The organism is Brochothrix campestris (assembly GCF_046058945.1).
In the GTDB taxonomy this organism is placed as follows: Bacteria; Bacillota; Bacilli; order Lactobacillales; family Listeriaceae; genus Brochothrix; species Brochothrix campestris.
Genome location: NZ_CP175511.1, coordinates 1208824 through 1439509, shown reverse-complemented (window position 1 = coordinate 1439509; position 230686 = coordinate 1208824). Strand labels below are relative to the sequence as shown.

Genomic DNA, 230686 nt, shown 5'->3' with positions numbered 1-230686 from the left:
CTGCCATTGAGGCACAATCGATTGATGTGTATCTCGGAGAAGAATATAATCCTGCTGCCGGTTTTATTAGTGCAACGAATGCAGACGGCGAAACACTCTCATATACGAGTGATATGAGTTGGACAGAAAATGGCAAGCCGATTGATACGACCGTCGCTGGGAGCTATCAAGTCACCTATGGTATTCGTGATCATAACGGTAAGATGGTCGAATGTCATACCGAAGTGACGGTGAAAGATCCCGTTGCCGATATCAACGTGACGATTCCGACCGCGATGTTGTTTGCTAATACTGAAAATGAAGGACTTGCAAAAACAATCGCGTCAAATCCTTACCACATTATCAATAACTCACCAAAAATAGCTATTAATGTGGCAGTGAGTGCCTTTGATGCGGTCGAAACGAATGGATTGACCCTGTTAGGGGCAGACGAACCAGACCCGCAGGTTGAGAGCAATAGCCTCAGACTTGCTTTGAAAGCGGATGGGACAGAAGTTATTTCATCACTGACAGAGGCGACCACCAATGTTTCGATTGCCACCCTTAACCCGACTGACCAGCTGACATTAACCTTTGGTGGTAACTACTTCGGTTCTGCGAAACAAGGTGTAAAAACCGAAATAAAGGATAAAATGATATTGAAATTTAATGTGATGAGAGATTAAAAGTGAAATCAGCTTACCAAAGAATGTATCAAGCAAAAGCCTTCCTCAGCTAGAGGGGGGCTTTTGCTCGTTTAAGAAGAACAACAAGAAGGGGGGGAATCAATGCCCTATGTCGAAAGAGCTTGTCACAGTATCAGAATGACTCAAAGAAGAAAAAAACAATACAGTCCGGTAATGAAACAGAACATCAACAAGGTGTTTGATCGAACGGGGATGAAATGGAACCTTGTAAATGCCAACGACAACGCTAAAGTGATGGAAGTGATTCAGCGTCAAGACGGACGCGCAACGAGCTATTTGCAACATGCAAATTACGACAATCAACGCATTATGACATGCTTTTCGATGAAAATCGCCCATGATGTCGCGATTGTTTATGCGGATGAACCGTATATTATGGCAGTGATGAGCAAAAATTAGGTCGGTTACGAAAAAAGAGCAGTCGTATCACGCGACGTTTATAAAATATTGAAATAAGCTTGTTTGCGATATAAATCACACGTGAGTTATGGTATATTAGCAGTAATGTACCAAGGAGGATTTTAGATGGATAATAAGATGTTTCCGTATACTGCGTTACTCGCTTCAGCATTAATTTATATTTCAATGATTGTTTCATTCTTAAATGAGAAAAGAGGATTGGGGTTTCCGGTTTGGATACAAATCTTTTTGCTCGTGGCTTTCATTGCGGCCATCATGGATAGCTATGAACGTAAAAACAAACCGTTTATGGTGTTGTTTGCCTTGTCGTTTAGCCTCATTGTGATGAGCATCTTTATGCATTAAAGCGAATAAAAGCAACATATTAGAAAAAAAGGCAGTGACGCCAACGCGTCGCTGCCTTTTTAGTCTGATTTTTTTGTCCAGAGTAGTAATAAATACACACATAAAAAGAATAACAGTGCAATAAAGTTTACGAGTAAGCCAGGAACAGCAAAGCCGAAACTAAAAAAATGATTGTACAGTAAAAAAGCGCCGGTAAGAATACTACCGATCAATGTGATTTTAACCATGACTCAACCTGCTTTCTAAAAGAGATAACTATCATTAATATAACATATTCAGAGAGAATAAATAAATATCAGTTATGATAACGTTTTGAAAGGGAGTGAAGGTCTCAAAAAAAGTATCTGAAATGTCATATTTTGAAAAACATTGAAATAGTTGAGATAATCGTAAAAAATAGTATGGAAATATTGTGAAAAGTGCAGTGAAAGTTATCCTGTAAGAAAAGAAAATTGTGAAAGAGAAATAGCGTCATATAAAGATTTTCAGCAAAAGAACAACAAAAAAAAGAAACTTAGTCCGTCGATTATCTTTCATAAATGCAAGGCAACTCGATGTGATACACCTATTTGCACGATAATAAGTGCAATTAAATAGTATTGTATTAATGCAAGTGGTGTCCTATATTGGAAGTAGAGTGATATCACTAAAACAATAGAGGTGCAAAAATGCAACTTTCAAAACGAGAAATCAATATAATGTTAACTTTGATTGATACGGCCGCGCCCGTGACAACTGCATCATTAGCAGAACAGTTCAATCGAAGTGTGCGCAGCATTAAATATGATTTAGATAATCTTCGGACATGGTTAAAAATGAAAGAGCTTACAATTCGAACGAGACGTAATAAAGGAATCTGGATTGAATGGTCGGAATCCACCAAATTAGCTATAAAAAATGAACTGCTTCATGTTGAACGCAACGATCTATATCCTGATCAAACAAATCGAATTTATCGCTTGATTTTATGGTTATCGTTAGCAGATACACCGCTAACATCAAATGAGATGGCAGAAGCCTTAAAAGTATCACGCAATACCATTATTGCCGATTTAGATAAAATGGATTTTTTACTTTTAAAATATGCAGTAACACTCGACCGAAAAAATCATTATGGGTTTAAGTTAGTCGGTGACGAAGCAAATGTTCGCCATTTGATGGAGGCTGTTATTCAAAAAAGCTTAACTGATTATGATGTTTATTATTTAATGCAAATTGTTGTTAATCAAGAAGATAGTAACCCGACAAATACGTATGGCATGCCTCCCAAGATGGCAGCGGTTTTCAATGAAACCCTCCAGGCCATCGCTAAACTTATGGATAAGGAAATGCTTGATAAATTCAATTATAGTGAGCTACTAGCCATTATCTTACGAGTTTGTATTGCAACCATCCGGTTGAAAAACAACCGTACGATTAACAGTTACCGTATTCTTTCACAACAAACAATGCATGAAATAAAAGCTGAACTGCCATTTCTGTTAATGAAAAAAGTTTTTTACCACTATCAGTTTCCCTTTTTGGAAGATGAATACATTTATATTTTCAGCGATGTTTTAACTTCCAAAAAAGATGAAAATATTGCAGAACTGACCACGGCATTAATTGATGAGGTTAGCGAAAAAGAACAGTTACCCTTTAATAAGGATAAGCAGCTATTTAACAATTTATTCGCCCATTTGTCGTTACGACTCCATAAAAAACATGTTTTCGTCAACGAATACAATCCATTTGTTGATGATATAAAATCAAAATACGCCAAACTTTTCAGACATATTAAGGTGGTTTCAGAACGGCAAATAGATGACGCGACAATCTTTGTGAATGATTCTTTCATTTCCTATATTGCACTTCATTTTTTAGTAGCTTACGAAAAAATAAAGCCGCGTAACGATACTGTTACCGTCGTCTATATTTGTTCGACGGGATTAGGTGTAACAAATTTAATACAACAAAAAGTGATGGAAGAAGTCCCAAATATTGAACTGATTAGTTTTGCCTCAGTCTTAAAAGCGCAAAAAGTGATTAGAGATACACAGCCAGATTTAGTTATAAGTATCTTTCCATTAGATAAAATTGAAAGTACTTTTGTCAAAGTACATCCCTTGCCAACACCGAGGGATATTGAAAATATAAAACTGAAGGTAACTGAAATATTATCAGGTCGATTAAATCAGAAAAAACCACCAAAACTGGTGGTCAGAAAACAAATTGCTAATAAAAACGGGGTAGAAGATATTAGCCGAGACTTATTATTAGCAGCTTTCATTGTTCAGAATGAACTGAAGAACTATTTTACAGCACGGATACAAGTTGGTTATGAAGAATCGTTTCTATTACATGTGATGATGATGGTGCATCGCATTCAGTTTGAGTCACAATATGAAAATGCTGGCTTTGAGGAAGTAGCTATCTTAATGAAACATAAAACAGATGTAATGAAAATCGAACAGATTATGGCAGCTAATAAGTTAGTCATCAATCGGGCTGAAATAATTGCCTTATTACAGTATGTAACACTGAAGGAGGAAATTAATGATAATTCCCAAAGAAGCACAGATGGTAATTAATCAGAGTGACTACCGTCTACAAACGCAAAAAATTGTGGAATATACCCTCAATGAACTTGAAAAGGCAGAACTTAAGATGTCAGAACTTCAAATTGTTATTTTAGTGAATCATCTGGAAGCAATGATTACTCGAGCTGAAAATGGTGAAGCAGTGATGCCAGTTGATGCTAATTTATTCACTGAGGTATCGCAACGTTCACTTAATTTAGCAGAGCAAGTGGTCGAAACGATTGGTCAATTAGCCAAGGACGAGCTCTATTTATTATCGATTCATTTTGAAACGGCAGCACAAAACTAAAAATTAGAGGAGGAAATTAAAATGATTACAGTAGTTATTGCAGATCGATTAGGAAAAGGACAAAATGTTGCAAAGGGTGTTGAGGCCGCGGGTGGTCGTGCAGTAGTAGTTCCAGGTATGGGAGCAGATATGCGTCTTGGTGATGTCATGCAAACAGAAAAAGCAGATATCGGCTTTTCCTTTTGCGGTAGTGGTGGTGCCGGTGCGATTACAGCAGCAACAAAATACGGCTATAAAGAGAGACATGGCATGCGTTCAGTTGAAGAAGGGATTACAGCGATTAATGACGGCAATACTGTTTTAGGCTTTGGTTTTATGGATTCAGAAGAATTAGGCCAACGTATTGTTGAAGCTTATTCAAAATTAAAAGGTAACTAAGAGAGGAAAAAAGAGATGGCTAATGTGAAACAAAAAACAACCGAAGTAATTACGGTAACAGGATCAGGGACACAAAAAAAACAAGCATTTGCGAGTGCACTGAATAGCATTCACAATAAAATGCTGCAGTCATCAAATGATGTGATTGTTCGTATCGAACCGATAGATATTGAGATGTTAGAAGCAACAGCAACACATGAAACAGAACGCTTTCTCTTTTTCTTCTTTAAACGTGATAAAGTAACCTATCAAGTTAAGCTTAATGTAACAATAGAGCTAACAAAAATCGTCGTTGAAAATATTGCATTTAAAGAGCGTCAAAAGAATGTGTATCAAAATTTTAGCTTGCGTAAACGCAAACAAAAGCAAGAAATAACATGAGGATATGTGATGAAAATAGAAAGATAGGTGGACACATAAATGGAGATTATAATTGTACTAATGAAGTCTTTATTGATTGGTGGGTTGCTCGGATTTGCAGCAGCTGCCGGGGCAGCAAGAATGTTTCATGCACCAGCTAGTCAAGGATTAGGTGCCTTCAGAACGCTAGGTGAGATGAATGCCTGTGAAGGTGATGCAGCATCCCATTTCTCTTTTGGACTTGGCTTTTTCTTTAACGCATGGGCATCAAGTGTTGGTGCGGGTGCGTTTACGCAAGATGTTACACACCGTGTAATTCCAAACTGGGCAACAGCGGTATTACTAGTTAAAAATAAAAGTGTGGCCGAAACAATGCACAATCCTAAAAAAATGGGGATGGTCGGTGGCTTAATCGGGATGGTACTTGTTGCGTTTTTAAACACAACTGCATCAGCGATACCATCTTCGTTACAAGTCGCAGCAGTCGCAGTATTAGTACCAGCAGCTACCATCCTAATCAATACTGTCATGCCAGTGCTTTTTTGGCTTGCTGCCATCGATGCAGGTCGTCGCTCAGGTTTCTGGGGTACTATTTTAGGTGGCTTATCACAACTCGTGATGGGAAATGCTGTTCCGGGTGTGGTACTCGGTATTTTAGTGGGCAAAGGAGTTGATGATATTGGCTGGACACGTATTACGAAATCAATTATGGTTGCAGTCGTGTTGCTCTTTGTCTTTAGTGGTTTTTTCCGAGGATTCGATATGCAAATGATTGAGAGTTTCAAATTAACAATTCCTAATTGGTTAAATGGAATGCACGATGTTTTCAACATTGGTAAATAATGGAAAGAGGTGGATAGAATGACAGAAGAAGGATTGAAAAAGAATTTTTGGTATGCGGACTGGTCATTTCCAATCTTTGTAGGAATTATGGCAGCTGCTGTTTTTGCAGGAACCCATATGTATTATATCTACGGTGTCGGTGCTTTTAACGAAGTGTCTATTGTCGCCATGCTAAAGGCTGGGATGGATGGCGGTTCTTATGGTGCTGCTGCTGCCTTTGGTGCTAGTTTTTTATTCGCACGTATTCTTGAAGGATCACTTGTCGGTATTTTAGACTTAGGCGGTTCCATTTTAACTGGTGTTGGTATCGGCATTCCGGCTATTTTTCTCAGCATGGGTATTGAAAAACCAATCACTAACTTCGGATTGGCATTGCTGACTGGAGCAATTTGTGGCTTACTCATCGGCGGTATCATCATTTTAATTCGTAAGGTAACAATTAATGGTGCAAGTTCAACCTTTGGTGCTGATGTGATGATGGGGGCAGGAAACGCAGCCGGACGCTTCCTTGGACCGTTGTTAATCTTATCAGCATGTGCAGCTTCAATTCCAATTGGAATTGGTGCGACAATCGGTGCTTTAATCTTTTACATCTGGAAAAAGCCGATTGCTGGTGGTGCTATTTTAGGTGCAATGGCCTTTGGTGCATTATTTCCCATTCCATTATAATCCTAAAGGAGGATGACTCATGTATGATTTATTAATTAAGAATGCCCGTTTAATAACGGACGAAATAAGTGACATTGTAATTGATAATAAACAAATTATCGAGATTGAAAAAAATAGCACAGTTGAAGCACAGCAAACGCTTGTGCTAGACGGTGACACCTATGTTTCAGCCGGTTGGATTGACGATCATGTGCACTGTTACGAAAAGATGACGCTCTACTATGATTACCCTGATCAAATCGGGGTACCAAAAGGGGTCACCACGGTGATTGATGCCGGCACGACTGGGGCCGAAAACATTGGTGCTTTTTACGAGTTGGCAGCCGCGGCCAACACGAATGTTTACGCCCTGCTTAATATTTCAAAATGGGGCATTGTGGAACAAGATGAATTGGCTGACTTAGCTAAAATTCAAACCGATTTGATTACAAAAGCGTTAGCGGATTACCCTCAATTCATTGTCGGTATTAAGGCACGAATGAGCAAAACCGTTATCGGTAACAATGGCATTATCCCGCTTGAGATGGCCAAGGCGATTCAAGCACAACATCAGCAGTTGCCCTTAATGGTTCACGTTGGCTCAGCACCACCGTCGTTGGCTGACGTTCTGGCGGATATGAGCGCCGGTGATGTAATGACGCATTGCTACAATGGTAAGCCCAATGGTATTTTAACAGCCGAAGGTACAGTCAAGGACTTTGTACGTGCGGCTTATGCAAAAGGTGTTATTTTTGATGTCGGTCATGGCACAGATAGTTTTAACTTCAAGGTAGCGGAGGCAGCCAAGGCTGCTGGCATTATTTGTCAAACCATCAGTACCGATATTTATCACCGTAACCGTGAAGTTGGCCCGGTTTACGATATGGCAACGACACTCGAAAAGATGCTCGTGCTGGGCTATTCGTTGGCCGAAATCATTCCGATGGTTACCGCCAATCCGGCTGCGGTCTTTAAGCTACACAACAAAGGACAACTCGCAGTTGGATACGATGCCGATTTAACAATCTTCAAATTGGTGGATGGACACAAGGTGTTAACCGACTCGAACGGTAACACTCGTACAACTACTACTTTAATACAGCCAACACAAACAATTGTCGGAGGGAGCGTGTATCAGTGTGACAGCAACGAATAGTTATGACACTTATGGCTTAAAAGAGGTCATTAATGCCTCGGGAAAAATGACGATTTTAGGTGTATCCAAAGTTGCCGATGAAGTGTTAGCAGCGCAACAATTTGGCGGCACTCACTTTTTTGAAATGAGCGACTTAGTCGTTAAAACAGGGCGTTACATTGCGTCATTGCTCAATGTTCCGGCGGCATTGGTCGTAGCGAGCGCTTCTGCAGGAATTGCCCAAAGTGTGGCCGGCGTTATCGGGCAAGGCAGTCAATTGCATGCCTACCATCCAAATACGACAACGGTAAGCCAACGCGAGATCATACTACCAAAGGGGCATAATGTCGATTACGGCACTCCGGTTGAGGTGATGGTAGAACTGGGTGGAGGTCGTGTTGTTGAGGCAGGCTATGCGAATATGTGCTCAGCCGAGCATTTAGCAATGATGATTACACCAGCAACAGCCGCGATTTTATACATTAAAAGTCACCATACCGTCCAAAAAAGCATGCTGAGCGTAGCAGAAGCAGCTGCGGTTGCACAGGCACATCAACTGCCGTTAATCGTAGACGCCGCTGCCGAAGAAGATTTGCAGACGTATTATGAGCAAGGCGCCAACCTCGTCATTTATAGTGGGGGCAAAGCGATTGAAGGGCCAACGTCAGGTTTAGTTATCGGAGACGCCGACTTAATCGCTTGGGTAAGGCTCCAAAACAAAGGGATTGGTCGGGCGATGAAGGTCGGAAAAGAAAATATTTTAGGTTTGACGCGGGCAATTGAAGTGTATCAAACAAACGGCAGCGAAACCGGAACGTCGATGCAAGCACGCTTGGCGCCGTTTATTGTGAACTTAAATGCAATCAACCACGTCAGTGCAAAAAGTGTGCAAGACGGTGCTGGCCGTGATATTTATCGTGCCGAAGTCACCATCAGTGAACCAGCCTCAGCCATCGCTGTCATTGCCGGCTTGAAGGCAGGCAAGACCGCGATATACACCCGTGAATACCGCGCCAATATCGGCATTATTGAGTTTGATATTCGAGCGGTCACAGCCGTGGAGATGGAACAAATTGTGGCACGGTTAACAGAACTATTACACTAATTGAGAAGAGGTCGAATGATGAATAAAACACCGAATTATATCGAAGATCGTATTTGTTTAAATGTCTTGGCAGGCTCTGTTGCCAATGCCAAAGATTGCTATCAAGCCGCTGAAGGCCATGTTGTTTTAGGCGTGCTCTCAAAAAACTACGATAGTGATGCAGCTGCCATTGCTGATATGCAACGCTATGCGGCAGCGACCAATAACGCGTTATCGGTTGGTTTAGGGGCAGGTGATCCGAATCAAAGTGCGATGGTGAGTCGGATTTCAGCCGAATTACAACCGCAGCATGTGAACCAAGTGTTCACTGGCATTGGCGCAAGTCGTGCCTTACTCGGTCAAACCGATACCGTTGTCAATGGACTGGTGTCGCCAACAGGCAAGGTTGGTTTTGTAAACATTGCCACAGGACCATTAAGTAGCCAAACAGCGCCGACAGAAGTGCCATTAGCGACTGCGATTGCACTCTTAAAAGATATGGGTGGTTCATCGATTAAATACTTCCCGATGAAAGGACTCGCGCATAAGGAGGAGTACATTGCCGTGGCAAAAGCCTGTGCCGAACATGATTTTTACCTCGAACCAACTGGAGGCATTGATTTAGAAAACTTTGAAGAAATTGTGCAAATTGCGGTTGATGCCGGCGTTAAAAAAATCATTCCACATGTGTACTCATCAATTATTGATGCCAATGGCGACACGCGCCCCGATGATGTGGCAAGTTTACTTGCGACCGTGAAACGTGTGTTAGCGACAAAGGGGTGAGCAGATGAACATCGGAGCCTATGGTGAAGTGATGATGCGTCTAACACCACCAGAATATAAATTAATCAGCCAAACTGATACCGTTGATTTATCTTACACTGGAACAGGGGTCAACTTATTAAGTGGGCTGGCCCAATTTGGTCATGATACAACCTTGTTGAGCGCTTTGCCCGACAATCAGGTTGGTCAGGCCGCAGCTGGTGCCTTGCGTCGCCTCCAAATTGATACGCGCGCGCTTACGTTTGCCCATCAGCATCTCGGTCTCTATTTTTTAGAACGTGGCTACCATCCTCGCCCTTCGCAGGTCACCTATTTAAATCGCTTAGATTCGGCCTTTTGTCGCACCACCGTGAGCAAAACGGCCATTAAGAGATGGTTGCAACCACTTGATGCCGTGCATATTTGTGGCATTGCATTGTTTTTGACCGAGGCGACCCGCGAGACAGCTTTAGCAGTCGCCGAGCAAGCAGCCACTGCGAACATTCCTGTTTTTTTTGATTTTAATTATCGTCCGAGTTTAAATGAAACGACTGATCGGTCAGTCATTAAAGCAACCTATCAACGGATGCTGCCACATTGCTCGGTTGTGTTTGGCAGTGAACGCGACCTTACGGCTAGTTTAGGAATGGTAGGTAATGATGTCATCGGTCAATGTCTCCGGCAGTTTGAACTTGATGCCTTTTGCGGCACCCTTAAAACAGCCGAAACGATGCAAGGTTTTATCAGAACAATGGAGACAACAGTTGTTTCTAAGCAATCAGCCATTCCAACCTTTGATCGCATCGGTACAGGCGATGCCTTTTGTGCCGGAGTGATTGATGGTATGCTGGCACAACAGTCATTGCAACAAACAGTTGAGTTTGCAACGGCAGCAGCAGTGTTAGCCCATACTACCTTCGGTGATAGCTCAGTGCTAAACAGAGCCTTTGTCAACCAATTTATGAGCGGAAACGCTCCAGCGGTTATGCGTTAATTACAGCTCAAAATGAAACTTAAAAAACAGCTCAGCTTGTAACGCAATGATGCGATACGAGTGAGCTGTTTTTTATTGTGTAAATAAGTCATTTTCAGTGGGGTAGAGCGTAATTTCACCCGCAGAGGCACTGCCGATTGGTGGCTGCGAAGGTGCTAAACGTAGTTGCAATGGTAAACCATCACCATATACACTTGCCTGGCGCAGTGTTTCCATCACGGTGAGAACGAGGTCTTTATCTCCGTTACGGCCTAACGCATTCGCAAGCTGTTCCGAATAGGTAGGTGATGGCGGCCAAACATTAATTTCTGATTCGGTAAATGAATAGGCTAACGACATCTTGCCGAGAATAGTAAGGAGTTCAGTCGTCGCTTGCGATTGGGCTTTTATATCGGGCATAGCAGTAATAAGTTTTAATGATTCATCGGCCTCTGATGTGTCAGCCGTTTTGTTAAGATCAATCGGTTTAAAAGTTATTTTAGCGGTCGTCGTTGTGCGGCTGTCTGACTCGTTAGAGGTGCAACCAACCATAACGAACAACAGCATTAAACAACTGACCAATAGAACAGTCTGTTTATACATGAGTTCCTCCTACAAATACGAATACATTCCTTTCTTATTATAGCCTATGTGACAGCAATTGTAACGGCTAGTCATACGAACTTAATAGAGAGATGTAAACGACTCGCTCTATCAAAGAATTCTAAGGTAATTAACACCCAGTTGCAATGTGAAAAGTAACAGTCCGACACTCTTTTTTTGATATAATACAAGGAGAGATAAGGGGGATGTCTATGACGATTTATTGGATGTATCTTCTGATTGGTTTCGCCATTGCGATGCCAGTTGGAGCAATAAGTGTAGAAATGATAAAACAAGGTCTTAAACACGGTTTTATGCACGGATGGGCTGTCGGTATTGGTGGCATGACGGTTGATGTGTTGCTCATTGTAGCGCTCTATTTCGGCTTAGCAAACGTGTTAGCTCTGCCATATATCCAATTACCATTATGGCTAATTGGTGCCGTCTTTTTAGGACTCGTTGCCTATGATTCGATTAGACAGGCGGATAACGATATCACCCTCGCCGGTGAAAAACCAGTAAAATCCTTCAAAAAAACATATGCAACGGGCCTACTGGTAGCGATATCACCTGGTAGCCTCGTCTTTTGGGTATCTGTCTTTGGAACAGCCTTAAGTAACTCCTATGCAACGGGAAAAGGCTCCTTTCTAATTGTGGCCCTCGGTATTTTAAGCGGTATCGTCCTGCATGATATTGGCCTGCTAACAATTGTGTCGTACACGCGAAAAGTGATGAACCGCCGAGCAATTAAAATCAGTTCAATCATTGCTGGGCTAATTTTACTTGTTTTTGCAGCCTACTTCTTGTATCAGTTCATTGTGGGAGTAAAAGCGTATCTGTAGGAATGGAGGCTTTATTGATCCGTTTAATTCTGTCATAGCTAGCAACTTGCTTTACAGCGATTAGTTAGATGGCGAACAAGGAAGTGAAAGCAGAGCGTCACAGGCAACTAAAGTTGAGATGCGAAAGTGAAATTGCCCGATTAGAACTGTCGAAGGTCGGTTGCCCTATTTTTACAGAAAAAAATCAATTTGACTTTGTCTAAAAGCTGAAGCGTATGACTACACTTCTTTTTTAGACGTTTATTTTGAAATGAATTGGATTAATTGATAAATGAAAAATAAGCGACTGTATCATTGGAGTTAGTATTGTAGTCCGTCTTCTGAAATGCTTCATCTTAATTCTAACTAATCACAAGAGAGGAATTAGTACACTTTAAAAAACTATCATTGAAAAAGTGTACTCTTTGAGGGGAAATACAAAAAAGTGCTTACTCCAGATCTGTTGATTTTAAAAATTCAGAAGAAGTCGTTAACTATTCTTGGTACATAAAAAAAGGTTTGGTAAATCCATATATATCTTTTTACGATGAAATGACCCTATATTACATTAGTGATTCGGTGATAGATATCGTGAGTGCTTCAACTGACTTTATAGCCGAAATGCAGACAAACTATCAAGCAAAGAGGAATTCGTATTATGACTAACAAAGATAATGATGGATTAGCTACTTAAAGTAAGCATTGCAATCAGATAACCTAATTAATCGCTCTATCTGTAGCATTTTCACAGGTTCAGATATAGAAAAAAGAAGTGTTTACTATACAAAGTTTGTTAATTCAGTCTAACAGTAGATAATTGAGTAAAATGTACGATTAAGCTGAATAAAAAAACATCTTTTGCTTTTAGAAATAACGGCTTATGCGCATCAACTATAGGGATTGAAGTGATCTCCAAAAGTTAGATTTTTAGGGTTCACTACAGATAGCCAAGCGCTTTTTTTGATGTTTGATATGGAACAAAAAGGTCAGAACAGCAACGAAAAAGCTATTTGGTAGTTAAGCGTGCAACAATAACTAACGCCTTCCCATATGTATTGCTTTTTTCACTGGTAATGTTAAAATTAATGACGGATGTCGATAGACTTGAAAATGATTATTAGGAGACAAAAAATGAAAAAAGTTACAATTTGTATTACCGGAAGTATTGCAGCACATAAAATTCCACTCATCATTGAGGAATTGGCGAGGTACCCACTGACGATTCATGTTGCAATGACCAAAAAAAGCGCGGCTTTCGTGAGTCCACTCACATTAGAAATCATTTCTAAAAATAAAATTGTGACCGAAGGGATGACAGCACAAGTATATGATACTGTCGATCATGTCTTTTTAGCACAAGAAACCGATTTAATTGTTATTATGCCAGCAACCGCAGATATAATCGGTAAGGTAGCAAATGGTATCGCTGACGATATTGTGAGCAGTATTTGTATGGCTATACCTGCTGATAAGCCTAAGTTAATCTGTCCAGCAATGAATACCGAAATGTATAATCAATCGATTTTACAAGAAAATTTAGCGAAGTTAGCGCATCGCAACTACAAAGAAATCCCACCGCGAGTCGACATACTGACTTCTGGTAAACGCGGAATTGGTGCCTTAGCCGAAGCACACGTTATTATCAATCAAATAGTAAGCGAATTGAATGTTTCTCAAGCTGACATGATGTTAGCAACTGTATAAAAGGACTCATCCAGAGGCAGAACCACGCAGGCATGGTTCTGAGATGAAACGGCAGTGACACAAAAACGTTAGTTGAACAGGTTATCCTTTGTAATGAATAATTAGGTCAATGAGCTAAATGAACCAAGTATTCCCCACTGTTGTAGCGGAGAGTGCTTGGTTTTTTTTGCTGTAATTCGAAAATAAGCCGTATTTTAGCGTAAAAAAATGCCAAAATGCTATTTTGATTAAGTGTGCCTTCATCATTTCACTAGTTTAGCGGTGTATGCTATGTTAACAACAAAGGGACCTTCAATGTAACGCCAATCTAGTGAAAGGTGTTGAGCAAATTGTCTTTTTGCCGTTACCGTCTTTTAAAAGCGTGCGTACCACTTCATCTGCTGAGACAGCGTTGAAAATGTTGCTAATTAGCCACCATTGTATGTGACACAAAAGGTTGCACTTTAATGCCTGAGTAGCAGTGAAATTGAAATCGGTCATTTTATATGAAGTTTTAGCTGTGATGATATCTTAAATGAAAGGGGACCTTTCTATCGAATTATTTAAAATTACGGCGGAGAAACTACGACCGCTGCCACCGTTTAATCCGCTGGTAAATTATGAAACTACGAGTATCGTTGCACTACTAAATGCATATTATTTTACAGATGAAAAAATCGAACGGATATTAGTGCATCAGCAGATTGAGCTTAAGCCAAATTCACTCGTGAGATGCCTCCCAAATGTAGAAGTAGAAGCACAGTGTGTGTATTGTGAGAGCAACCTTAATGCTAAATTACCAAGCCGTGCGAGTAAGGCTAGTTGGCAGCCCGATTTGGTTTGTAGTCAATGTCAGCACATCATTTATCAGGCGAAAGAAAAAACATGTGCTTGTGAAAATTGTCAGCTTGCAGACGAAAAAAAACGTTCGCTTTTAAAAGCCTATTTAGAAGAAAATAAACCACATGGAGAGTGTTGAATTACAAACGGTTTCGATGAGAGACCGTTTGCTAATTGCTGTGCTCTTGCAAGAAGCAAATGTTGGTCTAGGTGCGGTTATTCCAGCCTATAGCACGTATGAAAAGACAGCAACAGAAACGAATACCGAGCGATTATCTGACTTGTTTAATAAGCAGCTGATAACGGTTGCCTCTTGTTCTCAATTAGAAGCTTTTACGAAAGATGAAGATAAAGACAGTTATTCATTCCTGCTTGCGGAGGTTCATTATGAAATTAACATTACAGCTAAAAAGATGAAAGAATGGGAAGTACATAAATATTTATGTCGCCCTAAAATTACATGTGTTTAAGAAGCTGCGGAGGTCATTTTATTATGGACGGAGATTGTTAGTGCTCAATTACTTGAACTCTTGAAGGCAGAATGTATAAAATATAATTTGGCAAAAGAGTTAACAAAAGAGGAAACAAAGATTATTCATGCGATTCAACGTTGGTTAGAGGGGTTAACACCTTCACAAGTATATGCCCTTATTTGGTTGGGGGTACGGAAGGCGAATGATGCAAAAGTATCTGGGAGTTGGGGGAATTACGGTTTTCATGAAATAAACTATCTTATAAAAGAAATCGATAGTGCTATCAAAAGGACGACAATGAGCAATGGGGAAATTAAAAGTTATTACTATCCAAAAAATGTAATACTTAAATTGAGTACAACAGTCTTTTTTGAAGACATGCTTCAGCTAACAGATTGGTATCATACGGAAGTGGCCACCAAAGCGGATTTAGTCCAGCAACTTACAAAAGAGCAAAATAGGATGCCATTTTATGATCAATTACAACTGAACAACAGTGAAAACATTGAAAAAACATTGGATTGGGCATTAAAAGCAGACAATACTTTTGAAATAATTTCAAAGGGAATTGTTATTCATGATGGAATGTTAGCATGGCTTTTTACGACCGAAGAAGAACTATATCGTCTAAGTAAAAAAATACAAAGTGAAGAACATATTTTAATGGATTATGAAAACGACAAATGGATTGAACAAATGATGTCGTACATCCCTTATTATATTGAGAACACTTATACAACGGCCTTTATATTGAAATTAATAAGAGCCCTTCTTCGTAGTGATTTAGCTTATTCGAATAATGAGTAATAATCGAATAAAGATAAGCGTCTTTCATCTGTTTAAACGGTTAATTGACAGGCGCTAAAGTCGACACAATCATCGCTGTGTAAGGTATACTTAAAGGGCAACGTAATAAATTCACTTATAGAAAGTAGGGCTCATAATGAAAATAGGTGTTATCGGATTAGGTGGAATTGCCCAAAAAGCGTATATGCCAGTGACAATGGCAATGCAAGACGAGATTGAATGGCATTTATGCACACGCGATCCGCAAAAATTAGCACAGTTAGGTCAAAAATACGGTGTTAAGCACCTGTATACCGACCATAATGCTCTGCTTACAAGCGGGATTGAAGCGATTTTTATTCATACGGCGACGCACACGCATGCACGTTTTGTTACTGCGGCTTTGAACGCAGGTATTCATGTGTTTGTGGATAAACCAATCAGTGAAAATGCGACCGAAGTAGCGGAGTTAGTCGCTTTAGCGCAACAAAAAGGCCTGCTTTTAATGGCCGGCTTCAATCGTCGCTTTGCACCAATGGTACAGCAATTAAAGGCACTGCCGCAAAAAAGAATGATTAATGTTCAAAAAACCCGCGCCAATAAACCGGGTGCGCCAGTACGTTTCACAATTTATGATATTTTCATCCATTCGTTAGACACCGCCCTTTATTTAATCGATGATGTGGTGACTGACTTTCGTTCAAACATTGTTCTCAAAGACGGTGGTTTTCAACGAGCCGTTGTGACGTTTGAAACAGCAACAACAAGTTGCAGTGTCTCCGTCAATTTTGAAGCGGGTGTTAACTCCGAAATCATGGAAGTCCAAACACCAACAGGCACAACACGCTTAGATGACCTCGTGCAGTATCAAACGTTTGCCGGGAACACGCGCACAACGCAGAAATTCACAGATTGGGAGACAACCCTCCATAAACGAGGGTTTGATCCGATGATTCGTGCCTTTATCGGCGCCGTTAAAACAAAAGAGGCGTGCATCAGTGCTGCAAGCATCGTGCAATCACATGAATTGTGTGAACGGATGTTGAATGCGGCTGGGATTGAGTAAAGAGTCTTAGCTAAGAGCAAGCAAGTTGTCACAATCTAGAACAGCGTTTATTTGTAAACTTGGAGCAACTATCTATCGTTGCTCTTTTTTTGCATTAAATAAGTTTATAAAAGTAGCAATCTAAAAAAACAATAATCGTCAACAGCTATCAGTTGTGTATCGTGCAATCTCACCTCTATACTAAAGCTATCAAACGAAAGAGGGGGAAGGCTAATGGAACAGCTGAAGCGCTCTGATAAAATCGTCGCACAAATGGGAAAGATAGCGGGCAATCGTTACATCACAGCAATTCGTAACGGGATGAGTGTAGTGATTCCCGTAACGATTATTGGGTCGTTTTTTATCATTGTACTCAATTTACCAATCGCTGGTTGGGAGTCAGTGATTGCACCATATGCAACGAGTTTACGGCTACCGATGCATGTGACGATTGATCTAATGTCAATTTACGTCTGTATCGGCATCACGATTAGTTTATGTGATGAATATGGTATCGATCGGGCATCGACAAGTGTGTTAGCCGTGTTGTCATTTTTAATGGCGGCGGTGACACCCGCAACAATTAGCACCGAGCAATCGGCAGCAGTCGGTCTCACTATTACTGGAACGGTCTTACCACTTACAAACCTCGGCGCCAATGGTCTTTTTACGGCAATGGTGCTGTCGATTGCAACGGTTGAACTGGTTCGCTTTTGCATCGCAAAAAAGTGGGTGATTAAGATGCCAGCGGGTGTACCACCAGCCGTGATTCACTCGTTTGTGGCATTGATTCCAGGAACGTTGCTCATTATTAGTACTTGGGTGCTAAAGGTCGTGTTGCACTTCGATTTGAACAGCACGCTGCAGTGGCTGTTTAGTCCAATCAGGTACTTTGCAGGGGATTCCTTTTTAGCGGTGATTATGCCGATTTTACTGATTACAATCGTCTGGCTCTTTGGTATTCATGGTATGATTTTAGCCAAACCGCTTCTAACGCCGTTTTGGTTTGCTCATTTAAATGACAACATGAATGCGGCTGCAGCTAATGAACCAATTCCACATTTTTTAACGGAACAATTTTTTCAATGGTTTGTCTGGATTGGTGGCGCGGGTGCTACACTTGCGTTAGCGCTGTTAATGGCGGTTGTGGGGATGTCGGCCTTCTGTAAAAAAATTGGACGGTTTACGCTCGTTCCGAGTCTGTTTAATATTAATGAACCGCTTATTTTTGGTGTGCCACTAGTGATGAATCCATTTTTGGCCATTCCATTCATTTTGGCACCACTAGTGATGGGAACCACAACTTACTTGGCGATGGTCGTCTTTAACATCGTGGATTATCCCATTGCCATTGTGCCGTGGACGTTACCAGCACCATTGGGAGCGATGTTGGCAACCGGTATGGATTGGCGGGCAGCAGTGTTGGCGCTAGGTAATCTTGCCTTGGCTGTGCTTATTTACTATCCCTTTTTCAAACGATTCGATCAAAAGTTATTATCAAAAGAAATAAAAACTAGAGATTAAACGAAAGAGCTATTGTCACCGAATCGTCATACATCCGCCATTTCACGCTCTAAACGAAAGCGATGATAAGCTATCTATCCTTACATCCTGTATAATTTTTAGTAAGATAGTTGGGGGTGGATGTGTGAAACGAATCGTAAGTATTTGTCTTGGTGGTTTGAGTGTAATCGCAATTCTCGCCACAGCAGCGATGACTTATATTTCAGGCTATTATATTGACGAATATGATAATTACACCAAAAGTTTGGATTATGCTGTTATTTATTTTGCAGTTGAATTTATACTGGTCTTGCTGATTTTTTTAATGTTAGCACTTGTATTAACGAAGCCATATAAAAAACAGCGTTTTTTATTGATTTCCCAATCTGGATTGGTTTTATTAACCTTTCTACTAACAGTATCGCTGTATTTTAATTTTCTAATTGCGCGTCATCAAATCGATGACCATGGTGGCAATACTGAAATTTATCTTAATGATTTCAAATAATACAGCGGGGCTCCTTCGAACAGTCGGATTGAGCCACACTGTTTTTTTGTGGCTGAAAAGGGGAGACAGTCATGGTAAACTAGTGTTAACACTAACTGCAAAGGGATGATAACGATGAGAGATAGACGTACCATCAAAAAAGAAAAGCAACGCCTCTTTATCATTTTAGGTGATCTCTATGACGAACACGAACCGCTTGATTTTAAGCATCCGCCGGGTTCAACGGCTGACTGTGAAACATGCCAACGTATCGCTAAGTGTAGTGACGTCATCAATAAACTAGAAAAGGAACTTGATCAACAGGAACCTAAAAAAATTAAGCAAGCAAGCCTCGGTTATCATGAACCAAAGGTGAAAAGGACGCCACTTAAAGTGAAACAATACCGTGTCTATCATGTTCTGAGTGCTGCGGGTGATGCTTTCTATTATCGTGTCCTAACGAAACGCGCGCTACTGTCTGATTTTGCACCATCGGAGCGAGCAACTCTAGTGGTGACTGAAATTACTGAAGCAGAGTGGGATACAATTCACTTTGAATCAGGTAAGCATGGGTTTGTCGGATTAAAGACGCTAATTAGCATTAATCGCACGGGTCGAATTGGAGAAATGGCTTTTTCAAAAGTTCAGAGTATTAAAGCCTGTAAGCGTAAAGAAGCAGATGACTTCATCTTTTATGATGGTGAAAATCATGATGCTTTAATGGCGTTCTGTTTGCCTTCAACTACTTTAAAGACGAGAAAGGGCAATAAACTACAAATTAGCACAACCCGGGGTTCTTTCTCAATTGCTCCGGGGATGTATTTAACGAAAAATAGTCTTAATCGCTTGGATAGTTACGATAAAGACGAGTTCGAACAAATTTATGATATCGCTGAGAAAAAAGTGTGGGTATCAGCAGCTGAATAAGACTGCTTTGATATATTCACCGTTTTAGCTTAGCCGAAAAAGGTAGGAGGTCGTTAGTCAACGACACTCCTACCTTTTTTGTGTTAGCATAATGTTTCATTTAAATACGTTCGTGGTGTCATCCCGGTATGTTGTTTAAACACGCGGGTAAAATGGCTTTGATCATGAAATTTTAGGCGTTGCGCAATCTCTAATAAACTGTCTTGATGGGCTGCAATGAGCAATTGGGCTTCTTCAATCCGCAGTTTATGAAGGTGTGTTAGCACAGACACACCGAGTTCGCGCTTAAAGCAGGTCGCTAAGTAGTTTGGTGATAATTGCAGGTCAGCAGCTAACTGATTGACGGTAACTTCTTCGTACAGATGTGCTTTTAAATAATGAACGGTTTTAATAATATGGGGTGATAAATGATTGTTAACACAGCGTCGCACTTCATCGGTAAATAAGAGCAGGGCGATTTTAATTAACTGGTCTGCTTCGGCAATCGTTTGGCAGTTTTCCAGTTGTTGAATGTAGCCATCACTCAGTTCGTAGGCGCGTTCTGAAAAAAGGCCACCTTTAATGGCTGCCCGCGTCGCAAGTGAAACAGCGGCGATCCCGATGTTCTTATAATGTCGGAGGAGGCTACTCGTCGCGAGCAGACCAACAGACTCATCCAAAAACAGCGGGCCTTGATTAAGCAAGAGCTTGAGGTAATCGGTTTTTCCCTGCTCAATCAAGGCTAAATAATGTTGCTCCATCCCAAACGAGCGTTTGTTTGGTCGGGTCGCGGTTGCTTCAAGCTGTTGCCTGTCTTTGGTGTCGTCTGTGGGTGGCAACCAACAATCGGTAATTAAAATAGTTTCACTTTTAAGGGGCTTGCCAAAGATAATCGTGTAAATCAGCTGGATGAGGGCAAACTGTTTAGTGACATCTAAGCAAGGCAACTGCGCATAATAAGATGGCAATTGACTGCGACGATTGATTGGTTGGGCATTGCTGAGCAACTGTAACGTTTCAGGTGTGAGTTGCGCGGTTAAAAAAGGACCGACGATTAAACGGGCATCTAAATGCGGCACTAAATCGATGAAAATAAACCGTTCTAACAGTGGCGAAATATACAATTCTGGCTTGTTACCATTGCTGAGTGACGGTTGAATCCGATCGATAAAGGCAGGACGTTGCAGTTTGTTTTGTTCCTTTCCTTTTTCAAAACATTGCCACTTCCCACTATGATATAGGAGTGTGAAAGGGAAGTCGGTCAATGTCTGAAGCAGTTCGATAACATGGGCACGTTTACGCGTAACAAAAACCTCCAATCAGCTCTTAATGTTAATTAGCATTGTTCTATACTAAAAAACGTAGAAATATACTATAAATGTAACATAATTAATCTTATTATTAAAGAGTGAAAGCGCAAACATTAAAGGAGGAGAAACGATAATGACTATCAAACAAATAGTGTCACAATTAACGTTAGCAGAAAAAGCGAGTCTTTGTTCAGGGCAAGATTTTTGGCATCTTAAAGGAATCGAACGACTCAATCTACCATCGATTATGGTGACGGATGGGCCACATGGGCTCCGTAAACAGCGGCCAGATGCAAATGATCACCTCGGCGTGTTCGACAGTGTACCTGCGATTTGTTTTCCATCAGCGGCAGGAATGGCTGCATCGTGGAATAAGGCGTTGTTATTTGAAGTGGGTGAGGCACTCGGTGAAGCCTGTGTGTCGGAACAAATTTCAGTCTTACTCGGACCAGGCGTAAATATTAAACGCTCACCGTTATGTGGGCGGAACTTCGAGTACTTTTCAGAAGACCCGCTCTTAGCAGCCCAACTGGCGACACAACAAGTAAAGGGTATTCAAACACATCCAGTGGGAACATCGCTTAAACATTTTGCTGTCAATAACCAAGAGGAACGACGGATGACAATCGATGCTAGAGTTGATGAACGCAGTCTGCGTGAAATTTATTTAGCGGCGTTTGAAGCAGTTGTCAAAGAGGCACAACCAGCGACGGTGATGAGTTCATATAACCGTGTAAATGGTGAATATGCGTCAGAAAGTGAGCGTTTACTCACAACCATCTTACGTGATGAATGGGGCTTTGAAGGAGCTGTTGTGTCGGATTGGGGGGCGGTTAATCATCGTGTCGCTGCTTTGAAAGCAGGGTTAGAACTCGATATGCCGGCTAACAATGGTTATTCAGACAGTCTAATCGTGGCGGCAGTTGAAGATGGGAGCTTGGATGAAGCAGTGGTCGATCAAGCGGCTGAACGGGTGCTGCGTCTCATTGAGATGACGAAGCCACAAGCGAATCCAGCCCCTTACGATTTAGCAGCGCATCATCAATTAGCCCGTCGCGTGGCGAGTGAAAGTATGGTCTTACTTAAAAATGAAGCGGACTTGCTGCCATTGAGCAAAGAACGTGATGTGGTCATCATTGGTGAATTAGCACAGACACCACGTTACCAAGGGAGCGGTAGTTCAAAAATCAATCCAACAATGGTCGAAACAATTCGAACGGAAATGCAAAGCGCCGCACCTTTGGCAACTGTCAGTTATGCCCAAGGCTATGAACTTGCAACAGATGATAGCGATGAGGGATTGATAGCAGAAGCTGTTGCAATGGCAACAACCGCGGATCAACTCGTTGTTGTTCTTGGATTGCCAGACCGCTATGAATCAGAAGGCTATGACCGTCAACATTTGCGCTTACCAGCTAACCAACTGCAGTTGATTGAACGTTTAAGTGCCGTTAATGAGCGTATCGTTGTTGTATTAAGTAATGGGGCACCGATTGAAATGCCTTGGATTGACAAGGTTGATGCTGTTCTGGAGGCGTATTTAGGTGGGCAAGCAGCTGGTGGGGCAGTGAGTGATTTACTGTACGGTGATGTGAATCCGAGTGGGAAACTAGCCGAAACCTTCCCCTTGCGTTTAGCAGATACACCTGCACACCTTAACTTCCCAGGTGCAAATGATGTGGTTGATTACAATGAAGGACTTTTTGTGGGCTATCGTTATTATGAAGCGAAAGCAATGGAGACGCTCTTTCCGTTTGGTCATGGCCTTAGTTACACGCAGTTTGATTATCAACAAATGAGCGTTAATCGCACGGCATTAACCGATGAAGAGACAGTCGAGGTAGCAGTGACAATCGCCAATAGTGGGGCGCGAGCAGGGCAAGAAATTGTGCAGTTGTACGTGCAAGACTTACAGAGCACGGTCATTCGTCCGTTAAAAGAATTAAAGGCCTTTACGAAGGTAAGGTTAGCACCAGGCGAAACAAAAACGGTCACGCTAACCTTAGACAAGCGTGCGTTTAGTTATTACGATGTAAGCATCAATGATTGGCATGTGGAGACGGGGGAATTCGCGTTGCTAGTCGGTCGTTCATCCGCAGTGATTGAACTCCGTGAAACGGTACATGTGACATCGACGCAGCCGTTGCCGGTAGCGATGACTCGTAATTCGACGGTCGGAGATATTATGTGTCATCCAGCAACACGTGAAACCGCGCAGCACTTTTTTAAACAACTGGAGATGCCATTTAACATTGCAGAAATGGATTTTGAAGCAGAAGCGCTCGATTTAGGTGCAGCGATGTTAAAAAATATGCCATTAAGAGGGATTGTTAGTTTCAGTCAAGGTCAGTTTTCAGAAGAGCAACTCGCAGCATTCTTGAATGCATTAAACGCGAATTGATAATGGGCTAATTGAACGAAGGAGGATAAACGATGACAATAGCAAAGCGCAATACGATTTCATTAACTGAAAGAGTCTCATACGGTTCGGGTGACTTTGCGTCCGGTATTGTATGGCACGTATCAACGATGTTTTTGATGTTTTATTACACGATGGTAATCGGACTTAATCCAGCCACTATCGGGACGATTATTTTTGCTTCGAAGGTGTTTGATGGCGTTACCGATATTGGGATGGGTTTTATTGTCGACAAAACCCATAGTAAACACGGCAAGGCTCGCCCATGGGTTTTATGGGGCTCTGTTCCGTTTCTCATCAGTGGTATTTTATTGTATACTGTCCCTGATGTTAGTACGTTTTGGCAGCTGGTGTATGTGGCGATTTCGTATAACTTATTGTCGTTTGCCTACACAATGGTCAACATTCCGTACGGCACTTTAACATCGCTCATTACCCAAGATCAATACGAGCGTTCGGTCTTAAATGTCACACGGATGCTCTTTAGCACCGCGGCAGCGATGATTGCCGGGATGGGAACATTAGCGATTGTTAAAATGCTCGGTGGTGGGCAAAAAGGTTGGATTTTCATGTCAATCATCTTCTCAATCGTCGGCTTTATCTGTTTATTACTCTGCTTTAAAAACACGAAGGAACGGGTAAAACCAGCGATTAAGGCATTAGAGAATCGTCCGTTACCGCTTAAAACATCGTTGAAGTTTCTGTTTAATAATAAGTATTGGGTGATTGTGTTAGCGTTTTTCTTAGTTCAAAACATTGCAAGTGGTGTCGGCACAGCAATTAGTACATTTTTCGTTGCACAGGTTGCCAGCGCGAGTGCTTCGTTAACGACAGAATCATTGATGGGTATTTTAACGATTACAACGGTTATCCCAACAGTATTATGTATGGTGTTGGCGTTGCCAGTGATTAAGCGTTATGGTAAGCGAAATGTGGCGATGGTCGGAACGGTGATCGCTCTCATTGGTTCGTTTATCATCTTAATTGAACCATACAGCTTGCCACTCTTAATTGCGACAAATGTGATTAAGGGGATTGGTGGGGCAGCAGTGGTTGCCATTCTGTTTGCCTTATTAGCCGATACGATTGAATATGGCGAATGGCGCAACGGTGTTCGAACTGAAGGTTTGATTTATTCAGCTGGGAGCTTTGGTGCCAAAGTCGGTACTGGTTTCGGGACAGCTGTTGTTGGTTGGATGTTAGCGGCAGCAGGCTTTGTATCAGGTGCGGCGGTACAGCCTGAATCAGCGCAATCAATGATTGTTTTCATCTTCTTATGGCTGCCGATTTTATTTAATCTCTTGATGATTATCATTTTATACTTCTACAAATTAGATAAAGAATTCCCCCGTATTTTAGCCGATTTAGCAGCGATACGTGAGGGACAGACTGATAAATAAGGAACTAAACAAAAAACAGCAGACATGCCCAAATGGAGGGCGTGTCTGCTGTTTGCTTGTGAGGGAACAGCAACAGTCAATTCGGCAAACTGCTTTTTTCAGTTCTCCAGGTTGATTTCACTTTTATTTTTCCAGTACAATCAGCTAACAGCTAGTAAATTTCAAGCTCGCTACTCGCGATGGGAGATAATCGCAAGTACGACCTTTCCAATTTATACGCTGTTGAACGAGCTGATTTCACTTTTATTTTTCCAGTTCAATCAACCATAACTTAGGAAATTTCACTCCCTCACTTACCGATGGAAAATAATCGGTAAATTCGGCAGTTCCAATTTCTACAGTTCTACCAGGTTGATTTCACTTTTATTTTTCCAGTTCAATCAGCTAACAGCTAGTAAATTTCAAGCTCGCTACTCGCGATGGAAAATAATCGCAAGTACGACCTTTCCAATTTATACGCTGTTGAACGAGCTGATTTCACTTTTATTCTAATTTTGTAATTGTCGATACACACCATCTTGGGCCAGTAATTGTTCGTGTGTGCCTTGTTCGGCGATGCCGCTTTCATCAATAACGATGATGCGGTCAGCATCGCGAATCGTTGCTAATCGATGGGCGATAATTAAGGTGGTGCGGCCTTCAGTCAGTTTGTTCAATGAGTCCTGAATGATTCGTTCCGTCGCAGTATCCAAGGCGGAAGTCGCTTCATCTAAAATGAGTAGTGGTGGGTTTTTTAGAAACATTCGCGCAATCGCTAAGCGTTGTTTTTGTCCACCTGACAATTTAACACCACGTTCACCAATGACGGTGTTGAGGCCATCACTCATATTGAGGATAACATCTTCGAGGTTGGCCAGTTTTGCCACCTGCCAAATTTCATCATCGGTTGCATCGAGTTTACCGTAGGCAATGTTTTCACGCACTGTGCCAGAAAAGAGGTAGACGTCTTGCTGCACAATCCCTATGTTTTGACGGAGCGAGGCGAGTGTCATCTCGCGAATATCGATGCCATCAATCGTAATTGCACCGGCCGTTACGTCATAAAACCGTGGCAATAAGCTACACAAGGTCGTTTTGCCAGCACCAGAAGGTCCAACAAAGGCGATTGTTTCACCCGGTTGTACGGTTAAGTTAATGTTTGTCAGAATCGCTTTTGAGTCCTCATAATGAAAGCCAACATTGTGATATGTAATTTGACCTTGCAACTGAGATACGGTTTTAGCATGAGGAGCATCGCTGACTGACGGCTCAAGTGCCATCGTTTCGCTGAAGCGTTTAAAACCAGCAATGCCTTTGGGATAACTTTCGATGACTGCGTTGATTTTTTCAATCGGTCGTACGAGGACGTTTGCTAATAAAATAAAAGCAACAAATTGCCCGTTTGTCATCTGGTTGTTAATTGTAAAATACGAACCCATCAACAGGGTGAACAAGGTCATTAAGCGAATCAGTAAATAGTTGATCGATGAACTTTTGGCCATCGTACCATAAAAGAGTGATTTGGCATGCTTGTAACCGTTGTTAATTAGCTTGAAACGTTTCCGTTCATAGTTTTCGTTCGCAAATGCTTTCACAACACGAATCCCACCAATGGCATTTTCGATACCGGCATTAAAGTCAGCCAGTGATTTGAAAATTTTGGCGTTGACACGGGTCATTCGTTTGTTGAAAAAGACAATTAGAAAGGCGATTAACGGTACAAGTACAACGGTCGAAATTGCTAATCCAACATGGATGCGCATCATGATTAAAAAGGTACCGATAACAGTCATAATCGCGATGAAAATATCTTCGGGGCCATGATGGGCCACTTCGCCAATTTCAAATAAATCATTCGTCATCCGCGACATCAGTTTACCGGTACGCTCATTGTCATAATAGTCAAACGATTGCTTTTGCAAATGATTGTAGAGGTCATTACGCATATCTGATTCAATGTTTAAGCCGAGCAGATGTCCCCAGTAGGTGACGATGTATTGCATAAAACTGTTGATGATGTAAAAGGCAAACAGCGCGGCGACGGCTGTCACAATTAACGTCCAGTTTTTTGACGGCAGTAACGTATCGATGACTCGGTTGACCGCCATAGGAAAGGCAAGTTCGAGTAAGGCGGCAAAGACCGCACACGAGAAATCAAGGATGAAGAGCTTTTTGTACGGTTTATAATAGCTAAAGAAATGCTTAAGCATGTGGCTGATTGCCCCCTCTATTGAGTAGTGTTTAGTTGAATGTCTCTCTTGTATTTTAGCGATAAAAGCCTTAATAGTAAAGATGACAAGCTGATTTTACGGTTTTAATGGTCTTTTTAAGCTCCAATAAGGTAAAATAAAGAGGAAGCAAATAAGAAAGGCGTGATAATAATGGCAGCACAAAAATACTACGCAGTAAAAAAAGGGAAGCGGATTGGCATCGTGCGGACGTGGGCAGATTGCCAGGCGCTAACGAAGGGCTTTTCGGGCGCTATTTATAAAAGTTTTACGACGGAGCAAGAAGCGCGAGCTTTCATCGAAGGGGTGAGCAGTCATCAACCGGCCCATATTGTGGCCCATAACCCAGACGAACTCGTTGCTTATGTGGACGGTAGTTACAATAAATTCACCGAAGAATTCGCGTATGGCATGGTCATCCTCGAAAATGATACGGTGATTCATGAAGAAGGTAAAAAATTCAAAAATGAATTTTCAAGCATGCGTAATGTTGCGGGTGAAGTGTATGGGGCAACGCGTGCAATTGAATATGCAGCAGCGCTTGGCAAAGATGTCGGCATTTATTACGATTATACCGGAATTGAACATTGGGCCAAAGGCGAGTGGAAAACAAATAACGCCCTCACCAAGGGCTACCGTGAATACGTGGCAGCGGTGAATACAATTAAAATTACCTTCCATAAAGTCGCAGCCCACACGGGTGTTGAATACAATGAACGGGTTGATCGTTTGGCGAAACAGGCGTTGGGGATTAAGTAAGATAGTGATGGGATTGCAGTCTGTGACTGGACTGTAATCCTGAGACTGAAGCTAAACGTTGTGCTAGGTCATTACGACTTGCTCGCTCGGGATTACGTACCATCAGTACGCGCACCGTCATTCACTTGTCTTGCCTACTAGTACGAAAGTTATTTAAAGCCGTTCTAAACTGCAGTGATTAGAGAAACGAAAGTGAAATCAACCGCATAGAAGCAAACAGCTTGGAAGAAAAATGAAGTTTGTGTAGACCGAGTGTTACAATGGCTTAACTTAGCATCCTATTATTTGTTTGTACGCTATGTACATGTTATAGTAGCGTTGAAAATGAGCGGGATTAGGCTACGAAGACTAATATCTTTGAACGTCTTTGTGATCTTAACTATTTCTAACGTGCTTAAAGTTGAAAAAGCTTATTCTTGATTCCATCCAAGAAAGGCAGTAAAGCATATCCTCAAACGGGCTGATTTCAAGGTGAAGTGAGATGAAGCGCTATGTCATGATGTTACGAAACAGATCTTTTGCGAGTCTGTTTATTGCGATGAATTTAAATACCATCAGTCAAACGTTTGCGAACGTCAGCATCGTTTGGCTGCTTTATCATGCCACAAATGAGCCGCTGTTGGTGGCACTATCAGGGGGAGTTATGATGATTCCAGCACTTATTTCTGGCACGTTACTTGGCGGTCTCATCTATCCAGTAAAATAAGCTGTCTCATTTTGCTCCAATATCTTCGAAGTTGAACGAGCTTGTTTTAACTTTTATTTTTATCCAGTAAAACAAGCTAACTTCTGTTATATTTCACAAAATTCGAATCGACGGTAAATAGTCGATGTCTCATTTTGCTCCAATATCTTCGAAGTTGAACGAGCTTGTTTTAACTTTTATTAACTATCTTGTTTTGTTGCTGCAATCACAAGTTCACGGATATTGACTGATTGGGGCATTTCGTACATGAATTTAACAGAGGTTGCTACGTGTACGGGATTAAGGGAAGTGCCACCCATTGTTTCTTTCCATTGATTATAGCCGTCTTTAATGTTTTCATCGGTTGTGTGTCCGAGTAGTTCGGTTTCAGCCGCACCCGGGGCCACTAACATGATGCGCACATTATAGCTACTGACTTCTTCACGGACAGTTTCTGTTAAGGCGTGAACACCATATTTTGTCGCACAGTAAGCCGCGTGGTTGCCAAACGTTTTTTTACCTGCAATCGATGAAACATTAATAATCGTTCCTTCGTTCCGCGTCATCATGTCACTAAGGACGATTTTAGTTCCATTCAAAACGGCCTTAACATTCACATCTAACATCGTTTGCCATTCAGTTATATCTTGTTGCCAGATGTTTCCGAGGAGCATCACACCAGCATTATTAATTAAACAATCGACTTTGCCGTATTTCTTTTCGGCTTCAGCTACCGCTGCTGCAAAGGCATTGAAATCAGTCACGTCTACCGCTTTAACTAAGGTATTTGGTAAATTCAAATCGATCATCGGTTCGATACGTCGTGCTAATAACAATATGGGATGTCCGGCAGCGCTGAATTGCAAGGCCATTTCTTTGCCGAAGCCACTGCTTGCGCCGGTAATAACGATTAAAGGTTTCATCTGTTTGTTCCTACTTTCTAATCTGTGATACTCATAGTATACTAAAGTCACATAAAATAACTAGTACGCACATGAAGGTGCGTCACTTACCTAGAGGTAAGTAAGGGAGCTTAAGTGATGTTTTTAAATGAATTTGATGCGACGATGCAACACATTCAAGGCAAATGGAAGATTATGATTTTATATGAGTTACATGAGCAGGGCGTTGTTCGTTTTAATCAATTGCAACGTTATATCGATGCGATATCATCAAAAACATTAACGAATCAATTAAAGGAGTTGGAGGAAATGGGTGTGATTACACGGGTTGTGTTTCCGGTTGTCCCTCCCCATGTTGAATATTCCTTAACTGCCAAAGGGGAAAGTTTAATCCCAGTGCTCGACCTTATTTGCGAATGGGGTTTGGCTCAGGTTGAACCGCAATTGCTCGACCGCACGCTCTGTCAGGAGTGACGTCGACTCAGTCTGCAAATGTGGCTGCAGCTACGCGTTGTGCTATAATAAAATATGTAAATAGCTTAAGAAAGTGGTGGATAAAAAATGATGCAACCGTTTGATTTTTATAATCCGACCCATATTGTATTTGGGCCAGAACGTTTAGATGAGTTAAATACACTCGTGCCGACTGATGCCCGTGTGTTAGTTTTATTTGGTGGCGAATCAGCTCGTCGCTTTGGCACGATTGATAAAGTGAAGACCGGTTTAGGTGCACGTACTGTGTTTGAATTTGCTGGTGTTGAAGCAAATCCAACGTTCGAGACGTTGATGAAAGCTGTGGCACTAGTGAAGGCCAACGGGATTGACTTCTTATTGGCAGTTGGTGGTGGTTCAGTAATTGATGGCACGAAATTTGTGGCCGCAGCAGCTGAATTCGCCGGTGATCCGATTGATTTATTTGGTGGTGGCATTGGTCAACAATTACCCACGCAATCGGCCTTACCATACGGAACCGTGTTGACGTTACCTGCCACAGCTTCGGAAATGAACAACGGCAGTGTCATTACCTTTGTTGCGAAAAAGGCGAAGTTGAGCTTTAAGAGCCCGCACACCTTCCCGCAATTCTCCTTTTTAGACCCGACATTAACGTATACTTTACCAAAACGTCAATTGGCGAACGGGATTGTTGATGCATTCGTGCATGTTTTTGAGCAGTACATGACCTACGATACAGGTGCTTTGGTTACGGATCGTTTTGCTGAAGGATTGTTACAAACCTTGATTGAAATTGGTCCGAATATTGTCAACAACGAGACACCGGATTACAATGAACGTGCCAACTTTATGTGGGCCGCAACGAATGCCTTAAATGGTGTGTTACGTGTTGGTGTGCCACAAGATTGGGCCACACATATGATTGGTCACGAAATTACGAACCTGTACCACATTGATCATGCGCGGACGTTAGCTGCGATTTTACCAGCAATGTTACGTGTGCGACGTTCACAAAAAGAGGCGAAGCTATTACAATACGCTGAGCGTGTGTTAGGGATTACTACTGGTACAACTGAAGAACGAATTGAAGCGGCGATTATCCAAACAGCGGTCTTCTTTGAGTCAATTGGTGTACCAACCTCACTAGCTGCCTATGAACTCGGTGAAGCGGATGTGGAAGCCATCGTTGCTAACCTCGAAGCACATCAATTGGTGCGCTTATCTGAACATGGTGATGTGACTCCGGCAGTGAGCCGCGACATTTTACTAGCAAGCTTATAATACTAAAAGCACGACCGCCTGTTTCCATCACAATGGAAGAAGCGGTCGTGCTTTTTTGTCGTTCACTATTTAAACTAACGTTTCCTTAGCCAATAACAAAGCCCCAGTAATACCGGCATCATCGCCCAATTCGCAGTAAACGAGGTACTGATCGAGTGGTGGGGTATTGACGTAACCGTTCATTAATTCATTAAAATAGTGACGCATTTTTGGATACAGCTGGCTTTGCTTCATGACACCGCCACCGAAAATAATTTTTTCGGGTGAGAGCGTTAACGTATAGTTAACGGCAGCCTGCGCGAGGTAGAAGGCTTCGATATCCCATGCCTCATGTTCAGGCGGTAAGGTGGTGGCTGCTTGCTGAAAGCGAGCAGCAATTGCGGGGCCGGCAGCTAAACCTTCAAGGCAGTCGCCATGGTAAGGGCAAACACCAGCGAAAGCATCGTCTGGATGATGTTTCACTAAGATGTGGCCCATTTCAGGATGGCTAAAACCATGCAATAGTTGGTCGTTCATCACAACCCCACCGCCAATACCAGTGCCAACCGTTAAGTAAACACAGCTGTGTTTGCCACGGGCGGCACCACGTTTTAATTCGCCAAAAGCCGCGGCGTTAACGTCGGTCGTAAAGGCGATTGGTATTTGAAAATGGCGTTTGAGTGTGCCGAGTAAATCGAATTGTTGCCACGCGATTTTTGGTGTTGCTAAAATCGAGCCATAGGTCGGTGAAACTTCGTTGACGTCAATCGGTCCAAAGGACCCAATCGCCAAAGCATCAAGTTGATGCGGTTCAAAAAAAGCAAAGACGGCCGCTAATGTTTCAGTTGGTGTGGTCGTCGGTAATGAGATGCGCTCAAGCAGTTGTAGGTTTTTATCAGCAACGGCACAAATAAATTTTGTGCCGCCCGCTTCAATTGCGCCTAGTAACATAAATATTCCCCCTTTTATGAGTCTTTGTTCCAAATGATGCTGCAGATTTCAGCCGGATCCAGTGTAGCTTTAAGTGGTATGTTACTCACTTGTTCAACCAAGTTACAACGCTGAGGGCTGTATTGTGGTAAGTCAATTTTAAAGTCACTTTCAGTGCTACTATTTAAATTAAAACCACGTGTAATAATCGCCGTATCACGCTCTTTACATTTAAGTGCCGTCAATAAAAACTGAGGGCTATCAATTGTTAAAAACGAATCAATCGGTAACCATTTTCCGGTTGAAGCCGTGGTGTTGATTATGCTAAACGGAATTTGAGCAGCATGAGCGTTTTGATAAGTTTCAGCTGCATCTGTAGCACCATGAAAAGTAATACCATAAGACACACTTTGAGCACCTATACATTGCGCTTCAGGTGTTGGGAAGTACCCCCAATCACCGAGTTCACCGACTGCACGTAATAATGTCAGTGCAATTGTATTATCAGTTGGCATAACTTCGTATTCATTGAGACCGTAATTAGTCACTGTGATACCGACTGCATCATCTTGCACATTAATAAAACTTTGTTGATGTTGGGGATTAGTAGGGTTTTCCCAATTAGCCGTTACCTGATTCGGTCGTTTAACTACCTCGTAGATACTGTCGGTATAATGGTCAGCAACATTAAGTCCGGTTGGGAACAGCACTCTTAAGCGGTGGTTGGTCATTGTATTTGTGAAGTTGGTGGTGAATTGTAAGTGAGGACTGCCTTTTAATAGTGTGATATCTGTTGTTAATGTTAGCGGTGTAGTAACTTTACTTCGTTCTGCTAGACGTTCTCGAATATCCGTGACACGTTCCATTTCAAGTTGTAACTGTTCATCAGCTGACACGGGAATCCTCATCGTTTGTGTTAAGCGGATTGTTGCCATTTCAGTCGTGTTAGCTAGAATCTCAGCCTCACAGTCATTTTCATGTGCAAATAAAATCGGATCATTATTTGCTTGTTTAAAGATATACTCATTACCGATATCACCGACATTCTCAAATGCGAGCAACTCCGGATAGATCTGCTGCGTCCGTTTATCGGTGACAGTTAAACGGCCGTCGGCAGCGATTTTCACATGTAAAGTCTCGTTTTCAAGCTGACGAGCATCGCACGCAATCAGTGGGAGCACGTCCGGTTGTGTGGCTGTTTGTGGAGTAAGGGCATAACTGTGCCATGATAATGCGGGTAATTGTGGTGCAACAAAGCGAACGGTGACATAAATCGCCATAAATGGTTGACGAAAACGATCTTTAGGAAGGTCATAATTAAAACGAACGGTTTTGTTAATGACCTCGGTAGGGATAATGTCACCAGAAGCGCTACGAACAACAAAGTCAGGCAATGATTCCGCCATCAGCTGATCATGTAAGTCGGACGGTTTACCCGTGCTAAAAGGGAGGCGTTTCCATTCTATTTCTTGGGTGACAATCTCTGTTTTGGTGCTACCTGCTGTATTCACGACAATAAATGGTCGTTCATCAGTCGAAAAGATAGACGTATCAATCGTCGTCGCTAATGTCTCAAGTGCTTCGCTTGCTAAAAATTTACCGACTTCGAGCGCCTTTTCATAGCGTGTCATCATTTCACGGTGGACTTCATCAACGCTACAGCCACATATACTATCATGTGGATGATTCTGCATCAGTAATTTCCAAGCATAGCGCAATTCATCATGCGGATATTGTCCTGAAATCGAAGCTGCCATTGTAGCCAACGGCTCAGTAATGTTTTCAAGTTGTCGTTGGACTTCTGTGTTTTTTTGCTTCAAATAAACCCGGGTACTGGCTGTGTTCGCCAGTGTATACCAACCATCGGTTTCTTGACTCGTCAATTCGCCACTGACTGTGCTCAAGTCAGTCGGTAGATTAGTCTTAACGGCGGCTAAGTAATCGGTGAAATTACTATGGATAAACTCATAATCGGGAAATAAGCGGTTAGCAACTTTAATAGCAGCAGTAATGTCTTGTTGCACAGGTTGATGATCAACACCATTCATCATTAGGAGGTGAGGTGTGGCGGCGTATTGTTCCACCTCTGCTAATTTTTTTTGCCAGAAGGCTTTAGCTGCTGTTTCGTCGACTGGAATTTCATTACCATTACTATACCAATTGGCAAAAAGGAGACTAAAAATCGTCGTTTTATCTGCGCCTTCCCACCACATTTCAGAAAAACTAGAACTGTATTTATCATCAGAAATAACGGCGTTATCAAAGCCAGTGGGTTTAACGCCACGCCCAAAAGCAGCAGCGGTAATACCAGCTTCTGCCAACATTTGAGGTGCTTGTCCCATGTTTCCAAATGTATCGGGGAAGTAGCCGAGGTCGACATGTGCGCCCCAACGTTGACATTCATCCAATCCGATGAGCATGTTACGCGTATTGGACTCGCTGCTAATTAAAAAATCATCTTGTAAAATGTAAAACGGACCGATTTTTAATTTGCCAGCCGTAATGGCAGCTTGCAGTTCATCTTTACGATGAGGACGTATTTCGAGGTAATCATCGAGAATAATCGTTTGACCATCCAGATGAAAACTATCAAAATCGGGGTCACGTTTAAATAAATCAAGCAGGTCATCGATGAGTGCTACAAGACGGAGATGATGTTGCTCGTAAGGCAAATACCATTCACGATCCCAATGACTATGAGAAATAATATATACTTTTTTTGTTGGCATGTCGGGCTCCTTTTGCTTAAGTACTTTAAGCAGTTATTTTTATGTCGTAGTAATCCATCAATAATTCACAAAACATCATATTAGCCCACGAGAACCATTCACGCGTATAGTTATCCGCATTATTTACATCAAAACCTTCGTGCATTAAATCAGTGCCGCCATCATTGGCTGCCAGCATATCTAGAATACGTTTTTTCTCTGCTTTACTTGTTGTTGTCATGCCCTCAATCGCCAGTGCAATTGGCCAAATATAGTTAGGTGGTGTATGAGAACTACCGATACCTTTTGCGTTTTTCCCTTCATAAAAGTAAGGGTTTTCAGAACTAAGTAACGTCTGACGTGTTGCAAGATAAATGGGATCATCCATCGCACAATAGCCTAAGTAAGGTGCGGCGATTAAACTCGGAACGTTAGAATCATCTTGAATACTATAGTTACCTAATCCATCAACTTCGAAGGCAAAGATGGTTTCACTGGCTTCGTTTTTAACCAAGGCATGCTTCTGAATGCCTTGTTCAATGGCTTGTTTCAAAGCGGTAGCTCGATTTACAATGGCAGCATCCGGTAAAATCTTTGTATAAATATCAATTAAATAACGTAAAACAACGATCGCAAACATGTTGCTGGGAACAAGGTAGCCATATTGACAAACATCATCACTCGGTCGGAAACCAGACCAGGTCATGCCTGTGTAACCAACGGGAGAGCCAGCACCGCCATTTGGTAACGTATCTTCGACGCGGGTCGTGTCGCGTTCGAATCGATAAGACGAGTGCTCGTGATTTTGTTCCGTTTCCCAAACTGTTAAAATAGCCTGAATGCCAGCAGTGAAGGCAGGGGTGAAATGAGCGCTATCACCAGTGTTTTTGTAGAGTAAATAGGCAAGTTGCACAGGATAACAAAGGGAATCAATTTCGTATTTTCGCTCCCAAATCCAAGGGCTCATTTTTGTTTTATCTGATTGATGCCCAGCACCATTAGCTGAAGCATTGAAGGCATTGGCATAGGGATCTAAATTGATGTATTGAAACTGTTTGGCCACTAATCCAGCAATCATTTCTTTTAAAGCTGTATCAGATTGAGCGAGTGGTAAATAAGGTCGCACTTGAGCCGTAGAGTCGCGTAGCCACATTGCTGGAATATCTCCTGTGACTAAAAATGTACTGTTGTCATCAAATCGCTGAACAGTGGTTTGTAACGTGTTGGCATAACATTTATTGAAGATAGTTGCCCAATGGTGGTTTTCGGTCATTGCTTTATCACTAATTTTTTTCATGAACGCTTGTACGGTTGCAGAAATTGCTTTATCAGTCATACGATTACACACTCCTTTTGGTTTGGTATATCATTGTTTACAAAACCGATTATATGGTATATCATTTTAAAAGTAAAGCGCTTTCTTTTTTGGGTACGAGTAAAAGCGCTATTGAAAGGATGAGATCATTGAAAGAACCATTATATCAACATATCATCATGGATTTGAAACAAGCAATTATAGCGGGAACTTATCCGCCGGGCAGTAAATTGCCAACTGAATTGAATTTATCAGAAACCTATGGCGTATCACGTATTACTTCAAAGCGGGCATTAGTCGAGTTAGAAAATGAAGGCATCGTTATCCGTGTGCGTGGCAAAGGGAGTTTTGTACGTGAAAAAGCTGTCGTTAGTCAATCTAAAACGATAAAAAAAGATGTGCTATTTATTCTACCGTTCCCTGATAATACAACGGTTGGTAACTATGCTCAAGGTATGTTTGAGGTGATTCAAGCCACTCATTATCGGTTACAGATGCAGCCGCATCAGTATTTATCCAACTTAGATGTTAAGGATATTGTGGAACGCTATGCCGGTGTGATTTTTTATCCCCGTAATAATCATGATGATATTGAATTGCTATATCGCCTCCATTTATTTGGTGTGCCAACTGTTTTAATCGATAAGAAAATCGATCAGTTGCCGTTTTCGAGTGTGATGGCGAACAATGAACAGGGCGCTTATGAAGCAACCCGTCATCTAATAGCGCAGAAACATCAAAAAATCGCCTTCATTAATATCGATGCAATCGGAAAAAAATCATCTGTACGTGATCGCTATTTTGGTTACTTAAAAGCCTTACATGGTTACGAGTTGGAACCTTATCATTTTGAACAATTAGACCCAAACGATAGTCAGTTTTTGATGACGTTGTGTACCGAATTGCAACGTTTAAATATTACAGCAATCATCGCTGAGAATGACGTGTTGGCAATTCAGTTAATCAATGCGTTAAAGAAACAAAACGTGAGCATTCCTAAGGATATTGCGGTGATTGGTTTTGATAATATTCAGGCGGCGCAACTGATTGAACCCCATTTAACAACGGTTGCTCAAAATTTTGAAGAAATGGGGTCAGCGGCGATGCGTCTGTTACTTGCAGAACTAGATGAGACATCAATAGAGCACGATCAGGTAGTTGTGCCAATTCAATTGATTGAACGTGCAAGTACTCGTAACTTAAAGGAGGAAGATGATGTTACAAACGACTGATTTATTACAAATTGATACACGACAAGGAACCGATAACCAAGCGACATATTCCAACGGTAATTGTTTACCCTATACAGGTGTACCTTTTGGTATGAACCATTTTGTCGTCCAAACAGCGGATACACGAGGTAGCTGGTTTTTCAATCCAAATGACCGCACCTTTCAAGGAATTCGGTTGTCACACCAACCAAGTCCATGGATGGGTGATTTTTCACAACTACTATTGTCACCTGTTGCAGGTAGTCACTGCCAGCCGGAGTTAGGCATGGCACAAAGTAGTTACCGTACCGATGAAGCTGTGTTTGCACCACATTATATTAAACTCAAACAAGAACGCTATCGGATTGTCACTGAGTTAACACCAACGACGTATGGTGCTGTGATGCGCAATCAGTATCATACCGCACACCCGAAATTGGTCCTACGAACACCAGGTGAAGGTATCATTAAAATCGATGTAGCAACGCATTCAGTGTCTGGCTATGTCATCAATGCAGCTGGCTGTGAAGATAAGCAGATGAAAATGTTTTTTGCGATGCACTTTTCCGAAGCGTTTGCTATTGAACACTGTGGTTACTTTGATGGAGCTGAATTTATTAGTAGTCAACAAGTACAGCGGTCTGATGCAGTTTTTGTAATTGCGTTTCAGGATACGACAATGATTACGACCCATCTTGCCACCAGTTTTTTATCGCCTGAGCAAGCGCAATTAAATCTATCACGTATCCTCTCGGATGATTTTGATGAAACTAAAATGAAGTCAGCGACAAAATGGCTGAACTATTTAAATAAAATTGAAATTGAAAGCAAAGATAAGCAGCAGGTAGCGACCTTTTATGGCTGTATGTACCGGACCTGTTTATTTCCACAAAAAATGTATGAGCTGAATGCGAATGAAGAGCCAGAACATTACAATACATTAACAAAATCTGTCGAAACGGGCTATTTGTATACAAATAACGGCTTTTGGGACACGTATAAAACGGTGTATCCACTCTTTTCACTGATTGCTCAAACCGAATATGCCGAAATGTTAAGCGCGTATTTACAATCCTATCGTGAAGCGGGTTATTTACCAAAATGGCTATCTCCCGATGAACGCGGGATGATGCCGGGGACGTTAATAGATGCAGTTGTGGCCGATGCCGCTGTTAAGCAGATTGGTTTGGAGTTAATGCCTGCCTTTTTAGAAGCGATGATTCATGGGGCAACTACACGTAGTGACAAACAAAATTATGGAAGACGGGGGACACTTGATTACCTAAAGTTAGGGTATGTGCCAGCGCATTATGGTGAGAGCATCAATCATACGCTCGATTATGCGTATAGTGATTTTTGTATTGCCCAAGTTGCTAATATACTAGGAGATGATAAGCTGGCACAAACTTATCAAAGACAAGCAAATAATTTTTTAAACGTGTTTGATAAAGAAACGGGCTTTATGCGGGCAAAAACGCTTGACGGACAATTTAAACAGGACTTTAGTGCAGAACGTTGGGGAACTGATTATGCTGAGGGCAGTGCATGGCAAAGTAGTTTTGCCACCTATCATAACTTTAAAGGTCTCATTAAAGCACACGGTGGTGCCGAGGCTTTTAATGCGAAACTAACTGAGCTTTGTAACCAACACCCACATTATGAAGTCGGTGGTTATGCGTTTGAAATCCATGAAATGAGTGAAATGGCTGCGGTGGATTTTGGCCAAGTGGCCTTGTCGAACCAGCCTAGTTTTCACCTGCCATATTTGTTTAACTACGTCGGTAAGCCCGCCTCAACACAAGTACTTGTGAAACAATTAATGACACGCCTGTTTCATACAGGATGGGACGGTTATCCAGGTGATGAGGATAATGGCAGTATGTCAGGTTGGTATCTTTTTTCAAGTCTGGGCTTTTATCCGGTTTGTCCTGGCTCAGGAGAGTATGTGATTGGTATACCCTTATTTGATCGAGCAACGATACATTTAGCAAATGGCAAAACATTGATGATTACAACCGAAGGAAATCAACCGCATGCTAATTTCGTCAGCGCTATTCACCTGAATCAGCTGTGCCATGACCGTCTGTTTTTTACGCATGACGAGTTAATGGCAGGGGCAAACATCCAGTTTACACTTGGAGTCGTACCAACAGAGCGGCAGTATAATGAACAACAAACACCGTTTTCAATGCGGGTACCACATTAGTAACAGCTAAATTAAACTGAAAAAGGCTGTGTACTGAAACACCTATAGTTTGTCATGATATACCTATAGTTTGTTACTTACGTTCAAACCATCTATTGTTTATGATTGAATTGTACATAATTGGTCTAACAAGGAGGTGGGAAAATGAAAAGAAAACTGAAGCTCTGTTTAAAACAGCGAGCGCTCATTTTTATGGCATTACCAGCCTTTATTTGGATGATTTTCTTCTTTTATATTCCAGTCTTAGGTAATGTGGTTGCATTTAAAGATTTTCGTTATTCACCAGAGGGCTTTCTCGCCAGTTTGAAAAATAGTCCGTGGGTTGGTTTTGATAACTTTAAGTTTTTATTTTCATCATCAGATGCTTATCTGATTACCCGAAATACGTTATTGTATAACTTAGCGTTTATCATCATCGGGTTAGTGTGTGCGATTTTATTCGCTGTAATCTTAAGTGAAATACGATCGCGCAAAATGATTAAAATTTATCAAACATCAATGTTATTACCGTATTTTTTATCGTGGGTTATTATCGGCTACTTTGTTTATGCCTTTTTAAGTCCAGATAAAGGGCTACTCAATTCAATCATCACGATGTTTGGTGGTTCAGAAGTGAACTGGTATAATGAACCAAAATTTTGGCCTGTTATTTTAATCGTCTTAGGTGTCTGGAAATCGGTGGGGTATTCCAGTATCATTTACTTCGCTTCAATCATGGGGATTAATCCAACATTCTACGAGGCAGCAATGGTCGATGGTGCAACGAAATGGCAACAAATTCGTCATGTAACATTGCCACAACTAGTGCCACTAATTACCATTTTATCGATTTTATCAGTTGGTAATATTTTTAAAGCCGACTTCGGTTTGTTTTATCAGGTGACACGAAACTCAGGCGTGCTATACGAAGTCACATCAGTGCTTGATACTTATGTGTATAACGGATTAGCCAATACCGGTGATATTGGCATGGCAGCCGCTGCAGGTTTATATCAGTCAGTTGTTGGATGTGTATTACTTATCGTGGCCAATGCGATTGTCCGTAAATTAGATGAATCATCAGCTTTATTTTAGCAGAAGGGGGAGACGAACCAATGAGTAAGAAAAAAATTCAATCAGTGGGGGTACGATCCTTCGGTAAGAAAGCTGATATTTTCTTTAATGTTTTTTTAGCAATCTTTGCCTTATCGTGTGTGTTTCCATTTGTGTTTGTTATTATCATCTCGTTAACAAGTGAGCAGTCACTTTTAACAAATGGCTATACACTTTGGCCATCTGAGTGGAGTTTAGACGGTTATCGCTATTTAATGGACCTTAAGGAACAATTGTTACAATCACTGTTTGTAACAGTGACAGTAACGGTTGTAGGTACGTTAATTAACACGACATTTACGTCGACCTTTGCTTATGCTATCTCACGATCAGATTTTGTCTTACGTAAATTTTTCACGATTGCTTGTTTAATTACGATGTTATTTAGTGCTGGGATGGTGCCGAACTACATTGTAATGACATCAATGCTTGGTTTGAAAGATACGATTTGGGCTTTGATTTTACCGATGGCGATTAGCCCATTCAATGTCATTGTAATGCGAACGTTCTTTAAACGGACGGTGCCTGATTCAATTATTGAATCGGCTCGAATTGATGGTGCGAGCGAGTTGCGCATCTTTGGTCAAATCGTGTTACCGTTAGCAGTACCAGGGATAGCGACCATCAGTTTGTTTGCCGCCCTGGGCTTTTGGAATGATTGGTTTAATGCGCTTCTTTATATTCAAAGTGATAATTTAATTCCATTGCAATATTTATTGATGAAAATTCAGGCGAATATTGAATTCATGACACAAAATGCAAGCATGGGTAGTGCCTTAAGTAGTGGCGCCGAAGCAATTCCAAAAGAAGCAACACGAATGGCAATGGTTGTTATTTCAACCTTACCAATTGCTTTAAGCTATCCGTTTTTCCAAAAATATTTTGTGAGTGGATTGACAATCGGTGGCGTTAAAGAATAAATCATCCTATAGGAGGAATTGAAATGAAAACGTGGCGAAAAGTAGTAGCAACATCATTAATGAGTGTACTTGCAGTCGGAACATTAGCAGGTTGTGGCAGTTTATCAGGTGAAAAAAAAAGCAGTAAAGACGACAAGGATTCACCGACATTATTGATGTATCAAATTGGCGATAAGCCAAAAAACTATGAGGCATTAATTGAAGTCGCAAATAAGCGAATTGAAGAAAAAATTAATGCAAAGGTAAATATTCAATACATTGGCTGGGGTGATTACGAGCAAAAAATGTCAGTCATCGTTTCTTCAGGCGAAAACTATGATATTGCTTTAGCTAAGAATTTTGTAGCCAATGCGCAAAAAGGAGCTTACGCTGATTTAACTGATTTATTACCAAAATATGCTAAAGAAGCATATGATGATTTAGATGAATCTTATATTAAAGGAAATTCAGTGGACGGAAAAATGTATGCGTTACCAGTAAACGCAAATATTTTCTCACAACAAATGTTGACGTTTAATAAACAATACCTTGATAAGTACGACCTTGATATTAGCAAAGTAAATAGTTATGCGGATATCGCTCCGCTTTTAAAGACGATTAAAGAAAAAGAGCCGAACGTGATGCCAATGGCTGCAGGGCAAGGGTTTAGAGCCGAAGTTGGTCTTGATTTCCCACTAGCAAATGGCTTACCTTTTGCTATTGATGTTGATGGCGATGCAACGAAGATTATTAATCCGTTCAGCAGTGACAAAATGATGGCAGCGTATGAAAGCCTTCATGACTACTATCAAGCAGGCTATATTGCTAAGGATGCGGCAACGAGCAATACTGAATATCCATTAAATACAGGATCTTGGTTTGTGCGTCAAGAGACACAAGGCCCGTTTGATTATGGTGATACAGCGTTAACAACTGCGGCAGGACAAGCGCTCGTTTCTCGTGCAATTACACCAGCCTTGAAAACAACGCAAGCGGCTCAAATGGCTAGTTTTGTTGTATCGAGTGGTTCAAAAAATACCGAAAAAGCGGTTGAATTTTTAGGTTTACTGAACTCTGATCCAGAATTGTTAAATGGTTTAGTATTAGGAATTGAAGGCGAGGCATGGGAGAAAGTCGGCGACAATCGTTCGAAATTACTAGACGGTTATAAACCAGATATGCACATGTCAGCATGGAATACAGCAAATAATAAAGTTTTATATGTTGACGAAAGTATTTCTGATAAACAAATAAAAGAGCGTGATGATGCAATTGCAGCAGCAAAAGAATCACCAATTTTAGGATTTGTCTTCGATACGAAGGATGTTAAGAATGAAATTAGTAATTTAAACAATGTGATGAGTCAGTATTTAGATGGTCTTAACACAGGGACGTTAGATCCTAAAAAAGCTGTACCAGAAATGAATGATAAATTAGAAAAGGCTGGACTAGCAAAAGTAACGAAAGAAATGCAAAAACAATACGATGCCTTTCGATAACTAGTCCTAACCATCGACCATCACTTTTAGAAATAATCGATTGAGATAAACGACTATTGGGGGAGAGCAGATGAAACGAATGATTAAGGTTGGGGCAATCGCAATGGCAGGTATCGTCACGGCAAGTGTGTTATCAGGTTGTGGTAGTTTGACAGGTGAAAAAAAACAGGAAGCAAGTAAGGACAAGATGACGACTTTATTAATGTATCAGATTGGTGATAAGCCAAAAAACTTTGATGCGTTGATGGAAGTGGCTAATAAACGCATTGCAGAAAAAATGAATGTGCAGCTTGACCTACAATACATTGGTTGGGGCGATTATGAAAAGAAGATGTCTGTCATCGTTTCATCCGGTGAAAACTACGACATCGCCATGGCGAAAAATTATGTCACTAATGCTCAAAAAGGGGCTTATGCTGATTTAACCGAGTTGTTGCCAAAGTATGCCTCAGAGGCGTATGAGATGTTAGACGAAGGTTATAAAAAGGGTAATGAAATCAACGGAAAAATGTACTCGTTCCCTGTAAATGCAGACATTAGTATTAATCAAAAATTAACGTTTAATAAAACATTGTTGGATAAATATGATTTAGATATTAGTAAGGTGAAGCAGTATGCTGATCTTGAACCGCTTTTGAAAGTCATTAAGGAAAAAGAACCGCAAGTGACACCGATTGCGATTGGTCAAGGTTTTCGGGCTGAATCTGTTAGTGGCTATGATTACCCTTTAGGGAACGGCATGCCCTTTGCAGTTGAATTTGAAGGCGAAGACACGGCAATATTCAATCCGTTTGATCGACCTGAGATGCTCAAGAGCTTAAACGCAATGCATCGTTTTTATGAGGCGGGCTATGTGCCAAAAGATGCTGATACGAGTAACCGTGTCTATCCATTAGAAGCAGATACTTGGTTTGTTCGTCAAGAAACAGAAGGGCCATATAATTTTGGTGATTATGGCTTATCGGTAATTGCGGGCAAAGAATTGGTATCGAAGCCAATTACAAAACCGTATAAAACCCCTAATGCAGCTCAAGGTGCAGCCTTCGTTGTTTCGAGTGGTTCTAAAAACACCGAAAAAGCAGTTGAATTACTCGGATTACTCAATTCAGATGCCGAACTTCTTAATGGATTAGTATTAGGAATCGAGGGTGACGCCTGGGAGAAAGTTGAGAATAACCGTATGCGTCTGCTTGATGGCTATCAACCGAATATGCATATGTCTGGTTGGAATACAGGAAACAACAAAATTTTATATGTTGATGAAATGATTTCAGATGAGCGTATCAAGGAACGAGATGAGGTGTTACAAAATTCAAAAGAATCACCGATGTTAGGTTTTAACTTTAAAACAGACAAGGTGAAAAATGAGTTGAGTAACATTAATAACGTGATGACTCAATACCTCGATGGACTGAGTGTTGGTACGCTTGAAGCGGGTAAAACAGTGCCGGAAATGAACAAAAAATTAGCAACAGCCGGTTATGCGACGGTGCTAAAAGAAATGCAAAAACAATATGATGAATTTAAGGCGCAACAGTAATACTCTTCCTGAGTGAACAAAACAGATGACAGGAAACTGTTATTTGTTTTGTTTTTTCTCATGATAATAAAACGACCGAAAGAGGCGATGAAATGATTGGTGCATTATTAGAAACAATATTTACCCGTTGTTTTGTCATTATTAAATTGAATTTGTTTTGTATCGCATTAACGTTAATTGGTTTAATTGTAGTTGGAATCGGACCAGCTTTACTGACGATTAATCAATTATTTTGCGAACAGCAATGGGATTATAAACAAATAACCTGGAAAAAAACATGGGTGCTCTATAAACAAAATTGGCCGCGTGCCAATCAATTGTTCTTCACCTTTGCGGCGGTGGGTCTCTTTATTGGCTATAGCTTGTATTTAGCTGTGCAGGTACAGGGAGTAATCTTTTTAATTATCGATTTTATATTAGTGTTTGTAATGCTAGCTTTATTTATAACATATAGCTATGCCATCGTGCTAAATAATCGTTTTGAGATTAGTTTCTTAAATCTTATCAAGCTAGCCTGTATTACCTTTTATTCAAATTTCTTTATGCTCATTAAACTCATAATAAGCATCGGCTTTGTTTTAGTTATGACCTATCAATTTCCCGGTTTATTGATGTTTGCCTCATTAGCATTGATACAAATTATTTGTGTGTTTACAACAAAAAAATGGATTGTTATGATTGAGAGGAAGATTGTTGTGGAAGGGGATTAATTGTGAATAAACCACGTTTGATTAGTTCGTTACTCCGTCTTTATGCGATTGTCATGATTACAATTATTACGTTATTTACGATGGTGGTCGGTTACACCGTCTTACGCAAAGCAATGACTGATGCTCACAATGAAAATGCACAAGCCGCTAAGTTTATGACCGAAACAATTAATCATGCAGAACAACAAACAGAGGTGATTCTATCTGACCTATTAGGTGATGCTCAAAAAATAGAAAATTTATATGCCTATTTTTCACTTGATCCAAGTCAATATTTAGAAAAAAGCTTAAAAAATAATACGGGTGAACAACTGTATTGGCCGCAAATGATTAAGCAAGTGTATTATCAACAGCTCGGCATTGCAGGCATACGAATTAGTTTAAATGAATTCGATGAGCTTTTTTATTCTAATCAAACGAAAAAAGCAGGAGACAAACGAAAGAAACTGCCGAAACATGCGAATCAAATAGAAGTGAATCGGCCGATTATACATCCGGATAATATTAAGAGTACCGGGACGTTTACGATGATTATCGATGATGCGATTATCAAGAAAAACATTGAAGAAACAAATGGAACGGAAAAACAACAAATACTCGTATACACAGATTCAAATCAGTTAATGTATCAATACAGTGGTGAAAAAAACAGTGGGAATTCCGATAATAAGTCAGTGACGGATTATGTTAGCCTTAATGAGAAAATGACTGAAAAAGCAGATTATGTAACTGAAACTGAGAGTCGTTCTGGTTTGAAAATTGTGGTATTAACACCGAAATCACTTGTTTACCAACAGGCTTTTCAAGATTTTTTCTGGCTGTTAATTGGTAGCTTACTTATTGATGGTGTGCTATTGCTCGTGCTTTTTCGAACCTTTGGGTCATACGGTCGCCAAGTAGAAGATATCAAGGTCACGATGAATAAGGTGACAGAGTCACAACTTGAAATCAGAATTGATGAAGCGAGTAAAAAAAATGAATTGAAGGATATTGCCGCTGGGATTAATCACATGCTTGATGATATTAATCAGCAAGTAAAGGCAATCTACGTCTTGGAAATAAATCAAAAAGAGGCAGAGTTACGGGCATTGCAGTCACAAATAAACCCTCATTTTTTATACAACACTTTAGAATATATAAGAATGTATGCATTGAGCGAAGGTGTCGATGAGTTAGCCGATGTCGTCTATGCTTTTGCGAGTTTATTGCGCAACAACACCATGCAAGAAAAACACATTACGTTACAACAAGAAATGGCTTTTTGCGAAAAATATGTCTATCTTTATCAAATGAGATACCCCGATCGTGTAGCCTATCATTTTACGATTGCTGAGGATGTCACGGATGTCATAATTCCAAAGTTTTTAGTACAACCGTTAGTTGAAAATTATTTTGTACATGGCATCGATTTTACACGGATTGATAATGCTATGAGTGTTAAGGTTTATCGTAAAGCGGAACGCATTTTTATCGATGTGATTGATAATGGTCGCGGAGTGAGCGAAGCAGAACGGCATGATATCAATCATTTATTAGCAAGCAAAACAAAGATTAACAAGAACGCGGAACGTTCAATTGGTTTAATGAATGTCAATAACCGACTGAAACTATATTATCCAACATTTTCGCGAATGGTTCTGCTACAACATCAAAGTGGCGGTTTGCATGTTCAATTAACATTTGAGGGAGGATAGCGGTGATGTATAAATTATTATTAGTCGATGACGAGTACATGATTATTAATGGGATGAAAAAAATTATCAATTGGCAAGAATTAGGCATTGAAATTGTTGGTACAGCTAAAAATGGGCAGGAAGCACTGTCATTTATGCGCCAAAATGAAGTGGATATTGTCATTACAGATGTGATGATGCCACTTATGTCAGGGATTGAATTCATCAAAGCAGCACAAGCAGAGCAATTTGACTTTCATTTTATTATGTTGTCGGGCTTTGAAGAGTTTAAATACATGCAAGCAGGCATTGAACTTGGGGCAGAAAACTATTTAGTCAAACCAATAAATAAAGAAAAACTATTGAAAAATGTGTTGCGCATTCTTTCAAAAAGCCAACTGTCATCAGAACTTCCACAGTTACGCGAAAGTCATTTTCAAGAAAAAATGCAGCGATGGTTTAATGGCATAATTACTGAAGCAGAACTCGAAGACGATCTGTTTGGAGGGTCGTTTAACGATAATGCCCTTTTTACGGTCATTTATTTTAACGGGCTGACGTCAACAGAACAAACTCAAGTGATAACGAACTGTCGACTACTAAATCAATCGTATTATATGAGCGAAGGCCCACATATCCGTATTGTTTACGAAGGAAATTACCAACAAGCACTCGCTTTTATCATGCAATTTGAGCGGTTATATCGTGAAACAACTTGTACTGTCGGGCTGGGGTGCGTGGTTACTGATGCGAAAGACATCGTCAAAAGCTGTCAACAGGCATTAGATATGAATCACCTGGCCCGTTTTTATCGTCTAAGTCTACCAGAACAATTGATGCAGTTAAACGTTGTGGAGTCTAAACAGCGCACGAGCGATTTCGAGATGACATGCGTCAGTAATGCGCTTAATCAAAAAGCTGATGGGACGTTATGTGAAGTGGTGGCGATGTTTGTACGAACGATGAAGCAACAGTTACGTCCTGCTTCCTATGTACATCATCTCGCGTTATTAATTGTGGCAGAAATTCACCGTCATTATGACACTAATTATAATTATGAAAATGAATTAGCTAACATCGCACAGACAGACACCATTATGGCGCTTGAAACCGTCCTATATACACGAATAGAACAGGCTAGTACTGTTGAAAATACGATATTATATAGTCCAAATGTTCAGCAAGTTTTAGCGTTGATTGAAAAAAATTACCAGACCGATCTTACACTGAAGGATGTTGCTCAGCAGTTACATCTAAATGCGATGTATTTAGGACAGTTATTTAAAAAAGAAACAAACCAACGTTTTGCACAACAACTCAATGCCTTTAGGATTGAGAAAGCGAAAGAGTTATTGAATGAATCACTCCTAAATATGAATGAGATTAGTGAAGCGGTCGGTTATATGAGTGCGGGCTACTTTTATAAAATGTTTAAGCGGATTGAAGGCATTAGTCCAAGTGAATTCCGTAATGAAACGCATCAATCTGTTTCAAAAGAAAAAAACATCTCAAATTAACCGTTCGTTAAGTGAGATGCGCAGGCTATTACACGATAACATTTTCTGTTTCGCTATCAAAAAAGTGTGCTTTGTTCAAGTTGAAAGCTAATGAAATAATATCACCCGGCTTACATTCATCACGAGCGGGTACTTTGGCAATAAACTCAACATTGTTTAGCTTGCTATAAAGCATTGTTTCTGCACCGAGCAGTTCTGATACAACAACTTCAACGTTAATGACGCTTGAAGATGAATCAAGGACAATTTGTTCGGTTTGTAAATCTTCTGGTCGAATCCCAAAAATGATTTGTTTGCCTTCATAACCACGCGCTTTGAGGACTTTATATCTTCCCTCAGGAAGGATGAAAGACAGGTCGACATCGTTAGTAATCATGCCGTCTCTTAAGGTGACTGTGAAGAAATTCATTGCAGGTGAACCGATAAAGCCAGCTACAAAAACGTTTTTTGGATGATTATAGACCTCTTTTGGTGAACCAATTTGATGGACAAAACCATCTTTCATAATAACAATTCGATCAGCCATTGTCATCGCTTCTGTTTGGTCATGTGTTACATAAATTGTCGTTGTTTTGAGGCGATTATGTAATTTGGCAATTTCGGCTCTCATCGCAACCCGGAGTTTTGCATCAAGGTTTGATAAGGGTTCATCCATTAAGAAAACTTTAGCATCACGTACAATTGCACGTCCTAAAGCGACACGTTGGCGTTGTCCACCTGATAGGGCAGCTGGTTTACGATCTAAATAGTCAGTTAAACCAAGTACTTCGGCGGCGTCACCAACCCGTTGTTTGATTTCAGTTTTACTATATTTTCGTAATTTCAAACCAAAAGCCATATTATCATAAATACTCATATGTGGGTATAAGGCATAGTTCTGAAATACCATCCCGATGTCACGGTCTTTTGGTGCCACATCGTTCATCAATTTATTGTCGATGTAAAGCTCGCCATCACTAATATCTTCTAAGCCTGCAACCATTCGCAAGGTAGTGGATTTTCCACAACCAGAAGGTCCGACAAACACAATGAATTCTTGATCTTCGATAACAAGATTGAAATCGGTTACCGCAAAACCTTCCGCATTTGTGTACTTTTTATAAATATTGTTTAAAGCCATTTGTACCATCTTAATCGCTCCCTTATTAGGTGATATCTTTAGTATACATGGGGGTATTTATTTGGACTATAGACGGATTAACTAAAAATAAGAGCCGAAGTAACTAAAAATGAAAAGGCTTTCAAAGGGGTTGGTTGGAGTGAGTAAAAACTTGGCATTAATTTATCCATTTGCAAAGACAATGGGCGAACCGCTCGAACATCATATTAACATTAAAGAAAATCAGCGTTTTTTATGCATCCCAATGGCTGAACTATCTGAGACCGAACAACAGTTGCTCCACAGTTTATATGAAACAAAGTCTGAGGTGGGAACAACTAATCGGTGGCAGGCCTTCTTAGCGGAGCAATCAACAGAGATGCCGAAACTAGCAGTGCCGATTCGCTTGGTCTACTTTGATTTGCGCACACCGTTAGGTAGCGACCTTCAAATAGAATGGCTTCATTTATTCAACGCTTTTTTTGACGGTTGTATCAGTAGTTTCTTTATGAATGCTACGAGTGGTGTGTTAATTGAGGAGAAACAGCATGCGCCGCATACTGAAGAAACACTCAGACCACTTATCGAATTACTTGATAATGACTTTTTTACGCAAACAACCTGTTATTTAGGAACTTACCAGTCAGTTACACGACAACTTCCGCTTACGTTTAAAGAAGAACAGCGCCTCTTTAAAATGTTTGTTGCAAAGCAGTTGGCGGAACACGTTGTTTCTTTACCACAGTTTTACTTGCAAGTTGAGGGGCAACAGTTAGTATCGAATAGTTCGATGTTACAGCAATTGAAACGCACAATTAATGATCAGCCTGAGATTGAACCGATTATCAGGACGTTATGGCATAATGATGGTAATTTAGCATTGTCGGCTCAAAAACTGTATATTCACCGTAATACCTTGTTGTACCGTATTGAAAAATTTAAAGAAGAGACTAATTTACAGTTGAAAAAGATGGCTGATTTAACGTTGTGTTATTTACTTGTAATCGCTTAAAAGAGAGCTATCTTGGGATAGCTCTCTCAAACTGTAGACAAAGGTCAAACAGACTTCATTTTCTTTAAAATTCTATTACAATGACTTTATTTACGAGCTGATAAGACTGAATAGAAATGCTGTTATATCCTCTCATTTAATCAGCTAACAGCTCGTAAGTTTCAAGCTCTTTGCGAGCGATAGTAAATAATCGCCCACGCGACCTTTCCAATTTATACGCTGTTGAACGAGCTGATTTCACTTTCGTTCCTCTAGTTACATCAACCAGAAGCTGTCAACTTTCAGATAAATGGCAGCGACGGTAAATAGTCGCCTTCATTTATCTTCCAAGCTGTTTGCTTCTAGGCGGTTGATTTCACTTTCGTTCCTCTAGTTACATCAACCAGAAGCTGTCAACTTTCAGATAAATGGCAGCGACGGTAAATAGTCGCCTTCATTTATCTTCCAAGCTGTTTGCTTCTAAGCGGTTGATTTCACTTTCGTTTCTCCAATCACTGCAGTTTAGAACGTCTCTAAATTACTTTCATTCTAGTAAGCTCGACGAGCGAGTGACGAAGCGCGTACTGATGCTATGTAATCCCGAGCGAGCAAGTCGTAACGACTTAGAACAACATTTATCTTCAATCTCAGAGAGCTATAGATAAAATGGTTATTAAACTAACGTTTCCTTAGCCAATAACAAAGCCCCAGTAATACCAGCATCATCGCCCAATTCGCAGTAAACGAGGTACTGATCGAGTGGTGGGGTATTGACGTAACCGTTCATTAATTCATTAAAATAGTGACGCATTTTTGGATACAGCTGGCTTTGCTTCATGACACCGCCACCGAAAATAATTTTTTCGGGTGAGAGCGTTAACGTATAGTTAACGGCAGCCTGCGCGAGGTAGAAGGCTTCGATATCCCATGCCTCATGTTCAGGCGGTAAGGTGGTGGCTGCTTGCTGAAAGCGAGCCGCAATTGCGGGGCCGGCAGCTAAACCTTCAAGGCAGTCGCCATGGTAAGGGCAAACACCAGCGAAAGCATCGTCTGAATGATGTTTCACTAAGATGTGGCCCATTTCAGGATGGCTAAAACCATGAAATAGTTGGTCGTTCATCACAACCCCACCGCCAATACCAGTGCCAACCGTTAAATAAACACAGCTGTGTTTGCCACGGGCGGCACCACGTTTTAATTCGCCAAAAGCCGCGGCGTTAACGTCGGTCGTAAAGGCGATTGGTATTTGAAAATGGCGTTTGAGTGTGCCGAGTAAATCGAATTGTTGCCACGCGATTTTTGGTGTTGCTAAAATCGAGCCATAGGTCGGTGAAACTTCGTTGACGTCAATCGGTCCAAAGGACCCAATCGCCAAAGCATCAAGTTGATGCGGTTCAAAAAAAGCAAAGACGGCCGCTAATGTTTCAGTTGGTGTGGTCGTCGGTAATGAGATGCGCTCAAGCAGTTGTAGGTTTTCATCAGCAACGGCACAAACAAATTTTGTGCCGCCCGCTTCAATTGCGCCTAGTAACATGTTATCCAGCTCCTTTAGGATGTAATTATTGTAAGCGTTTCAATTATATCACAAAAGACTATACTTTTAAAAAAGATTTAGAGCTGATAGTACTTAATGACCTTTTTAAGCTGTAATAGGCTATTCCATTTAAAGTCACTCTCACGTATAATAAAGAAAAAAGGTTCTTGATAAAAGGTAGGTGCCCGAATGAAACAGACACAAAGTGAACAAGTTATTCTTGAAAAAACAGAAGATTTTGTTAAATCAAAGCTCGCCGGTGACACCACCGGTCACGATTGGTGGCATATTGAACGCGTTCGCACACTGGCGGTTTCACTGGCCGCGGCTGAAAAGGCCAATCGGTTTATTTGTGAAATGGCCGCGTTATTACATGATGTCATCGATGATAAGTTAGTGGCTGATGAGGCTGTTGCGACAGGTGAAGTAGTCGCTTGGTTAGTGGAGCAACAGGTGAATGCCAGTGATAGCGCAGAGATACTAGCGATCATTCAGGATATGTCATTTAAAGGTGGCGCTAATGAAGGTAAGGTCTTATCCCTCGAAGGTCAGGTCGTACAAGATGCTGATCGGTTAGATGCAATCGGTGCGATTGGCATTGCGCGCACAATGATATATACAGGTGCTAAGGGGCGGCCAATGCATCTGCCTGAGAAGCAACCACGTGAACGCCTTACCCTCGAACAATACCGTAACGGTGAGGATACAGCGATTATGCATTTTTATGAAAAATTACTAAGTTTAAAATCATTGATGAATACGCCGTCTGCGCAAATGAAAGCTGCACAACGTCATGCGTTTTTGGAAGAATACTTAACACAGTTTTTCGCTGAATGGCAGGGCGAACGTTAATAAAGGAGAAAAGAATGAAAAATTTAACTGTTACAAAGTTTTTTTTAACATTAGTGATGTTGGCAGCGCTTATTTTTCAGCGTCAAATAGGCTATACGCGTAGTCTTATTTTAGCGGGGATTGTCATCGCTTATTTTATTATAGAGGGCATTTTGCGCACGCGCAAAGGCAATCAATCAACGAAGAAATAGATGAGGTGATGTGGGGGATGTTTACGTATGAAATCATTCAAAAATTCAATGACTTAGAAATGGTACTCTATGAATACATTCAAAAAAAACCACGGTCTGTTCTTGAAATGACAGTGCGTGAATTAGGAGATGCGGTTCATGTCTCGAGTTCAACGGTGATGCGGTTTTGTAAAAAATGTGGCTGTGAAGGCTATACTGAATTTCGTTACCGTTATAAAATGGCACTTGAGCAAAAATTAGAACAACAAGAGCCAGAAAATGCGATAACAGCGATGATTAATTATTTTAGTTATATTAATAATCCAGTATTTGAAGCTAAAATCACACGTATTGTGAAATCACTTCAAACTGCGCAACAAATTGTGTTTGTGGGGATTGGCACATCGGGTGCAATTGCGAAATACGGTGCCCGTTATTTTTCAATGAACGGCCGTTACAGTTCGTACTTAGAAGATCCTTATTATCCTGTGCTGGAAGAATTAAATCAAGGGACATTGGTGATTGCGTTATCCATCAGTGGTGAAACAAAAGAAACAGTGGTATTAATCGATCGGCTTAAACAAAATGGGGCGCGGATTATTAGTATTACCAATCGTGAAAATGCGACGATTGGGCGGATGTCAGTTGAAACGATTGCTTATAACATGACGAACGACCGGTTGGAAGGCAGTTACAACATGGCAAGTCAGGTGCCGGTTGTGTTTATCATTGAAGAAATCGCTCGTCGATTACATCATAAATGATACAACTTGTTTCAGCGATGGCACATGTATCTTTAAAGAAAAATTTGTGTTTTAAACAATGAAAACGCTTCTTTCGGAGCGTTTTTTTGCTATGCTTAACACATAAGCTTATTGATGAAGGAGGAACATGATGACAAACTTACCGAAGGATTTCTTATGGGGTGGTGCTGTTGCGGCCCATCAAGTTGAGGGTGCTTGGAATGTAGCTGGCAAAGGCGAAAGCATTGCTGACGTTTTAACAGGTGGTGCGCACGGCGTAGACAGAATCATTACCACCGCGATTGAAGAAAAATATATGTATCCCAATCATGAAGCAGTGGATTTTTATCATAACTATAAAGCAGATATTGCTTTATTTGCGGAGCTGGGCTTTAAATGTTTTCGGACATCGATTGCATGGTCACGTATTTTTCCGTTAGGTGATGAAGCTGAACCGAACGAAGTAGGCTTGCAGTTTTACGATGATTTATTTGACGAGTTATTAAAATACAACATTGAGCCGGTCATTACATTGTCTCATTTTGAGATGCCAAATCATTTGGTGAAAACCTATGGTGGCTGGAAAAATCGCAGGGTAATTGATTTCTTCGTGCATTATGCAGATGTTGTATTGCAACGTTATCAGCATAAGGTCAAATATTGGATGACCTTTAACGAAATTAACAATCAAAAAAGTTATGATGTGCCATTGTTCGGCTATACGAACTCGGGTGTTGTGTTCAACAACGAGCCGAATCCAGAAGAAACAATGTATCAAGTGGTGCATCATCAATTAGTAGCGAGTGCGAAGGTTGTTGCATTAGGTCATGCCATCAAGGCTGATCTGAAAATCGGCTGTATGATGGCGATTGTGCCGCTCTATCCTTATTCATGTCATCCTGATGATATCATGTTAGCGGTTGAAGCGATGCATGACCGTTACTTATTCAGTGATGTGCATGTACGAGGTTATTATCCGAGTTATGCCTACAAGGAATGGGAACAAAAAGGCTTTAACATCGATATTACCGCCGATGATTTAGCAGTACTTAAGGCTGGAACGGTTGATTACATCGGTCTGAGTTATTACATGTCTAAAACGGTGCGTGCACATTTCGAGGACGAGGAGACAACTGCTGATTTTGAAGGGACGGTTCCTAATCCACATGTGCAAGCATCGGACTGGGGCTGGCAAATTGATCCAGTCGGATTACGCTATTCGTTAAATGTGTTGTATGAACGCTATCAAATCCCCTTATTTATTGTCGAAAATGGCTTTGGTGCAGTCGATGAGATCGAGCCAGATGGCAGTGTCAACGACCAATACCGGATTGATTATTTGAAGGCGCATATTGCAGAAATGATCAAAGCGGTGACACTCGATGGTGTTGATTTAATGGGGTACACGCCTTGGGGCTGTATTGATTGTGTCTCGTTTGGAACAGGCGAATATAAAAAACGTTACGGTTTTATTTATGTCGATAAACATGATGATGGCAGTGGTACGATGAAACGCTCGAAGAAAAAAAGTTTTGACTGGTTTAAAGAAGTCGTCGCGAGTAATGGCGCTCATTTATAATCAAAAAACGTGTTCCTTTCCAATTGATGGAAGAGAACACGTTTTTTGAGTTAGAGAAGTTGAACAAGCTGAAGTCATTTTTGTTTCACTTTTGTTCTTCTAGTATTTAAAGCCTAAACTTGGGTGATTTCAAAAATAACGCATCGACGGTAAATAGTCGAGACGTTATTTTCTCCAATCACTGCCGTTTAAACCGGCTTTAAAGTACTTTTGTTCTTCTAGTATTTAAAGCCTAAACTTGGGTGATTTCAAAAATAACGCATCGACGGTAAATAGTCGAGACGTTATTTTCTCCAATCACTGCCGTTTAAACCGGCTTTAAAGTACTTTTGTTCTTCCAGTTCAATCAGCTAAAGGCTGTCTGAATTTCGCCTTTTCGTTTCGGCACAAATACCCGAATACTCAAAGCCGCCAATTTAGTTGCTTTTGACGAGCTGATTTCACTTTTGTTACTTAATTTCCATTTCTTCTAATTTCCATAATACCTTATCGCCTTTTTTAAGGGTTGTTTTGTTAGCACCAGTTGTTACTTCTTTGTCATTGATTGTGAATAACCAGTACATTTGTTTATCGGTATTTTGGACGACGTCGTTCAGGCTCGTTACGAAACCATCTTTTTCAACAACGGTGAAGTTGTCTTTCATAATGTCTAATAACGATGTTTCGGTTGCAAACGACACGTCTTTTTTGGCGATTTGTTTGCCTTCTTGTTGTAAGGTAATTGTCGCTGTTTCTGTGGTGTTTGTCGCTTTTTTATCGGTTTCTTTGTTGGACGAACATGCGCTTAGTACAAACAGTAAGCAAAGAGAAACTAAAATAAGAAACGGTGTTTTGAATGATTTTTTCATGGTGATACCCCCTTTTTGTTTGAATACATCCACAGTGTAGGGGAAAATGTTTTTAAAAGCAACTAGCAAATTGACAAATGCTAAAAAAAGGGCTATGATAAAGCTATCTTTTTAAGCGATCTGTACAATGGTGTACAGTAACACGTATGGCAATGAAGCCCAAATTTCCCGATGGTTGACATCGATAGTTTGGTGCTTCATTTTTTTTTGATAAGGCATTATATGTCTAAAATACGACGTTTTCAACGAAAGGAGCGTTTCTTATTAAACTGGTGTTCGAAAGCTATCACCCCATCGTCAATCTACTCTACTTTATTTGTGTGATGATTGTGACGATGGTGTACTTACATCCCATTTTACTTATCAGTGAAGCACTCATTTTGTTCGTTATCTGTTTTTTTTATCTTTCCTACAAGCAAATCGGCCGTTTTTTAAAGCTAAGTGTTTGGATGGGGATAGCGATTATTATGCTGAATGTGCTCTTTAATCAGAATGGTTCAATCGTCTTATGGACTATCTTCAGTCGTTCTTTTACATTAGAAGCGTTAGTAGCAGGAGGTTTGTATTTTTTATCGTATCTTTGCTTACTCTTACTTTTCATCCTTCTCAATCAGATGCTCGGTTCGGCGAAGTTATTGTTGCTTGGTGCCAAGCGGCTGCCACAGTTTACACTGTTACTGCTGATTAGTTTGCGTTTTTTGAAATTATTTACAAGTCGGATGAAACAGATACAGGCAGTCCAAACTGTACAAGGTGTCTCGGTAGCAACCGGTTCGTTAAAAGCGCGTTTGCACAATGGTGGCTTACTCGTCAAGGCATTACTCGTCAGCAGTTTAGAAGAAGCACTCGTCAGTGCTGATAGTATGTCAGCCCGAGGGTATGGCTTAAAAAAAAGGACGCATTACCAGCACTATCTTATAAGTAGACGTGATGTTGTTCTTGCCAGTTTAATGTTAGTCGTAACAATTGGACTCTGCTATTTTCAAGAGCAGGGGCAGTTCACGCTTTATCCGTTAACATCGCCTTTAGCAGTTAGTTGGCTGGGTGTGTTGCTCTTTAGTGTGAGCGGTCTGCTTGTCGCTTTACCAATAATAATTGAAGGGATGGATCGTCTATGGTGGTTCTTTCACAAATAACACAGCTACAGTTTCGCTACTTGCAATCGGTGCAACTAAATTTAACGGATATCGATGTGACGGTGAATGAAGGGGATTTTATTGTGGTTGCAGGTCCGTCGGGTAGTGGTAAATCGACCTTGCTCCGCCACTTCAAAAAAGAATTACTTCCAGTCGGCGCACGCAAAGGCAGTGTAACATTCGACGGTCAAGCGTTGCAATCGTTAGACAGTGAAGAAGCCGTATCACAAATTGGGTTTGTTATGCAAGACCCAGATCAACAACTGGTGTGTGATACAGTGATTGAAGAGTTGGCTTTTGCGCTCGAGAATGTGGGGTGTAAGCCTGCTGAGATGCGTCGTAAAATTGCTGAAATTGTTAGTTTTCTAGGATTAGAACAGCTCTTACATACAGCGGTCGAACAGTTATCTGGTGGTCAGAAACAGTTGGTGAACTTGGCTGCGGTCTTGCTGCTACAACCGCGTTTACTTGTCTTAGATGAACCAACGGCTCAACTCGATCCGATTGCGACCCGTGAATTTTTTGATATATTAAAGCGGGCGCATGAGGAGTTAAACATGACCATAATTATGAGTGAACATCAGTTAGAGGGTGTGTCTGAATTGGCAAATCGTCTGCTGTTTATGGCGGGTGGACGGTTGATTGCGGACAATCTTCCCACGGTGGTCTTTCAGCAGTTATTTTCAATGCCGGCCTATCGCTCTTTTATCCCATCACTCACGCGCCTCTTTCTCGAAACAAAGACGACCGCCAATTTGCCATTAACGTTGGCAGGAGCTCGTCGCCAATTGCCACAAACATTAGCAAAGCATAGGATGCTTGAGGCAACATCAGCACCAGCAAAAGATAGTGTGTTGGCAGTGAAGCACGGCTATTTCACGTACGAACCTAAGGGTGAGTGGGTATTACAGCATCTCAATGTCACCTTACATGCACACGAGTGTCTAGCCCTACTAGGAGGGAACGGCTCAGGAAAGTCGACCTTATTGCGGGTGATCGCAGGGATGGCTACGTTACGTCGTGGTCAAGTGTGCTTTCACGGCAAGGTACGTCAGCAACGAACGGTTACTCAAGTGGGCTATTTGGCACAAAATCCGGGTCAACATTTCCTCTATGACACTGTTAGCGAGGAGTTAACGGAAGCTTGCAAACGAATCGGTCTATCTGAGATTGATAAGCGAGTGGACCAGACGCTCGCACGTTTTGAAATCGAGTCGATAGCCCAGACGAATCCGCATGATTGTAGTGGTGGAGAACAGCAGCTCGTTGCCTTAGCTCTGCTCTTGTTGGCGAATCCTCAAGTGCTACTGCTCGATGAACCGACTAAGGGCATTGATCCACAACGCAAGGCGATTCTCGTCAAGCAATTGCGGGCCTTGAAAGCGAGTGGTGTTAGTTTAATGATTGCGACCCATGATGTTAATTTTGTGGCGGAGGTTGCGGATCGCTGTGTGCTTTTATTTGATGGAAAAATTAGTGCAAGTGATGAACCCAAGCAGTTTTTAAGCAATAATCTTTTTTATACGACAGCAATTAACCGGTTGGTACGACAGCAATTACCAACAGCAATACGATGGGAGGAGGTGGCCGCAGTATGGTAGCCTATTTTAACCGGCGGTCAGTGCAAGTAACGCTTGTCTTTCTCGTCTTAATTGCCGTGTTTAGCTATACGGTTTTCGTCACTGAAAAAAACTATGTTCTCCTCAGTTTCATTATTTTAACACTCGTGTTGCTATTGTTTATTTCTCGCTTCGAGAGCCGCCGTGTCAGTTCGAAAGAAATGGTTTTTTTAGCGGTGCTAATTGCCGTTGCAAGTGCCAGTCGTTTACCTTTTGTCGTTATCCCTAATGTGCAACCTGTCACGTTTTTTGTCATTATTTGTGGGATTGCTTTTGGGGCGGAATCGGGCTTTTTAGTCGGTGCAAGTGTCGCCCTTGTCTCCAATCTTGTACTTGGTCAAGGGACGTGGACACCGTGGCAAATGTTAGCTTGGGGATTGATTGGTTTTACAGCTGGTTTGTTACGAAAAACACCGTTGTTACAAAAACGACCGTTGCTTATTGGCTTTGGTTTTGTCGTCGCCTTTTTATACGGTTGGCTGTTGAATTTACATTACACACTCATCTATGTCCGACCGTTAACCTGGGAGGCACTCTGGACGGCAAATTTAGCAAGTGCGAGCTTTGATTTAATGCACGCTCTAGGAAATGGCTTCTTTTTGGCTGTATTTACGACCGCCTTTCTCAAAATAATCCGTCGTTTTCAACTGAAATATGGTCTCGTGTTACCACGTGATGACGGGAGGAGTGAACCATGAAAAAAGTAATGTTTATCGGTCCAATCGGCTGTGGCAAGACGACTTTGACACAGCGTTTACAAGGCCTCGCTTTAAACTATGATAAAACACAGGCTGTCGCCTTCTACCCCGATATGATTGATACACCGGGTGAGTACATGCTCCACCGTCAGTATTATAGCGCCTTATCCGTAACAGCTGCTGAGGCAGATGTCGTCGCCTTAATGCAAAGCGTCAGCGATGAGGAACAACTTTTTGCACCCGGATTTGGTGGTATTTTCAATAAACCAATCATTGGTATCGTTTCAAAAAGCGATGAGGCCACTTCGAGCGCACAAATTGAACAGCTTCAACAACGCCTACGCGAGGCAGGTGCCCAACAGCTCTTTTGTCTGTCAGCGGTGGATGAAACCGGAATTGCACAATTACTCAGTTACTTGAAGGAGGAAGAAGATGAAACTTTACACTAAAACAGGAGATGCCGGCAACACAAAGTTAGTTGGCGGTCGCACGGTTAGCAAAGCATCAGAACGGGTTGCGTCATATGGTACAATTGATGAACTTAATTCGTGGTTGGGTTATCTCCTCATCCAAGTCAATCCCTTACACAGCGACATTCGTTATGATATTGAAATGATTCAGCAAGTGTTGTTTGATTGCGGCACGGACTTAGCGACGCCGGATGGTCACCGCGACTATCGCGTAGTGGAACCTCAGGTGACATGGCTCGAAGGTCGAATCGATGTCTATGCGACAGAACCGCCATTAATCGAACAGTTCATCATTCCGGGGGGGACGTTGGATGCGTCATTATTGCACATTGCAAGGACGACGACCCGCCGTGCCGAGCGTCACATTGTCGGTTTGATGGCAACAGATACAATTAATACGGCTGTTTTACGGTTCATCAACCGTCTATCAGATTATTTTTATGCGGTCGCGCGAGCTGTCAATGCACGCCAGGGTACAGCTGATGTCTTTTATCAAAACAGCGATAAGGTGTTTCATAATTTTTAATAGTTGAAATATCAGACTGCGCATGATAGACTTGCTGTAGTTAGAAAGAACTAACTGCGGTAAGGTAAACGAAGTAAGTTGACGATGTCAAATGGAAGTTGGTGTAAATCCAACGCGGTCCCGCCACTGTAAGAAGTATGCGTACTTTAAGCCAGGTCTTTTTGCATCGTCACTGTTACGGACTGTTTCGAGGTAAAACAGGATGTTTTTTCGTCAAGTGAAAAAGCCCATTGTTTTTTGCAGCGTAACAGGTGTACCAGGTTATCTCTACCGGGCACAACGGTGTGCATGCAAGATAAAAAGCAATGGGCACGTCACCTTCGCTGCAGTGGGTGGTTCAAAACGAGGCAGTTTTGAAGCGTTGCCCTTTTTTGTTGTGTAACCCTAATTAAATACGTATCATACGATGATGTATGTCTAATAAGCAGAGAAGCTTTGAAGGCCGTCTTTTGACGGTTCTTTGAAGCTTCTTTTTTTTACATCGTCAGCAGTAGTTATCGAAGGAGGAAATGAAATGAAAAAATTACAGATGCAAACAACCATTTATACAGGGGAAGGGGCATTAGAAGCGTTAGCAACATATACGAACAAAAAGATTTTTATCGTCACAGACCCATTCATGGTGTCATCGGGTTTGTTAGAACAGGTGATGGTACACTTTGATTCATCAAATACAACGGCAGTTTTTAGTGAGATTACCCCTGATCCACCGATTGAAACAGTCGTTGCTGGGATTGAAGCAATGCAAGCGTTCGAAGGAGAGTTAATGGTTGCACTCGGTGGTGGTTCGGCGATTGATGCGGCTAAAGCAATGAAATACTTTGCGACAGTGGTGAATAAAATGACCGCACTGCCTTTAATTGTGCTACCGACGACGAGTGGTACCGGTTCAGAAGTAACAAATTTTTCGATTATTACGAGTGCCGCTAAAGGTGTTAAATATCCATTAGTGACCGATGACATCCTACCTGATGTGGCGATTTTGGACGCAGCCTTAGTGAAATCCGTGCCCCCGCATATTACAGCAGATACGGGAATGGACGTCTTGACGCATGCCCTAGAGGCTTATGTCTCCACCAATGCCAATGAGATGGCTGATGCCTTAGCCGAAAAAGTCGTACAACTCGTGTTCGCTCATTTGCCACAAGCGTATCAAAATGGAGCGGACTTACAGGCACGTGAACAAATGCATGTCGCTTCTTCAATGGCAGGGATGGCGTTTAATATGACGTCGCTCGGTTTGAACCATGGGATTGCACATGCAGCCGGGGCGAAGTTACATATTGCTCACGGCCGTTTAAATACGGTGCTATTGCCGGCAATTATTGCCTACAACAGTGAACTTACGGAGGAACAAACAATCCCAACGAATCGGGCGGCTGTTCGTTATGCTCATTTGGCAAAGTTACTCGGTTTATCAGCTAGCAATACTCGCGTGGGCGTGAAAAGTTTAATCCGTGAAGTGAAAAGACTCACACAGGTGTTGGCAATGCCAATGACGTTGAAGGGGTGTGGGATTACCGATGAACAGATAGAGGCAGTTATCGCTGAAATTGCGTCTGATGCGCTCGTGGATCGCTGTACAGCAACTAATCCCCGCTGTCCTTCTGAAACCGAAGTTGTGTCGATAATTCGTCAAATTAGCTAAAAAATCAAATTGAGTAGCGTTAACTGTCTTGCGATGCTTGACATCTGATGTAAGCGTTACTATAATGGTGTTATTGAGGTACAAAGACGTACCGTATAAACGAGCAATGATGCTCCTAATAAACAGCTGGCGCTTGCGTCATGGTGTTTTTTAGGAGCTTTTTAATTGCCAATAAGAGGTGAGCGCAAGTGGAGGAAACACAACGGATGATTCAAGAATATGTGCCGGGGAAACAAGTAACACTTGCACATATTATCGCGAGTCCTAATCGCACGATTTATACAAAACTAGGTTTAGTGGAAGCTAATTATGGGGCGATTGGTATTTTAACAATCACACCGAGTGAGGCAGCTATTATTGCTGTTGATATTGCAACAAAGGCGAGCGCTGTTGAAATCGGTTTTATCGATCGTTTTAGTGGGTCAGTAGTGGTTACTGGTGACGTTTCGTCGGTTGAGGCTGCAATTACAGCCGTGTTGGCCGGATTAGAAACCATCCTTGGTTTTTCAGGTACACCAATCACACGCACTTAATGACTAATAAATTGATAGAAATGGACGTGACGTAATGAATGGACGCATTGTAGTAGTCGATGATGAACCTATTACAAGACTAGATATTCGGGAAGTATTGGAAGAGGCAGGCTACGATGTCGTAGCAGAAGCCGCCGACGGGTTTGAAGCAATAGAGGCCTGCAAAAAACATACGCCCGATTTAATCATTATGGATATTGAAATGCCAATCTTAGATGGACTGAAGGCCGGTCGAAAAATCATCACGGACAAGCTTGCAAAAGGGATCGTCTATTTATCGGCCTTCAGTGATGAAGAGTATACGAACCGGGCAAAAAAAGCGGGAGCAATCGGTTATTTAGTAAAACCGTTGCACGAAAAATCATTGGTACCGACCGTTGAAATGGCGATTGCCAAAGGCAGGGAAACAAGCGAATTAACCAAACAAATTGTAAAGTTAGGTCTGCAACTTGATGAGCGTAAAATCATCGAAAAAGCAAAGGGGTGTTTGATGGCACGCGAACAAATGACAGAGGATGACGCCTATAAAACAATTCGTGAATTGAGCATGAACAAACGTTGCCGTATGAGTGAGATTGCCGAACTGATCGTGATGAGCGATGAATAAAGCGGAAATGAAACGGTTGGTAGAAACTCAAACGGAATTAACGGCAGCCGATGTTGATGAGTTGCTCCGGGTTGCGACTGAAATCGAACAATCCTTACGTTATCGCGCCTTTGATGTCTTTATCGATGTCTTAAATAGCGTAACGAATGAAGCGGTTGTCGTATTCCATCAGCCACCGCGCGAGGGAGCCTCGCTCTATACAAGTACCGTCGTCGGCTTAGAGGCAAAGCAAAAAGATGAGCCGGGTGTGTATCGCACACTGCGGACGAGCTTAAACTCAGTCAATCTTTATGCCAATAGTCAAGAGCAACGTCTCATTGTACAGCGGGTGTATCCGATTCGCAATCGTTTTCGGACGATTGGTGTCATGATCGTTGAAGAGGACTCACATGAGGCATATGAAAAGGAACACACCATTTTAGCGCCGGTATTTAATGATGATGAAGAGACGTTTGTGGCCGATGAGTTGACGGATGAACTGTTGATTTTTAACAGTGAAGGTATGTTAGCACGAGCCAATAAGGCAGCAGTCTCGCTTTATCAAAAAATTGGTTATATCGGATCGATTCAAGGAATTCACTACGATAATCTAGCGCTCGACGGTACAACCTATGACTTTTTACTCTATCAACGGGAGCGGAAGACGCAAGGGGATCGGCGAGAGGTATCGATTGTTTATGGCAATTACCACCTCTCAATTAAGAAAATTTGGTCGCTACATGACGGACAACTCTATATGATTATTCGTGACGTAACTGATTTGCGCCAAAAAGAAGCGGAAATCATCTCAAAGTCCGTCGCGATTCGTGAAATCCATCACCGTGTCAAAAATAATTTGCAGGCAGTTATGTCACTTCTACGGATACAGGGGCGACGAGTTGACAGTGAGGAAGCAAAAATCGCATTGCAAGAAAGCATTAATCGGATGGTTGTGATTGCCCAAACGCATGAACTGCTATCGGTGCAAGTCGAGGATTCGCTGGATTTCACTGACATTTTAATGTCACTCGTACAAAATATGGAACGGTTGTTTGCCCCACTGAAACCGTTAAAGGTGAAGGTTAAAATGAACCAATCTATTTATTTAAACGGGCAACAAACGGTAAGCATTGCGCTCGTAATGAATGAGTTGCTCCAAAATGTGTATGATCATGCTTATGCTGATGGAGTCGCTGGTGAAGTTGTAATCGAGGTCAGTGAACAAAAACAGATTATCGCCATTAGTGTCGCGGATCAAGGCAAAGGATATGATGTGAAAACGGCTGGACAGTCGAGTCTTGGCTTGATGATAATTAAAAGTTATGTGACCGAGAAACTCGACGGTCAATTGACAATTGAATCGAAAAAGACGGGGACAACAACCCGAATCCTTTTCAAAAACACCTTAAACAGTGACGTTTAAGAATTCATGCAAAGATGCTTGAAGAAACGAACCAAACCTACACGTTTGGGCTTTCTTTAAGCATCTTTTTTTTGGAGGAGTGAGACTATGTCAGAAACAATGTTAACAGTCGGAATCGATTTAGGTACGTCGACAACACAACTCGTGCTATCGGAATTAACGATTGAAAACTTAGCATCAGCTTTCAGCGTACCACGGATTACAATTTCGAAAAAACGCATCATTTTTCGCAGTGATATTTTATTTACCCCGTTGCTATCAGAAGATGTGATTGATGCAGGGGCAATTAAGCGCTTTGTTTCGCAACAGTATGCCAAGGCAGGGATTGATAAAGCTGCGATTCAGATGGGGGCCGTTATTATTACGGGTGAAACCGCACGTAAAGACAATGCAGCGCTTGTACTCGAAGCCTTAAGTGGTTTTTCGGGTGACTTCGTTGTCGCTACGGCTGGTCCCGATCTTGAAAGTATTATTGCTGGCAAAGGGTCTGGGGCGGCTAGTTATTCAGCAGAGCAACTGACGCGGGTTGTTAACCTTGATATTGGAGGTGGGACGACAAACTTAGCTGTCTTTTATGATGGTGAGGTTGAAGACACCGCCTGCTTTGACATCGGTGGTCGGCTCGTGAAAATCGATCCTATCAGCCATGAAATCACTTTTATTACAGCGAAAATCAAGCGCATTATCGCCGCGAATGATTGGGCAATAACGGAAGGGATGGTCGCGACGGTTGCGAATCTCGAACCACTTGCGCGTGTCATGGCGCGCATTTTAGCCAATAGCATTGGCTTAGGTGAACGAAGTCCGTATTACGAACAGTCGATGACGCATAAGGGGTTAGCCTTATCCGAACAAATTGCCGCTGTCTCATTTTCAGGTGGAGTGGCGGATTGCATTTCAACGACACTAACTTCGGACCCGTTTAAATACGGTGATATGGGGTTGCTCTTAGGGTGGGCGATTGCAACTGACGACGCCTTTGCGGACTTACCGGTTGTTCAAGCGCTTGAAACGATTCGGGCAACTGTCGTTGGGGCAGGCTCCCATACGGCTGAAATTAGCGGCAGTACCATTACCTACACCACGGATGTTTTGCCACTGCGTAACTTACCAGTATTGAAACTCAACGGAGCTGATACAGCCCTACCAGCGGCAGCTTTAGCGACTCAAATAACCGATAAACTCAAGTGGTTTGGTACGGATGACGAGACGCAGGTTGTCGCCTTGGGGTTTGTTGGTGAAAGGAGTCCGAGTTTCAAGCGAATCACCAAATTAGCCGAGTCAATCGTTGTAGGGGTTGCACCCTTGCTACAACGACAGTTGCCATTAATTGTCATCGTCGAGCAAGATATGGCGAAGGCATTAGGTCAATCGTTGTATGCTCATTTGCCACGTGGTTATCCATTCGTATGTCTCGATAGCGTTCGGGTCGAAAATGGTGATTACATCGACATTGGTCTGCCAGTGGCTGCAGGGAAAGTACTACCTGTCATCGTCAAAACATTGGTTTTTAATTAAGTTCTATAAGGAGGAAACAAGATGATTTTGAAAACAAGTTTATTTGGAAAAGTGTATGCCTTTCAAACTGTAATGGAAGTAATGGCTAAAGCGAATGAAGAAAAATCAGGTGACCGTCTCGCAGGCGTAGCAGCAAATTCCGCTGAAGAACGGGTGGCTGCTAAAGTAGTTTTAGCCCAGTTACAATTAAAAGATCTTTTTAACAACCCTGCAGTACCATATGAAAAAGATGAGGTTACTCGGATTATTATTGATCAAGTCAACCTACGTATTTATGAAAGCATTAAAAATTGGACAGTCGAAGAACTGCGCGAATGGTTACTCGATAACAATACGACTGATTTTAATATAAAACATATCTCTCGAGGTCTTACGTCTGAAATGATTGCGGCCGTTACGAAGCTAATGTCAAACCTTGATTTAGTTGTAGCCGCTAAAAAAATCCATATCGAAAAAACTGCCAACACAACGATTGGACGTGCAGGAACTTTTTCGGCGCGATTACAACCGAATCATCCAACAGATGACCCTGATGGCATCATGGCCTCATTAATGGAAGGGCTATCGTATGGGATTGGTGATGCGGTGATTGGGCTCAACCCGGTTGATGATTCAACTGAAAGTGTGAAACGTATCTTGCATCGATTTGAAGATTTCCGCTCAGAGTGGGATATTCCAACACAAACCTGTGTCTTAGCCCATGTTAAAACTCAGATGGAAGCGATGCGCCAAGGCGCACCAACTGGGCTTGTTTTTCAATCGATTGCTGGTTCTGAAAAAGGAAATACTGCCTTTGGCTTTGACGGTTCAACCATTAGTGAGGCGAAGCAATTAGCCTTAGATACTGGGGCGGCAGCAGGACCAAACGTGATGTACTTTGAGACTGGTCAAGGATCAGAGTTATCATCTGATGCACACAACGGCTGCGACCAAGTAACAATGGAAGCGCGGTGTTATGGTTTCGCGAAGAAATACGATCCGTTTTTAGTCAATACAGTGGTTGGTTTTATCGGACCCGAATATTTATACGATTCAAAACAAGTTATCCGTGCCGGATTAGAGGATCACTTCATGGGTAAATTAACCGGTATTTCAATGGGAGTCGATGTGTGTTACACGAATCACATGAAGGCAGATCAAAACGATATCGAAAACTTATCAGTGTTGTTAACAGCAGCTGGCTGTACGTACATCATGGGAATTCCTCATGGTGACGATGTCATGTTGAACTATCAAACAACCGGTTACCATGAAACAGCAACCTTACGAGATACCTTCAACCTGAAGCCGATTAGTGAATTCGATCAATGGATGGAAAAGATGGGCTTGAGCGAAAACGGTAAATTAACAAGCCGTGCGGGCGACGCTTCAATTTTTCTTAAATAAGAAAGGGTGACTATTGTGAACGAAAAAGACTTGAAACAGATGATTGAAGAGATATTGACCGAAATGACTGATGATAAAAAAACACCAGTTACTGCTATAGCGAGCGATGAGAGTGCAACAGCAACGACATATCAACCTACAGTTGCGGACGTTGGAGAAGGGATGATTCCTGATATTACGGATGTCATCATCAAAGAACAATTTTTCGTACCGAATGCTCATGACGAGGCGGGTTACATGAAGATGAAACAGTTTACACCTGCTCGTCTTGGTTTATGGCGTGCCGGCACTCGTTATAAAACGCAATCAATTTTACGCTTCCGTGCCGATCATGCGGCGGCGCAAGATGCCGTTTTCTCGTATGTCGATGAAGAACTCGTAAAAGAAATGCAATTTATCTCAACGGAAACAGTTTGTCGTGATAAAGATGAATATGTCACTCGACCTGACCTCGGTCGTGTTTTTTCAGATGAAATGTGCCAAAAAATCGTGGCGAATACAACAAAAAGTGCCAAAATACAAATTGTCGTCGGTGATGGTCTGAGTTCAGCAGCGATTGGTGCCAATATTCGTGATATTATACCCTCAATCAAGCAAGGGTTAAAAATGTATAACCTTGATTTTGCAAAGGTTGTGTTTGTGAAACATTGTCGTGTACCGGCAATGGATAAAATCGGTGAATTAACCGATGCAGATGTTGTTTGTTTACTTGTTGGTGAGCGTCCAGGTCTAGTAACAGCTGAATCGATGAGTGCGTATATTGCATACCGTCCAACAGTCGGTATGCCTGAAGCACGTCGTACCGTGATTTCAAATATTCATAAAGGTGGAACACCACCAGTTGAAGCCGGAGCATTTGTCGCTGAACTTATTAAGGAAATGCTCGATAAGAAAAAATCTGGAATTGATTTAAAAGAAGCCTAAAGAGCGGAGGGATTTTGAATGAAAGCAGATCGATTAAAAACGACAGTACTGAGCGCTAAAATTATTTCGAATGTCGATGAGGCGATGGCTAAAGAATTAAACCTTAATTCATCACAACGTAGTCTTGGTATTATTACAGCCGACTGTGATGATGTCACTTATATCGCGTTAGATGAAGCGACCAAAGCTGTTCCGGTTGACGTCGTTTACGCAAAAAGTTTTTACGGTGGCGCGGGCAATGCTCAAACGAAATTAGCAGGAGAAGTGATTGGAATCATTGCGGGGCCGAGTCCAGCTGAGGTCACAAGTGGATTGGATGTTGCGTTAGCAACGATTGAAAATGGCCCCTCATTCATCTCTGCCAACGCTGACGATTCCGTGCCCTATTTAGCTTATTGTATTGCCCGAACAGGCTCGCATTTAGCAAAAGAGGCAAATATTACTGAAGGAGAAGCGGTGGCCTATTTAATCGCACCGCCAATGGAAGCCATCTATGCGCTCGATTTTGCCTTAAAGGCAGCCGATGTCAGTTTAGCTGCTTTTTATGGCCCACCATCAGAAACAAACTTCGGTGGCGCCTTGTTAACAGGAACTCAATCAGCGTGTAAGGCAGCTTGTGATGCATTTGAACGTGCAGTTATCGACGTGGCAGCCAATCCGCTTAACTATTAGAAGGTGGCGATAATGATGGAAAATAGAGCGTTAGGCCTTATCGAAGTGCGTGGCTATCTTGGGGCAGTAGCGGCAGCCGATGCAACTGTTAAGGCGGCAGAAGTCGAATTGATTCAGGCTGAAGTCATTAGTGGTGGCTTAACAACGATTCAAGTGATGGGCGATGTCGGTGCGGTAACCGCTGGGATTGAGAGTGGTCGCATGGCAGCTGAAGCACTCGGTTGCCTTGTAGCAAGTCATGTCATAGCCCGCCTCGATGCAGAGACACAACAGTTAATTGTAAAAAAACAACCAGACGTTGCAAAAAAACAACCAGACGTTGTAGCGACTACTCCTAAGCGCGTCTTTGCTTACGACCAATTAAAACAGTTAAAGGTTGAACAATTACGCAAAATGGCCTTAAAAAACCAAGTGAAACGCATTAAAAAAGGCGATATTAAATTCGCCAACAAGCAAACTTTAATCGATGCGTTACTCGCTCATAATGAAAGTGGTGAAGATAAATGATATTAGATAAAGACTTGGCATCAATTCAAGAAGTACGCAATTTGTTAGCTGCCGCTAAAGCAGCCCAACAACAAATAGCTAGCTATCCGCAAGAAAAAATCAACGATCTTTGTCGGGCAATTGCCAACGCCTGTTATGATCAACGTGAACCATTAGCGAAGATGGCACACGAAGAAACTGGCTTTGGTCTTTGGCAAGATAAGGTGATTAAAAATGCCTTCGGTTCAAAAGTGGTCTTTGAACAAATCAAAGATATGAAAACAATTGGTGTTTTAAGTGACGATACAACTACTGGCATAATGGAAGTAGCTGTTCCGATGGGTGTGGTTGCTGGTTTGATTCCCTCAACCAATCCAACGTCAACTGTGATGTACAAAGCACTTATTTCAATCAAGGCGGGTAACGGTATTGTCTTTTCGCCACATCCAAATGCATTAAACAGTATTTTGGCAACAATTGCCGTTATTAACGAAGCAATTGAAAGCGTGGGCGGACCCGTAGGTTTAGTCGGCTGTATGAGTAAGGCGACAATGCAAGGCACGAGCGAATTAATGAAGCATAATGATACGGCGATTATATTAGCAACAGGTGGTTCGGCAATGGTCAAAGCAGCCTATTCATCAGGTACGCCAGCAATTGGTGTCGGACCTGGTAACGGACCGGCCTTTATTGAACGCTCGGCTAACATTAAACAGGCAGTCAAACACATCCTTGATTCAAAAACGTTTGATAACGGAACAATCTGTGCATCTGAACAATCTATCGTTGTCGAAGAAGTAAGTAAGGCAGCTGTTGTGGCTGAACTTGAACAGCAAGGGGGCTACTTTTTATCAGTGGCCGAAGCGAAGCAGCTGGAACAATTCATCATGCGGGCAAATGGTACGATGAATCCACAAATCGTCGGGAAGTCAGTGCAGCGAATTGCCGATTTAGCAGGTTTAAACGTTCCACAAACAGCCCGCGTGCTCATTGCTGAAGAAACACGGGTAGGACCAAAAGCACCTTACTCGCGTGAGAAACTCGCACCGATTTTAGCCTTCTATACAACGGCAACAGCTGAAGCAGCCTGTGCGCTTTGTATCGATATTTTAAACCAAGAAGGTGCCGGTCATACGATGGTGATTCACTCTGAGGATAAACAAATCATTCGCGAGTTTGCCTTGCATAAACCGGTGTCACGCTTATTAGTCAACACACCTGGTGCCTTAGGTGGCATTGGCGCGACAACGAACCTTATGCCGGCCTTAACGTTAGGCTGTGGTGCAGTTGGTGGCAGTTCAACATCAGATAATATTAGCCCTACAAACCTGTTCAACATTCGCCGTATCGCCTATGGTGTCCGTGAACTTGAAGAATTACGCGGCGAAACACCTGCAACAACAAATGATGCGCAGGAAGAACTAATTAATAGCTTGATTGAGAAAGTCTTAGAACGATTACATTAATAAGGAGCGTCTCGTACGTCACCTTATTATACTAATAAATACACAACTAATAGGAGGAATTATATTATGAATAACGCATTAGGAATGGTCGAAACAAAAGGTTTAGTTGGAGCAATTGAAGCAGCAGACGCAATGGTGAAAGCAGCTAACGTGCAATTAATCGGTAAAGAACAAGTTGGTGGCGGTTTAGTAACAGTAATGGTACGTGGAGATGTTGGTGCTGTTAAAGCGGCAACTGATGCTGGTGCAGCAGCCTGTGAACGTGTTGGTGAACTATTATCTGTTCACGTTATTCCACGCCCTCATACAGATGTTGATGCGATTTTACCAAAATCTTTATAAGTAGTGAGAAGTTAACGCGATAGAAAGGGCATGGAGGGTCAGTATATCCAGACCCTTTCTATTTTTTTATTGAATTGGAGGTCTTGAAAATGACAAATATCGAACAACTTGTGGATGAAATCGTCAAACGAATTCAACCAGAGATAACAACTAACACCGTGCTTGTTGAAGGCTCAGGCCGTCATGTGCATCTTGATCGCGCAACAATCGATGCGCTGTTCGGTGAAGGCTATCAATTAACAAAGGCAAAAGATTTATCACAGCCAGGTCAATATGCGTGCAAAGAGCGAATCACGATTGCTAGTGGTAAAAATTCATTTCAAAATGTCGTGATTTTAGGACCAGAACGACAAGCGTCTCAGGTTGAAATTAGTGCGACTGATGCGACGACACTCGGTTTACGTGTGCCAGTACGTGAATCAGGTGACATCGCAGGAACACCGGGCATCGTGCTCATTAATGGCGAACGCAGTGTGATTTTAAAAACTGGTTTAATTGTAGCAAAACGTCATATTCATATGACGGAAGAAGATGCGCGTCGTTTTAAGGTAACAAAGGGTGAAATTGTCCAAGTTAAAATCGATGGCTATCGCCCGCTTATTTTTGATGATGTCGTCATTCGTGTCAGTGATAAATTTGCAACAACGATGCATATCGATTATGACGAAGCCAATGCCTGTGGTTTAAAACCGGGTAGTCGTGGTGAAGTGCTTAAAAAGAGTGGGTTGTAATGAATGGGCCGGTGTTTGAGGCACTCGTTACGCAGGTGACTGACGTGCTAATGAGCCGTCTTGAACAACAGGATAAGCCCGTATTACTCGTGTTGGAGGCAACTTTAAACCCGACGGAGTTAGCTCGCCTAAGCGCGGTGTTTCGTGTGACATCTTGTTGTGCTACGGACGAGGCCGACGTTATATTGTGTGGGCTACTGCCGTTAACTCGGTTAGCTCGACTTGCGAAAATCGTGCCACAAGCAGGCGAAGAAACGTTGTGTGAGCATTTGTTAGCGGGAAAACCACTCATCATGCTAACGAGTCAGACCGTTTTAGCGAGCATACGTAAAACGGCACGCTATGCTCTGTATCAAGAAGTGCAACAGATTAACGTGACACTTGAACGTTACGGTGTCACGTTCGTCACGCGCAATGAATGCTGTGAAGTGATTTTACAACAACGCCTCAAACGAAAGTTGTTTTCAACAGGAGCGCCGAAAGCGGTGTTAACAGCACAACGCGTGCAGGCACTCGTCGCGGAGGGGGCAACAGAAATTAGCTGCTCACAACAGACAATCGTGACGGCATTGGCACACGATTATTTACGGGAAAATAAGATTATGTTGACGTTTACGTAGAAAGGAGTCGCAGATTATGCTAATTGGAAAAGTAACCGGAAGTTTATGGTCTACGCGCAAACACGAACAGTTAAACGGCATGACCTTTTTAATTGTCGCGGTCATCACAGACGAACAAACGAGTGCCAAACGGTCACTCGTCGCCGCTGATATAGTTGGAGCAGGCTTAGATGATTTAGTGCTCGTGACTGAAGGTAGTGCCGCACGCGCAGGGGCAGAAAATGAACAGGTGCCGGTCGATGCAATGATTATTGGTATTATCGACTCTGTCGATCGTGGCGCAGCACATACAAATAACATCACCAATCAGGAGGGAAACAATGAGTATTAATGAAATTATTATGTACATCATGGTGCTATTTATGATCTTAGGTGCGATTGATAAATGCATTGGCAATAAATTTGGTTTAGGTGAAAAGTTCGAAGAAGGTATTATGGCAATGGGCGCCTTGACCTTATCGATGGTCGGGATTATTACAATTGCACCCATACTAGCCAAAATATTAAGTCCAGTCATTGTGCCTGTTTATAGCTTTTTAGGGGCAGATCCAGCGATGTTTGCGACAACATTACTAGCGAATGACATGGGTGGTTTTAACCTCGCTGTTGAAATGGCACAAACACCAGCAGCCGGTCTGTTTGCGGGGACGATTTTAGGTGCAATGATGGGGCCGACACTTGTGTTTACGATTCCAGTAGCACTTGGTATCATCAAAAAAGAAGATAATCAGTATTTAGCAACCGGTGTGTTATGTGGTTTAATTACCATTCCGCTCGGCTGTTTAATTGGAGGACTTGTGGCAGGCTTCCCAATCGGGATGTTGTTACACAACCTTGTGCCAATTGTGTTAGTTGCCCTCATTATAATGGCAGGCCTTTGGTTTAAGCCTGATGCAATGATTAAAGGATTCACGGTCTTTGGTAAAGGTGTCGTTGTTGTCGCAATTCTAGGCTTAGCAATCGGCGCAACCCAACAATTGCTTGATGTGACACTTATTAAAGGTTTGACACCCGTTACTGAAGGGATTGAAGTTGTCGGGAGTATCGCCTTAACCTTAGCTGGAGCTTTCTGCTTAGTGTTTGTGATTACGAAAGTGTTCAAAAAACAATTGCTCGGGTTAGGAAAAGTACTCGGTATGAATGATATCGCAGCCGCAGGGATGGTGGCAACTTTAGCGAACAGTATTCCGATGTTTCAAATGATGAAAGACATGGATAACCGCGGTAAAATTATTAACGTCGCGTTTGCTGTTTCTGCTTCATTTGTATTAGGGGATCATTTAGGATTTACAGCGGGCGTGGCTCCATCAATGATTTTTCCGATGATGGTCGGTAAAATTGTTGGTGGGATTACAGCCATTTTTGTGGCAATGTACATGGCTAACCGCATGCTGAAAACAACTAAAAAATAACGGAGGTTAATGTTATGACTCAACTAGACCGTAGTGCGATTGAAGCACTTGTTCGTCAACTATTGTTAGAAAAAGGGATTGCAGCGGATCGTCAGGTCGATCCCAGTGGCGTAATCGCGATTAAGTTACCGCAATTAGATGTTTCAGAAGATGATCGTTTAGATACAGGAAACCCCTCGGATGTTGTCTATTGTAAAGACTTGGTCTCGTTAACTGAAAGTCCTCGCTTAGGCTGTGGATTGATGGTAATGAGGGACACAACTTTTGACTGGGAACTGGCCTACGATGAAATTGATTATATTATTGAGGGTCGTTTAGATGTCATCATTGACGGACGAACCATCTCCGCAGGACCAGGTGAAATCCTCTTAATCCCTAAAGGGAGCGCGATTCAATTTTCAGTAACAGGTGATGCCCGTTTCGTTTATGTGACTTATCCAGCAGACTGGTTACAAAAAGAAAATTAACCCTTGAGACTGAAGATAACCGCGGTTATAGGTTATTACGACTTGTTCGCTCGACGTTCCTAGAACGAAAGTAATTTAAAGCCGTTCTACACTGCAGTGATTGGAGAAAATAACATCTCGACTATTTCCCGACGCTACTTTTCCATGAAACATCATAGAAGTTTGCTGATTGAATGAGAGGAGATAACAGCATTTCGATTCAGCGCTATCATCTCGTAGCCAAGTCGCTTGACCACTTTTTACAGAAAAAGCAGTTTGATTTAACTTTGTCTACAATCTGCCCGTTTTTAAAAGGGGTGTAGAGGCATTCCCACACAGATACACCGTCTGTTTGGCAGACATCTAAAGCACAGCTTGTTCAAATTAAAAGCTATACACAAAAACAGCGCCCTTCTTATATGAAGGGCGCTGTTTCGGACTGAAAATAGACGCTGTTCTAGGTCATTACGACTTGCTCGCTCGTCATGCCTAGAACGAAAGTGAAATCAACCGGTTGGAAGAGAAATGAAGGCGACTATTTACCGTCGTTGCCATTTTTCTGAAAGGTGACAGTTTCTGGTTGATTGAACTAGAGGACATAACAGCCGTTCTATCCAGTCTTATCATCTCGTAAAAAAGTCACTGTAATAGAATTCCAAAGAACATGAAGTCTGTTTCATTTGTAATGCTACATAAAAATCATTGAGTAAAAAAGACTGAACAAGCCAACGATAATTAAGAAAGATATGCTGTATTTCACTGTGAACTTGAAGAGTTGACTTTCACGACCTACGAGTCCAACAGCAGCGGTTGCAACAGCAATTGATTGTGGTGATAACATTTTAGCCATGTCGCCACCGAGGACGTTAATCGCGACCAGGAAGGCAGGGTCGACACCAATTTGAGTGGCGGTTACCGCTTGCAGTGGCGCGAATAATGAGCCACTATTAACGACAGAACCTGTTAAGAATACACCTAACCAACCAAGTACTGGCGAGAATAGTGGGAACAAGCTACCTGTACTTGCAAGTGCAATCCCCATTGTGGCAGATATTCCTGAGTATGTACAGATAAATGATAGTGCTAAAACGCTACAGATGGTTAAGATTGGGCGCCATAATTCTTTGACGGTTTCGATTGCCGTGTCTTTATACGTTTTGAAACTTACTTTGAAGATGATCATCGTTAACAACCCAGCTAAAGCAATGGCGGTTGTTGTATTGGTAAATAAATCAAGTTTGAAAATAGCGGCCATTGTCATTTGAGCTTCAACAACTGGTGCGGATTGAATAACGGTGTTATGTAGACCCGGAATTTGAATGAAGAAAATCAGTTTCTCTAACGGGCCACCAGCTGCGAATAAAGCTTTAACTGGGTTCAAGTTAAGTACGGTTACAAAAACAGTTAAAAGAATAAATGGTAACCAAGCGAAAATGATTTGTGTCATTGAATAGTTTGTTTTTTGTTCAAGCGGTGTGACTTTTTCGGCTTTATTGATACGATAGATATCTTTTGGTTGCCAAAAACGTAATAAAATGATGAGCGCGATTAGGCTTGCAAGTGCCGCGAAAATATCAACGAGAGCCGGTCCAATCGTATTGAGGATTAAGTATTGTACGCCGGCAAATACACCGCCACTGACTAAAATAGCTGGTAGCGTTTGACGAATCCCTTTGAAACCATCAATCGCGAAGATTAAAATGAACACAATTATAATAGAAAGAATTGGCATTAAGACAGATGTGTAAGCAGAGACGTCAAGCGCATCTAAGCCAGTTAAAAGGGCTGGTGATGATACGGGAATCCCCATCGCCCCGTAGGCTCCACCTGCGATGTTGGCGAGTAAACAAAGGCCCGCTGCATAAAGTGGTTTGAAACCTAAACCAACTAATATTGCAGCTGTAATCGCTACAGGTGCACCGAATCCGGCCGCCCCTTCGAGGAAAGCTCCGAAGGCGAATGCTACGATAATAACTTGAATCCGTTGGTCGGCTGTTACCGAAGTAATCGAACTCTTGATGATTTCAAAATAACCGGTTTTGACAGTTAATTTATAGAGGAAGATGGCAGTGATAATAATACTAGCAACTGGCCAGATGGCTGATAAGACACCGAGTGTTGTTGCACCAAAAACCTTTTGAATGGGGAAATCATAAACAGTCATTGCGATAATTGCAGCCACGATGATACTGATAAGACCTGAAATGTATCCTTGTAATTTAAAGACAGTTAAACAAAGTAAAAAGGTGATGATTGGCAAAGCTGCGACGATGCCTGATAACGCGATGTTGTCTAATGGATTGTAAATTTGCATCCATTCATTCATTAATAATCGACTCCTATTCTATTTGTAAGATATGTTCAAAGATGTAGTTATCTTTTACTACATAAGTATACATGTAAGACTATATATATAGATGAGGGAAATAAGTCTAAAATCGTAATTTATAAAAAAAGAAAGAAAGAAAACGCTATCAATGTTATTGTAATAGGGATGCATAGAAAATGTCTAAAAAGTGACAATCTAAATACTTGTAAAAACGCTTTCAATCATTGGTGTGTCAATATTGGAAGGTGGACACATCTTGTTCATATCTAATGTGTTTTATGCAGAAAAATGTATTATCATGTTGTTTTATAGTATCGATTAAACTTATAATGAGGGTGTAAATTACAAAAACAAATGCAGGGGGAATAACAATGACAATTAAAATTCCAAACAACAAAAAAGTAATCTTAGTAGGTGACGGTGCAGTTGGTTCAGCATACGCATTCTCATTAGTAAACCAAGGTATCGGTAACGAACTAGGTATTATAGATGTAGATAAAGCACGTACAGAAGGCGATGCATTAGACTTAAAACATGCCTTACCATTTTTATCACCAATGAAAGTATATTCAGCTGATTACTCAGATTGTGGCGATGCAGATATTATTTGTATAACAGCTGGAACCGCCCAAAAACCAGGAGAAACACGTTTGCAACTCGTGTCTCGTAACCTCCGTATTTTAAAATCAATATTAAATGAAATCATGAAAACAGACTTTAACGGCATCTTCTTACTAGCAGCAAACCCTGTTGATATCCTCTCATACGCAACAATGAAATGGACAGGATTCCCTCCAGAACGCGTTATTGGTTCAGGTACGTCACTCGATACAGCTCGTTTACGTCAAACATTAGCTGAGCTTGTACATGTTGAAGCGGGTAGTGTTCACGGTTATGTATTGGGTGAACACGGTGATTCAGAATTCATCGCATGGTCAAACATCCGTATTGGGAACTTACCAATTGAAGCATGGACTGGTGAATTATGCAAAGAACAAAAAGAAAAAATCTTGTCAGAGGTTCGTGATGCAGCCTACTACATCATCGAACGTAAGGGTGCAACATACTATGGTGTGGCCAGTGCATTAGCTCGTATTACACGTGCGATTCTAAACAATGAAAATGCTGTGTTACCATTAAGTGTTTACATGGATGGCGAAAACTATGGTCTTAAAGACGTCTACATTGGTACACCTGCGGTTGTTGGTGCTCACGGAATTAAAAAAATTGCCGAAGTCCCATTGAATGCAGAAGAACAGGCAGAAATGGAAAATTCTGCAGCTGTTTTACGTAAAATCTTAGACGATTCATTTATTCCAATCGACGCTGAATAAAACGTTCTTTCAAAGTAATCGTTCAAAAAAGACCCCGAAGCATCCGCTTAAAAAGCGATTGTCTCGGGGTCTTTTTTTCAGATTAAGGTCAAAAAAAACCCTGAATCCATTTGGACTCAAGATTATGATATATCTTTACGCTTCAACGACTGATCGGAATTCAAAGCTGTTTTCGATGTAAACGTTATAATATTCTCCTTTTGACGCTGCGGACATCAGTCCTTGGAAAATATAAGAAGGTACATTCAAATATGCGTATGTTGTGGCTGCTAATTTAACATGTAATTCTTGTTTTGTTTGGTTATATCCAATACTACTGATTGTTTCTGAAACAACAGGATGCATGTTCATATATTTCACCTCCACTCACTTTAACTATACCATGTATTTAATTAATAGCTAGTTGAATTTTAAAAAATTCAGAAAATTACTAGTTAATAATAAGGAGTTAGCCACTTTTTGTTTTATTAGTCGACATGGTAAAAAGTGCTCGTTATACTGGATATGTAATCAGTCAAGTGCCGATTAAAATGAATAGAGGAGGGCGACATGGATGTCATTTTGGAAAAACATCTCGTTCGTAAACTCACTTTACTCACCTTATTACAACAGCAAGATCTGAGTTTAACGGCAGTGATGCAACGGATTGTGTGTTGTAAATTTATCCTGCTACAAGATATATCAGAAATCAATGAGTTAAGTCAAATTATCGAGATAAACAATAACAACGTTCAGTTGGTGAAAACTCATCAAGTCGATGTTGAATACATTCGACAATGCTTAATTAAACAGTCATCAGCGATAATGTTATTAGCAACTGTGCTTGAGGGGGAACCATCTGTTAAAAGCGTGGCCGAGTGTTGTTACACGTCAGAGTCGTGGGTACGGAGTATCATCCGGAAATGGAATGCGTATTTTCACAGGCGAAAACTGCCTTTTCGTTTAATTTTATCCCATTCACAGATTAAAATGATGGGGGTTGAGCGAGCGGTTCGACAGTTTTATCAAAAATTACTCAAACTAGTGGCAATAACAGATATTAGCACGCAAAAATTGGAACAAGAATCATTATATAGTGAGTTTTTCCGTAATGTTAGTTCTTCTAGCGATATCCAACTAGGAGAGGGAGAAGTCGCTAGTGCTTATTTTTTTTTAGTTGCAGCCGCTATTCGTCTGCGACAAGGGCATTTTGATGATTGTGATAATATATATTATGAGGAAGCGGCCTATCGAAAGTGGTTGGGTTATGCTTTTTTTAGACGTGTGCTGAATCATCATTTTCAAATGTTTATGACAGATGAAATGATGGCGCAATTACTCCCACGTTATTTTTTGTGTGGCATAATGCCTGTGGCAGACTTTAAAGTTAGCGATAAGTTAAGAGGAGCACTCGTATCACTCATTGATGAGTTTGCTGAGCGACAACGACTTGCTCAGTTGCCTGAGGCAGCGAAACTCGCTGCTGTGACAGTCTTAGGATGGCATTATTTATATAAACGAGACGTTTTGTATGTTGTCGACGATTGCTCTGAACAACGTTTGAGGGAGTGGCAGACACATTTTCCATGGTATGAGATCGTTGAAGAACTCCTGGAGCGAAACAGTCTTTTGTTGGAGACGAGTGAACAACAACGTTATTTTATGCTGGCTTATATTGATGAGCTAAATCGAAATTTTCAACTCGAATACCGGTTAATTGAGGTTAAAAAGGTGCTCATTCATGCCAGTTTTCCTCATTATAAGCAACGACAGTTACAAGCGCTAATTGAGGCTTATTATGGGAAGCGTGTCTGTGTGAAAATCGTCGAATCAGGAAAAGAAGTGTTACAGCGGACAGATTTTATCATTACAAACTATCAGTTAAATAATAAGGATGCAAAGCAAATTTTAATTTATCCACGGTTAGTTACCCATGAATGGTTACTGCGACTAAATAGTATTTTATAAAAAAACAAGTGTTATCAGTATAAAGATAGTGCAAAAAGGATACGTAATATACGTACAATTGCAACATGTTTGTAACATGGCGATGTTATAATTTAAAAAATAAACATCATTAGGAGCTAGGAGGATAAGACGTGAAATTCTTTATAGCAGTGATTACACTTGTGGTCGTGCTAACGGCTACGACACCCGTCCAACCAACTTCAGCAGCTGTATCAAAACAAACTAAAATTGTACAAGAGGCAAAAAAAACAATCGGTGTTAAATATAAAACTGGTGGCACAACAACTAAAGGGTTTGATTGTTCGGGCCTAACTCAATACGTTTATAAAAAGGCCGTTAATAATAAACTGCCACGCACCTCGCAACAACAGGCGCAGGTGAAAGCGAAAAAAATTGCGGTTTCGAAAGTTAAGGCTGGCGACCTGTTGTTTTACGGGAGTGAAAAAGCAGCATATCATGTCGCGGTTTGTATCGGTAATGGTCAAATGATACATGCGCCAAAACCAGGTGATAAGGTAAAAGTAACAGCGATTAAATATTATAAACCCACATTTGCTAAACGCGTTGTAAAATAAAAGCGAAAGCAGCTCGTTCAACTTCGAATAAATTGGAAGGGAAAAGGTCAGCGACTATTTACCGTCGCAAGAAGCGAGTTTGCAGTTTGTTCGGAATTAAAAGCGGGTTAATTCAATTTTGTCTCCAATCTGGAACTGACAGATACTGTCAGTTCTTTTTTTATTTTGACAAAAGTCTGAATATTTGCAATTATATATTTAAAAGAAGGGTTGCTAAAAACGCTTTAGTACGGTACTATAGTAACAAGATAAAGGATAACGAAAGTTGGAGGGGTAATATGAGTTGGAATCGGGCGTTACCGTATGGTACGAGGGATAAATTATTTGATGAATCACGACGGATGACAGAGGTGTCATATGCAATTTTGAGCAGTTTTTATCAACGCGGCTATCAACAAATTGAAACACCGACGTTTGAATATAAGGAGATTTTTTCGAATACACTTGATGAACGTGATCCGCATTTGTATCAATTTTTTGATAAACGCGGCCGCACCCTAGCCTTGCGTCCTGATATGACCTTGCCGATTGGTCGCGTTGTCTCAACGATTGGGTTAGAAGGTCCATTGAAATTAACATACAGTGGTAAGGTTTTTAGGGTGTATGACGAATTCACTGGCAAAAACAATGAGCAAATGCAAAGTGGGATTGAAATTATTGGTGGGGATCCGTTAAAGGCCGAGGTTGAAGCGGTTGCCAGTGTGATTGAGATGTTCAAGGTGTTGGCAATTACCGATGTAACGATTGAAATTGGTCATGCGGCCATTTATCAATCTTTAACGAAGGAGTTACAACTGGACGCAGCGGCCCAACAACAGTTGGCGAGCTTGCTCGAATCAAAGAGTTTATCAGGAATGCGCGAGTTTGCGAAACAATACCGAGCAGAAGAAGCTTTGTTATTGCAATTGCCCCGTTTGTTTGGCACACCTACGACGATTAAACGGGCGGTTGCATTAACGACATCACCAACAATCAAAGCTGCGCTGCAACGAATGGGTCAATTGATTGCACAGCTCGAAATGATGGGGTACGCCCGTTATTTATCAGTCGATTTAGGGATGGTGCAAACGTTTGATTATTATACGGGCGTTATTTTTAGAGGCTATACAAACACGTCGGCGCAAGAATTTCTTAGCGGTGGGCGCTACGATGAACTGTTTCAACGGTTTGGGGGCGAGAAGCGTACGGCTGTTGGCTTGGGCATTAACCTTGACGAAGTGGTTCGCTTGAAACAACACGAACCGGTGAGTCCAACGAATAAAATGATTCGCACACTTGTTCATTACGATGTGTATGCCTGTGAAGTCGCGGCTTTAACAGCGACACCACAGACGGAATTAAGCTTATGCGCAACGTTAACAGAGTCGCTTACGTATGCACGTGAGCATCAGTTTCAACGGGTGCTAGCATACAGTGAAACAGGGATAGAAGTTATCGAGGTATAGGGGGAGAACGTATGAGTATTACAATAGCATTAACGAAGGGTCGCTTAGAAAAACAAACGATTGCCCTTTTTGAACAACTAGGAATTGATTGCACAGAGGTACGCGAGAAGGGTCGTAAATTAATTTTAACAAGTGCCAACACCGACATCCGTTTCATTTTAGTAAAAGCAGTCGATGTTTTAACCTATGTTGAGCACGGCGTGGCCGATATTGGGATTGTTGGCAAAGATGTCTTGCTAGAAAATGGTAAAGATGATTATGAAATGCTCGATTTACAGTTCGGTGCCTGTGATTTTTGCCTTGCCTCGGTTGCTAGTTATGAGCCAACGAGTCCGCGCCGTAAAGTGATTGCAACAAAGTACCCGAACGTCGCGGCCAACTATTTTCGTGAGAAAGGTCAGGATGTCGAAATCATCAAGATTGAAGGGTCGGTTGAAATTGCCCCGCTTTTAGGGTTAGCTGATGCCATCGTAGACATCGTTGAAACAGGTGAAACCTTACGTGAAAATGGTCTTGTTATATTTGACAAACTGGCACCGATCTCCGCGCGTTTAATCGTCAACCGGACGGCTTTGAAAAAACAAACAACACCGATTTTTAATTTGATTGACCAGTTGGATGCTTACTTACAACAAGGGGGCGAGGCAGAATGAAACAGATTCAAACAAATGCGAGCGGTGCCAAACAGTTACTAGCTGATTGGGAAACGGCTGAAACGGCTGACATTGAGGCAATCGAGCGCCAGGTGAGTGAAATGATTGCAACGGTACGCGCAGATGGCGATACGGCCCTACACGCCTATACGGAACAATTTGATGGCTTAACACTGCCACGGTTCCGTGTCGCGCAAACAGAAATCGATGCGGCTTATGCCGCAGTTGAACCCGCCTTTATTACGGCACTTGAACATGCGCAGCGTAACATTGTGTCGTATCATGAGCAGCAAAAACGGACGAGCTTTATGGATACACCCGCAAGTGGCATTATCCGCGGCCAGTTAATCCGTCCACTCGAAGCGGTAGGTGTTTATGTCCCAGGTGGCACAGCGGCATACCCATCATCGGTGTTAATGAATGTCATCCCGGCTAAAATTGCGGGTGTGCCTCGGATTGCGATGGTAACACCACCGGGTAAAACGGGTGTAAATCGATACATTTTAGCAGCGGCCAAAATTGCGGGCGTTGACGAAGTATATGCCTTAGGTGGTGTACAGGCGATTGCCGCTCTCGCCTACGGCACGGAATCAGTGCCAGCAGTCGATAAAATCGTCGGACCTGGGAATATGTACGTTGCCACCGCTAAAAAGCAAGTGTATGGGCAGGTGAGTATTGATATGATTGCTGGTCCATCTGAAATCGTTGTGATTGCGGATGAACAGGCTAATCCACGTTACATCGCCGCCGATCTCTTGTCACAGGCTGAACACGATGTTCGTTCGCGGGCCTTATTGGTGACGACGTCAGAAACGTTAGCAACTGCCGTAACGGCTGAAATCGAGCGTCAATTAATCACTTTACCACGTGCAGCGATTGCAAAGGCAGCGATAGACAGTTACGGCACCGCCTTTATTGCTTCGTCGTTAACAGAGGCGTTTGCGATTGTTAACGCGATTGCGCCAGAGCATTTAGAAGTACAGGTTGAAGGGGCGTTTGAGTACTTACCACTAATTAAGCATGCGGGATCGATTTTTCTCGGAGCGTATGCGTCGGAACCGTTGGGCGATTATTTAGCCGGCCCGAATCATGTGTTGCCGACGAGTGGTACGGCTCGTTTCTTCTCGGGTTTAAATGTCGATGATTTTTGTAAAAAGTCAGCCTACATTTCGTATACAAAGGAAGCGCTCGCCCGTGATAAAGATGATGTGATTTACTTAGCAACAAAAGAAGGACTCGATGCACATGCTCGTGCCATCGCTATCCGTTTTGAGGAGGAATAAAAGGATGAGAACAGCAACGATTAATCGTCAAACAGGCGAGACAAACATCGCTTTAACGTTAAATTTAGATGAGGGTGCAACGATTACAATTGATACAGGTGTCCCGTTTTTTGATCACATGCTACACCTGTTTGCCAAACATGGCCGTTTTGGGCTCACTGTGAAGGCTGAAGGCGATGTAGAAGTTGATGCGCATCACACGGTCGAAGACGTCGGTATTGTTTTAGGACAATGTTTACGGCAGGCGTTAGGCGACAAGGCACAGATTGTCCGTTACGGTTCGCAGTTCGTGCCGATGGATGAGGCGCTTGGCTTAGTCAGTTTGGATTTAAGCGGTCGCTCTTACATGGTCTGTGACGCTGTTTTCACCAATCCAAAGCTTGGCTTATTCGATACGGAATTGGTACAAGAATTTTTTCAAGCGGTTGCCTTTAATGCCGAAATGAACTTGCATCTGAAAGTATTATACGGAGTGAACACACATCATAAAATTGAAGCCTTGTTCAAAGCGTTTGGTCGTGCCTTGCGCGAAGCAGTTACAATCGATTCCAATATTACAGGAGTCAACTCAACGAAAGGGGTGTTGTAATGATCGCTGTAATTGATTACGATACAGGCAACACAAAGAGTGTCGGAAAGGCATTGGCTCATATTGGCCTCGAACATGTGATTACAGCTGATCATGCGGTTATCCGTAGCTGTGATGGGCTGATCCTCCCTGGAGTCGGTGCCTTTGCCAGAGCAATGGCCAACATCGAGGAACGCGGCTTAGCAGTGCTTGTTAAAGAACTTGTGTCTGAAGGCAAACCGTTGCTCGGCATTTGTGTGGGGATGCAACTGTTATTCGACTCAAGCAGTGAGTATGGGGAGACAAGCGGTCTTGGGTTAATCCCCGGGGCGGTTGTACGATTACCTCCGTCAAATTTAAAAGTGCCACACATCGGTTGGAATCAGTTACACGTTAAGCCAGCAACAGTATTTGCTCCGCTTGATGGCGAAAATGTCTATTATGTGCATTCGTATTACGCAAAGACGGACGAGCGATATGTTGTCGCAAAGACGGATTATGGCGTACAAGTACCTGGAATCGTCCAAAAGCAACATGTTTACGGCACGCAGTTTCATCCAGAAAAAAGTGGGGACGTGGGCTTCAAGGTCCTCCAATACTTTAAAGAGGTGGTGGTCAAATGTTCATCTTCCCAGCAATCGATTTAAAAGATGGTCAATGTGTTCGTCTTTATCAAGGCGATTTCGCTCAACAAACCGTCGTAAATCCTGATCCGGTCGCGCAGGCCAAACAATTCGAAGCAGAGGGTGCTCGCTTTTTACACTTAGTTGACTTAGATGGTGCCTTCCAAGGGGTGTCGGCTAATTTAGCAGTAATCGAAGCAATCGTAGCTGCGATTAACATACCCGTTCAATTAGGCGGTGGCATTCGCACGTTGGAACACATCGCCATCCTACTAAATCGTGGCGTCAGCCGTGTGATTCTAGGGTCAATCGCCTTAAAAGATCCGGCCCTTGTAAGTGCTGCAATCGAAACATTTGGTGCTGAGCGGATTGTCGTTGGCATTGACGCTCGTGAGGGTCTCGTTGCTACTGAAGGCTGGCTCGAAACGAGTGACGTTAGTTACTTAGACTTGGCAAGGGAAATGAAGGCACGCGGTGTGAAATTAATTGTCTTTACCGATATTGGGCGTGATGGCACGCTAACCGGTCCTAATCTTGAGCAATTGGAGGCAATGAATCAACTCGGTGGCATAGCTGTGATTGCCTCTGGCGGTGTCTCCTCAAAGGCTGATTTACAAGCCTGTGCCGCTTTGGGGTTATACGGTGCAATTACTGGTAAAGCTTTATATGAACAACGCTTGACGATGGCAGATGTGGTGGAGGTGGCTGGCAATGCTTTGTAAACGAATTATTCCCTGTTTAGATGTTACCGATGGTCGCGTCGTTAAAGGGGTCAACTTTGTTGATTTGCAAGATGTCGGTGACCCCGTTGCAATCGCCAAACAGTACAACTTAGCGGGTGCTGATGAACTGGTGTTTCTTGATATTACGGCAACACACGAACAACGCCGAACGATGATTGATGTGGTAGAGCGCACGGCTGCTGAGGTGTTTATCCCCCTAACCGTTGGAGGAGGCATTACGTCAGTCGCCGAAATGAAAGCGATGTTGCAAGCGGGAGCTGATAAAATCTCATTGAATTCAGCCGCATTGAAAACACCGGAATTGATTCGTGAAGGAGCCGAAAAATTCGGTTCTCAATGTATTGTTGTGGCGATTGATGCAAAAAAAGAAAACGGTCATTGGGATGTCTATGCAGGCGGTGGTCGGATTGCAACAGGGCGTAACGTGATTGACTGGGTCAAAGAGGTCGAGGCGTTAGGTGCCGGGGAGTTGTTAGTAACGAGTATGGATCAGGATGGCACAAAGGATGGCTATGATATCGCTTTGTTAGAAGCGATTACGGCGGCAGTAGCGATTCCAGTCATTGCGTCAGGCGGTTGTGGTAATGCGCAACATATCGTCGATGTCTTTGAACAAACAACAGTGGATGCTGCCTTGGCCGCTTCGATTTTTCATTATGGTGAAGTGAGTGTTGCTGAGGTGAAAACAGCAATGGCTGCTAACGGAGTGGCGGTGCGTAACTTATGAGTTTAGCGTTTAATAAGCAAGATGGTCTTATTCCGGCAATTATAGTCGATGACGTCAGTGGTGACGTATTAATGTTAGGTTATATGAATGAAGCGGCTTATCAATTAACAGTTTCGAGCGGTCATACGTGGTTTTATTCACGTAGCCGTAATGAATTGTGGCATAAAGGAGCAACGAGTGGGCAGTATCAACGCGTCAAACACATCACGAGTGATTGTGATGAGGATACGTTGCTGATTCGGGTCGAACAACTCGGTGGCGGTGCGTGTCATACTGGTGCAACCTCATGTTTCTTTAATAATATCAGTTTTACAGCCAGTGAAGGGGGCGTTGAAAATGGAAGCAATTAATCGTTTAATGACCGAAATACGGGCACGTCAAACAACGCCTAAAGTCGGCAGTTACACGAACTACTTATTCGATAAAGGCGAAGATAAAATCTTGAAAAAAATCGGTGAAGAGGCGACGGAAGTCGTGATTGCAGCCAAAAATGATGACAAGGCAGAAATCTTGCTTGAGGTGGCTGACTTGACGTACCACGTGCTCGTTTTATTAGCCGAGAAAAACATTAGCTTGGCTGAACTAGCGACTGAATTAGAAAGTCGCGAGGGTAAACTATCAAAAACAACGGATCGTAAAGCAATCGATACGTTATAAATAGCAAACAGAGGAGTGAGGCATCATGACAATTAAGGTGAAAGCAAGTTTAGGTGAGTTACAGGCATACAAGCCTGGTAAACCAATTGAAGAAGTACAACAGGAATTAGGGTTGGAGACGATTACCAAACTAGCCTCGAATGAAAACCCGTTTGGTTGTTCGGCACAGGTGAAAGTCGCAGCGACAAAGGCCTTAAACGAGACGGCATTATACCCTGATGGTTACGCGGCTGAATTACGGTCTGAGTTGGCGGCGTTTTATGCAGTCAAACCGCATCAACTTGTAATTGGAGCTGGTCTCGACGAAGTAATCCAGATTGTCAGCCGCACGCTCCTCGTTGCAGGCGATAATATTGTGCAGGCAACGCCGACCTTTTCACAATATGCATTGCATGCGAACATCGAAGGGGTAACCGTTAAAGAAGTACCGGTCAATGAAGCGGGTGAACATGATTTAGACGCGATGTTGGCGGCTGTTGATGCTAACACTAAAATTTTATGGTTATGCAACCCTAATAATCCAACGGGTACGTATTTTAATGCGATGGCCTTAGACCGTTTGTTGACAGCAGTGCCGGCCGAGGTATTGGTCATTCTCGACGAGGCTTATGCTGAATATGTTGTGGCCGACGACTTCCCTGATTCGATGCCTTTGATTGAACGTTTCGATAATGTAATGGTCATGCGTACTTTCTCGAAAGCGTATGGCATTGCCGCATTACGAATTGGTTTTGCCGCGTGTTCAGCGGCCGTTTGTGCTAAATTAAACATCGTTCGTCTCCCGTTCAATACGTCACGTGTTGCTCAAGCGGCAGCCGTTGCCGCGTTAGCCGATCAGAAATTCATTGCAGACTGCCAGACGGCAAATCGTGCTGGCTTAGCGCAGTGGGTCAACTATCTCGAAGCAAAAGGGTTTGCGTATTATCCCTCACAAGCAAACTTTATCTTTTTTAAGATTGGTCAAGCAACGGCACCTGTTTTTGATGCGTTGTTGGCAAAAGGTTTTATTGTGCGAGCAGGTTTACGTCCTGAGTGGTTACGTGTGACCATCGGGAGCGAAAGTGAAAATGCAGGCTGTATTGCGGCGCTTGAAGCGGTTTTGTAATTAAGTGAAGATAAACGCTGTTCTAGGTCGTTACGACTTACTCGCGCGTAGTGCCTAGAACGAAAGTAAAATCAACCGGTTGGAAGCATACAGCTTGGAAGAGAAATGAAGGCGACTATTTACCGTCGCTGCCATTTTCTGAAAGGTGACAGCTTCTGGTTGATTGAACTAGAGGAAATAACAGCGTTTCTATTCAGTCTTATCATCTCGTAAACAAAGTCACTGTCATAGCATATGAAAGATAAAGTCGTTTAATCCGACTTTGTCTAAAATCTGAAGCAACCTAATGGGTTGTTTTTTTGATGTTAAGGATAATCGACCAATTTGTACAATTCTAACGGAGTAATTTTACTTTTCCATATTGATGTTTGGTATAACGTCCAATAGTTGATATAATATACACATGAACAGGGTAACTTAGGGGTTATTACCTGCGTTAAAAAAAGGGGAGGGTCGCCAATGATTAATCCTAGCGAATTTCCAGGTCTTTCTACAGCAGAGGTAGAAGAACGTCGTGTACGTGGCGATGTTAATGAACTGTTGCAGCCAACCACTCGTAGTTTAAAACAAATACTGTTAGAAAATAGTTTAACGTTATTCAACTTCATCAATTTAGTGATCGGTGGTTTTATTATTTATACGGGGAGTTTTAAAAACCTTCTCTTTCTAGGTGTTATTCTCTTTAACACCGCGATTGGTATCTTTCAAGAACTGCGGGCGAAAAAAAACATCGATCAGTTAATGCTGCTCAATCAAGCGAAAGTCAACGTTATTCGCAATGCTCAGTCGCAAGAAATCGCTCAGGATGAGGTCGTTAAAAATGATTTGATTGCCATTAAACGTGGACAACAAATTTGTGTGGATGGCATTGTTACATATACACGTGGGTTTGAATGCGATGAATCACAGTTAACTGGAGAAGCCGATCCAATCATTAAAACGGTGGGGGATATTGTATACTCCGGCAGTTATGTTGTCAGTGGTACCGCTCTGATTGAGGCGACACATGTTGGGCAAGAAAGCTATGTTGCCAAGCTGACGTTAGCAGCAAAACAATCAAAAAGCATCTATAGCGAACTGATACGGACGATGAAACAAATTATTCGGGTGTTGAGTTTCGGCATTATTCCGATTGGCGCATTATTATTCATGACGAGTATCTTTACTAAAACAGAACTCAATCAAGCCATTTTAGGCACTTCTGCAGCGGTGCTGGGCATGATTCCTGAAGGGTTAATCTTATTGACGTCGGTGGCGCTTGCCTTAGGTGTCGTGCGATTAACGCGGAAACGAGTGCTCGTTAAAACGATGGGGTCAATTGAGACGCTCGCTCGAGTGGATATTTTATGCCTTGATAAAACAGGAACACTCACAAGCGGTGAATTGCAGGTGAAAACAATTAAACCGGGGGATGATATCTCACTTGATACGTTAAAAGCCACCGTTGGTCAAGTTGCGCATGACCTCAATGAGGACAATGCGACTGGTCTCGCTTTAATGTCTCATTTTAAAGCGACGGCTGACTGGGGTGAACCACAACAAATTATTGCGTTTTCGTCGGCTCGTAAATGGTCAGCGGTGAGTTATCAAGGAGCTAGTTTTGTTATTGGTGCACCGGAATATATCTTTAATTCATTTACTTCGGAACAGTCCCAAGCGATGACAGCTGCCACTCACCAAGGATTACGGGTGTTAGCCGTTGCGAAATCGTCTGAAACACTTGTAGGCCACCAATTGCCAACACAGTTGCAATTGCTTGGTTTACTCTATCTAGAAGACGACATCCGCGCAGAGGCACCCCAAACGTTAGCGTATTTTAAAGCGGAAAAAGTCGATATTTGTATAATTTCGGGTGATCACCCGCAAACTGTCAGTCAAATTGCAAAACGCGCAGGCGTTGATAATGTGAGCGAAACAGTTGATATGAGTAAACTCCCTGTTGAGACAGATTATCAGCAACTGGTCGAAAAAAATCGGATTTATGGCCGGGTAAGCCCTGAGCAAAAACGATTATTAGTTGAAGCGTTACAAGCAAATGGTCACACTGTCGGGATGACCGGAGATGGTGTCAATGACATTCTAGCGTTAAAACAAGCCGATTGTAGTATTGTGATGGCCAACGGGAGTGATGCAGCCAAAGGGATTTCTAACTTTGTATTGCTGGATTCGAATTTTGATGCAATGGTTGGCGTTGTCCTTGAAGGGCGAAAGGTCGTTAATAACATTCAACGAGTGGCTTCACTCTATTTGACAAAAACAATCTATTCGATTGTGTTGGCGCTCTTGTTTATTTTTATTTCCTCACCTTATCCGTTTCAACCGATTCAATTAAGTCCCATTAGTACCTTGACTGTCGGGATTCCATCCTTTTTATTAGCACTCCGTCCTAACGTGGCCCCTTTAAAAGGTCGCTTCTTACGCAATGTGCTTGAACCAGCTTTGGCAAGTGGACTAAGTGTTGTGCTTTATGCGATGATTATCTTAGTCGTCGGTCAGCAGCTGAATTGGTCCTATGCGGCTACATCAACCTTAACGGTCTGGATGACCGGAATGGTCTGTTTCATGGCGTTAAGTTATGTTGCGCGTCCGTTGAACTACCGTATTATTTTAATGATTACAGCGCTAGCAGCGACTTTCTTGTTGTTGTTTATCTTTTTCGGCAAGCTATTCGCTTTAGAAAACCTCTTCCAAATAAAGTTAGCCCTCCTATATGTCCCATTAATGGTGACGGTGTATCCGTTATTTTACAGTTTAAAAAAGGTGATGAAACGCTTGTTGAAAAATTAACTAAAAGTTCGTTTAAGGCAATTTAAACTACAGTGATTGGAGTAAATAAGCTCTCGACCATTTTCTGTTGATGCGTTTTTTTGACATTAGACAAGGTGAGGGTTTAACTAGTGATTTCACAAAAGATTAGAACGACTACTTTGCGGGTCGTTTTTTTTTTGCAAACGTTTTGATGTGCAATACAATCGCTTTTGTTCAGCGGATAATATGGTATAATGAGGAGTAAATATTAGTGTAGTTATTATGATAGAAGAAGGTGACCAATTTGGTTCAACAGCGCACGCAACGAAAGAAAGCGTCAAAACGCAGCACGAATAAAAAAAAGAAGGTTATGGATTTGAATAAAATGCCCCTACGTTTCGAAACGGTAGGGATTATCTTAATTATATTGGTAGTTTTTAGTATCGGACAGTTCGGCTTTGTCGGACGCTTTTTATTTGAAGGGGCAGTTATCTTAACAGGTACATTTGCCCATGTTACCCTGGTTTTCCTCGCACTTTTAGGTATTCATTTTATTGTAAAACGACAATGGCCAGCCCTTTTTAAGGCTCATTTTATCGGACTCTTTCTAATCATATTTGCAGTGATGATTAGTTATCATACCGCGATTGTGACACCAAAAATTGTCGGTGATGTAAATATTCTTCAAATTAGCACACAACAAGTTAATTTATATCGACTAGACGAACTTTCACTCTTTCAAGTAGGTGGTGGCTTTGTGGCGGCATTACTCGTCACGCTCACTTACTTTTTATTTGGTGCAATCGGAACATACCTGTTAGTAGGCTTAGTCTTGATTGAAGGTGTGTTATTGCTAACTGATCATTCTCCGCGTGACGTCTTGCGATTCATCGTCAAATGGGTGTCAGGTTATGTCAAACAATGGCGCAATGCAGCCAACGTTTCCAAATCTGTCTCGCAACCACGTGTTCCAAAAGTGGCTTCAAATGAGCAAGATGATAAAGGAGCCGTCAATGAGCATGTTTCAGAGCCGCCACGGATAAAAACATTCAACGAGAATGAAACGCCACAACGCCCCTTGCCTGATATGCGTCCAACGCCTGCCACTACAGAAGCAACAACAGATCCTGTTTTAGCAGAACCGACTGCGGCTGATAGTTTTAATTTGCCACAAGTCGAAACTGACTATCAGTTGCCAAGTACGACCTTATTGAATCCGACTAAATTTGTTGATCAAAGTGACGAGAAACGACAAATTAATGAGAATATCAAAGTGTTGGAAGCAACGTTCCAAAGTTTCGGTGTTGATGCGAAGGTAACAGAAGTCCACCTTGGCCCAGCAGTGACAGAGTATGAAGTGCAACCGGCAGTGGGCGTGAAAGTGAGTAAAATCGTTAATTTAACAGATGATATCGCCCTTGCTTTAGCTGCAAAAGAAGTCCGTATTCAAGCGCCAATCCCTGGTAAATCAGTCATCGGGATTGAAGTCCCCAACCAAAATGTCGCGATGGTGACCTTACGTGAGATTTTAGAAGATAACCCGAAAAACAATCCAGCTGAAAAATTGCAGTTTGCTTTAGGCCGTGATATCTCAGGCGAGGCTGTCATGGCACGTCTCAATAAAATGCCTCATTTACTCGTGGCAGGTGCAACCGGGAGCGGGAAGTCTGTTTGTATAAACTCGATCATCACGAGTATTTTATTAAAGGCGAAACCACATGAAGTCAAAATGATGTTAATCGATCCGAAAATGGTCGAACTGAGTGTCTACAATGGCGTACCACATTTATTGACGCCAGTTGTTACCAATCCTAAAAAAGCTGCGCAAGCCTTACAAAAGGTTGTTGGTGAAATGGAACGGCGCTACGATTTGTTCTCACACTATGGTGTGCGCAACATCGAAGGTTATAATGAAATTGTAGCGGAACATAATGAAACAGAAACGGCAAAACAAGTGCCATTGCCATATATTGTAACAATAGTTGATGAGTTAGCTGATTTAATGTTAGTGGCTTCAAATGATGTTGAAAGTGCGATTATGCGCATTACACAAATGGGCCGTGCCTCAGGCATTCATATGATTGTTGCCACTCAACGTCCGTCAGTCGACGTTATTACTGGTGTTATTAAAGCAAATATTCCTGCCCGGATTTCATTCGCGGTATCGTCGTCGATTGATTCACGTACGATTTTGGATATGTCCGGCGGTGAAAAATTACTCGGCATGGGTGACATGCTCTTTAAAACAGCTGATGCGTCGAAGCCAACCCGAATTCAAGGGGCATTTTTATCCGATCAAGAAGTCGAGACAATCGTAGACGCCTGCATCGAACAACAAAAAGCACAGTATCAGGAAGAAATGATTCCCGACGAAATAGATGCCAATCAAGCAGAGCCGGATGACGAATTATTCGATGAGGCTGTTCAAATGTTTATTAAGCAACAAGCGGCTTCGGTCTCAATGTTGCAACGCAAGTTTAAAATCGGCTATAACCGTGCCGCTCGCATCGTTGATGAAATGGAAAATCGTGGTATTGTTGGTCCACATGAAGGTAGTAAACCACGACGTGTCAATGTAACCGAATGGCCCATTCAAGAGCAAGTGTAAAGGAGATTGACATGACGAAACAAATCCCAATCCTAATTAACGGCTACCCTGTTTTGCTACAACAAACGACACAATTTAATCAGATTACAGTCACGTGGCATTTTAAAGCGCCACTCGAACGTGAGACGTTGACAAAACGTTCCTTACTTGCCAACTGGTTAGGTCTTAGCTTAAAGTATTCGACCTTATCGGCCTTTCAACAGAGACTTTCGTATTTATATGGGGCAGCTTTAGATGCTACCGTCGAAAAAAGTGGGAACTGTCATTTGATTCATTGTACGTTAACCTATGCTAACCCTTCATTAATAGCGGATGAAACATTTGAAGAAGATGTTTGGTGCTTTTTACAGGACACCTTATTTCAACCGTTATTTACTGAAAACGAACGAACAACGGCTTTGTTTGAACGCGAAAAAGAGACGTTAAGCAATCGTTTTGAAATGATTAAAGAGGATCCGGGTGACTTAGCCTTGGAGCAAGTGCTGCAGACGGCCTTTGAAAACGATACATACCGCTACCATACGATCGGTGTTAAAGAAGATATCGCGGATTTAACATTAACTGATATTGCCGAAACACACCGTGAAATGCTGACGATTGATGAGCAGTTAATTACAGTCACGGGGGATGTCTCACTACCGATGATTACGAAACACTTAATGAAGTTCCCACATGGGCAGGCGAAAACAGTGAGGCCGCTAACTTTTAGCGACAGTAAGTTAACACCCCTCGGAGAACAAAAGCAGACTCATGATGTCTCACAAGCGAAGGTAATTATAATGTATCAAGTACCGCGCATATGTTCACAACGCGACCGTGTGCGGTTACAACTAGGCTACTACATTTGGGCAGTCGATAGTCATTCACGTCTTTTCAATGAAGTGCGCGAAAAAGCACAGTTAGCCTATGACATTTACGGCAGTCTCAATGTTACGAAACAGTTGGCCTATGCAGTTGCTGGTGTTGACGACGACGCGGTTGAACAAGCGCTAGAAACGATGAAACTACAACAACGGCAAATGGCAGAAAACATCCAATTATCTGAATTAGAACTGGCAAAGACGGCTTTGTGGCATGACCTACAGTTAGAACTAGACGATGTTGAAAGTGTAAATGACATTGCTTTTTCACGGCAATTACTGCCTTATACGATGACGTTAGCACAATGGCAGGCTGAGCTCGGAACAATCACGCCAGCAGATATCACAAATTTAATGAATCAATGGCAGTATAAAGGCAGTTTCTGCCTAACTAAAAAGGAGTACTAATTTGAAAAAAGAACTTTCCAAAACACTACCTAATGGGATGAAGGTTATTTTTGTTGAGAAACCAGCGGCGCATCATAGTTATATTCAGGTCAGTGTCCCTTATGGCTCAACGACACGTTTAGAATGGCAGGGGAAACCTGTTTTAAGCGGAATGGCCCACTTCATTGAACATATGATGTTTCAGTCTAATGAAGAAGATATTAGTAAGTTTTTCGTAGAGCGACAAGCAAGTATTAACGCCTACACAACAACGACGATGACGACTTATACTGTATTAGCAACAGGTGACATACATCCGCTTGTTGACTACTTAGGTCAAATGTTGTTGCAACCACGGTGGACTGACGCTGATGTTGCGCATGAACGCAACATTATTTTGCAAGAGCAGGAGATGTATGAAGATGACGTCTATTCTGTTTTAACACAGATGAGTTTAACAGGGCTGTTTCCTGGGCAAGCAATGGCGGTGGATATAACCGGCTCAAAAAAAGATGTTGCGAAGATGACACTAAAACAAGTTGAGGCAGTACAAGCGATGATGTATCAACCGGAACAACTCACTTGGGTAATAACGGGTCCATTTCAAGCTGAGCAGTTATACCGCGTGATGTGTGAGCAGTCTAAAACATGGCTACGACCAACGAGGGACGGGGAAGTTGGCTATATTAGCAGTCCTGAAGTCGTACTTGATGGAAAAGGTGCAACCACAACAATGCCGATTCAGTTGCCAAAATTTGCGCTTGGACTAAAATGGCAGGCACAAAGAACACGGGGAGCGGCTTATATAAAAGCTGTCTTAACACGTCAATTGCTGACTGATGTGATTCTGAGTCCGCTATCGCAAACCTATACTCGTCTATACGCAGAAGGTATCATTGATGAATCGTTTAGCAGTCATTTTGTATATGAAGATGCCTATTCTTATTTATTGCTAATGGGTACTGGTGATGAAAAAAGTGTTCGTGCGCTAACTGCGAGCTTAACAATGTCTGCAATTAAGAACTGTTTCGATCCATACGTGTTTGACTGCGCAAAACGTGAATTAATCGGCACATTAGTTACAATGACTGATGATTATGAAGCCTACAGTGAGTGGTTGGTTGAAAATCAATTGAAAGAGGCTGATGCTGCGATTTTTTTAACAATTATCAGACAAATCTCATTAAATGATTTAACAATTTTAGCCGAGGAGTTGTTCGGGAATCCTACACCGTTACTCTTTATGATAAAAGGACAAAAATAGTCGCGTTTAAATTAACTTAAAAGTGACAAGAACAAGCGGACGTGCTAAAATATAGACAGTGCAATTTTTAGATAAAATGCTAGTTTATCAAGGTGAAATATACTTTTTTAAGATCAGTATTGAAAAAGATACAATCGAAAACAAGTGAATTTAAGTGGATGAATTATTCGTACATATAAATCGATTGAAGCTGATTGTTTGAAATTAACTTTAATGAAAAATGATTGAAAACGTATGGAAAAGATACGAGATTGAGCTTAACGAAAGCAACTCCCTCTGTCTTTGCATTGTCGTTGAAAATTGTCAGATTGAACGATTTAGCTCGTTTATCAACAACGGAATGTCTAACTGTAATTACTCGATTAAGTGCGGTAAGTAAGTTATACTTGCGTTAGATAAGGCAAGCTGGAGAGATTTAAAAATAACGAAGCTATGGCAGGTGAAAAGTATGAGTGAGCTAGGGAGTTTATTGAAACAGAATCGTAAAGAAAAAGGCATGTCTTTGGACGAATTACAGCAAAAAACAAAAATCCAAAAACGCTATTTAGAAGCAATTGAACGCGGTAAGTTCGATGTTTTACCAGGAGACTTTTATACGCGCGCATTCATACGTACGTATGCTGAAGTTGTTGGCTTAAACGCGGATGAGGCTATGACGTTGTACCGTGCAGAAGTGCCTGTTAAGGAAGCGGCGGTCGAAGAAGTGACACGCGCAAACAATCAAAAAGAACCACGTGAATTACCAGTTTTCTTATTAGGCAAAGGTTTCAAACTGATTGTTGTGGCATTAATTGTGCTGGTTATCGGTGGGATTTGGCTGATGATGTATGTTAAAGGGAATAACTCGGATGATGCCGTTGTTGATCAAACACCTGCAACAAGTGTTTCAATCGATGAGGCAACTAAAACAAAAGAGTCCTCTAAAACGGAACAATCAGCATCAAAGGAAAAGTCAACTGATGAAAAAACAGATAAAGTGACGATTACAGCACCTGAAGCTAATTCTGGTTCGATGAATTACGTTGTCGAGGCAGCTAGTGTTGATGAATTGACGATGACGATTGAAGCTACAGGTGGCGATAGCTGGAATTCAATTACAACCAACACCGGTGAAGCTGTCGAGAGTGGGCTATTAGCGGCTGGCGATAAAAAAGAAATTAAATTAGTAAAACCAACTAACTTAAATGTAACAATTGGTAATTCGCAAGGCTTGAATATGAGCATTAATGATGAGAAACTTGAGTTTGCAACAGATGCCATAACACAAAACATCACGATTGAATTCAAGCAAAAATAACTGTGAGGAGTGGCTATCTCTAACGTCACTCCTTTTTCAAAGGAGAAAATTATAATGAATATTCCCAATCAATTGACCGTTCTACGTATTTTTCTGATTCCGATTTTTTTACTGCTTTTTTTAATACCATTTAATTGGGGAGAGTTTACTGTTTTAGGTGCAACAATTACAGTCGCACATTTAATTGCAACCATCGTCTTTATTGTTGCGTCGATTACAGATTGGTTAGATGGCTACTTAGCACGTAAATACAATCTTGTAACTAACTTTGGTAAGTTTGCTGATCCATTAGCTGATAAGTTGCTCGTCATGGCCGCTTTTATCGCATTAGTCGGTGCCGACATCATTCCATCATGGGCAGTGGTAATTATTGTCTCACGTGAATTAGCAATTACTGGTTTACGTCTGTTGTTAGCTGAAGGTGGCGAAGTGAATGCCGCCAACATGTTGGGTAAAATAAAAACGTTCACCCAATTAATTGCCATCCCATTATTAATGCTCAGTAATTTTCCGTTTGCAGCAACAGGTATTCGAGTTGATTTAATCATTTTTTATGTCTGTGTATTCTTTACAGTTTTATCGGGCGTTAACTATTTTTATCAAAACCGTCATGTGTTTAGCGATGGTTTTAAATAAGTCAGTTATTCGTATTTCTGTTACAAACGACGAAGGATAACAGTGTTCTTCTTTAGTCTCAAGTCGCTACACCTCCTGGTGTAGCGACTTTTTTTAGATACTGCTATAATAAAAAGAGAGGAAGTAAGGAGATGAGTCCATACGATGAACGCAGAAGTAATTGCAATCGGTACCGAACTTTTATTAGGACAAATTGTTAACACGAACGCGCAGTTTATTGCTCAGAAATTAGCCGATGCGGGGCATAATCTCTATTACCAAACAGTGGTAGGAGATAACGATAAACGTTTAACAGCTGTCTTTAAGCAAGCGCAACAACGCGCCGACTTAATTATCGTTACTGGTGGATTGGGACCGACACAAGATGATATCACGAAAGAGACGTTAGCCCGCCTGTTACAGCGCTCTTTAGTTAAAGATACGGTTGCTCTTGCAAAAATACAACAACATTTTGAAGGGCGTCAACAAGCGATGACGTCCAATAATTTACGACAAGCAGATGTGCTTGAAGGTGCAACTAGCTTAGCTAATAAAACCGGATTTGCGCCCGGTATGCTAATTGTTGACAAAGGAATTACCTATGTGTTAATGCCGGGTGTGCCACGCGAAATGAAACCGATGTTCGAGCATGTTATCGCAGAGTATCTAACACGTAATGCAACTCAACCAATTACATCACGGGTCTTGCGTTTTTACGGAATTGGTGAATCGCGGTTAGCAGACGTGTTAAATACATTAATTACGAACCAGACGAATCCGACACTGGCAACCTATGCTGGTACGTATGAGGTCAGTCTACGCATTAGTGCAGTCGCCAATCCATTGAAAACAGCTGCTGTCTTACTCGATGAAATGGAAGCAGAGGTGCAAGCGCTAGTCGGCAACTTCTTTTATGGCTATGGCGAAACAGGTCTGGAAGCGCGTGTTATCGAGCAATTAAAACAGAAGCAACTGACGCTATCGGCTGCTGAAAGTTTAACGGCAGGCTTGTTTCAAGCGACCATTGCTAATCATGCAGGTGTCTCTACTATTTTTAAAGGGGGGATGGTCACCTATGCAACATCCTTGAAAACCGACTTATTAGGGGTGGATGCAGCATTGATTGCGCGTGAGGGTGTCGTTAGCAAAGGGTGTGCGCAAGCAATGGCAGAGCAAATCCGTCTTCGCACCCAGGCGGATATCGGTGTTAGTTTCACCGGTGTCGCTGGTCCAGGTGGCCAAGATGGACACCCAGCTGGAACGGTTTGGCTTGCTATTAGTACAAAAACAGAGACGACTGCTCATTTATATCACTTCAATGGCGACCGCCAGTCTAATCGTGAGCGGGCTGTAAAACAAGCCTTTTGGCTCTTGAATCAGCGTTTCTCTTAAGGCAATGACATATTTAAAACAGGGAATCATCATTTTAATTGCCGATATATTTCAAAAAAGCGAATATACGTTCGTTTTTTGCTTGTAATTAAAAGTGAAAACGTTTATAGTTAAAGGTATAGCAAAACAAATTTCGTTTTTATACGAAGGAGGAAATAGGTTGGATAATCGTCAAGCGGCCTTAGATCAGGCATTGAAACAAATTGAAAAACAATTTGGTAAAGGTTCTATTATGAAATTAGGTGAAAAAACTGATACAAATATAAAAACAATTCCAAGTGGTTCGTTAGCACTTGATGTGGCATTAGGTGTTGGTGGTTACCCACGTGGCCGTGTCATTGAAGTATATGGTCCAGAAAGTTCTGGTAAAACAACGGTTGCTCTCCATGCCATTGCAGAAGTACAAGAAAAAGGTGGTACAGCTGCTTTTATCGATGCAGAGCATGCCCTTGATCCAGCTTATGCAAAAAAACTAGGTGTGAACATTGATGAATTACTGTTATCTCAACCTGATACGGGTGAGCAAGCGCTCGAAATTTGTGAGGCACTTGTTCGTTCAGGTGCAATTGACATCGTTGTTATCGATTCCGTGGCAGCCTTAGTGCCTAAAGCAGAAATCGAAGGCGAGATGGGTGATTCGCACGTTGGTTTACAAGCGCGATTAATGTCTCAAGCCCTTCGTAAATTATCTGGTTCAATCAATAAATCAAAAACAATTGCTTTATTCATCAACCAAATTCGTGAAAAAGTCGGTGTTATGTTTGGTAACCCTGAAATTACACCCGGTGGACGTGCTCTTAAATTCTACGCATCTGTTCGTTTAGAAGTACGTCGTGCAGAGCAATTAAAACAAGGCACTGACATCATCGGTAATAAGACGCGTATTAAAGTTGTCAAAAACAAGGTCGCTCCGCCATTCCGTATTGCCGAAGTTGACATCGTCTACGGACAAGGAATCTCACGCGAAGGTGAAATCGTTGATATGGCCGCTGAACACGATATTATTGTTAAAAGTGGTTCGTGGTACTCATATGAAGGCGAACGTATTGGTCAAGGTCGTGAAAATGCGAAGCAATATTTACGTGAACATACTGAAGATCGTTTAGCGATTTATGAAAAAGTGCGTGATGCATATGGTATCGGTGCTGAGTTGCCAGAAGCTGCGACAGGTAAAGATGAGACCGACGCAACGGAAGATGACGAATAAGCTGATTCTCTAGCTGAGAGTGTCGTGATTTACGACACTCTTTTTTTGTATTTATCAGTTATATTTGGACAACGAGTATTTCATCTGAAATTTTTTAAAAAAGGCGATGTTAAGCGGTTTCATCGTCGTAAAATACTAATATTAAATGCATTTGAGTCAGACAAAGAAACTATTTCAAAAAAAAAAGGTAAAACTAAGAGATAAATAGCATTATTTATTTCACAAATTACCTTTTTATCGGTATAATGTAAATTGTAAGATAATTTAAAGCTAAATTATTTTACATAGCTAATCATTAATGTAGTGCGCTGTACAATAAGTCAGCCGACAATTTGACATGAATTATAAAAAGAATAAGAATGGAGGTGAATGTATGACCTACGTAATTGACATCATCCTCGTATTCCTTTTCTTGATCATTGGTCTTGTTGTAGGAAGAAAAATAGCGAATAATTCGAATCAACGTGATATGGAAGCTAACCGTAAAACGGCGGAGCACATTAAAGCGGATGCGCTAAAAGAAGCTGAAACTTTGAAGAAAGAGGCGCTTTTAGAAGCTAAAGAAGAAAATCAACGCTATCGAACTGAAACTGAGACTGAACTTCGCGAACGTCGTTTTGAAATTAAAACAAAAGAAACGCGTTTATTACAACGTGAAGAAATCCTTGATCGTAAAACCACGTCCTTAGAAAATAAAGAGGAAACAATTGAACGCAAAGAGGAAAAAATAACTCAGAAACAACAACTAATCGAAGAGAAAAAAGCTCAAGTTGAACAATTGGTCGAAAATGAACGCCAAGAACTTGAACGCATTTCGGCTTTAACGAAAGACCAAGCTAAAGATGAAATCTTAACGCTAACAGAAAAAGAGTTATCACACGATATGGCTGTGATGATTAAGGAAAGCGAAGATGATGCGAAAGAAACGGCCGATAAGAAAGCCAAAGATTTATTATCGTTAGCGATTCAACGTTCTGCTGCTGATTTTGTATCAGAAACAACAGTATCGGTTGTTAACCTACCTAACGATGAAATGAAGGGACGTATTATTGGGCGTGAAGGTCGTAACATTCGTACGATTGAAACATTAACAGGGATCGACTTAATCATTGATGATACACCCGAAGCTGTTATTTTATCAGGTTTTGATCCGGTCCGTCGTGAGATTGCCCGTATCGCGCTTGAAAAATTAGTAGAAGATGGTCGTATCCATCCTGCTCGAATCGAAGAAATGATTGATAAAGCACGGAAAGAAGTGGACGAACACATTCGTGAACTCGGAGAACAAGCAACCTTTGAGCTTGGGTTACACGCAGTTCATCCTGACCTTATTAAAATTTTAGGTCGCCTTCGTTACCGTACAAGTTATGGTCAAAACGTCTTGAATCACTCAATTGAAGTCGCACGATTAAGTGGGATTTTAGCGGGTGAGTTAGGCGAAGATGTTACGCTTGCTAAACGAGCTGGTTTATTCCATGATATCGGGAAAGCGATTGACCATGAAATTGAAGGCAGTCATGTTGAAATTGGTGTCGAACTTGCCACTAAGTATAAAGAACATGAAACAGTTATCAACGCGATTGCCTCGCATCATGGTGATACTGAGCCAACATCAATCATCTCTATCCTTGTGGCAGCGTCTGATGCTTTATCAGCAGCTCGTCCGGGTGCGCGTAGTGAAACGTTAGAAAATTACATTCATCGTTTAGAGCGTCTTGAAGCGATTCCAGAAAGTTTCAAAGGAGTCGAAAAAGCGTTTGCGATTCAAGCTGGTCGTGAAATTCGGGTCATTGTTAAGCCAGAAGACATCGATGATTTAGAATCGATTCGTCTGGCACGTGACATTCGTAAATCAATCGAAAATGAATTGAATTATCCAGGTCACATTAAGGTGACAGTTGTTCGTGAAACGAGAGCGGTTGAATACGCTAAATAAGATATGAAAAAGACCCCATTTAAAAATGGCTCTATGTCAGATAGTGTTGTTATTCAAAATTTAGTAAAATAAGTCATTTTTGCAGCTACCTTTTTTGGTAGCTGCTTTTTTTGTAGTCATTCCTAATGTGAAGGACGCTTTCTGCGGGTGACCCTTCATCTTCTGCGCTCCGCTTGGGGTATTCAGCGGGCACTTTTCCCGCTAGAGTCGCCTTCACAAACGTCATGACGCTGCACGTTTATTATTGAGGTTTTCGCGTATTAAAAGACAGTAAAAGAGTCAATTAATTACGAGTTGGGAGCGATGCGTTTATGATTGAATCCGAGTAGAATCCTGTTTCTGAAATTTGAAAAGTTACGGTAACCAAACGAAATCCGTTTAATCACTTTTATTTTGTTATTGATCCCTTGTAAATGCCCGTTGGAATCCTGTATTTAAAGCTATTTCCGATTGCAGGTAAATGCTTGTTTAATGTTTTTAAACTGCGTTTCAGTTGTGAAGAAACGAAAGGTTTTTTAGTCTGAATCAGTGATTGGTAAGCAGGGGAATTTTTGTGTTGTAGCGCAATCAGTAATTGCTGTGCTAGTTCGTATGTTTCTTTGAATTCAACATCCAGTGTCATAAAGTAATCGATGATTCCTCTCGAACTTTTTTGTCCGTTAAATAAACGATGATAGCGATAATCAAAATCGCTTAAGTCTGTTTTGTTTTTGAGAAGTAATTTCCAATACGCTTTGAGTTTACGATAAATCTTTTTATCTTCTGAGTTTGAAGTATCATAACGGTTCATGAGTTTAATGCGTGTTTGATTAAGGGAACGTGTTACTAATTGGGACAAATGAAAACGATCGATGATGCAATCTTCTAGATGGGAGGATATCAATGATTTCATATTTTTTCGCATCAGTGCAAATAAAACGCATCTGACTATCAGCACTCTTTACCGATTTGAATTCATCCATTGAAAGATGTAGTGGAAGCCTTTGATAGTTCGGTTTGAATTGAGGAGACCATTGGTGTAAAGCACGATTAACAGTAGTTGTTGAAACACTCTGTCTAAAAGCGATATCTTTTTCAGAAGTAATAAACTGTCCTTCGGCAGCTAGTGTTTGGATGACACGTTTGGAGATAAAACAATTTCGTTTTACCATCGAAGTTGAAGCGATAAAGGTTGTTTTACATCCTTTACATAAGAAGCGTTGCTTCTTTAAAAAGAGATAGGTTGGAAGGTTATTTGTTTTAGGGAGTGTGATACGTGATAGTTTAGTTCCGTGTTTAATGAGTTTAACTGTTTTATTATTAAAGCCGCAATTCGCACACCGTGAGTGTGTGTAAGAGCGTGTACCAAAATAACAAGTGCTTAAAACACCTTTAATTAACTGAGTTAAACACCATGTTTTTGGAAAAGAAATAGTTTCATCTGTAATTCCAGAGGAATTCGCGATATTATTAAAAGTGATAGCTGACATTGTCGAATCCCCCTTATAAATTTGTTGTGGTGACTTAATATTATAGGGATTTTGAAAATGTTGCTATTTTTTTGCGAAAAAATAGGCATCAGTGAAAATTCACCAACACCATAAATTATAGAACCTTAAAAAATGGGGTCTCAGACTGAAGATAAACGTTGTTCTAGGTCGTTACGACTTGCTCGCTCGGGATTAAGTACCATCAAGTACGCGCACCGTCACGCGCTCGTCGTGCCTACTAGAACGAAAGTGAAATCAGCTCGTTCAACTTCTATGATATTTCATGGAAGTTAGCTGATTAAACGAGAGGATATAACAACGTTTCTTTTCAGTCAAGTCATCTTGCGGCCAAAGTCACTTGAACTAACTTTCAAAGTGAAATCAATTTAATTCGACTTTGTCTAAAAGCCGAGACCCCATTAAAAAAAGGGGGGCTTTTTTGGTTAAAGTCAATCAAATAAACGAGGGAAAAAGCAAAGAGGTAAGAATGTGACGAAAAAACGAACTTATCGCGTATCTGGTCAAAAAGTTACGATTATCGTTGGTTTATTGCTATAATTGGTTGATGAAAGTTCAAGTAGGAGGTAACGATGAAAACAAACAAAAAGATTACAAATGACACCTTTTTACGAGCAGCACGTGGTGAGAAAACCGAACACGTACCGGTTTGGTTTATGCGTCAGGCAGGCCGTTCTCAACCAGAATACCGTGCCATTAAAGCGAAACATTCACTGTTTGAAATAACACATCAGCCTGAACTGTGTGCCTATGTGACGGCATTACCGGTTAATAATTATAATGTCGATGCGGCTGTTTTATATAAAGATATTATGACACCTTTACATGGAATTGGTGTCGATGTGACAATCGAACCTGGGATTGGTCCGGTCATTAAGACTCCGATTAAAACATTAAGCGATATCGAGGCGTTGGCAGTGCTACAACCAGAACGAGACATTCCTTATGTGCTGGAGACAATTCGTTTACTAACAGAAGAGATGCTCACTGTTCCCTTAATTGGTTTTTCAGGTGCACCGTATACGCTTGCGAGTTATTTAATAGAAGGAGGTCCCTCAAAAACGAAGTTAAAAACAAAGGCCTTTATGTACAATCACCCAACAGAATGGGCGTTACTGATGGAGAAACTGGCTGAGATGGTCATCATTTATTTAACAGCGCAGATTGAAGCTGGTGTCAGTGCGGTGCAACTGTTTGATTCATGGATTGGTGATTTAAGTTTAACTGACTACAATCGTTACATTGCACCGGGGATTATTAAAATCCTTACAGCAATCGAGCCATTACCAGCAGTTACAATTATGCATGGTGTCCACGCGACCCACCTGATGGCGGAGTGGAATCAAATGCCACTCGATGTCATCGGGATGGATTGGCGGATGTCGTTGACGACTGCCCGTTCTAATGGCGTAATTAAAAGCTTACAAGGGAACATGGATCCAGCCTATTTGACAGCACCTTGGCCCGTGCTCAAAGCAGAGCTTGATCGTATTCTGGCTCAAGGGACAGCGGCACCAGGCTTTATTTTTAATCTCGGACATGGTGTGTTCCCAGAAGCAGACCCAGCTGTCATTAAGCAAGTGACCGCATATGTACAGGCGTATAAAAATGAATAGGTAGGGATTAAACATGGAAGTACTTGTGGCAACGATTAACTACGAAGCAGTGTCGATTGCAGACCGCGAACGCTATCATCTTAATGAAGAAGTGCTTGATGCAACGATGCAACGATTAAATCAACAAAATAGTGTACTCGAAAATGTTATTTTATCGACGTGTAATCGGACCGAATTATATTTAGTCGTTGATGAAGTTAAACGTGGTCGTTATTATGTGCGTGCTTTTTTAGCGGCTCTATTTGAACAAAGTTACGAACAAATTGCCAAGCAGGTGATGTTTTATGATAATGACTTAGCCGTTAAACATCTTTTTGAGGTGAGTACGAGCTTGGCGTCGATGATTGTCGGTGAAACACAAATTCTTGGGCAGGTAAAAGATAGTTTCGAGCGTGCACAACAGGCAGAAACAGTCGGAATGGTGTTGAAAGAGTTATTTAAAGAAGCGATTACGGTCGGCAAAAAAGCCCAATCCGAAACGTTAATTGGCGACGGCTCAGTATCGCTTAGTACGGTGGCCGTTAAATTAATCGAACAGCAACGCGCTGACCAGTGGCCGAACTCACGACTCTTAATTATCGGGGCAGGAAAGATGAGCACGCTCGTGCTCGACTATTTAAAACCGCGCTTTCAGATGCAACAGGTGACCTTAGTTAGCCGCACCTTCGATAAGGCAGCAGTAGTGGCAGCGCGCTATGGTGTGCAGGTTGCACCGCAAAAGGAGCTATCAAAACTCATCGCGTCTCAGGATGTCGTTTTTTGTGCGGTTAAAACAACCGAATATGTTCTAACCGCTCAGCAATTAGAACATATCAGCCAACCGCTAAAAATTGTTGATCTAGGTTTGCCCCGTAATGTGGCTCCTGACTGTGAGATGCTGACACCGATTGAACGCTTTGATTTAGATGCGATTGAAGCTGTGGCAAATGATAATAGGGCACAGCGAATGGCGGCAATCGCAGACGTTGAGTTACTTGTTAATGAAGCGCTTGCTCATTTTTCACAGTGGCAGCTAACCTTAAAAGCGACGCCAGTGATTCATCGTTTACGGACGAAAACATTAGCGATATATGAAGAGACTATGACGAACCTTGAACGTCGTTTACCTGACCTTGATGAACATGAACGCAAGGTTATACGCAAGTTAACAAAAAGCATTGTCAATCAAATCATTAAAGAACCGATAATAAAAACAAAAGAGTTGGCTGTGGCAGATGATGCAACAGCAAAGTTAGCCTTAATTGAACAGCTTTTTGGACTAGAAACCGACAGAGGAGAGGAAACAGGATGCGAACAACAGTAACCGTCGGAACACGGCGGTCAAAATTGGCAATGACACAGACGAACCATGTGATTGGTGCCTTACAAGCCAGTTATCCGACAGTGACATTCGAAGTGAAGGTGATTGTCACGAAGGGGGATGTGCGACTCGACCAAGCACTCGCCAAAATTGGTGGCAAAGGCTTATTTATTAAAGAGATTGAGTCGGCACTGATTAATGGTGAAATTGATATTGCCGTTCATAGTATGAAAGATATGCCAGCAGAACTCCCAACCGGTTTAATGATTGGTGCCATTCCGAAGCGCGAAGACGCACGTGATGTGCTGATTAGTTCGACGGGTGCTAGTCTCGAACAATTACCATCAAAGGCAGTCATTGGAACGAGTAGTTTACGACGTCAAGCGCAACTGTTGGCGGTACGACCTGACCTACAAATTAAATTGCTACGTGGGAATGTGGATACCCGCCTACAAAAATGTCGTGACGGTGAATATGATGCAATTATTTTAGCAGCAGCGGGTCTTAAACGTTTAGGTCTCTATAACGAGACAGAGATGTGGCCATTGCCGACCAATCTGTGTTTACCAGCCGTTGGTCAAGGAGCGTTGGCGATTGAGTGCCGTCGTGAGGATGACTTCGTTCGTGAAATGTTAGCCAGTGTTCATGAGGTAGACACAGCTAAAACGGTATTGGCAGAACGGGCTTTTTTGAATGAGATGGATGGCAGTTGTCATATGCCGATTGGTGGCTATGCAACGCTCGTGCATGATACGATTAAGTTAGAAACCTTGTTGGCAGCTACTGATGGTCAAACTGTTATTCGTGGTAAAAGCAGTGGCAGTGATAGTCAGGTAGTGGGACAACAAGCTAAAAAACAGTTATTTGAACAAGGGGCGGCTGCGATGATTGCAGCTCTTAATATCACCGATTAAAAAAACTGAAAGAAGGAATTCAAATGAGTCAGTTTAACAGACATCGTCGGTTGCGCGCTACAGCGATGATGCGTCAAATGGTACAAGAAAATCGTTTAGCGAGCGCAGATTTAATCTATCCTTTATTTGTAGTCGAAGGGCGTCACGTGAAGCGCGAGGTGCCAACAATGCCAGGTGTTTTTCAGTATTCACTGGATCAAATCGATGCTGAGTTAGCCGAAATTAATGCGTTAGCGATACCCGCGGTAATCTTATTCGGCTTACCAGCCGAAAAAGATGCAATTGGTACAGGTGCCTTTCATGTGCATGGTATTATTCAAGAAGCAACGCGTTATATTAAAGCACGTTATCCTGATTTACTCGTCATTGCAGACACCTGCTTATGCGAGTATACCGATCATGGGCATTGCGGTCTCATCGATGGTGAAACAATTTTAAATGATGAATCATTAGCAATCCTAGCACAGACTGCTGTCTCGCAGGCCGATGCGGGGGCAGACATCATTGCACCATCAAACATGATGGATGGTTTCGTTGTTGCGATTCGTGAGGCGCTCGATCAAGCTGGTCATCACGCCATTCCAATTATGTCCTATGCAGTTAAATATGCCTCAGCCTATTATGGACCATTCCGTGATGCTGCTGATGGTGCTCCGCGTTTTGGTGACCGCAAAACATATCAAATGGACCCTGCTAATCGCCGGGAAGCGATGCGCGAGGCAGCCTCAGATATCGCTGAAGGAGCTGACTTCTTAATTGTGAAACCGGCAATGGCCTACATGGATATTATTCGTGATACACGTAATGCGCATGATGTTCCGATTGTCGCTTACAACGTTAGTGGTGAATATGCGATGGTTAAGGCAGCCGCTCAAAATGGCTGGGTTGACGAAGAAAAAATTGTGATGGAAACATTGCTTGGAATGAAGCGTGCAGGTGCAGACTTAATTATTACTTACCACGCAAAAGACGTCTGTCGCTGGTTAACAAAAGACTAGGGAGGGTCATGAGATGAAACGGATCATTGTAACGCGGATGACACATCAAGCGACCAGCTTACAGGAACTCATTACCGAATTGGGTCATCGGCCTCTGTTTTTTCCAGTCTTGACCTTAAAAAAACAGCAGCAGACGTTGGTACAGCACTATTTGACCCAATTAGCTCCGGAGGATTACATCGTGTTTACAAGTCAAAACTCCGTCGAAGCAGTGTTAGGTGAGCGCCAATTCCCGACATTTAAGGCCATTTCGATTGGGCCAGCCACGACGACAGCGTTGCGAGGCTATGGGATTGAACCAGTGATTGAGGCGGATTCATTCATCTCGAGTGGTGTTGTTGCAGCGGTATCACAGGTGGTTAAGCAAACCGATAAGGTTTGGCTGCCACAATCTGCACGCGCAACGACAGACTTAGCAGATGCATTGTCATCCCTTTGTCGGTTAACCCATACGACCGTCTATACGGTCGTTCCTGCGAAACGGATCCCCTTTACGTTTGAAGCCGGTGATTGTATCACGTTAACGAGTCCGTCGACAGTGAGCTCTTTTCTGTCATTGCTGACAGCCTCAGAGCGTCAGTTGTTACCGACGTTTGCTTTGTTGTCAATTGGACCTGTCACAACGGCGGCAATTGAAAATGAAGGTTTACGCGTCACTTATGAAGCAAAGCCTTATCATGTGAGTGGTTTTCGTGCCTTTTTAGAAAATAACAAAAAATAGCGGCTCTATGTCAAATAGTGTTGTTATTCAAAATTTAGTGAAATAAGTCATTTTTGCAGCTATCTTTTTTGGTAGCTGCTTTTTTTGTAGTCATGACATTTGTGAAGGACGCTTTCTGCGGGTGACGCTTCATCCTCCGCGCTCCGCTGTGGGGTATTCAGCTGCCACTTTTCCCGCTAGAGTCGCCTTCACAAACGTCATGACGCTGCACGTTTATTATTGAGGCTCTCGCTTCATATGAATAATTTGAAAAGTAATCTCTGAGATGATGCAATCTTCTAGATGGGAGGATATCAATGATTTCATATTTTTTCGCATCAGTGCAAATAAAATGCATCTGACTATCAGCACTCTTTACCGATTTGAATTCATCCATTGAAAGATCTAGTGGAAGCCTTTGATAGTTCGGTTTGAATTGAGGCGACCATTGGTGTAAAGCACGATTAACAGTAGTTGTTGAAACACTCTGTCTAAAAGCGATATCTTTTTCAGAAGTAATAAACTGTCCTTCGGCAGCTAGTGTTTGGATGACACGTTTGGAGATAAAACAATTTCGTTTTACCATCGAAGTTGAAGCGATAAAGGTTGTTTTACATCCTTTACATAAGAAGCGTTAGCTTCTTTAAAAAGAGATAGGTTGGAAGGTTATTTGTTTTAGGGAGTGTAAGAGAGTGTACCAAAATAACAAGTGCTTAAAACACCTTTAATTAACTGAGTTAAACACCATGTTTTTGGAAAAGAAATAGTTTCATCTGTAATTCCAGAGGGATTTGCGATATTATTACAAGTGATAGCTGACATTGTCGAATCCCCCTTATAAATTTGTTGTGATGACTTAATATTATAGGGATTTTGAAAATGTTGCTATTTTTTCGCGGAAAAATAGGCATCAGTGAAAATTCACCAACACCATAAATTATAGAACCAAAATAGCCTTCTGCCAGGAATGATGCTGGCAGAAGGCTATTTTTTGTTTACTTGAAGAAGGACTACATTTCTCTGAATACCCCAACGACTTTACCCAGAATGGTAACATTTGTTAAGTAAATCGGTGCCATCGTATCGTTCTCTGGTTGTAAACGAAAGCGATTTTCTTCTTTGAAAAAGCGTTTACAGGTTGCTTCATCTTCGTCGGTCATCGCAATCACAATGTCATTATCATAGGCCGTATTTTGTTGACGGACAATTAACTTATCGCCATCGAGTATGCCCGCATTAATCATACTTTCACCATCCACTTTAAGCATGAACAGGTTCGCATCACTGGTAAGCATTGATTCAGGTAACGGAAAATATTCTTCGATGTTTTCAATGGCCGTAATTGGCACACCCGCAGTGACTTTTCCAAGTAAGGGAATATTGACAGTTGCCACCTTAGGTGAATCATCCATAACTTCAATGGCACGTGGTTTTGAAGGGTCACGTTTAATCAAACCTTTTTGTTCCAATCGTTCTAGGTGACCATGAACAGTAGAACTTGAAGCTAAACCGACAGCTTCACCGATTTCACGGACCGAGGGTGGATAACCTTTCGTTTTCACTTCATTTTTGATAAATTCGAAAATTTCACTTTGTCGTTTAGAAAGTTTCATTAGACACCTCTGTATCGTTATTTAATAACTATAGTATAACACCACAGTTGTTAAAACACAAACGTTTGTTCTGTTTTACTGTTGACAAGAACGTTTGTTCTGTTTTACTGTTGACAAGAACGTTTGTTCGGTTTATGATATAAACACGAACAAACATTCGATTGGGGGATTTATAAATGAAAACAGTAATTGATCGTATTTGGTCTAAATTTGCTTTTGTCCTTGTTTTAATCGCTATTTTAATTGTATTCACATTGGTTGTCGGATTTACAAGTGGTGATTTAGGCAAGGGGAAATATGAAACGTACACAATTGTCGAAGCTGATAATCTCTGGTCTATCGCTGAAGACTACACACAAACTGCTAAAGAAACACAACATATGGTTAAATGGATGAGTGATCACAATCCCATCATGCACGAGAATAAATTAGAAGTCGGACAAGAAATTGTTATTCCCGTTAAAAAGAAAAGCAATGCACACACGATTTACTATGCAAAAGATTAATAAATGGATCGCCGAGGCATCGAAGTGAGGATAATCTCAAATCGATGTTTTTTTGTGCAAAGCGTTTCCATTGTTAATTTAAAAGCATTTTCCGAACTTTTCTCTAGTTGTTTTGCTAGAAATGGTTTATAATTATGCTTGTACGAATTAATACATTACTGTTCTTTCAACTATAGAAAGACAAATGAATTATCTGTATACGTATATAATTATATCTTGAGAGGATGTTTTTTAAATGTTTGATAAAGTAGATCAACTCGCAGTGAATTCAATCCGAACTCTTTCTATGGATGCTATTCAAAAGGCTAATTCAGGACATCCAGGCTTACCATTAGGTGCCGCTCCAATGGCTTATACTTTATGGTCGCGTTTTTTAAATGTAAACCCTAGCAACACAACGTGGTCCAACCGTGACCGTTTTATTTTATCAGCAGGGCATGGTTCAATGTTACTATACAGCTTGTTACACTTATCAGGCTTCAAATTAAGCATTGAAGATCTTAAAAACTTCCGTCAATGGGGTAGCTTGACTCCAGGACATCCTGAATTTGGACATACAGACGGCGTCGAAGCGACAACAGGACCATTAGGTCAAGGTGTGGCAATGGCAGCCGGTTTTGCAATGGCAGAACGTCATTTAGCAGGGATGTACAACAAAGATAACTTTAACGTTGTTGATCACTATACATACGCTTTATGTGGTGATGGTGATTTAATGGAAGGTGTTTCAGCTGAAGCTGTTTCATTAGCTGGTCACGAACAACTTGATAAATTAATCGTGTTATACGATTCAAACGATATTTCATTAGATGGCGACTTAGATCGTTCATTCTCAGAAAGCGTGCAAAAACGTTTTGACGCTTATGGTTGGCAACATTTGTTAGTTAAAGATGGTAACGATTTAGCTGAGATTGAAGCTGCAATTGCCGCTGCTAAAGCTAACAAAACACAACCAACAATCATCGAAATTAAAACAGTTATTGGATTTGGTGCACCAAAACAAGGTACAAGTGCTGTCCACGGCGCGCCATTAGGTGCTGACGGCATTGCTGCTACAAAAGCGGCATATGGATGGGATTACCCTGAATTTACTGTTCCTGATGAAGTATACGCACGCTACACAGCTAATGTGGCTGAACGTGGTGCAAAAGCTGAAGCAGAATGGAACGCTCTATTTGCTGAATACAAAGCTGCTTATCCAGCATTAGCGCAACAATATATTGACTCATTCGCAGGTGAATTACCGGCTGATTGGCAAGCAGAAATGCCGACATTTGCTGAGGGTTCGGCAACAGCTTCACGTGCGTCAAGTGGTGATGTTATTAACGCGATTGCAGCCAAAGTACCGTTCTTCTTCGGTGGTTCTGCCGATTTAGCAGGATCAAACAACACAACGATTAAAACGGATGAACAATTTACAAAGGATGCCCCAGAACAACGTAACATTTGGTTCGGTGTGCGTGAATTTGCAATGGCCGCTGCCATGAATGGGATGTCACTACACGGTGGGTTACGTGTGTTCGGTGGAACATTCTTCGTCTTCTCAGATTATTTAAAAGCGGCTGCTCGTTTAGCTGCGATTCAACATCAACCAGTAACTTACGTGTTAACACATGATTCAGTTGCAGTTGGTGAAGATGGTCCAACACATGAGCCAGTTGAACAACTTGCTGGTTTACGCTCAATTCCTAACATGGTTGTCATTCGTCCAGCTGATGGTAATGAAGTGAAAGCTGCATGGAAAGTAGCCTTAGAGTCACAAAGTCACCCAACGTCACTTGTCTTAACACGCCAAGGCTTACCAGTCATTACAGGTTCTGCTGCTAAGGCTGAAGAAGGTGTCTTAAAAGGGGCCTATGTTATCTCGCCAGCTCAAAAAGAGGTCGCCGATGCAATTTTAATTGCCACAGGTTCTGAAGTTAACTTAGCAGTTGAAGCCCAAGCGGCTCTTGCTGCAAAAGGAACAGATGTGTCAGTTGTCAGCATGCCGTCATTCAATCTATTTGATCAACAATCAGCTGAATACAAAGAGTCTGTTTTACCAAACGCTGTTCGTAAACGTGTCGGTATTGAAATGGCAAGCTCATTTGGTTGGGGTAAATATGTTGGGTTAGATGGTGCAGTCATTGCCGTTGATACTTTTGGTGCTTCTGCACCGGGTGACACGGTAATCGCTGAATACGGCTTTACCGTTGAAAACGTCGTTAAAACAGTCGAAGCATTATAATGTGATACGTTAGACGCAGAATGAGGCAACAGCTTGCCGTTTTTTCTCGGTCAGCTGTTGTCTTATTTTTGTGTAAGTCGGTGCTATTCGATGGATTCCATCGTCTAGGCTATTGTCATACCAGCGCTTTTACAGTACAATAATAGAGATAAATGAGAAATGGGGGAAACAGATAATGAGTTTATGGTTAGCGATTGTATTAATTGTAGTAGCATTATTAGCGGGAGCGGCATTAGGTTTCTTTATTGCACGTCGTTACATGATGAAATACTTACAAGAAAACCCACCTGTTAACGAACAAATGTTAACAATGATGATGGCTCAAATGGGTCAAAAACCATCACAGAAAAAAGTCAACCAAATGATGTCTGCAATGAGCAAACAACAAGCAACTGCAGCAACTAAAGAAAAAGCTAAAAAGAAAAAGAAATAATGAACGAAAACTGACAAATGTTATTTTTCGATATATTTCAATTTTAATTTAATGATGAAAAGGTATAACTCATAGAAGTTGTACCTTTTTTTATTTATTTTTTTTGTTTCGGAGAGATATATTATTAATGCTGATAATCATCTTTTTCCTGACGATAGGTAATGTTAGTGATTGACATAGTCGTAAAGTAATGGTAATTTTAAAAAGTTAAGAAAATGAAAAATTGTTAGGTGAGGCTCCTATGCAAACATAAGCCACTGCCCGGAAATGTCGAGAGACACCAACGTGGTAGAACAGGAATTGCCGGATTAAGGCTCTTCATAAGGTGGCTAAGATGTACTCTTTACGTTGCACAGTGCTAAAACTCAACGAGGTTTTTGCTATTTTGTTATGCCCTCGTTGTAAATTACAACGGGCTTTTTTTGTTTTCAAATTAGTAACACGAAAGGGTGAGACGATGAGCGGAGATGACCCCAAAAGTCATACGACGCAGTCACTGACAGTAGTGATCGTTATGAAATCAACAAAAGTATCTGACGGTTAGGTCGCTGTCAGCTGATTGCACAAACAATCAGAAAAGAGGCGAACAAAAATGACAAAGAAAACAATTACACCATCTCAAAACAAGTACGATTTTGCAACACGGGCAAGTGAGGAAGAATTATTTTCTTACTTTAACAGTGCACATACAGGGTTAACAACTGAAGCAGTCACTCAATCTCTTACGGAGTATGGTGAAAATCGCTTGGAGGCAGTTAATCAAACACCGTATTGGCGGATAGTGATGAAAGCCTTTTTAAACCCGTTCACAATTGTTTTAATTGCATTAGCATTTATATCCTTTATAACAGATTATACGTTGGCAACGGCTGCCGACAAAGATATGACAGCTGTTATTATTATCATGACGATGGTCATTTTAAGTGGTTCTGTCAGTCTTTTTCAAACGGTTAAAACGAATAAATCACTCGAACAGCTCCAAAACATGATTGAAGTTACGGCTGCTGTACGTCGCAATGGTCACAAAGCAGTCGAGCAGCCGATTGAGTCACTTGTCGTTGGAGATATTATTGAATTGTCGGCGGGAGATATGTTGCCGGCTGACCTTCGCATCATTGAAGCGAAAGATTTATTTGTGTCACAAGCATCAATGACGGGTGAAAGTGTTCCTGTTGAAAAAAATGGTGCACGAGCGATGCCAACTAAAAGTAAACTTGAGGCTGAGAACCTTGTCTTTATGGGTTCAAACGTCGTCAGTGGAACAGCTGTTGGGATCATAATTGCAGTCGGACAAGCAACTCAGTTTGGTCAAATCGCGACTGACATTAGTGCTGTGAAACTGAAAACGTCATTTGAAAAAGGCGTGGGCTCAGTATCGTGGCTCTTAATACGGTTTATGCTGCTCATGGCTCCGACCGTTTTTATTATTAATGGCTTAACGAAGGGCGATTGGCTCGAAGCATTAATGTTTGGTTTGTCTGTCGCTGTTGGATTAACACCTGAAATGCTACCGATGATCGTAACGGCCAATCTTGTCAAAGGAACGGCAGCAATGGCAAAACAGGGAACAATCATTAAAAATATTAATGCCATTCAAAATTTTGGTGCGATGGATGTGCTTTGTACAGATAAAACCGGTACGATTACACAGGATAAGGTCACACTCCAATATCATCTCAATGTAAACGGTAAGGAAGACGATCGTATTTTACGCCATGGTTTTTATAATAGCTTTTATCAAACGGGTTTGAAAAATCTGATGGATGTCGCCATAATTGCGGAAGCCGAAAAGCAACTTGCAGTTAACACTGATAATTACCAAAAAATCGATGAGATTCCTTTTGATTTCAATCGTCGTCGGATGAGCGTCGTTATCAAAAATCAAAAAGGTGAGACAGAAGTTATTACAAAGGGTGCAGTTGAAGAAATGCTAGCGATTTCAACAACGGTCGAATTTGATGGTCATATTCTGCCGTTAGATGAAGACATGCGTGCTAAGTTGTTGCGGGCAGTGACTCAGCTAAACGAGCAAGGACTACGTGTGATTGCAATTGCCCAAAAGAAAACAAACCCGCAAGACCATGCTTTTTGTATTGCCGATGAAGCTGAGATGACGTTGATGGGCTACTTAGCGTTCTTAGATCCACCGAAAGAAACAGCGCAGGCTGCTATCTCCTCGTTGCAATCGTTTGGTGTCGCTGTGAAGGTGTTAACCGGTGACAATGCCGAAGTAACACGAACTGTTTGTCGACAAGTTGGTTTAACGACTGAAAACTTTTTTCATGGTCATGACTTAGATGAATTATCTGATATCGAATTAGAAAATATCGTCTTGGATTATCAAGTGTTTGTGAAGTTATCACCGAGTCAAAAAACGCGGATTGTACAAGCATTACAAGCAAATGGTAAAGTGGTCGGCTTTATGGGCGATGGCATTAATGACGCCGCCGCTATGAGAACAGCCGACATTGGCATCTCAGTTGATACCGCGGTTGATATCGCCAAGGAATCAGCTGATGTTATCCTCCTTGAAAAAGACTTAAATGTATTAGAAAAAGGGATGTTAGAAGGCCGCCATCTGTTTGGTAACATCGTAAAATACATTAAAATGACCGCTAGCTCAAACTTCGGTAATATGTTCTCAGTCCTTGTTGCCAGTATCTTTTTGCCATTTTTACCAATGCTACCGATTCAAATTTTATGCTTGAATTTGATTTACGATACAACTTGTATCTCACTTCCTTGGGATAAAGTTGATCGCAGCTACTTAGCGAAACCGCGTAAATGGGAAGCGAAATCGATTGGTAACTTCATGCGATGGATTGGACCAACCAGTTCGATCTTTGACATTATCACCTTTGTGCTACTATTCTTTATTATTTGTCCACAGGTTGTGGGTGGTCAGTTCAGCACATTGACTGGTAGTGAACAAGTGGTATTCATCGCCTTGTTCCACGCCGGTTGGTTTGTCGAATCATTATGGTCCCAAACATTGGTGATTCATGCTTTACGAACAGAAAAGATACCATTCTTACAAAGCAATGCGGCCCGAATTGTTACTTGTGTGACGGCAATTGGCATTTTGATGGGAACAGTCTTACCGTATACCGCAGTAGGAACAACATTAGGAATGAGCGCTCTGCCACTGAGTTACTTCGCATGGCTGGCCGCGATTATACTTGCCTATTTAGCATTAGTGAGCGTGATGAAAGGCGTTTACATCCGCCGCTTTGGTGAACTGTTATAAAGTCGAAAATGAAAGCTGCGTGAACGCTTCGAACATATGAGTGAAAGTAAAGCGTCGACGATGATGTCGTCGCTTTATTTTTATAATTAAAAAGTTATTTCAAAAAATAATAGTTAGAATTATCAGAAAACGATGGAGTGTTGATCGTTATTATGCTATCATTAAAGTGCTAAATTGGAACGGTGGTGAGAGGCAATTTTTAATCATCATGTTGTAGCTACGAATGTATGTTTAGTGACTTGTTTAATTGTTTCACACAACAATTAAACGGCGGATAGCTGTCTTTTTTTACAATCGTAGGCAACAAGCTACAATGCTTAACAATGTGATCACATAGGGCTATCGGGCGATTAGATAGCTCTTTGCTTGGATCAAAGAAACAAACAAGTCAACAAAAACAGTGGCAGAAAGCGCAGGTACCAGATGAACACATTTTCCAACAATACAAAGGTTACATTACTGACCGCTTTTCTTAGCAGTTTAGTATATGGTTCGACGATTCCATATTTAATCATCTACTTAGCAAAACATGTACCGACACAACTAGCCGGTGTCATCGTCATGAGCAATGTTGGAGTTTCATTTGTAGCCGGTTTAATCGGTGGTTATTTGGCAGATCATTGGCAGCGTAAGCATATTTTGCTCGTCTGTCAACTTTGTTATGCTGGTGGTTATTTTCTAATGGCCGCTCAACTAGGAGGGTTTTTTCAGTCGTTAAGTTGGCTTGTCGTCGGTTATTTTATCGTCGGTATCAGTTTCAATCTTTATTACCCGGCTTTTGGAGCGATTATATTGGATAGTTCGACCCATAAAAATCGCAAACGTGTGTATCAATATGAGTATTGGCTTTTTAATTTAGCGATGGCCTTAGGTGCTTCGATTGGGGGTTTTGCCTTTAGGCATTATCTCTTACCATTATTCATACTGTCGGGCGTCGTTCTTCTGGGTGTAACGCTGGTTATTCAATTGAAGTTAACGTATGAAAATGCCGTTAATCGACGGCAGAAACAGGCACTATTCGGGCAAATATTTGCCAATTACGCCATTGTTTTTAAGGATAAACGCTGGGTGGTATTTATGATTGGTGTAGCCCTCTATCAGATGGTGGAATATACACTAACAACCTATACCGGCGTTCGGCTCTCGCAACAATTCACCCCTGTGACGCTTTTTAATCAGTTGCTTGACGGTGTGCGGCTGTTAAGTGTACTCCAAGTCATCAATACCGTAATGGTCGTCGGTTTAACCTTTTATTTATCACACTTAACCAAGCGCTTAAATGAACGACTTGTTATTTGCGGCGGACTCTTACTTTATGTTGTTGGTTACGGCATAATGGCAAGCAACACTACGATGTCGTGGTTAATTATTTTAATGGTGTGTGTCACAGTAGGAGAGCTTGTGGCGACACCATTATTAAATGCACGCCAAGTGGATTTAATTCCACAGCACAAACAAGCGTCCTACTTAAGTTTTGCGGGACTTGGAACACAACTATCTCAGTTGTTAGCTGGATTCGCGCTGACGCTCGGTGGGTTTATGTCAGCAGGTTTAATTAGTGGCTATATTATTATTTTGGGATTGGTAGGTATTAGCCTCGTGCTATTTTCACTCTATCGACCACCTATATCTGACCATTAAAGTAAGGTATAAACGTTGTGCTTGACCGTCTTTCGTTCTTTTTAGTATGATGATTGAATGGATAAGCCTTGTCTGAACCTAATTTATCTAAGAGAGAACGATCATAATAGAAAAACTTGAGGTGACTGAATGAAAATATTTAAAGATTTATGGTGGTTTTTCAAACAAGAAAAACGTGCCTATTTGATTGGGATTATAGCGCTCGTTACAGTTTCTGTATTAGCGTTAATACCCGCCCGCTTAATCGGTTTAACCGTTGATGCGATTGCAAGTCAAACGTTGAGCGCTACTCGTTTGGGTGTAATTGTGGCGATTTTAATAGGGGCGGCAGTTTTAATGTACGGCCTTCGTTACGTGTGGCGCACTCATATTTTTGGGTCATCCTTACGGCTCGAACGACAATTACGCAACCGTCTGTTTAAACATTTAACGAATATGTCGGGTGATTTTTTCCAAAAACATCGGACCGGTGACTTGATGGCTCATGCAACCAACGACTTGAAAAGCATTCAACAAGTAGCTGGCGTAGGTATTTTAACCTTAGCCGACTCCGTCCTCACGGGTGGAATGGTGATTGTCACGATGGCGACGCTTATCAACTGGAAATTAACAGTGATTGCCTTATTACCGATGCCATTAATTGCTTTATCATCACAGTTTTTAGGCAAACGGCTTCACATTAGTTTTCGCAATGCCCAAAGTGCTTTTTCGCAAATGAATGACTACGCTCAAGAAACAATTGGCGGCACAAAGGTCACTAAAACATTTGGCCAAGAAGCGGCTGAAACCACTCACTTTGAACGTCAAATTGATGATGTCCGTCACAAAAATGTCGTCGTGGCTCGCCTTGACTCTGCGTTTGATCCGGCGATTAACATTATCGTCGCCATGAGTTATGTACTCACCTTAATTGGCGGTGCTTATTTAATCCGTCAAGCTGAAATGACGGTCGGAGACCTCGTATCCTTTATTACTTATTTAGGCATGCTCGTTTGGCCAATGTTAGCCTTTGGTTTTTTATACAACATTTTGGAACGTGGCTCGGCGTCGTACGATCGCGTCGCAGAATTAATGGCGAACGAACCGGCTGTTAGCGATCGCGCAAACGCGAGTGCAACAACACCTGTAGGTGATATTAACATGGCGCTCACAGAAGTGCGTTATGCGGATGAAAAAATTGCCCTCCATCACATTGACGTGCAGCTTGGTGCGGGAGAAACACTCGGAATTGTTGGGCGTACGGGTGCCGGTAAAACGACCCTCGTTCAACTATTACTTCGTCAGGTCGATGATTACAATGGCTCGATTACGATTGGTGGTCGAGACATTAAGGACTACACACTGGCAGCCTTGCGTCAGTCAATCGGTTACGTGCCGCAAGATCAGTTTTTATTCTCAGCGACAATCCGTGAAAACATTCGTTTTGGTCGTCCTGAAGCGACACAAGCTGAGGTTGAAGCGGTGACTCGTTTAACGGCAATTCATGACGATATTTTAGCCTTTAGTGAGGGCTATGATACATTAGTTGGGGAACGGGGCGTATCCTTATCTGGTGGTCAAAAACAACGAATCGCCATTGCACGTGCCTTGCTAATGAACCCGCAACTGCTTATCTTAGATGATGCCTTATCAGCGGTTGATGCAAAGACAGAAGAAGCGATTGTTTCTGCTTTGCGTGACACACGCGCGGATAAAACAACGATTATTTGTGCCCACCGCTTGAGTTCAGTACAACATAGTGAACAGGTGATTGTACTGGAGGAAGGGACCATCATTGAGAAGGGCAACCATGCGCACTTAATGGCGGAAAAAGGCTGGTATGCGAGCATCTTTGAACAACAACAACTGAGCGCAACGAGCGAAAGTGAGGTGGAGGCGCGTGTCTAAAAATGAACCGCTTGAAAAATTAACCGGTAAACAACAAGTGCAAACGTTAAAACGTTTGTTAAGTTATGCTGGCCCTTATAAAAAAAGCTTAGCACTGACCTTAATCTTGACACTCATCGTCACCATAGGTAACTTAACAACGCCGTTGCTCATCAAATACATTCTCGATCACTTTATTCAGGTGAAGAGCACGGATACAGCGGCCTTTACATTATGGACGAGTCTTACGTTTGCAACCTTCGTAGTGACTTCACTCATTTGGTACGTCGAACAGCTCCGTTTCCAACAAACGGCCTTTACAATTGTCAAAGACCTTCGATTGGCTTTATTTACCGACCTGCAACGTAAAGGCATGCGTTTTTACGATAAGGTGCCGTCAGGTAGCATCGTGTCGCGTCTAACAAATGATACTGAAGCGATTACTGACATGTTTGTCTCTGTTTTATCAACAGCGGTATCAGCTGTCTTTACGCTGATTGGTATTTATATTACGATGTTTTTCTTAAATGTGAAACTGGCTTTAATTTGTTTAGTATTGTTGCCAATCTCAATTTGGATTATATATCTTTATCAACGTTACAGTACGGCATTTTACCAACAAGCACGTGAGAAATTAAGTGAGATGAATGCGAAATTGGCGGAATCAATTTCGGGGATGCCGATTATTCAACAATTCAGTCAGGAGAAACGCCTGCAAGACGAGTTCTCCGAAACGAATGAAGCGTATTTTACCGCAAGCTTTCGTAATACGAAATTAAATGGTCTATTACTGGGACCAGCGATTCAGTTGTTATCAGGTATCGGGATTGCGATTGTGTTATTTTACTTCGGTTGGGCTTCGCTTTCAACAAGTATAACGGTTGGTCTCGTGTTCGTGTTCATCAACTACATTCAACAACTGTTCAATCCCATCCAACAAATTATGGAACGGTTGGCATTTTTCCAACAAGCAGTTGTAGCGGCATCTCGTATTTTTAAAATGATGGATGATACGGAGTACGTGCCAGCCCAAGTGGAGACAGCTACGCAACAAATCAAGGCTGGTCAAGTCGAATTCAAGAACGTCTCGTTCTCATATGATGGGCAACAAGACGTTCTATCCAATATTTCGTTCATTGCTCGACCGGGTGAAACGGTCGCTCTAGTTGGCCATACCGGTAGTGGAAAGAGTTCAATTATCAACTTGATGATGCGTTTTTACGAATTTGAACGCGGGGATATTTTAATCGATGGTGAATCGATTAAAACGTATGCCACTGCTGAATTACGTGCCAAAATGGGCTTAGTGCTACAAGATTCCTTTTTGTACTACGGCACAATTGCCGATAATATTCGCTTGAAGAATGAGGCGATTACGGATGCGCAAATTCGAGCGGCGGCAGAGTTTGTTCAGGCAGATCGTTTTATTGAAACCTTTGCCAATGGTTATGATCACCGGGTGGTAGAACGCGGCGCTGCCTTTTCTCAAGGGCAAAAACAACTGCTATCGTTTGCGCGGACAATCGTCACCAATCCGAAAATATTGGTGCTCGATGAAGCAACCGCCAGTATTGATACCGAAACAGAACAGCTCATTCAAGAAGGGTTAGTGCGGATTCGACAAGGGCGCACGACCTTAGCGATTGCGCATCGTCTATCGACTATTCGTGATGCTGAACAAATTCTTGTGCTCGATCATGGTCAAATTGTCGAACGTGGCACACATGACGAATTGATTGCACAACGTGGCATTTATTTCAGCATGTATGAACTGCAAAGTAAAGGCGAAGCAATCACAGACAGATAAAGCCCACTTTAATTCAGGTACGAACAAAGCCGGTTTGTATTACTTTCGCTTTAATATGACACATTCACTCTTTTGGGAGAATGTGTTTCAGATTGTAGACAAAGTCGAATTAAACTGGTTTTACTTTGGACGTTAGTTCAAGTGACTTTGGCTGCAAGATGACATGACTGAAAAGAAACGTTGTTATATCCTCTCGTTTAATCTGCTAACTTCTATGATATTTCATGGAAAAGTAGTGACGGGAAATAGTCGCTATTCTTTTCCATTCCAATATCTTCAAAGTGTTCTAGTAGGCACGACGAGCGAGCAAGTCGTAACGACCTAGAACAGCGTTTATCTTCAGTCTGTGACACATTCACTCTTTTGGGTGAATGTGTTTTTTGGTTACTTTTGACGGATATATAGAAAAAGCATATAATAACGGGTGGAATGTAATGAAAGGGAGGAAGGAATACGATGTCTTTTTGGGGCTCAGCAATTATTACCTTATTATTTGGTCTGTTTGTGATTGTAATTCGGATGAAATCATCGAAACAACCAGCGACATTTAAAAAAATCTGGATACCGCCATTGGGAATGTTGAGCGGCGGGCTAATGTTTGTGTTTCCCATCTTTCGAGTAAGTCAAACGAACATCATCGAAGCGGTTGGCCTCGGTCTCGTTTTTTCAATCGTGTTAATTTGGACAACAAAGTACGACATCCGTGGCGAAGATATCTACATTGTGCGGACAAAATCGTTTCCGTTTATTTTGATGGGACTGCTCATTATCCGTCTGATTATAAAGTATTACTTGAGTGATACAATCGCCTTCGGAGAGTTGGCGGGGATGTTTTGGATTCTAGGTGTATCGATGATTTGGCCGTGGCGTTTTGCGATGCATTTTCAATTGAAGGCAAAGCTAAAACAACAAACAAAAGTGAAAACAATACGATAAAGAAACGCTTACGACTTTGTCGGCAACCTCAGAGGTGTCAATTGCTGTCGCCTCTTTTTATTTTTCAATCAGAAAACGGTGCCATTACTATTGCTTCATCATATTTTAGGGTATAATAAAGTGAACTAAAAAAATGAAAAGAGGTATGTCTGATGAAAAACTGGATGAAACCTGTCATTGTTATTGTTGTTATTTTAGCAATCATTGCGATTCCGATTGTAACTACATATAATGGCTTAGTGACAGCTCAAAATGATGCTGAAGAACAATTCGCTAATGTTGATTCAAAATTGCAACGTCGTTATGATTTAATTCCCAACTTAGTTAATAGTGTCAAAGGTAGTATGAAACAAGAAAAAGAAGTATTTGGCGCGATTGCGGATGCCCGTACACAATATGGTTCAGCGAAAACGACAAATGAAAAAGTTGAAGCGAGTAATGAAATGGATTCCGCGTTATCACGTTTATTAGTTATTACCGAAAATTATCCCGAGCTTAAATCAAATGAAAATGTGACGAAATTAATGGATGAATTAGCAGGAACAGAAAACCGTATTTCAGTTGAACGTGACCGTTACAATAAAGTCGTCAAAACATACAATGCTAAAACACGAAAATTCCCAGCAACAATTGTCGCGAGTATGTTTGGTTTTGAAAAACTAGCATTTTTTGAAGCAACTGCTGGAGCAGATAAAGCCCCAACGGTTGACCTTGACTAATTGCTGCAAGAAAGAGGTGAAGTGGTGATGAGTCGATTGAGCAAAACACTCGTCTTCTTGATCGCATCAGCCATTTGTTTTTTGCCAAGTATTAGTTGGGCTGCTACGTATCCATCGGCGACAACTGCTTTTTACGTTAACGATGGTGCTCAATTGTTAGGTGACACAACCGCAAAATACATTATCGATGTCAACAAACATTATGAAACTACGACACAAAAACCACAAATTGTCGTAGCGACTGTTAAAAACCTTGACGGGGATGACGTCGATGATTATGCAGTTAAGTTATTTGAAAAATGGCAGATTGGCCAAAAAAAAGAAGATAACGGTGTGTTGATTTTATTTTCAAAAGAAGATCGCAAAATTCGCATTGAAGTTGGTTATGGGCTTGAAGGCGCCTTACCCGACGCAACAACGGGTGCGATTCTAGACAATAGTATCGATGATTTACAAAACGATAAGTTTGAGGTCGCATTAAAACAAATCTTTACAGAGGTCGCTCTCAAGGTTAATCAAGAATATGAATTTGATGACGACACGATTTTTGCGGGCTATACTGTCGAATCAACCATGGCCGATGACGACACTGGTGGCGGTGGTTTTATCATCTTTATTATTATCGTCATCCTCTTTATCATCCTCTTTAGTGGGAAAGGTGGCAAGGGAGGCAAAGGCGGTGGTAGTGGGAACGGTTTGGCAACCGTCCTCTGGCTTTTATCTCAATTCGGAGGCGGCGGACGAGGTGGTGGCTCCGGCGGCGGTTATGGCGGCGGATCAGGTGGTAGCTTCGGTGGCGGCGGTTCTAGTGGTGGTGGCGGTAGTAGTCGAAGCTTTTAACGCAAGCGCCCTATTGTACCACTAAAAAGAAGCTAGGCCTCAGCCACTCTCAAAAGAGAGAAACAGCTAATGCTCAATCGATACCATTCGATGAGGCGTTAGCTGTTTTTTTGCAGTGGATGTTATAGCAGCTAAAGTTGAAACAATAATCGTTTTTAGCTTCCTTATTTTGACAGCAAAAAACCGTCCATAAAACGGTTAGTTTTAGGACGGCTTAGCGATAATGTTTGGTTTACTTGCTTTTTGTTGCTTCAAGCTCGCTCCGCAACTCATCGAAGGCAGCAATAAGGACGGCTGATTTTTGTTCGAGCGCTTCTTTCGATTTGGCATCTGCCATCGAAATCGGTTCACCGTAACGAATCGTTACTTGTTTTCGTTGAAATAACTCTTTTAAGTTTTGTGGTCCGTCATAATAAGCTGGTACAATCGGTACTTTTGCCATTTTAGCGATGGTTACGGCACCACGTTTCAATTGGTTATGCGTATTTTTGCGAGTGCCAGAAGGAAAAATGCCAAGGACATTACCATCCTTTAAAAGCTTAACGGGCACTTTTAAAGCACTTGGTCCAGGATTGGTGCGGTTAACTGGAAACGCATTTAAGCCTCGCAACACCTTACCAAATAATTTGTTTTTGAATAATTCTTCCTTCGCCATAAAGTGAATTTGAATCGGTTTAATGGTGACGCCCAAGTATAAAATTTCTAACCACGAGGTATGGGGCGAAACAAGCACAAAAGGTGCAGGGATAACTTTAGCTCGATTTTGGATGTTAATCCGTCCGTTGGCTAAAAATAGAATTCCTGCAATTAATGATCGTGCAAACTTATAAAACATAGGTGGACACTCCTGTCGATTTCATTCTCAACACTTAGTGATACTAAATGTATGGATTACTTTCTAATTATAGAGGGTTCTTGTCAATTTTAAAAGGGGGTAGACAAACGTTTTGTTAAATTAAATGAAGTGAACATTAATTTTATTATGTAAACTAGATTGAGAACACGTTTAAAAGTGGCCGTATCGGGAAAGAAAGCTACGGCAGTTTTCGTTTTTAGTGTATAATTAGACTATTAAAGTGATTTTATGAGAGGGCGTTGCACAGATGAAGATTATCCATACAGCCGATTGGCATTTAGGGAAAATAGTTGCGGGTCAATCAATGACAGCTGACCAAGCGTTTCAGCTTAAGCAGCTCATTGCCCTCATTGAGACTGAGCAGGCTGACGCCTTAATTATTGCCGGTGATTTATACGATCGTGCGATTCCACCGCTCGATGCGGTTGAACTATTAAATGACACATTGGCCACGATTAACTTGACCTTGAAAATTCCCGTTTTAGCGATTAGTGGTAATCATGATAGCAGTGACCGATTACATTTTGGGAGCAACTGGTATCAAGCCAATGGTTTTTATTTGACGACCCAACTTGAACAGATTTTCACACCCATTACACTTGGTAATACGCAATTTTGGCTCATTCCGTTCTTTGAGAACCTTGCGGCTGCCGCATATTTTGAGGATGCCACCATTCGTACCCAAGAAGCAGCGATGCAACGCATTATTGCAAAAATAAAACCACTCCAAGATGCAACTAAATATCAGGTAGCGATTGCACATTTATTTGTTACGGGTGGTGAACCAAGTGAATCAGAACGTCCACTGGCAATGGGTGGCGTTGATGCAGTCAGTACGAAAGTATTCGATAGCTTTGATTACACCGCCTTAGGTCATCTTCATCGCCCACATGCCTTAGGCAAGTTGGTTGACGGACCGCTTGCGAAGGGAACGGTGAGTTATGCTGGGTCTTTATTAAAGTATTCGTTTTCAGAAGTGGCGGATAAAAAAAGTGTCCGTGTCTTACATATTCCAGAAGCAGGACCGATTACGACGACTGAGGTGATGCTGCAGCCACTGCGCGACATGCGCTTAATTAAGGGGAATATGACCGAGTTACTCGAACAATCATCCACATTCGCACCGTTGGATGATTACCTCCAAATAACGTTGACTGATACGGGGGATGTGTATGAACCGATGCGTCGACTAAAAGAAGTTTATCCGCGTCTATTGCATCTCGAACGTCCAGCACAAACGGCAATCTACCAACAAGGTCAACAGTTTAAAGACTTAAAACAGGCCGATACGTTAACGTTATTCAGCCAATTTTTTGAAAGTGTTGAACAGCAGCCAATCGCAGCGTCACAACAAACCGTTATCAGCGAGATTATTCGCGCTATTCGTCAGGAGGATCAGCATGAAACCGATTGAGTTAACGATTGAAGCCTTTGGTCCGTATGCAACAAAACAAGTGATTGATTTTACTGAGTTGGCTTCGGAGCATATCTTTTTAATTACTGGTAAAACAGGTGCCGGGAAATCAACCTTGTTCGATGCGATGAGTTTTGCCCTGTTTGGCGAAGCAAATGGGGAAATGCGTGACGCCCAATCGTTACGCTCTGACTATGCCGACGCAGACACACCAACCGAGGTTAGTCTCACATTTGATATCAATCAAACCCGTTACCAAATTACCCGTCGACCACAACAGTACCTCAACAAAAAACGTGGCACTGGCCAACGTCTCATCAGTGGTGAAGCAGCTCTTTATCGCCTTGATAATGAAACACCAACGCTGTTAGGGGCGAATATTCGTGAAGTCCAAGAGCAAATGCAAACCATCATTCCGTTAAGCGTGACACAATTCCGCCAAATCATGATGATACCGCAGAATGAGTTCCGTGAATTACTGGTGAGCAACAGTAAGGATAAGGAAGAAATTTTACAAAAACTGGCGGATACATCGTTTTATAAGTTAATTCAAGATCAACTTTATGAACGTCAGCGTCAAGCAGAAGAAACGGTTACGCTCATCGAGCAACAGTTACAAGGATTGCGTGAGGAATATTATAAATTACCACAGGCCGACACTGAAAAACAACAACATCTCGCTATCTGTGATCATGTTGAACAGTTGCATACAGCAACTACGATTGAACGCGACCGTTTAACCGCGGCAAAAGCAAACTGTGATCAACGTTATACGGAGGCCCAAAAAGCGAAGGCGGTCGCTGAAACTTTACTGCGTCAATGGCAACAACTTGCAAGCGTAAAAACGGAGCAAGACGCGTTAGCACTGCGGGCCGATGAAATGGCGCAGCTTGAGCAACAAGTTGAACGCGCTCTGGCAGCACGACCAATCATGACATGGATTGAAGAAAGTATTACAGCCGTGCAACTGGCGCAGCAAAAAACAGCTGAATTAGCAACAGCTCAAGCAGATCTGGTTGAGTTGTCAACGAAGATGACTGCAATAACCACTCAAGTACATCAACTTGAGCAACAACGACCACAAATAACAGAACTGGCAAATAAAACTGAGCAGTTGAAGCAACATTTACCAGCGTGGCAGCAATTGTTTAGCTTACAGCAGCAGATGAACGCGACCGTTCAAGCACAAGAACAGCATCAGGTCATTTTTAACCGTCAAACAGAACGCCTAGCTACCGATGCAGCCTTGCTCGCCACGGCGAAAAGTCAGTTTGAAGCGGCTCAAGTTAGTGATAATCAGCGCTTTCGTATTGAACAACGTGTAACGGACGCGCAACGGTGGTTGAAAAACTATGCCAAGAGCGAAGCGCTCATTGATGAAATGACACGGACTGAAGAGGCGATAGCCTACTTAGAACAGCAACTGATTGAGGCACAAACCACGCAAAAACGCTGGGACGAAGAACGGGCAGCCGTGATTTCGACTGAGAAACAACAGCTGTTACAGCAGTTAGCGTCGCAACTAGCAGCGGGTCAAGCTTGTCCTGTGTGTGGTTCGCTCGAACATCCTCAACCGGCTAATGAAGATGAACCATTAAACGTCGCTGAAACATTAGCTGATTTAGATAAATTAATCGCTGGCATCCTCGCACAAATTGCTGAAACCAAGGTGCAAATTACAACAAATAAATATAAAAATGCGCAAGCGAAAGAACGCTTAGGTGAACTTTATTTGGAGTTAAATATCGATGACAGCACGATTATAGCGCAAAAAGAGCAACAAGAAGCCAACTTAATGGCAGCTCAAGCAGAGCTGCAAACATTTACTGTGACAGAAACGCTCAATGAAGCCGAAGCCAAATACACGCGTTTACAGGAAAATTTCAAACGTCAAGATGAGGCACACCGGGCATTAGAAGTGACGATGGCAGCCAATGTCGCGCGGATAACAGCAATCGCGAATGACCGTCAGCGACTTGAACAAACCACGCCACCGTTGCCGGCAGATATTGAAGCAGTGCAGACAGATGTGACAGATAGCACTCAAAAAGTGGCTGCGTTTATTGCTCAAGAAAAAGACTATCTTAAGCAACAACAAGCGGCGCTTATTCGACAAACCGCATTAATTACTCAAGAAGCCGCCGCCAAAACTGCTGTTGAAACCGAACAACAACGGGTGTCACATTTACATCAGCTGATTAACACGAAAATTGCCGAAGCGCAATTTGCGGATGAAGCGGCTGTTTTGCAAGCGGTGCTGCCAGCCACAGAGCTCGAACAATGCCAAACGACTAGCAATACTTATCGACTACAGCAGCAACAGCTTGAACATCAACGGCAAACACTCGCACAGTTATTAGAAGGTCATTCTATTCCTGATATTGCCGAACACGAAGCGGCTGTGGCAGCGTTAGAAGAAGAACGTCAGCAGCTCGCACAACAGTTGGCTCACCTTCAACAACTATATGCAAATGAGGAACAACTGTTAAATAATTATCAAACGAGACGAGCGGCGATAGAACGAGCTGAAGCGGTCTTCAATGAAATTAGTTATTTGGCAAACGTAGCCCGTGGTAAAAACGGTTCGAAATTAACGTTTGAGCGTTATGTCTTGACGTCATTCTTGGATTTGATTCTAGAATACGCCAATCCACGTTTGCGGACGATGACTGATGGACGCTATCAACTGCAGCGTCAAAGTGGACTGGCAAAAGGCAACGCCCAAAGTGGCTTAGAACTATTTGTTATCGATGCGTATACGTCTAAAACGCGTCATGTTAAAACGTTGTCTGGGGGAGAAAGTTTTAAAGCCTCGTTGGCACTGGCACTAGCATTAGCCGACTGTATCCAAGAGTTGAGTGGTGGCCTTTCACTAGAAACGATTTTTATCGATGAAGGCTTTGGGACACTTGATCCCGATTCACTCGAACAAGCGATTGACATGTTGCTCGATACACAAGCAAACGGTCGTTTAGTAGGAATAATTTCACATGTACCAGAACTGAAATCACGCATAAATAGCAAATTGGTCATAAATCAGACAGCAAATGGCTCAACAACGCATTTTAGTTTCAATTAAAGGTTGTTTTGTGCTATTCTGTAGAGAGATAGTTCTCTACTAGCAAGTTAAACAGATAGATTGAACTAAACGACGGTTATCTCGTCTAGCAAATAGACGATGACGGATGATCAGCTTGTTATGAAAGGATTTTGCCTTATGATAAGACCTGCTAAACGAACAGATGCAAAGCAACTGGCACCGCTACTTTCAATTATTTTACGTGATATAGAATTGCCTGTGTTTGCTCAATTTAATGATGAAGCTTTAAATAATAAGTTGATTCCGATTATAGAAGGAACTGAATCACGCTATAGTTATACAAATTTTCATGTGTATGAACGCGAGGAGGAAATTCTCGGTTTCTTATGTGGATACAGCGGTGGGGCCTTAGCTCAACTCGATGCTCATTTCAAACCGTTTCTCGCATCATTTAATCTAAGTGAGACGCAACGGCTGTTTGAGGACGTTGAAACCGTTGCAGGTGAATGGTACATCGACTCACTTGTAACTGCACCTACTGCCCGTGGTTTAGGCATTGGGACACAGTTGCTCAGCTATGCCAATGTCGCTGCTAAAGCAGCTGGAGAAACACAGGTAGCCTTAAACTGTGATCAACAAAATCCACAAGCCCGTGCGCTATACGAACGCTTAGGCTTTAAAACAAAAGGCACATTAATGATTGGCGATCATACGTACAATCGCATGTTTCGACTATTACCTTTAAGGGATGATAAATAAATGCTATCAATAACTCATTTACGTCAAGATAAAGAGCATAATATGATAATGGCAACGGTTAAAGATACCCGGGTGAGCTACATCGTCTCGGCTTTTCACTTAGATGAGAAAGATCCGACCTATCGATGTGAATGTCATCAATACGAATCAAATCCAAAAGAAGGTTGTGTTCATATCAACACAGTGATTGATGAACTTGTCCAACAAAAAGTGATCAAACCGCGACCGAAAAATACAACGATATCTTTAATTAACGATTTCGCAGCTGATTTAGCAGAAGATACGTACAGTTATGACTTTGAAAAAGCAGAACGAATTCCGTATGAATTAACATACATGCTAATGCCTTTATTCGTCTCAGAAGCCGATCGTAAAATGGCGATCTCGCTGCAAATAGGTAAGGTTGGTCAAACACATTATGTGATTAAGGACATTCGTGCCTTCTTAAAATCATGGGAGAATGATACGTATTACATTGTCAATCCCCGTTTGACGGTTGATTTTAAAGATATAGCGCTCTCAAAAGCCCATTTGAAAATCTTAGCGGATTTAAGTGAATTGGCACGTGTTGCGCGTATTTATGATACAAACGATTGGTCACGTACATACGCTGAAGAAAAACAACTGACGTTAACAAGTGAGATGATCATCCGTGTATTACGACAAATGCCAATGCAGTTAGCGACATTTACATACCAAGATGTCAGTTATCCCATCCAAGGGTTTTATGATAATCGGAAGGTTCCCATTCATTTAACACATCAGTTTAATGACGACGGCGTTGCCTTCGATTTTCAAGAGTTTGAACAAGCACTTGTGTTCGAACAAGAACAACTGCTCTTTTTTGATGGCTCTTTTTATCATTTTTCCGAACATACGATCAAGCCGTTTATTTTAATCAAAAAATGGCTCAAAAAGACCGAGCAAACAATTCACACTGTCTTGAAAGAAGATTATTCCAATTTCTTCTCGTATATTTTAACGAGTCTTGAAAAAATAACTGACATTCAATTGCCTGAATTCAATGAAATGAAGGTTGTTCATTATCCGATTCATACCGTTATTCGGATTACGGCGAACGAAAAGGAACATGCCCTGCAGGTGACACATTATTACAATGATTTTGGCTATGATCCGTTCTTTGATAAATGGACGCCCGCACTTAGTGGCGATGCGCTCTTTATTAGAGACACGTATGCCGAACATGCTGTAATGCGCATTTTAGAGCAGGCGCCGTTGCATGTTAAAAAGAACACCGTGTTAGTGAGTACGAAAGCGAATGAGCGCTATGTCTTTTATAAATACATTGTTCCTTTGCTACGAGAGCAAGCAGAAGTCATTATGGATGAGTCCCTTGAAAATATTATTACCGAAATGCCAGTTGAAACCTACTTCAATGAAGATGCACAAGACGGTTATGTCAACTTTTCAGTCCAGTTTAAGGATTACGAAGGTGAACATTCTAAATCATTGATTGAACATATTCTCGAAGGTAATTTAGTGTACGAAGATGAAGCGGGTCGTTTGATTTCGCTTGAGTCAGAAGATGCACTTGCACTCCATGAATTGTTACGAAAAATGCGGATTAAGCCGGCCGATTGGCAAAAAGATCAGTTGCGTCTGTCAATCTATCGGGCGTTGCCGTTAATGCAAAACCGCGAAACACAAATGCATATTACGGATCAGCTCCATGATTTAATGGTACTGATGCAATCAGGGAACTGGGAGCTAGAACAAGTGAGTCCCCAATTGACTGGCGGCACACTCCAACCACATCAGGTTGAAGGTTACAGCTGGTTAACATTACTAAGCCAATATGGCCTAAATGGTATTTTAGCTGATGAAATGGGGCTTGGTAAGACCATTCAAACGATTGCTTATATTTGTCGCTTAATCGATAAATACGAGACGTTAGAACCAACCTTAATCGTTTGTCCATCCTCAGTTGTCTACAACTGGAAAAACGAGTGGTTGAAGTTTGCACCGGGGATTCAAGCAGAAATAATTGATGGTAATAAGGTGAAACGGCAAGATGCCATTGCAGGCATGAAACAAAATCAAATATACATTACGAGCTACGCGATGTTGCGCGAAGATTTAACTGATTATCGTCAACATACATTAGGCTGTTTTGTGCTCGATGAAGCGCAGTCGCTTAAAAATTCACGTTCGCTCATTTCACAAGCGGCGAAGCACGTCAATGCCTTGCACAAGGTGGCCTTGAGTGGAACACCGATTGAAAACCGCATCGATGATTTATGGGCACTGTTCCAAATCATTTTACCGGGTTACCTTCCGCTATTAACACAGTTTAAAAAACTGCCACCGGCTGAGGTGAAGAAACTAACCGAACCGTTTATCCTACGACGCTTAAAGGATGATATTTTATCCGATTTGCCGAGTCTCAATGAAAAAAATGTGATGATTGATCTCAATGACGAACAAAAGAAAATCTACATGCAGGTTATTAATAGCCTCCGTGTATCACTCGAAGAAGACAATAGTGAGCCGCAACAACGGATGCAAATACTAGCAGCCCTCACACGTTTACGTCAGATTTGTGATGATCCCCGCTTAATCTTAGAAGATTATAACGGTGGCTCAGCGAAGTTAGGTGAATTGCTTCGCCTGGTGATTGAAACAACATCAGCCAACAAGCAGATGTTAATCTTCTCACAGTTTGCCTCAATGTTGCCGTTAATCGGGCTAGAACTCGATAAGCTAGGTATCCCGTTCTTCTTACTCGATGGTAAAACTAATGCCTCAAAACGGATGGAAATGGCAACCGCGTTTAACAACAATGAACGCGCCGTCTTTTTAATCTCCCTTAAAGCAGGAGGAACAGGCTTAAACTTAACCGGTGCTTCACGGGTCGTGCTATATGACCTGTGGTGGAACCCGGCAGTTGAACAACAAGCCGCTGCGCGAGCGCATCGAATTGGTCAAACGAAGGATGTCGATGTTGTACGGATTATATCGGAAGGAACAATCGAAGAGAATATTCGTGAGTTGCAACAATCCAAACTCTCACTCGTTGATCAAATTCTGCCTTCAAATGAACAAAAGGCGAGCATTAATATTAATGAATTAAAACAATTATTATTTAACACGGATAAATTATCATAAGAGAGGTTGAAGCGAATGAAACTGTTAAAAACAGCTGGACGCGCTTTTGATTTTCTCTTACTCGCAACTGTTTTTCTAGCGTTACTTTTTGGGAACGTTTGGCAATCACAAGCAATGAAAATTAAAGGGCATATTCCTGCGAAATATGTGTCTACTTATCAAGCAGCCGGACAGGCTTACGATGTCGATTGGTATTTATTGGCCGCGATTCATCGTGTTGAAACGAACTTCTCTCAATCAAAATCAATGGTATCCAATGCAGGCGCGTTAGGACCAATGCAATTTTTACCGTTAACCTGGGTCGGATGGAATTACCCAGGTAAAAATGATGACGTCACCGCCGCTGATTTAGTCAATCTCGATGTGATTGCCAAGTACGGTGGTTATGGAATTGACGGTGATAAGGATGGAAAAGCTGATCCGATGAACCTTAGTGATGCGGTTTTTAGCACAGCCAATTACCTCGATAAAACGAAGGCAAGCGTCGACCGCAAACATCTCAAAAAGGCGATTTTCGATTATAACCATTCTGATATTTATGTGACCGATATTTTATATTATTATGACCTGTATAAAAAATTGGCACAAAACTAAACAGCACAGACGTTTAACAGTACTAGTTAAACATCGGTGCTGTTTTTCTAATGTATAGAGATAAGTAAAACTTATCTCTATTTTAAAATACAATCTAATTTACTTATGTTAGAAAGAAGGCTATAGTAAGGAGTAGATAAGCGTCAGTAACACAACGGGCGCATTTATTCTGAACAGAATTTTCTTATTATTCTGACAGAAAATAAAGCGGTGAAAATGGGGGTATTCGATGTTAAACAATGAGCAATTTGTAGCAAAAACAATGGTCGATGGGGAAGAATACACATATTTTGATATTGCGGCTTATTGCGAGGCGCAGCTGCGCGATGTTACCACATTGCCATACAGCATTCGTGTGTTACTCGAATCGGTGTTACGACAACACGATGGCTTAATCATTACGGAAGAACATGTACAAACATTAGCGCAGTGGCAACCGACCGACCAATCCGGCGAAGTGCCGTTTAAACCAGCTCGGGTTATTTTACAAGATTTCACCGGTGTACCTGCGGTGGTTGATTTAGCAGCAATGCGCGATGCCCTCAAACAACTGGGGGGGAATCCTGAAGCAATTAACCCTGAAGTGCCAGTTGATTTAGTGATTGACCATTCGGTTCAGGTTGATACGTACGGGACGCATGAAGCGTTGCAACGGAATATGGTGATGGAGTTTAAACGCAACCAAGAACGCTATGAGTTTTTAAAATGGGCCCAGAATGCCTTTGATAATTATCAAGCAGTGCCACCAGCAACGGGTATTGTACATCAAGTTAACTTAGAATTTCTAGCGCGGGTGGTGTTTGAACAGACGACTGAACAAGGCACGGTCTTGTATCCAGATACACTCGTCGGCACCGATTCGCATACGACGATGGTTAATGCCTTAGGTGTACTGGGGTGGGGTGTTGGCGGAATTGAAGCAGAAGCAGGGATGCTCGGTCAACCGTCGTACTTCCCTGTGCCCGAAGTTGTCGGCGTCACTTTATTAAACGCATTGCCAGCCGGTGCGACCGCAACTGACTTAGCCTTAAAAGTGACACAAGTGCTACGTCAACATGGTGTTGTCGGTAAGTTTGTTGAGTTTACCGGGGCAGGATTAGCAAGCTTAACCTTGTCTGATCGAGCAACGATTGCCAACATGGCACCTGAATACGGAGCAACCTGTGGCTTTTTCCCAGTCGATGCCGAATCATTAGCTTATTTAGCCCTAACAGGACGAAAGCAAGCTAAAATAAACGTGATTGAACGCTATTTAAAAGACAATCATCTGTTCCATGATACAACAGAAACAATTGCTTACAGTTCGAGTGTGACGATTGATTTGGCAGAAATCATGCCGAACTTAGCGGGACCAAAGCGTCCGCAAGACTTAATACCCTTGACAGAGATGAAAACGGCGTTTGAAACCGCTTTGCAAGCACCGGTCGGAAATCAAGGTTTCGGTTTAAGCGCAGCCGAGACGCAAAAGACAGCGCAGATTACGTTTGATGATGGTGAAACGTTAGCGATGCCGACAGGCGCTGTGGCGATTGCTGCCATTACCTCTTGTACGAACACGTCAAATCCGTATGTGTTATTATGCGCAGGTTTGATTGCGAAACGTGCCGTTGAACTTGGCTTGAAAGTGCCACGCTACGTTAAAACCTCGTTAGCGCCGGGATCAAAAGTAGTGACGGCTTATTTAGATGATGCGGGCTTAACGCCTTATATGGATCAACTCGGTTTCAACCTCGTTGGTTATGGCTGTACGACCTGTATTGGGAACTCCGGTCCGTTATTGCCTGAAATCGAAGCGGCCATTCAACGCGAAGACTTACTCGTATCGTCGGTCTTAAGTGGTAACCGTAACTTTGAAGGTCGGATTCACCCGTTAACGAAGGCGAACTACTTGGCTTCACCACCGCTCGTGGTGGCCTATGCTTTAGCGGGAACGACTGCCTTTGACTTTGAAACGGAAGCGCTCGGAACAGATCAAAGCGGCACTTCAATATACTTGCGTGACCTCTGGCCGGATAAAGCAGCGGTTGAGGCATTAGTGAAAACCGTTGTAACACCAGAAATATTCAGCAAACAATACGCACAAGTGTTTAATGACAATGAGGTGTGGAACGCAATTGAAACAACTGATGAGGCTGCCTATAACTGGGATGAAACATCAACTTATATTGCAAATCCGCCATTCTTTGATGCGTTGCAAATGGCAATTGAACCAATACAACCGATTAGCGGTGGACGTGTATTAGCTTACTTTGGCGATTCAGTGACAACCGACCATATTTCACCAGCTGGTGCCATCGGAAAAGATACACCGGCAGGCCTTTATTTAAGAGCGCATGACGTACCAATTCGTTCGTTTAACTCGTATGGCTCACGACGTGGTCACCACGAGGTGATGATGCGTGGTACCTTTGCTAATATTCGGATTCGCAACAAGGTTGCACCGGGCACAGAAGGTGGCTATACTACCTATTGGCCAACAGCTGAGGTCTCATCAATTTATGATGCTGCAATGCGTTATAAAGAGACACAAACACCATTGGTTGTACTTGCGGGTAAAGATTATGGAATGGGGTCGAGCCGTGACTGGGCAGCGAAAGGGCCGAAATTACTCGGTGTTAAAGCCGTAATTGCTGAAAGCTATGAACGAATTCATCGTTCTAACCTTGTGTTAATGGGTATTTTACCGTTGCAATTTATTGATGGACAATCAGCAGCGTCGCTCGGATTAAACGGCGACGAAGTGTTTGATATTGCGATTGATGATACAGCAGGTGTTCGTGAAATGGTCGAAGTAACGGCTACGCAAGGGGAGAAAATCCTGAAATTTCAAGCCATTGTAAGATTTGATAGTTTAATCGACGTAATCTATTATCGTAACGGGGGTATTTTACCGCTGATTTTACGCCAGAAAGCCGTGCAGAAATAGGGCAGTTGTATTCGTCATAAGATTTGTGCAACAGAGCCCTTGTGAAAGTAAAGACCCTTTTTTTCTAAAAAGGCTGTTAGAAAGCCTTGCAATCATAAAACAGACATGCTATAATTACTAATGTTGTTAAAATCACATATAAATTGATATGCAGGGTGGTACCAAAGGAAATGGTTCCCGGTATAGTTGATGTTTATAGAGGGCGATTTTTTCGCAAAAATAATAAAACCACAGGAGGGAATAACATCATGGCAGTTATTTCAATGAAACAATTATTAGAAGCAGGCGTTCACTTCGGTCACCAAACTCGTCGTTGGAACCCAAAAATGAAAAAATTCATCTTCACAGAACGTAACGGTATTTACATCATCGACTTACAAAAAACAGTGAAAAAAGTTGACGAAGCATTCAACTTTGTTAAATCAATCGCTGAAGACGGTGGCCGCGTATTATTCGTAGGTACTAAAAAACAAGCACAAGAATCAGTAAAAGACGAAGCGATTCGTTCAGGTCAATTTTACGTTAACCACCGTTGGTTAGGTGGAACATTAACTAACTTTGGTACTATCAAAAAACGTGTACGTCGTTTGAAAGACATCGAAAAAATGGCTGAAGATGGTACGTTTGACGTATTACCTAAAAAAGAAGTTGTTTTACTTAAGAAAGAACAAGAAAAATTAGAACGTTTCTTAGGCGGAATCAAAGAAATGCAAGATATTCCTGATGCATTATTCATCGTTGATCCTCGTAAAGAACGTATCGCAGTTCAAGAAGCTCGTAAACTTAATATTCCAATCGTTGGTATCGTTGATACAAACTGTGATCCTGACGAAATCGATTACGTTATCCCTGCAAACGATGATGCAATCCGTGCTGTTAAATTATTAACAGGTCGCATGGCTGACGCTATCATCGAAACTAAACAAGGACAAGAAGAAGTAGTTGAAGAAACAGTTTCTGAAACTGTAGAAGGCTAATTTCTAAAACGTTCCGAACAACAAAAGGTGATAAGCAGATTGAATTGTTTATCACCTTTTTTTAAAGAAAAAAATAAAAAAGACATTTATCCTAGGAGGAAACATACAATGGCTCAAATTAGTGCTGCTTTAGTAAAAGAATTACGTGAAAAAACAGGTGCAGGCATGATGGACTGTAAAAAAGCTTTAGTTGAAACAGAAGGTGACATCGACGCTGCAATCGATTACCTCCGCGAAAAAGGTATCTCAAAAGCTGCTAAAAAATCAGATCGTATCGCTGCTGAAGGTCTTACTAACGTATTAGTAGACGGCAACGACGCTGTCTTATTAGAAGTTAATGCTGAAACTGACTTTGTTGCGAAAAACGAAGAATTTTTAACAGTTGTTAACGACTTAGCAAAACATTTATTAGCTGCAAAACCAGCTGATTTAGCTGCTGCTTTAGCATCAGAAATCAACCCTGGCGAAACAGTTGAAACATACATTACTTCTGCAATGAACAAAATTGGTGAAAAATTATCATTACGCCGTTTTGTCATCATGAGCAAAACTGATGCAGATTCATTCGGTTCATACTTACACATGGGTGGCCGTATCGGTTCTTTAACTATCGTTGAAGGAACAACGGATGAAGCTGTCGCTAAAGATGTTGCAATGCACATCGCAGCTGTAAACCCTAAATATGTTTCTCGTGATCAAGTAGCCCCAGAAGAAATTGCTCACGAAAAAGAAGTGTTAACACAACAAGCATTAAACGAAGGTAAACCTGCTAACATCGTTGAAAAAATGATTGTTGGTCGTTTAAACAAATTCTTAGCTGAAATTAGCTTATTAGATCAACCATTCGTAAAAAACCCAGACTTGACTGTTGGTAAATTCGTTGAAGAAAAAGGTGCTAAAGTTGCTAGCTTCGTACGTTACGAAGTCGGTGAAGGTATCGAGAAACGCGAAGAAAACTTTGCAGAAGAAGTTATGAACCAAATCAACAACTAATTACGTGTCGCGTAGTTAACCAGACGAATTGTGAACTGGCGCTACTTAGCATTAGTTCGCAATTGAATAAACCTATATCATGGATAGGTTGTCTGGGGGGAGCATTAGCTCCCCTTTTTTTAAAGAATATCAATAAATCGATTGCAAAATTGAGCGGAGGTTAACAATGAATACACCTAAATATAAACGTGTCGTATTAAAATTAAGCGGTGAAGCATTAGCAGGCGAAGAAGGTTTTGGGATTAACCCAACCGTTGTCAACTCTATTGCTAAACAGGTGAAAGAAGTTATCGAGTTAGGGATTGAAGTCGCAATTGTATGTGGTGGCGGCAATATTTGGCGCGGTAAAATTGGTAGCGAAATGGGAATGGACCGTGCAAACGCCGATTATATGGGCATGTTAGCGACAGTCATGAACTCACTTTCATTACAAGATTCACTTGAAAACGTTGGTGTACCGACACGCGTTCAAACATCGATTGAAATGCGTCAAGTTGCGGAACCTTATATTCGTCGTCGAGCAATTCGTCATTTAGAAAAAGGCCGTGTGGTCATCTTTGCAGCGGGTACGGGTAACCCTTACTTCTCAACAGATACAACCTCAGCATTACGCGCAGCAGAAATTGAAGCAGATGTTATTTTAATGGGTAAAAACAACGTCGATGGTGTATACACTGCCGATCCTAAAACAGATGCAACTGCAACGAAATACGAAGAATTATCATACCTTGATATTATCTCGGGTGGACTTGAAGTAATGGATACAACTGCCTCATCATTAAGTATGGACAACGATATCCCATTAGTCGTATTCTCATTAAACGAATATGGTAACATTAAACGTGCCGCTATGGGCGAAAAAATCGGAACAACTGTTAGGGGGAAATATTAAAATGTCAAAAGAAATTTTAAACTCAGCAAAAGAGCGTATGACAGGTGCAGAAAATGCGCTAACACGTGAATTAGCAAACATCCGTGCTGGCCGTGCCAACACATCAATCTTAGACCGTATTACGGTTGAATACTGGGGTGCGCAAACACCTTTAAATCAATTAGCTTCTATTTCAGTACCAGAAGCACGCGTCTTACTCATCTCACCATTTGATAAAGGCACATTAACTGAAATTGAACGTGCGATTTTCGCTTCAGATTTAGGTTTAACACCTTCAAACGATGGCGAAGTCATTCGTTTAACAATTCCAGCCTTAACTGAAGAACGTCGTAAAGTTTTAGCGAAACAAGTTAAAGCTGAAGCTGAAAACGCAAAAGTATCAGTACGTAACGTCCGTCGTGACGCGAACGATGAGCTTAAAAAAGGCGAAAAAGCAGGCGGTATTACTGAGGATGAGTTGCGTTCATTATCAGATGATATTCAAAAATATACGGATGCAAGTATTAAAAAAATCGACAGCATAACAAAAGATAAAGAAGAAGAGATTATGTCTGTTTAACGTTAAAACGCATAGCCGGCCATCCACCACTCGTTCTTTGGTGTTTGGTCGGCTATTTGATTAGAAAACGGGTCCGATTATGATAAAACACTAATAATTGGCTAAGTTTCGCCACTAAATCATGCATCATACGTCTTATTTTGGTATGATTAACGAGAACAATAAGTTAGGTTTTGCATAAAAACCTTGTGGGGGATAAACTATGTTTAATAAACTATTTAAAAAAACAAACGGAACGAAAGCCTTACCTCAACAGCTAACGACAGACAAGATACCGCAACACATCGCAATTATTATGGACGGAAACGGTCGTTGGGCAAACAAACGTTTGTTACCCCGAATTGCAGGTCATAAAGAGGGCATGGACACCGTGAAAAAAATTACGATGGCAGCGAGTAAACTTGGTGTCGAGGTGTTAACCTTATATGCCTTTTCAACTGAAAATTGGAAACGTCCAACCGATGAAGTCCAATTTTTAATGAAATTACCCGTCGATTTTTTTGATACATTTATGCCTGAATTAATGGCTGAAAACGTTCGTGTCAATGTCATGGGGTATCATGACGCCTTACCACTGCAAACGCAAAATGTGGTAAAACAAGCAATGGAAACAACTAAAAATAATACCGGACTCGTGTTGAACTTCGCCTTAAATTATGGCGGTCGTGCTGAGATAATCTCAGCAGCGCAGTCAGCAATGCGTGAGTTGCTCGCTGAAAATGGGACAGTCGAACAGTTAACAGAGGAAAGACTAGCAGCGCATTTAATGACATCTTCTTATCCCGAACCGGATTTATTAATCCGCACGAGTGGTGAAATGCGCGTCAGTAATTTTATGCTCTGGCAAATTGCTTACAGCGAATTTTACTTCGTCGACAAACATTGGCCTGATTTTAATGCAGCCGATTTGACAGAGGCCGTGGCAACATATCAACACCGTACACGTCGCTTTGGCGGCATTTCAAAGTAAAAAAAGTGGAGTGTGAACAATAAAATGAAAACACGTATTATTACAGCAATCGTGGCATTAGCTGTATTTGTACCATTTCTTGTCATTGGTGGGAACGCCTTTCAAGCCTTGATGTACATTATTACAACGATTGCCATTGGCGAAGTGATTCGCATGCAAAAACGCTCTCTGGTTGCAATCGATAGTATCCTGCTCTTTTTATTAGGCTGGGTTATCTTATTGCCAAATGAAGCTGTGACATATTTAGCAGATTATAACATTAGTTTCATCTTAATTGTGTCCGTTATCGTGATGCTAAACTTAACTGCAAGTGTCTTATCTGCTGATAAGGTCAATGTTGCGCAAGCTGCCTTAGGGATTATTTTAACGTTATATATCGCAGCTGGTTTCCGTTCGTTTTTGACGATTCGAAACGAGAGTTTAAACCTGATTGTATTTGCGATTTTAATCGTTATTTTAACCGATAGTTTTGCTTACTTTGTCGGACGAAAATTTGGTAAAACTAAATTAGCACCGACAATTTCACCGAATAAAACAATTGAAGGATCAATTGGCGGAACCCTAATTGCGACGATCGTAGCAGTTGCTTATACATTGATTTTTCCAATCGATGTCGGCCTGATTCATATTATTATCGGTACGATTGTCTTATCGATTGTCGGTCAATGTGGGGACTTAGTCGAGTCAGCCGTTAAACGTTATTGTGACGTTAAAGATTCGGGTAAGATTTTACCAGGACACGGTGGTTTATATGATCGCTTTGATAGTTGGTTATTTGTGTTCCCAATGATGATTATTTTACAATTTATGTAAGCACGAGGAGAAATGACTCTAAATAGGGGGAACGTTAGGGGAATAACTGTAGCAGCTGCATAATTCGCAACAACACGATGTACATCCGTTACCTGTAAACGAATGACCTTAAATTTAGATTCGATCGCGCGGTGCAGAAGCATTGCTAATCAGAAGGAGTGACAAATGGAAAATATACTAGCATTTATCGTTGTCTTTGGCTTACTTGTGTTCTTCCATGAACTCGGCCATTTCCTCTTTGCTAAAAATGCAGGGATTTTGGTACGAGAGTTTGCCATCGGCTTCGGTCCGAAAATATTCTCATATAAGAAAAAAGAAACATTGTATACTGTACGCTTACTTCCGTTAGGGGGCTACGTGCAAATGGCGGGGCAAGATGACGAACCCGTTGTCTTAACGCCAGGTTATCGCGTGGGTTTAATGTTTAATGAGGCTGGCGAAGTAAGTCAAATTATGACATCCAACCTTGATAAATATCCAAACATTGAACCGATTGAAGTCGCAGCTGCGGATTTAGAAAAGGACCTATTTGTTCGTGGAATCGTCTTAGGCGATGAGAGCGAAACCGTAGTCACTTATCCCGTTGCCCGTAATTGTGAGATGGTAGATGGTCATACAACACGCGCGATTGCGCCGCTCGACCGTCAATTCAACTCGAAATCATGGTGGCATCGTTTTATGACCATTGCAGCGGGGCCACTCTTCAACTTTATTTTAGCATTCTTCCTGTTCATCGTGTTTGCCTTCGCTTCTGGTGGCGTGCCGACCGATGATGCGAGAATGGGTGAGGTTCAGTCTGGTTCAGCAGCAGCAATAGCTGGTGTTAAAGCAGATGATGTTATTAAAACAATTAATGGTGAAAAAATCGAGTCATGGACAGACATGACAACCATCGTTCGTGCAAATCCACAAAAGGAACTTGCTTTTTCACTCGAACGAGATGGGGAAGTTAAAAATATTACGATTACACCGAAGAAAGTAACACAAGATACCGAAAAAGTGGGCCAAATTGGTGTAATGGCACCAAAAGATAGTACGATTAGCGCGAAATTAAACTATGGTGTTGATCAAACTGTTTTCTGGTTTAAACAAATTTTTGTGTCACTTAAAAACATGGTCTCTGGTGGCTTTTCATTAGATAGCCTTGGCGGACCGGTCTATATTTACCAAAGCACCGCAACAGTTGTCAGCAATGGGGCAATTATGCTCTTGCAATGGGGTGCCGTCTTAAGTATTAACCTAGGTATTATTAACTTATTACCAATACCAGCGCTAGATGGTGGGCGCTTACTCTTCTTAATTGTAGAAGCAGTTCGCCGTAAACCGCTAGACTCTAAAAAAGAAGGTCTTGTTACTGTAATTGGGTTTGCACTGCTAATGTTATTGATGGTGCTCGTTACATGGAACGACATTACCCGTTTCTTTTTCAAATAAAATGAACATCGAGGAGAATCTAATATGAAACAATCAAACATTTTAATTCCGACTTTAAAAGAAGTCCCAAGTGACGCTGAGATAAAAAGCCATCAATACCTAATTCGTGCGGGCTATGTTCGCCAAAGCGCTCGTGGCATTTATTCATATTTGCCACTTGCACAAAACGTTAAAAATAAAATTGAAGCAATCGTTCGTGAAGAATTAGCTGAAATCGGTGCGACTGAAGTGTTAATGCCGGTCTTACAACCAGCTGAAATTTGGAAAGAATCAGGTCGTTGGGATAAATACGGCGCTGATTTAATGAAGATGAAAGACCGTCACAACCGTGATTTTGCGTTAGGACCAACGCATGAAGAAATGGTGACGGACTTATTACGCGATGATATTAATTCATACAAAAAATTACCCTTGACTGTCTTCCAAATTCAAACAAAATTCCGTGACGAACGTCGTCCACGTTTTGGCTTACTCCGCGGCCGTGAGTTCTTAATGAAAGATGCGTACTCATTCCACTCAGAAACGGAAACATTGGATGCAACCTTTGATGATATGGCTAAAGCGTATGGTAAAATCCTCGACCGCTGTGGTTTACAATGGCGTTCAGTTATTGCTGATTCCGGTGCAATTGGTGGTAAAGGCTCACGTGAATTCCAAGTTATCGCTGAGGTCGGCGAAGATACTATCGTGTATGATAAAAACAGTGACTATGCTGCCAACGTTGAAATGGCTGAGGTGTACTACGAAGCGAAGCCTTCAACAGCAGCAAAAGAGAGCCTTACAAAAGTGGCTACACCAGGCATGAAATCTATTGCTGATGTTGTTGCAGGACTAAATGTGCCAATCGAACAAACGATTAAATCATTATTAGTTCAAGCAGACGATGAAGTTGTGATGGTATTAGTGCGTGGCGATCATGAGTTTAACGATGTTAAATTAAAAAACATGCTAGATCTCGATACAATTGCCTTAGCAGACGAAACAGTTGCGATGACAGTTATGGGCGCAGATTATGGTTCACTCGGACCGATTAATGCACCAGCAGAAATGAAAATCTATGCTGATAATAACGTGCAAGATATCGTTAATGCTACAGTGGGTGCCAATGAGTCAGACTTCCACTTCCAAAATGCGAATCATGGTGTTGACTTTACGGTCGAAGCTTTTGCCGACTTACGGATGGTACAAGCAGGCGATTTAACACCGGATGGTAAAAACACATTAAGCTTTGCTAAAGGTATCGAAGTGGGGCATATTTTCAAATTGGGCACGCTCTACTCTGAAGCAATGAAAGCGACGTACTTAGATGAAAATGGTCGCCAACAACCATTTATTATGGGGTGCTATGGTCTGGGGATTTCTCGTTTAATGGCAGCCATCATCGAGCAAACAGCAGATGATAAAGGCCTCGTTTGGAACAAATTATTGGCACCATATCACGTGCATTTAATTCCAATTAAACCAGCTGATGAAGCCCAAGCCGCATTAACGACAGAAATCGAACAATTATTGAAAGAGAACAACTTAACGTCATTAATTGATGATCGTAAAGAACGTCCTGGTGTTAAATTCGCTGATAGTGAATTGATTGGTTTACCTGTCCGTGTGACAATCGGTAAACGTGCAGCAGAAGGCGTTGTTGAAGTTAAAGTTCGTGCAACTGGCGAAAGCTTTGAAATTGAAGTCGCTGAACTTGTCGCAAAAATTAATGAGCTTTTAAACTAAAAGTGAAGTCTGCTCGTTCAACTATCTGAAAGCTATTAATTATTTTCACAAAAAAGTTTCATTAGACATTGTCTACAATCTGGAGCCGTTTAACGGCTCCTTTTTGATTCATAGGAGGATTTATGACATTATATCGATACGGTAAGCAAAAATACATTCAAATTGCGTTGCTACTATTTGTTTTTTTTGTTAGTTATACTAATTTGAATCCGGCTGAAATAAGTCGTGGTTTTAAGATTGTTACGGCCATTATTTTCGCATGGCAACTTTATCGTTTAGGTGCGAATATAACGATTTATCCGGACCAGCTGGCCTATCGTTTTTTTGGAGTAACCTATAAAACGATTGCTCTAAAAGGACTAGACTATCAAGCGCCAGCACTGAAACGAAAATTCGGCTCAAAGCCGTTTGCTTTTTTTAGCCATCATCATGAGATTGGTATTTATGAAGGCAATCATCAAGTCCACCAACTAAGCTTGAACACAGGCGCAAAAAAAGCTGAAATGGTGTACAGTTATTTAAAAAGTTTAAATTCAAACAATCGTTAATTTTTAGCTTCGGCCTTATTATCGCGAAAACAAAGTCACTGTCAGCGAATTCGAAAAAAAGCAGTTTAATTTGACTTTATCTACAATCTGACGCCAGCTTAGCTGGCGTTTTTGTTTTTTTATCCTTAAATATATTTAAAGTGTTTATGTGTGTTCTTTTAACAACAGCTGTGTTAATCTTTACGTGTACGAGGCGTATAATTGATACTAGAAAGGTGAGGGGAACATAAATGAAGCATATTACATTGTGGAGTCCAGCAAACACGGGGGCAGCGCTTAGCACAACAGCTATTATCCAAGCGCTTGAAGTATTAAATGAAGGTGGTTTTGAAGTAAATATCCCACAACGAGACCTCTTTAAAGCAACTGATTTAGGTGTGATAACACAGGAAAGTAACCGTAATCTGCTGCGCCAATTCAATCAGGAAAAAGACACGACAATCTTGATGTCACTTTATGGTGGTTACACAAGCAATCTCCTGTTAGATGAGTTGCTTCATTTTGATAAAGCTACCGATAAGTGCTTATGTGGTAAAAGTGATTTAACCTGTTTATTGAATGGCCTGTTTTTCTTGCATGGTATCAAATCGATTTATGGCATTGATTTTGCAAAATTCAGTAACCAAAATTATTCAAAAGCACAGACTGACCAATTTATCGCCGCTTTACGCCAAGAATCATTAACTTTTTCAAAAGCAGCTAGTTTTAATGATGGGTTTTGGTACATCGAGGATCATCTACAAGAACAACATCTAGCATTGCCGTGGGGTGTGATTGGGAACCCGAACATCGCTCAAATAAGTGGCACTGCTGTGGGTGGGAATCTCGAGAGTCTGAACACCTTAATCGGGACGTCTATTCCACTTGATTTTGAGGATAAAGTGGTTGTACTGGAAGGAATCTCGAATAGTTTGCCTGCTAAATTCATGATGGATTTGAAACATTTATTGATGACGACCAATATTGAGCAGGCACGTGCGCTTGTTATCGGTACGTTTGAACCGAGAAGCCAATTGAATGAGGTGACGGTGTTGGAACGCATCTTTAAAGAAGAACTAAGGTGTCAACGTCTACCGTTAGTTATTACAAATGTGGATGTATCACATACCGAACCGTCTGTACCGTTTTATATTGGGGGCGAGATGACTTTAGATCTTCGCTCAAATACACTAAGTATTCAATGGTAACTTTACTATTATGATTTAACTGAAGTGATGATAGAGCAGCTATGCAACAGCGGATGGCTGCTTTTTTGTCGTTCAAAAAGGGAGTGAACGTTGAGCTTGATTGAGACGATAGTTAAAGTGAATAGCGTATTAACAAAAATATGAGCGAAAATAAATGAAGTTTTGGGAGCGAATATTTTTTTTGCGGAATTAATAAAGCTTTCATAATAATATTATGTAAACCACGAAAAGGCGGTTGATGTGGAATATTTGTTTTTTGTTACATTGTATATGTTGTTCGTTACATTTTGAGCCCATTACAGCAATTGTGTGTATATGATGATAAGGAAAGGTGCGATTACTACAAGGGGGAATGGGAATGAAATCACTGATGATATTGCTAAGCTCTCTGTTTTTAATGCTGTTATTAGCTGTTCCCATCACTGCAAAGGACCTGACACCAACTTATTCTGACGAGCTTGTTACTGTCGATCAAGCAAAAACAACAAGTGTTGCACAGCCCGCGCAGCCGAAAGCACTGATTGAATTAATTGAAGAAACCGAACTAACAAAGGCTGCTTTTATTGAGCATTTAAAACCGCAATTAGATGCAGCGTATGCAACAGATTTAGTAATTGAAGCAGCTGATAAGGTGTTAGGTCCTGCGGTTGGTGATATCCTGGAGGCATATGTCGAATTACCGGTGCATGCGACAATCTCGCACGAGTGGCATTTATTATTTTATGGCTTTCGGTATTTTCCAACGATAATTCCTTATCATAATAATGTTGAATTTACCTTTAACCATGATAAGGTCGTTTACGATGTGAGAGTGGTATCGGTGGAGTTTCCAACCGAAGAAGGGGCACGAATAAAGGCGCCTAACATCGGTTTGTTAGGAAATAAAGCTCGTTTTAATCTTGAAATTGAACGCATGCGCGCAAGTACGGCATCACATCTAAACATACCGACTGACCTCAGTTGGCAAACAACCTTCTTTCAAATCAACAGCCCGATATTACAATATTTTCTTTTGAACTGGTCGTATAATGCGTCAAAAACTTATGCGATCAATGTCCAACGTTCCCCTTTGATTACAACGACGAACACAACCCTCTACCAAAAGCAAACGTATAACCCAAAAGACAATTATGTGCGAGGGTTTGATATACACAATAAGCCGCTTCATTGGGATTCAAAAACGATGACGATTAGCGGTACAATAAATACGAGTAAACCAGGGAAATACCGGCAAGTATTAACGTATCATTACCTGTACCAAGGCGTTCCAAAAGAATACACCAAGGTTTATTTTGTTGACATCATCGCTGACCAAACAGCGGTTCTATTACAAGATGTTTCACTGTATCAAGGCCAAGCATATAATGCGAATGCGCCGTTTCTTAATGTAACGAATAAAGATGGTGAACCACTTAAAGCGGAAAATATTCACTATTACTATGTCAACAATCAACTGACGAAAGAAATCGATACATCTGTTCCTGGTAAACATGATGTTCGCATTGTGATTCAAGATGCTACGAATGCTTGGCGTTATAGTGAAACAGCCAGGGTAACGGTTAAGCCGGATCAAACAACGGCGGTTTTAAAAGATATTGAGCTGTACCAAGGTCAATCGTTCGATGCGAATGCACCGTTTGACACAGTCACGAATAAAGATGGCACACCATTAAAAGCAGAAGGCATCAACTATTACTACATCAATAATGTGCTGACAAAAGAACTCGATACGACACAACCTGGCAGTCATCAAGTGCGGATTGTAATTCAGGATGCAACCTCTAAATGGGTGTACAGCGATCCTAAAACAATCACGATTAAAAAAGACTATACAGCGATTGAAGCGAAAAATACGAGCTATTATGTTGGCGAAACGTATGAAGCGATTAAAGGCTTTGTAAGTGCGACCGATGAAGATAATCGAGCATTAGCTTTTGCAGCTGAGATGAGTTGGATGAATGATCAGAAACCGGTTGATATGTCACGTGCCGGGACGTATCAGGTCTATTATGGTTTGACAAATATGAGTGGTCAGCTTGTGATAAAAGCTGTCGAGGTGAAGGTAAAAGAACGTGATCTCATATTAACAGTGGCTCCGTCACAAGCTTTTGGCAATGTTAACTTAGGAGAAACGATGACGAACCTATATTGGAAAAAAGAAAATAAAGTAGCTGTGAGTGACGAAGGTGATAAAGGCTGGCAATTACAAGCCGCTTTAGTAAATGCAACTCAATTCGAGCGTTATTTATTTATCCGTGATCAATCATTCGCGGATGGTGCAGTGTTAATTAGTGACGGCCGAGGCTCGCAAGTCGTAAGTGATCAATTAGCTACAGTTGATTTTGTTTATGTGAACTATCAAGCAACCACGCAATTACGGACAGATTCAGGTGTAATTGAGTGGATGCTCAGTCCTTCAATTAGGGCGGTGACAGAGTAATGACTTTCTTGAAACGACACATGTTCAAGCTACCAATAATAAGCGGTATATTTATTTTGGCAACCGCTCTCAAAGGCAGTGCCCACCAATCAGAGGTGCTACTCGTGTTACATCCTGCAGAAATTGAGCTTGATCAGTTGCCAGCCTTAGGTGACATCACGTTGGGTTGGCAACCGTTACTATGTTTCATCGCGGCCGTTTGCATCGTTGTGTGCATCTCAAACAAGCAACGGCATCAACTTGAAATCGGAGTAGTAACAGCTTTAATGATAGTGCTAAGTGCTTATCCACTAACCGCTTCAGTGTCTGATTCGACACGGATTCAAGCAGCAACTAGCCCGGGAGAATTTAGCCTGTCGCAACCGAATGATGTTCCGTTTGAATTGACGTTAAACGGCAACCAACAAACAGTTAGACCACAAGCCATCACAACGACTGTGACGGATTATCGCGGCATTAAATCTGGCTGGCAGTTGTTAGTTAAAGAGTTGTCGATACCGACTGAACGGCAGCCTTTTCAAGTAACTATTAATGAACAACCAATTTCACATGTAAATACACTTGTGTATGATCAAGTACGACCAACAGTGAAAGAAGTCCTCACATTGGTTACAAGTGTAACTGTCTTTTCAGAGGCAAGTGCCGGAACATATTTAACACAACTACAATGGCAACTACAACCGCAAGTCATTACAAATATTACGGAATAGGAGTGTTGACAATGACAACTAAACAAGCGTTTTATCCACTAATAGGCTCATTAGCACTGCTTACGCTGATGACAGCAGGTGCAGTTAACGTACACGCAGATGATGTTTTAACGGGCAACACAACAATTGATGCTCAGGTGACTAAAGGCGATTTAATACTGGCGATGGATGAAAAAACAGATTTTGGAACACAGCCACTCGGTGATAAAATCGATTTTGGAACGAAAGATATTGCCTTTACGGTGACCGATTTCACTGGAACAACGACAGGATTTACACTGACTGCCCAACTCGGGGATACCGATGCCAAACGATCATTAAAAGTAGGCGGTGTTGAACTGTCCGAAACAGCAGTGACTGTGTTGTCAAAACCAACAAACATCATTGGTGAAAACAAAGAAAAAGTGGGAGCTCAACTCGTTTACACAAACGTGAATGAAACAAAGGTTTTCCAAACACTTGTTAAATGGCAGCTAACAAATGCAACAACGAAAGATATTGCAGAATAGGCGCAAAATAGTGGCAGCGGTTTGGAAGGAGTTACAAATGAAAAAAATACTAACGGGGTTAACAGTCGTGTTGCTGTTAGCTCTCTTTTTTAAGACAACAGCAGTGAGGGCAGAACAAGTCGGAGAGTATGCGGTTAGTCCCTTATTACCAGCATATCAAACGGAAGGGGTCGAACATTTTTTTGATATTCGTTGGACACCAAAGCAAACAGCTGAGTTTGGTGTCCGCATTACCAATAAAACAAACGTCAAAACGACTTATACGCTACAACTAAATAAGGCACGTACGAATCGGAATGGTGTCATTGATTATGCTGATAGTCGTCCAGAAGCTGCGCAAACACGTTACAAGTTAACGGATTTGATTAAGCTACCTGAAACCGTCGTCGTTGAAGGGAAAAGCAGTGTTGCAGTAATGGGGAAAATCAGCTTCGGTGCGGCTGATTTTAATGGTATTCTCATGGGTGGCATTCATGTTGCTAAGCAAGCGGAGACACGAAGCGAGGGGATTAGTCATAGCGTCTCATACAATTTACCGCTGATTATTAGGGGGAACGATGACCACCGACCAGTGCCACAATTGGCTGTAACAGATGTAACTGTTACACCCTTGAAAAATAACCGAGGATCAGTTGATCTAACCCTTGTTAATCAAGACGCTAATTTTTTAAAAGAGGTAACGTTTGCAGCAGTGATAAAAAACAAACAGGGTGATCGGATGGATAGTCAAACGAGCCAATGGGATTTGACACCAGAAACAGCGATGCAATACCCGATTAAACTCAATGGCCGTTATCGACCAGGACGCTATCAGGTTGACCTCACAGTGACACATCGAACGAAGGGGGAATGGCAGTTTAATGAAACATTTGAATTGACAGCAGCCGCGGCCAATCAATTGAATCAAAAAACGACCGGGAGTGCCAACTCCTGGATTAGTGTGATGCTGGCAGGTGTAATCCTGCTTGCCTATTTTATTAGTAAATATGTCAGACGTCAGTATGATAAACAAGGGAGGCGAAATGATACAAACATTAACCCTTAAAAACATTTCTAAGCAATACGCAGATGCAAAAACACTAACAAATAATCAGCTGCGTATCTCCTTTGAAGCCGGTGAAGTGTTAGCGTTAACGGGGCAGAAAAAACAACTTTACTCAAGCAAATTACTCATGTTTGATGAACCATTTAATGGCCTTAATCCGGATGGCAGTCTGTTGTTAATTAGGCGAATCAACCAAACAGCCCGGTCACACCTAACACTTGTCAGTAGTCATGCCTAGGCCGAACTCCAGCAGTTTTTTTGTGGGCATGTATCAGCAAATCGTTCACTGACCGATATTCGTGACACGTATCCGACGGGAAGAATGGGGTATTACGATGCAACGAAGCGTCACTCGATTGAGTATCGTTCGCTGTGAATACCGTCTGATTCGGCATCATTTGTTGAGCGTTAGCCTGATGAGTGCCGGCTGTCCCTCGCTTTTTTCGCTTTTTTGCCGTGGTTGGTTTTTATGAACGAACCGATTCAATTCAAACGCATTTCGAGGTGTTTTTTCGTTGGCAACAACGATTACTATAGCATTTGTCGCTGTTTATGGTGCGGTAATTGCTCGCAAGGAATTGGTGAGCCACTATGTTGGAACCGCACGTACACACATTTTTTTATGACCTGTGTCACGAAAAAAAATGTTCCCAATTAACAGTCAGCTGTTGACTATCACTGCCCGGTTTTTCGCTGGAACGTTGGCCACAACTATCTTAGAACTGTTAGCGATAAAACTGTTGCAAGTGATGACTGTTGCATTTATGCCACACCTCATTCTCGCCATCTTTGCGTTTGCGAATGTAACCGCAATCGCCACGAGCTAATTTTTCGGCATTGCACTCATCATCGCCTTCTGTTTAACGGTAAGCTCGTAGTGGTTTTTGCACAGCTGTGGTGCGACACTAATTAGTATTGGCAACTCCCGTATTAACACTCTTCATATGCATATGTAACACACCTTCTCTCCATACAAAGGTGTGTTTTTTTGTTTTTAAAACCGTTGGTGCCTTAACTGTTGCAATGCGTGCTGTTTGAAGGTGCGACCAAGCGGTAAGCTGATTTTTTCATGATGAGCATCTTTGAGGGTGACCGTTGTCGCATTATAGGTCAACACAGAGCGACTATTAATTATATACGACCGATGAATTTGAACAAACTGATTGTCAAGCTGTTGCTTGACTGCGGCCGTTGTTAAATAGGTCGAGTAGCTCTCACTATCCGTCACAATGATGACTAAACGACGGTTTTTTTCGAAATAAAGAATATCGGATAAGGGCAGTCGTTGCTGTACATGGTGCTCGTTGAAACGAAAGTAGCGTTCGGACTGATTTAAAAAGTGGAGCAGGCGCTTAATAACTGCAACAAAAGGAACCGTTGTTAAAGGAGTTAAGAGGCAATCGAACGGCTGAAAAGAGAGTAATGTTGGTAATTGATGGACTGAAGAGACGACAAAGAGAACCGGAACGGTCTGATCATGGGATCGAATGGTTGTTACTAAGGCGTGTGTCTGAGGGAGTTGTTCAGTGGTTACGATAATGAAACAATCAAAACGAGTTGTTGTGAGGTGTTTACGTAGTTTAGCGGCTTTGTTATAACTGTGGATAGTAAAGGTCTTGTGCGAGCATTGTTGAAGCATCGTTTCAATCGTGAGAGAGGTTGTCAAATGAGTGGCATAAAGGGCAACATGGAATATTTTTATCACCTCCTTCCATCCATTAGTATACCTGTTTATGTCGATTGGAGGCGAGTAACTAGCGGTTAAAAAGTCGTGGTGGACTAGGCAACGTTTGAAACAACCGTTATACTTAAGTTATCTACTAAAATGAGGTGAACGAGCATGACAGAAGTGCAAATCAAACAGTTTTCATTTCAAGAAACGGCCTTAGCGACGATTTCGGATGAATTGATAGTCGATTATCCCACCGTTTATTTACTGAATAACCAAAAAGAAGTGTACATCGGAGAAACAGTCGCCCTTAAAAATCGGATTAAACAGCATTTGAAAAACCCTGCGCGTAAACAGTTAGTCGATGTCCGTGTTCTCAGTCATCAAGCCTTTAATCAATCTGCTACTTATAATATCGAAACGAAGCTAATTAATTATTTCTTAGCGGATGAAAAGTACCTCCTGCAAAATAAAAGTCAAACGGCTCAGAGTGTCACCCATAATTACTACAATAAAAATTTTTTTGATGATATTGTTTTTAGTGATATTTGGCGCAAATTATTACAGGCCGGTTTTGTAAATCATAGTGCCGATCAAATTGAAAATAAAGATATTTATAAGTTATCACCGTTTAAACAACTCTCAACCGAGCAACTCGAATTAAAAACGACTATTATTGAACGCTGTGAAACGCATATTAATGATGCTAAACCGTTTGTGTTTTTTATTAAAGGTGAAGCGGGTGTTGGAAAAAGTATTATTTTAAGTGCCGTTTTTAACCAATTGCAAGAGTTGTCACAAACAAAAAATTCACCCCTTTATCAGACGACTAACCGGTTACTCGTTAATCATGGGGAGATGTTAAAGACCTACTTGAAAATCGCCTCCCAAGTAAAGAGTTTAAAGAAAAACAATTTCAAAAAACCAACGACCTTTATTAATGAAATGAAACAGCATCAAACTAAGGCTGATATTGTCCTAGTTGATGAAGCCCATTTACTGTTATCGCGGCCGGACCGTTTTAATGGCTTTCAAGAACAAAATCAATTAGAAGAAATAATCAAACATAGTAAAATTACCATCGTTGTCTATGACGATAAACAAGTACTTAAATTAAAAAGCTATTGGGATGATACAAAGTTAGCTCAGTTGAACGTTGATTATACGACTGAAGCCCCGTATGTCTTGAAAAATCAATTTCGGATGAAGGCAAATGATACTGTTATAAATTGGATTGATGCCTTTGTTAAGCGTGAAATATTGCCATTACCAACTGATGAAAATTTTGACTTCAAAGTATTTAATGATGCACAGCAGCTGTTTGAACGAATCAAAGAAAAAAATGGAGCCGGTGGTTTAGCTCGAATGGTTTCTACGTTTGATTATCAACATAAAAAAGATGGTGCAACCTATTACGTTGAAGAAGGTGCCTTTAAATTACCATGGAACATCGTCGATAAAGAAACCTGGGCCGAAAGAAACACATCGATTAATGAAGTGGGCTCTATTTATACAGTTCAAGGCTTTGATTTGAACTATGTCGGCGTTATTTTAGGTCCGTCTGTTTCATATGATGAAGAAACAGGCGCTCTAAAAATCATCACGGCTCATTATGCTGATACAGGTGCCTTTAGTGGTAAAGAAGGATTTGCCGATGTCGAAGCGATTAAAGAACAAATCATCCTTAATTCAATTAACGTTTTAATGAAGCGGGGGATTCATGGCTTATATATTTATGCTAGTGATCCAGCCTTGCGAGCGCGGTTAGCGAAAAGATAACGAGTTAATAGTCAAGTGAAGCAAGCATCGCCCGCAGTTTGGGCGATGCTTTTTTGTGGAGCATCAAATCAGTTGAGCCTTGATTCAAAAAATGTTACGGTGAAATAAGAAGGGCAATAACCGTTTGAGGAAGGGAGTGAGGGCTTGATACCCAAGCAATACTTACCGACGAACGACTTATTATTCAAGAAGGTGTTTGCATCGTCAGGAAATGAAAACGTTTTAAAAGGCTTGATAACTGATGTCCTTGGTCTGCCGATTGAGACCGTAACGATTACGACACCGTATGCCATTGATACTTTTTATAAGGATCACGCCACACATAAGCTTCAAGACACCGAGGTTGATCTTAAAGCGGAACTAAGTGATGGCAGTGTGGTCACGATTGAAGTGCAGTTACAGCAACATCAGTTTTTCAAAGAAAGAGTGCTTTATTATGCGCTCGAAACCTACATTGCCAATTACAGTAAACAAACAGTGGGTAATAAATACCGTAGCTTAACACCTGTTTTTGGCATCAACATCATTGATTTTATTTTGTTTCCTCAAAGTGAAGGCGTACTCCAGCACTTTGAGTTATATAATAAAGCGGCTAATTTGCCATACCAAAGGTCCGGGGCGCAGCCGCCAATAGCGCTAACTTTTTTTGAATTAGCAAAGCGACAACCACATCAGCGTTCGGTCATTAATGAGTGGAGACGCTATTTTAAAACGGGCGTTGTTTCTAAGCAGGCACCGCCTTATTTACAGCAGGCTTGTCATTTAGCACAGTATCAAAACCTATCGAAGGAGGAGCGAACGATGGTAGATGCAACACAAAAAGCACGAGATATTCAAGAGGCCTTTATGGCAGATGCAGAAGAAAGAGGAATTGAAAGAGGAATTGAAAGAGGAGAAAGACAGAATCAAATGAAAATAATCCACCGAATGCGCACGAAGGGAATGTCAAATGAAGAGATAAGTGTGTTAACCGGAATAGAGTCTTCGGAAATAAAACGTTTGATGAAAACAGCATTAATTGATTGAATCGGTGAAAAACAAAGAAAATACAAATTGATGGACTTTGTCTGCAATTTTAGAGATGAAGTCTCTTTTTTATTTAATCAACAATATATTACATGAAAAAATGGTGACAGTAAGCGAAAGTCGCGGTATGATAAAAATGTAAGGGCTTACTAAAAAAACGCAAAAAAAAAGACCTGATGGCAGGTCATCTAATGAAAGACGCTAAACAAAAATGTTTATTTTAACTCGCTGTGTTAAATTGAATGGTATCAATTGAATGAATGATACAAGTTAATTGTATAACGAGGCTGACAAAATGTCAACATACTAACTGAAAGAGGGATGAAAATGACGAATGAAAACAAAAATACAGACTATAATATCGGATTGGATATTGGCGTTGCCAGTGTTGGGTGGGCAGTAACGGCTAGTAACGATAACGAGTTACTACAGGCTAAGAAAAAGAATTTATGGGGTGTGTCATTGTTCGAAGAAGGGCAAGCCGCTGCCGAACGACGTGGCTATAGAAGTACACGTCGCCGTTTACGTCATCGTAAATTCCGTTTGCAATTATTAGAAGATTTATTCGAAGCAGACATTTTACAAACAGATCCATCTTTCTTTATTCGTCTAAAAGAAGCCTTTTTATCACCTAAAGACAATCAAAAAACATATAAGGGATCGCTCCTTTTTCAAGATGAATCTTATAGTGATGTCGATTATTATCAAAAATTCCCGACTATTTATCATTTGCGCCAACATTTAATGACTACTACTGAAGCGGCAGATATCCGTGAGATTTACCTTGCATTACATCATATTATCAAATACCGAGGTCATTTTGTTTATGAACAACAAACATTTACAATGAAGGGTAGTCAAGTGGGTGATGATTTGCGAGACCTACAAGCGAAATTCCGCTTGATTGATAATTATTTGCTCGATGACGTCAATATTGCGAGTCTTTCAGCAATTTTAACAGATAATCAGCGAAATAAAAGTACTAAGGTGAGAGACTGCGTGTCGTTAACTGGAGCCATTAAAGAATCCAAGAAACGTCTCACACAGCTGTTTAATCTCATTGTTGGATTAAAAGCTAATATCGCTATCTTATTTGATAACGACAGTTTTCTTGAAGTAGGCAAAGATGTTACCATGGCTGCTGAGGACATTGATGTTAAATTAGCAGAGCTTAATGATGTATTGGATGAAGAACAGTTTAGTATCGTTGAGAAGGCGCAATACATTTATAGTAGTATTGTTTTACATGAGATTATGAAAGGCAAAAACAATGTGAGTGCAGCTAAAGTCGCTACCTATCATAAACATGCTGCCGATTTGGCAGCAGTTAAAACGCTTCTACGCCAAGACGATGTCACCATGAAAGAGCGTCAACTATTTGAAACGAGCTATGCGAATTATATCAAAAATACGAATTTAAAAGAAGATTTCTTAAAAAGAGCCAAAGGTTTACTCGAACACAATCGCTTCGCGGGAAATGATGTTGCTCAACAACTCCTCGCTGATATCGATGTAGATGACTTTATGGAAGTTCAACGTCATCGCGGCAATGGTGCGATTCCTTTTCAAGTCCATCAGCAAGAATTGTTAGCCATACTAGAAAATCAAGGCCAATTTTATCCGTTTTTACGAGAGCAAGCAGCTAACATTCAAAAGTTACTGACTTTTAGAATTCCTTATTATGTCGGTCCACTAGCGGATGAAAAAGATAGTCAATTTGCATGGATGATTCGTAAACAAGTCGGTAAAATCACACCGTTTAACTTTGAAGAAATGGTTGATATTGATGCGTCATCGGAAGCTTTCATTAAACGCATGACAAATAAATGCACCTATTTATTACACGAAGACGTCTTGCCAAAGAACTCCTTGGTTTACGCCAAATTTGAAGTTTTAAATGAGTTGAATAAAATCCGCTTAGATAATCGACCACTTGATGTTGCTTTAAAACAGCGCATTTATGAATGCCTCTTTATGCATAAGCAAAAAGTGACCCATAAACAATTAAAAAAATGGTTGGCGGAGCATGAGCATCTTACGGTAGCAACAATTCAAGGCACGCAAAAAGAAACTGAATTTGCGACATCATTAACGGCTTACCACCGTTTACAGTCTATTTTAGGTGCTGAATTTGTGAATCAGCCAGAGAATCAAGCAATGGTGGAACAAATCATCTACTGGTCAACCGTTTTTGAAGATAAAAAGATAATGCGCCGTAAGTTGGAAGCTTATCCGCAACTGACAGCAAAACAAGTGACGGAGCTGGCCAATTTACGTTTAAGAGGTTGGGGACGATTGTCACGAAAATTATTGACAGAGATTAAAGTTGCGGCACCATTAGTCGATAATGAACCACAGTCATTGCTCGCTTTATTATGGCAAACGAATGACAATTTAATGCAGGTGCTACGTCAGAAAGACTACGGTTTCCAAACGATTATTGATGAGCAATTTGAGGGAGAAACACGTGGCCTTTCGAAAGAAGTCATTGATGAATTGGCAACATCACCTGCAAATAAGAAGGCAATTTGGCAAGCCATTAAAATCGTTAAGGAACTTGAGAAAGTAAAAAAACGACCAGCTAAAAACATCTTTATTGAATTTGCTCGTTCGGATGAACAATCAAAACGGACAAACACACGTGATAAATTCATCGAAAAAGCCTTTGCTAAACTAAAAATTGAAACAGATGCGTTTAATAAAGAGCTGTTAGCCGAATTGAGAGAGCATCGCAAAAACATCAGTCAACAACGGTTATTTCTTTATTTCATTCAAAATGGTAAATGTATGTATACGGGTGAGACATTACAGATTAACGACCTATCTTCGTATGAAGTTGACCATATATTACCGCAAAGTTATATAAAAGATAACAGTATCGAAAATTTAGCGTTGGTCAAACGGAGTGAAAACCAACGAAAGGGTGCCGACTTATTATTAGATTCCACTGTGATTACTAAAAATCGCACCCGTTGGGAACAACTGAAACGCGCTGGCTTAATTGGTGAAAAGAAATTCCGTAATTTAACACGCACTAAAATCACTGATCGAGATAAAGAAGGTTTTGTGGCACGGCAATTGGTCGAAACACGACAAATCACGAAGCATGTGACTCAGTTGTTGCAAAAAGAGTACCAAACAGATACGAAGGTTGTGGCAATTAAGGCAGGGCTAGTGAGCGATTTACGACATAAATTTAACTTTATCAAAAATCGTAATGTGAATGATTATCACCATGCGCAAGATGCTTATTTAGTAAGCTTTATCGGTACGTATATCATGTCGAAATACCCTAAATTAGAAATGGAATTTGTTTACGAAGGCTATAATAAGTACTTGGCCGATTTGCGTAAAACAACGACGAAGCCGAAATTTTCTTTCATTGTTGAAAGTTTGGCGAAACCGACATTCAATCATGAAACAGGTGAATTGTTTTGGAACCCTGAAACCGACATTGCCAAAGTGAGACGAACCCTCAATTTTAAACAATGTAATATTGTTCGAAAAGTGGAAGAACAGTCGGGGATGTTATTTAAAGAGACGATTTATCCGGCGTTAAAAGCAGCGGATAAAACGATTCCATTAAAGAAAAATTTAGGGGTATCACTCTATGGTGGTTACACAAATGTTAATTATGCCTTTTATAGTTTGATTGAATATCCTGTGAAAAATAAACAAAAGCGTCGTTTGTTAGGGATTCCGATGGCTACGAAAGTATTGATTGATACGGGTCAAACGACTTTACAAGCCTATGTGACAGATTGTATCGGTGGGCCATGTCAAATACTAAAAGAGCGGGTTTTAAAATATCAATTAATTCAAAATGACAACTGTGCCCTTTATGTGGCAGGACCGACGGAACGTCATAATGCGCGTCAATTAGTTGTTAGCGAAGCAGCGGCACAAATCATCTATCTAATAAGTGCAAAACAAGCAGCCGAAGCAAGCTTTTTGGAGCAGTACCGCAGCAGTGATTTAACCGTCGTTTTTGACGAACTGCTGTTAAAAATAACCTCTGATTTCAAGATATTCAAAAATGTCGCAGTTAAACTGACAGCGGCCGCGGAGCGATTTAACGTGTGTACCTTCAATGAAAAAGTCATCATCATCGAAGAAATCATCAAAGTAATGCGTGCGAATGCCACAAATGGTAATTTAAAACTGCTTGGTCTGACAGAGCGAGAAGGACGGTTAGGCAATGTACCAATCTCGAATAACCTGAAAATAATCAACCAGTCCATTACAGGCTTATATCAATCAATTGAGGATTTTAGTTAATCGAAAGAAGGGATGTTATGAGTTGGCGTACGGTAGTCATTACCAAGCATGTGAAGTTATCCTATAAAAACGGGTATTTAGTTATCCGAGGTGAGCAACAGCAAATGATTCATTTGTCTGAAATACATACATTGCTAATCGATTCTACACGAACAGTCATAACAGCATATTTAATTTCGGAGCTGATGAAGAAAAAGGTGAAGGTCATCTTTTGCGATGAAAAACGACAGCCTGAAAGTGAGTTGGTTCCCTATTATGGTGCCCATAACACGAGTAAGAAAATTAAAGAACAAGTTGCGTGGCCGCAAGCGGTGCAACGAGTAATCTGGACAGCTGTTATTAAAGCTAAAATTGAGCAGCAACAACTATTATTAGCACAACTAGCATTACCAGAAGCAGATAAGTTGCAGCAATACGTGCAAGATTTACAACTCTATGATGAAACAAATCGTGAGGGTCATGCGGCTAAAGTATATTTCAATGCGTTATTCGGTAAAAAATTTACGCGTGATGAGCCTGGTTCAATCAATGCAGCGTTAAATTACGGCTATACGATATTATTATCAAGTTTTAATAAAGAAATTGTGAGTCAAGGGTACTTAACACAAATAGGTTTAAAGCATACGAATCAATTTAATTTCTTCAATTTGTCATCGGATTTGATGGAGCCGTTTCGGCCGTTGGTCGATGCCTTTGTTTATCACAATCAAGCGCAAGTGTTCGATCAATCATATAAAATGGGTCTTGTGAACCTGCTGAATGACAAGGTCATCATTCAACAGCAAAGCCATTTTGTTAGTTTAGCGATTCAAATCTACTTAAAAAGCGTCTTTAAAGCGATTGAGACAGCGGATGCGAATCAAATAAAACAGCTTGTTTTCCAACATGAGTAGTTATCGCTTTATGCGACTGATTGTCTTTTTTGACCTACCGATTGAAACAACCGAAGAAAAAAGAGCCTATCGTCATTTTCGAAAATTTTTAATCCAAGAAGGCTTTATCATGGTGCAACAATCTGTTTATGCTAAGCTCGTACTAAATGGCACAGCGGCCAATTTATTGCGCAAGCGCATCAAGAAAGCTTGTCCGACGAAAGGGTTAGTGCAAGTGCTGACAGTCACTGAAAAACAATATGCTGCTATCGACTTAATGGTTGGAAAAGAGCAAGACCACGTCGTAGCTAATGAGAAACGGTTGGTGATTTTTTGAACCTTGAAATCTTCCAATTGGAACATTCGCTTGCGTTTGATGACGAAAGTGTCGTTATTCTGGCAATTGAGAATCAGCGTTTTTATCGTGAAATAATTGAGAGTTTCGTCCAAACACTTAACGACGAACCAGCTCCGATTGAAATTCAATTGTATGAAGCGGGCGAACGGCTAGTCTTAGCCAAAGAACTGCTACTCATTACCGATGTGTTTGGGTTTGACTTTAAGCAGCGCACCTTGGTTACTAAAATTTACAAACAGCTTGAAAAGCGGTATCATATAAGTAAGGAAACTGATGTTATCGATCAAAAAATAGTTGAACTAAGAAGTTTGATTACTGACCAACTAACCGAGTGTGCAATTGAATTAACAGTGGATGATGCGACGAGTCTGGCAACCATTTTTAAAATGTTTAATTTGCGCATTGATATCGAAGAAACGACGATGTTCCAACGTCTGTTAGCGATTATTGATGTAATTGCCGAATTAGTATTGGTGCGGGTACTAGTGCTAAATAACATTCGCTGTTATTTTAACGCGAACGAACTAGTTGAAATTTATAAATATGCATTGTATCACCAAGTGAAATTGTTGGTAATCGAGCCACAGTACCACCAAAAAGCACTAATGTACGAAAAAACGTTACATATCGATGAGGATTACGTCGAATTTTGGCGGTAATACCATTCAATTTTGAATCGCGCAACGAGAACAGCAATGACAAAATCGACGCATTTGAGGTTTTAGAGCTGTGTTAAATTGAATGGTATTAAAACCACCCTCTGTGTAATCATTTGCTTGTTCGTGTTTTAGAGCTGTGTTAAATTGAATGGTATTAAAACTAAAGTTTCTAAGATGATTAAAACAGTGAAAGTTTTAGAGCTGTGTTAAATTGAATGGTATTAAAACACAGTCTTTTTGACAAAGTAGAAGACTGGGGTTTTAGAGCTGTGTTAAATTGAATGGTATTAAAACCCGTTGTCTAATCTTTTCTATATCATTGAAGGTTTTAGAGCTGTGTTAAATTGAATGGTATTAAAACTTGGAATAAAACGCGCAGGCCATTTGTTTTGTTTTAGAGCTGTGTTAAATTGAATGGTATTAAAACAATGGACGGTTACGCAAAAGGCGGTATCGTGTTTTAGAGCTGTGTTAAATTGAATGGTATTAAAACTTGTTCAAACGCGTCACCTCCGCTTTCGTGGTTTTAGAGCTGTGTTAAATTGAATGGTATTAAAACATCTTTTTTGTGTTGTTCTAATAATCGGGCGTTTTAGAGCTGTGTTAAATTGAATGGTATTAAAACAGACAGTGTAACCTTTTCAAATGGTACTAGGTTTTAGAGCTGTGTTAAATTGAATGGTATTAAAACCAGCGCCTACCAAAGAAGCGCAAAAAACAAGTTTTAGAGCTGTGTTAAATTGAATGGTATTAAAACCTATCTCTTTACCGAACATATAACCGACTTGTTTTAGAGCTGTGTTAAATTGAATGGTATTAAAACTACTTTTCTATTGCACTATGTGGTTCACTAGTTTTAGAGCTGTGTTAAATTGAATGGTATTAAAACTGCTATGTTATGGTGTATAATTAATATATAGTTTTAGAGCTGTGTTAAATTGAATGGTATTAAAACAATCGGAAAAGGTCATGGTTATGCAAACGGGTTTTAGAGCTGTGTTAAATTGAATGGTATTAAAACGACTAACGAGATAGCAGATTACATCGAGAAGTTTTAGAGCTGTGTTAAATTGAATGGTATTAAAACGTTCATTTCTATTCATTTCAACGCTGGCGGGTTTTAGAGCTGTGTTAAATTGAATGGTATTAAAACTAGCTTACTAGATAGAGAGATAGAGCAGCAGTTTTAGAGCTGTGTTAAATTGAATGGTATTAAAACCTTCTTTTATTATTTCTAGATATTTCTTTTGTTTTAGAGCTGTGTTAAATTGAATGGTATTAAAACTAAGGCTATCTGTTATGACCCTTATAACGCGTTTTAGAGCTGTGTTAAATTGAATGGTATTAAAACTTCAGAGGACGCGCCAGCGAAGGGGAACGCGTTTTAGAGCTGTGTTAAATTGAATGGTATTAAAACAATCTGATTTGATTAATGATAATGAATATGGTTTTAGAGCTGTGTTAAATTGAATGGTATTAAAACTGGTGGTTTAGGCGCTGGAACAGTAATGGAGTTTTAGAGCTGTGTTAAATTGAATGGTATTAAAACGTTAGTTAGTAAACTCAATATCAAGTTGAAGTTTTAGAGCTGTGTTAAATTGAATGGTATTAAAACACAACTTTCAAACCGCTGGTGTTCGTGTTCGGTTTAAATACGATTCCTGGTTTACTGGTATTTACGTTGTTAGCCCTTGGTTTGTGGACGTTAGGTATCCATGGTCCAAATCTATTGGCAGGAATAACAACACCAATTTTTCTAAATAATATTGCAATGAATATGGAGGCATTTCGCAGTGGTCAGCCGATTCCAAACGAAGTTGCTGATGGTTTGTGGACCTTATTTATGAATGTAGGGGGATCGGGAGCTACGATTGGTCTGGTATTGGCGATGGTATTTGCAAAAAGTAAATCGTATCGTGAACTAGGTAAATTATCGTTCCCTTCAGCCATTTTTTGTATCAATGTTATATTAATAACTTAGATGAAACAGCGGTTTTGCCAGGGGTACGCCGTATCTTAGAAACGTTAAATGAACGACAAATACCAATTGCTCTAGGTTCGGCGAGTAAAAATGCTAGTGCTATTTTGACGAAAACAGCACTACTGCCTTACTTCAATTCTATTGTCGATGGCAATATGGTTTCTGAGGCAAAACCGGATCCGGAAGTGTTTCTTAAAGGGGCGCAGTTGTTAGGAGTTGAGCCTGAATGTTGTTTAGTGTTTGAGGATTCACAGGCGGGGATAGAAGCAGCAAATAAGGCGAAAATGGTAGCCGTTTGCATTGGTCAAACGGATCAATTACAAGGAGCCGTGACAGTGTTACCTGATTTAACAATGTTTGAAGTATCTCAGTTTTTCAAGCATGATGAAATGGTTTAAAACAATGACTAACTTCACGAGAGAGGCCACTATTGGTCTCTTTTTTTAGTCAATCACATCAATTGTGAAGCTAGAGCACTGTCCCCTGCAGTAATTGCGTCGAACAGAGCTGTTTGTGCGGAGCCATCATCGGCAACAATCGTGCGGTATTTTAACATTAAGAATTGTTGCAGTTCGATAGTCGCGCGCAACTGCTCGATTGCTTCTATTAATGGCGTATAATGGGTTGCTTGAGCAAGTGACCGGTGGAAATAAAAGGCCGCTTCTAAATAATAATCATCGTTTAAACGAGTGGGGCTGTTGAGTTCAACCAACAAATTATTTAAATAGAGCCGCAGTTGTTGGATGTCAGCAGCGGTTGCTTTGAGTGCAGCAATACGAGCAGTCTCAGTTTCAAGCGTACGTCTAACGAGAAAAGAGTGCATCAAGAGGCTGTTAGAACTGAAACACTCTGTTATGTCATTATCGCCTCGCAGTGGTATTACTTTAAAGCCGACAATCATTTTACGGCCATTTGTCTGTTTTTGGAGAACACCGTTTTTGATGAGGTGCTCGATTGCTTTTCTTACAGGATGTGCGCTTACTCCAAGCGTTTGAGCAAATAACAGTTCCGCAGGTAGTAATGAACCAAGCGGAAACTTTTCTGTTAGAATACCGTTCTCAATGTAGTTTTTAACGGAATCTGTTAAGGCTGCTTTACGCATGTTATCACTCCTTGTCATATGAACTGAGCATAGCACGGCTTTTTAATTTAATCGAGTAATTAGCGAAAGCAAAGGGAGACAATTAAATGAATTTTTTTAGTGGATGAATTAATAGTTGTATATCCCAATATAACGCAATTAATTTATTTTTAAATGAAGGAAGTCGATGTGGCGGTGCAGCCACTACAGTTTGCGAGCGTTGAAGCGGTTCGTTCTCAAAGAAGGCAGTTGCACCCATCGATTGTCGTCATTAAAACGGTGTTGAATGGTTAGTCTTTTATGACTAGCTAAAGCAAATTAACTCCGTTATACTAGCGGTAAGTAGAAAGGGGGAGAGCGTTGTATTTCGATCAGAGTTTAGTATTAATTCCGTTGACTTGCCTCATGATTCTGCTCATTGTAAGTACTGCGGTATTGCTTTATTTAACAATCACAAAGAAACAACAGCGTCATTTGCGAATCATCGCTGCGCTATTGCTCGGATTAGGTCTTTTTCAATTGTTTTTTGCAACGATTATTTTTCCGGTGCTTGCAAGTGTCGTGTTACTGTCGTTGGCAATGATGTTACTGCCACTTTTTTATCGAGTGAAGTTAACGGATGTTGTGATGATACCAGTGATGGTGGTAGGATTTATCCTCTTTATCCCAGCCATCTTTCTTTTTATCGCTGGTGTTTCGTTTGTAATGAACTAAAAGATAAGGAGTGGTTAAATGCTAGGGTATCTTATCCAGGAACGTTGGCTTATGCTGCTGAGTGGTATTATCGGCTGCCTTGTTAGTATGGCGTTTTGTTATAGTGGTTGGCAGTTACGACGCAAAATAGCACCTGTTTTAGCAGTGACTATCATTGGAACAGGCTTTTTGTTCACACTCTGTGCGTTGCTATTCCTAATCATCGTTTTCTTTTTCGGTGTTAATACATAAGGGTTTGTTTTTTTGCTTATAAGGGGATAGCAGTAAGAAGCAACAATGAGAGACATAAGGAGGCGATTTGATGGCTATTATTGAAATAATGAAGGAACGATACTTATATATCTTACTTTTCGTGGCTGCCTTCGCAGTCAGTGCCGTTATTTTATGGGGTGGATGGCGTATGCGTTTTAGCGTACCGCGAATAGTGGCGATGTTGCTCTTTTTAATTGGGCTTAGCTTGGCCATCAGCACGCTCTATTTATTACTGTACGTCATACTAGGCGATGCTACTGTCTAACTACTCATTTCAACTTTCAAACAAATAGTCGCTAGCACGACCTTTCCAATTTATACGCTGTTGAACGAGCAAATTTCACTTTCAAATGTAACCGCCATCGGACATGGTGGTTTTTTTGATGGCAAAGAAACCAATGTGATGAAAAGGAGCGCACCTTTCGAATCGTAAGTTTGGTTAATTGTTTGCCCGGTGATTTTCGAGACGACCCTTTTAAAATAAGAAAATGACCACATAAAGTTACTAAAAATAAAGAGAGAGGGCAAAACGAGCAATCTACTCATGTTTTTCAGCTGATTCTTCAGGTCGTCTGTTTGAGAATAGCTTGAAGTTTGCTATAATTAATCTTTGTAGAAGAAATATCCCAATTGGAGATGAACACATGGAAAATAACAGTCAATCCAACAAATTACACATCTTGCTTGAACAAATCGGCTTGATGGATAATGACCTCATCCGTGCAGAACTGACACACGCTTCGTTAGCAAAGGTCGTTGTGCATGAACAAAGTCAACGGTGGCAGTTTGTCATTGATATAGAAACATATTTAACTGGTACAACGTATCGCGTATTAACAGAAGCCTTAACAAATAGCTTTGAGCATATCCATTCGGCGGAGTTTAAGTTTGTTTCAAAGGCAGGCGAACTCACCAATGCGATTTTAGCTGATTACTGGCCGTTCTTTGCCAATAAAATTCGTGAGTCGTCACCGATGATTGGGCAACGTTTCGCTGATCAAGTGCCGCTCATTGCCAACAATAAAATTCAATTGGCGGCTGATAATGAGACAGAAAAATTAGTGATGACTAAAAAATGTGGCAACGCGCTGCTGCCCTTAATGGAACAGGCGGGGATGACAGGCTATAGCTTTACGATTGAAGTTAAAGCGGTTGACCGTGAGTCAGAAGCCTTTAAACAGTTCACAGCAAACAAAGAGAAAGAAGATAAGGCAAAAGCGTTAGCGACCTTAAACGAGATGCAAAAACGTGTCGAGAATCAAGCGAAAGACAATCCTGTTCCGAGTGGCCCATTAGTTTTAGGATTGCCAATTAAGGCGAATGAAGAAATGATGACCTTGGATCAAATCGTTGATGAAGAACGAAAGGTAACTGTCCAAGGTTACATATTTGCCTCAGAAGTGCGTGAATTACGCAGTGGCCGTTCACTCGTTCAGTTTAAGATTACCGATTACCGCAGCTCAATCATCGTGAAGATGTTCTCACGAGATAAAGATGACAGCTCTATTTTTGGCGGCATCAAAAAAGGCATCTGGGTTAAAGTACGTGGCTCAGTGCAAAACGATAACTTCTCACGAGAATTAATTTTAATGGCACAAGATATTAACGAGATTAAAGTGAAGGGTCGTGAAGATACCGCTAGCGAAAAACGGGTGGAATTACATTTACACACACCAATGAGTACGATGGATGCTGTGACACCAACCGCAGATCTTGTTGCCCAGGCAGCCAAGTGGGGGCATAAGGCAATCGCGATTACCGACCATTCAGGGGCACAATCTTTCCCTGATGCGCATAGTGCTGGCAAGAAACACGGCGTTAAAATTTTATACGGCACCGAAATCAACTTAATCGATGAAGGTGTTCCGATTGCCTATAATGAAGCACCGCTCGCATTACAGACCGCTTCATATGTCGTATTTGACTTTGAAACGACGGGTTTATCAGCCGTTTACGATAAGGTAATTGAAGTCGGGGCCGTCCGCATGGTCAATGGTGAAAAAATCGACGAATTCGAGGCCTTCATTAATCCGGGGCATCCGTTAAGTGCGACCACCATTAACTTAACCGGGATTACCGATGAGATGGTTGCTGATACACCAACGGAGCTTGAAGTGTTTACCCGTTTCAAAGCATGGGCCGGTGACGATATTTTAGTGGCACATAATGCCAGCTTTGATATGGGCTTCTTAAACGCTGCCTACAAACGTCATGGCTTTGGCGAAGCGACTAATCCAGTGCTCGATACGTTAGAGTTAGCGCGTTTCTTATACCCGCAATTTAAAAACCATCGTTTAAACACGTTAACGAAACGGTTTAACATTATTTTAGAACAACATCACCGCGCCATCTTTGACTCTGAAGCAACTGCCTACCTGGCATGGAAGCTTATTAAAGACGCCGAAGAAAACCGCCAGATTACGATGCACGACCAGTTGAATCAATATGTTGGTGAAGGCGATGCTTATAAACGAGCGCGCCCCTCGCATGCGACCTTGTTAGCGACAAACGATGTCGGGTTAAAAAACCTCTTCAAAATTATTTCAGCGTCGAATCTAAATTACTTGCACCGTGTGCCTCGCGTACCACGAACACTACTTGATAAACATCGTGAAGGAATCATTGTCGGTTCAGGTTGTGACCGTGGCGAAGTGTTCATGGCAATGATGCAAAAAGGTGCGGTTGAAGCGGAAAACGCAGCGCATTATTACGATTTTATTGAAGTAATGCCACCGACTGTTTACCAACCGTTAATCGATGGTGAGATGGTGAAAGATCGTACGGAGTTACAAGACATTATTAAAAACATCGTTGCACTCGGTGAGAAATTAGAAAAAACCGTTGTAGCAACCGGAAATGTGCATTACTTGGATCCAAAAGATAAAATCTACCGTAAAATTCTCATCAACTCACAAGGGGGCGCCAACCCGCTTAACCGTAATCCATTGCCGGACGTCCAGTTCCGCACGACGAATGAGATGCTCGAAGAATTCGCGTTTATGGGCAAAGACAAGGCCTTTGAAATCGTCGTAACGAACACGAACGCCATCGCCGATCGGTGTGAAGAAATTGTCCCTGTTCGAGATAAGCTCTATACACCTAAAATCGAAGGGGCAGACGAAGAAGTGACTGAAATGAGTTACACGAATGCTCGTGCAAAATATGGCGACGAACTGCCCCAGATTATTATCGACCGTTTAGAAAAAGAATTAAAAAGTATTATCGGTCACGGTTTCGGCGTTATTTACTTGATTTCACAAAAGCTCGTAAAAAAATCAAACGATGATGGTTATATCGTAGGGTCGCGTGGCTCGGTCGGCTCGTCTTTTGTAGCGACGATGACAGGGATTACCGAAGTAAACCCCTTGCCACCACATTACGTTTGCCCCAACTGCCAACACTCTGAGTTTTTCCATGATGGTTCAGTCGGTTCTGGTTTCGACTTACCCGATAAGGCCTGTGCAAAATGTGGCACGAACTATGATAAAGACGGCCATGATATTCCGTTCGAAACCTTCTTAGGCTTTAAAGGGGATAAAGTACCCGATATCGATTTAAACTTCTCGGGTGATTACCAAGCGCAAGCTCATAACTATACGAAAGTATTATTTGGGGAAGATTACGTCTTTCGGGCAGGCACAATCGGTACCGTTGCCGAAAAAACAGCCTATGGCTTCGTAAAAGCGTATGAGCGCGATAACGACCTCCATATTCGCGGTGCAGAAACCGACCGCTTAGTGAATGGCTGTACAGGCGTGAAGCGGACAACCGGACAACATCCTGGGGGGATTATTGTTATTCCTGATTACATGGACGTTTACGATTTTTCACCGATACAATTTCCGGCGGATGACGTTAACTCAGAATGGCGTACCACCCATTTTGATTTTCATTCGATTCACGATAACGTCTTAAAACTCGATATTTTAGGACACGATGATCCGACAATGATTCGGATGTTACAAGATTTAAGCGGCATTTCACCAGCCGATATTCCGACGGATGATCCTGATGTGTTCGCCTTATTCTCAGGCACGACATCATTAGGCGTTACGCCAGAAGACATCAACTCCAAGACAGGCACGCTCGGTGTACCCGAGTTCGGCACGCGATTCGTTCGACAAATGCTCGAACAAACGAATCCAAGTACCTTTAGTGAATTGCTCCAAATCTCTGGTCTATCACACGGAACCGACGTTTGGTTAGGCAATGCTGAGGAATTAATTAAGTCAGGACAATCTGTCTTGTCTGAAGTAATCGGTTGTCGTGATGATATTATGGTCGGCTTAATCTACATGGGTGTCGAAGAATCATTAGCCTTTAAAATCATGGAATCAGTGCGTAAAGGAAAAGGCGTTCCTGAAGAATGGGAAGCGGCCATGCGCGCTGAAAACGTACCGGATTGGTACATCGATTCGTGTAAAAAAATCAAGTACATGTTCCCGAAAGCCCATGCCGCAGCCTATGTCTTGAACGCGGTACGCATTGCCTACTTTAAAGTCCATCATCCATTGTTTTATTATGCGACATACTTTACCGTTCGCGCAGATGACTTTGATTTAATTGCAATGGTCAACGGCAAGCAAGCCATCATGGCGAGCATGAAAAATATTACCGATAAAGGCATGGAAGCATCAACGAAAGAGAAGAACCTCTTAACCGTGCTAGAGTTAGCCAATGAAATGGTCGCGCGTGGTCTTAAATTCCAAAAAGTCGATTTATACAAGTCGAGCGCAGATGAGTTTATCATCGAAGGCGATTCACTGATTCCGCCGTTCAACTCGATTCCTGGGCTAGGAACAAACGTGGCGAAACAACTTGAAGCGGCTCGTGATAATGGCATCTTCTTATCGAAGGAAGATGTGAAACAACGCGGAAAAGTATCGCAAACGATTATTGATTACATGAGCGATATGGGTTGTTTAGACGGCTTGCCAGATGAAAATCAGTTGTCATTATTTTAAGGGATAACAAGCATAAACGACATTTCTACGTCAATTCAGTCAAACGAATTGATGTGGGAGTGTTTTTTTGATGAAAGCAGAAGCGGTCGTGGCCTAATTAATTAGGCGCTAAAAACACAGCCATTAGCAAAACAGATAAAGAAGCTACTGAAAGCGATTGATTGGAAATGATGATAAAACGCAGAAGACGTGCTTGATTAACGGCTAATAGTTGCAAGAACGGTGCTTTTATGCTATATTTAGTATGTAAAGTTTAGATAGTTGTCAGCGGAGAGTGGGTATATGCCCACTCTTTCGTTTTGACATCAGCATGAAGTGGCAATCAGTCACTGTGCTGTAAACAGAGGTTAGGAGGTCGAAATGAGTAAAATTACAGAGCAAATTACAGCGATTGCAGAGCCAATTGTGGAAGGCCTTAATGTTGAATTAGTCGATATTGAGTTCTTAAAAGAAGGTGCCAACTGGTTCCTCCGTATTTATGTGGATACTGAAGCAGGTATTGATATTTCAGAATGTGCTGCAGTCAGCCGCGAAATTAGCGCGAAATTGGATGAGTTAGATCCGATTGAACAAAACTATTTCCTTGAAGTGTCATCTCCAGGAGCAGAACGACCATTGAAGAAAAAACGTGATTTTGAACGTGCCATCGGTCAATTCATTAACGTAAAATTGTACGAACCGTTCGAAGACAGTAAGGAACATGAAGGTACATTAAAAGCATACGATGGCGAATCAATCACAGTCACAATCGCCGATAAAGATTTGACATTCGACATTAAAAAAATTGCTATGGTACGTTTAGCAATTCAATTTTAACGAGTCAGCTAATTAAATAAGGGAGTGAACGAAATGGGTACAGAATTATTAGATGCTCTAACAGTTTTAGAGAGCGAAAAAGGGATTGAAAAAGATTTTATTATTGAAGCATTAGAGGCAGCACTTGAATCAGCTTACAAACGTAACTTTGATCAAGCGCAAAACGTTCGTGTGGACATTAACCAAACAACAGGTTCAATGCATGTTTACGCGCAAAAAGAAGTAGTGGATGAAATTCTTGATTCACGCCTTGAAATTACGCTTGAACAAGCACACGAATATAACTCGGCTTTTGCAGTTGGCGATACAGTTGAAATCGAAGTGACACCACGTGACTTTGGTCGTGTAGCGGCACAAACTGCGAAACAAGTTGTGACACAACGTGTTCGTGAAGCTGAACGTGGCATTATTTACAACGAATTCATCGATCGTGAAGATGACATTATGACAGGTATCGTAGAACGTCAAGATTCTCGTTTCATCTATGTGAACCTTGGTAAAGTAGAAGCGATTCTTTCGAAAAATGAGCAAATGCCGAATGAGCGTTACCACGCACATGACCGTATTAAAGTTTACATTACGAAAGTTGAAAAAACATCAAAAGGCCCACAAATCTATGTGTCACGTACACATCCCGGTTTGTTAAAACGCCTCTTTGAAATTGAAGTGCCTGAAATTTATGATGGCTTAGTTGAAATTAAATCGGTTTCACGTGAAGCTGGCGACCGTTCTAAAATCTCGGTCTTTTCATCAGATCCTGAAATCGATGCAGTTGGTTCATGTGTTGGGACAAAAGGGCAACGTGTCCAAGCAATTGTTGATGAATTAAAAGGCGAAAAAATCGACATCGTTGAATGGTCTGAAAACCCAGTTGAATTTGTTTCTAATGCATTGAGCCCAGCTCAAGTTGTAAACGTCACTGTCGATCCAACAAACCAATCAACAACTGTTGTTGTGCCTGATTACCAACTATCATTAGCAATCGGTAAACGTGGTCAAAATGCCCGTCTTGCTGCTAAATTAACAGGTTGGAAAATCGACATTAAAAACGAAACAAACGCTGCTGAATTAGGTATCTTCCCATTCGTTGAAGGCGCTCAAGCCGACAAAGAAGCAGAAGCTGCACCTGTTGAGGTCGAAACAGTGACAGCTGAAGTTACGGCTGAACCAGTTGTCACAGAAGAAGTTGTTGAAGAAGTTACAGCTCCAACTTTTGTTGTTGATATCGAACCGGCTGCTAACACAGAAGAATAATTCAGACGGAGGTGAGATCATGGTGAAAAAAATACCGCTACGTAAGTGTATCGTCACCAATGAACGGATGCCTAAAGCAGAATTGCTTAGAATGACCTATTCTAAAGAAGGTGAAATCGCGATTGATCCCGCAGGTAAACTGCCGGGTCGTGGCGCTTATATAACTAAGTCTGTTGACATCGCTAAAAAGGCGAAGAAACGCAATAGCTTAGGCACTGCATTTAATGCAAAAAATGACTTTCATTCATTTTACGATGAAGTGATTGCTTATTTGGAAAATGAGGTTAACAATGCAAACTAGTGATAACGTATTATCTACACTTGGAATGGCAATGCGTGCAGGAATGATTACTGCAGGTGAAGAATTTGTAATTGCAGATGCGCGAAAATCAAAAGCAAAATTAGTCATTATCGCAACAGATGCTTCTGAACGAACACAAAAAAAATTGATCGACAAATGTACTTTTTATGAAACACCCTATGTGATTTACGGCTCTCGTGAAGATCTCGGTGCGGCAATTGGTAAATTTGATCGGGTTGTTCTTGGCGTGCTCAGTGGCGGATTTGCGAAGAAAATACGTTCATTACTGTCTGACAAATAACGGAGGTGCTCGATATGGCGAAAATCAGAATTCATGAATACGCGAAAAAAAGACGAGTTACAAATAAGTTAGTAATCGACGAATTGAATGCAATGGGAATTCCTGTTACAAACAACATGTCGCTGTTAGATGAAGAAGTAGTGAAACAATTAGATACAAAAAAATTCAGCGGTGTCAAAGCACCGGCTAAAAAAGCGGTCGTTAAACCAACTGAAAAAAAGGCGAAACCCGTTGCTAAAACAACGAAACCAGCCGCAACAAAACAAAATAAAGCTCAGTCAAAAGAGTTAGATAAGGTGGAAACTATAACGGATACTAAAAAAACGAAACCAGCAACGTCTAAGCCAGCTACTAAAGCTGCATCGCCAAAAAAAGCTGATGTTAAAACGAACAAACCTGCTGCTAAGCCAGCAGCTAAAAAAGTGGAGGCGAAACCTGCTACTAAACCAGCAGCAAGTGCTGCCAGTGTTGCAGCCGCAGCTTCTAAACCAACAGGGGGCGGAAACAACCGCGGAGGTAACAGCCGTTACCAACCAGCGAACCGTTTCAACAACCGTCGTCGTCGTAAACCAAAACAATCAGCAAGTCAAATTGCTGCGCAAAAACAAAAGATGTTAGTACCACTTCCTAAAAAAATCATGATTGACGAAACAATGACAGTCAGTGAATTAGCGAAAGCATTAGGTCGTGAAGCGTCTGAAGTTCTTAAAAAATTATTTATGCTTGGTGTCGTTGCGACAATCAACCAATCATTAGAAAAAGATGCCGTTGAACTTATTTGTAATGAATATGGCGTTGCCGTTGAAGATGAAGTGAAAGTGGATACTGCTGACTTAAACTTATACTTCGAAGATGATACAAAACCAGAAGACTTAACTGAACGTGCGGCTGTTGTTACTATTATGGGTCACGTCGATCACGGTAAAACAACCTTGCTTGACAACTTACGTAACTCTAAAGTAACTGACGGTGAAGCCGGCGGAATTACACAGCATATCGGTGCTTACCAACTTGAATTAGAAGGTAAAAAAATCACTTTCCTTGATACACCAGGACATGCCGCGTTTACAACAATGCGTGCGCGTGGGGCTTCGATTACCGATATTACAATCTTAGTTGTTGCTGCTGATGATGGTGTTATGCCACAAACAATCGAAGCAATTAACCATGCAAAAGCGGCTGATGTGCCAATTATTGTAGCGGTTAATAAAATCGATAAACCAGATGCAAACCCAGATAACGTTATGCAATCATTAACTGAATATGGTTTAGTACCTGAAGCTTGGGGTGGCGATACTATCTTCGTACCAATCTCAGCTAAATTCGGTAAAAACTTAGACGAATTGCTTGAAATGATCTTATTAGTTGCTGAAGTACAAGAATTACGCGCAAACGATCAACGTACAGCAATCGGTTCTGTGATTGAAGCGCGTCTTGATAAGAGCCGTGGTCCAATCGCAACCTTATTAGTACAAGATGGTACGTTAAACGTTACTGACTCAATCGTTGTTGGTAATACTTACGGCCGTGTTCGTACAATGGTTAACGATTTAGGTCGTCGTGTTAAAACAGCCGGTCCATCAACTCCAGTTGAAATTACTGGTTTAAACACAGTGCCACAAGCAGGTGACCACTTCGTTGTGTTCGCTGACGAGAAACAAGCTCGTGCTGTAGGTGAAGCGCGTGAATCACGTGCTGTTGTTGAACACCGTCGTTCAATTAACCGTGTAAGTCTAGATAACTTATTCGAACAAATGAAAGAAGGCGAAATGAAAAACGTTAATGTTATCATTAAAGCCGATGTTCAAGGATCAGCTGAAGCATTAGCTGCCTCATTACGTAAGATTGATGTCGAAGGCGTTCGCGTTGACATTATCCATACAGCTGTAGGTGCGATTAATGAGTCAGATGTAACACTTGCGGCTGCATCAAACGCAATCGTTATCGGATTCAACGTTCGTCCGACACCACAAGCGCTTGAAGCATCAACAATTGAAAAAGTAGATATCCGTTTACACAACATTATCTATAACGCAATTGATGAAATTGAATCAGCGATGACTGGTATGTTAGACCCTGTCTTTGAAGAAAAAGTAATCGGTAAAGCGATTATCCGTCAAACATATGCTGTTTCTAAAATCGGTACAATTGCCGGAACATATGTGACAGAAGGTAAAATCACACGTAAGAGCCAAATTCGTGTTATCCGTAACGGTATTGTTGTCTTTGATGGCTTACTTGCTTCATTACAACGCTTTAAAGATGATGCTAAAGAAGTTACAATGGGCTTTGAATGTGGTGTTACATTAGAAAACTACAACGATATGCAAGAAGAAGATATTCTTGAAGCATACATCATGGAAGAAATTAAACCTAAATCAAAAGGTAAAAAATAAGTAAATGATGCGCAGTCCCTCTTGGTTGAGGGGCCTCGCATGATTATGAGGTGACTAATATGAGTAATTTACGTGCTGAACGCGTAGGTGATCAAATGCAAAAAGAGTTAGGTCAAATTATTAGCCAAAAGCTAAAAAATCCTAACCTCGGCTTTGTAACGGTGACAGATGTCCGTGTCACAGGTGATTTATCACAAGCGAATGTCTATGTATCAATCATGGGCTCAGACAAAACAAAAGAAAAAAGTATGCTTGCCTTAGAAAAATCAAAAGGTTTTATTCGAAATGAAATCGCCAAACGTATTCGTTTACGGATTGTGCCTGAACTCTTTTTCGAAATTGATGCTTCGGTTGAATATGGGAACCATATTGATGATTTATTACGTAGTTTAAATCAAAAAGACTAGACATCAGTGTCTAATAATAGTGAAAACGCTTGTCAAACGTAGGTTTATCGACGTATGCGAGCGTTTTTTTTAGGAGGAGAATATGAACGGTATATTAGCATTATGGAAACCAGCTGGCATTACATCGCATGATTGTGTCTATAAACTCCGCAAAATTCTAGGCACAAAAAAGGTTGGTCATACGGGAACGCTTGATCCAGCTGTTACAGGTGTGTTGCCAATTATGATTGGTAAGGCGACCAAGCTGTCAGAATATATGACGGCAACTGGTAAAATGTACGAAGCTGTTATTTGCCTTGGCTCAACAACAACAACAGAGGATGCCACAGGCGAGGTTGTTGAAACAAAAGCACTCGTTGGTGACATCAGTCCAGTCGAAATTGAAGCTGCGTTGGCGGCATTAACTGGCGAAATCACGCAAATACCACCGCTTTATTCAGCGGTTAAGGTCAATGGACGTAAATTGTATGAGTATGCCCGACTCGGTCTTGAAGTTGAACGACCAGAACGTCAGGTAACGATACATGCGTTGGAACGACTCGATGAAGGTGTCGTTAATGCGGCCAATCCGAGCTTTAAAATTCGGATAGACTGTTCAAAAGGCACATACGTACGGACGTTGGCTGTGATGTTAGGCGAATTGCTTGGTTATCCTGCCCATATGGAAGACTTGGTCCGCACAATGAGTGGGACGTTTACACGCAAAGACTGTATCACGTTAGAGGAATTAAATGAATGGAAAGCAACTGGCGAGCCAGCAGACTTTTTATATGATATGATGTTAGCGGTTAAAGATTTAACACAGATTCATCTTTCAGACGAGGCACATTTAACTGTTAAACACGGCGGTTCATTAACGGCTGAACAGGTGCAAGAACAACCGGGCGATACAACGACCTTGCGTGCGTTGATTCATCATGACGTGCTTGTGGCGGTTTATAAACCACATCCAACGAAAGAGGGCATGTGGAAGCCTGAAAAGATGATTTTAAAAACAAACGGCTCAATTTAATTATTTTGACGTAAAATGAGAGGAATGACAGTAGTGGAAATTATTCGTTTGCACCATCCCTTGGCTGCTGAGTTACGTTCGACAGAGCCAATCGTATTAGCCTTAGGCTTTTTTGACGGTGTTCACCGTGGGCATCAAGCCGTTATTAAAAGGGCCGTTGTAGAAGCAAAGAAACGCGGCGTTAAATGTGCGGTGATGACCTTCGATCCGCATCCATCAATGGTTTTAAGCAAGGTGAAAAAAACAGTGAAGTACTTAACACCCTTGGCTGAAAAAGGCGATGAAATTGCCAAACTTGGCGTTGATACCTTATATGTGACGCGTTTTACATCTCACTTTTCAAGTTTAGCACCGGCCGACTTTGTTGAAGACTATATCGTCGGTTTAGGGGCTGTTCATGTTGTGGCTGGCTTCGATTACTCGTATGGTAAATTTGGTGCTGGCAAAATGGAAACTTTACCAGACTTCGCCAAAGGTCGTTTCGAGGTGACGACGGTTGGTAAGTTAAGTGATTTAAACGATAAGGTTAGCTCAACTGTAATTCGTCGCTATTTAGGCGAAGGTGATATGGCTGCAGTCAATCAATTATTAGGCCGGCCGTACGAAACACGAGGTACGATTATTCATGGTGATAAACGGGGGCGCACCATCGGTTTCCCGACCGCTAATATTTTAACCGAACACAATATGATGTTGCCACCGATTGGAATTTATGCGACTCGGATTACGGTCAACGGACAAACGTATGATAGTATGACGAGCGTCGGCTATAACATTACCTTTAAAGATGAAAAAATCTTGTCGACCGAAGTGTATATTCTTGATTTTAACGATCAAATTTATGGAGAAGAAGTCGTGATAGAATGGCATCATTATTTCCGTCCTGAACTGAAGTTCACAGGAATTGAAGGCTTAGTGGCGCAATTAAAAGAAGACGAAACCAATACACGTGCTTTTTTTGCGAAAAAGAACAACTAATTTAACGCAAATGGTTGATTTAACAGCCGAAATTGTGTATAGTTACTATTGTACCTTGCGTACTAACCTTTACTTGGCTTGTCGACTTTCACCAGCGCTTGCTCAGTATTTGGGGCTATTAATTAATTTGGAGGTGAAAAGAAAATGGCTATCTCAAAACAAGAAAAAGCTGAAATCATCAAAGCATACGCAGTACACGAAGGTGACACTGGTTCTCCAGAAGTTCAAATCGCTGTATTGACTGCTGATATCAACTCTTTAAACGGTCACTTAAAAGAACACAAAAAAGATTACCATTCTCAACGTGGTTTAATGAAAATGATCGGTCGCCGTCGTAACTTATTGACTTACTTACGTAACAATGATGTTCCTCGCTACCGTGAATTAATCCAACGTTTAGGATTACGTCGTTAATATTAACGACTGTATTAATGCGGGAGCGAACCTCCCGCATTTTTATTTGATTAAGAACAGACTGATACGTCGATTATGAATCCAAAAAAGTGCTTAAAAGAACGAATCGCATAATAAAAAAGTGTGTGCTACTGACCTGTAAGATGAATAGGGGACAGTTAGCTCTGTTTTTTAATGCTCTGAACGAGTTGCTTTCGCTTTTAATTATCTCGTTCAATCAACCAGAAACTTACACCTTTCAGAAAAAGGCTTGCGACGGTAGATAATCGCTCACATTTTTCTTCCAAGCTGTTTGTTTCTATCGGTTGCTTTCGCTTTTAATTACTTTTTTGGATGATGGTGCATAACCATTTTATTATAATCCGTACAGGACTGTGACATCACTAACACTAGGCTCTAACGTCTATTGTTTACTTTGGAAGGGGACTATTTTAATGACAGAAAAACAAGTATTTGAAACAACTCTGGGTGGTAAACCCTTCATTATCGAAACAGGCCAATTAGCTAAACAAGCAAGCGGTGCAGCGTTTATTCGTTATGGCGACACTGTCGTTTTAACAGCATCAGTTGGTTCTAAAAATCCGAAACCATATGATTTTTTCCCGTTAACAGTTAACTACGAAGAAAAAATGTATGCTGTTGGTAAAATTCCTGGTGGTTTCATCAAACGTGAAGGTCGTCCAAGTGAGCACGCTACTTTAACAGCGCGTTTGATTGACCGTCCCATTCGTCCATTATTTGCCGATGGATTCCGAAACGATGTTCAAATTACAAACACTGTAATGAGCGTTGAACAAGATTGTGCACCAGATATTGCTGCGATGATAGGTTCTTCAATCTCATTATGTATTTCTGACATTCCATTCGATGGCCCAATTGCGGGTGTACATGTCGGCCGCGTGAACGGTGAGTACATTATTAACCCCTCTGTTGAGCAGAAACAACTGAGTGACATTGAATTAACGGTTGCCGGTACAAAAGATGCTATTAACATGGTTGAAGCTGGTGCTAAAGAAGTGGATGAGGAAGCAATGTTAGGCGCGATCATGTTTGGTCACGAAGAAATCATTCGCTTAGTTGCATTCCAAGAAGAAATTGTTGCCAAAGTAGGGAAAGAAAAACGTGAAATCGAGCTCTTCGTTCCTAACGCTGACTACGTTGCTGAAGTTAAGGCTGACTACGAAGCTAAAATGAAAGCTGCGATTAAAACGGAAGAGAAAAAAGCGCGTGAAGCTGCGATTGATGACGTGAAAGCTGAAGCGATTGCTTTCTATGAAGAAAAATATGCAGCTGAAACTGAATTAGCTGACATCATTGCCGAATTCAAGAGCATTTTAGGGAATCTTGAAAAAGATGAGATGCGTCGTTTAATCTCAATCGATAAAATCCGTCCTGATGGCCGTAAAGTCGATGAAATTCGTCCGTTAGCATCAGAAGTTGGTATTTTACCACGTACACACGGTTCAGGTCTCTTTACACGTGGACAAACACAAGCATTATCAGTTGCAACCTTAGGACCTTTACGTGAACACCAAATCATTGATGGATTAGGTGAGGAAGAAACAAAACGTTACATGCACCATTATAACTTCCCACAATTCTCTGTTGGTGAAACGGGTCCAAAACGTGCGCCAGGTCGTCGTGAAATTGGTCACGGGGCTTTAGGTGAACGTGCCTTGTTCCAAGTTTTACCAAGTGAAGAAGAATTCCCTTACACAATCCGTGTTGTGTCTGAAGTATTAGAGTCAAATGGTTCGAGTTCACAAGCAAGTATTTGTGGTTCAACCCTTGCCTTAATGGATGCGGGTGTGCCGATTAAAGCACCAGTCGCTGGGATTGCAATGGGCTTAGTTAAAGTGGGCGATGATTATACCATTTTATCTGATATCCAAGGCATGGAAGATCATTTTGGCGATATGGACTTTAAAGTAGCAGGTACTTATAAAGGGATCACAGCCTTACAAATGGATATTAAAGTGGATGGCTTAAGCCGTCAAATCTTAGAAGAAGCTCTTGCTCAAGCAAAAGCAGGTCGCGAGCATATCTTAGATCACTTAATTACAACGATTTCTGAAACACGTCCTGAGTTAAGTGCTTACGCACCTAAAATTGTGACAATGCAAATTAAACCAGCTAAAATTAAAGATGTTATTGGACCTGGTGGAAAACAAATCAACAAAATCATCGAAGAAACAGGCGTTAAAATCGATATCGAGCAAGACGGTACCGTTTACATCGCATCGCTTGATCAAGCCATGATTTCAAAAGCGAAAGAAATCATCGGTGATATCGTTCGTGTTGCTGAAGTAGGCGCCTCTTACTTAGGTAAAGTCCGTCGAATTGAAAAATTCGGTGCGTTTATCGAAATCTTTAAAGGAACTGACGGTTTAGCACATATTTCTGAGCTTGCTCATGAACGTGTTGCCAACGTCGAAGATGTCTTGAAAATGGATCAAGAAATCATGGTTAAAGTCATCGCGGTTGACGAAAAAGGCCGTGTGAATTTATCAATTAAAGCGTTGTTAGATAAACCAGAAAAGAAATAAACACGTTACGTTCACGCAAGTGAACGCTGACGACTGAGCATTGTGTTGATCAAAGCCTCAAGTCTCTGAATTTTAATGGCTCTATGTCAAATAGTGTTGTTATTCAAAATTTAGTAAAATAAGTCATTTTTGCAGCTACCTTTTTTGGTAGCTGCTTTTTTTGTAGTCATTCCTAATGTGAAGGACGCTTTCTGCGGGTGACGCTTCATCCTCCGCGCTCCGCTTGAGGTATTCAGCTGCCACTTTTCCCGCTAGAGTCGCCTTCACAAACGTCATGACGCTGCACGTTTATTATTGAGGCTCTCGCGTATTAAAAGACAGTAAAAGAGTCAATTAATTACGAGTTGGGAGCGATGCGTTTATGATTGAATCCGAGTAGAATCCTGTTTCTGAAATTTGAAAAGTTACGGTAACCAAACGAAATCCGTTTAATCACTTTTATTTTGTTATTGATCCCTCCTAAATGCCCGTTGGAATCCTTGTATTTAAAGCTATTTTCGATTGCAAGTAAATGCTTGTTTAATATTTTTAAACTGCGTTTCAGTTGTGAAGAAACGAAAGGTTTTTTAGTCTGAATCAGTGATTGGTAAGCAGGGAAATTTTTGTGTTGTAGCGCAATCAGTAATTGCTGTGCTAGTTCGTACGTTTCTTTGAATTCAACATCCAGTGTCATAAAGTAATCGATGATTCCTCTCGAACTTTTTTGTCCGTTAAATAAACGATGATAGCGATAATCAAAATCGCTTAAGTCTGTTTTGTTTTTGAGAAGTAATTTCCAATACGCTTTGAGTTTACGATAAATCTTTTTATCTTCTGAGTTTGAAGTATCATAACGGTTCATGAGTTTAATGCGTGTTTGATTAAGGGAGCGTGTTACTAATTGGGACAAATGAAAACGATCGATGATGCAATCTTCTAGATGGGAGGATATCAATGATTTCATATTTTTTCGCATCAGTGCAAATAAAACTCATCTGACTATCAGCACTCTTTACCGATTTGAATTCATCCATTGAAAGATGTAGTGGAAGCCTTTGATAGTTCGGTTTGAATTGAGGAGACCATTGGTGTAAAGCACGATTAACAGTAGTTGTTGAAACACTCTGTCTAAAAGCGATATCTTTTTCAGAAGTAATAAACTGTCCTTCGGCAGCTAGTGTTTGGATGACACGTTTGGAGATAAAACAATTTCGTTTTACCATCGAAGTTGAAGCGATAAAGGTTGTTTTACATCCTTTACATAAGAAGCGTTGCTTCTTTAAAAAGAGATAGGTTGGAAGGTTATTTGTTTTAGGGAGTGTGATACGTGATAGTTTAGTTCCGTGTTTAATGAGTTTAACTGTTTTATTATTAAAGCCGCAATTCGCACACCGTGAGTGTATGTAAGAGAGTGTGCCAAAATAACAAGTGCTTAAAACACCTTTAATTAACTGAGTTAAACACCATGTTTTTGGAAAAGAAATAGTTTCATCTGTAATTCCAGAGGAATGCGCGATATTATTAAAAGTGATAGCTGACATTGTCGAATCCCCCTTATAAATTTGTTGTGGTGACTTAATATTATAGGGATTTTGAAAATGTTGCTATTTTTTTGCGAAAAAAAAGGCATCAGTGAAAATTCACCAACACCATAAATTATAGAACCATTTTAATTCAGGGGCTTTTTTATGTTCTCCTTAGTTCCCCAAAAGCTGTTTAGGTTATACTATAGAAGGTAAAAAAACAAAGAACGCGAAGGAGAGGAGAGCAATGTTAGGTGATTATCTCAAAGCAGCGCGCAAAGTAGCTAAATTATCTCAAACAACCGTTAGTGAACAGTGTTGCAGTGTCCGTCAATTATCACGAATTGAAAACAATCAGTCGCTGCCATCGTTAGACTTGTTCATCCTACTGATCGACAAACTTGATATCGATGTCGCGGAGGTAGTCACTGTTCTCAAGCAACAACTTGGTTCAGAGGAGACATAACTGTCTATTTACTAAGGAGAAATAAACTGTTAATTTAGAATTAAAGGTAGGTTACGTAGTTTAGCTATTAGGTAACTTAACTAAAAAAGGAGGAGGAGTTTTTAATGACTATCCAAAAACGAGTGACCCAATGTTTTATCACACTGCTAATCGTGATCCTAATCGGACTATTATTTAGCGGGACATTGCCCTCTGTTAGCCTGGCAGCTCAATTCGGCATTTCACATGTAGCAGCTGTTCAAATCATAGAAATTGCCAGTGGTACAGGTTCTATTTGGGCGATTATCGCAATCGTCGGTGGCTCATTTGGCTGGGGTGTTGTTATTTTAGCAGCTGCTAAAATTTTGATTAAAAAATATGGAAAAAAACAAGCAGCTGTTTGGTAAGTTAAATGCGATACTATCATTTCATCAAAGAAAAATGGTATAAACGCTATCTTAAAAAGCAAGAAGTGATAGCCTTTCCGTTATTTGAAATGTTTCTCTGTAGTAGTCTACTGATGGGCTGTTTACTCTTGCTTATTTCATCATTTTTTAAAAATCATGTCACACACATGCATTATATTATGACAGTGCTTTTTTATTCATATCAACTGCCTTTTTTAAAACAATTATTACGGAAAATGCCTTTGGCTTATATATGTCATAAAAAACGTTACTGGAAATATCTGTGTTTCTGTTTTATTCGAGTAAATGATGTTCTATTAGTATTCACTTGCTATTTCATTTGTAGTTTTATAGTAATGATGCTTAATACTGATGTGTTAGCAATAATCAACTTAAGTTGTTTTCTACTAACTGGCTGGCTTTTACTGCCAATTATTCAATATACACCGTTAACTGTTTTCCGTGTGTTCCTTGTTTTATGCGTTCATTCACTGTTGTTTTTTAATGACTTTTTATTGTCAATTGGTTGTTTTTTACTTTCAGTAATCGTTGGCTCTGTTATTTTTAATCATTATCATCCTTATGTCTATCGGCGCAAGAAAGAAACGAAGCGACTTAATGTTCGCTTTTTAAGTACCCTTTATTTAATGAGTGTTCTATACTACCAAAAAAAAAGCTTCTTTTTTTATTGCATTATTTTCACTGGCTATATGACGTTATCTCATTATTTCACGTTAAGGCTACCGCTCTTACCCTTAGTTGTTCTCATTATGATTATCGATGCAGATGGTTTTAATCAGTCGTTGTTGGAAAATAAAAACAAAAGTATCGGTCGAATTAGTTGGTTAGCTGCTTCAAGCGCGTCTGTAAGCAAAAAAATAATCTATGGCGTTTACTTTTGGAGAGTGATACCACTTACGTTGTCATATATTACGCTGTTTTTTTCGTTGTATTTCATGATTGTTGATGGACTGGTATTAGTAGTTATTGGAACAATCTGGCTATGGCTGTTAATCGTTTATTTCTGTCAGTTACCGCTTAAAATCATCTTAGAACGAAAAAAACAGCCGCAACTATATTTGGAAGCCCTTTTTTTGACAATCACTTTTAACTTGGGTGTGTTTTTATGAAAATAGAACGTAAAGAATTAGTTAAGTTTACTGTGATAATACTAATCTTCAACATTGTTCTTGTCTTTTTAACTGTCCTTTTTTTTAAAAGGATGGATAGTAATATTCCGTTGGCAACACCTGCTTATGGTGTGAAGTTTAGCTATGAAATAATAAAGCACAATCTCTTTCACTTAATAATGACGCTACTCACATTCCCTATTAGTGCATTAACAATTAGCATTAATTGGTTGCTAATCAGTTTTTCGATTGGATTAGCTATTCATTTGACTGGTTTGGACATGACTTTATATTATTTATTACCTCATGGGTTAATCGAAATGCCAACTGTTATTTTCTATCAATTTTTAGCATGGAAAATGATGATTCAATTCTGGCAGAAGCAACAATTAACGCCCATCATTTGTTTCCTCAAAGACAATCGGTATTATTTGATGCTCACAATTTTAGCAACAATCCTTTCCGGAATAATAGAAGGGAGTGGATGGAAATTATTTATGTGACTAACATTTCAAAGACATTCAATGACAGGGTTCTTTTTGATAAATTATCTTATGTATTCTCACCAGGTTTATATCATTTAAAAGGTGAAAATGGCAGTGGGAAATCAGTATTACTAAAAATGTTAGCAGGAATCGACCATTCCTATGATGGATTGATTGAAGGAATAACCGACAAAGAGATTTTATTGTTAGACCATCATGGTATCGGTGTGCCATTTTTATCTATCCGAGACAACATTGCCTTGGCAGCTTATCTATGTGGCTGTCCGTTTTCGGTCGAAAAATGCCCCACAAACTTATATTCAAACGAGAAACGCTATTTAATGGAGCAATATGTCTCGAGTTCAATCGGTAATCAAATGAAGGTCGGACTGAGTTTGCTGTTCCTTCCAATCAAGTGGACATTAATATTATTAGATGAAGCGATGAATGGCATCGATCAAATAAGCCAAGCAATGATATTTCAAAAACTTTTGGAAATAACTAAAACAAGCGACGCGATTATCATCATTGTTTCACACACCGATCAAGCCCAAAAATTTTTACAAGCAGAATTGAGAATCATAAACTTAGTTGATTTAAAGTGTGGAAGATGTGATTTAGATGAAAAAAAGTGATAACTTTGCGCGTTTTCTGCTCTTTTCAATCGTTCCATTATCGCAATTAATCTTATACTTTGAAGCAAGAAAATTCTACCAAGATAAAGTTCCGTTCATAGTTGATATGAAACGTTTATTTAATTTGACGCAATTACAGTACAATTTATTTGAGATTATTAGTGTATTGCTCTATACAATTGTTAGTTTTTGCGTGATGTATGGCATGTACTATTTAGTGATAACTGTACTGCTGAAACATGAGAGCACTGCTTTATTTTTTTCATTAGTCGTCGCATTATCAGTCAGTCATTTAATCGGTATTTGGGCATATTTAATTTTCAAAACGTTTTTTCCGCTAGTACTCACAATCTGTCAGTCATTTGTGTTGGCTATTACTTTTCTTTTAAGTTCATTTAAGCGAAAGCACTCATTACAGACAAGTTTATTGCTTTTTTTTATTCATATGCTAATTAATGTGACCCCATTAGTCATTTGGGGACCAGAAATAAAACTATAACAAGCGTAAGTTGGATTGAATACTGTCTGTTACTAAGTGCCAAGCGCGATAGCGATGGATAGAAGCTCGTCACTTTACGCAAGCAACTGCTAGAGGCGACATAATTGTCGCTTTATCTTTACAGTGGCACTTGTCATACTCGAATTAGTCTAAAAGAAGGAGGGAAATGATTAGGGTCAGCCCAACTATCTGAAACATGGAAGGAGAGATACCAGATTGTTTCAACTCAAACTAACAATTTCGCTGTTGAAAAACGAAGGGGGGGCGGTTAGTAATACGGTGCACAATAATTAAGTTATGTAAACTAACTATTGCTAATAAAAAACCGTTCAACCTATGAGAGCAGGATGAACGGTTTCTTTTGTACTATTTATGCCACACATCGGCATATTCAGGCTTACGCTCAAATTGAACCTTGGCAAATGAACAACTTGGCACAATCGCTTTCTTTTCACGTCGTGCTTTTGCAACAGCTTCAGCAACAAGTTCTTCAGCGATACCTTGGCCTCGTAAATCAGGATGCACAAAGGTATGGTTGAGTGACCATAGGTTATCATTAACTGCTATTAAGGTCACCTCGGCTTTCAAGTGGCCGTGTTCGTCGTTCGCAAATAAACGTAATGGTTCTTCAACTAATTTCATCGTAAGCACCTCCAAGTGAATTTAATTCTATTTTATAGGAAGAAGGGCCTGCGATGCAATTATGCTGATTATCAGAGAGTGCCTTTTGCCTGAAAGCTATTGCTGTTTAGCGTTAACTTGGGCTTAATTATGGTACCATGATCCAGAAATCCGGGTGGAATTAAGGTTGCTAATCGTCATCACTTCAACATTTACAAACGTACCGGCTGGAATCATATTCGGTAACGAGACGCTGCCTAGCGTGATTTCAATCCAAGGTCCGGTCCAAGTTGGTAGACCAGGCACCATTGCTCGCGCGAGTAAACGTTCGCCGGCAGAGTTGATATTGATGTTTAATTCAAGTGGCATGTTCGCGAATAATTTTTCGCGGGGCACCGGATCAACCCGATGCGGTGTATTATAAATATAATGATCTGAGAAATAACCAACATCAAACGGTTGCTGTTCGACCTGAACAGGTCCTTTGTGAGTGACAGCGGCAGTGGCAGTATGACTGATGAGGAGAGGAAGCGAGGCTAACGCAATCAGTGCGGCAACAACGAACTTACAGTGTTTCATCAAAATCATCTCCCTTCGAGTGTTAAATTCTCAGCGTGAGAACTTACATAAAAAGCGTAACATGGTGTTTTTAAGCCGTCAACGATTGCTGGAATAGTCTTATAGCGTAATGTGATAGACTGACACACTACCGACCTTAGTTACTTGTATTTTTAAAGGGGATAAAAAGATAGCTAGAATCTTCGTATATTTTATTTTGGCAGCCGCCAGTTTTGTCAGAAAAAACAGACATTTCGCTAAAATAGTGCTACGACAATGATTTATTCCAATTAAATTTAAAGTATTCGCTTTCAAACAGATGACAGACGCGTTAAACACAAGTATAATAGGGGGTATTAATATATCAATTAAATTGAACTCAAAAGGGGACTAACAAAATGACAAAATTATATAATGTAGCTGTCGTCGGTGCAACTGGCGCTGTAGGGGAACAAATTATTTTACAATTAGAACAAAGCGACTTACCGATAGCAACGATTAAATTTTTATCGTCACCTCGTTCTGCGGGCTCAACTTTGTCATTTAAAGGGAAACCGGTTATCGTTGAAGAAGCAACACCGGAGAGTTTCACTGCAATTGATATTGCTATTTTTAGTGCCGGTGGCTCAATCAGCGCTGAATTAGCACCAGAGGCTGTTAAACGTGGTGCAATCGTGATTGACAATACAAGTCACTATCGAATGGCAGAAGATGTGCCACTCGTCGTTCCAGAGGTTAACGAAGATGCTCTTCGTCAGCATCATGGCATTATCGCTAACCCGAACTGTTCAACGATTCAAATGGTTGCAGCCCTTGAACCGATTCGTCAACAATATGGTTTGAAACGTGTGATTGTTTCAACGTATCAAGCTGTCTCAGGGGCAGGGAATTTAGCAATTGATGAATTATATACACAAACACAGGCCGTCTTAAACAACGAGCCAGTTGAAGCAACTATTTTACCATCTGCCGGTGATAAAAAACATTATCAAATCGCCTTTAATGCGATACCGCAAATCGATGTATTCGGTGAAGACGATTACACGTACGAAGAACATAAAATGATTAATGAAACGAAAAAAATCATGGGCGATGCAAGCCTTAAAGTCGCAGCAACCTGTGTACGTCTCCCGATTTCACGTGGTCATTCTGAGTCTGTGTATTTTGAAATCGACGAAGCTGGTGTCAGTGCGGCTGATATTAAAGCGTCGCTTAAAGATGCACCTGGTATCGTTTTACAAGATGACCCCGCAACGCAAACATACCCACAAGCATTAGACTGTGTAGATAAACGCGAAACCTTTGTCGGCCGCGTCCGTCGCGATTTAGACGAACCTAAAGGCTTTCACATGTGGGTGGTTTCAGATAACTTACTTAAAGGGGCGGCATGGAACTCTGTTCAAATTGCGGAGCGTCTCGTAGCGTTAAACATTATTTAATTGGTGTCGACCACAAGGAGTATTGATCGTATGAAGCTTATTGTACAAAAATTTGGGGGGACTTCTGTCAAAACGGCAGAGTCGCGCCATCTTGCTATTGGGCATATTCAATCCGCCTTAAAGAAAGGCTATCAGTCAGTCGTTGTTGTTTCAGCCATCGGTCGCACCGGCGATCCGTATGCAACCGATACATTACTAAGCTTAATCGATAGCCCTAATACGGCGCTATCGTTACGGGAACAAGATATGCTGTTATCAGTAGGTGAGTTAATATCGGCCAATGTGTTTGCCGATATGCTACTAAAGGCAGGCATTAAAGCAACGGCTTTATCAGGGGGGCAAGCGGGTATTTTAACTGATGATAATCACCAAAATGCCGATATCCTGACCGTTAATCCAAAACGGATTTATCATGAGTTAAAAAACGGCGCCGACGTTGTCGTAGTGGCTGGTTTTCAAGGTGCCACTCATAGCGGTGACATTACAACACTAGGTCGAGGTGGAAGCGATACATCAGCAGCTGCGTTAGGCGTGGCTGTTAAGGCTGACTTTATTGATATTTTCACCGATGTTGAAGGGATAATGACGGCCGATCCACGCGTCGTTAAACGTGCTAAACAACTCGATAAAATAACGTATACTGAAGTGATGCAAATGGCAACAGAAGGCGCGAAGGTGATTCATCCGCGCGCGGTTTCGACCGCAAACCGCGGTAAAATTCCGATGCGTGTCCGTTCAACCTATTCGCAAAATGAAGGAACGTTAATTACAGATATTTCACCAGTTGAGCAAAAACAGGCGGCTCAGTCGCACGCGTTGTTCTGTGGTGTGACACATATTAACAATCTCTGTCAGTTTACGGTCACAAAAACGGCCGCGTTATCGGCTGAGACCTTAGCTGACTTATTGGCCGCAAATCGTGTCAATGCAAGCTTTATCAACGAAACAGCGACTGAATTATTATTCAGTGTACCTGATGTGCGTCGTCACTTAATTGCCGATGTCTTAAACAATCAAGGAAATGTCGCCACAATCCGTGAAAAATGTGCTAAAATTACAGTAGTGGGTATTGAACATCGTCATATGGATGATGTCTCACAAACGATTCTGACGGCCTTAAATAAAGAAAACATTCGCATTTTACAATCGAAATCAAATACGAATACATTATGGGTTTTGGTAGATGAAGGGAACATGATTCAAGCTGCAAACTCATTGCACGATATTTTTAATCAAACAAGCTAAATTAGAGGAGGATCACAGATGGAATTTGGAAAAGTCATGACCGCAATGGTTACACCATTTGATGTTGAAGGCAAGGTGAATGAAGCTTTAACAGAAAATCTTGTGAACTATTTAATTGACAACGGATCTGACGGCCTTATTGTTGGTGGTACAACGGGAGAATCAGCGACCTTAAGTCACGCTGAAAAGCTCGCTTTATACCGCTACGCAATCCATGCTGTAAATGGTCGTGTGCCCGTAATTCTAGGTGCCGGCTCAAACAACACAGCCGAATCTGTTGCCTTTACAAAAGAAGTCTCACATTTAGGTGCTGATGGTATTCTAGCAGTCGTTCCATATTATAACAAACCCAGCCAAGCAGGGATTTATGAACATTATAAAGCCATTGCAGCAGCAACCGACTTACCGGTGGTTGTTTATAATATACCAGGACGTTCTGTTGTTAAAATTGACTTAGAAACCCTCGTTAAACTAGCGGATATTCCTAACATCGTTGCGCTCAAAGATTGCACAGCTGATTTTAGCATGCTCTCACAGTTGCACGCACGCGTTGGCGATAAAATGAAGATTTACAGTGGCGAAGATGCATTGACCTTACCATTATATGCAGTCGGCAGTGCTGGCGTGATTTCGGTCACATCGCATATCGCTGGCATGCAAATGCAAGCAATGCTCGCAGCCTTTGATGCAGGTGACATTGAAACAGCGCGTCGTTATCATCATGACATCATGCCCGTTATTAACGCATGCTTTAGCGTTCCTAGTCCAGCACCAGTGAAGTTCTGGCTTAATAAACAAGGCATTGCAACCGGTCAACCACGGTTACCGATTGTTGCAGTAACAGCTGAAGAAGCTGACCAAATTGAGCAAGTGATTTCAGCATTTCAACAACAATACACACAAATAAAATAGGCGAAAGGAGGGTATATTTTGACAATCAAACCAGTAGAAAACATCAAAATTTTATCTCTCGGTGGTGTAGCAGAATTAGGTAAAAATTTATATGTAGTGGAAGTGAATGACGATATCTTTATTTTAGATGCCGGCCTCCGTTTTCCAGAAGATGAATTATTAGGAATTGATGTTGTAATACCCGACATTAAGTATTTAGAAGAAAACCAAGACCGTATTAAGGCTGTGTTCTTATCACACGGTCACGAAGATGCAATTGGGGCATTGCCTTACTTGTTGAAAAAAATCAATAATATTCCCGTTTACGGAACAGAACTAACTGTTGCCCTCGCACGTGCAGCGATTAAAGAGCATAAAGATTTAAAATACAACCGTTTCCATGTGGTACATGCGCGTTCGCGTTTATCTTTTGAACAAATCAATGTATCGTTCTTTGCGACAACACACTCAATCCCGGATTCAATTGGGATCGTGTTACATACAGCAGATGGCGCGATTGTTTATACAGGGGATTTCAAGTTCGATCAATCAGCGCGCGAAGGCTATCAAACAGACCTTGGTCAAATTGCTAAAATTGGTGAAAAAGGTGTGCTTGCCTTACTGTCTGATAGTTCAGATGCTGAACACCCAGGTTACACTTCAAGTGATGCAGTTGCAGCCCAAGAAATGTTAAAAGGCTTTAAACAAGCGAAAGCGCGTATTATTGTAGCTGTCGTTGCATCAAATGTGAGTCGCTTACAACAGGTATTTGACGCAGCGGCTGCGACACACCGTAAAGTAGCTATTCTTGGAAAAGAGTTAGAACGTGTCGTAACTGTTTCTGCGAAGTTAAATAAACTTGTTGTTGCAGATGAAGACATGATTGTTCCGATTAAAGAAATTGACACGATTGCTGATGAAAAATTAGTCATTATCGAAAGCGGTCACTTAGGTGAGCCGATTCGCCAATTAAATAAAATGGCGAAACAAGCACATCGTTTAGTCAACGTTCGTCCTGGCGATACGGTCTTTATTGGTGCAACAGCTGATCCTGCAACGGAAACAATCTTAGCGAAAACGGTTGATTTAATCTATCGTAATGATGCGATTGTGACAACTTTCTCAAAAGATATCTTTATTTCAGGTCATGCGAGCCAAGAAGAACTGAAGATGATGATGAACTTACTTAAACCCAAATATTTCGTGCCAATTCACGGTGAATACCGCATGTTAATTGAACATACAAAAATCGCACGTACAATGGGCTTCGATAACAGCCAAATTTTCATTATCAACAAAGGCGATATTCTTGAGTACAAGGATGAAAAATTCGCAATGGGTAGCCGCGTCTATTCAGGTAATACTTTAATTGATGGTTTAGGTGTGGGCGATGTCGGTAATATCGTTCTGCGCGACCGTAAATTGTTATCAGAAGATGGCATTTTCATTGTTGTGGTAACGATTAGCCGTCGTCAAAAACGGATTGTTTCTGGTCCTGAAATGATGTCACGTGGCTTTATTTACATGCGCGAATCAGAAGCTTTAATCGAGGCTGCAACAAAGATGGCTGAAAAAATTGTCATCGAAACATTAGAAGATAAAAACTTTGAATGGGCTAACCTTAAACAAGCAATTCGTGATAAATTAAACCGTTACTTATTCGAACAAACACGCCGTCGTCCGATGATTTTACCGGTAATTATGGAAGTTAATTAATAAAAGTGGCAACAACTTGGTTAACAGCGCTTAAATTGGAGAGCAGGCCGCTGCGACTTTATAGTGTCGCTTAGGCGTGCTTGAAATTTAAAAGCTGTTAGTTGTTAAAACTAGATAACAATAAAAGTGGCAACAACTTGGTTAACAGCGCTTAAATTGGAGAGCAGGCCGCTGCGACTTTATAGTGTCGCTTAGGCGTGCTTGAAATTTAAAAGCTGTTAGTTGTTAAAACTAGATAACAATAAAAGTGGCAACAACTTTATTTAAGTAATAATGAATCCAAACAAAAAAACAGTGTGCCTTTAGGCCACTGTTTTTTATTTTAACACCATCAATCGAAAGTAGGGATGCGAAGATGACAATTTGTGACTGGGCGCAACAACACGCTGAAATGACCCTTTATCATAATGAAGAATGGGGCCGTTATACAGCTAAAACAGATGCAAGTTATTTTGAATTTCTGACCTTGGAAGGAGCTCAGGCGGGTCTATCATGGCGAACTGTTTTAAATAAGCGTGAGGGCTATCGTAAGGTATTTCACCATTTTAACCTTGAACGCTGTGCACAGTTAAGCGACGAAGAATTAGAGGCGGCGCGTTTAAATACGGCGATTGTTCGTCATAAACTCAAAATTTATTCAGTGCGAAAAAACGCACGGGTCTTACAACAAATCATTGTCGAATATGGCTCGATTGAACAGTATTTCAGAGGTTTTTTTAGTGTCGTACCAATCGTCAACGAGTGGCAAAAAATGAGCGAATTACCAAATGAGAGCGCTGAATCAAAGGCTATTAGTAAAGACCTCAAAAAACGAGGCTGTTCATTTATCGGACCGACGATTATTTATGCATTCTTACAGGCGACTGGATTTGTTGATGACCATTTAACGACGTGCCCCTACCATCAATCGTATCAAAAAGAGCCTCTTAATGCCTAGAGTTAAGTGGGTGAGAGCGATTCTAAGCGTGTTAACTTTCATGGGACTTACAGTTGTAGTTAAGGTGGTTTAATTAGACTGGATAGGATACTGTTATCTTTTCTAGTTCAATCAGCTAACAGCTCGTGTATTTCAAGTGCTTTGCTAGCGACGCTAACGAGTCATCTTCATTCTAGTCGGAAATATAAAGATTTAAGGTGAGTGTACCGATGATAATCCACTATTGACGAATTAGAACAACGTTTATCTTCTGTCTCTGAGTAACTAAAAAGGGTAACGACAGTGAATGTCGTTACCCTTTTTAGTTACTTTTTATTTTTGTGTTTCTAAATATTCATCGTAAGATTGTTTTTTGTTGTAGAATGAACCTGGTGTTACATCAATCACGCGGTTAGCTAATGATTGTGTAAACTGATGATCGTGACAGATAAAGAGCATAACGCCTTTAAAGTCCATTAAACCATCATTCAAGGCTGTAATTGATTCTAAGTCCAAGTGGTTAGTTGGTTCATCGAGCAGCAATGTATTTCCACCTGAAAGCATCATCCGGCTTAGCATACAACGTACTTTTTCGCCCCCTGATAAAACGCGTACTTTTTTTAGTACTTCGTCACCAGAGAATAACATACGACCTAAGAACCCACGTAAAAATGATTCGGCATCTTCAGTAGGTGAATATTGACGCAACCATTCAACTAAGTTAAGGTTTGAACCTTCAAAGAAAGAAGTGTTGTCTTTCGGAAAGTATGTTTGTGAAGTTGTAACACCCCATTTAAACGTGCCTTCATCTGGTTCCATATCGCCAGCTAAAATAGAGAGAAGGGCAGAAGAAGAAGAATCATTGCCGACAAACGCAACTTTATCGTCACGATCGAGTGTAAATGATACGTTATCTAACACTTTCACGCCATCAATTGTTTTTGAAAGACCAGATACTTGTAAAATATCATTGCCGACTTCACGGTCTGCTTGGAAACGAATAAATGGGTAACGACGTGACGATGGTTGAATATCATCAAGCGTAATTTTATCCAATGTTTTTTTACGAGAAGTGGCTTGTTTTGATTTCGAAGCATTGGCTGAGAAACGCGCAACAAAGGCTTCTAATTCTTTGATTTTTTCTTCTTTTTTCTTGTTGCCATCTTGTAACATCCGTTGTGCTAATTGACTTGATTCATACCAAAAGTCATAGTTACCAACGAATAATTTGATTTTGTTGTAATCTAAATCGGCAATATGCGTACATACTTGGTTTAAGAAGTGACGGTCATGCGAAATTGCAATAACAGTATTTTCAAAATTAGCTAAGAAATCTTCTAACCACATAATTGCTTTTAAGTCCAAGTGGTTAGTCGGTTCATCGAGAAGTAAAATGTCAGGTTTACCGAATAGTGCTTGAGCAAGTAAAACTTTCACTTTGCCACCACCGTCAAGTTCTTTCATTAACTTATCGTGATCACCGGGTAAAATACCTAAGCCTTTTAAGAGGATTGCTGCATCTGATTCAGATTCCCAACCGCCCATTTCGCCGAATTCACCTTCAAGTTCAGCGGCACGAAGACCATCTGCATCAGTAAAATCTTCTTTCATATAAATAGCATTCTTTTCTTCCATAATTGCGTACAATTTTTGATGCCCCATAATAACAACATCAAGCACACGGTGCTCTTCAAATTCAAAGTGATCTTGTTTTAAAACCGCTAAACGTTCACCTGGAGTGATATGAACATCGCCTGTTTGTGCTTCAATTTCACCTGAAAGAATTTTCAAGAATGTTGATTTTCCAGCACCGTTTGCGCCGATAAGGCCATAGCAGTTACCTGGTGTGAATTTCATTGTTATATCTTCAAATAGTTTTTTGTCAGAAAAACGCAGTCCGACATTACTTACTGTGATTGTCATCTGTTTTGTTACCCTCTTTCATATCGTTTTTATTCCATAAACTCTATTATATCAACAAAAGCAAGTAAAATCAATCTAGTAAAACATAATAGCACCAATGTTATAAGAAGTACTTATGGTTAACCGAAGGTAACTTAAGAAATACTATTGACAAAAGGTGATGGTAGGCATAAAATTGAGAGTATTCTAACAATTCTTGCAATACAACTAAGGAGGCACAACATGATTGAATTTAAAAATGTCGATAAATATTACGGCGAATACCACGCCTTGCGTGGGATTAACCTCGAAATAACTAAAGGTGAGGTTGTTGTAGTTATTGGGCCTTCTGGTTCCGGTAAAAGTACAATGTTACGTACAATCAACGGTTTAGAAGAAATCAGTTCCGGACATTTACTCGTTAACAATTATGATTTACATAGCAAAGGGACAGATATTAACATTGTTCGTAAAAATGTCGGCATGGTGTTTCAACATTTTAACTTGTATCCTCATAAAACAGTCTTAGAAAACATTACGTTAGCACCGATAAAGGTCTTGAAAAAAACCAAGGAACAAGCCATTCAAACCGGGTTAGCCTTACTCGAAAAGGTTGGTTTAGCTGATAAAGCGAATGTTTATCCAGCCAGTTTATCAGGTGGGCAACAACAGCGGGTGGCAATTGCTCGTGGATTAGCAATGGAACCTGAGGTGATGCTGTTCGATGAACCGACATCAGCACTCGATCCCGAAATGATAGGGGAAGTTTTAGATGTAATGAAACGTTTAGCACAAGATGGGATGACAATGATCGTCGTGACACATGAAATGGGCTTTGCCCGTGAAGTGGCCGACCGTGTTATTTTTATGGACCAAGGAACCGTACTCGAAGACCGTGAAGCAGTTGCATTTTATGATGGGCCCAAAGAAGAACGTGCACGTCAATTTTTAAGCAAGATTATTAACCACTAAAATGAGGGGGATGGCAATGAAAAAACTACTACTCACTGTCTTTTCACTCGCAACACTGACACTGGCTGCCTGTGGCAACCAAGTGGCATCGGTTGATATTAGTGAACGACTTGAAACAAAGCCGGCGATTGCATGGGGTGTGAAAACAGATACACGTTTATTCGGTTTAACAAATATTGCGACAGGTAATATTGAAGGCTTCGACATTGATATTGCAAAGGCCTTAACTACTGAAATAGCTGGAAAAGACGCTACCGCTAGTTTCGTGGAAGTGACATCGAAAACCCGGATTCCACTATTGAAAAACGGTAATATCGATGCGATAATTGCGACGATGTCCATTACGCCTGATCGCCAAAAAATAGTCGACTTCTCAGATGTTTATTTTGATGGTGGTCAGTCGCTGCTTGTAAAAAAAGGCAGTCCCATTAAGTCTGTCACTGATTTAAACGAAAAGACAACAGTGTTAGCAGTCAAAGGGTCGACCTCGGCTGTTAATATTCGTAAGTTAGCACCTAAAGCGAAAATATTAGAATTGGAAAATTATTCTGAAGCCTTCACTGCTTTAAAATCGAAGCAGGGTGATGCAATGACCACCGATAGTGGTATTTTATACGGAATGGTCGCACAAGATAACAGCTATGCAGTCGTTGGTGGTAATTTTACGGATGAACCGTATGGAATTGCTGTTAATAAGGGACAGGAAGCCTTTGTTAAAGACATAAACACGGCACTTGTCACCTTAAAAAAGAATGGTACGTATCAAAAAATATATGATAAATGGATCCCAGAAAACGACTAAAGAAAGGGGTATTCGATGTTCTCAATTTTAACAACTAATTACGAAGCCTTACTTAGCGGCTTTTTATTCACCCTTTTATCGAGTGTCATTGCCCTCGTCTGTAGCTTGATTATTGGTGTCGTGATGGCAATATTACAAATTTCACAATCAAAACTTGCACGCGGACTCGCTTCAACCTATGTTGAATTTTTCCGTAATATTCCCTTACTCATTATCGTGATGTTCTTTTATGTCGTTATTCCAATGTATTTTTTCAACATTAATGGCTTTACAGCCGGTACGATTGGCCTAACGCTTTATACGTCGGCTTTTATTGCTGAAACAGTTCGAGCTGGTATTTTATCGGTACCCAAAGGGCAGATGGAAGCAGGTCGTTCAACAGGTTTAAGTTATAGCGAAACGATGACTAGCATTGTGTTGCCGCAAGCAATAAAAATTGTTGTGCCGCCATTGGGCAACCAATTTATCAACCTTGTAAAAAACTCATCTATTTTAGCGATGGTGGCTGGTCTCGATTTGATGTACCAAGGCGATTTGATTTCATCGGTTAATTTTAATGTATTCGAAACTTATATCGTGGTCGCTTGTTTTTACTTGATTTTAACCTTGCCATTAAGCTATTTAATGAACAATTTAGAAAAACGCTGGTCAATTAGCGATTAAGGAGGAGTCATCATGGATTTTGTTGGAGCTTACAGTTGGATCAACATCCGTTTTTTATTAGAAGGATTATGGATGACTGTTCTTGTCGCTTTGATAGCGATTATCTTTAGTTTTATTATCGGTAGTATCATTGGATTGGTTCGTTACATGAAGATGCCATATGTTTCAAAAAGTGTTGGTGTTATTACCGACGTTATCCGCAACTTGCCGTTGTTGTTAATTATCTTCTTTACCTATTTCGCCCTGCCAAAAATCGGCGTCCGCCTTGATATTTTTTGGTCTGTAGTGGCGGCAATGACCGTTTTTGAATCGGCGATGGTGTCCGAAATCATTCGTGGTGGTTTGAAATCAATCCCTAAGGGACAAATGGAGGCTGCTCGCTCAACCGGATTAACCTATTTGCAGGCAATGTTCAGTGTTGTGATGCCTCAAGCATTACGCAAGATGATTCCACCGATTGTTAGCCAGTTCATTTCACTCATCAAAGATACCTCGCTAGCGGTTGTCATTGCGTTGCCCGAAGTAACGCATAACGCTAAAATAATCTACGGTCAAGACACATCATTCGTCATCCCGATGTTTGTTGCGATGGCTGCATTTTACTTTATCGTCTGTTATGCCCTATCACTTGTTGCTAAACGTCTTGAAGTTAAATTAGGCTAGGTCACATCTGTCTGTTATTAGCCAGTGAGCAAGCAATGCTGGAACGTTAATAACTGACAGATGTTTCTTTTTGACTTATACTAGAAGTATAAATAACTGAATAGGGTGATAGCATGATTGAAAAGACACGACAAACTGATAAATCGATGCGCCACCGCCTCGAACTTGAGAAACGGATGCCATATTGTTTTGCAGTAAACAAGGACATATTCACATTAATTAAATATGAAAAATTAGGTAAAACGACGGGCTATGTTGTCGTTGATGCCAATGATACCGTTTGTAATCGTGAGGTTGCGGTCGCTGTATATCAACAAGCCTTACACTTACATCGCCTCACAGAATATGCACTCGTACGTCATCATAGTTTACATTCACATGATTCACAAATGGCTGAACGAATTGAAGCAGAACTTGCATTGATACAACCGGAGGAATTTTCGTATTCTATCCGTGATGAGGCGGTAGCGACCTTAGCTTGCCTTCAAATATTTGTCACGAATCAACGCGCACTTGATGTGCATTTAAAAGACATGTTGCTCATCTTAGACAAAATTAAAGAACAACAACAAATAACTTCGTCAGATTGGAGCTATCTAACAGAAAAAACGCTTGCAATTGGCAATTTAGCGTATGAACAAATTCAATATTTAAAAAATACAAAAGAACAAATTGAAGCTGTCCGTGACTGGATCAGTCGCAAACATAAGAGTTTTACGAAAACAGAAGCCAAATACATGAATCGTTTTTCGACGCTCTTATCCGAAATCAATGCGCAATTTATTTTCGATAAAGTCGTTGATACCTTACCAATACTCGAAAAAGTGACCTTTTCTGGTGACAACCTCTCATTGAAACAACGTCTACGCCTTTTTAATGAACGTTATACAAACGCATTAATGACCGACATTACCTTGGATGAGACGGCACTTGCCTTATTACGTAATTAAAACAGCTTGTCAAAGCTGTTTTGTTGCGAAGAAAGAGTGGTGCGTATCTTCAGGAACAGATGTATACCGCCTATTGGTATACATCTTTTTTATGGTACAATATAGATGATAAAACAACTTTATAATAAAGGATGGCGTAAAAAATGATTGAAAAAATCGCAGCTGAGTTAACAGAGATGAATGATGCGCTCATTTTAAAAATAGATGAACCGCTCCACCCGTATACGTATACAAAAACTGGAGGGAACGCCGACATCTTTATCGCGCCTCACACGGTCGCAGAAGTGCAAAGCGTCGTTAAATATGCACATGAACATAAAATACCATTGATGGTTCTTGGGAATGGCTCAAACTTAATTATTCGTGACGGTGGCATTCGTGGCATCGTTTTATATTTAATGAACATGAATAAAATCACTCATACAAACCATACCATTACTGCTCAAACAGGTGCAGCTATTATCGATGTATCACGTTATGCCCGAGATATCTCACATACAGGTCTTGAATTCGCCTGTGGTATTCCTGGCAGCGTCGGTGGCGCCTTACATATGAATGCCGGTGCATACGGTGGTGAAACGAAAGACGTGTTAAATCGCGCACTTGTTTTAACAGAGACTGGTGTTCTCCTTGAACTCGATCGTGAAACGTTAGAAGCTGGCGCCTCGTATCGACACAGTCTCATCGGTGATAAAAATTACATCGTGCTCGAAGCCGATTTCTTATTATGTGAAGATAGCGAAGCGATGATTGCCGCTAAAATGGCTGATTTTACTGAACAACGTGAAACAAGACAACCGCTAGAATACCCGTCTTGTGGCAGTGTTTTCAAGCGGCCAGCAGGTCGTTTTGTCGGTCCCATGATTCAAGAAGCTGGTCTACAAGGCTACACAATCGGTGGTGTACAAGTATCAACGAAGCACGCTGGCTTTATGGTGAATGTGAATAACGGAACAGCAACTGATTACATGGCTTTAATTGCTCATGTTCAACAAGTTATTTTAGAAAAATACGATGTGCAATTAGAGCCTGAGGTTAAAATAATCGGTGAACAAGAATGACCGAAGGGTTTTTATTTGACATTTAAAAAAGTCTCTATTTAATAGTTGTTTGAAGTATGTTATCCTAATAGTAACGAACTAGTCAACAGTTCAACCTAATTAGGATAGGAGAGCGAAAAATGACATTGTTTAGTGGTATTACTGTACTGATAGTAGTGATGGCTGCTGTCATTTATTGGCTTAAGCCTTCCAGAAATTAACTATATCGAGATAATTAACCCCACTTCCGTTGTTGGAAGTGGGGTTTGGTCGTTTCAGTGGTTATTCATTGTTGAGGCCTGTTATCCCATGTTATAATCCGGTTACAAACGACAATAACTTCTTCAAAGTGATGATACTCAGTCAAACTCACAGACGCTACATGTGACAACTTTTAGACCATCTCATATTGATATGCCTGCGGTTGTCATTGCGGGTCTCAGTTTAATTATTATGACTCTAACTTCATTTTAAGAGAGAGGGGATTACGAGATGAAATTACTAAAAGAACGGTCGGATATTGTCAACTATTGCAAACAAATGAGGCGCACAGGCTTAACAAAGGGAACTGGAGGAAATATTAGCATTTTCAACCGTCAAAGTAACTTAATCGCCATTAGCCCCAGTGGGGTTGCATATGAACGGATGACGCCGATTGATGTTGTCATTGTTGACATAGATGGTAACGTCATCGAAGGTATTCGCCAACCATCGAGCGAAATTGCCATGCATCTGATGTGCTACACTCGTCCGAACATTACCAGTGTCGTTCATACACACTCAACTCACTGCATGGTACTCGCTGCGTTACAATGGGAATTGCCAGCCATACATTATTTGCAAGCTTTAGCAGGTGGACCCACTGTCCGTTGTGCACCGTATGAAACTTATGGCAGTGTTGGTTTAGCACAGACTGCTAAAGAGGCCATCGCTGATCGTTATGCTTGCTTGTTAGCCAATCATGGCCTCTTAACAATCGGTCACTCAATTGAAGCTGCTTTTTCGTTAGCTACGCAAATTGAGCAGCTTGCAGAAGTGTATTTAAAGGCCAAACAAGCAGGTGAACCGCAGCTCCTTGATGAGGCAGAAATCAAACGTTTATTGGTGAAATTTGAAACGTATGGTCAAAAGCGATTCTATTAAAGCAGGCTAACGAAAGAAAGACACCCTCCGCATCCGGAGGGTGTCTTTCTTTCGTTACGTTTATAACAAGGTCATTGGTGCCACATAAGACATATTTAAGTCGGTCGCTACAGCTTCATATGTGATGTGACCTGACATCGCGTTTAAACCTTTTAAAATTGCCGGTTCTTTTGTCATCGATTGTGTCACACCCCTATTCGCAATTCTTACTGCGTAAGGGATTGTGACATTCGTCAATGCATATGTAGCTGTTTGAGCAACAGCCCCAGGCATATTAGCAACGGCATAATGAACGATTCCGTGTTTCACATAGGTTGGTTGGTCATGCGTTGTGATATGGTCTGATGTCGCAAAAATCCCACCTTGATCAATCGCAATATCGACTAACACAGAACCTGGAGACATCGCTTTCACCATTTCTTCTGATACTAGTTTTGGTGCCTTTGCACCTGGGATTAATACTGCGCCAATCACTAAATCAGCTTCGGATACGGCCGCTGCTAAGTGATAAGGATCCGAAATTAACGTTGAAATCGTATTGCCAAATTGATCATCGAGTTGTGCTAAACGCTTAGCGCTAATGTCTAAGATTGTTACTTGTGCACCCATCCCGATTGCAATCCGTGCAGCATTTGTTCCGGCAGAACCACCACCAACAATGACGACTTTAGCTCGTCTTACCCCCGGTACACCAGCTAAAAGAATTCCTTTACCACCATGAGGGTTTTCGAGGAATTGTGCACCGATTTGAATCGACATCCGCCCAGCAATTTCACTCATCGGTACGAGTAATGGCAATGAATTATCAGGCAATTGAATTGTTTCGTATGCAATCGCAGTTACTTTTTTATCAACTAAGGCACCAGCTAAAGCAGGCTCTGCCGCAAGGTGTAAGTATGTGAATAAGATTAAACCTTCATAAAAATAACCATATTCAGCCGCCAATGGTTCTTTAACCTTGATAACCATTTCTGCCTGCCAAACTTCTGCAGCGGTCACTACGATGGTGGCACCAGCATCGCTAAATTGCTGATCGGTAATGTGCGAACCAAGACCTGCTTTTGTTTCAATAATCACATGATGGCCATTTTTGACAAAATTAGCAACACCAGCAGGGGTAATACCGACACGATTTTCATTGTTTTTAATTTCTTTAGGAATTCCGATAATCATTTTATAACACTCCTCTAAACTGTTTTTTTATGTGCAAAGCGATAAATTAAGAACAGAATGACGAACCAGAGGGACCCGCAAATGATTGAAATGCGCGTATCAGGTGCAACTGCTAACATAATGATAACGCCGATGAAGAACAAAATAATTAGCACCGGCATAAAGCTAGCCCCAGGCATTTTAAAAATACTTTTTTTAGCTAATGCCGCATGGTTTTTTCTGTAGCGAATAAAGGCAACAACTATCATTCCCCAAATGAAAACAAACAGCAGGGAAGAGATACTCGTTACAATCGTAAAGACAGTAATCGCATTTTTGATGAAATAATTAAGTAAGACCCCGATGAGTAATACCGCACTTGAGAAATATAAACTGATAGAAGGGATGTTACTCGCACTTAACTTATTAAAAATTTTTGGTGCTCGCTTATGCTTAGCTAACCCGTACAACATCCGACTCGTTGAAAAAATACCCGAGTTACATGATGAAGCCGCTGCGGTTAATACAACAAAGTTTATAATCGCAACTGCGGCAGGGATACCTGCATACATAAAGAGGGTAACAAAGGGACTCTTGTCAGGATCAATTTGATTCCAAGGCACAATCGACATAATAACGAAGAGGGCACCGACATAGAATAGAATGATACGTAGTGGAATTTGATTAATTGCTCGTGGAATCGTCTTTTCCGGATCCTTTGTTTCAGCAGCAGTAACCCCAATTAATTCGACACCGGCGAATGAAAATACAGCCATTTGAAAGGCGAGTAAGAAGCCTTTAAAGCCGGTCGGGAAGAAGCCCCCATGTTGCCACAAGTTACTAACAGAGGCAGTTGAAGTAGAAGTTGCTTGAAATTTATTCAAAATCAAGACAATACCGACGACTATTAAAGCTAAAATAGTGACGATTTTAATGATTGAGAACCAAAATTCAATTTCACCAAAGGCTTTAACTGTGAGAGAGTTTAAGGCAACTAAAAATAGCACACAGAGTAAAGCAGAAATCCAATTAGGAAAGTTGGGAAACCAATAACTGACGTAGGTTGCAACAGCTGTTATCTCAGCCATACCCGTTACAATCCAACATAGCCAGTATGTCCATCCTACAAAAAAACCAGCCCAAGGGCCAATGTATTCAGAGGCAATATCAGCAAACGAGTTAAATTCAGTGTTAGATAACAGTAGTTCACCTAAAGCGCGCATCATAAAAAAGATAACAATACCTACAATTAAATAAACGAGCAACAATGATGGACCTGCTAAATGAATTGTTTTACCTGCACCCAAAAATAACCCGGTTCCAATTGCCCCGCCAATTGCAATTAATTGCACATGACGGTTCGAAAGATTACGTTCTAGTTTTTGCGGACTTTCTGTCATAAAAAGTATCAACTCCTCCTGTTATTGGAAACGCTTTCAACACCTTTAATGCTAACTGTTTTATGACTGTAATACAACAGTTATATAGTACCTAATTTAATTGCATCTGACGATATTTAATGATGGTTGCTGTATCTTATAGACCAGTTGTGGTCTATAAGGCCTAACATTTTATATCTTTTATTATATAATCTAGAATTGTGTTTACTAAGAAAACGTTTGTTGTAGAAAATAATACCATAAGTATTTTATTGAATTGATTAATTGCGTTATCACCACTAATGATTCAATCGAACAACAATAGTTGAAGCATTAACAACAAAAGCGTGAAAGGTTGAATTAGCGATAAAAAGACCATTAAAATGAACGAATGAGAGATTCTCCCATAATAATCAAACATTCTAGTTTACATAATATATATTATCGGAAGTTGTTTCAGAGGGGCAGATGTCAAGATTAATTGCAACACATTATTATTGCTAATAGATTTAAGGTTAAATCGCTCTTTTCCTATGTTACTGCACGAAAATTAGAGTCACTTTTCAAACACAGTTTCTCTTTTAGATATTTATGAAAAAAATATAGTCCAACTAAAATTCTACAGGAATTATACTTTCAATAGCTTATCTTAGTTTCAAACATTCTCTATCAAACCGAAAAATTGCAGATTTCCATTTCAATGTTTTTCTTGGTCGTGTATTAATTGATTTAACCGACTCATCTAGTTGATTTTGGGACACTTTATTAAAACCTGTCGGTTTTGGATAATATTCTCTTAATAACCCATTGTGATACTCATTAGCGCCTCTTTCATGTGGTGAATAAGGATTAGCATAATAAATTTTGATACCAAAACTACTCTCAATTAAATGAACATTAAATTGATGAACAAATTCTACACCACGATCACATGTAATGGATTGACTGTTCCTTTAGGATAACGCTGAATTAATTCTTTCATACATAGCATTCAACATACTAAAACTATCTTGTTTAAGTATTTTTATAGCAACATACTGTCGTGTCTTACGCTCAATAAATGTAGCTATACAATGAGTAACACCTCGTCTAGAAAGAACGGTATCGGCTTCCCAGTGTCCGAATTCTGTTCTATTCGTACAGCGCTTAGGTCGGTCTTGTATCGAATGATTAAGATAAAATGAAGAATCAGGTCGTTTTAATAATTTCCCAGTACTTTTACGTTTATAACGTTTACCTTTTAATCTTAACTTCTTGATTTCAAAGGCAATAATCTTATTATAAATCCAATTATAGATACTATTACGACATACCTTTACACCCTTCACAGCATTCGCTATTTGCTCTGGAGACCATTTCATCTCTAAATGTTTGGTGATTAAATGAATCATCTTTGCAGATGCTTTAGTTACTGTTCCACAGTTCTTTTTGCGAAGCATTGCAACATTATTAGCACTGGTTGCTCGATAAGGTAATGAAGCTAAGCTATTATTGATTCTTTTGGGAGAGTTACGTTTAAGTTCTCTAAAAATTGTCGAACGATGTCTATTCAATCTCTTAGCAATTTCAGTTTGAGAAATACCATCATATAGCCATGCTTCTATTTTACCGCGTTCTTCTGCGCTCAAATGTTCATAAGACATAGGAAACCTCCTTTTATTTGCATAAAAAGTAACAGAATCTATTACTACTCTTTTGTATATAATAGAGTAGCAGCATTTAATTTTTGGAGCTTAATTTTATTAAGTTCTCTGTAGAGAGTTCCTTGAGAAATTTTTGAAGCTTCTGTAATCTCCTTGACCGAATAGTCACCACTATTATACAGTCGCATAGCCATATTTAATTTACTACGTTCTACTTTTGGTCGTCCAATAGCAGTACCACGACGACGACTTGCTGCAATACCTTCTTTAACACGTTCTGCTAATAGGTTTCGTTCTAGTTCAGCAATCACACTCATCATTTGAAGCATTGCTTTACCTGTAGATGTTGATGTATCTATATTTTCTTTTAAAGAAATAAATGCAATTTTATCGTGGTCTAATTGCTGAATAAACAATAGTATATCCAATGTATTTCTACCTAATCTTGAAATACTTTCTACAACAACTGTATCTTTGGGACGAATTGTCTGGAGCAATTGATCCATGCCTGGTCTTTGCTTTTTTGTTCCAGTATATTTTTCATGAATTATTTTTTCAACGCCATAGTCATTTAATTGATTGATCTGGCGATCTAAATTTTGTTCATCTTTAGATACTCGTGCATAACCAATAATCATAATTATCCTCCTTACTGAGTTTAAGTTAATTATCCTAATTTCCTTTTCTTTTTGCAAGAGATTTAGTATAAAGATATTTATAATGATTTATTGTAATTTGATAAGCCTGTTATACTAACCTTCTGATTTCTCTAAACAGTCGTTACATAAACCTTAGGTTTTGGTAATTATTGAAAACAACAAAGCGAACTTATCTATTTAGATAAGTTCGCTTTGTTGTTTTCATTATAACGTCTAAGAATGTTTTGTATATTTAGAAGATAGTTCCAAATTCGATCTCGTCACTATGATTTGTAAATAATTCTTTAAGAGTGATACCATAAATTTTAGCCATTTCAACAAACTTGTTGATATCGTGTGTGTAATCACTCAAGTCTTCTGTATCCAATATTAAAGCTCTGCCATGTTTATTAGAGTTGATAATAAAATACTCATTATGTTTATATGTGAATTCAATTTCACGTCCAGTCTCTAAAAGCTCCATAAGTGTTTCAAATGTTGGCTTGTATTCGTAAGAATCATATTTTGTCATTGTATTACCTCCTTGGTTAGTGTCCTGAACGACTTTTCCCCGTCCAATAGTGTCTGTGTGGAAATTTAACATGTTTCTGGTGTTTCCCTAATGAATGACGATAGTCAATGTCCATCGAGGCATTCCCTTTACCGTCATAATATCTTCGTTGTTTTGTTCCCTTACTATCAATTAAATCTTTAGAAGAGTAAGGTTTCCCTGTTCTTGATAAGTTACTTTTAACTTTCCTCCATTTTTGATTAGTATGTCTATTTTTAACTTTAATACCCTTTTTCTTGGCAGTATTATAGAGTTTAGCAGGTGTATTTTTCACACTCTTTTTTTTTCTTAGCAGGCTTTTTCCCTTTTTTAGAAAAGTATTTTTTTATCGTTTTATATGCCCAATGTCCGGCACCAATAGTAACACCACCAATAGCGATAGCACCTGTAGCAGCTAAAGCTACTTGACCAACTCCAGGTATAAAATAGATAGCCGCAGCTGGAGCAAATCTTTTTTGTCTCCCATTACTACTGGTTCCATTTATTTCCTTTGATGTCTCTAAGAGAGCAATGAGTTGAGAAGCCGTATATGATTTCCCTTGAATAATCAATTCATCGGTTGTTAATTTAATCTCTGGATGTGTTTCTTTTTCATCATAACGAACATTAGTACCGTCTTCGATATCCCATAGCGAAACAGTAGTGTTACTTTCTGTTGTAGATGCTGAAACAGATTTTTCAGGAATAATAGTACTCAATCCCGTAAATAACGCCATGGTTGTAATGACTGACATTTTAAATAGCTTGTTCATAGACACCATCCTTATATTTGAATTAATCACTAGTAATTAATTCAAATATAACAAATGAAAAATAAGTTGCCTACTTACATTTTTGTCACCAATATCTTTTAATAATAAACATTCCTTTAGTTTCATAAAGGTAACAATACACTCGAATTAGAGTGTGATTATTTTTCTGTTCAAACAATAATACAGCCTACTTTGTTGCACTTTATTATGACATCTAGGAGTTGTTTCAGAGAGATGAATAGATGTAATTAGATCCTTTGGTCTCCTGTTGCTATGAACTTACCATGTTTTTTCGATTTTTGCATGAACTTACAGCTGCCTTTTCAAACATATGTGGGGACTTGTACTCTATTGTGATATATATATTATACTTAAAAAAATTGTTCCAAAATGATATGATAACTATATTACATGTCAGGAGGTTTTTTGATGAGTTCTAATGCTAAACTATTTATTAAAATATTAATATGGGTACTTTTGTTTTTTGCAATTATTTTAACGCCATTACTCATTGCGATTAACTATTCCGCCTAAGGTTTTTGACTCATTTTTCATAATTTTCTCTTTTATATGTTATATGTGATAATTCTATTTCTTTTTTTTCTATATAATTATAATTAGATTTTAGAGTTATATTTATACGATAATTATTGGGGGGCTCTTTTTATGAAACGGATGTTAGATAAAGAACAATTAATTAAATATAATTTACTAACGTATTTAGAAAAAAATAAAAGCGTTAGTTATGAAGAACTTGAAGATGAGTTGCATCTATCTCGTAAAACTTTAAAAAAATACCTTTTACTTCTTATAGATGATTTAAACGAATTTGAGTCCAATGCATTTATATATCCTTCACTTCACAACGTGACTTTTAAATATGGCTTTGAGTTTTCTGCTCAAGAATTAATGAGCAGGTTTATTGTCTCTTCTCTTAGGTATAAAATTTTAGAATATGCGCTATATCACTCTAATAATAATAAGCTTAATTTTATCCAAAAAGAAAACATTAGTGAATCGACCTATTACCGTCTTTTAAAAGATGTGAATGATACAATCTTAACTAGCTTTAAAATCAAGATTAATTCTAATTTGACCTTGATTGGTGACGAGCATCAAATTCGCTATTTTTACTATACTCTATACAATGAAATTAATCTTAAAGAGACATTCGAGATAGACTTTCACTATTATGACGAGTTGAGTCCCCTTCTATCTCTTTTAGAGAATACGTTTAATGTGAGCTTGGCAGCGATTAACAAGGAACAATTTCAAGTGCTCTATCACATTTGCAAAACACGTAATTTCCAAGGGCATAAAATGACGATTACTATCGAAATGAAAAAAATCACTAGAAATAATAGGATTTTAGAACTTGTTCTAGAAAAAACAGAACATTATTTCGAACATCTTATCGGAGAAACTTGGAAAGAAGATTTAACATTTTTTTATATCATTTCAAATAGCTTTCCTTTATTCAATGATACGCCTAAGATGATGAAGTTGGCCTATGATGAACATATCCGCTCGAAAAACATTTTGTACCGTTATATTGAACAGTTTACACACTCTTTAAAAAAACAGTTGCCACAACTAGAATTAAATGAACAACTAGAAGGGAAAATCATTCAATTTTATTGTCGTATCTTAGTATTCGATGGCTATCTAATTACCGAAACGGGGCCGTTATATTTGAAGTATTTTAAGAAACATCGTCCTTATTACTTGGCAGTGCTCGAAGAGGTCTTTCAAGAATTAATCGATTTTTATAAAACAGACAATGACCTCCTCTTTATTGTATTCCACAGTTTGATGATTGATAACACGCTTGACTATTCAAAGGTAATGCCTCATACAACCATAGCCATTGAATCAGGAGCTGATCCGGTATTGGTCAATTTTTATACACGACAAATTCGCTATCAAATTAGCGATGATTATCATGTAATCATTAGCCCATATCATATCGATAAAACGTATGATATCGTCTTATCTGATCAATTTAACAATCACCCGAATGCAACCTTCACCTATCGTATTCGGATTTTTCCAGATGCTGAACAAGGACAGCGAATAAAGGGAATTATCAAAGAACTTAACGTTCGAAAAATTGATGGTTCTTTATAAACGAAAAAACCTTAACAACAGCCTCAATTAAGAGGGATAGCTGTTGTTAAGGTTTTTTTACGTTTATAAAATTGAATATCCTAACGTTTTAATATCGTTATTAAAGCCAATCACCGTATCTAATGATACTTGATTTAGGTCTTTGCCAATGTCTTTGATTTTCCCAATGATGGCAGGTGGCACGGTAATGATATCAACACCAAGCTCCTTCGCTTGAATAATATTAAATAACTCACGGGTACTGGCCCATAATAACTCTGCCCCCGGTTTTTCTTTGCAAATTGCTAATGATTTAATCATTAGATCAGTTGGATCGACACCCACATCTGCTACTCGACCAGCGAAGACCGAGACAATATTTTTAGTGCCTGGTGTCAATGCATCAACGGTTGCACGTACTTGTTCTAATGTTAATAAAGCGGTGACATTAAGACTAACACCCTCTGCTGATAATTTTTCAATCAGTGGAATCGCTGACTCCCCTTTTGTATTCGTAATCGGAATTTTCACATATACATTATCGCCAAATGTTGCTATTTTACGTGCTTCTTGTTCCATTGTTTCAAAATCATCCGCAAATACTTCGAATGATAGAGGCATATCTGGAATAGCGGCTACCGCAGCTTTGGCAAACTCATTATAATCACTAATGCCCGCTTTTTTCATCAAGCTTGGGTTCGTTGTAAAACCACTTACTTCTTTTGCTTCATAAGAAGCAACCATTTTATCTAACTCTGCCCCATCTGCAAACACTTTAATTCCCTCAATCATTGTAATTCCTCCTTGGATAATGTATTGAGTTCGGCGACTGCTAGTTATCGTAACAAATCGAGGAACTCGTGTAGAAAGAGCCAGCTACTGTTTAGACGTTGTATTGTTTTTCCTACAATCTAATCATAATGAAAGCGCTTTAAAAAATCAAGTTTTTAAACCGCGCTTATTAACCCGATTTATCAGGCGCTAATCGTTCTCCCTAAATGATAGGCTATTCGTTCACTTTGCTGATTGATTTCCTTAGTCAACGCTTGCGAAATGGCAACATAATAAGTTGTTTTCGTTTCGATTTTTTTTGTTTTTAGATTATACGTGTATCTTTTTGTACCTACGATATTGCCGTTAACGAGACAGAAACAGTCGTTGGAGCATCCGCTGTGAGGCTGTATATCTGTCAGCGGTACAATCGTAACACACATTGCTGGATTATAAGGTCGCTTCAGTTGCTCATAAAGTGACGTATGGACATAGCGGACGCCCTCCCCTGTTAACTCCACAAGTCGGAGTACCCGTTCCTTTATAAGTGTTGCTACATATTTTTGGGTTAAAAGCGGGTTGAGCCCAAAGTATGCTGGGATGGTTGAAAGTGTTAATGCACCGTTTCGTAAAAATGTTTCTTTTATCAAAAAGTGATAGGCATCTTTTATGAGTTGTTCATTACTTTGAAAATGTTTTACAGTGGTCAAGCGATAGCGCAATGTTTGTGCGTGGGGGTGGAATTGGTGCAGATAACCGCTTCGTATGAGGGTTTCTAGTGTTTGTTGCAACGGAAACCGATGACCGGTAATGGGATAGCGTTGATGGATAATTGTTTGGATCGCAGTTAAATCCATCGTTGGCTGCTGTTGGAATAATTGTTTAATAATACGTGTTTCTTGGGCGTTTAACTGTGCTAGGTTATTTTGAGCGAAGGCGGTTTTGAAGGGAATTAAATAAGACGCGTGGGCTTGACTAAAAATAAAACTACCAGAGGACATCGTATAGTCAAACACGAGCTGTTGCTCGTATAAGCGATATAACTGCTCCGGACGATACTTGGGTAGTCGATTTAATAAAAATAGCTGTTCCTGTTGTAACACACCACCCATCTTTGTTCTTTTCAACGGATGTGCGTTTAAATACTGCTTAACCGTTTGTGTGGATTGGGGGCAATATAACTGGCGAAACAACGCTTGGCGTAGTTGTTGACGTGTAAGCTTTAGCATTGCAATCAACCTCCTTTGAACTATTAGCTAATTACAGTTAACAATAGTATAGCAAAAAACAGGCTCTTTTACGATTGATTTAAAAAACACTCGCGCATTGTGAACGGGTGTTTTCGGTTTTAAACGTATCTATTTGCGATTTTAATTGACTAACGAACTTCCGCACCTAAACTATTTTTAAAATGATTTAGCGCCCACTGATGCCCTGTTTGGTTGAAACTAGCAACGCCCGCTTCATGAATCACCAATTTGTAACCTAGATTATAGGCTGAAACGGCTGTATGCAGCACACAGATATCGGTACACACACCAACCAAATGCAATTCACGGATGTTACGCGCTCTCAAATAAAGATCAAGTGTCGTTCCTACAAAGGCACTATAACGTGTTTTATCAAGCCATGTGACCGTTGCGTTCAATCGATGAGCCTCGTACCAGTTTTTGATCGACCGATATAAGTCTCTTCCCGCCGTCCCGTTGATATTATGGGCGGGAAAAAGTGTCGCTTCAGGATGATAGTCATCGTGCTCTATGTGACTATCCACTGCCATGATAATATCATCACGATTAACGGCAAAGGTTTCAAGGAGGTTGAGAATTGTTTCTTCAATCTCCTGTCCGGGTTGTCCGCAGGTTAAGGCGCCATCGTTCGCAACGAAGTCATTCGTATAATCGATGACGAGTAATGCTTTGTTCATTATTTAGCCTCCGTCTCTTAGTGTCTCTTGCCCTTCTATTATAGCAGAAGACGACGCTCTCATGGCAAAGAATGCCTGCTTTAAGCGCCTCACCGCTTCAGCATTATCACTTGTTTCTTGATTGATAACACTAAGACGGGCTTCAGTTGCTGCACCACCGAAGAGTGTTCCTGGCATCAACAATACCCCTGACTGTAACAAGCGATGATATTGTGCAGGTTTCGTACAAAAGCGCTGCTTCACCCATAAGTGGTAGCCGCCTTGAGTTGGGTTGAACGCGATTGTGTTTCCGAACTGTTCACGTAACTGCGTTTGAAACTGTTGCTGTGCCTCCTGCATCGTCAATGCTAACGTCTGCAAGTGATTTGCAAACGTCGGACTACTCATGAGATGATGCGCCATTACTTGTGGCAAGATACCGAGGCCAAATTCCATTTCACTCCGGGCTGTCGCTAACCGGTGAATGACTGTAGGTGGTGCGCAAAGCCATCCAATCCGCGTCGTCGAACCAGCTGTTTTCGATAATGAACCGATATAAATAACATTTTCAGGCGCCAACTGATAGAGCGGTGCTTGTTCCGGTGTTAATAGACCATATGGATCATCTTCCACAATCGGAATGTGTAACTGGCTACACGTTTTTACGAGCGCTTCTCTCCCCTGTTGTGACAAAATATTTCCGGTCGGATTTTGGTACATCGGATTAACGAATACCATCTTAATGCGATGCTTTTTATAGAGAGCCTCGAGCTGTGGTTGCCAATTATGACACTGTGCCATCGGTAACGGATAAATGCGGATGCCAGCTCCTTTAAACAAGGCTAACGAATATAAATATGATGGTGCTTCGACCGCAATCGCATCGCCAGGACTCAACAAACATTGGGTGATTAAATACAGTGCCTGCTGAGACCCTGACGTAATTAACAATTGTTCCGGCTTGACTGGCTGTGTTGATCGGATAGCAAACAAATTTGCTATCAAAGCTTTTAGCGGGGCATAGCCAGTGGGGTCGGCCTGTTGTTCCTCAGCGATTATCGTTGGCCACGACAATGGTGGTAGATCAATATGAGGTGTTAAGCGCAATGGTAAATCACCTGATGCAAAGTCAGTCACTTGCTTGTTCGTTTGTTTTTGAAGGCGCAGTTGCTCAAAGTATGGTTCTATCGGTAAGAACTGGCTCTGTTGCATGTAATGCCGCCAATTGGTCTGTGGCTGGTACATCTGCGGACTGAGGGCGGACGAAAGATAATAACCACTGCCGTGGCGTGCTGTTATCATCCCATGGGCAACTAACTCGGAAAAGGCTCGTTTCACCGTTGAACGATTGACATTGAGTTCTATTGCTAGCCCACGTTCAGTCGGGAGACGTTCTCCTGGTTGTAATGCACCTTGCTGTAACTTTTGCTCAATCAGTTGCATGATTTGTTGGTACTTTGGTAAGTGTGATGACGATTCTAATTGCCACATCGTTTAGCCCCTCCCACCTTGCATGAATATCACTACCTTAGCATACGCAACTGACAGATTCAATCCCAAAAGTGGGTGGTTCAATTGGACTGTAATTGGTTGTTGCTGTTTGGGGATGCTTCGCTATCATTAAGGGTAACACAATTAAAGGAGGCTATAACATGACAAAGACAATTGGTTCAGTAACGGTTAAGCGAGGAATGGCACAGATGCAAAAAGGCGGTGTCATTATGGATGTCATCAATGCCGAGCAAGCCCGGATTGCCGAACAAGCAGGCGCAGTTGCGGTAATGGCATTGGAACGCGTTCCCTCTGATATTCGGGCAGCCGGTGGTGTCGCACGGATGGCAGACCCAGGCATTGTAGCCGAAGTTATGGCGGCGGTCTCTATTCCCGTCATGGCAAAAGCGCGGATTGGACATAGCGCGGAAGCTCATGTTCTTGAAGCACTCGGAGTGGATTACATCGATGAATCCGAGGTGCTAACTCCTGCTGACGAAGAATACCACCTCTTGAAAACGGACTACACAGTGCCATTCGTTTGCGGTTGTCGTAATTTAGGTGAAGCCTTGCGACGGATTGGTGAAGGGGCTTCAATGTTACGAACGAAAGGCGAACCCGGAACCGGCAACATCGTCGAAGCTGTACGTCATCTTCGTCAACTTCACAAAGAAATGGCGACGCTAACGACCTTACCAGCTGATGAACTGATGGTCTTTGCTCGTGATATTGCTGCTCCTTATGAGTTAGTTCAAGCCATTCATGCGACGGGAAAACTGCCTGTTGTTAACTTTGCCGCCGGAGGTGTAGCTACTCCAGCCGATGCCGCCTTAATGATGTCACTTGGCGCGGATGGTGTTTTTGTTGGTTCCGGTATTTTTAAATCAGAAAACCCACTCCAGTTTGCCACAGCAATCGTACAAGCAACGACGCATTATACGGATTATCCCCTCATCGCTGAACTGTCGAAAAACTTAGGTGAACCGCTAAAAGGGATTGATATCCGTCAGCTCGCTGCTGCAGACCGCATGCAAGAAAGAGGCGTCTAAATGAAACGGATAGGCGTACTCGCCTTACAAGGAGCAGTGAGTGAACACCTTAGCCAGATTGACCATTTAGGTCATCAGCCCATCGCTGTGACTAAACCAGATCAACTCGCACACATTGATGCTCTGATTCTCCCTGGAGGCGAAAGCACGACGATTTACCATTTGCTTGAAACGAGAGGATTCATGCCCGTTGTAACACAGTGGCTCAAACAGCAACGGCCTGTGTTTGCCACCTGTGCAGGAATGATTATCTTAAGCCGCTTCAGCGCTAGCCAACTCGAGGCTAAGGTCGTTCGGAATGGTTTTGGTCGTCAAATTGCTAGCTTTGAAACAAAGGTGACCTTACAGCTAGGCAACGGTGAACGAACAGTCCCAGCGGTCTTTATCCGAGCGCCTTATTATGAAACAGTTGGTCCCGACGTACAGATTATGGCTCGCTATGATGATAAAATTGTCGCGATTGAGACGACTCATCTTATCGCCTGTGCCTTTCACCCAGAATTAACACCCGATACACAACTCCTCGCTTATTTTATCGACACAAAAGTTTCAGCTTTATCCTAATTAAAGAGCAACGCCTAGACATACTCGTCTTTGGCGTTGCTTTTGTGTGTGTTCAATTAAATTGCTAATGTAAGCGAGGGGTAAGCCTGCTTGTTGCTTACATAATCCGCTTAAACATTTTCTCCATCTCGTACACGGAGTATTTAATGACGACCGGACGTCCATGTGGGCAAGTAAAGGGATCATCGGCATAACGGAGGTCGTCAAGCAGTCGTTGCATATCTTCTGTGTTTAAATAATGGTTCGCTTTTATCGACTTTTTACAGCTCATCATAATCGCTGTTTTCTCACGAAACTTGGCAACATCGACCTTCGGATGAGCAAGCGCATCTTCAACGATGTCCCTAATAATCTCCTCAACGTCATCACTTGGGAACCACGTTGGGTATGAGCGCACGACAAAGCTCCCTTGGCCAAACGCCTCAATCTCAATGCCAATCTCACGAATTCGAGGGAGCACCTCTTGGAGACGGACCGCTTCATCCATCGGATAGTCGAGCACGAGCGGGATTAACAAACTTTGAGCAGTATGTGCCACTTCGCCAATTTTGACGCGGAAGTAATCGTACTTCATCCGTTCTTGGGCCGCATGCTGATCAATAATAAACAAACCTTCTTCGTTTTGAGCAAGGATGTATGTTGCATGCATCTGCCCAATCGGGTAAAGTTTTGCCATCCGTGGCGCACGTAATGTTGCGGCTGTTGCCCCCTGTTCAGTCACGTCTGTTTCAATTGGTTCATCGCCATATTGAATTGTTTGTTCTAAAAGAGCGTTTAAGTCATCGGTCAGCGGTTTTTCTTGCGATAATGGTTCCTCATGTAATGGTGCCATTGCTAGTCCTTCTGGCTGATACTGACGGGTTGTACCGCTAATCGCATCAAAATTAAAGCGCGCTTGATCATTGACAGGTTTAACCTGTGATTGTTGCTTGCTCTCTGGACCAGCTGGTATTAATCGTTCTGTCTTAAAGAGGTCTTTAATCGCACGACTAATTACTTGCCCGAGCTCTTTTTCTTTGCTTAAACGCACTTCTAGCTTCGAAGGATGCACATTAACATCAACAATTAACGGGTCCATCTCAATTTGCAAGACTGCAATCGGATAGCGTCCAATCGGTAACAGCGTATGGTAACCCTCTTGTATCGCTTTATGGAGCGCATAATTTTTGATATAGCGTCCATTGACGATTGTTGATATGTACTGACGTGAGGCCCGGCTGATTTCCGGCAACACGAGATAGCCTTGAATGTCAAAATCGTTCGTACTAATTTTAAGCGGCTTAGCTTTTTGGGCAATTGCTAACCCATAGATTTGCGAGATGACCTGTTTTAAATTGCCGTTACCAACCGTCCGAATGATGGACTTGCCATCATTGACGAGTCGAAATGAAATCGTCGGATGCGACAAAGCAAGGCGGTTGATTATATCAGTAATATGACCAAGCTCTGTCGGTAGGCTCTTAATGTATTTCAAACGAGCGGGTGTATTATAAAACAAGTTTGCCACCTTGATTTCTGTACCTTTACGCGCTGAGGCCGATTCATGAACTTCCTCAACACCACCTTTGATGACAACATGTGTGCCAACTGCACCAGTTGAAGTCGTTAACTCAAGTTCAGCAACCGAGGCAATACTCGGTAAGGCCTCACCTCTAAAACCAAGCGTACCAATCCGAAACAAGTCGGCTTTCGTACGAATTTTACTCGTCGCATGCCGAGAAAAAGCGAGCGAGACGTCGTCGGCTTCAATGCCATTACCGTTATCAATTATGGTGATGCATTTGAGCCCCGCTTCTTCGATTAAAACATCGATTACGCTCGCGTGGGCATCAATCGCATTTTCAACGAGCTCTTTAACGACCGATGCCGGTCGCTCAACCACTTCTCCAGCTGCTATTTGATTAGATAGTATATCTGGTAATTGTTCGATACGATTCATTCGTTGTTCCCCCTTGAGACACAATTCTTTCTTTTAGAATAAGCTCTTTTATTGATTTGTGCAAGTGAGTGTAGTGAACAACGATGAAATTAAAGACACAAAAAAGCAAACGTTGCTTTTTTATCACCTCCACACATTTCTGACATATTAATCCTATAACTTCTATTGTAATTGGTAAATAAAGAAACTTAAATTTCCCAACAATTATTTATATACTAAAAAGAAAGAAGGAATCAACATGCAATGGCGTTTCCCTGCGTATGCCAAAATGATTTACCTCTATTTAGCCATTTCTTTCAGTGTGACCTTACTCCGTTTTGCGGCCCTCCCCTTTTTATTGCTCTTTTTACTCAACACACAGCGCTATACGACCACCGAGGTTGCGTTCTTATTGATGTTGTCACCACTCGTACAACTGTGCGTGATTTTATTTTCAGCCAATGTGATTGATCATCTCTCCGTCCGTTGGGCCACAATCGTAGCCCTTCTATTCCCCATGTGCGGTTATCTTCTCGTTGTGCAAGTTCATTCCTATCAGTTGCTAATTTTCGCCCTTGTACTCGCTGGCATTGGGTGGGCGATTTACAATCCGTTAGTGATGGCCACTTTAACGAAGTACGCCACCGACGAGCAATTGAACGATGTGATGGGCCTCCATTATTGGGTTGCCTGTATCGCAAGTGCCTTAGGCCCGTTGCTTGGGGTCATCCTTGGTGCCGGTTCATCCGCCTTACCGTTTTATTGTTTCAGCCTCGGATTACTCATTTTAGCCGTGATTGTACGGATTGCCGTGCCCGCTACGAAGAGCACAGCAACTGACGAAAAACGACGGTTACAATTTTTCAGCGATATGCGTACCAATTTAACCGATAAGGCAGCCCGGTACTTATTTGGTGTCTTCTTCTTCACAGCTTTTATTGGTGTACAGTTTGAATCAAGTTTCGCCCTTCATCTTAAACAGTTGTTTGGTGCTGCTGCCGTGGCACAATTAGCCGTTTTTTTAACAACCATGACCTTAACGACGGTTTGCTTACAACCGCTCTTTATCATGTGGCTCAAAAAAGTGAGTACCACCCGACTGCTATTGTTAGATTAGCTCCTGTATGCCTGCGGAATCGCCTTGTTTTATTGGAGCAATCGTTCTTTTGCCGTCATCATCGTCGGGATTGTCTTAGCTCTAGCGGCCCTTTTAGGCACTCCCCGTTTGCTAAGTCTCAATGCGCGCTTAGGTCCACCCGAACTAAAAACAAGCTACTTTGCCTTTACGACGTTGGCAGCTCAGCTCGCCTTTTTTGTCGGTCCGGTCGTCGGCCTCAGTATTTATCAATATCAGACTGCGCTGCTGTTTTATGTCTTAATTGGCTGCGCCTTACTCTATGGCCTGTGTGCCATCAAAAGTCAAACCGAATCGACGCGGCTCTAACTATACGTAAAAACAGTACCAACTCATGAGAGAAGGTACTGTTCAGCTTGTAGACAGCGTCAACATAAACGCCAAGGTGTTCTACTTAAACTCTTTTTGCAATTGATACAATGCCATCATTGCTTCCATCGGTGTCATCGTCAATAAATCGAGACCATTGATTTTAGCGCGTAGCTTCGCTTCTATCGGTGGAGTTGGTTCAGGTTGTGGTTCCGTCACGCTAAAGAACGACAGCTGCGTTTCATCTTCAACATAAAGTGGGGCTTTTTCAGCCAATGGTATGGCAGTTGGAGCTGCTGAAGGTGTGACAAGTTGATCCTTTTGTTCAAGCTCATGTAAAATCGTATCCGCCCGCTCGATTAAGGTGGTCGGTAAATTTGCTAACCGCGCCACATGAATACCATAACTTTGATCAGCAGGGCCTTCTTCTATTTTATGCAAGAACACAACCTTACCCGCTTCTTCGATTGCTGCTACGTGCACGTTATACAGTGCTGCTAACCGATCAGAAAGGGCTGTTAGTTCATGGTAATGTGTTGAAAAGAGCGTTTTAGCATGGACGTGCTCATCGATGTATTCAATCATCGCTTGAGCCAAGGCCATCCCGTCATAGGTTGCTGTGCCTCGTCCAATCTCATCGAACAAAATCAAACTGTCAGCCGTTGCGTTTTGAATCGCATTATTGGCTTCAAGCATTTCGACCATAAAGGTACTTTGGCCTGAGATTAAATCATCGGCCGCCCCTATTCGCGTAAAGACTTGGTCAAAAATCGGTAACACAGCCGCCGTGGCTGGCACTTGGCAACCAACCTGAGCTAAAATGGCCATTAAAGCGATTTGGCGCATATACGTACTCTTACCAGACATGTTAGGTCCGGTAATCAATAACAGTTGGCGCTCATTGTTCATTAAACAGTCATTGGCGACATAACTTTGATGACCTAATACCTTCTCAACGACAGGGTGCCGACCCGCTTCAACATGCATTTCACGATTGTTTGAAAAAGTCGGTCGCACAAATTGCTGTGCCTCGCTGACCGTTGCAAAACTTTGAAGCACATCGATTTCACTTATACCCTTCGCTAAGGCTTGTAACGGTTCGATAAAGGCTTTCACCGTTTCACGCAGTTCAACAAATAAACTGTACTCCAAGGCGAGACTCTTTTCTTCCGCCTCCAAAATAATCCGTTCCTTTTCTTTCAGTTCGGGTGTAATAAAACGTTCGGCGTTCGATAACGTCTGTTTGCGTTCATAGCGTTCCTCGGGGACATTTGCCAAATGGGAGCGTGTAATTTCGATGTAGTAACCAAACACACGGTTATACCCAATCTTTAGGTTTTTGATGCCGGTTACTTCACGTTCTTGCTGCTCGAGGGCAGCGAGCCATGATTTACCATTATGCATCGCGTCTTGATAGACATCGAGTGTCTCGTTATACCCTTGACGTATCATGCCACCGTCTTTAATCGTTACCGGTGGCGTGTCAACGACCGCTTGCTCGAGTAAATCGCGTAAGTCGGCCACTGGGTCAAGCTGTTCTCCGAGCTGTTGCAAGTTCGCATCTGCCATTTTAGCGAGGACCGCTTTAATAGCTGGGACTTGTTGCAACGATTGACGTAATTGTACCAAATCGCGCGCATTAACATTGCCATAAGCAACCCGCCCACTGAGGCGTTCGAGGTCATACACTTGTTTTAAAGCTGTTTGCAATTCTTGACGTTCAAAGAAGAACTGAATGAAAGCAGCGACATTATCTTGGCGTTGCTCAATTTTAGCTCGGTCAATCAGTGGACGATCAAGCCATTGTTTTAACATTCGCCCGCCCATTGCTGTCTCAGTTTCATCAAGTAACCAGAGTAAGGTCCCTTGACGTCCTTTACCGCGGATTGAATCGGTAATTTCGAGGTTGCGTTTCGAATAATAATCAATCTTCATGAAGCGGTTCAGCTCATAATGCGTCGCCGGTTGCAAATGACTCAAATCACGCTTTTGTGTTTCATCCAAATAACTTAACAGCCGTGAAACTGCCTGCAGTTCAACATCGTTAATTGTTTCGCCAAATAATTTATGGTGCGATGTACCACAGGTGACACTATCATTATGTGAAATCATCGCGTTTAACTGGAGACGAATTTGTTCAAGGAGACCTTCGTCGGTTGACCGTGCGACAATGACTTCAGTCGCATGTATCGTACTCAACTCATTCAATAGCTTTTGGTCGTCCACTTCAAAATAAGTTGTTGCCATTTCACCTGTCGATAAATCACAATAAGCTAGGCCGTACTGATTAGAAGGATGGTGCACGATCGCAGCTAAATAATTATTTTCTTTTTCATTAAGACCGTTGCGGGCCATTAACGTCCCTTGCGAGATAACTTGAACAACCTCACGCTTAACCATCCCTTTTGTTAGCTTCGGATCTTCCACCTGTTCACATAAGGCGATTTTATAGCCTTTGTTGACCAAACGATCGATGTAACCTTGTACCGCATGGTAAGGCACACCACACATAGGGATTTTGCCCTGGTCACCACCATCACGTGCTGTTAACGTGATTTCTAACAATTGCGAAGCCTTCGTGGCATCCTCAAAGAACATCTCATAAAAGTCACCTAACCGGAAAAAAAGAAAGGCGTCTTGATGCTGCTCTTTTATTTTAAGATATTGTTGAATCATCGGTGTATATGCCATTTCTGTCCTCTCCTTTATCGGTTAGTCGGTTCTTCCATTTCGTTATTCACTGCTAGTGTCATGTTCCGCATCATCAATTGCAGCAATTCATTAACATCCACCTGTGATTGACGGAATTGCTGTACAATCGGTAATTCGTTGATGCTCGCTTGAATGGCATCAATTTCATCATTGATTGCCTTTGCAGCATTCACTTTTTTATAATGTTCTAAGTTAACCACTTCTTTTTGCAACGCTTTAATGCTTGCAATACGAGTGGCGATTTTTTGATTGTTTTCAATCTGTTTTTCGACTTCACGATAAAAAGCCACTTCTTCTGTACGTTGTATCGCTGCAGTCAGTTCAGCTGTTTTGTTGAGAATATCTTCTTCTGAAAACATACGCTACCTCCTATTCAGGTCGAAACGGATGATCTTCATTAATGACGATACGCTCAATCCGTTTCGCTAACCCTGTTTTTTGATCGATATCGACCAAAGTGCCACTCAAAGTCGTACGTCCTTCTTTTGGTACCTCGAAGCGTGTCGGCATCTGCGTTAAAAAGCGACTAATGACCGCTTCTTTATTCATTCCAAGACAAGCATCGTATGGCCCAGTCATACCAACATCGGTAATGTAAGCTGTGCCACGTGGTAAAATACGTTCATCGGCTGTTTGTACATGGGTATGTGTACCGACAATGGCAGAAACACGGCCATCCAAGTAAAAACCCATCGCTTCCTTTTCACTCGTTGTTTCAGCATGAAAATCAACGAAGATTAGATCGGTACGTTCCCGTGCTTCAGCAATAAGTTCATCGGCTTTTCGAAACGGGTCGTCTAAGTCTGCTAAAAAAGTCCGGCCTTGTAAATTAATAACCGCAACCTCAATGTCGTTGTAGCGCACATAGGCAAGTCCTTTACCGGGTGTTCCTTCAGGGAAGTTAGCCGGACGAATGAGGCATTTAGCCTCATCGATAAACTCTAAAATGTCACGATTATCCCATGTATGGTTCCCCATCGTAATCATTTGTGCCCCATCAGTCATGAATTTTTTGTAAATCTTTTCAGTAATTCCACGCCCACTTGCTGCGTTCTCGCCATTAACAATTGTTACATTTGGTTTATGTTTTTGTTTCAACAAGGGTAAGTAAGTTGAAATCATATCTCTCCCTAATGAACCCACAACATCACCAATAAATAAAATACGCATAGTCACTCTCCTCTATAGTTAACCTGTTAGCATAAGCGCTTGCTAAAGCATAACGAACAGGCTTTCTGTCTTCTTGATTATAGCAAATTAAGCGCTCTTTTAATAGAAGCCCCTTTCCGCTTTTGTAAAAAAATGATAAACAAGAAATTATTTCAAAAAAGAAGCGACTTTAGGACAGTTATTAGTGTATCTCAAATCAAGAGATATGCTAAAATTAACTTATTACTGAAGGAGGATTCAACAATGAAAAAAATCGTACTCTTATTAACACTCTGTTTAGCTTTAACAGCACTCGCTGCCTGTGGCTCAAAAACAGAAAAAGACACAGCTGAATCAACTGCAAAAACCGAAAAAGAGGCCAAACCAAACTTAGTGCAACTGGATACCAAAGTTGCCAAAGGTGAACCTGTTGCAACAATCGAAACGTCTGAAGGAACAGTGAAAATTAAACTATTCCCGAAAGAAGCACCAAAGGCAGTTGAAAACTTTATCACCCATGCGAAAGAAGGTTACTACGATGGCGTCTTATTCCACCGTGTTATCGATAACTTCATGATTCAATCAGGTGACCCTAAAGGTGATGGAACTGGTGGCGAAAGTATTTGGGGGAAACCATTTAAAAATGAAATTTCTAATAACCTCTATCACTTCCGTGGGGCATTAGCTATGGCCAATGCCGGTGCTGATACAAACGGCTCACAGTTTTACATCGTTCAAAATAGCTTTTTAGCTGATACTGATATCCAAAACCAAAATGTTTCGTATGCTGACAATGTGGTTGAAGCCTATAAAAAACTAAAAGGTGTCCCTTCGTTAGATGGGTCATACACTGTTTTTGGTCAAACAATTGAAGGCTTAGATATCGTCGATAAAATTGCTGAAACTAAAACAGCAACTGGTGATCGTCCCGAAAAAGACATTACAATTAAAACAATCAAAATCACTGAGTAACGAATGAAACGAGGAATGAAGCATGTCAATCACTGACTATTTGGCGTCGATTGATGACAAACGGCGCCCAGCTTTTCAACATCTGTTTGACCGTGTGACCCAAGCAATACCGGTAGGTTTTGAATGCGTCATGCAGTACAACATGCCTACCTTTGTTGTGCCACTCGATCGCTACCCAGCTGGATATCATGTTTCGCCAAACACGCCATTACCCTTTATTAGTCTTGGCGTACAAAAACAGCACATCGCCATCTATCATTTAGGGTTAACACTCGATACCGCTCTATTTGACTGGTTCGTAAGCGAATACGCGAAGGTGATGCCAACAAAGCTCAATATTGGTAAAAGTTGCATTCGTTTCACTAATGTCAACACGATACCAATCGATTTAATTGAGCAACTTGTTCGCAAGCTAACGGTAGTGGACTACCTTACATTATATGAAACAAGTCGTTAAAAAAAGGAGTAAACCATTCGGTTTGCTCCTTTTTTATGACCGCTAGGTCGTAACAGACTGACGCTCACATCGAACAAAAAAACCACTTTTCAGTGGTTGTCTGCGGTTTCTCATTTGTCTATTGTATAAAGAGATGATGCCACATCCTTTATGCATACAAGTATAATACATTAATCTGTTGTTAACAAATGATAACAGGTTTTCGTCAGAATTTAATCTATAATTAGTTTGTTTCATTTTTTGAGTACAGCTTCTCTTTCTGGCTTACCTATCAGTTCGCCTAAACTAGCGTTTCTTGGAGCTGGATTGCGCTAACAATCTTGCCATTGCTATCCACCACCTAATAACCTTTTAAGTTTCTGATGATTCTAAAAAATCGATAAATACCTTAGTGGCGAGGAATTGGTCGCTCTTATTAAACATCTTCGAATGAATCCTTTAAATGAACGAAAGCTGACATGGTGAAATTTTTAGCCCTCACTGGTTTACGCTACGGTGAATTAGTTGCTCTACAAACAAATAATCTTCTCGAAAATGCCATTTCTATCGATGGTACCATCCATTTTCATTCAACAACCTATGACTCCCCCATTCGCACGACACCAAAAACCCAAGCAGCTAATCGAATTGTGCCTCTCCCTGAAAAAGCCAATCAAATACTCAACAAAATTTTAGCCGAGATTGAATTTTTAAAACAAAACAATCACTATATGGATAAAGATTATGTCTTTACTCACATTAACGGTCTACCTATTGATTATCGCACCTTTGCCCCGATATTAAAAAAAGCAGCGCGCGATGCAGGCATAACCAAAAATGTAACAAGTCATTATTTACGTCATACGCATGTCTCTATTTTGGCTGAACTAAATGTTCCAGTGAAGGCCATTATGGATAGGAGTGGACATAGTGATGCGTCCACAACACTCGAAATTTATACGCATGTGACCGAACAAATGTCAGAAAATCTCATCGATAAACTTGATTCTTTTGATTACTAACTTTTTTTCTGCCCCATTTCTGCCCCATAGGAACCAAATCGCACAAAAAAAGCCGACCAAACGTTAATCTGGCGGGCTTTTAATCGTATACTAATATAGTTCGAGATATTGTTCTTGCTCCCATGCATGAACGGTAGTACGGTAAGAATCCCATTCGAGATTCTTCAACTCAACAAAGTTAGCATAAATATGTTCACCTAAACCATCGATAACCGTTTGATCTGTTGATAAAGCTTCAATGGCACGGCTTAAATCACTTGGTAAATGATCAATGCCATTTTCTGCTAATTCTTCAGCCGTCATACTGTAGATGTTGCGATCAACTGGAGCGGGTACTTCTAATTGACGTTTAATGCCATCTAAGCCGGCGCGTAAAACAACTGCCATTGATAAGTATGGGTTAGCCGACGGATCGACACTCCGTAATTCAACACGCGTTGATAAGCCACGTGATGATGGAATACGTACTAATGGGCTACGGTTTGATGCTGACCAAGCAATATAGCTCGGTGCTTCATAACCAGGCACAAGGCGTTTATATGAGTTAACGGTTGGGTTAGTAATCGCAGTATAACCTTTTGCATGATGTAAAATACCTGCAATAAATTGATAGGCTTTTTCACTCAAGCCATCCTTGCCTTTTTCATCGTAAAAAGCATTGCCTTTTTCGTTGAATAATGACATGTTAAAATGCATTCCTGATCCGTTAATACCGTAAATTGGTTTTGGCATAAAGGTTGCATGTAAACCATGTTTACGAGCAATTGTTTTAACAACTAATTTAAATGTTTGGATGTTGTCACAAGCTGAGACTGCATCGGCGTATTTCCAATCGATTTCATGTTGACCAGAAGCTACTTCATGATGTGATGCTTCGATTTCAAAGCCCATCGATTCAAGCTCAAGTACGATGTCACGACGGCAATTTTCACCTAAGTCAGTGGGCGCTAAATCAAAGTAACCAGCATTGTCATTTAACTCTAACGTTGGTTTGCCATTTTCATCTAGTTTAAACAAAAAGAATTCCGGCTCAGGTCCTAAGTTAAACGAGGTAAATCCTTCTGCTTTCATTTCTTCAAGCACACGTTTCAAGTTCATACGGGGATCCCCAGCAAATGGTTGCAGATTCGGTGTATAAACATCACAGATTAGGCGAGCGACCTTCCCTTTTTCAGCAGTCCAAGGAAAAATTACCCAGGTGTTAAAGTCAGGATAGAGTAACATATCACTCTCTTCAATACGAGTAAAACCGTCGATTGATGAACCATCGAACATCATTTTGTTACTGAGCGCCTTGTCTAATTGACTAACTGGCACCTCAACATTTTTAATCGTACCGTTAACATCTGTAAACTGTAAACGAATGAACTTCACATGCTCTGCTTCTGCAATTGCTAATAAATCCTCTTTTGAATAACTCATTTAACTTCCTCCTCATAATAGGTTGTTGCTCTATTTATTGAACGTATTGCTTTTGTGCGGTTGTTGCCTGAATGGACCTGAATTCAAAATTTCATCACGTAATAACCGTCGTGCTTTGGCATCTTCTGTACGATGAGCGTCTTTACGACGTTTGTAAATGTCACGTACCTCCGCGATTGAGTAACCTTCGTCAAGATAATCTCTTATTTCTAATAAGCGATCAATATCATCGAGCGAAAATAAGCGGTGATTACCTTCGTTCCGATCAGGTGTAATGAGTTGTTGCTCCTCATAATAACGTATTTGGCGAGCGCTGAAGTTCGTTAATTTCATAACGGATCCCATCGGGAAAACAGCAAACGTTCGTCTAATTTCTCTACCAGCCACACTGATCACCTCGTTAGTTAATCGTCATCAAAACTTGATGATACTGTTAGTTTACTCGACTTTAATTTGAAACACAATATTTTGCGTAAGATAATCTAACATTGTGAAAGCATTTTGTTACTTTTTATTACAAATGTCTAGCCCAATTCTTAAATTCTAACAAAAAAAGCTAGTCCTCGAATGAGGACTAGCTACAGACTAAAGACAAACGCTCTTCGAAGGCTCGTGTTTCCGACAACGAAAGTTCAAGGACTGCTCGAATCACCCTTTAAATTTTCGAACTAACGCCTCTGCTTTTTGATGCAATTGCGGATCAGTCGCATCAAGCCAAACAACATTCATCCGATTATTAAACCAAGTCAATTGACGTTTAGCATACTGACGCGAACGTTGTTTAATCAGCTCAACCATCGTATCATACGAAAGTTGTCCATCAATATAAGCTAACACCTCTTTGTAACCAATGGCCTGAGCGGCTGTGTTAGCCGTTAATACTGGACGAAGGCTCCGGACTTCTTCTACTAAGCCCTCAGCCATCATCAAATCAACACGGGCATTGATTCGTTGATAGAGCAGTTCACGATCCATTTTCAAACCAATAATTAAATGTCGATAATGTGGTGCTGGTGGTTCAGGCTGTTGTTGTGAAAACGGCTTACCACTCGTCATACTCACTTCAATTGCCCGGATCACACGACGTGTATTATTCGGATGAATTGTTTCAGCTGCAACGGCATCGACTGCTTGTAATCGTTCAAATAAAACCTGATTCCCCGCAGTCGCAAGTAAGGTTTCAAGCTCTGCTCGCAACTGCCGATCTTCGGTAATATTTCCCAATTTAAAGTCATAGAGTAAGGACTGTACATATAACCCGGTGCCACCGACGATTAATGGTGTCATCGTTTGTGGCAGCTGATCGATGATTGCTCGTGCTGTTGTAACGAATTGTGAAACATCATAGTCAGTTGACGGTTCAACGATATCAATCATATGGTGGCGCGCAACTGCTTGTTCGGCGCTAGACGCCTTAGCAGTACCAATATCC

General features: G+C 41.0%; 211 protein-coding genes, 3 pseudogenes, 1 CRISPR repeat array and 2 riboswitches (2 of these 217 running past the window's edge). Of the genes and pseudogenes, 171 read left to right on the top strand and 43 right to left on the bottom strand.

All coding sequences use genetic code 11. The annotated features are described in order from the left end of the window. From ACJYYY_RS07050 to ACJYYY_RS07040, 3 genes are all read left to right on the top strand, one after another. Positions 1-665: the 3' end of a BspA family leucine-rich repeat surface protein gene (locus ACJYYY_RS07050; RefSeq protein WP_035314690.1), read on the top strand. Its footprint begins 1927 nt before the window's first position; the window shows 665 of its 2592 coding nt (coding positions 1928-2592); its start codon lies off the left edge, out of view; its stop codon occupies positions 663-665. Positions 666-767: 102 nt separating this feature from the next. Then, positions 768-1085: a hypothetical protein gene (locus ACJYYY_RS07045; protein WP_035314692.1), complete on the top strand. Its 318-nt coding sequence runs from the start codon at positions 768-770 to the stop codon at positions 1083-1085. Between the two features lie 126 nt (positions 1086-1211). After that, complete coding sequence (locus ACJYYY_RS07040) at positions 1212-1451, top strand: hypothetical protein (RefSeq protein WP_035314694.1); 240 nt, start codon at positions 1212-1214, stop codon at positions 1449-1451. Positions 1452-1510: 59 nt separating this feature from the next. On the opposite strand, the gene ACJYYY_RS07035 is transcribed toward ACJYYY_RS07040, so the two are convergent. Beyond that, a complete protein-coding gene (locus ACJYYY_RS07035; protein WP_408868760.1) occupies positions 1511-1678 on the bottom strand; it encodes a hypothetical protein in 168 nt (55 codons plus the stop codon). 441 nt (positions 1679-2119) lie between these two features. On the opposite strand from ACJYYY_RS07035, the gene ACJYYY_RS07030 reads away from it, so the two are divergent. The 10 genes from ACJYYY_RS07030 to ACJYYY_RS06985 are packed head-to-tail and all read left to right on the top strand — an operon-like array spanning position 2120 to position 10526. Then, positions 2120-4021, top strand: coding sequence for a BglG family transcription antiterminator (locus ACJYYY_RS07030; RefSeq protein WP_408868759.1), 1902 nt, complete (start codon positions 2120-2122; stop codon positions 4019-4021). Next, the gene (locus ACJYYY_RS07025; RefSeq protein WP_408868758.1) at positions 3987-4319 is read left to right on the top strand and encodes a PRD domain-containing protein; all 333 of its coding nucleotides are present in this window, start codon (positions 3987-3989) and stop codon (positions 4317-4319) included. The genes ACJYYY_RS07030 and ACJYYY_RS07025 overlap by 35 nt, the downstream gene beginning before the upstream one ends. A gap of 21 nt (positions 4320-4340) precedes the next feature. Beyond that, the gene (locus ACJYYY_RS07020; protein WP_035312889.1) at positions 4341-4697 is read left to right on the top strand and encodes a glycine-rich SFCGS family protein; all 357 of its coding nucleotides are present in this window, start codon (positions 4341-4343) and stop codon (positions 4695-4697) included. Positions 4698-4712: 15 nt separating this feature from the next. After that, positions 4713-5078 (top strand): DUF4312 family protein, encoded by a 366-nt coding sequence (locus ACJYYY_RS07015; RefSeq protein WP_408868757.1) that lies wholly within the window; start codon positions 4713-4715, stop codon positions 5076-5078. Between the two features lie 39 nt (positions 5079-5117). Further along, positions 5118-5900 (top strand): DUF4311 domain-containing protein, encoded by a 783-nt coding sequence (locus tag ACJYYY_RS07010; protein WP_035312885.1) that lies wholly within the window; start codon positions 5118-5120, stop codon positions 5898-5900. A gap of 18 nt (positions 5901-5918) precedes the next feature. Continuing rightward, positions 5919-6569 carry a DUF4310 family protein gene (locus tag ACJYYY_RS07005; protein WP_051456767.1) on the top strand — a complete coding sequence of 217 codons (651 nt, stop codon included), beginning with the start codon at positions 5919-5921 and terminating at the stop codon, positions 6567-6569. Between the two features lie 19 nt (positions 6570-6588). Then, on the top strand, positions 6589-7704 hold the full coding sequence (locus tag ACJYYY_RS07000) for an amidohydrolase/deacetylase family metallohydrolase (protein ID WP_035312882.1): 1116 nt from the start codon (positions 6589-6591) through the stop codon (positions 7702-7704). Then, positions 7688-8788, top strand: a complete 1101-nt coding sequence (locus tag ACJYYY_RS06995; RefSeq protein WP_035312880.1) for a DgaE family pyridoxal phosphate-dependent ammonia lyase — start codon at positions 7688-7690, stop codon at positions 8786-8788. Before ACJYYY_RS07000 ends, ACJYYY_RS06995 begins: the two co-directional genes overlap by 17 nt. Before the next feature lie 15 nt (positions 8789-8803). Further along, positions 8804-9553, top strand: coding sequence for a 2-dehydro-3-deoxy-phosphogluconate aldolase (gene dagF / locus ACJYYY_RS06990; protein WP_408605169.1), 750 nt, complete (start codon positions 8804-8806; stop codon positions 9551-9553). A 4-nt stretch (positions 9554-9557) separates the two neighbouring features. Then, entirely contained in the window at positions 9558-10526 is a 969-nt protein-coding gene (locus tag ACJYYY_RS06985; protein WP_035312876.1) for a sugar kinase, read from the top strand. Between the two features lie 72 nt (positions 10527-10598). Here the strand turns inward: ACJYYY_RS06985 and ACJYYY_RS06980 are convergent, their stop codons facing one another. Then, positions 10599-11108 carry a hypothetical protein gene (locus tag ACJYYY_RS06980; RefSeq protein WP_035312875.1) on the bottom strand — a complete coding sequence of 170 codons (510 nt, stop codon included), beginning with the start codon at positions 11106-11108 and terminating at the stop codon, positions 10599-10601. Positions 11109-11320: 212 nt separating this feature from the next. On the opposite strand from ACJYYY_RS06980, the gene ACJYYY_RS06975 reads away from it, so the two are divergent. From ACJYYY_RS06975 to ACJYYY_RS06935, 9 genes are all read left to right on the top strand, one after another. Continuing rightward, positions 11321-11950, top strand: coding sequence for a LysE family transporter (locus ACJYYY_RS06975; protein WP_035312873.1), 630 nt, complete (start codon positions 11321-11323; stop codon positions 11948-11950). Positions 11951-13060: 1110 nt separating this feature from the next. Continuing rightward, complete coding sequence (locus ACJYYY_RS06970) at positions 13061-13633, top strand: flavoprotein (protein ID WP_408868756.1); 573 nt, start codon at positions 13061-13063, stop codon at positions 13631-13633. A gap of 514 nt (positions 13634-14147) precedes the next feature. Continuing rightward, positions 14148-14591, top strand: a complete 444-nt coding sequence (locus ACJYYY_RS06965; protein ID WP_408868755.1) for a hypothetical protein — start codon at positions 14148-14150, stop codon at positions 14589-14591. Further along, positions 14578-14922, top strand: coding sequence for a hypothetical protein (locus ACJYYY_RS06960; RefSeq protein WP_035312870.1), 345 nt, complete (start codon positions 14578-14580; stop codon positions 14920-14922). Before ACJYYY_RS06965 ends, ACJYYY_RS06960 begins: the two co-directional genes overlap by 14 nt. Positions 14923-15009: 87 nt before the next feature. Continuing rightward, complete coding sequence (locus ACJYYY_RS06955; protein WP_156921075.1) at positions 15010-15732, top strand: hypothetical protein; 723 nt, start codon at positions 15010-15012, stop codon at positions 15730-15732. A 136-nt stretch (positions 15733-15868) separates the two neighbouring features. Next, positions 15869-16777 (top strand): Gfo/Idh/MocA family protein, encoded by a 909-nt coding sequence (locus tag ACJYYY_RS06950; protein WP_035312865.1) that lies wholly within the window; start codon positions 15869-15871, stop codon positions 16775-16777. 213 nt (positions 16778-16990) lie between these two features. After that, complete coding sequence (locus ACJYYY_RS06945; RefSeq protein ID WP_051456765.1) at positions 16991-18280, top strand: PTS sugar transporter subunit IIC; 1290 nt, start codon at positions 16991-16993, stop codon at positions 18278-18280. Positions 18281-18404: 124 nt separating this feature from the next. Then, positions 18405-18767 carry a hypothetical protein gene (locus ACJYYY_RS06940; RefSeq protein WP_035312864.1) on the top strand — a complete coding sequence of 121 codons (363 nt, stop codon included), beginning with the start codon at positions 18405-18407 and terminating at the stop codon, positions 18765-18767. 114 nt (positions 18768-18881) lie between these two features. Next, positions 18882-19673 (top strand): hypothetical protein, encoded by a 792-nt coding sequence (locus ACJYYY_RS06935; protein WP_408868754.1) that lies wholly within the window; start codon positions 18882-18884, stop codon positions 19671-19673. An 83-nt stretch (positions 19674-19756) separates the two neighbouring features. On the opposite strand, the gene ACJYYY_RS06930 is transcribed toward ACJYYY_RS06935, so the two are convergent. Then, a complete protein-coding gene (locus ACJYYY_RS06930; protein ID WP_035312860.1) occupies positions 19757-20971 on the bottom strand; it encodes a helix-turn-helix domain-containing protein in 1215 nt (404 codons plus the stop codon). A gap of 124 nt (positions 20972-21095) precedes the next feature. Between ACJYYY_RS06930 and ACJYYY_RS06925 the strand changes: the two genes are divergently transcribed. Further along, positions 21096-23363 (top strand): glycoside hydrolase family 3 C-terminal domain-containing protein, encoded by a 2268-nt coding sequence (locus ACJYYY_RS06925; protein WP_035312858.1) that lies wholly within the window; start codon positions 21096-21098, stop codon positions 23361-23363. A 32-nt stretch (positions 23364-23395) separates the two neighbouring features. After that, a complete protein-coding gene (locus ACJYYY_RS06920; protein WP_035312856.1) occupies positions 23396-24781 on the top strand; it encodes an MFS transporter in 1386 nt (461 codons plus the stop codon). Between the two features lie 488 nt (positions 24782-25269). Here ACJYYY_RS06920 and ACJYYY_RS06915 read toward each other — a convergent pair whose 3' ends face one another. Beyond that, a complete protein-coding gene (locus tag ACJYYY_RS06915) occupies positions 25270-26970 on the bottom strand; it encodes an ABC transporter ATP-binding protein (protein ID WP_035312855.1) in 1701 nt (566 codons plus the stop codon). Between the two features lie 171 nt (positions 26971-27141). Between ACJYYY_RS06915 and ACJYYY_RS06910 the strand changes: the two genes are divergently transcribed. Continuing rightward, a complete protein-coding gene (locus tag ACJYYY_RS06910; protein ID WP_408868753.1) occupies positions 27142-27747 on the top strand; it encodes a viroplasmin family protein in 606 nt (201 codons plus the stop codon). 481 nt (positions 27748-28228) lie between these two features. Further along, positions 28229-28453, top strand: coding sequence for a hypothetical protein (locus ACJYYY_RS06905; protein ID WP_035312853.1), 225 nt, complete (start codon positions 28229-28231; stop codon positions 28451-28453). A gap of 179 nt (positions 28454-28632) precedes the next feature. On the opposite strand, the gene ACJYYY_RS06900 is transcribed toward ACJYYY_RS06905, so the two are convergent. Continuing rightward, positions 28633-29355 (bottom strand): SDR family oxidoreductase, encoded by a 723-nt coding sequence (locus ACJYYY_RS06900; RefSeq protein WP_035312851.1) that lies wholly within the window; start codon positions 29353-29355, stop codon positions 28633-28635. Between the two features lie 117 nt (positions 29356-29472). Here ACJYYY_RS06900 and ACJYYY_RS06895 point away from each other — a divergent pair, with 117 nt between their 5' ends. Together ACJYYY_RS06895 and ACJYYY_RS06890 are read left to right on the top strand one after the other, a co-directional pair. Continuing rightward, positions 29473-29808: a helix-turn-helix domain-containing protein gene (locus ACJYYY_RS06895; RefSeq protein ID WP_035312849.1), complete on the top strand. Its 336-nt coding sequence runs from the start codon at positions 29473-29475 to the stop codon at positions 29806-29808. Between the two features lie 90 nt (positions 29809-29898). Further along, positions 29899-31068 (top strand): iron-containing alcohol dehydrogenase, encoded by a 1170-nt coding sequence (locus tag ACJYYY_RS06890; protein WP_051456768.1) that lies wholly within the window; start codon positions 29899-29901, stop codon positions 31066-31068. A 69-nt stretch (positions 31069-31137) separates the two neighbouring features. Here the strand turns inward: ACJYYY_RS06890 and ACJYYY_RS06885 are convergent, their stop codons facing one another. From ACJYYY_RS06885 to ACJYYY_RS06875, 3 genes are read right to left on the bottom strand one after another with little or no spacing between them, the layout of a single operon-like run. Further along, the gene (locus ACJYYY_RS06885; protein ID WP_035312846.1) at positions 31138-31998 is read right to left on the bottom strand and encodes an ROK family protein; all 861 of its coding nucleotides are present in this window, start codon (positions 31996-31998) and stop codon (positions 31138-31140) included. 14 nt (positions 31999-32012) lie between these two features. After that, positions 32013-34706: an alpha-mannosidase gene (locus tag ACJYYY_RS06880; protein WP_035312845.1), complete on the bottom strand. Its 2694-nt coding sequence runs from the start codon at positions 34704-34706 to the stop codon at positions 32013-32015. Between the two features lie 25 nt (positions 34707-34731). Then, a complete protein-coding gene (locus ACJYYY_RS06875) occupies positions 34732-36021 on the bottom strand; it encodes a glycoside hydrolase family 125 protein (protein WP_408868752.1) in 1290 nt (429 codons plus the stop codon). A 128-nt stretch (positions 36022-36149) separates the two neighbouring features. Between ACJYYY_RS06875 and ACJYYY_RS06870 the strand changes: the two genes are divergently transcribed. The 9 genes from ACJYYY_RS06870 to ACJYYY_RS06830 all read left to right on the top strand — a co-directional run bounded on the left by ACJYYY_RS06870 (position 36150) and on the right by ACJYYY_RS06830 (position 48347). Next, entirely contained in the window at positions 36150-37232 is a 1083-nt protein-coding gene (locus ACJYYY_RS06870; RefSeq protein WP_035312843.1) for a substrate-binding domain-containing protein, read from the top strand. Then, positions 37216-39417: a GH92 family glycosyl hydrolase gene (locus ACJYYY_RS06865; protein WP_408868751.1), complete on the top strand. Its 2202-nt coding sequence runs from the start codon at positions 37216-37218 to the stop codon at positions 39415-39417. Before ACJYYY_RS06870 ends, ACJYYY_RS06865 begins: the two co-directional genes overlap by 17 nt. Before the next feature lie 144 nt (positions 39418-39561). After that, positions 39562-40491, top strand: a complete 930-nt coding sequence (locus ACJYYY_RS06860; RefSeq protein WP_408868750.1) for an ABC transporter permease — start codon at positions 39562-39564, stop codon at positions 40489-40491. Positions 40492-40511: 20 nt separating this feature from the next. Beyond that, positions 40512-41429 (top strand): carbohydrate ABC transporter permease, encoded by a 918-nt coding sequence (locus ACJYYY_RS06855; protein WP_035312841.1) that lies wholly within the window; start codon positions 40512-40514, stop codon positions 41427-41429. A 23-nt stretch (positions 41430-41452) separates the two neighbouring features. After that, positions 41453-42907, top strand: a complete 1455-nt coding sequence (locus ACJYYY_RS06850) for an ABC transporter substrate-binding protein (RefSeq protein ID WP_035312839.1) — start codon at positions 41453-41455, stop codon at positions 42905-42907. Between the two features lie 70 nt (positions 42908-42977). Continuing rightward, complete coding sequence (locus ACJYYY_RS06845; protein ID WP_408868749.1) at positions 42978-44447, top strand: ABC transporter substrate-binding protein; 1470 nt, start codon at positions 42978-42980, stop codon at positions 44445-44447. Between the two features lie 92 nt (positions 44448-44539). Beyond that, on the top strand, positions 44540-45157 hold the full coding sequence (locus ACJYYY_RS06840; protein WP_035312837.1) for a YesL family protein: 618 nt from the start codon (positions 44540-44542) through the stop codon (positions 45155-45157). A 2-nt stretch (positions 45158-45159) separates the two neighbouring features. Next, positions 45160-46851, top strand: coding sequence for a sensor histidine kinase (locus ACJYYY_RS06835; protein ID WP_408868748.1), 1692 nt, complete (start codon positions 45160-45162; stop codon positions 46849-46851). 5 nt (positions 46852-46856) lie between these two features. Further along, on the top strand, positions 46857-48347 hold the full coding sequence (locus ACJYYY_RS06830) for a response regulator transcription factor (RefSeq protein WP_156921072.1): 1491 nt from the start codon (positions 46857-46859) through the stop codon (positions 48345-48347). 28 nt (positions 48348-48375) lie between these two features. Here the strand turns inward: ACJYYY_RS06830 and ACJYYY_RS06825 are convergent, their stop codons facing one another. After that, positions 48376-49476, bottom strand: a complete 1101-nt coding sequence (locus ACJYYY_RS06825; protein WP_035312834.1) for an ABC transporter ATP-binding protein — start codon at positions 49474-49476, stop codon at positions 48376-48378. A gap of 130 nt (positions 49477-49606) precedes the next feature. On the opposite strand from ACJYYY_RS06825, the gene ACJYYY_RS06820 reads away from it, so the two are divergent. Continuing rightward, positions 49607-50458, top strand: coding sequence for a helix-turn-helix domain-containing protein (locus ACJYYY_RS06820; protein ID WP_408868747.1), 852 nt, complete (start codon positions 49607-49609; stop codon positions 50456-50458). Positions 50459-51110: 652 nt separating this feature from the next. On the opposite strand, the gene ACJYYY_RS06815 is transcribed toward ACJYYY_RS06820, so the two are convergent. Beyond that, positions 51111-51971 carry an ROK family protein gene (locus tag ACJYYY_RS06815; RefSeq protein WP_408868746.1) on the bottom strand — a complete coding sequence of 287 codons (861 nt, stop codon included), beginning with the start codon at positions 51969-51971 and terminating at the stop codon, positions 51111-51113. Between the two features lie 189 nt (positions 51972-52160). Here ACJYYY_RS06815 and ACJYYY_RS06810 point away from each other — a divergent pair, with 189 nt between their 5' ends. The 4 genes from ACJYYY_RS06810 to ACJYYY_RS06795 all read left to right on the top strand — a co-directional run bounded on the left by ACJYYY_RS06810 (position 52161) and on the right by ACJYYY_RS06795 (position 55315). Beyond that, on the top strand, positions 52161-52823 hold the full coding sequence (locus ACJYYY_RS06810) for an HD domain-containing protein (RefSeq protein ID WP_035315228.1): 663 nt from the start codon (positions 52161-52163) through the stop codon (positions 52821-52823). 14 nt (positions 52824-52837) lie between these two features. Next, a complete protein-coding gene (locus ACJYYY_RS06805; protein ID WP_156921213.1) occupies positions 52838-53014 on the top strand; it encodes a hypothetical protein in 177 nt (58 codons plus the stop codon). Positions 53015-53031: 17 nt separating this feature from the next. Further along, on the top strand, positions 53032-53757 hold the full coding sequence (locus tag ACJYYY_RS06800) for a MurR/RpiR family transcriptional regulator (protein WP_408868745.1): 726 nt from the start codon (positions 53032-53034) through the stop codon (positions 53755-53757). A 130-nt stretch (positions 53758-53887) separates the two neighbouring features. After that, positions 53888-55315: a 6-phospho-beta-glucosidase gene (locus tag ACJYYY_RS06795; RefSeq protein WP_035315229.1), complete on the top strand. Its 1428-nt coding sequence runs from the start codon at positions 53888-53890 to the stop codon at positions 55313-55315. A gap of 449 nt (positions 55316-55764) precedes the next feature. Here ACJYYY_RS06795 and ACJYYY_RS06790 read toward each other — a convergent pair whose 3' ends face one another. Continuing rightward, complete coding sequence (locus tag ACJYYY_RS06790; protein WP_035315230.1) at positions 55765-56163, bottom strand: DUF4430 domain-containing protein; 399 nt, start codon at positions 56161-56163, stop codon at positions 55765-55767. 272 nt (positions 56164-56435) lie between these two features. On the opposite strand from ACJYYY_RS06790, the gene ACJYYY_RS06785 reads away from it, so the two are divergent. The 22 genes from ACJYYY_RS06785 (at position 56436) to ACJYYY_RS06680 (ending at position 74826) form a co-directional block, all read left to right on the top strand. Further along, a complete protein-coding gene (locus tag ACJYYY_RS06785; RefSeq protein ID WP_408868744.1) occupies positions 56436-57299 on the top strand; it encodes an energy-coupling factor transporter transmembrane component T in 864 nt (287 codons plus the stop codon). After that, positions 57278-58900 carry an ABC transporter ATP-binding protein gene (locus ACJYYY_RS06780; protein WP_035315232.1) on the top strand — a complete coding sequence of 541 codons (1623 nt, stop codon included), beginning with the start codon at positions 57278-57280 and terminating at the stop codon, positions 58898-58900. Before ACJYYY_RS06785 ends, ACJYYY_RS06780 begins: the two co-directional genes overlap by 22 nt. Further along, positions 58894-59616 (top strand): ECF transporter S component, encoded by a 723-nt coding sequence (locus ACJYYY_RS06775; protein WP_035315233.1) that lies wholly within the window; start codon positions 58894-58896, stop codon positions 59614-59616. Before ACJYYY_RS06780 ends, ACJYYY_RS06775 begins: the two co-directional genes overlap by 7 nt. Then, positions 59613-60065, top strand: coding sequence for a EutP/PduV family microcompartment system protein (locus tag ACJYYY_RS06770; RefSeq protein ID WP_035315234.1), 453 nt, complete (start codon positions 59613-59615; stop codon positions 60063-60065). Before ACJYYY_RS06775 ends, ACJYYY_RS06770 begins: the two co-directional genes overlap by 4 nt. Further along, entirely contained in the window at positions 60049-60612 is a 564-nt protein-coding gene (locus ACJYYY_RS06765; RefSeq protein ID WP_035315235.1) for a cob(I)yrinic acid a,c-diamide adenosyltransferase, read from the top strand. Before ACJYYY_RS06770 ends, ACJYYY_RS06765 begins: the two co-directional genes overlap by 17 nt. A gap of 66 nt (positions 60613-60678) precedes the next feature. Further along, positions 60679-60823, top strand: a riboswitch (adenosylcobalamin (AdoCbl) riboswitch). A gap of 6 nt (positions 60824-60829) precedes the next feature. Continuing rightward, positions 60830-60994, top strand: a complete 165-nt coding sequence (locus ACJYYY_RS06760) for a hypothetical protein (RefSeq protein ID WP_156921214.1) — start codon at positions 60830-60832, stop codon at positions 60992-60994. A gap of 132 nt (positions 60995-61126) precedes the next feature. After that, positions 61127-62260, top strand: a complete 1134-nt coding sequence (locus ACJYYY_RS06755; protein ID WP_408868743.1) for a 1-propanol dehydrogenase PduQ — start codon at positions 61127-61129, stop codon at positions 62258-62260. Between the two features lie 206 nt (positions 62261-62466). Next, entirely contained in the window at positions 62467-62793 is a 327-nt protein-coding gene (locus ACJYYY_RS06750; protein WP_198015770.1) for a BMC domain-containing protein, read from the top strand. A gap of 34 nt (positions 62794-62827) precedes the next feature. Then, positions 62828-63400: an ANTAR domain-containing response regulator gene (locus ACJYYY_RS06745; protein WP_035315238.1), complete on the top strand. Its 573-nt coding sequence runs from the start codon at positions 62828-62830 to the stop codon at positions 63398-63400. Continuing rightward, positions 63393-64802, top strand: coding sequence for a sensor histidine kinase (locus ACJYYY_RS06740; protein WP_035315239.1), 1410 nt, complete (start codon positions 63393-63395; stop codon positions 64800-64802). Before ACJYYY_RS06745 ends, ACJYYY_RS06740 begins: the two co-directional genes overlap by 8 nt. Positions 64803-64889: 87 nt before the next feature. After that, positions 64890-66320, top strand: coding sequence for an ethanolamine ammonia-lyase reactivating factor EutA (gene eutA / locus ACJYYY_RS06735; protein ID WP_035315240.1), 1431 nt, complete (start codon positions 64890-64892; stop codon positions 66318-66320). A gap of 21 nt (positions 66321-66341) precedes the next feature. Then, positions 66342-67706: an ethanolamine ammonia-lyase subunit EutB gene (locus tag ACJYYY_RS06730; protein ID WP_035315241.1), complete on the top strand. Its 1365-nt coding sequence runs from the start codon at positions 66342-66344 to the stop codon at positions 67704-67706. 162 nt (positions 67707-67868) lie between these two features. After that, a complete protein-coding gene (gene eutC, locus ACJYYY_RS06725; RefSeq protein WP_408605192.1) occupies positions 67869-68630 on the top strand; it encodes an ethanolamine ammonia-lyase subunit EutC in 762 nt (253 codons plus the stop codon). Between the two features lie 18 nt (positions 68631-68648). Continuing rightward, entirely contained in the window at positions 68649-69302 is a 654-nt protein-coding gene (gene eutL / locus ACJYYY_RS06720) for an ethanolamine utilization microcompartment protein EutL (RefSeq protein ID WP_035315244.1), read from the top strand. Between the two features lie 15 nt (positions 69303-69317). Continuing rightward, positions 69318-69809, top strand: coding sequence for a BMC domain-containing protein (locus tag ACJYYY_RS06715; protein ID WP_035315245.1), 492 nt, complete (start codon positions 69318-69320; stop codon positions 69807-69809). Beyond that, entirely contained in the window at positions 69806-71254 is a 1449-nt protein-coding gene (locus ACJYYY_RS06710) for an acetaldehyde dehydrogenase (acetylating) (RefSeq protein ID WP_051457024.1), read from the top strand. Before ACJYYY_RS06715 ends, ACJYYY_RS06710 begins: the two co-directional genes overlap by 4 nt. A gap of 66 nt (positions 71255-71320) precedes the next feature. Next, on the top strand, positions 71321-71596 hold the full coding sequence (gene eutM, locus ACJYYY_RS06705; RefSeq protein ID WP_156921215.1) for an ethanolamine utilization microcompartment protein EutM: 276 nt from the start codon (positions 71321-71323) through the stop codon (positions 71594-71596). Positions 71597-71685: 89 nt separating this feature from the next. Further along, positions 71686-72327: an ethanolamine utilization phosphate acetyltransferase EutD gene (gene eutD, locus ACJYYY_RS06700; RefSeq protein ID WP_035315247.1), complete on the top strand. Its 642-nt coding sequence runs from the start codon at positions 71686-71688 to the stop codon at positions 72325-72327. After that, positions 72327-72947, top strand: coding sequence for a hypothetical protein (locus ACJYYY_RS06695; RefSeq protein ID WP_035315250.1), 621 nt, complete (start codon positions 72327-72329; stop codon positions 72945-72947). Before eutD ends, ACJYYY_RS06695 begins: the two co-directional genes overlap by 1 nt. Before the next feature lie 16 nt (positions 72948-72963). Continuing rightward, positions 72964-73278, top strand: coding sequence for a EutN/CcmL family microcompartment protein (locus ACJYYY_RS06690; protein ID WP_035315251.1), 315 nt, complete (start codon positions 72964-72966; stop codon positions 73276-73278). Further along, positions 73268-74359, top strand: a complete 1092-nt coding sequence (eutH, locus tag ACJYYY_RS06685; protein WP_035315252.1) for an ethanolamine utilization protein EutH — start codon at positions 73268-73270, stop codon at positions 74357-74359. The genes ACJYYY_RS06690 and eutH overlap by 11 nt, the downstream gene beginning before the upstream one ends. A gap of 14 nt (positions 74360-74373) precedes the next feature. After that, positions 74374-74826: a cupin domain-containing protein gene (locus tag ACJYYY_RS06680; protein ID WP_035315253.1), complete on the top strand. Its 453-nt coding sequence runs from the start codon at positions 74374-74376 to the stop codon at positions 74824-74826. A gap of 667 nt (positions 74827-75493) precedes the next feature. On the opposite strand, the gene ACJYYY_RS06675 is transcribed toward ACJYYY_RS06680, so the two are convergent. Further along, positions 75494-77131: a lactate permease LctP family transporter gene (locus ACJYYY_RS06675; RefSeq protein ID WP_035315254.1), complete on the bottom strand. Its 1638-nt coding sequence runs from the start codon at positions 77129-77131 to the stop codon at positions 75494-75496. A gap of 386 nt (positions 77132-77517) precedes the next feature. On the opposite strand from ACJYYY_RS06675, the gene ACJYYY_RS06670 reads away from it, so the two are divergent. Beyond that, positions 77518-78468, top strand: coding sequence for an L-lactate dehydrogenase (locus ACJYYY_RS06670; RefSeq protein ID WP_408869238.1), 951 nt, complete (start codon positions 77518-77520; stop codon positions 78466-78468). A gap of 135 nt (positions 78469-78603) precedes the next feature. Here the strand turns inward: ACJYYY_RS06670 and ACJYYY_RS06665 are convergent, their stop codons facing one another. Beyond that, positions 78604-78819: a KTSC domain-containing protein gene (locus ACJYYY_RS06665; RefSeq protein ID WP_035315256.1), complete on the bottom strand. Its 216-nt coding sequence runs from the start codon at positions 78817-78819 to the stop codon at positions 78604-78606. 198 nt (positions 78820-79017) lie between these two features. Here ACJYYY_RS06665 and ACJYYY_RS06660 point away from each other — a divergent pair, with 198 nt between their 5' ends. The 21 genes and pseudogenes from ACJYYY_RS06660 (at position 79018) to rny (ending at position 103108) form a co-directional block, all read left to right on the top strand. Continuing rightward, the gene (locus ACJYYY_RS06660; RefSeq protein ID WP_408868742.1) at positions 79018-80415 is read left to right on the top strand and encodes a helix-turn-helix domain-containing protein; all 1398 of its coding nucleotides are present in this window, start codon (positions 79018-79020) and stop codon (positions 80413-80415) included. A 131-nt stretch (positions 80416-80546) separates the two neighbouring features. Then, on the top strand, positions 80547-80990 hold the full coding sequence (locus tag ACJYYY_RS06655; protein WP_035315260.1) for a C40 family peptidase: 444 nt from the start codon (positions 80547-80549) through the stop codon (positions 80988-80990). Between the two features lie 278 nt (positions 80991-81268). Then, positions 81269-82435: an ATP phosphoribosyltransferase regulatory subunit gene (gene hisZ / locus ACJYYY_RS06650; protein ID WP_408868741.1), complete on the top strand. Its 1167-nt coding sequence runs from the start codon at positions 81269-81271 to the stop codon at positions 82433-82435. 11 nt (positions 82436-82446) lie between these two features. Continuing rightward, positions 82447-83088, top strand: a complete 642-nt coding sequence (gene hisG / locus ACJYYY_RS06645) for an ATP phosphoribosyltransferase (RefSeq protein ID WP_035315262.1) — start codon at positions 82447-82449, stop codon at positions 83086-83088. Continuing rightward, a complete protein-coding gene (gene hisD / locus ACJYYY_RS06640) occupies positions 83085-84371 on the top strand; it encodes a histidinol dehydrogenase (RefSeq protein WP_035315264.1) in 1287 nt (428 codons plus the stop codon). Before hisG ends, hisD begins: the two co-directional genes overlap by 4 nt. A gap of 4 nt (positions 84372-84375) precedes the next feature. Then, positions 84376-84960, top strand: coding sequence for an imidazoleglycerol-phosphate dehydratase HisB (gene hisB / locus ACJYYY_RS06635; protein WP_035315265.1), 585 nt, complete (start codon positions 84376-84378; stop codon positions 84958-84960). Continuing rightward, a complete protein-coding gene (gene hisH / locus ACJYYY_RS06630) occupies positions 84960-85586 on the top strand; it encodes an imidazole glycerol phosphate synthase subunit HisH (RefSeq protein ID WP_035315267.1) in 627 nt (208 codons plus the stop codon). Before hisB ends, hisH begins: the two co-directional genes overlap by 1 nt. Further along, entirely contained in the window at positions 85559-86284 is a 726-nt protein-coding gene (gene hisA / locus ACJYYY_RS06625; protein WP_035315269.1) for a 1-(5-phosphoribosyl)-5-[(5-phosphoribosylamino)methylideneamino]imidazole-4-carboxamide isomerase, read from the top strand. The genes hisH and hisA overlap by 28 nt, the downstream gene beginning before the upstream one ends. Further along, entirely contained in the window at positions 86274-87032 is a 759-nt protein-coding gene (gene hisF / locus ACJYYY_RS06620; RefSeq protein ID WP_035315271.1) for an imidazole glycerol phosphate synthase subunit HisF, read from the top strand. Before hisA ends, hisF begins: the two co-directional genes overlap by 11 nt. Beyond that, complete coding sequence (gene hisI, locus ACJYYY_RS06615) at positions 87029-87382, top strand: phosphoribosyl-AMP cyclohydrolase (protein ID WP_035315273.1); 354 nt, start codon at positions 87029-87031, stop codon at positions 87380-87382. The genes hisF and hisI overlap by 4 nt, the downstream gene beginning before the upstream one ends. Then, a complete protein-coding gene (hisE, locus tag ACJYYY_RS06610) occupies positions 87369-87689 on the top strand; it encodes a phosphoribosyl-ATP diphosphatase (protein ID WP_035315275.1) in 321 nt (106 codons plus the stop codon). The genes hisI and hisE overlap by 14 nt, the downstream gene beginning before the upstream one ends. Positions 87690-87720: 31 nt before the next feature. Then, on the top strand, positions 87721-88794 hold the full coding sequence (gene hisC, locus ACJYYY_RS06605; RefSeq protein ID WP_035315287.1) for a histidinol-phosphate transaminase: 1074 nt from the start codon (positions 87721-87723) through the stop codon (positions 88792-88794). Between the two features lie 459 nt (positions 88795-89253). Next, positions 89254-91581 carry an HAD-IC family P-type ATPase gene (locus ACJYYY_RS06600; RefSeq protein WP_408868740.1) on the top strand — a complete coding sequence of 776 codons (2328 nt, stop codon included), beginning with the start codon at positions 89254-89256 and terminating at the stop codon, positions 91579-91581. A gap of 331 nt (positions 91582-91912) precedes the next feature. Next, complete coding sequence (locus ACJYYY_RS06595; RefSeq protein ID WP_408869237.1) at positions 91913-94150, top strand: DNA translocase FtsK; 2238 nt, start codon at positions 91913-91915, stop codon at positions 94148-94150. An 11-nt stretch (positions 94151-94161) separates the two neighbouring features. Continuing rightward, positions 94162-95418 carry a pitrilysin family protein gene (locus tag ACJYYY_RS06590; RefSeq protein WP_035315276.1) on the top strand — a complete coding sequence of 419 codons (1257 nt, stop codon included), beginning with the start codon at positions 94162-94164 and terminating at the stop codon, positions 95416-95418. A gap of 1 nt (position 95419) precedes the next feature. Next, on the top strand, positions 95420-96661 hold the full coding sequence (locus ACJYYY_RS06585) for a pitrilysin family protein (RefSeq protein ID WP_035315277.1): 1242 nt from the start codon (positions 95420-95422) through the stop codon (positions 96659-96661). A 448-nt stretch (positions 96662-97109) separates the two neighbouring features. Then, a pseudogene (locus ACJYYY_RS06580) lies at positions 97110-97901 on the top strand (RodZ domain-containing protein); the annotation flags it as partial. Between the two features lie 111 nt (positions 97902-98012). Beyond that, the gene (pgsA, locus tag ACJYYY_RS06575; protein ID WP_035315282.1) at positions 98013-98594 is read left to right on the top strand and encodes a CDP-diacylglycerol--glycerol-3-phosphate 3-phosphatidyltransferase; all 582 of its coding nucleotides are present in this window, start codon (positions 98013-98015) and stop codon (positions 98592-98594) included. 144 nt (positions 98595-98738) lie between these two features. Beyond that, on the top strand, positions 98739-99965 hold the full coding sequence (locus ACJYYY_RS06570) for a competence/damage-inducible protein A (protein WP_408868739.1): 1227 nt from the start codon (positions 98739-98741) through the stop codon (positions 99963-99965). 160 nt (positions 99966-100125) lie between these two features. Further along, a complete protein-coding gene (recA, locus tag ACJYYY_RS06565; RefSeq protein WP_035315284.1) occupies positions 100126-101172 on the top strand; it encodes a recombinase RecA in 1047 nt (348 codons plus the stop codon). A gap of 373 nt (positions 101173-101545) precedes the next feature. Beyond that, positions 101546-103108, top strand: coding sequence for a ribonuclease Y (gene rny, locus ACJYYY_RS06560; protein ID WP_035315285.1), 1563 nt, complete (start codon positions 101546-101548; stop codon positions 103106-103108). A 287-nt stretch (positions 103109-103395) separates the two neighbouring features. On the opposite strand, the pseudogene ACJYYY_RS06555 reads toward rny, so the two are convergent. Together ACJYYY_RS06555 and ACJYYY_RS06550 are read right to left on the bottom strand one after the other, a co-directional pair. Next, positions 103396-104000: pseudogene (locus tag ACJYYY_RS06555) on the bottom strand (transposase). After that, positions 103918-104577, bottom strand: coding sequence for a transposase family protein (locus tag ACJYYY_RS06550; protein WP_408868738.1), 660 nt, complete (start codon positions 104575-104577; stop codon positions 103918-103920). Before ACJYYY_RS06550 ends, ACJYYY_RS06555 begins: the two are co-directional and overlap by 83 nt. 590 nt (positions 104578-105167) lie before the next feature. Here ACJYYY_RS06550 and hemE point away from each other — a divergent pair. From hemE to ACJYYY_RS06525, 5 genes are read left to right on the top strand one after another with little or no spacing between them, the layout of a single operon-like run. After that, entirely contained in the window at positions 105168-106211 is a 1044-nt protein-coding gene (hemE, locus tag ACJYYY_RS06545) for a uroporphyrinogen decarboxylase (RefSeq protein WP_035315515.1), read from the top strand. Positions 106212-106224: 13 nt separating this feature from the next. After that, positions 106225-107514 carry a glutamyl-tRNA reductase gene (hemA, locus tag ACJYYY_RS06540; RefSeq protein ID WP_408868737.1) on the top strand — a complete coding sequence of 430 codons (1290 nt, stop codon included), beginning with the start codon at positions 106225-106227 and terminating at the stop codon, positions 107512-107514. Further along, positions 107499-108425 (top strand): hydroxymethylbilane synthase, encoded by a 927-nt coding sequence (gene hemC, locus ACJYYY_RS06535; protein ID WP_035315516.1) that lies wholly within the window; start codon positions 107499-107501, stop codon positions 108423-108425. The genes hemA and hemC overlap by 16 nt, the downstream gene beginning before the upstream one ends. 23 nt (positions 108426-108448) lie before the next feature. Continuing rightward, complete coding sequence (gene hemB / locus ACJYYY_RS06530; RefSeq protein ID WP_408868736.1) at positions 108449-109423, top strand: porphobilinogen synthase; 975 nt, start codon at positions 108449-108451, stop codon at positions 109421-109423. A 13-nt stretch (positions 109424-109436) separates the two neighbouring features. Then, positions 109437-110144 (top strand): uroporphyrinogen-III synthase, encoded by a 708-nt coding sequence (locus tag ACJYYY_RS06525; RefSeq protein WP_035315517.1) that lies wholly within the window; start codon positions 109437-109439, stop codon positions 110142-110144. Between the two features lie 157 nt (positions 110145-110301). Here the strand turns inward: ACJYYY_RS06525 and ACJYYY_RS06520 are convergent, their stop codons facing one another. From ACJYYY_RS06520 to lexA, 3 genes are all read right to left on the bottom strand, one after another. Then, entirely contained in the window at positions 110302-110709 is a 408-nt protein-coding gene (locus tag ACJYYY_RS06520; protein ID WP_408868735.1) for a hypothetical protein, read from the bottom strand. Positions 110710-110798: 89 nt separating this feature from the next. After that, positions 110799-110945 (bottom strand): hypothetical protein, encoded by a 147-nt coding sequence (locus ACJYYY_RS06515; RefSeq protein ID WP_156921135.1) that lies wholly within the window; start codon positions 110943-110945, stop codon positions 110799-110801. Positions 110946-111133: 188 nt separating this feature from the next. Further along, entirely contained in the window at positions 111134-111736 is a 603-nt protein-coding gene (gene lexA / locus ACJYYY_RS06510; protein ID WP_035313775.1) for a transcriptional repressor LexA, read from the bottom strand. A gap of 176 nt (positions 111737-111912) precedes the next feature. Here lexA and ACJYYY_RS06505 point away from each other — a divergent pair, with 176 nt between their 5' ends. The 10 genes from ACJYYY_RS06505 to ACJYYY_RS06460 all read left to right on the top strand — a co-directional run bounded on the left by ACJYYY_RS06505 (position 111913) and on the right by ACJYYY_RS06460 (position 125958). Further along, positions 111913-112242: a LysM peptidoglycan-binding domain-containing protein gene (locus ACJYYY_RS06505; protein ID WP_035313774.1), complete on the top strand. Its 330-nt coding sequence runs from the start codon at positions 111913-111915 to the stop codon at positions 112240-112242. Positions 112243-112477: 235 nt separating this feature from the next. Continuing rightward, complete coding sequence (gene tkt / locus ACJYYY_RS06500) at positions 112478-114469, top strand: transketolase (protein ID WP_408868734.1); 1992 nt, start codon at positions 112478-112480, stop codon at positions 114467-114469. Between the two features lie 175 nt (positions 114470-114644). Continuing rightward, positions 114645-114902 carry a YneF family protein gene (locus ACJYYY_RS06495; RefSeq protein ID WP_408868733.1) on the top strand — a complete coding sequence of 86 codons (258 nt, stop codon included), beginning with the start codon at positions 114645-114647 and terminating at the stop codon, positions 114900-114902. Positions 114903-115117: 215 nt separating this feature from the next. Then, positions 115118-115285, top strand: a riboswitch (M-box (ykoK) riboswitch). A 209-nt stretch (positions 115286-115494) separates the two neighbouring features. Beyond that, positions 115495-118149 carry a magnesium-translocating P-type ATPase gene (gene mgtA, locus ACJYYY_RS06490; RefSeq protein WP_035313772.1) on the top strand — a complete coding sequence of 885 codons (2655 nt, stop codon included), beginning with the start codon at positions 115495-115497 and terminating at the stop codon, positions 118147-118149. Between the two features lie 423 nt (positions 118150-118572). Then, positions 118573-119790, top strand: a complete 1218-nt coding sequence (locus tag ACJYYY_RS06485) for an MFS transporter (protein ID WP_035313771.1) — start codon at positions 118573-118575, stop codon at positions 119788-119790. Between the two features lie 129 nt (positions 119791-119919). Next, positions 119920-121677 (top strand): ABC transporter ATP-binding protein, encoded by a 1758-nt coding sequence (locus ACJYYY_RS06480; protein WP_035313770.1) that lies wholly within the window; start codon positions 119920-119922, stop codon positions 121675-121677. Beyond that, a complete protein-coding gene (locus ACJYYY_RS06475) occupies positions 121670-123463 on the top strand; it encodes an ABC transporter ATP-binding protein (RefSeq protein WP_408868732.1) in 1794 nt (597 codons plus the stop codon). The genes ACJYYY_RS06480 and ACJYYY_RS06475 overlap by 8 nt, the downstream gene beginning before the upstream one ends. 456 nt (positions 123464-123919) lie before the next feature. Next, positions 123920-124399 carry a CcdC family protein gene (locus ACJYYY_RS06470; protein WP_408868731.1) on the top strand — a complete coding sequence of 160 codons (480 nt, stop codon included), beginning with the start codon at positions 123920-123922 and terminating at the stop codon, positions 124397-124399. Positions 124400-124551: 152 nt separating this feature from the next. After that, a complete protein-coding gene (locus ACJYYY_RS06465) occupies positions 124552-125118 on the top strand; it encodes a LemA family protein (protein ID WP_035313769.1) in 567 nt (188 codons plus the stop codon). A 27-nt stretch (positions 125119-125145) separates the two neighbouring features. Beyond that, positions 125146-125958, top strand: coding sequence for a YgcG family protein (locus tag ACJYYY_RS06460; RefSeq protein ID WP_156921134.1), 813 nt, complete (start codon positions 125146-125148; stop codon positions 125956-125958). 232 nt (positions 125959-126190) lie between these two features. Here ACJYYY_RS06460 and ACJYYY_RS06455 read toward each other — a convergent pair whose 3' ends face one another. Further along, positions 126191-126793, bottom strand: a complete 603-nt coding sequence (locus tag ACJYYY_RS06455) for a 1-acyl-sn-glycerol-3-phosphate acyltransferase (RefSeq protein WP_035313768.1) — start codon at positions 126791-126793, stop codon at positions 126191-126193. Positions 126794-127061: 268 nt separating this feature from the next. Between ACJYYY_RS06455 and ACJYYY_RS06450 the strand changes: the two genes are divergently transcribed. The 22 genes from ACJYYY_RS06450 (at position 127062) to ACJYYY_RS06345 (ending at position 154302) form a co-directional block, all read left to right on the top strand. Further along, positions 127062-128228 carry an exonuclease SbcCD subunit D gene (locus ACJYYY_RS06450; RefSeq protein ID WP_035313767.1) on the top strand — a complete coding sequence of 389 codons (1167 nt, stop codon included), beginning with the start codon at positions 127062-127064 and terminating at the stop codon, positions 128226-128228. Beyond that, complete coding sequence (locus ACJYYY_RS06445) at positions 128215-131307, top strand: AAA family ATPase (RefSeq protein WP_035313765.1); 3093 nt, start codon at positions 128215-128217, stop codon at positions 131305-131307. The genes ACJYYY_RS06450 and ACJYYY_RS06445 overlap by 14 nt, the downstream gene beginning before the upstream one ends. A 99-nt stretch (positions 131308-131406) precedes the next feature. Continuing rightward, complete coding sequence (locus ACJYYY_RS06440) at positions 131407-132027, top strand: GNAT family N-acetyltransferase (protein ID WP_084038517.1); 621 nt, start codon at positions 131407-131409, stop codon at positions 132025-132027. Beyond that, positions 132028-135153, top strand: coding sequence for a DEAD/DEAH box helicase (locus ACJYYY_RS06435; RefSeq protein ID WP_035313761.1), 3126 nt, complete (start codon positions 132028-132030; stop codon positions 135151-135153). Positions 135154-135168: 15 nt separating this feature from the next. Then, positions 135169-135747: a lytic transglycosylase domain-containing protein gene (locus ACJYYY_RS06430; RefSeq protein WP_035313760.1), complete on the top strand. Its 579-nt coding sequence runs from the start codon at positions 135169-135171 to the stop codon at positions 135745-135747. 229 nt (positions 135748-135976) lie between these two features. Further along, a complete protein-coding gene (gene acnA / locus ACJYYY_RS06425) occupies positions 135977-138673 on the top strand; it encodes an aconitate hydratase AcnA (protein ID WP_408868730.1) in 2697 nt (898 codons plus the stop codon). A gap of 248 nt (positions 138674-138921) precedes the next feature. After that, positions 138922-139650 (top strand): 30S ribosomal protein S2, encoded by a 729-nt coding sequence (gene rpsB / locus ACJYYY_RS06420; protein WP_035313758.1) that lies wholly within the window; start codon positions 138922-138924, stop codon positions 139648-139650. Positions 139651-139758: 108 nt separating this feature from the next. Then, positions 139759-140643: a translation elongation factor Ts gene (tsf, locus tag ACJYYY_RS06415; protein WP_035313756.1), complete on the top strand. Its 885-nt coding sequence runs from the start codon at positions 139759-139761 to the stop codon at positions 140641-140643. A 166-nt stretch (positions 140644-140809) separates the two neighbouring features. Beyond that, entirely contained in the window at positions 140810-141535 is a 726-nt protein-coding gene (gene pyrH / locus ACJYYY_RS06410) for a UMP kinase (protein ID WP_035313754.1), read from the top strand. A 1-nt stretch (position 141536) separates the two neighbouring features. Then, on the top strand, positions 141537-142094 hold the full coding sequence (gene frr / locus ACJYYY_RS06405; protein WP_035313753.1) for a ribosome recycling factor: 558 nt from the start codon (positions 141537-141539) through the stop codon (positions 142092-142094). Positions 142095-142296: 202 nt separating this feature from the next. Continuing rightward, positions 142297-143064 (top strand): isoprenyl transferase, encoded by a 768-nt coding sequence (locus ACJYYY_RS06400; RefSeq protein WP_408868729.1) that lies wholly within the window; start codon positions 142297-142299, stop codon positions 143062-143064. Between the two features lie 24 nt (positions 143065-143088). Beyond that, positions 143089-143877, top strand: a complete 789-nt coding sequence (locus tag ACJYYY_RS06395) for a phosphatidate cytidylyltransferase (protein WP_035313751.1) — start codon at positions 143089-143091, stop codon at positions 143875-143877. Positions 143878-144042: 165 nt separating this feature from the next. Further along, complete coding sequence (gene rseP / locus ACJYYY_RS06390; protein ID WP_035313749.1) at positions 144043-145311, top strand: RIP metalloprotease RseP; 1269 nt, start codon at positions 144043-144045, stop codon at positions 145309-145311. Between the two features lie 24 nt (positions 145312-145335). Continuing rightward, entirely contained in the window at positions 145336-147036 is a 1701-nt protein-coding gene (locus tag ACJYYY_RS06385; RefSeq protein ID WP_035313747.1) for a proline--tRNA ligase, read from the top strand. A 122-nt stretch (positions 147037-147158) separates the two neighbouring features. After that, positions 147159-147584 carry a hypothetical protein gene (locus ACJYYY_RS06380; protein ID WP_408868728.1) on the top strand — a complete coding sequence of 142 codons (426 nt, stop codon included), beginning with the start codon at positions 147159-147161 and terminating at the stop codon, positions 147582-147584. Between the two features lie 230 nt (positions 147585-147814). Continuing rightward, positions 147815-148771 (top strand): LD-carboxypeptidase, encoded by a 957-nt coding sequence (locus tag ACJYYY_RS06375; RefSeq protein WP_035313743.1) that lies wholly within the window; start codon positions 147815-147817, stop codon positions 148769-148771. Positions 148772-149129: 358 nt separating this feature from the next. After that, the gene (locus ACJYYY_RS06370) at positions 149130-151211 is read left to right on the top strand and encodes a bacterial Ig-like domain-containing protein (protein WP_035313741.1); all 2082 of its coding nucleotides are present in this window, start codon (positions 149130-149132) and stop codon (positions 151209-151211) included. Continuing rightward, positions 151211-151921 (top strand): hypothetical protein, encoded by a 711-nt coding sequence (locus ACJYYY_RS06365; protein WP_156921133.1) that lies wholly within the window; start codon positions 151211-151213, stop codon positions 151919-151921. Before ACJYYY_RS06370 ends, ACJYYY_RS06365 begins: the two co-directional genes overlap by 1 nt. An 11-nt stretch (positions 151922-151932) precedes the next feature. Further along, entirely contained in the window at positions 151933-152430 is a 498-nt protein-coding gene (locus ACJYYY_RS06360) for a hypothetical protein (protein WP_035313740.1), read from the top strand. Between the two features lie 37 nt (positions 152431-152467). Further along, positions 152468-153475 (top strand): WxL protein peptidoglycan domain-containing protein, encoded by a 1008-nt coding sequence (locus tag ACJYYY_RS06355; protein ID WP_408868727.1) that lies wholly within the window; start codon positions 152468-152470, stop codon positions 153473-153475. Further along, positions 153453-153713, top strand: a complete 261-nt coding sequence (locus tag ACJYYY_RS06350) for a hypothetical protein (protein WP_035313738.1) — start codon at positions 153453-153455, stop codon at positions 153711-153713. Before ACJYYY_RS06355 ends, ACJYYY_RS06350 begins: the two co-directional genes overlap by 23 nt. Positions 153714-154119: 406 nt before the next feature. Next, positions 154120-154302 (top strand): hypothetical protein, encoded by a 183-nt coding sequence (locus tag ACJYYY_RS06345; protein ID WP_198015695.1) that lies wholly within the window; start codon positions 154120-154122, stop codon positions 154300-154302. Positions 154303-154469: 167 nt separating this feature from the next. On the opposite strand, the gene ACJYYY_RS06340 is transcribed toward ACJYYY_RS06345, so the two are convergent. Beyond that, positions 154470-155180, bottom strand: coding sequence for a LytTR family DNA-binding domain-containing protein (locus ACJYYY_RS06340; RefSeq protein WP_035313735.1), 711 nt, complete (start codon positions 155178-155180; stop codon positions 154470-154472). A gap of 135 nt (positions 155181-155315) precedes the next feature. Between ACJYYY_RS06340 and ACJYYY_RS06335 the strand changes: the two genes are divergently transcribed. The 8 genes from ACJYYY_RS06335 (at position 155316) to ACJYYY_RS06300 (ending at position 166495) form a co-directional block, all read left to right on the top strand. Further along, the gene (locus tag ACJYYY_RS06335; protein ID WP_035313734.1) at positions 155316-156923 is read left to right on the top strand and encodes a DUF2075 domain-containing protein; all 1608 of its coding nucleotides are present in this window, start codon (positions 155316-155318) and stop codon (positions 156921-156923) included. 144 nt (positions 156924-157067) lie between these two features. Next, on the top strand, positions 157068-157949 hold the full coding sequence (locus tag ACJYYY_RS06330; RefSeq protein ID WP_051456866.1) for an Rpn family recombination-promoting nuclease/putative transposase: 882 nt from the start codon (positions 157068-157070) through the stop codon (positions 157947-157949). Between the two features lie 327 nt (positions 157950-158276). After that, positions 158277-162227 (top strand): type II CRISPR RNA-guided endonuclease Cas9, encoded by a 3951-nt coding sequence (gene cas9, locus ACJYYY_RS06325; RefSeq protein ID WP_408868726.1) that lies wholly within the window; start codon positions 158277-158279, stop codon positions 162225-162227. Between the two features lie 17 nt (positions 162228-162244). After that, the gene (gene cas1 / locus ACJYYY_RS06320; protein WP_035313731.1) at positions 162245-163120 is read left to right on the top strand and encodes a type II CRISPR-associated endonuclease Cas1; all 876 of its coding nucleotides are present in this window, start codon (positions 162245-162247) and stop codon (positions 163118-163120) included. After that, entirely contained in the window at positions 163113-163436 is a 324-nt protein-coding gene (gene cas2 / locus ACJYYY_RS06315) for a CRISPR-associated endonuclease Cas2 (protein ID WP_232217904.1), read from the top strand. The genes cas1 and cas2 overlap by 8 nt, the downstream gene beginning before the upstream one ends. Continuing rightward, positions 163433-164116 carry a type II-A CRISPR-associated protein Csn2 gene (gene csn2 / locus ACJYYY_RS06310; RefSeq protein WP_408868725.1) on the top strand — a complete coding sequence of 228 codons (684 nt, stop codon included), beginning with the start codon at positions 163433-163435 and terminating at the stop codon, positions 164114-164116. The genes cas2 and csn2 overlap by 4 nt, the downstream gene beginning before the upstream one ends. Positions 164117-164175: 59 nt before the next feature. Continuing rightward, positions 164176-165731: direct repeats of the CRISPR family, unit length 36 nt; unit sequence GTTTTAGAGCTGTGTTAAATTGAATGGTATTAAAAC. Positions 165732-165749: 18 nt separating this feature from the next. Continuing rightward, positions 165750-166097, top strand: coding sequence for a PTS transporter subunit EIIC (locus ACJYYY_RS06305; protein ID WP_408868724.1), 348 nt, complete (start codon positions 165750-165752; stop codon positions 166095-166097). Further along, positions 166070-166495: an HAD family phosphatase gene (locus ACJYYY_RS06300; RefSeq protein WP_051456865.1), complete on the top strand. Its 426-nt coding sequence runs from the start codon at positions 166070-166072 to the stop codon at positions 166493-166495. Before ACJYYY_RS06305 ends, ACJYYY_RS06300 begins: the two co-directional genes overlap by 28 nt. Positions 166496-166548: 53 nt before the next feature. On the opposite strand, the gene ACJYYY_RS06295 is transcribed toward ACJYYY_RS06300, so the two are convergent. Then, positions 166549-167199, bottom strand: a complete 651-nt coding sequence (locus ACJYYY_RS06295) for a FadR/GntR family transcriptional regulator (RefSeq protein ID WP_035313728.1) — start codon at positions 167197-167199, stop codon at positions 166549-166551. Positions 167200-167583: 384 nt separating this feature from the next. On the opposite strand from ACJYYY_RS06295, the gene ACJYYY_RS06290 reads away from it, so the two are divergent. The 14 genes from ACJYYY_RS06290 to pnp all read left to right on the top strand — a co-directional run bounded on the left by ACJYYY_RS06290 (position 167584) and on the right by pnp (position 183533). Continuing rightward, positions 167584-167892 carry a hypothetical protein gene (locus ACJYYY_RS06290; protein ID WP_408868723.1) on the top strand — a complete coding sequence of 103 codons (309 nt, stop codon included), beginning with the start codon at positions 167584-167586 and terminating at the stop codon, positions 167890-167892. An 18-nt stretch (positions 167893-167910) separates the two neighbouring features. Further along, positions 167911-168123, top strand: coding sequence for a hypothetical protein (locus ACJYYY_RS06285; RefSeq protein WP_035313726.1), 213 nt, complete (start codon positions 167911-167913; stop codon positions 168121-168123). A 70-nt stretch (positions 168124-168193) separates the two neighbouring features. After that, positions 168194-168409: a hypothetical protein gene (locus tag ACJYYY_RS06280; RefSeq protein WP_035313725.1), complete on the top strand. Its 216-nt coding sequence runs from the start codon at positions 168194-168196 to the stop codon at positions 168407-168409. A 379-nt stretch (positions 168410-168788) separates the two neighbouring features. Continuing rightward, positions 168789-173108 carry a PolC-type DNA polymerase III gene (locus ACJYYY_RS06275; RefSeq protein ID WP_408868722.1) on the top strand — a complete coding sequence of 1440 codons (4320 nt, stop codon included), beginning with the start codon at positions 168789-168791 and terminating at the stop codon, positions 173106-173108. 360 nt (positions 173109-173468) lie between these two features. Then, positions 173469-173924, top strand: coding sequence for a ribosome maturation factor RimP (gene rimP, locus ACJYYY_RS06270; protein WP_035313724.1), 456 nt, complete (start codon positions 173469-173471; stop codon positions 173922-173924). 33 nt (positions 173925-173957) lie between these two features. Next, positions 173958-175178, top strand: coding sequence for a transcription termination factor NusA (gene nusA / locus ACJYYY_RS06265; protein WP_084038505.1), 1221 nt, complete (start codon positions 173958-173960; stop codon positions 175176-175178). 19 nt (positions 175179-175197) lie between these two features. Then, positions 175198-175479, top strand: a complete 282-nt coding sequence (gene rnpM / locus ACJYYY_RS06260) for an RNase P modulator RnpM (protein ID WP_035313723.1) — start codon at positions 175198-175200, stop codon at positions 175477-175479. Continuing rightward, positions 175469-175780 (top strand): L7Ae/L30e/S12e/Gadd45 family ribosomal protein, encoded by a 312-nt coding sequence (locus ACJYYY_RS06255; RefSeq protein ID WP_408868721.1) that lies wholly within the window; start codon positions 175469-175471, stop codon positions 175778-175780. Before rnpM ends, ACJYYY_RS06255 begins: the two co-directional genes overlap by 11 nt. Before the next feature lie 14 nt (positions 175781-175794). Next, positions 175795-178176 (top strand): translation initiation factor IF-2, encoded by a 2382-nt coding sequence (gene infB, locus ACJYYY_RS06250; RefSeq protein ID WP_408868720.1) that lies wholly within the window; start codon positions 175795-175797, stop codon positions 178174-178176. 59 nt (positions 178177-178235) lie between these two features. After that, positions 178236-178583, top strand: coding sequence for a 30S ribosome-binding factor RbfA (gene rbfA, locus ACJYYY_RS06245; protein WP_035313721.1), 348 nt, complete (start codon positions 178236-178238; stop codon positions 178581-178583). A gap of 82 nt (positions 178584-178665) precedes the next feature. Beyond that, positions 178666-179595: a tRNA pseudouridine(55) synthase TruB gene (truB, locus tag ACJYYY_RS06240; protein ID WP_035313720.1), complete on the top strand. Its 930-nt coding sequence runs from the start codon at positions 178666-178668 to the stop codon at positions 179593-179595. 33 nt (positions 179596-179628) lie between these two features. Continuing rightward, the gene (locus ACJYYY_RS06235; protein WP_035313719.1) at positions 179629-180573 is read left to right on the top strand and encodes a bifunctional riboflavin kinase/FAD synthetase; all 945 of its coding nucleotides are present in this window, start codon (positions 179629-179631) and stop codon (positions 180571-180573) included. A gap of 144 nt (positions 180574-180717) precedes the next feature. Next, positions 180718-180987, top strand: a complete 270-nt coding sequence (gene rpsO / locus ACJYYY_RS06230; RefSeq protein ID WP_035313718.1) for a 30S ribosomal protein S15 — start codon at positions 180718-180720, stop codon at positions 180985-180987. Between the two features lie 434 nt (positions 180988-181421). After that, entirely contained in the window at positions 181422-183533 is a 2112-nt protein-coding gene (gene pnp / locus ACJYYY_RS06225; protein ID WP_035313716.1) for a polyribonucleotide nucleotidyltransferase, read from the top strand. Between the two features lie 337 nt (positions 183534-183870). Here pnp and ACJYYY_RS06220 read toward each other — a convergent pair whose 3' ends face one another. Both ACJYYY_RS06220 and ACJYYY_RS06215 read right to left on the bottom strand, forming a co-directional pair. Further along, the gene (locus ACJYYY_RS06220) at positions 183871-184476 is read right to left on the bottom strand and encodes a transposase (RefSeq protein ID WP_408868719.1); all 606 of its coding nucleotides are present in this window, start codon (positions 184474-184476) and stop codon (positions 183871-183873) included. Continuing rightward, complete coding sequence (locus ACJYYY_RS06215) at positions 184394-185053, bottom strand: transposase family protein (protein WP_408868718.1); 660 nt, start codon at positions 185051-185053, stop codon at positions 184394-184396. Before ACJYYY_RS06215 ends, ACJYYY_RS06220 begins: the two co-directional genes overlap by 83 nt. 229 nt (positions 185054-185282) lie before the next feature. Here ACJYYY_RS06215 and ACJYYY_RS06210 point away from each other — a divergent pair, with 229 nt between their 5' ends. From ACJYYY_RS06210 to ACJYYY_RS06185, 6 genes are all read left to right on the top strand, one after another. Further along, positions 185283-185501, top strand: a complete 219-nt coding sequence (locus tag ACJYYY_RS06210; RefSeq protein WP_035312693.1) for a helix-turn-helix domain-containing protein — start codon at positions 185283-185285, stop codon at positions 185499-185501. 104 nt (positions 185502-185605) lie between these two features. Further along, positions 185606-185887, top strand: a complete 282-nt coding sequence (locus ACJYYY_RS06205; RefSeq protein ID WP_051456746.1) for an uberolysin/carnocyclin family circular bacteriocin — start codon at positions 185606-185608, stop codon at positions 185885-185887. A 356-nt stretch (positions 185888-186243) separates the two neighbouring features. Continuing rightward, complete coding sequence (locus ACJYYY_RS06200) at positions 186244-187017, top strand: hypothetical protein (RefSeq protein WP_408868717.1); 774 nt, start codon at positions 186244-186246, stop codon at positions 187015-187017. Further along, the gene (locus tag ACJYYY_RS06195; RefSeq protein ID WP_035312697.1) at positions 187014-187520 is read left to right on the top strand and encodes a stage II sporulation protein M; all 507 of its coding nucleotides are present in this window, start codon (positions 187014-187016) and stop codon (positions 187518-187520) included. The genes ACJYYY_RS06200 and ACJYYY_RS06195 overlap by 4 nt, the downstream gene beginning before the upstream one ends. After that, on the top strand, positions 187502-188137 hold the full coding sequence (locus ACJYYY_RS06190; RefSeq protein WP_035312699.1) for an ATP-binding cassette domain-containing protein: 636 nt from the start codon (positions 187502-187504) through the stop codon (positions 188135-188137). The genes ACJYYY_RS06195 and ACJYYY_RS06190 overlap by 19 nt, the downstream gene beginning before the upstream one ends. Next, positions 188124-188636, top strand: coding sequence for a hypothetical protein (locus ACJYYY_RS06185; protein WP_408868716.1), 513 nt, complete (start codon positions 188124-188126; stop codon positions 188634-188636). The genes ACJYYY_RS06190 and ACJYYY_RS06185 overlap by 14 nt, the downstream gene beginning before the upstream one ends. A 366-nt stretch (positions 188637-189002) precedes the next feature. On the opposite strand, the gene ACJYYY_RS06180 is transcribed toward ACJYYY_RS06185, so the two are convergent. Together ACJYYY_RS06180 and ACJYYY_RS06175 are read right to left on the bottom strand one after the other, a co-directional pair. Next, positions 189003-189278, bottom strand: a complete 276-nt coding sequence (locus ACJYYY_RS06180; protein ID WP_035312704.1) for a GNAT family N-acetyltransferase — start codon at positions 189276-189278, stop codon at positions 189003-189005. Positions 189279-189401: 123 nt separating this feature from the next. Then, a complete protein-coding gene (locus ACJYYY_RS06175) occupies positions 189402-189836 on the bottom strand; it encodes a hypothetical protein (protein ID WP_035312706.1) in 435 nt (144 codons plus the stop codon). A gap of 377 nt (positions 189837-190213) precedes the next feature. Here ACJYYY_RS06175 and ACJYYY_RS06170 point away from each other — a divergent pair, with 377 nt between their 5' ends. From ACJYYY_RS06170 to ACJYYY_RS06150, 5 genes are all read left to right on the top strand, one after another. Next, the gene (locus ACJYYY_RS06170; RefSeq protein ID WP_408868715.1) at positions 190214-191254 is read left to right on the top strand and encodes an aspartate-semialdehyde dehydrogenase; all 1041 of its coding nucleotides are present in this window, start codon (positions 190214-190216) and stop codon (positions 191252-191254) included. 30 nt (positions 191255-191284) lie between these two features. Further along, positions 191285-192499, top strand: coding sequence for an aspartate kinase (dapG, locus tag ACJYYY_RS06165; RefSeq protein ID WP_035312708.1), 1215 nt, complete (start codon positions 191285-191287; stop codon positions 192497-192499). A gap of 18 nt (positions 192500-192517) precedes the next feature. Continuing rightward, positions 192518-193411: a 4-hydroxy-tetrahydrodipicolinate synthase gene (dapA, locus tag ACJYYY_RS06160; RefSeq protein ID WP_035312710.1), complete on the top strand. Its 894-nt coding sequence runs from the start codon at positions 192518-192520 to the stop codon at positions 193409-193411. Positions 193412-193429: 18 nt separating this feature from the next. Beyond that, positions 193430-195106 carry a ribonuclease J gene (locus ACJYYY_RS06155; RefSeq protein ID WP_035312712.1) on the top strand — a complete coding sequence of 559 codons (1677 nt, stop codon included), beginning with the start codon at positions 193430-193432 and terminating at the stop codon, positions 195104-195106. 355 nt (positions 195107-195461) lie between these two features. Continuing rightward, positions 195462-196043 (top strand): DNA-3-methyladenine glycosylase I, encoded by a 582-nt coding sequence (locus ACJYYY_RS06150; RefSeq protein ID WP_035312713.1) that lies wholly within the window; start codon positions 195462-195464, stop codon positions 196041-196043. Positions 196044-196355: 312 nt separating this feature from the next. On the opposite strand, the gene ACJYYY_RS06145 is transcribed toward ACJYYY_RS06150, so the two are convergent. Continuing rightward, positions 196356-197945 carry an ABC-F family ATP-binding cassette domain-containing protein gene (locus ACJYYY_RS06145; RefSeq protein ID WP_035312716.1) on the bottom strand — a complete coding sequence of 530 codons (1590 nt, stop codon included), beginning with the start codon at positions 197943-197945 and terminating at the stop codon, positions 196356-196358. 222 nt (positions 197946-198167) lie between these two features. Between ACJYYY_RS06145 and ACJYYY_RS06140 the strand changes: the two genes are divergently transcribed. The 7 genes from ACJYYY_RS06140 (at position 198168) to ACJYYY_RS06110 (ending at position 204157) form a co-directional block, all read left to right on the top strand. Then, positions 198168-198896 carry an amino acid ABC transporter ATP-binding protein gene (locus ACJYYY_RS06140; RefSeq protein WP_035312717.1) on the top strand — a complete coding sequence of 243 codons (729 nt, stop codon included), beginning with the start codon at positions 198168-198170 and terminating at the stop codon, positions 198894-198896. A 16-nt stretch (positions 198897-198912) separates the two neighbouring features. Then, complete coding sequence (locus tag ACJYYY_RS06135; RefSeq protein ID WP_156921063.1) at positions 198913-199698, top strand: transporter substrate-binding domain-containing protein; 786 nt, start codon at positions 198913-198915, stop codon at positions 199696-199698. A gap of 15 nt (positions 199699-199713) precedes the next feature. Further along, positions 199714-200361 carry an amino acid ABC transporter permease gene (locus tag ACJYYY_RS06130; protein ID WP_035312721.1) on the top strand — a complete coding sequence of 216 codons (648 nt, stop codon included), beginning with the start codon at positions 199714-199716 and terminating at the stop codon, positions 200359-200361. A 12-nt stretch (positions 200362-200373) separates the two neighbouring features. Further along, a complete protein-coding gene (locus tag ACJYYY_RS06125) occupies positions 200374-201024 on the top strand; it encodes an amino acid ABC transporter permease (protein WP_035312723.1) in 651 nt (216 codons plus the stop codon). A gap of 113 nt (positions 201025-201137) precedes the next feature. Continuing rightward, positions 201138-201974 (top strand): hypothetical protein, encoded by an 837-nt coding sequence (locus tag ACJYYY_RS06120; RefSeq protein ID WP_408868714.1) that lies wholly within the window; start codon positions 201138-201140, stop codon positions 201972-201974. Positions 201975-202117: 143 nt separating this feature from the next. Beyond that, positions 202118-203035: a UDP-N-acetylmuramate dehydrogenase gene (gene murB, locus ACJYYY_RS06115; protein ID WP_035312730.1), complete on the top strand. Its 918-nt coding sequence runs from the start codon at positions 202118-202120 to the stop codon at positions 203033-203035. A gap of 471 nt (positions 203036-203506) precedes the next feature. Next, entirely contained in the window at positions 203507-204157 is a 651-nt protein-coding gene (locus ACJYYY_RS06110) for an L-fuculose-phosphate aldolase (protein ID WP_035312732.1), read from the top strand. 60 nt (positions 204158-204217) lie between these two features. Here the strand turns inward: ACJYYY_RS06110 and ald are convergent, their stop codons facing one another. The 6 genes and pseudogenes from ald to ACJYYY_RS06080 form a co-directional block, all read right to left on the bottom strand. Continuing rightward, positions 204218-205330, bottom strand: coding sequence for an alanine dehydrogenase (ald, locus tag ACJYYY_RS06105; protein ID WP_035312734.1), 1113 nt, complete (start codon positions 205328-205330; stop codon positions 204218-204220). Between the two features lie 14 nt (positions 205331-205344). Continuing rightward, entirely contained in the window at positions 205345-206709 is a 1365-nt protein-coding gene (locus tag ACJYYY_RS06100) for an amino acid permease (protein WP_408868713.1), read from the bottom strand. 623 nt (positions 206710-207332) lie between these two features. Further along, a pseudogene (locus ACJYYY_RS06095) lies at positions 207333-208331 on the bottom strand (IS30 family transposase). 44 nt (positions 208332-208375) lie between these two features. Then, positions 208376-208969: a recombinase family protein gene (locus ACJYYY_RS06090; RefSeq protein WP_035312735.1), complete on the bottom strand. Its 594-nt coding sequence runs from the start codon at positions 208967-208969 to the stop codon at positions 208376-208378. A 253-nt stretch (positions 208970-209222) separates the two neighbouring features. Then, positions 209223-209501, bottom strand: coding sequence for a hypothetical protein (locus tag ACJYYY_RS06085; RefSeq protein ID WP_035312736.1), 279 nt, complete (start codon positions 209499-209501; stop codon positions 209223-209225). A 293-nt stretch (positions 209502-209794) separates the two neighbouring features. Beyond that, entirely contained in the window at positions 209795-210292 is a 498-nt protein-coding gene (locus ACJYYY_RS06080; protein ID WP_408868712.1) for a hypothetical protein, read from the bottom strand. 666 nt (positions 210293-210958) lie between these two features. On the opposite strand from ACJYYY_RS06080, the gene ACJYYY_RS06075 reads away from it, so the two are divergent. After that, complete coding sequence (locus ACJYYY_RS06075) at positions 210959-212419, top strand: helix-turn-helix domain-containing protein (protein ID WP_408868711.1); 1461 nt, start codon at positions 210959-210961, stop codon at positions 212417-212419. Positions 212420-212482: 63 nt separating this feature from the next. Here the strand turns inward: ACJYYY_RS06075 and ACJYYY_RS06070 are convergent, their stop codons facing one another. From ACJYYY_RS06070 to ACJYYY_RS06055, 4 genes are all read right to left on the bottom strand, one after another. Beyond that, a complete protein-coding gene (locus ACJYYY_RS06070; protein WP_035312740.1) occupies positions 212483-213190 on the bottom strand; it encodes a transaldolase in 708 nt (235 codons plus the stop codon). 182 nt (positions 213191-213372) lie between these two features. Then, positions 213373-214398 (bottom strand): DNA glycosylase AlkZ-like family protein, encoded by a 1026-nt coding sequence (locus ACJYYY_RS06065; RefSeq protein WP_408868710.1) that lies wholly within the window; start codon positions 214396-214398, stop codon positions 213373-213375. 149 nt (positions 214399-214547) lie between these two features. Next, the gene (locus tag ACJYYY_RS06060; protein WP_035312742.1) at positions 214548-215096 is read right to left on the bottom strand and encodes a cysteine hydrolase family protein; all 549 of its coding nucleotides are present in this window, start codon (positions 215094-215096) and stop codon (positions 214548-214550) included. A gap of 3 nt (positions 215097-215099) precedes the next feature. Further along, entirely contained in the window at positions 215100-216566 is a 1467-nt protein-coding gene (locus ACJYYY_RS06055; protein WP_051456748.1) for a PLP-dependent aminotransferase family protein, read from the bottom strand. A gap of 161 nt (positions 216567-216727) precedes the next feature. On the opposite strand from ACJYYY_RS06055, the gene pdxS reads away from it, so the two are divergent. Continuing rightward, positions 216728-217615 (top strand): pyridoxal 5'-phosphate synthase lyase subunit PdxS, encoded by an 888-nt coding sequence (pdxS, locus tag ACJYYY_RS06050; RefSeq protein WP_035312743.1) that lies wholly within the window; start codon positions 216728-216730, stop codon positions 217613-217615. Continuing rightward, positions 217616-218179 (top strand): pyridoxal 5'-phosphate synthase glutaminase subunit PdxT, encoded by a 564-nt coding sequence (gene pdxT / locus ACJYYY_RS06045; RefSeq protein ID WP_035312744.1) that lies wholly within the window; start codon positions 217616-217618, stop codon positions 218177-218179. It begins immediately after the preceding gene. Between the two features lie 97 nt (positions 218180-218276). On the opposite strand, the gene mutL is transcribed toward pdxT, so the two are convergent. Beyond that, positions 218277-220118 (bottom strand): DNA mismatch repair endonuclease MutL, encoded by a 1842-nt coding sequence (gene mutL, locus ACJYYY_RS06040; RefSeq protein WP_035312745.1) that lies wholly within the window; start codon positions 220116-220118, stop codon positions 218277-218279. A 238-nt stretch (positions 220119-220356) separates the two neighbouring features. Between mutL and ACJYYY_RS06035 the strand changes: the two genes are divergently transcribed. Beyond that, complete coding sequence (locus ACJYYY_RS06035) at positions 220357-221214, top strand: MFS transporter (protein WP_035312746.1); 858 nt, start codon at positions 220357-220359, stop codon at positions 221212-221214. 24 nt (positions 221215-221238) lie between these two features. Further along, on the top strand, positions 221239-221541 hold the full coding sequence (locus ACJYYY_RS06030) for a hypothetical protein (RefSeq protein WP_035312747.1): 303 nt from the start codon (positions 221239-221241) through the stop codon (positions 221539-221541). Between the two features lie 81 nt (positions 221542-221622). Here the strand turns inward: ACJYYY_RS06030 and mutS are convergent, their stop codons facing one another. The 3 genes from mutS to ACJYYY_RS06015 are packed head-to-tail and all read right to left on the bottom strand — an operon-like array spanning position 221623 to position 225423. Then, positions 221623-224232, bottom strand: a complete 2610-nt coding sequence (gene mutS / locus ACJYYY_RS06025) for a DNA mismatch repair protein MutS (protein WP_408868709.1) — start codon at positions 224230-224232, stop codon at positions 221623-221625. A 14-nt stretch (positions 224233-224246) separates the two neighbouring features. Continuing rightward, positions 224247-224612 (bottom strand): RicAFT regulatory complex protein RicA family protein, encoded by a 366-nt coding sequence (locus ACJYYY_RS06020; RefSeq protein WP_035312748.1) that lies wholly within the window; start codon positions 224610-224612, stop codon positions 224247-224249. A gap of 10 nt (positions 224613-224622) precedes the next feature. Beyond that, positions 224623-225423, bottom strand: coding sequence for a TIGR00282 family metallophosphoesterase (locus tag ACJYYY_RS06015; RefSeq protein WP_035312749.1), 801 nt, complete (start codon positions 225421-225423; stop codon positions 224623-224625). Between the two features lie 243 nt (positions 225424-225666). On the opposite strand from ACJYYY_RS06015, the gene ACJYYY_RS06010 reads away from it, so the two are divergent. The 3 genes from ACJYYY_RS06010 (at position 225667) to ACJYYY_RS06000 (ending at position 227832) form a co-directional block, all read left to right on the top strand. After that, positions 225667-226374, top strand: coding sequence for a peptidylprolyl isomerase (locus tag ACJYYY_RS06010; protein WP_035312750.1), 708 nt, complete (start codon positions 225667-225669; stop codon positions 226372-226374). A gap of 22 nt (positions 226375-226396) precedes the next feature. After that, positions 226397-226831, top strand: a complete 435-nt coding sequence (locus tag ACJYYY_RS06005) for a DUF1801 domain-containing protein (protein ID WP_035312751.1) — start codon at positions 226397-226399, stop codon at positions 226829-226831. A 458-nt stretch (positions 226832-227289) separates the two neighbouring features. Continuing rightward, positions 227290-227832, top strand: a complete 543-nt coding sequence (locus ACJYYY_RS06000; RefSeq protein WP_051456749.1) for a site-specific integrase — start codon at positions 227290-227292, stop codon at positions 227830-227832. A gap of 90 nt (positions 227833-227922) precedes the next feature. On the opposite strand, the gene glnA is transcribed toward ACJYYY_RS06000, so the two are convergent. The 3 genes from glnA to miaA all read right to left on the bottom strand — a co-directional run. Then, the gene (gene glnA / locus ACJYYY_RS05995; RefSeq protein WP_035312752.1) at positions 227923-229254 is read right to left on the bottom strand and encodes a type I glutamate--ammonia ligase; all 1332 of its coding nucleotides are present in this window, start codon (positions 229252-229254) and stop codon (positions 227923-227925) included. A gap of 30 nt (positions 229255-229284) precedes the next feature. Next, positions 229285-229641 carry a MerR family transcriptional regulator gene (locus ACJYYY_RS05990; RefSeq protein ID WP_035312753.1) on the bottom strand — a complete coding sequence of 119 codons (357 nt, stop codon included), beginning with the start codon at positions 229639-229641 and terminating at the stop codon, positions 229285-229287. A gap of 261 nt (positions 229642-229902) precedes the next feature. Beyond that, on the bottom strand, positions 229903-230686 hold the 3' portion of the coding sequence (gene miaA, locus ACJYYY_RS05985) for a tRNA (adenosine(37)-N6)-dimethylallyltransferase MiaA (protein ID WP_035312754.1). The gene runs 131 nt beyond the window's last position; the window shows 784 of its 915 coding nt (coding positions 132-915); the start codon falls outside the window, past its right edge; its stop codon occupies positions 229903-229905.

What these genes read in the sequence shown, in the direction of transcription:
- ACJYYY_RS06060 (WP_035312742.1), bottom strand. Translation starts at nt 215,096, where the DNA reads ATGAACAAAGCATTACTCGTCATCGATTATACGAATGACTTCGTTGCG.
- hisD (WP_035315264.1), top strand. Translation starts at nt 83,085, where the DNA reads ATGAAACAGATTCAAACAAATGCGAGCGGTGCCAAACAGTTACTAGCT.
- ACJYYY_RS06750 (WP_198015770.1), top strand. Translation starts at nt 62,467, where the DNA reads ATGATTCAAGAATATGTGCCGGGGAAACAAGTAACACTTGCACATATT.
- ACJYYY_RS06850 (WP_035312839.1), top strand. Translation starts at nt 41,453, where the DNA reads ATGAAAACGTGGCGAAAAGTAGTAGCAACATCATTAATGAGTGTACTT.
- ACJYYY_RS06755 (WP_408868743.1), top strand. Translation starts at nt 61,127, where the DNA reads ATGAAAAAATTACAGATGCAAACAACCATTTATACAGGGGAAGGGGCA.
- ACJYYY_RS06485 (WP_035313771.1), top strand. Translation starts at nt 118,573, where the DNA reads ATGAACACATTTTCCAACAATACAAAGGTTACATTACTGACCGCTTTT.
- ACJYYY_RS06210 (WP_035312693.1), top strand. Translation starts at nt 185,283, where the DNA reads ATGTTAGGTGATTATCTCAAAGCAGCGCGCAAAGTAGCTAAATTATCT.
- ACJYYY_RS06110 (WP_035312732.1), top strand. Translation starts at nt 203,507, where the DNA reads ATGAAATTACTAAAAGAACGGTCGGATATTGTCAACTATTGCAAACAA.
- ACJYYY_RS06290 (WP_408868723.1), top strand. Translation starts at nt 167,584, where the DNA reads ATGATTCTGCTCATTGTAAGTACTGCGGTATTGCTTTATTTAACAATC.
- dapG (WP_035312708.1), top strand. Translation starts at nt 191,285, where the DNA reads ATGAAGCTTATTGTACAAAAATTTGGGGGGACTTCTGTCAAAACGGCA.
- ACJYYY_RS06855 (WP_035312841.1), top strand. Translation starts at nt 40,512, where the DNA reads ATGAGTAAGAAAAAAATTCAATCAGTGGGGGTACGATCCTTCGGTAAG.
- dapA (WP_035312710.1), top strand. Translation starts at nt 192,518, where the DNA reads ATGGAATTTGGAAAAGTCATGACCGCAATGGTTACACCATTTGATGTT.
- rimP (WP_035313724.1), top strand. Translation starts at nt 173,469, where the DNA reads ATGAGTAAAATTACAGAGCAAATTACAGCGATTGCAGAGCCAATTGTG.
- ACJYYY_RS06445 (WP_035313765.1), top strand. Translation starts at nt 128,215, where the DNA reads ATGAAACCGATTGAGTTAACGATTGAAGCCTTTGGTCCGTATGCAACA.
- ACJYYY_RS07030 (WP_408868759.1), top strand. Translation starts at nt 2,120, where the DNA reads ATGCAACTTTCAAAACGAGAAATCAATATAATGTTAACTTTGATTGAT.
- pnp (WP_035313716.1), top strand. Translation starts at nt 181,422, where the DNA reads ATGACAGAAAAACAAGTATTTGAAACAACTCTGGGTGGTAAACCCTTC.
- mgtA (WP_035313772.1), top strand. Translation starts at nt 115,495, where the DNA reads ATGACAAAGAAAACAATTACACCATCTCAAAACAAGTACGATTTTGCA.
- ACJYYY_RS06900 (WP_035312851.1), bottom strand. Translation starts at nt 29,355, where the DNA reads ATGAAACCTTTAATCGTTATTACCGGCGCAAGCAGTGGCTTCGGCAAA.
- ACJYYY_RS06895 (WP_035312849.1), top strand. Translation starts at nt 29,473, where the DNA reads ATGTTTTTAAATGAATTTGATGCGACGATGCAACACATTCAAGGCAAA.
- ACJYYY_RS06980 (WP_035312875.1), bottom strand. Translation starts at nt 11,108, where the DNA reads ATGTATAAACAGACTGTTCTATTGGTCAGTTGTTTAATGCTGTTGTTC.
- ACJYYY_RS06915 (WP_035312855.1), bottom strand. Translation starts at nt 26,970, where the DNA reads ATGCTTAAGCATTTCTTTAGCTATTATAAACCGTACAAAAAGCTCTTC.
- ACJYYY_RS06595 (WP_408869237.1), top strand. Translation starts at nt 91,913, where the DNA reads ATGGATTTGAATAAAATGCCCCTACGTTTCGAAACGGTAGGGATTATC.
- ACJYYY_RS06285 (WP_035313726.1), top strand. Translation starts at nt 167,911, where the DNA reads ATGCTAGGGTATCTTATCCAGGAACGTTGGCTTATGCTGCTGAGTGGT.
- ACJYYY_RS07040 (WP_035314694.1), top strand. Translation starts at nt 1,212, where the DNA reads ATGGATAATAAGATGTTTCCGTATACTGCGTTACTCGCTTCAGCATTA.
- ACJYYY_RS06005 (WP_035312751.1), top strand. Translation starts at nt 226,397, where the DNA reads ATGTCAATCACTGACTATTTGGCGTCGATTGATGACAAACGGCGCCCA.
- ACJYYY_RS06090 (WP_035312735.1), bottom strand. Translation starts at nt 208,969, where the DNA reads ATGATTATTGGTTATGCACGAGTATCTAAAGATGAACAAAATTTAGAT.
- ACJYYY_RS06520 (WP_408868735.1), bottom strand. Translation starts at nt 110,709, where the DNA reads ATGGTAAAACGAAATTGTTTTATCTCCAAACGTGTCATCCAAACACTA.
- ACJYYY_RS06945 (WP_051456765.1), top strand. Translation starts at nt 16,991, where the DNA reads ATGGAACAGCTGAAGCGCTCTGATAAAATCGTCGCACAAATGGGAAAG.
- ACJYYY_RS07045 (WP_035314692.1), top strand. Translation starts at nt 768, where the DNA reads ATGCCCTATGTCGAAAGAGCTTGTCACAGTATCAGAATGACTCAAAGA.
- pyrH (WP_035313754.1), top strand. Translation starts at nt 140,810, where the DNA reads ATGAATACACCTAAATATAAACGTGTCGTATTAAAATTAAGCGGTGAA.
- dagF (WP_408605169.1), top strand. Translation starts at nt 8,804, where the DNA reads ATGATGAATAAAACACCGAATTATATCGAAGATCGTATTTGTTTAAAT.
- ACJYYY_RS06365 (WP_156921133.1), top strand. Translation starts at nt 151,211, where the DNA reads ATGACTTTCTTGAAACGACACATGTTCAAGCTACCAATAATAAGCGGT.
- hisI (WP_035315273.1), top strand. Translation starts at nt 87,029, where the DNA reads ATGAGTTTAGCGTTTAATAAGCAAGATGGTCTTATTCCGGCAATTATA.
- lexA (WP_035313775.1), bottom strand. Translation starts at nt 111,736, where the DNA reads ATGAAACTTTCTAAACGACAAAGTGAAATTTTCGAATTTATCAAAAAT.
- ACJYYY_RS06170 (WP_408868715.1), top strand. Translation starts at nt 190,214, where the DNA reads ATGACAAAATTATATAATGTAGCTGTCGTCGGTGCAACTGGCGCTGTA.
- ACJYYY_RS06035 (WP_035312746.1), top strand. Translation starts at nt 220,357, where the DNA reads ATGCAATGGCGTTTCCCTGCGTATGCCAAAATGATTTACCTCTATTTA.
- ACJYYY_RS06695 (WP_035315250.1), top strand. Translation starts at nt 72,327, where the DNA reads ATGAATGGGCCGGTGTTTGAGGCACTCGTTACGCAGGTGACTGACGTG.
- ACJYYY_RS06430 (WP_035313760.1), top strand. Translation starts at nt 135,169, where the DNA reads ATGAAACTGTTAAAAACAGCTGGACGCGCTTTTGATTTTCTCTTACTC.
- ACJYYY_RS06730 (WP_035315241.1), top strand. Translation starts at nt 66,342, where the DNA reads ATGATTTTGAAAACAAGTTTATTTGGAAAAGTGTATGCCTTTCAAACT.
- ACJYYY_RS06135 (WP_156921063.1), top strand. Translation starts at nt 198,913, where the DNA reads ATGAAAAAACTACTACTCACTGTCTTTTCACTCGCAACACTGACACTG.
- ACJYYY_RS07025 (WP_408868758.1), top strand. Translation starts at nt 3,987, where the DNA reads ATGATAATTCCCAAAGAAGCACAGATGGTAATTAATCAGAGTGACTAC.
- infB (WP_408868720.1), top strand. Translation starts at nt 175,795, where the DNA reads ATGGCGAAAATCAGAATTCATGAATACGCGAAAAAAAGACGAGTTACA.
- ACJYYY_RS06970 (WP_408868756.1), top strand. Translation starts at nt 13,061, where the DNA reads ATGAAAAAAGTTACAATTTGTATTACCGGAAGTATTGCAGCACATAAA.
- ACJYYY_RS06825 (WP_035312834.1), bottom strand. Translation starts at nt 49,476, where the DNA reads ATGGTACAAATGGCTTTAAACAATATTTATAAAAAGTACACAAATGCG.
- hisB (WP_035315265.1), top strand. Translation starts at nt 84,376, where the DNA reads ATGAGAACAGCAACGATTAATCGTCAAACAGGCGAGACAAACATCGCT.
- rny (WP_035315285.1), top strand. Translation starts at nt 101,546, where the DNA reads ATGACCTACGTAATTGACATCATCCTCGTATTCCTTTTCTTGATCATT.
- mutL (WP_035312745.1), bottom strand. Translation starts at nt 220,118, where the DNA reads ATGAATCGTATCGAACAATTACCAGATATACTATCTAATCAAATAGCA.
- rpsO (WP_035313718.1), top strand. Translation starts at nt 180,718, where the DNA reads ATGGCTATCTCAAAACAAGAAAAAGCTGAAATCATCAAAGCATACGCA.
- ACJYYY_RS07005 (WP_051456767.1), top strand. Translation starts at nt 5,919, where the DNA reads ATGACAGAAGAAGGATTGAAAAAGAATTTTTGGTATGCGGACTGGTCA.
- ACJYYY_RS06150 (WP_035312713.1), top strand. Translation starts at nt 195,462, where the DNA reads ATGACAATTTGTGACTGGGCGCAACAACACGCTGAAATGACCCTTTAT.
- ACJYYY_RS07015 (WP_408868757.1), top strand. Translation starts at nt 4,713, where the DNA reads ATGGCTAATGTGAAACAAAAAACAACCGAAGTAATTACGGTAACAGGA.
- ACJYYY_RS06355 (WP_408868727.1), top strand. Translation starts at nt 152,468, where the DNA reads ATGAAAAAAATACTAACGGGGTTAACAGTCGTGTTGCTGTTAGCTCTC.
- ACJYYY_RS06495 (WP_408868733.1), top strand. Translation starts at nt 114,645, where the DNA reads ATGAGTTTATGGTTAGCGATTGTATTAATTGTAGTAGCATTATTAGCG.
- ACJYYY_RS06690 (WP_035315251.1), top strand. Translation starts at nt 72,964, where the DNA reads ATGCTAATTGGAAAAGTAACCGGAAGTTTATGGTCTACGCGCAAACAC.
- ACJYYY_RS06350 (WP_035313738.1), top strand. Translation starts at nt 153,453, where the DNA reads ATGATACAAACATTAACCCTTAAAAACATTTCTAAGCAATACGCAGAT.
- hisA (WP_035315269.1), top strand. Translation starts at nt 85,559, where the DNA reads ATGTTCATCTTCCCAGCAATCGATTTAAAAGATGGTCAATGTGTTCGT.
- ACJYYY_RS06375 (WP_035313743.1), top strand. Translation starts at nt 147,815, where the DNA reads ATGAAGCATATTACATTGTGGAGTCCAGCAAACACGGGGGCAGCGCTT.
- ACJYYY_RS06345 (WP_198015695.1), top strand. Translation starts at nt 154,120, where the DNA reads ATGTTCCCAATTAACAGTCAGCTGTTGACTATCACTGCCCGGTTTTTC.
- ACJYYY_RS06880 (WP_035312845.1), bottom strand. Translation starts at nt 34,706, where the DNA reads ATGCCAACAAAAAAAGTATATATTATTTCTCATAGTCATTGGGATCGT.
- ACJYYY_RS06805 (WP_156921213.1), top strand. Translation starts at nt 52,838, where the DNA reads ATGAAAAATTTAACTGTTACAAAGTTTTTTTTAACATTAGTGATGTTG.
- hemA (WP_408868737.1), top strand. Translation starts at nt 106,225, where the DNA reads ATGGAAGTACTTGTGGCAACGATTAACTACGAAGCAGTGTCGATTGCA.
- ACJYYY_RS06680 (WP_035315253.1), top strand. Translation starts at nt 74,374, where the DNA reads ATGACTCAACTAGACCGTAGTGCGATTGAAGCACTTGTTCGTCAACTA.
- cas9 (WP_408868726.1), top strand. Translation starts at nt 158,277, where the DNA reads ATGACGAATGAAAACAAAAATACAGACTATAATATCGGATTGGATATT.
- eutA (WP_035315240.1), top strand. Translation starts at nt 64,890, where the DNA reads ATGTCAGAAACAATGTTAACAGTCGGAATCGATTTAGGTACGTCGACA.
- hemE (WP_035315515.1), top strand. Translation starts at nt 105,168, where the DNA reads ATGAAAACAAACAAAAAGATTACAAATGACACCTTTTTACGAGCAGCA.
- ACJYYY_RS06065 (WP_408868710.1), bottom strand. Translation starts at nt 214,398, where the DNA reads ATGCTAAAGCTTACACGTCAACAACTACGCCAAGCGTTGTTTCGCCAG.
- frr (WP_035313753.1), top strand. Translation starts at nt 141,537, where the DNA reads ATGTCAAAAGAAATTTTAAACTCAGCAAAAGAGCGTATGACAGGTGCA.
- tsf (WP_035313756.1), top strand. Translation starts at nt 139,759, where the DNA reads ATGGCTCAAATTAGTGCTGCTTTAGTAAAAGAATTACGTGAAAAAACA.
- ACJYYY_RS06925 (WP_035312858.1), top strand. Translation starts at nt 21,096, where the DNA reads ATGACTATCAAACAAATAGTGTCACAATTAACGTTAGCAGAAAAAGCG.
- ACJYYY_RS06120 (WP_408868714.1), top strand. Translation starts at nt 201,138, where the DNA reads ATGATTGAAAAGACACGACAAACTGATAAATCGATGCGCCACCGCCTC.
- rseP (WP_035313749.1), top strand. Translation starts at nt 144,043, where the DNA reads ATGGAAAATATACTAGCATTTATCGTTGTCTTTGGCTTACTTGTGTTC.
- ACJYYY_RS06710 (WP_051457024.1), top strand. Translation starts at nt 69,806, where the DNA reads ATGATATTAGATAAAGACTTGGCATCAATTCAAGAAGTACGCAATTTG.
- ACJYYY_RS06745 (WP_035315238.1), top strand. Translation starts at nt 62,828, where the DNA reads ATGAATGGACGCATTGTAGTAGTCGATGATGAACCTATTACAAGACTA.
- ACJYYY_RS06715 (WP_035315245.1), top strand. Translation starts at nt 69,318, where the DNA reads ATGGAAAATAGAGCGTTAGGCCTTATCGAAGTGCGTGGCTATCTTGGG.
- ACJYYY_RS06220 (WP_408868719.1), bottom strand. Translation starts at nt 184,476, where the DNA reads ATGAAATCATTGATATCCTCCCATCTAGAAGATTGCATCATCGATCGT.
- ACJYYY_RS06010 (WP_035312750.1), top strand. Translation starts at nt 225,667, where the DNA reads ATGAAAAAAATCGTACTCTTATTAACACTCTGTTTAGCTTTAACAGCA.
- ACJYYY_RS06950 (WP_035312865.1), top strand. Translation starts at nt 15,869, where the DNA reads ATGAAAATAGGTGTTATCGGATTAGGTGGAATTGCCCAAAAAGCGTAT.
- eutM (WP_156921215.1), top strand. Translation starts at nt 71,321, where the DNA reads ATGAATAACGCATTAGGAATGGTCGAAACAAAAGGTTTAGTTGGAGCA.
- ACJYYY_RS06205 (WP_051456746.1), top strand. Translation starts at nt 185,606, where the DNA reads ATGACTATCCAAAAACGAGTGACCCAATGTTTTATCACACTGCTAATC.
- ACJYYY_RS06435 (WP_035313761.1), top strand. Translation starts at nt 132,028, where the DNA reads ATGCTATCAATAACTCATTTACGTCAAGATAAAGAGCATAATATGATA.
- ald (WP_035312734.1), bottom strand. Translation starts at nt 205,330, where the DNA reads ATGATTATCGGAATTCCTAAAGAAATTAAAAACAATGAAAATCGTGTC.
- eutL (WP_035315244.1), top strand. Translation starts at nt 68,649, where the DNA reads ATGAAAGCAGATCGATTAAAAACGACAGTACTGAGCGCTAAAATTATT.
- ACJYYY_RS07000 (WP_035312882.1), top strand. Translation starts at nt 6,589, where the DNA reads ATGTATGATTTATTAATTAAGAATGCCCGTTTAATAACGGACGAAATA.
- ACJYYY_RS06395 (WP_035313751.1), top strand. Translation starts at nt 143,089, where the DNA reads ATGAAAACACGTATTATTACAGCAATCGTGGCATTAGCTGTATTTGTA.
- pgsA (WP_035315282.1), top strand. Translation starts at nt 98,013, where the DNA reads ATGAATATTCCCAATCAATTGACCGTTCTACGTATTTTTCTGATTCCG.
- ACJYYY_RS06085 (WP_035312736.1), bottom strand. Translation starts at nt 209,501, where the DNA reads ATGACAAAATATGATTCTTACGAATACAAGCCAACATTTGAAACACTT.
- ACJYYY_RS06920 (WP_035312856.1), top strand. Translation starts at nt 23,396, where the DNA reads ATGACAATAGCAAAGCGCAATACGATTTCATTAACTGAAAGAGTCTCA.
- ACJYYY_RS06985 (WP_035312876.1), top strand. Translation starts at nt 9,558, where the DNA reads ATGAACATCGGAGCCTATGGTGAAGTGATGATGCGTCTAACACCACCA.
- ACJYYY_RS06665 (WP_035315256.1), bottom strand. Translation starts at nt 78,819, where the DNA reads ATGAACATGCATCCTGTTGTTTCAGAAACAATCAGTAGTATTGGATAT.
- ACJYYY_RS07010 (WP_035312885.1), top strand. Translation starts at nt 5,118, where the DNA reads ATGGAGATTATAATTGTACTAATGAAGTCTTTATTGATTGGTGGGTTG.
- ACJYYY_RS06370 (WP_035313741.1), top strand. Translation starts at nt 149,130, where the DNA reads ATGAAATCACTGATGATATTGCTAAGCTCTCTGTTTTTAATGCTGTTA.
- ACJYYY_RS06810 (WP_035315228.1), top strand. Translation starts at nt 52,161, where the DNA reads ATGAAACAGACACAAAGTGAACAAGTTATTCTTGAAAAAACAGAAGAT.
- ACJYYY_RS06295 (WP_035313728.1), bottom strand. Translation starts at nt 167,199, where the DNA reads ATGCGTAAAGCAGCCTTAACAGATTCCGTTAAAAACTACATTGAGAAC.
- ACJYYY_RS06975 (WP_035312873.1), top strand. Translation starts at nt 11,321, where the DNA reads ATGACGATTTATTGGATGTATCTTCTGATTGGTTTCGCCATTGCGATG.
- ACJYYY_RS06515 (WP_156921135.1), bottom strand. Translation starts at nt 110,945, where the DNA reads ATGTCAGCTATCACTTGTAATAATATCGCAAATCCCTCTGGAATTACA.
- hemB (WP_408868736.1), top strand. Translation starts at nt 108,449, where the DNA reads ATGAGTCAGTTTAACAGACATCGTCGGTTGCGCGCTACAGCGATGATG.
- acnA (WP_408868730.1), top strand. Translation starts at nt 135,977, where the DNA reads ATGTTAAACAATGAGCAATTTGTAGCAAAAACAATGGTCGATGGGGAA.
- ACJYYY_RS06885 (WP_035312846.1), bottom strand. Translation starts at nt 31,998, where the DNA reads ATGTTACTAGGCGCAATTGAAGCGGGCGGCACAAAATTTATTTGTGCC.
- rbfA (WP_035313721.1), top strand. Translation starts at nt 178,236, where the DNA reads ATGAGTAATTTACGTGCTGAACGCGTAGGTGATCAAATGCAAAAAGAG.
- eutD (WP_035315247.1), top strand. Translation starts at nt 71,686, where the DNA reads ATGACAAATATCGAACAACTTGTGGATGAAATCGTCAAACGAATTCAA.
- glnA (WP_035312752.1), bottom strand. Translation starts at nt 229,254, where the DNA reads ATGAGTTATTCAAAAGAGGATTTATTAGCAATTGCAGAAGCAGAGCAT.
- ACJYYY_RS06215 (WP_408868718.1), bottom strand. Translation starts at nt 185,053, where the DNA reads ATGTCAGCTATCACTTTTAATAATATCGCGCATTCCTCTGGAATTACA.
- ACJYYY_RS06600 (WP_408868740.1), top strand. Translation starts at nt 89,254, where the DNA reads ATGATTAATCCTAGCGAATTTCCAGGTCTTTCTACAGCAGAGGTAGAA.
- ACJYYY_RS06590 (WP_035315276.1), top strand. Translation starts at nt 94,162, where the DNA reads ATGACGAAACAAATCCCAATCCTAATTAACGGCTACCCTGTTTTGCTA.
- ACJYYY_RS06790 (WP_035315230.1), bottom strand. Translation starts at nt 56,163, where the DNA reads ATGAAAAAATCATTCAAAACACCGTTTCTTATTTTAGTTTCTCTTTGC.
- mutS (WP_408868709.1), bottom strand. Translation starts at nt 224,232, where the DNA reads ATGGCATATACACCGATGATTCAACAATATCTTAAAATAAAAGAGCAG.
- hisG (WP_035315262.1), top strand. Translation starts at nt 82,447, where the DNA reads ATGAGTATTACAATAGCATTAACGAAGGGTCGCTTAGAAAAACAAACG.
- ACJYYY_RS06840 (WP_035312837.1), top strand. Translation starts at nt 44,540, where the DNA reads ATGATTGGTGCATTATTAGAAACAATATTTACCCGTTGTTTTGTCATT.
- ACJYYY_RS06830 (WP_156921072.1), top strand. Translation starts at nt 46,857, where the DNA reads ATGTATAAATTATTATTAGTCGATGACGAGTACATGATTATTAATGGG.
- ACJYYY_RS06525 (WP_035315517.1), top strand. Translation starts at nt 109,437, where the DNA reads ATGAAACGGATCATTGTAACGCGGATGACACATCAAGCGACCAGCTTA.
- ACJYYY_RS06175 (WP_035312706.1), bottom strand. Translation starts at nt 189,836, where the DNA reads ATGAAACACTGTAAGTTCGTTGTTGCCGCACTGATTGCGTTAGCCTCG.
- ACJYYY_RS06875 (WP_408868752.1), bottom strand. Translation starts at nt 36,021, where the DNA reads ATGACTGATAAAGCAATTTCTGCAACCGTACAAGCGTTCATGAAAAAA.
- ACJYYY_RS06360 (WP_035313740.1), top strand. Translation starts at nt 151,933, where the DNA reads ATGACAACTAAACAAGCGTTTTATCCACTAATAGGCTCATTAGCACTG.
- ACJYYY_RS06775 (WP_035315233.1), top strand. Translation starts at nt 58,894, where the DNA reads ATGGTAGCCTATTTTAACCGGCGGTCAGTGCAAGTAACGCTTGTCTTT.
- hemC (WP_035315516.1), top strand. Translation starts at nt 107,499, where the DNA reads ATGCGAACAACAGTAACCGTCGGAACACGGCGGTCAAAATTGGCAATG.
- ACJYYY_RS06400 (WP_408868729.1), top strand. Translation starts at nt 142,297, where the DNA reads ATGTTTAATAAACTATTTAAAAAAACAAACGGAACGAAAGCCTTACCT.
- ACJYYY_RS06000 (WP_051456749.1), top strand. Translation starts at nt 227,290, where the DNA reads ATGGTGAAATTTTTAGCCCTCACTGGTTTACGCTACGGTGAATTAGTT.
- ACJYYY_RS06460 (WP_156921134.1), top strand. Translation starts at nt 125,146, where the DNA reads ATGAGTCGATTGAGCAAAACACTCGTCTTCTTGATCGCATCAGCCATT.
- ACJYYY_RS06080 (WP_408868712.1), bottom strand. Translation starts at nt 210,292, where the DNA reads ATGAACAAGCTATTTAAAATGTCAGTCATTACAACCATGGCGTTATTT.
- hisF (WP_035315271.1), top strand. Translation starts at nt 86,274, where the DNA reads ATGCTTTGTAAACGAATTATTCCCTGTTTAGATGTTACCGATGGTCGC.
- ACJYYY_RS06200 (WP_408868717.1), top strand. Translation starts at nt 186,244, where the DNA reads ATGATGCTTAATACTGATGTGTTAGCAATAATCAACTTAAGTTGTTTT.
- nusA (WP_084038505.1), top strand. Translation starts at nt 173,958, where the DNA reads ATGGGTACAGAATTATTAGATGCTCTAACAGTTTTAGAGAGCGAAAAA.
- rnpM (WP_035313723.1), top strand. Translation starts at nt 175,198, where the DNA reads ATGGTGAAAAAAATACCGCTACGTAAGTGTATCGTCACCAATGAACGG.
- ACJYYY_RS06865 (WP_408868751.1), top strand. Translation starts at nt 37,216, where the DNA reads ATGTTACAAACGACTGATTTATTACAAATTGATACACGACAAGGAACC.
- ACJYYY_RS06440 (WP_084038517.1), top strand. Translation starts at nt 131,407, where the DNA reads ATGACGGATGATCAGCTTGTTATGAAAGGATTTTGCCTTATGATAAGA.
- hisZ (WP_408868741.1), top strand. Translation starts at nt 81,269, where the DNA reads ATGAGTTGGAATCGGGCGTTACCGTATGGTACGAGGGATAAATTATTT.
- ACJYYY_RS06505 (WP_035313774.1), top strand. Translation starts at nt 111,913, where the DNA reads ATGAAAACAGTAATTGATCGTATTTGGTCTAAATTTGCTTTTGTCCTT.
- rpsB (WP_035313758.1), top strand. Translation starts at nt 138,922, where the DNA reads ATGGCAGTTATTTCAATGAAACAATTATTAGAAGCAGGCGTTCACTTC.
- ACJYYY_RS06125 (WP_035312723.1), top strand. Translation starts at nt 200,374, where the DNA reads ATGGATTTTGTTGGAGCTTACAGTTGGATCAACATCCGTTTTTTATTA.
- ACJYYY_RS06910 (WP_408868753.1), top strand. Translation starts at nt 27,142, where the DNA reads ATGGCAGCACAAAAATACTACGCAGTAAAAAAAGGGAAGCGGATTGGC.
- ACJYYY_RS06890 (WP_051456768.1), top strand. Translation starts at nt 29,899, where the DNA reads ATGCAACCGTTTGATTTTTATAATCCGACCCATATTGTATTTGGGCCA.
- ACJYYY_RS06770 (WP_035315234.1), top strand. Translation starts at nt 59,613, where the DNA reads ATGAAAAAAGTAATGTTTATCGGTCCAATCGGCTGTGGCAAGACGACT.
- ACJYYY_RS07020 (WP_035312889.1), top strand. Translation starts at nt 4,341, where the DNA reads ATGATTACAGTAGTTATTGCAGATCGATTAGGAAAAGGACAAAATGTT.
- ACJYYY_RS06480 (WP_035313770.1), top strand. Translation starts at nt 119,920, where the DNA reads ATGAAAATATTTAAAGATTTATGGTGGTTTTTCAAACAAGAAAAACGT.
- ACJYYY_RS06020 (WP_035312748.1), bottom strand. Translation starts at nt 224,612, where the DNA reads ATGTTTTCAGAAGAAGATATTCTCAACAAAACAGCTGAACTGACTGCA.
- ACJYYY_RS06145 (WP_035312716.1), bottom strand. Translation starts at nt 197,945, where the DNA reads ATGACAATCACAGTAAGTAATGTCGGACTGCGTTTTTCTGACAAAAAA.
- pdxT (WP_035312744.1), top strand. Translation starts at nt 217,616, where the DNA reads ATGAAACGGATAGGCGTACTCGCCTTACAAGGAGCAGTGAGTGAACAC.
- ACJYYY_RS06800 (WP_408868745.1), top strand. Translation starts at nt 53,032, where the DNA reads ATGTTTACGTATGAAATCATTCAAAAATTCAATGACTTAGAAATGGTA.
- ACJYYY_RS06455 (WP_035313768.1), bottom strand. Translation starts at nt 126,793, where the DNA reads ATGTTTTATAAGTTTGCACGATCATTAATTGCAGGAATTCTATTTTTA.
- ACJYYY_RS06335 (WP_035313734.1), top strand. Translation starts at nt 155,316, where the DNA reads ATGACAGAAGTGCAAATCAAACAGTTTTCATTTCAAGAAACGGCCTTA.
- ACJYYY_RS06740 (WP_035315239.1), top strand. Translation starts at nt 63,393, where the DNA reads ATGAATAAAGCGGAAATGAAACGGTTGGTAGAAACTCAAACGGAATTA.
- ACJYYY_RS06660 (WP_408868742.1), top strand. Translation starts at nt 79,018, where the DNA reads ATGGATGTCATTTTGGAAAAACATCTCGTTCGTAAACTCACTTTACTC.
- ACJYYY_RS06465 (WP_035313769.1), top strand. Translation starts at nt 124,552, where the DNA reads ATGAAAAACTGGATGAAACCTGTCATTGTTATTGTTGTTATTTTAGCA.
- ACJYYY_RS06380 (WP_408868728.1), top strand. Translation starts at nt 147,159, where the DNA reads ATGACATTATATCGATACGGTAAGCAAAAATACATTCAAATTGCGTTG.
- murB (WP_035312730.1), top strand. Translation starts at nt 202,118, where the DNA reads ATGATTGAAAAAATCGCAGCTGAGTTAACAGAGATGAATGATGCGCTC.
- ACJYYY_RS06190 (WP_035312699.1), top strand. Translation starts at nt 187,502, where the DNA reads ATGGAAATTATTTATGTGACTAACATTTCAAAGACATTCAATGACAGG.
- ACJYYY_RS06185 (WP_408868716.1), top strand. Translation starts at nt 188,124, where the DNA reads ATGAAAAAAAGTGATAACTTTGCGCGTTTTCTGCTCTTTTCAATCGTT.
- ACJYYY_RS06070 (WP_035312740.1), bottom strand. Translation starts at nt 213,190, where the DNA reads ATGATTGAGGGAATTAAAGTGTTTGCAGATGGGGCAGAGTTAGATAAA.
- truB (WP_035313720.1), top strand. Translation starts at nt 178,666, where the DNA reads ATGAACGGTATATTAGCATTATGGAAACCAGCTGGCATTACATCGCAT.
- ACJYYY_RS06845 (WP_408868749.1), top strand. Translation starts at nt 42,978, where the DNA reads ATGAAACGAATGATTAAGGTTGGGGCAATCGCAATGGCAGGTATCGTC.
- ACJYYY_RS06100 (WP_408868713.1), bottom strand. Translation starts at nt 206,709, where the DNA reads ATGACAGAAAGTCCGCAAAAACTAGAACGTAATCTTTCGAACCGTCAT.
- hisH (WP_035315267.1), top strand. Translation starts at nt 84,960, where the DNA reads ATGATCGCTGTAATTGATTACGATACAGGCAACACAAAGAGTGTCGGA.
- ACJYYY_RS06055 (WP_051456748.1), bottom strand. Translation starts at nt 216,566, where the DNA reads ATGTGGCAATTAGAATCGTCATCACACTTACCAAAGTACCAACAAATC.
- ACJYYY_RS06180 (WP_035312704.1), bottom strand. Translation starts at nt 189,278, where the DNA reads ATGAAATTAGTTGAAGAACCATTACGTTTATTTGCGAACGACGAACAC.
- eutC (WP_408605192.1), top strand. Translation starts at nt 67,869, where the DNA reads ATGATTCCTGATATTACGGATGTCATCATCAAAGAACAATTTTTCGTA.
- ACJYYY_RS06795 (WP_035315229.1), top strand. Translation starts at nt 53,888, where the DNA reads ATGACAAACTTACCGAAGGATTTCTTATGGGGTGGTGCTGTTGCGGCC.
- ACJYYY_RS06130 (WP_035312721.1), top strand. Translation starts at nt 199,714, where the DNA reads ATGTTCTCAATTTTAACAACTAATTACGAAGCCTTACTTAGCGGCTTT.
- ACJYYY_RS06780 (WP_035315232.1), top strand. Translation starts at nt 57,278, where the DNA reads ATGGTGGTTCTTTCACAAATAACACAGCTACAGTTTCGCTACTTGCAA.
- ACJYYY_RS06275 (WP_408868722.1), top strand. Translation starts at nt 168,789, where the DNA reads ATGGAAAATAACAGTCAATCCAACAAATTACACATCTTGCTTGAACAA.
- ACJYYY_RS06860 (WP_408868750.1), top strand. Translation starts at nt 39,562, where the DNA reads ATGAAAAGAAAACTGAAGCTCTGTTTAAAACAGCGAGCGCTCATTTTT.
- ACJYYY_RS06675 (WP_035315254.1), bottom strand. Translation starts at nt 77,131, where the DNA reads ATGAATGAATGGATGCAAATTTACAATCCATTAGACAACATCGCGTTA.
- ACJYYY_RS06905 (WP_035312853.1), top strand. Translation starts at nt 28,229, where the DNA reads ATGAAGCGCTATGTCATGATGTTACGAAACAGATCTTTTGCGAGTCTG.
- ACJYYY_RS06570 (WP_408868739.1), top strand. Translation starts at nt 98,739, where the DNA reads ATGAACGCAGAAGTAATTGCAATCGGTACCGAACTTTTATTAGGACAA.
- cas1 (WP_035313731.1), top strand. Translation starts at nt 162,245, where the DNA reads ATGAGTTGGCGTACGGTAGTCATTACCAAGCATGTGAAGTTATCCTAT.
- ACJYYY_RS07035 (WP_408868760.1), bottom strand. Translation starts at nt 1,678, where the DNA reads ATGGTTAAAATCACATTGATCGGTAGTATTCTTACCGGCGCTTTTTTA.
- ACJYYY_RS06815 (WP_408868746.1), bottom strand. Translation starts at nt 51,971, where the DNA reads ATGTTACTAGGCGCAATTGAAGCGGGCGGCACAAAATTTGTTTGTGCC.
- ACJYYY_RS06140 (WP_035312717.1), top strand. Translation starts at nt 198,168, where the DNA reads ATGATTGAATTTAAAAATGTCGATAAATATTACGGCGAATACCACGCC.
- ACJYYY_RS06470 (WP_408868731.1), top strand. Translation starts at nt 123,920, where the DNA reads ATGTCTTTTTGGGGCTCAGCAATTATTACCTTATTATTTGGTCTGTTT.
- ACJYYY_RS06195 (WP_035312697.1), top strand. Translation starts at nt 187,014, where the DNA reads ATGAAAATAGAACGTAAAGAATTAGTTAAGTTTACTGTGATAATACTA.
- ACJYYY_RS06255 (WP_408868721.1), top strand. Translation starts at nt 175,469, where the DNA reads ATGCAAACTAGTGATAACGTATTATCTACACTTGGAATGGCAATGCGT.
- ACJYYY_RS06385 (WP_035313747.1), top strand. Translation starts at nt 145,336, where the DNA reads ATGAAACAATCAAACATTTTAATTCCGACTTTAAAAGAAGTCCCAAGT.
- pdxS (WP_035312743.1), top strand. Translation starts at nt 216,728, where the DNA reads ATGACAAAGACAATTGGTTCAGTAACGGTTAAGCGAGGAATGGCACAG.
- cas2 (WP_232217904.1), top strand. Translation starts at nt 163,113, where the DNA reads ATGAGTAGTTATCGCTTTATGCGACTGATTGTCTTTTTTGACCTACCG.
- tkt (WP_408868734.1), top strand. Translation starts at nt 112,478, where the DNA reads ATGTTTGATAAAGTAGATCAACTCGCAGTGAATTCAATCCGAACTCTT.
- ACJYYY_RS06960 (WP_035312870.1), top strand. Translation starts at nt 14,578, where the DNA reads ATGGAGAGTGTTGAATTACAAACGGTTTCGATGAGAGACCGTTTGCTA.
- ACJYYY_RS06965 (WP_408868755.1), top strand. Translation starts at nt 14,148, where the DNA reads ATGAAAGGGGACCTTTCTATCGAATTATTTAAAATTACGGCGGAGAAA.
- ACJYYY_RS06015 (WP_035312749.1), bottom strand. Translation starts at nt 225,423, where the DNA reads ATGCGTATTTTATTTATTGGTGATGTTGTGGGTTCATTAGGGAGAGAT.
- ACJYYY_RS06450 (WP_035313767.1), top strand. Translation starts at nt 127,062, where the DNA reads ATGAAGATTATCCATACAGCCGATTGGCATTTAGGGAAAATAGTTGCG.
- ACJYYY_RS06550 (WP_408868738.1), bottom strand. Translation starts at nt 104,577, where the DNA reads ATGTCAGCTATCACTTTTAATAATATCGCGAATTCCTCTGGAATTACA.
- ACJYYY_RS06935 (WP_408868754.1), top strand. Translation starts at nt 18,882, where the DNA reads ATGAGAGATAGACGTACCATCAAAAAAGAAAAGCAACGCCTCTTTATC.
- ACJYYY_RS06280 (WP_035313725.1), top strand. Translation starts at nt 168,194, where the DNA reads ATGGCTATTATTGAAATAATGAAGGAACGATACTTATATATCTTACTT.
- ACJYYY_RS06765 (WP_035315235.1), top strand. Translation starts at nt 60,049, where the DNA reads ATGAAACTTTACACTAAAACAGGAGATGCCGGCAACACAAAGTTAGTT.
- eutH (WP_035315252.1), top strand. Translation starts at nt 73,268, where the DNA reads ATGAGTATTAATGAAATTATTATGTACATCATGGTGCTATTTATGATC.
- hisE (WP_035315275.1), top strand. Translation starts at nt 87,369, where the DNA reads ATGGAAGCAATTAATCGTTTAATGACCGAAATACGGGCACGTCAAACA.
- ACJYYY_RS06075 (WP_408868711.1), top strand. Translation starts at nt 210,959, where the DNA reads ATGAAACGGATGTTAGATAAAGAACAATTAATTAAATATAATTTACTA.